Annotated in this window: 183 protein-coding genes and 4 pseudogenes (2 of these 187 only partly in view); 83 read left to right on the forward strand and 104 right to left on the reverse strand. The window is 72.1% G+C overall.

What is annotated here, in order from left to right; translation table 11 throughout:
• Together ACYQ77_RS14555 and ACYQ77_RS14560 are read left to right on the forward strand one after the other, a co-directional pair.
• Positions 1–19 carry the 3' end of a GAF and ANTAR domain-containing protein gene (locus tag ACYQ77_RS14555; RefSeq protein WP_459711335.1) on the forward strand. Its footprint begins 704 nt before the window's first position, so only the last 19 of its 723 coding nucleotides appear in the window; its start codon lies off the left edge, out of view; its stop codon occupies positions 17–19.
• Between the two features lie 5 nt (positions 20–24).
• Positions 25–1,467 carry a PP2C family protein-serine/threonine phosphatase gene (locus ACYQ77_RS14560; protein WP_459711337.1) on the forward strand — a complete coding sequence of 481 codons (1,443 nt, stop codon included), beginning with the start codon at positions 25–27 and terminating at the stop codon, positions 1,465–1,467.
• Positions 1,468–1,480: 13 nt separating this feature from the next.
• On the opposite strand, the gene ACYQ77_RS14565 is transcribed toward ACYQ77_RS14560, so the two are convergent.
• Entirely contained in the window at positions 1,481–2,188 is a 708-nt protein-coding gene (locus tag ACYQ77_RS14565) for an ANTAR domain-containing protein (protein ID WP_459711339.1), read from the reverse strand.
• Between the two features lie 71 nt (positions 2,189–2,259).
• On the reverse strand, positions 2,260–3,366 hold the full coding sequence (locus tag ACYQ77_RS14570; protein ID WP_459711341.1) for an ROK family transcriptional regulator: 1,107 nt from the start codon (positions 3,364–3,366) through the stop codon (positions 2,260–2,262).
• Between the two features lie 89 nt (positions 3,367–3,455).
• On the opposite strand from ACYQ77_RS14570, the gene ACYQ77_RS14575 reads away from it, so the two are divergent.
• Positions 3,456–4,724, forward strand: a complete 1,269-nt coding sequence (locus ACYQ77_RS14575; RefSeq protein ID WP_459711344.1) for a DUF1479 domain-containing protein — start codon at positions 3,456–3,458, stop codon at positions 4,722–4,724.
• A gap of 84 nt (positions 4,725–4,808) precedes the next feature.
• On the opposite strand, the gene ACYQ77_RS14580 is transcribed toward ACYQ77_RS14575, so the two are convergent.
• Entirely contained in the window at positions 4,809–5,990 is a 1,182-nt protein-coding gene (locus ACYQ77_RS14580; RefSeq protein ID WP_459711347.1) for a serine hydrolase domain-containing protein, read from the reverse strand.
• 112 nt (positions 5,991–6,102) lie between these two features.
• Between ACYQ77_RS14580 and ACYQ77_RS14585 the strand changes: the two genes are divergently transcribed.
• Together ACYQ77_RS14585 and ACYQ77_RS14590 are read left to right on the forward strand one after the other, a co-directional pair.
• A complete protein-coding gene (locus ACYQ77_RS14585; protein ID WP_459711349.1) occupies positions 6,103–6,759 on the forward strand; it encodes a response regulator transcription factor in 657 nt (218 codons plus the stop codon).
• Between the two features lie 4 nt (positions 6,760–6,763).
• Positions 6,764–7,921: a sensor histidine kinase gene (locus ACYQ77_RS14590; RefSeq protein ID WP_459711352.1), complete on the forward strand. Its 1,158-nt coding sequence runs from the start codon at positions 6,764–6,766 to the stop codon at positions 7,919–7,921.
• On the opposite strand, the gene cutA is transcribed toward ACYQ77_RS14590, so the two are convergent.
• Positions 7,918–8,223: a divalent cation tolerance protein CutA gene (gene cutA / locus ACYQ77_RS14595; RefSeq protein WP_459711354.1), complete on the reverse strand. Its 306-nt coding sequence runs from the start codon at positions 8,221–8,223 to the stop codon at positions 7,918–7,920. The genes ACYQ77_RS14590 and cutA overlap by 4 nt on opposite strands.
• 52 nt (positions 8,224–8,275) lie before the next feature.
• Here cutA and ACYQ77_RS14600 point away from each other — a divergent pair, with 52 nt between their 5' ends.
• Positions 8,276–9,289: an NAD-dependent epimerase/dehydratase family protein gene (locus ACYQ77_RS14600; protein WP_459711356.1), complete on the forward strand. Its 1,014-nt coding sequence runs from the start codon at positions 8,276–8,278 to the stop codon at positions 9,287–9,289.
• A gap of 107 nt (positions 9,290–9,396) precedes the next feature.
• Positions 9,397–11,523, forward strand: a complete 2,127-nt coding sequence (locus ACYQ77_RS14605) for a zinc-dependent metalloprotease (protein WP_459711357.1) — start codon at positions 9,397–9,399, stop codon at positions 11,521–11,523.
• Between the two features lie 40 nt (positions 11,524–11,563).
• Here the strand turns inward: ACYQ77_RS14605 and ACYQ77_RS14610 are convergent, their stop codons facing one another.
• Genes ACYQ77_RS14610 through ACYQ77_RS14620 form a run of 3 tightly spaced genes read right to left on the reverse strand, consistent with a single transcriptional unit; the run spans position 11,564 to position 13,491 of the window.
• On the reverse strand, positions 11,564–12,025 hold the full coding sequence (locus ACYQ77_RS14610) for a hypothetical protein (RefSeq protein WP_459711359.1): 462 nt from the start codon (positions 12,023–12,025) through the stop codon (positions 11,564–11,566).
• A 48-nt stretch (positions 12,026–12,073) separates the two neighbouring features.
• Positions 12,074–12,904, reverse strand: a complete 831-nt coding sequence (locus ACYQ77_RS14615; RefSeq protein ID WP_459711360.1) for a MerR family transcriptional regulator — start codon at positions 12,902–12,904, stop codon at positions 12,074–12,076.
• A 23-nt stretch (positions 12,905–12,927) separates the two neighbouring features.
• Positions 12,928–13,491 carry a CGNR zinc finger domain-containing protein gene (locus ACYQ77_RS14620; RefSeq protein WP_459711362.1) on the reverse strand — a complete coding sequence of 188 codons (564 nt, stop codon included), beginning with the start codon at positions 13,489–13,491 and terminating at the stop codon, positions 12,928–12,930.
• 32 nt (positions 13,492–13,523) lie between these two features.
• Here ACYQ77_RS14620 and ACYQ77_RS14625 point away from each other — a divergent pair, with 32 nt between their 5' ends.
• Entirely contained in the window at positions 13,524–14,861 is a 1,338-nt protein-coding gene (locus ACYQ77_RS14625) for an MFS transporter (protein ID WP_459711364.1), read from the forward strand.
• Positions 14,862–14,982: 121 nt separating this feature from the next.
• Positions 14,983–15,639 carry an HNH endonuclease family protein gene (locus ACYQ77_RS14630; RefSeq protein ID WP_459711366.1) on the forward strand — a complete coding sequence of 219 codons (657 nt, stop codon included), beginning with the start codon at positions 14,983–14,985 and terminating at the stop codon, positions 15,637–15,639.
• Between the two features lie 8 nt (positions 15,640–15,647).
• On the opposite strand, the gene ACYQ77_RS14635 is transcribed toward ACYQ77_RS14630, so the two are convergent.
• The 3 genes from ACYQ77_RS14635 to ACYQ77_RS14645 all read right to left on the reverse strand — a co-directional run bounded on the left by ACYQ77_RS14635 (position 15,648) and on the right by ACYQ77_RS14645 (position 18,579).
• Positions 15,648–16,283 (reverse strand): TetR family transcriptional regulator, encoded by a 636-nt coding sequence (locus tag ACYQ77_RS14635; RefSeq protein ID WP_459711368.1) that lies wholly within the window; start codon positions 16,281–16,283, stop codon positions 15,648–15,650.
• Position 16,284: 1 nt separating this feature from the next.
• Positions 16,285–17,688 carry a fatty acid desaturase gene (locus ACYQ77_RS14640; RefSeq protein ID WP_459711370.1) on the reverse strand — a complete coding sequence of 468 codons (1,404 nt, stop codon included), beginning with the start codon at positions 17,686–17,688 and terminating at the stop codon, positions 16,285–16,287.
• 81 nt (positions 17,689–17,769) lie between these two features.
• Positions 17,770–18,579, reverse strand: a complete 810-nt coding sequence (locus tag ACYQ77_RS14645) for a DUF1206 domain-containing protein (protein ID WP_459711371.1) — start codon at positions 18,577–18,579, stop codon at positions 17,770–17,772.
• A 182-nt stretch (positions 18,580–18,761) separates the two neighbouring features.
• On the opposite strand from ACYQ77_RS14645, the gene ACYQ77_RS14650 reads away from it, so the two are divergent.
• Positions 18,762–20,354, forward strand: coding sequence for a glycosyl hydrolase family 18 protein (locus ACYQ77_RS14650; protein WP_459711373.1), 1,593 nt, complete (start codon positions 18,762–18,764; stop codon positions 20,352–20,354).
• Between the two features lie 95 nt (positions 20,355–20,449).
• Here the strand turns inward: ACYQ77_RS14650 and ACYQ77_RS14655 are convergent, their stop codons facing one another.
• Positions 20,450–21,070: a dihydrofolate reductase family protein gene (locus ACYQ77_RS14655; protein WP_459711375.1), complete on the reverse strand. Its 621-nt coding sequence runs from the start codon at positions 21,068–21,070 to the stop codon at positions 20,450–20,452.
• Positions 21,071–21,145: 75 nt separating this feature from the next.
• Here ACYQ77_RS14655 and ACYQ77_RS14660 point away from each other — a divergent pair, with 75 nt between their 5' ends.
• Together ACYQ77_RS14660 and ACYQ77_RS14665 are read left to right on the forward strand one after the other, a co-directional pair.
• Positions 21,146–22,033: a LysR family transcriptional regulator gene (locus ACYQ77_RS14660; protein ID WP_459711377.1), complete on the forward strand. Its 888-nt coding sequence runs from the start codon at positions 21,146–21,148 to the stop codon at positions 22,031–22,033.
• Between the two features lie 85 nt (positions 22,034–22,118).
• The gene (locus ACYQ77_RS14665) at positions 22,119–23,393 is read left to right on the forward strand and encodes an NAD(P)/FAD-dependent oxidoreductase (protein ID WP_459711379.1); all 1,275 of its coding nucleotides are present in this window, start codon (positions 22,119–22,121) and stop codon (positions 23,391–23,393) included.
• Between the two features lie 9 nt (positions 23,394–23,402).
• On the opposite strand, the gene ACYQ77_RS14670 is transcribed toward ACYQ77_RS14665, so the two are convergent.
• The 4 genes from ACYQ77_RS14670 to ACYQ77_RS14685 are packed head-to-tail and all read right to left on the reverse strand — an operon-like array spanning position 23,403 to position 26,692.
• Positions 23,403–24,473 (reverse strand): ABC transporter substrate-binding protein, encoded by a 1,071-nt coding sequence (locus ACYQ77_RS14670; RefSeq protein WP_459711382.1) that lies wholly within the window; start codon positions 24,471–24,473, stop codon positions 23,403–23,405.
• Positions 24,473–25,216, reverse strand: coding sequence for an SDR family NAD(P)-dependent oxidoreductase (locus tag ACYQ77_RS14675; protein WP_459711384.1), 744 nt, complete (start codon positions 25,214–25,216; stop codon positions 24,473–24,475). Before ACYQ77_RS14675 ends, ACYQ77_RS14670 begins: the two co-directional genes overlap by 1 nt.
• Positions 25,209–26,411, reverse strand: coding sequence for an AMP-binding protein (locus ACYQ77_RS14680; RefSeq protein WP_459711386.1), 1,203 nt, complete (start codon positions 26,409–26,411; stop codon positions 25,209–25,211). Before ACYQ77_RS14680 ends, ACYQ77_RS14675 begins: the two co-directional genes overlap by 8 nt.
• Positions 26,408–26,692 (reverse strand): phosphopantetheine-binding protein, encoded by a 285-nt coding sequence (locus tag ACYQ77_RS14685; RefSeq protein ID WP_459711388.1) that lies wholly within the window; start codon positions 26,690–26,692, stop codon positions 26,408–26,410. The genes ACYQ77_RS14680 and ACYQ77_RS14685 overlap by 4 nt, the downstream gene beginning before the upstream one ends.
• Positions 26,693–26,824: 132 nt before the next feature.
• On the opposite strand from ACYQ77_RS14685, the gene ACYQ77_RS14690 reads away from it, so the two are divergent.
• The 4 genes from ACYQ77_RS14690 (at position 26,825) to ACYQ77_RS14705 (ending at position 30,234) form a co-directional block, all read left to right on the forward strand.
• Positions 26,825–27,337 (forward strand): GNAT family N-acetyltransferase, encoded by a 513-nt coding sequence (locus tag ACYQ77_RS14690; protein ID WP_459711390.1) that lies wholly within the window; start codon positions 26,825–26,827, stop codon positions 27,335–27,337.
• 504 nt (positions 27,338–27,841) lie between these two features.
• A complete protein-coding gene (locus ACYQ77_RS14695; RefSeq protein WP_459711393.1) occupies positions 27,842–28,474 on the forward strand; it encodes a hypothetical protein in 633 nt (210 codons plus the stop codon).
• Positions 28,475–28,525: 51 nt separating this feature from the next.
• Positions 28,526–29,221, forward strand: coding sequence for a HEAT repeat domain-containing protein (locus tag ACYQ77_RS14700; protein ID WP_459711921.1), 696 nt, complete (start codon positions 28,526–28,528; stop codon positions 29,219–29,221).
• Positions 29,215–30,234 carry a MerR family transcriptional regulator gene (locus tag ACYQ77_RS14705; protein WP_459711394.1) on the forward strand — a complete coding sequence of 340 codons (1,020 nt, stop codon included), beginning with the start codon at positions 29,215–29,217 and terminating at the stop codon, positions 30,232–30,234. Before ACYQ77_RS14700 ends, ACYQ77_RS14705 begins: the two co-directional genes overlap by 7 nt.
• 38 nt (positions 30,235–30,272) lie before the next feature.
• Here ACYQ77_RS14705 and ACYQ77_RS14710 read toward each other — a convergent pair whose 3' ends face one another.
• The 4 genes from ACYQ77_RS14710 to ACYQ77_RS14725 form a co-directional block, all read right to left on the reverse strand.
• Entirely contained in the window at positions 30,273–31,454 is a 1,182-nt protein-coding gene (locus tag ACYQ77_RS14710) for an FG-GAP-like repeat-containing protein (protein WP_459711396.1), read from the reverse strand.
• Positions 31,455–31,465: 11 nt separating this feature from the next.
• Positions 31,466–32,776, reverse strand: a complete 1,311-nt coding sequence (locus ACYQ77_RS14715; RefSeq protein WP_459711398.1) for a peptidoglycan DD-metalloendopeptidase family protein — start codon at positions 32,774–32,776, stop codon at positions 31,466–31,468.
• A gap of 176 nt (positions 32,777–32,952) precedes the next feature.
• Positions 32,953–35,175: a PLL family lectin gene (locus ACYQ77_RS14720; RefSeq protein ID WP_459711400.1), complete on the reverse strand. Its 2,223-nt coding sequence runs from the start codon at positions 35,173–35,175 to the stop codon at positions 32,953–32,955.
• A 67-nt stretch (positions 35,176–35,242) separates the two neighbouring features.
• Positions 35,243–44,857, reverse strand: a complete 9,615-nt coding sequence (locus ACYQ77_RS14725; protein ID WP_459711402.1) for an RHS repeat-associated core domain-containing protein — start codon at positions 44,855–44,857, stop codon at positions 35,243–35,245.
• A 122-nt stretch (positions 44,858–44,979) separates the two neighbouring features.
• On the opposite strand from ACYQ77_RS14725, the gene ACYQ77_RS14730 reads away from it, so the two are divergent.
• The 3 genes from ACYQ77_RS14730 to ACYQ77_RS14740 all read left to right on the forward strand — a co-directional run bounded on the left by ACYQ77_RS14730 (position 44,980) and on the right by ACYQ77_RS14740 (position 47,230).
• Complete coding sequence (locus ACYQ77_RS14730) at positions 44,980–46,002, forward strand: putative sugar O-methyltransferase (protein WP_459711405.1); 1,023 nt, start codon at positions 44,980–44,982, stop codon at positions 46,000–46,002.
• 120 nt (positions 46,003–46,122) lie between these two features.
• On the forward strand, positions 46,123–46,344 hold the full coding sequence (locus ACYQ77_RS14735; protein WP_459711408.1) for a hypothetical protein: 222 nt from the start codon (positions 46,123–46,125) through the stop codon (positions 46,342–46,344).
• A 73-nt stretch (positions 46,345–46,417) separates the two neighbouring features.
• Positions 46,418–47,230 carry a M15 family metallopeptidase gene (locus ACYQ77_RS14740; protein ID WP_459711923.1) on the forward strand — a complete coding sequence of 271 codons (813 nt, stop codon included), beginning with the start codon at positions 46,418–46,420 and terminating at the stop codon, positions 47,228–47,230.
• Between the two features lie 4 nt (positions 47,231–47,234).
• Here ACYQ77_RS14740 and ACYQ77_RS14745 read toward each other — a convergent pair whose 3' ends face one another.
• Complete coding sequence (locus ACYQ77_RS14745; RefSeq protein WP_459711410.1) at positions 47,235–48,161, reverse strand: MBL fold metallo-hydrolase; 927 nt, start codon at positions 48,159–48,161, stop codon at positions 47,235–47,237.
• Positions 48,162–48,504: 343 nt separating this feature from the next.
• Positions 48,505–49,704 (reverse strand): DUF418 domain-containing protein, encoded by a 1,200-nt coding sequence (locus ACYQ77_RS14750; protein WP_459711412.1) that lies wholly within the window; start codon positions 49,702–49,704, stop codon positions 48,505–48,507.
• A gap of 103 nt (positions 49,705–49,807) precedes the next feature.
• On the opposite strand from ACYQ77_RS14750, the gene ACYQ77_RS14755 reads away from it, so the two are divergent.
• Positions 49,808–50,542, forward strand: coding sequence for a TetR/AcrR family transcriptional regulator (locus ACYQ77_RS14755; protein ID WP_459711414.1), 735 nt, complete (start codon positions 49,808–49,810; stop codon positions 50,540–50,542).
• A gap of 6 nt (positions 50,543–50,548) precedes the next feature.
• On the opposite strand, the gene ACYQ77_RS14760 is transcribed toward ACYQ77_RS14755, so the two are convergent.
• The 3 genes from ACYQ77_RS14760 to ACYQ77_RS14770 form a co-directional block, all read right to left on the reverse strand.
• Entirely contained in the window at positions 50,549–51,886 is a 1,338-nt protein-coding gene (locus ACYQ77_RS14760; RefSeq protein WP_459711416.1) for a vWA domain-containing protein, read from the reverse strand.
• Entirely contained in the window at positions 51,883–52,758 is an 876-nt protein-coding gene (locus tag ACYQ77_RS14765; RefSeq protein ID WP_459711418.1) for an AAA family ATPase, read from the reverse strand. The genes ACYQ77_RS14760 and ACYQ77_RS14765 overlap by 4 nt, the downstream gene beginning before the upstream one ends.
• Positions 52,759–53,260: 502 nt before the next feature.
• Entirely contained in the window at positions 53,261–53,644 is a 384-nt protein-coding gene (locus ACYQ77_RS14770) for a VOC family protein (protein ID WP_459711420.1), read from the reverse strand.
• A 226-nt stretch (positions 53,645–53,870) separates the two neighbouring features.
• Between ACYQ77_RS14770 and ACYQ77_RS14775 the strand changes: the two genes are divergently transcribed.
• The 5 genes from ACYQ77_RS14775 to ACYQ77_RS14795 all read left to right on the forward strand — a co-directional run bounded on the left by ACYQ77_RS14775 (position 53,871) and on the right by ACYQ77_RS14795 (position 57,947).
• Positions 53,871–55,481: a glycoside hydrolase family 15 protein gene (locus ACYQ77_RS14775; protein ID WP_459711422.1), complete on the forward strand. Its 1,611-nt coding sequence runs from the start codon at positions 53,871–53,873 to the stop codon at positions 55,479–55,481.
• Between the two features lie 115 nt (positions 55,482–55,596).
• Positions 55,597–56,061 (forward strand): hypothetical protein, encoded by a 465-nt coding sequence (locus ACYQ77_RS14780; RefSeq protein WP_459711425.1) that lies wholly within the window; start codon positions 55,597–55,599, stop codon positions 56,059–56,061.
• Complete coding sequence (locus ACYQ77_RS14785) at positions 56,058–57,284, forward strand: NRAMP family divalent metal transporter (protein ID WP_459711427.1); 1,227 nt, start codon at positions 56,058–56,060, stop codon at positions 57,282–57,284. The genes ACYQ77_RS14780 and ACYQ77_RS14785 overlap by 4 nt, the downstream gene beginning before the upstream one ends.
• Entirely contained in the window at positions 57,281–57,691 is a 411-nt protein-coding gene (locus ACYQ77_RS14790; protein WP_459711429.1) for a hypothetical protein, read from the forward strand. Before ACYQ77_RS14785 ends, ACYQ77_RS14790 begins: the two co-directional genes overlap by 4 nt.
• Positions 57,678–57,947 (forward strand): PRC-barrel domain-containing protein, encoded by a 270-nt coding sequence (locus tag ACYQ77_RS14795; RefSeq protein WP_459711430.1) that lies wholly within the window; start codon positions 57,678–57,680, stop codon positions 57,945–57,947. The genes ACYQ77_RS14790 and ACYQ77_RS14795 overlap by 14 nt, the downstream gene beginning before the upstream one ends.
• 114 nt (positions 57,948–58,061) lie before the next feature.
• Here the strand turns inward: ACYQ77_RS14795 and ACYQ77_RS14800 are convergent, their stop codons facing one another.
• The 11 genes and pseudogenes from ACYQ77_RS14800 to ACYQ77_RS14850 all read right to left on the reverse strand — a co-directional run bounded on the left by ACYQ77_RS14800 (position 58,062) and on the right by ACYQ77_RS14850 (position 76,924).
• Positions 58,062–59,237 carry a nucleotide disphospho-sugar-binding domain-containing protein gene (locus ACYQ77_RS14800; protein WP_459711433.1) on the reverse strand — a complete coding sequence of 392 codons (1,176 nt, stop codon included), beginning with the start codon at positions 59,235–59,237 and terminating at the stop codon, positions 58,062–58,064.
• Complete coding sequence (locus tag ACYQ77_RS14805; protein ID WP_459711436.1) at positions 59,234–60,484, reverse strand: MFS transporter; 1,251 nt, start codon at positions 60,482–60,484, stop codon at positions 59,234–59,236. Before ACYQ77_RS14805 ends, ACYQ77_RS14800 begins: the two co-directional genes overlap by 4 nt.
• Positions 60,485–60,489: 5 nt before the next feature.
• The gene (gene dpgD / locus ACYQ77_RS14810) at positions 60,490–61,284 is read right to left on the reverse strand and encodes an enoyl-CoA-hydratase DpgD (RefSeq protein ID WP_459711438.1); all 795 of its coding nucleotides are present in this window, start codon (positions 61,282–61,284) and stop codon (positions 60,490–60,492) included.
• Positions 61,281–62,582, reverse strand: a complete 1,302-nt coding sequence (gene dpgC, locus ACYQ77_RS14815) for a (3,5-dihydroxyphenyl)acetyl-CoA 1,2-dioxygenase DpgC (protein ID WP_459711440.1) — start codon at positions 62,580–62,582, stop codon at positions 61,281–61,283. The genes dpgD and dpgC overlap by 4 nt, the downstream gene beginning before the upstream one ends.
• Entirely contained in the window at positions 62,569–63,231 is a 663-nt protein-coding gene (dpgB, locus tag ACYQ77_RS14820) for an enoyl-CoA-hydratase DpgB (protein ID WP_459711442.1), read from the reverse strand. The genes dpgC and dpgB overlap by 14 nt, the downstream gene beginning before the upstream one ends.
• A gap of 21 nt (positions 63,232–63,252) precedes the next feature.
• Positions 63,253–64,383, reverse strand: a complete 1,131-nt coding sequence (dpgA, locus tag ACYQ77_RS14825) for a 3,5-dihydroxyphenylacetyl-CoA synthase DpgA (RefSeq protein WP_459711444.1) — start codon at positions 64,381–64,383, stop codon at positions 63,253–63,255.
• Positions 64,384–64,428: 45 nt separating this feature from the next.
• The gene (locus ACYQ77_RS14830) at positions 64,429–68,310 is read right to left on the reverse strand and encodes a non-ribosomal peptide synthetase (protein ID WP_459711447.1); all 3,882 of its coding nucleotides are present in this window, start codon (positions 68,308–68,310) and stop codon (positions 64,429–64,431) included.
• Positions 68,307–69,128, reverse strand: a complete 822-nt coding sequence (locus ACYQ77_RS14835) for a class I SAM-dependent methyltransferase (protein WP_459711449.1) — start codon at positions 69,126–69,128, stop codon at positions 68,307–68,309. Before ACYQ77_RS14835 ends, ACYQ77_RS14830 begins: the two co-directional genes overlap by 4 nt.
• A gap of 1 nt (position 69,129) precedes the next feature.
• Positions 69,130–75,405, reverse strand: a pseudogene (locus tag ACYQ77_RS14840) (amino acid adenylation domain-containing protein); the annotation flags it as partial.
• Positions 75,402–76,706 carry an aminotransferase-like domain-containing protein gene (locus ACYQ77_RS14845; RefSeq protein WP_459711451.1) on the reverse strand — a complete coding sequence of 435 codons (1,305 nt, stop codon included), beginning with the start codon at positions 76,704–76,706 and terminating at the stop codon, positions 75,402–75,404. The gene ACYQ77_RS14845 and the pseudogene ACYQ77_RS14840, both read right to left, overlap by 4 nt.
• A gap of 8 nt (positions 76,707–76,714) precedes the next feature.
• On the reverse strand, positions 76,715–76,924 hold the full coding sequence (locus ACYQ77_RS14850) for an MbtH family protein (protein ID WP_459711453.1): 210 nt from the start codon (positions 76,922–76,924) through the stop codon (positions 76,715–76,717).
• Positions 76,925–77,202: 278 nt separating this feature from the next.
• On the opposite strand from ACYQ77_RS14850, the gene ACYQ77_RS14855 reads away from it, so the two are divergent.
• From ACYQ77_RS14855 to ACYQ77_RS14865, 3 genes are all read left to right on the forward strand, one after another.
• Positions 77,203–77,898, forward strand: coding sequence for a helix-turn-helix transcriptional regulator (locus ACYQ77_RS14855; RefSeq protein WP_459711455.1), 696 nt, complete (start codon positions 77,203–77,205; stop codon positions 77,896–77,898).
• Between the two features lie 136 nt (positions 77,899–78,034).
• Positions 78,035–79,039 (forward strand): pyridoxal phosphate-dependent aminotransferase, encoded by a 1,005-nt coding sequence (locus ACYQ77_RS14860; protein ID WP_459711458.1) that lies wholly within the window; start codon positions 78,035–78,037, stop codon positions 79,037–79,039.
• 11 nt (positions 79,040–79,050) lie between these two features.
• On the forward strand, positions 79,051–80,046 hold the full coding sequence (locus ACYQ77_RS14865) for a class I SAM-dependent methyltransferase (protein WP_459711459.1): 996 nt from the start codon (positions 79,051–79,053) through the stop codon (positions 80,044–80,046).
• Between the two features lie 97 nt (positions 80,047–80,143).
• Here the strand turns inward: ACYQ77_RS14865 and ACYQ77_RS14870 are convergent.
• Positions 80,144–80,335: pseudogene (locus ACYQ77_RS14870) on the reverse strand (sigma factor-like helix-turn-helix DNA-binding protein); the annotation flags it as partial.
• Positions 80,336–80,512: 177 nt separating this feature from the next.
• Between ACYQ77_RS14870 and ACYQ77_RS14875 the strand changes: the two are divergent.
• Together ACYQ77_RS14875 and ACYQ77_RS14880 are read left to right on the forward strand one after the other, a co-directional pair.
• Positions 80,513–80,779, forward strand: a complete 267-nt coding sequence (locus ACYQ77_RS14875; RefSeq protein ID WP_459711461.1) for a hypothetical protein — start codon at positions 80,513–80,515, stop codon at positions 80,777–80,779.
• Between the two features lie 222 nt (positions 80,780–81,001).
• The gene (locus ACYQ77_RS14880; RefSeq protein ID WP_459711463.1) at positions 81,002–81,523 is read left to right on the forward strand and encodes a carboxymuconolactone decarboxylase family protein; all 522 of its coding nucleotides are present in this window, start codon (positions 81,002–81,004) and stop codon (positions 81,521–81,523) included.
• On the opposite strand, the gene ACYQ77_RS14885 is transcribed toward ACYQ77_RS14880, so the two are convergent.
• Both ACYQ77_RS14885 and ACYQ77_RS14890 read right to left on the reverse strand, forming a co-directional pair.
• Positions 81,485–83,476, reverse strand: a complete 1,992-nt coding sequence (locus ACYQ77_RS14885) for a sigma-70 family RNA polymerase sigma factor (RefSeq protein WP_459711465.1) — start codon at positions 83,474–83,476, stop codon at positions 81,485–81,487. The two genes, ACYQ77_RS14880 and ACYQ77_RS14885, sit on opposite strands and share 39 nt — an antisense overlap.
• Positions 83,477–83,478: 2 nt before the next feature.
• Positions 83,479–83,799, reverse strand: coding sequence for a YciI family protein (locus tag ACYQ77_RS14890; protein WP_459711468.1), 321 nt, complete (start codon positions 83,797–83,799; stop codon positions 83,479–83,481).
• Positions 83,800–84,362: 563 nt separating this feature from the next.
• Between ACYQ77_RS14890 and ACYQ77_RS14895 the strand changes: the two genes are divergently transcribed.
• The 8 genes from ACYQ77_RS14895 to ACYQ77_RS14930 all read left to right on the forward strand — a co-directional run bounded on the left by ACYQ77_RS14895 (position 84,363) and on the right by ACYQ77_RS14930 (position 91,354).
• A complete protein-coding gene (locus ACYQ77_RS14895) occupies positions 84,363–85,544 on the forward strand; it encodes a hypothetical protein (RefSeq protein WP_459711469.1) in 1,182 nt (393 codons plus the stop codon).
• A gap of 14 nt (positions 85,545–85,558) precedes the next feature.
• A complete protein-coding gene (locus tag ACYQ77_RS14900; RefSeq protein WP_459711471.1) occupies positions 85,559–87,667 on the forward strand; it encodes a tetratricopeptide repeat protein in 2,109 nt (702 codons plus the stop codon).
• Positions 87,664–88,161 (forward strand): flavin reductase family protein, encoded by a 498-nt coding sequence (locus tag ACYQ77_RS14905; RefSeq protein WP_459711473.1) that lies wholly within the window; start codon positions 87,664–87,666, stop codon positions 88,159–88,161. Before ACYQ77_RS14900 ends, ACYQ77_RS14905 begins: the two co-directional genes overlap by 4 nt.
• 66 nt (positions 88,162–88,227) lie before the next feature.
• Complete coding sequence (locus ACYQ77_RS14910) at positions 88,228–89,148, forward strand: LysR family transcriptional regulator (RefSeq protein WP_459711476.1); 921 nt, start codon at positions 88,228–88,230, stop codon at positions 89,146–89,148.
• 102 nt (positions 89,149–89,250) lie between these two features.
• Positions 89,251–89,847, forward strand: a complete 597-nt coding sequence (locus ACYQ77_RS14915) for a dihydrofolate reductase family protein (protein WP_459711478.1) — start codon at positions 89,251–89,253, stop codon at positions 89,845–89,847.
• Positions 89,848–89,958: 111 nt separating this feature from the next.
• Positions 89,959–90,816, forward strand: a complete 858-nt coding sequence (locus ACYQ77_RS14920) for an NmrA family NAD(P)-binding protein (RefSeq protein WP_459711480.1) — start codon at positions 89,959–89,961, stop codon at positions 90,814–90,816.
• A 111-nt stretch (positions 90,817–90,927) separates the two neighbouring features.
• On the forward strand, positions 90,928–91,233 hold the full coding sequence (locus tag ACYQ77_RS14925; RefSeq protein ID WP_459711482.1) for a tetratricopeptide repeat protein: 306 nt from the start codon (positions 90,928–90,930) through the stop codon (positions 91,231–91,233).
• Complete coding sequence (locus ACYQ77_RS14930; RefSeq protein ID WP_459711484.1) at positions 91,208–91,354, forward strand: tetratricopeptide repeat protein; 147 nt, start codon at positions 91,208–91,210, stop codon at positions 91,352–91,354. The genes ACYQ77_RS14925 and ACYQ77_RS14930 overlap by 26 nt, the downstream gene beginning before the upstream one ends.
• 16 nt (positions 91,355–91,370) lie before the next feature.
• On the opposite strand, the gene ACYQ77_RS14935 is transcribed toward ACYQ77_RS14930, so the two are convergent.
• Positions 91,371–94,397, reverse strand: a complete 3,027-nt coding sequence (locus tag ACYQ77_RS14935) for a VWD domain-containing protein (protein ID WP_459711486.1) — start codon at positions 94,395–94,397, stop codon at positions 91,371–91,373.
• A gap of 139 nt (positions 94,398–94,536) precedes the next feature.
• Here ACYQ77_RS14935 and ACYQ77_RS14940 point away from each other — a divergent pair, with 139 nt between their 5' ends.
• The 7 genes from ACYQ77_RS14940 to ACYQ77_RS14970 all read left to right on the forward strand — a co-directional run bounded on the left by ACYQ77_RS14940 (position 94,537) and on the right by ACYQ77_RS14970 (position 114,531).
• Entirely contained in the window at positions 94,537–95,148 is a 612-nt protein-coding gene (locus tag ACYQ77_RS14940; RefSeq protein ID WP_459711488.1) for a transglycosylase SLT domain-containing protein, read from the forward strand.
• A gap of 90 nt (positions 95,149–95,238) precedes the next feature.
• The gene (locus tag ACYQ77_RS14945; protein WP_459711490.1) at positions 95,239–95,475 is read left to right on the forward strand and encodes a hypothetical protein; all 237 of its coding nucleotides are present in this window, start codon (positions 95,239–95,241) and stop codon (positions 95,473–95,475) included.
• An 800-nt stretch (positions 95,476–96,275) separates the two neighbouring features.
• Positions 96,276–101,126: an amino acid adenylation domain-containing protein gene (locus ACYQ77_RS14950; protein ID WP_459711492.1), complete on the forward strand. Its 4,851-nt coding sequence runs from the start codon at positions 96,276–96,278 to the stop codon at positions 101,124–101,126.
• 73 nt (positions 101,127–101,199) lie between these two features.
• Positions 101,200–112,641, forward strand: a complete 11,442-nt coding sequence (locus ACYQ77_RS14955; RefSeq protein ID WP_459711493.1) for an amino acid adenylation domain-containing protein — start codon at positions 101,200–101,202, stop codon at positions 112,639–112,641.
• Positions 112,638–112,832, forward strand: a complete 195-nt coding sequence (locus ACYQ77_RS14960; protein WP_459711494.1) for an MbtH family protein — start codon at positions 112,638–112,640, stop codon at positions 112,830–112,832. Before ACYQ77_RS14955 ends, ACYQ77_RS14960 begins: the two co-directional genes overlap by 4 nt.
• The gene (locus ACYQ77_RS14965) at positions 112,829–113,758 is read left to right on the forward strand and encodes a TauD/TfdA family dioxygenase (RefSeq protein ID WP_459711495.1); all 930 of its coding nucleotides are present in this window, start codon (positions 112,829–112,831) and stop codon (positions 113,756–113,758) included. The genes ACYQ77_RS14960 and ACYQ77_RS14965 overlap by 4 nt, the downstream gene beginning before the upstream one ends.
• The gene (locus ACYQ77_RS14970) at positions 113,755–114,531 is read left to right on the forward strand and encodes an FkbM family methyltransferase (RefSeq protein WP_459711496.1); all 777 of its coding nucleotides are present in this window, start codon (positions 113,755–113,757) and stop codon (positions 114,529–114,531) included. Before ACYQ77_RS14965 ends, ACYQ77_RS14970 begins: the two co-directional genes overlap by 4 nt.
• A 433-nt stretch (positions 114,532–114,964) precedes the next feature.
• Here ACYQ77_RS14970 and ACYQ77_RS14975 read toward each other — a convergent pair whose 3' ends face one another.
• From ACYQ77_RS14975 to ACYQ77_RS15065, 19 genes are all read right to left on the reverse strand, one after another.
• Positions 114,965–115,717: an ankyrin repeat domain-containing protein gene (locus tag ACYQ77_RS14975; RefSeq protein WP_459711497.1), complete on the reverse strand. Its 753-nt coding sequence runs from the start codon at positions 115,715–115,717 to the stop codon at positions 114,965–114,967.
• 125 nt (positions 115,718–115,842) lie between these two features.
• Positions 115,843–116,109 carry a WXG100 family type VII secretion target gene (locus tag ACYQ77_RS14980; RefSeq protein WP_459711498.1) on the reverse strand — a complete coding sequence of 89 codons (267 nt, stop codon included), beginning with the start codon at positions 116,107–116,109 and terminating at the stop codon, positions 115,843–115,845.
• A gap of 21 nt (positions 116,110–116,130) precedes the next feature.
• Positions 116,131–120,564 carry an FtsK/SpoIIIE domain-containing protein gene (locus ACYQ77_RS14985; protein WP_459711499.1) on the reverse strand — a complete coding sequence of 1,478 codons (4,434 nt, stop codon included), beginning with the start codon at positions 120,562–120,564 and terminating at the stop codon, positions 116,131–116,133.
• Positions 120,561–122,873: a transglutaminase-like domain-containing protein gene (locus ACYQ77_RS14990; RefSeq protein ID WP_459711501.1), complete on the reverse strand. Its 2,313-nt coding sequence runs from the start codon at positions 122,871–122,873 to the stop codon at positions 120,561–120,563. Before ACYQ77_RS14990 ends, ACYQ77_RS14985 begins: the two co-directional genes overlap by 4 nt.
• Positions 122,870–124,168, reverse strand: a complete 1,299-nt coding sequence (locus ACYQ77_RS14995) for a DUF58 domain-containing protein (RefSeq protein ID WP_459711502.1) — start codon at positions 124,166–124,168, stop codon at positions 122,870–122,872. The genes ACYQ77_RS14990 and ACYQ77_RS14995 overlap by 4 nt, the downstream gene beginning before the upstream one ends.
• Complete coding sequence (locus ACYQ77_RS15000) at positions 124,168–125,142, reverse strand: AAA family ATPase (protein ID WP_459711504.1); 975 nt, start codon at positions 125,140–125,142, stop codon at positions 124,168–124,170. Before ACYQ77_RS15000 ends, ACYQ77_RS14995 begins: the two co-directional genes overlap by 1 nt.
• 26 nt (positions 125,143–125,168) lie before the next feature.
• Entirely contained in the window at positions 125,169–131,354 is a 6,186-nt protein-coding gene (locus ACYQ77_RS15005; protein WP_459711505.1) for an Ig-like domain-containing protein, read from the reverse strand.
• A gap of 215 nt (positions 131,355–131,569) precedes the next feature.
• Positions 131,570–133,066, reverse strand: coding sequence for a serine/threonine-protein kinase (locus ACYQ77_RS15010; protein ID WP_459711507.1), 1,497 nt, complete (start codon positions 133,064–133,066; stop codon positions 131,570–131,572).
• A complete protein-coding gene (locus ACYQ77_RS15015) occupies positions 133,063–134,334 on the reverse strand; it encodes an FHA domain-containing protein (RefSeq protein ID WP_459711508.1) in 1,272 nt (423 codons plus the stop codon). The genes ACYQ77_RS15010 and ACYQ77_RS15015 overlap by 4 nt, the downstream gene beginning before the upstream one ends.
• A 9-nt stretch (positions 134,335–134,343) precedes the next feature.
• The gene (locus ACYQ77_RS15020) at positions 134,344–135,120 is read right to left on the reverse strand and encodes a PP2C family protein-serine/threonine phosphatase (RefSeq protein WP_459711510.1); all 777 of its coding nucleotides are present in this window, start codon (positions 135,118–135,120) and stop codon (positions 134,344–134,346) included.
• On the reverse strand, positions 135,117–135,701 hold the full coding sequence (locus ACYQ77_RS15025; protein ID WP_459711512.1) for a hypothetical protein: 585 nt from the start codon (positions 135,699–135,701) through the stop codon (positions 135,117–135,119). The genes ACYQ77_RS15020 and ACYQ77_RS15025 overlap by 4 nt, the downstream gene beginning before the upstream one ends.
• A gap of 10 nt (positions 135,702–135,711) precedes the next feature.
• Positions 135,712–136,695, reverse strand: coding sequence for a hypothetical protein (locus ACYQ77_RS15030; RefSeq protein WP_459711514.1), 984 nt, complete (start codon positions 136,693–136,695; stop codon positions 135,712–135,714).
• Between the two features lie 392 nt (positions 136,696–137,087).
• Complete coding sequence (locus ACYQ77_RS15035) at positions 137,088–137,522, reverse strand: hypothetical protein (RefSeq protein ID WP_459711517.1); 435 nt, start codon at positions 137,520–137,522, stop codon at positions 137,088–137,090.
• 263 nt (positions 137,523–137,785) lie between these two features.
• Complete coding sequence (locus ACYQ77_RS15040; protein ID WP_459711519.1) at positions 137,786–139,054, reverse strand: DUF3293 domain-containing protein; 1,269 nt, start codon at positions 139,052–139,054, stop codon at positions 137,786–137,788.
• Entirely contained in the window at positions 139,051–140,172 is a 1,122-nt protein-coding gene (locus ACYQ77_RS15045) for an NAD-binding protein (RefSeq protein ID WP_459711521.1), read from the reverse strand. Before ACYQ77_RS15045 ends, ACYQ77_RS15040 begins: the two co-directional genes overlap by 4 nt.
• Before the next feature lie 85 nt (positions 140,173–140,257).
• Complete coding sequence (locus tag ACYQ77_RS15050) at positions 140,258–141,106, reverse strand: sugar phosphate isomerase/epimerase family protein (protein WP_459711523.1); 849 nt, start codon at positions 141,104–141,106, stop codon at positions 140,258–140,260.
• Positions 141,107–142,156, reverse strand: coding sequence for a zinc-dependent alcohol dehydrogenase (locus tag ACYQ77_RS15055; protein WP_459711926.1), 1,050 nt, complete (start codon positions 142,154–142,156; stop codon positions 141,107–141,109).
• Positions 142,157–142,336: 180 nt separating this feature from the next.
• On the reverse strand, positions 142,337–142,915 hold the full coding sequence (locus tag ACYQ77_RS15060) for a DUF6624 domain-containing protein (RefSeq protein ID WP_459711525.1): 579 nt from the start codon (positions 142,913–142,915) through the stop codon (positions 142,337–142,339).
• A gap of 180 nt (positions 142,916–143,095) precedes the next feature.
• Positions 143,096–145,051 (reverse strand): S8 family peptidase, encoded by a 1,956-nt coding sequence (locus ACYQ77_RS15065; RefSeq protein WP_459711526.1) that lies wholly within the window; start codon positions 145,049–145,051, stop codon positions 143,096–143,098.
• A 450-nt stretch (positions 145,052–145,501) separates the two neighbouring features.
• On the opposite strand from ACYQ77_RS15065, the gene ACYQ77_RS15070 reads away from it, so the two are divergent.
• From ACYQ77_RS15070 to ACYQ77_RS15095, 6 genes are read left to right on the forward strand one after another with little or no spacing between them, the layout of a single operon-like run.
• Entirely contained in the window at positions 145,502–146,845 is a 1,344-nt protein-coding gene (locus ACYQ77_RS15070) for a preATP grasp domain-containing protein (protein ID WP_459711528.1), read from the forward strand.
• 4 nt (positions 146,846–146,849) lie between these two features.
• Positions 146,850–147,818: a quinone oxidoreductase family protein gene (locus ACYQ77_RS15075; protein ID WP_459711530.1), complete on the forward strand. Its 969-nt coding sequence runs from the start codon at positions 146,850–146,852 to the stop codon at positions 147,816–147,818.
• Complete coding sequence (locus ACYQ77_RS15080) at positions 147,818–148,666, forward strand: HpcH/HpaI aldolase/citrate lyase family protein (RefSeq protein WP_459711532.1); 849 nt, start codon at positions 147,818–147,820, stop codon at positions 148,664–148,666. The genes ACYQ77_RS15075 and ACYQ77_RS15080 overlap by 1 nt, the downstream gene beginning before the upstream one ends.
• A gap of 20 nt (positions 148,667–148,686) precedes the next feature.
• Positions 148,687–149,916, forward strand: coding sequence for an aminotransferase class I/II-fold pyridoxal phosphate-dependent enzyme (locus ACYQ77_RS15085; protein WP_459711534.1), 1,230 nt, complete (start codon positions 148,687–148,689; stop codon positions 149,914–149,916).
• Between the two features lie 9 nt (positions 149,917–149,925).
• Positions 149,926–150,465: a MaoC family dehydratase gene (locus tag ACYQ77_RS15090; protein WP_459711536.1), complete on the forward strand. Its 540-nt coding sequence runs from the start codon at positions 149,926–149,928 to the stop codon at positions 150,463–150,465.
• Positions 150,466–150,499: 34 nt separating this feature from the next.
• Entirely contained in the window at positions 150,500–151,645 is a 1,146-nt protein-coding gene (locus tag ACYQ77_RS15095) for a glycine amidinotransferase (RefSeq protein ID WP_459711539.1), read from the forward strand.
• A 230-nt stretch (positions 151,646–151,875) separates the two neighbouring features.
• On the opposite strand, the gene ACYQ77_RS15100 is transcribed toward ACYQ77_RS15095, so the two are convergent.
• The 16 genes from ACYQ77_RS15100 to ACYQ77_RS15175 form a co-directional block, all read right to left on the reverse strand.
• Positions 151,876–152,757 (reverse strand): hypothetical protein, encoded by an 882-nt coding sequence (locus ACYQ77_RS15100; protein ID WP_459711541.1) that lies wholly within the window; start codon positions 152,755–152,757, stop codon positions 151,876–151,878.
• Positions 152,754–153,104, reverse strand: a complete 351-nt coding sequence (locus ACYQ77_RS15105) for a hypothetical protein (protein WP_459711543.1) — start codon at positions 153,102–153,104, stop codon at positions 152,754–152,756. The genes ACYQ77_RS15100 and ACYQ77_RS15105 overlap by 4 nt, the downstream gene beginning before the upstream one ends.
• Positions 153,105–153,759: 655 nt before the next feature.
• Positions 153,760–154,230, reverse strand: coding sequence for an ion channel (locus ACYQ77_RS15110; RefSeq protein ID WP_459711546.1), 471 nt, complete (start codon positions 154,228–154,230; stop codon positions 153,760–153,762).
• Between the two features lie 182 nt (positions 154,231–154,412).
• The gene (locus ACYQ77_RS15115) at positions 154,413–154,853 is read right to left on the reverse strand and encodes an ATP-binding protein (RefSeq protein ID WP_459711548.1); all 441 of its coding nucleotides are present in this window, start codon (positions 154,851–154,853) and stop codon (positions 154,413–154,415) included.
• A 102-nt stretch (positions 154,854–154,955) separates the two neighbouring features.
• Positions 154,956–155,666 carry a response regulator transcription factor gene (locus tag ACYQ77_RS15120; protein WP_459711550.1) on the reverse strand — a complete coding sequence of 237 codons (711 nt, stop codon included), beginning with the start codon at positions 155,664–155,666 and terminating at the stop codon, positions 154,956–154,958.
• Entirely contained in the window at positions 155,663–156,100 is a 438-nt protein-coding gene (locus ACYQ77_RS15125) for an ATP-binding protein (protein ID WP_459711552.1), read from the reverse strand. Before ACYQ77_RS15125 ends, ACYQ77_RS15120 begins: the two co-directional genes overlap by 4 nt.
• Positions 156,097–156,312 (reverse strand): hypothetical protein, encoded by a 216-nt coding sequence (locus ACYQ77_RS15130; protein WP_459711554.1) that lies wholly within the window; start codon positions 156,310–156,312, stop codon positions 156,097–156,099. Before ACYQ77_RS15130 ends, ACYQ77_RS15125 begins: the two co-directional genes overlap by 4 nt.
• Positions 156,313–156,511: 199 nt before the next feature.
• Positions 156,512–156,916: a PRC-barrel domain-containing protein gene (locus ACYQ77_RS15135; protein ID WP_459711556.1), complete on the reverse strand. Its 405-nt coding sequence runs from the start codon at positions 156,914–156,916 to the stop codon at positions 156,512–156,514.
• 57 nt (positions 156,917–156,973) lie between these two features.
• On the reverse strand, positions 156,974–157,585 hold the full coding sequence (locus ACYQ77_RS15140) for a LysE family translocator (RefSeq protein ID WP_459711558.1): 612 nt from the start codon (positions 157,583–157,585) through the stop codon (positions 156,974–156,976).
• Between the two features lie 46 nt (positions 157,586–157,631).
• A complete protein-coding gene (locus tag ACYQ77_RS15145; RefSeq protein ID WP_459711560.1) occupies positions 157,632–158,540 on the reverse strand; it encodes a diiron oxygenase in 909 nt (302 codons plus the stop codon).
• A gap of 52 nt (positions 158,541–158,592) precedes the next feature.
• Positions 158,593–159,795, reverse strand: coding sequence for an aminotransferase class V-fold PLP-dependent enzyme (locus ACYQ77_RS15150; RefSeq protein WP_459711562.1), 1,203 nt, complete (start codon positions 159,793–159,795; stop codon positions 158,593–158,595).
• A gap of 122 nt (positions 159,796–159,917) precedes the next feature.
• Entirely contained in the window at positions 159,918–161,573 is a 1,656-nt protein-coding gene (locus ACYQ77_RS15155; RefSeq protein ID WP_459711564.1) for an amino acid adenylation domain-containing protein, read from the reverse strand.
• Between the two features lie 227 nt (positions 161,574–161,800).
• Positions 161,801–162,766: an anti-sigma factor RsbA family regulatory protein gene (locus ACYQ77_RS15160; protein WP_459711566.1), complete on the reverse strand. Its 966-nt coding sequence runs from the start codon at positions 162,764–162,766 to the stop codon at positions 161,801–161,803.
• Positions 162,767–162,777: 11 nt separating this feature from the next.
• Positions 162,778–163,620 carry an MEDS domain-containing protein gene (locus tag ACYQ77_RS15165; protein WP_459711567.1) on the reverse strand — a complete coding sequence of 281 codons (843 nt, stop codon included), beginning with the start codon at positions 163,618–163,620 and terminating at the stop codon, positions 162,778–162,780.
• 138 nt (positions 163,621–163,758) lie between these two features.
• Complete coding sequence (locus ACYQ77_RS15170) at positions 163,759–163,962, reverse strand: acyl carrier protein (protein ID WP_459711569.1); 204 nt, start codon at positions 163,960–163,962, stop codon at positions 163,759–163,761.
• Positions 163,963–164,256: 294 nt separating this feature from the next.
• Positions 164,257–165,456 carry a S1 family peptidase gene (locus tag ACYQ77_RS15175; protein WP_459711571.1) on the reverse strand — a complete coding sequence of 400 codons (1,200 nt, stop codon included), beginning with the start codon at positions 165,454–165,456 and terminating at the stop codon, positions 164,257–164,259.
• Positions 165,457–165,940: 484 nt separating this feature from the next.
• On the opposite strand from ACYQ77_RS15175, the gene ACYQ77_RS15180 reads away from it, so the two are divergent.
• The 3 genes from ACYQ77_RS15180 (at position 165,941) to ACYQ77_RS15190 (ending at position 171,729) form a co-directional block, all read left to right on the forward strand.
• Positions 165,941–168,826 (forward strand): glycoside hydrolase family 9 protein, encoded by a 2,886-nt coding sequence (locus ACYQ77_RS15180; protein WP_459711573.1) that lies wholly within the window; start codon positions 165,941–165,943, stop codon positions 168,824–168,826.
• Positions 168,827–168,864: 38 nt separating this feature from the next.
• Complete coding sequence (locus ACYQ77_RS15185) at positions 168,865–170,160, forward strand: ricin-type beta-trefoil lectin domain protein (RefSeq protein WP_459711576.1); 1,296 nt, start codon at positions 168,865–168,867, stop codon at positions 170,158–170,160.
• 99 nt (positions 170,161–170,259) lie between these two features.
• The gene (locus ACYQ77_RS15190) at positions 170,260–171,729 is read left to right on the forward strand and encodes an RICIN domain-containing protein (RefSeq protein ID WP_459711577.1); all 1,470 of its coding nucleotides are present in this window, start codon (positions 170,260–170,262) and stop codon (positions 171,727–171,729) included.
• 95 nt (positions 171,730–171,824) lie between these two features.
• Here ACYQ77_RS15190 and ACYQ77_RS15195 read toward each other — a convergent pair whose 3' ends face one another.
• Entirely contained in the window at positions 171,825–172,574 is a 750-nt protein-coding gene (locus ACYQ77_RS15195) for a FadR/GntR family transcriptional regulator (RefSeq protein ID WP_459711579.1), read from the reverse strand.
• Between the two features lie 11 nt (positions 172,575–172,585).
• Positions 172,586–172,804, reverse strand: a complete 219-nt coding sequence (locus tag ACYQ77_RS15200) for a hypothetical protein (RefSeq protein ID WP_459711580.1) — start codon at positions 172,802–172,804, stop codon at positions 172,586–172,588.
• A 352-nt stretch (positions 172,805–173,156) separates the two neighbouring features.
• Here ACYQ77_RS15200 and ACYQ77_RS15205 point away from each other — a divergent pair, with 352 nt between their 5' ends.
• From ACYQ77_RS15205 to ACYQ77_RS15225, 5 genes are read left to right on the forward strand one after another with little or no spacing between them, the layout of a single operon-like run.
• Positions 173,157–175,532 (forward strand): RICIN domain-containing protein, encoded by a 2,376-nt coding sequence (locus ACYQ77_RS15205; RefSeq protein ID WP_459711582.1) that lies wholly within the window; start codon positions 173,157–173,159, stop codon positions 175,530–175,532.
• Positions 175,529–176,794, forward strand: a complete 1,266-nt coding sequence (locus tag ACYQ77_RS15210; protein ID WP_459711584.1) for an ABC transporter substrate-binding protein — start codon at positions 175,529–175,531, stop codon at positions 176,792–176,794. The genes ACYQ77_RS15205 and ACYQ77_RS15210 overlap by 4 nt, the downstream gene beginning before the upstream one ends.
• A gap of 4 nt (positions 176,795–176,798) precedes the next feature.
• Positions 176,799–177,749: a carbohydrate ABC transporter permease gene (locus ACYQ77_RS15215; RefSeq protein WP_459711587.1), complete on the forward strand. Its 951-nt coding sequence runs from the start codon at positions 176,799–176,801 to the stop codon at positions 177,747–177,749.
• Positions 177,749–178,570: a carbohydrate ABC transporter permease gene (locus ACYQ77_RS15220; RefSeq protein ID WP_459711589.1), complete on the forward strand. Its 822-nt coding sequence runs from the start codon at positions 177,749–177,751 to the stop codon at positions 178,568–178,570. The genes ACYQ77_RS15215 and ACYQ77_RS15220 overlap by 1 nt, the downstream gene beginning before the upstream one ends.
• 2 nt (positions 178,571–178,572) lie before the next feature.
• On the forward strand, positions 178,573–179,772 hold the full coding sequence (locus ACYQ77_RS15225) for a mandelate racemase/muconate lactonizing enzyme family protein (RefSeq protein WP_459711592.1): 1,200 nt from the start codon (positions 178,573–178,575) through the stop codon (positions 179,770–179,772).
• Positions 179,773–179,801: 29 nt separating this feature from the next.
• Here the strand turns inward: ACYQ77_RS15225 and ACYQ77_RS15230 are convergent, their stop codons facing one another.
• The 5 genes from ACYQ77_RS15230 to ACYQ77_RS15250 form a co-directional block, all read right to left on the reverse strand.
• Positions 179,802–179,975, reverse strand: coding sequence for a hypothetical protein (locus ACYQ77_RS15230; protein ID WP_459711594.1), 174 nt, complete (start codon positions 179,973–179,975; stop codon positions 179,802–179,804).
• Positions 179,976–180,178: 203 nt separating this feature from the next.
• The gene (gene dmpG, locus ACYQ77_RS15235) at positions 180,179–181,195 is read right to left on the reverse strand and encodes a 4-hydroxy-2-oxovalerate aldolase (RefSeq protein ID WP_459711596.1); all 1,017 of its coding nucleotides are present in this window, start codon (positions 181,193–181,195) and stop codon (positions 180,179–180,181) included.
• Entirely contained in the window at positions 181,192–182,076 is an 885-nt protein-coding gene (locus ACYQ77_RS15240) for an acetaldehyde dehydrogenase (acetylating) (protein WP_459711598.1), read from the reverse strand. Before ACYQ77_RS15240 ends, dmpG begins: the two co-directional genes overlap by 4 nt.
• Positions 182,073–182,858: a 2-keto-4-pentenoate hydratase gene (locus ACYQ77_RS15245; RefSeq protein ID WP_459711600.1), complete on the reverse strand. Its 786-nt coding sequence runs from the start codon at positions 182,856–182,858 to the stop codon at positions 182,073–182,075. The genes ACYQ77_RS15240 and ACYQ77_RS15245 overlap by 4 nt, the downstream gene beginning before the upstream one ends.
• Before the next feature lie 65 nt (positions 182,859–182,923).
• Positions 182,924–183,583: a helix-turn-helix domain-containing protein gene (locus ACYQ77_RS15250; protein WP_459711602.1), complete on the reverse strand. Its 660-nt coding sequence runs from the start codon at positions 183,581–183,583 to the stop codon at positions 182,924–182,926.
• A gap of 138 nt (positions 183,584–183,721) precedes the next feature.
• On the opposite strand from ACYQ77_RS15250, the gene ACYQ77_RS15255 reads away from it, so the two are divergent.
• From ACYQ77_RS15255 to ACYQ77_RS15275, 5 genes are read left to right on the forward strand one after another with little or no spacing between them, the layout of a single operon-like run.
• Positions 183,722–185,275: an ABC transporter substrate-binding protein gene (locus ACYQ77_RS15255; protein WP_459711604.1), complete on the forward strand. Its 1,554-nt coding sequence runs from the start codon at positions 183,722–183,724 to the stop codon at positions 185,273–185,275.
• On the forward strand, positions 185,272–186,447 hold the full coding sequence (locus tag ACYQ77_RS15260) for a hypothetical protein (protein WP_459711606.1): 1,176 nt from the start codon (positions 185,272–185,274) through the stop codon (positions 186,445–186,447). Before ACYQ77_RS15255 ends, ACYQ77_RS15260 begins: the two co-directional genes overlap by 4 nt.
• Positions 186,448–186,449: 2 nt before the next feature.
• Positions 186,450–187,370 carry an ABC transporter permease gene (locus ACYQ77_RS15265; protein WP_459711607.1) on the forward strand — a complete coding sequence of 307 codons (921 nt, stop codon included), beginning with the start codon at positions 186,450–186,452 and terminating at the stop codon, positions 187,368–187,370.
• Positions 187,367–188,164 (forward strand): ABC transporter permease, encoded by a 798-nt coding sequence (locus ACYQ77_RS15270; RefSeq protein WP_459711609.1) that lies wholly within the window; start codon positions 187,367–187,369, stop codon positions 188,162–188,164. The genes ACYQ77_RS15265 and ACYQ77_RS15270 overlap by 4 nt, the downstream gene beginning before the upstream one ends.
• Positions 188,161–189,633, forward strand: coding sequence for an ATP-binding cassette domain-containing protein (locus ACYQ77_RS15275; RefSeq protein WP_459711611.1), 1,473 nt, complete (start codon positions 188,161–188,163; stop codon positions 189,631–189,633). The genes ACYQ77_RS15270 and ACYQ77_RS15275 overlap by 4 nt, the downstream gene beginning before the upstream one ends.
• On the opposite strand, the gene ACYQ77_RS15280 is transcribed toward ACYQ77_RS15275, so the two are convergent.
• The gene (locus ACYQ77_RS15280; RefSeq protein WP_459711613.1) at positions 189,622–190,422 is read right to left on the reverse strand and encodes an alpha/beta fold hydrolase; all 801 of its coding nucleotides are present in this window, start codon (positions 190,420–190,422) and stop codon (positions 189,622–189,624) included. The genes ACYQ77_RS15275 and ACYQ77_RS15280 overlap by 12 nt on opposite strands.
• Complete coding sequence (locus tag ACYQ77_RS15285) at positions 190,419–191,261, reverse strand: alpha/beta fold hydrolase (RefSeq protein ID WP_459711614.1); 843 nt, start codon at positions 191,259–191,261, stop codon at positions 190,419–190,421. Before ACYQ77_RS15285 ends, ACYQ77_RS15280 begins: the two co-directional genes overlap by 4 nt.
• 126 nt (positions 191,262–191,387) lie before the next feature.
• Here ACYQ77_RS15285 and ACYQ77_RS15290 point away from each other — a divergent pair, with 126 nt between their 5' ends.
• Genes ACYQ77_RS15290 through ACYQ77_RS15305 form a run of 4 tightly spaced genes read left to right on the forward strand, consistent with a single transcriptional unit; the run spans position 191,388 to position 195,689 of the window.
• Positions 191,388–192,557, forward strand: coding sequence for a CaiB/BaiF CoA transferase family protein (locus ACYQ77_RS15290; protein WP_459711616.1), 1,170 nt, complete (start codon positions 191,388–191,390; stop codon positions 192,555–192,557).
• Positions 192,557–193,525 carry an NADPH:quinone oxidoreductase family protein gene (locus tag ACYQ77_RS15295; protein ID WP_459711618.1) on the forward strand — a complete coding sequence of 323 codons (969 nt, stop codon included), beginning with the start codon at positions 192,557–192,559 and terminating at the stop codon, positions 193,523–193,525. The genes ACYQ77_RS15290 and ACYQ77_RS15295 overlap by 1 nt, the downstream gene beginning before the upstream one ends.
• Positions 193,522–194,853: an MFS transporter gene (locus ACYQ77_RS15300; RefSeq protein ID WP_459711620.1), complete on the forward strand. Its 1,332-nt coding sequence runs from the start codon at positions 193,522–193,524 to the stop codon at positions 194,851–194,853. The genes ACYQ77_RS15295 and ACYQ77_RS15300 overlap by 4 nt, the downstream gene beginning before the upstream one ends.
• On the forward strand, positions 194,850–195,689 hold the full coding sequence (locus tag ACYQ77_RS15305; RefSeq protein WP_459711621.1) for an IclR family transcriptional regulator: 840 nt from the start codon (positions 194,850–194,852) through the stop codon (positions 195,687–195,689). Before ACYQ77_RS15300 ends, ACYQ77_RS15305 begins: the two co-directional genes overlap by 4 nt.
• On the opposite strand, the gene ACYQ77_RS15310 is transcribed toward ACYQ77_RS15305, so the two are convergent.
• From ACYQ77_RS15310 to ACYQ77_RS15340, 7 genes are all read right to left on the reverse strand, one after another.
• Positions 195,661–196,647 carry an amidohydrolase family protein gene (locus tag ACYQ77_RS15310; RefSeq protein ID WP_459711623.1) on the reverse strand — a complete coding sequence of 329 codons (987 nt, stop codon included), beginning with the start codon at positions 196,645–196,647 and terminating at the stop codon, positions 195,661–195,663. The two genes, ACYQ77_RS15305 and ACYQ77_RS15310, sit on opposite strands and share 29 nt — an antisense overlap.
• Positions 196,644–197,687, reverse strand: a complete 1,044-nt coding sequence (locus ACYQ77_RS15315; protein ID WP_459711625.1) for a class I adenylate-forming enzyme family protein — start codon at positions 197,685–197,687, stop codon at positions 196,644–196,646. Before ACYQ77_RS15315 ends, ACYQ77_RS15310 begins: the two co-directional genes overlap by 4 nt.
• On the reverse strand, positions 197,684–198,211 hold the full coding sequence (locus tag ACYQ77_RS15320) for a 3-hydroxyanthranilate 3,4-dioxygenase (protein ID WP_459711627.1): 528 nt from the start codon (positions 198,209–198,211) through the stop codon (positions 197,684–197,686). The genes ACYQ77_RS15315 and ACYQ77_RS15320 overlap by 4 nt, the downstream gene beginning before the upstream one ends.
• The gene (locus ACYQ77_RS15325; protein ID WP_459711629.1) at positions 198,208–199,749 is read right to left on the reverse strand and encodes an amidohydrolase; all 1,542 of its coding nucleotides are present in this window, start codon (positions 199,747–199,749) and stop codon (positions 198,208–198,210) included. The genes ACYQ77_RS15320 and ACYQ77_RS15325 overlap by 4 nt, the downstream gene beginning before the upstream one ends.
• Positions 199,722–200,132, reverse strand: a complete 411-nt coding sequence (locus ACYQ77_RS15330) for a RidA family protein (RefSeq protein WP_459711631.1) — start codon at positions 200,130–200,132, stop codon at positions 199,722–199,724. Before ACYQ77_RS15330 ends, ACYQ77_RS15325 begins: the two co-directional genes overlap by 28 nt.
• A gap of 17 nt (positions 200,133–200,149) precedes the next feature.
• On the reverse strand, positions 200,150–201,586 hold the full coding sequence (locus ACYQ77_RS15335; protein WP_459711633.1) for an aldehyde dehydrogenase: 1,437 nt from the start codon (positions 201,584–201,586) through the stop codon (positions 200,150–200,152).
• 75 nt (positions 201,587–201,661) lie between these two features.
• Positions 201,662–202,429: an enoyl-CoA hydratase/isomerase family protein gene (locus ACYQ77_RS15340; RefSeq protein ID WP_459711635.1), complete on the reverse strand. Its 768-nt coding sequence runs from the start codon at positions 202,427–202,429 to the stop codon at positions 201,662–201,664.
• Between the two features lie 128 nt (positions 202,430–202,557).
• On the opposite strand from ACYQ77_RS15340, the gene ACYQ77_RS15345 reads away from it, so the two are divergent.
• A complete protein-coding gene (locus ACYQ77_RS15345; protein WP_459711638.1) occupies positions 202,558–203,292 on the forward strand; it encodes an SDR family NAD(P)-dependent oxidoreductase in 735 nt (244 codons plus the stop codon).
• Between the two features lie 46 nt (positions 203,293–203,338).
• Here the strand turns inward: ACYQ77_RS15345 and ACYQ77_RS15350 are convergent, their stop codons facing one another.
• The 3 genes and pseudogenes from ACYQ77_RS15350 to ACYQ77_RS15360 all read right to left on the reverse strand — a co-directional run.
• Positions 203,339–203,533, reverse strand: coding sequence for a tautomerase family protein (locus ACYQ77_RS15350; protein WP_459711641.1), 195 nt, complete (start codon positions 203,531–203,533; stop codon positions 203,339–203,341).
• A gap of 5 nt (positions 203,534–203,538) precedes the next feature.
• The gene (locus tag ACYQ77_RS15355) at positions 203,539–204,030 is read right to left on the reverse strand and encodes an MFS transporter (protein WP_459711928.1); all 492 of its coding nucleotides are present in this window, start codon (positions 204,028–204,030) and stop codon (positions 203,539–203,541) included.
• Between the two features lie 189 nt (positions 204,031–204,219).
• Positions 204,220–205,350 (reverse strand): annotated as a pseudogene (locus ACYQ77_RS15360) (MFS transporter); the annotation flags it as partial.
• Between ACYQ77_RS15360 and ACYQ77_RS15365 the strand changes: the two are divergent.
• The 8 genes from ACYQ77_RS15365 to ACYQ77_RS15400 all read left to right on the forward strand — a co-directional run bounded on the left by ACYQ77_RS15365 (position 205,349) and on the right by ACYQ77_RS15400 (position 212,663).
• Positions 205,349–206,143, forward strand: coding sequence for a 2-keto-4-pentenoate hydratase (locus ACYQ77_RS15365; protein ID WP_459711643.1), 795 nt, complete (start codon positions 205,349–205,351; stop codon positions 206,141–206,143). The pseudogene ACYQ77_RS15360 and the gene ACYQ77_RS15365 sit on opposite strands and share 2 nt — an antisense overlap.
• 458 nt (positions 206,144–206,601) lie before the next feature.
• On the forward strand, positions 206,602–206,790 hold the full coding sequence (locus tag ACYQ77_RS15370) for a hypothetical protein (RefSeq protein WP_459711646.1): 189 nt from the start codon (positions 206,602–206,604) through the stop codon (positions 206,788–206,790).
• Positions 206,787–208,655, forward strand: a complete 1,869-nt coding sequence (locus ACYQ77_RS15375; protein WP_459711649.1) for an FAD/NAD(P)-binding protein — start codon at positions 206,787–206,789, stop codon at positions 208,653–208,655. The genes ACYQ77_RS15370 and ACYQ77_RS15375 overlap by 4 nt, the downstream gene beginning before the upstream one ends.
• Positions 208,656–208,675: 20 nt before the next feature.
• Positions 208,676–209,809 (forward strand): LLM class flavin-dependent oxidoreductase, encoded by a 1,134-nt coding sequence (locus tag ACYQ77_RS15380; RefSeq protein WP_459711651.1) that lies wholly within the window; start codon positions 208,676–208,678, stop codon positions 209,807–209,809.
• Positions 209,806–211,140 (forward strand): NtaA/DmoA family FMN-dependent monooxygenase, encoded by a 1,335-nt coding sequence (locus ACYQ77_RS15385; RefSeq protein ID WP_459711654.1) that lies wholly within the window; start codon positions 209,806–209,808, stop codon positions 211,138–211,140. Before ACYQ77_RS15380 ends, ACYQ77_RS15385 begins: the two co-directional genes overlap by 4 nt.
• Positions 211,141–211,166: 26 nt before the next feature.
• Positions 211,167–211,655 (forward strand): beta-class carbonic anhydrase, encoded by a 489-nt coding sequence (locus tag ACYQ77_RS15390; RefSeq protein ID WP_459711657.1) that lies wholly within the window; start codon positions 211,167–211,169, stop codon positions 211,653–211,655.
• Between the two features lie 112 nt (positions 211,656–211,767).
• Positions 211,768–212,121: a transposase gene (locus ACYQ77_RS15395; protein WP_459711659.1), complete on the forward strand. Its 354-nt coding sequence runs from the start codon at positions 211,768–211,770 to the stop codon at positions 212,119–212,121.
• 98 nt (positions 212,122–212,219) lie between these two features.
• Entirely contained in the window at positions 212,220–212,663 is a 444-nt protein-coding gene (locus ACYQ77_RS15400; RefSeq protein WP_459711660.1) for a hypothetical protein, read from the forward strand.
• Between the two features lies 1 nt (position 212,664).
• Here ACYQ77_RS15400 and ACYQ77_RS15405 read toward each other — a convergent pair whose 3' ends face one another.
• The 4 genes from ACYQ77_RS15405 to ACYQ77_RS15420 are packed head-to-tail and all read right to left on the reverse strand — an operon-like array spanning position 212,665 to position 217,716.
• The gene (locus ACYQ77_RS15405; RefSeq protein WP_459711662.1) at positions 212,665–214,275 is read right to left on the reverse strand and encodes a dipeptide ABC transporter ATP-binding protein; all 1,611 of its coding nucleotides are present in this window, start codon (positions 214,273–214,275) and stop codon (positions 212,665–212,667) included.
• Positions 214,272–215,135, reverse strand: coding sequence for an ABC transporter permease (locus ACYQ77_RS15410; protein ID WP_459711664.1), 864 nt, complete (start codon positions 215,133–215,135; stop codon positions 214,272–214,274). The genes ACYQ77_RS15405 and ACYQ77_RS15410 overlap by 4 nt, the downstream gene beginning before the upstream one ends.
• A complete protein-coding gene (locus ACYQ77_RS15415; RefSeq protein ID WP_459711666.1) occupies positions 215,132–216,103 on the reverse strand; it encodes an ABC transporter permease in 972 nt (323 codons plus the stop codon). Before ACYQ77_RS15415 ends, ACYQ77_RS15410 begins: the two co-directional genes overlap by 4 nt.
• Complete coding sequence (locus tag ACYQ77_RS15420; RefSeq protein ID WP_459711669.1) at positions 216,100–217,716, reverse strand: ABC transporter substrate-binding protein; 1,617 nt, start codon at positions 217,714–217,716, stop codon at positions 216,100–216,102. The genes ACYQ77_RS15415 and ACYQ77_RS15420 overlap by 4 nt, the downstream gene beginning before the upstream one ends.
• A 160-nt stretch (positions 217,717–217,876) precedes the next feature.
• Here ACYQ77_RS15420 and ACYQ77_RS15425 point away from each other — a divergent pair, with 160 nt between their 5' ends.
• Positions 217,877–218,773 carry an ABC transporter substrate-binding protein gene (locus tag ACYQ77_RS15425; RefSeq protein WP_459711672.1) on the forward strand — a complete coding sequence of 299 codons (897 nt, stop codon included), beginning with the start codon at positions 217,877–217,879 and terminating at the stop codon, positions 218,771–218,773.
• A gap of 56 nt (positions 218,774–218,829) precedes the next feature.
• Positions 218,830–220,296 (forward strand): MFS transporter, encoded by a 1,467-nt coding sequence (locus ACYQ77_RS15430; protein ID WP_459711674.1) that lies wholly within the window; start codon positions 218,830–218,832, stop codon positions 220,294–220,296.
• Between the two features lie 296 nt (positions 220,297–220,592).
• Here ACYQ77_RS15430 and ACYQ77_RS15435 read toward each other — a convergent pair whose 3' ends face one another.
• The 3 genes from ACYQ77_RS15435 to ACYQ77_RS15445 form a co-directional block, all read right to left on the reverse strand.
• The gene (locus ACYQ77_RS15435; RefSeq protein ID WP_459711676.1) at positions 220,593–221,060 is read right to left on the reverse strand and encodes a hypothetical protein; all 468 of its coding nucleotides are present in this window, start codon (positions 221,058–221,060) and stop codon (positions 220,593–220,595) included.
• Between the two features lie 372 nt (positions 221,061–221,432).
• Positions 221,433–221,915 (reverse strand): hypothetical protein, encoded by a 483-nt coding sequence (locus ACYQ77_RS15440; protein ID WP_459711677.1) that lies wholly within the window; start codon positions 221,913–221,915, stop codon positions 221,433–221,435.
• Positions 221,916–221,929: 14 nt separating this feature from the next.
• Complete coding sequence (locus ACYQ77_RS15445) at positions 221,930–222,145, reverse strand: hypothetical protein (RefSeq protein WP_459711679.1); 216 nt, start codon at positions 222,143–222,145, stop codon at positions 221,930–221,932.
• 128 nt (positions 222,146–222,273) lie between these two features.
• Between ACYQ77_RS15445 and ACYQ77_RS15450 the strand changes: the two genes are divergently transcribed.
• Entirely contained in the window at positions 222,274–222,714 is a 441-nt protein-coding gene (locus ACYQ77_RS15450; RefSeq protein WP_459711681.1) for an STAS domain-containing protein, read from the forward strand.
• A gap of 992 nt (positions 222,715–223,706) precedes the next feature.
• On the opposite strand, the gene ACYQ77_RS15455 is transcribed toward ACYQ77_RS15450, so the two are convergent.
• Positions 223,707–224,258: an LLM class oxidoreductase gene (locus ACYQ77_RS15455; RefSeq protein ID WP_459711683.1), complete on the reverse strand. Its 552-nt coding sequence runs from the start codon at positions 224,256–224,258 to the stop codon at positions 223,707–223,709.
• 26 nt (positions 224,259–224,284) lie between these two features.
• Here ACYQ77_RS15455 and ACYQ77_RS15460 point away from each other — a divergent pair.
• A pseudogene (locus ACYQ77_RS15460) lies at positions 224,285–224,444 on the forward strand (2-oxoglutarate dehydrogenase E1 subunit family protein); the annotation flags it as partial.
• A gap of 173 nt (positions 224,445–224,617) precedes the next feature.
• Positions 224,618–226,333, forward strand: a complete 1,716-nt coding sequence (locus ACYQ77_RS15465; protein ID WP_459711931.1) for a P-loop NTPase fold protein — start codon at positions 224,618–224,620, stop codon at positions 226,331–226,333.
• Between the two features lie 24 nt (positions 226,334–226,357).
• Here ACYQ77_RS15465 and ACYQ77_RS15470 read toward each other — a convergent pair whose 3' ends face one another.
• Entirely contained in the window at positions 226,358–227,500 is a 1,143-nt protein-coding gene (locus ACYQ77_RS15470; protein WP_459711686.1) for a sensor histidine kinase, read from the reverse strand.
• A 529-nt stretch (positions 227,501–228,029) separates the two neighbouring features.
• Between ACYQ77_RS15470 and ACYQ77_RS15475 the strand changes: the two genes are divergently transcribed.
• Positions 228,030–228,761 carry a B3/B4 domain-containing protein gene (locus ACYQ77_RS15475; protein ID WP_459711688.1) on the forward strand — a complete coding sequence of 244 codons (732 nt, stop codon included), beginning with the start codon at positions 228,030–228,032 and terminating at the stop codon, positions 228,759–228,761.
• 5 nt (positions 228,762–228,766) lie between these two features.
• On the opposite strand, the gene ACYQ77_RS15480 is transcribed toward ACYQ77_RS15475, so the two are convergent.
• Together ACYQ77_RS15480 and ACYQ77_RS15485 are read right to left on the reverse strand one after the other, a co-directional pair.
• Positions 228,767–229,669 carry a LysR family transcriptional regulator ArgP gene (locus ACYQ77_RS15480; RefSeq protein WP_459711690.1) on the reverse strand — a complete coding sequence of 301 codons (903 nt, stop codon included), beginning with the start codon at positions 229,667–229,669 and terminating at the stop codon, positions 228,767–228,769.
• Between the two features lie 110 nt (positions 229,670–229,779).
• Positions 229,780–230,686, reverse strand: partial view of an FAD-binding oxidoreductase gene (locus ACYQ77_RS15485; protein ID WP_459711691.1) — the 3' portion only. Its footprint extends 713 nt past the window's final position; only the last 907 of its 1,620 coding nucleotides appear in the window; its start codon lies beyond the right edge, outside the window; it ends in the stop codon at positions 229,780–229,782.

Consider the following 230,686-nt stretch of genomic DNA (forward strand, 5'->3'; position numbering starts at 1 on the left):
CTCGCGGCGCAGGCGGTGACGGCCATGCCGCCGGACAGCGCGGCGGCGCAGCAGCGCTCGTTCGCCGACGCGGTGCGGTACGCGCGGCTGCCCATCGACAAGCTGTGGCTGGACTACTTCGCCCTCGGCGGCGAGGCGGGCCCGCTGGAAGTCGAGGCGTACGTCCACGGCCTCACCGAACTGCCCGCCGCGCAGCGGGACATGCTCGCCCACACCGTGAACGAGTGGCTCGACGAGCGTTCCGGCAACCACCGCGCCACCTACAGCCGCACCGTCCGCGCGACCAGGCCCCGCACCCCGGCCCTCACCGCGCTCGTCGACCTGCTCGAGGGCAGCGAGCTGGCGCCGCCCGACCGGCTGGCCGCGGCCGCCGAGAAGGCAGGCGCCGCGCTCGGTGTCCGCCTGACCGTCTACCTCGCCGACTACGAACAACGCGCTCTGCACCCGCTCGGGCAGGCGGACAGCGTCGGCATCGACACCACGCTCCCCGGCCGCGCCTTCCAGCAGGTGCGGATGCTGCCCACGGAAGGGCCCCCGCCCCGGTTGTGGGTGCCGCTGCTCGACGGCGCGGAACGGCTCGGGGTGTTCGCGGTCGACGTCGACGACGTCCACGACCTCTACGACCCGGGCCTGCGGGCCCAGTGCCGGTGGTTGTCGATGCTCCTCGGCCACCTCGTCACCCTGACCGGCCAGTACGGCGACGGGTTCGACCGGATCCGGCTGCGGCGACCGCGCTCGACGGCGGGCGAGCTGATCTGGTCGCTGCTGCCGCCGCTGACCGCGGGCGTGGACTCGTTCGTGATCAGCGCCGTGCTCGAACCGCGCTACGACGTCGGCGGCGACGTGTTCGACTACTCCCTGTCGGAGACCGCCGCGTCCCTGCTGATCCTCGACGCGATGGGCCACGACCTGCGCAGCGGGCTCATCGCGGCGACCGCGCTCTCCGCCTACCGCGCGGCACGGCACGCGGGCGCGGGCCTGTTCGAGCAGGCCCGCACCATGGACCACGCCGTGGCCGAGCAGTTCGGTGAGCACCGCGCGTTCGCCACCGCCGTGCTCGCCGAGCTCGACCTGCGCACCGGGCACCTGCGCTACGTCAACGCGGGCCACCCGGCGCCGCTGCTGATGCGCGGCGGCAAGGTGGGCAAACCCCTGACCGGCGGCAGGCGCATCCCGCTGGGGCTGGGCGCCACCGAGCTGACCGTCGGCGAGGAGACCCTGCAGACCGAGGACTGGCTGGTGCTGCAGACCGACGGCATCAGCGAGGCACGCGACCACGCGGGCCGCTTCTTCGGGGAGGACCGCCTCGTCGACTTCCTGCAGCGCGAGGCCGCCGCGGGCCACCCGCCCCCGGAGACGGCGCGCAGGCTGATCAAGGCCGTGCTCACCCACCAGGACGGCGAGCTCCAGGACGACGCGACGGTGCTGCTCGCACGCTGGACCAGCCCGGGCGCGGTGCTCCCGTGACCCGGTGACCGGGTCACTCGGCCAGGTCGTCGAGCGGGACGCGGCGCGCCAGCACCTCGTCGGCCACCTCCTTGACGGACCGGTCCCGGCTGAACGCGTACGCGCGCAGCCGCGCGAACGCGTCCTCGAGGCGGATCCGCAGGTGCGCGGCCACCACGCCGATCGCCACGTTCACGTCCTGGTAGGAGTCCACGGCACGCGGCCACTCCCGGCCGGTCCGCTCCGCCTCCGCCGCGTCGTCGAGCACCGCGCCGGTGGCCAGCGACGCCAGCAGCGCGGCGTCCGCGACCGCCGCGGGCGGCAGCCCACCCGGCGCGCGCCGGAACAACTCCAGCAGGCCGAACCGCATGCCACCGAGCTGGAGCGGGAACGCGAACATCGCGCCCGCGCCCGCGCGGGCCGCCTCCTCGACGAACCCGGGCCACCGCACCCGCGCCCCGTCGAGGTCGGGGACCAGCACCGGTCCCCCGTCGAGGAAGGCCGCCACCCCCGGCCCCTCCCCCACCGTGTACTGCCGTTCGACGAGCTCTCCGGCCCAGGGGCCGGTCGTCGCCAGCACCTCCTGGGTGGTGACCGAGCCCCGCAGCGTCAACGCGGCGGCGTCCACCCCCAGCGCGGCGACGCAGACCTGGCACACGGCGTGCGATCTGCCGTTCACAGCCGTGCCGTCGACGTGGTCCGCGACCATGCGCGACAGGCGCTGGCGCCGTTCGGCGTCCACCCGGTGCCCCTTACGTCCGTTCCCGTGATCAACCCGGGAGTTACCCGGTGGGGCCACCTGTCAACCGTGGTTCACCGGGTTCGTGCGACGATCGCCGACCGCAGCCGTTCGACGGCGTCCGCGCGGGCGCCGGCCAGTTGCGGCTCGGCGACGCGCGCTGCGGTCACCGGCACGTGGCGCGCCGCCGCGGCGAGCCGCTCGGCGACGTCGGGCACCAGGTCAGCGCCCCACTCGCCGCCGAGCACGGCGAGCTGGGGGTCCACAAGGGACACCGCGGCCAGCAGCGCGCCGCACACCGCCGTGGCGAGCACCGCGCGCCGCGCCGGGTCGTCGGCGGCGGCACGCAGCGCGCCGACGTCGACGGCGGTCGACGACGGGCGGCGCAGGCCGAGCGCGGCGAACACCTCCGTGAACGGCATGGCGAGCCCGCCGGGGCCGGGCGTGTACAGGTGCGCGATCTCGCCCGCCAGCCCGCCGTGGCCGCGCCGGACCTCGCCGTCGCTGACCACCGCGCAGCCGAGGCCCTCGCCGAGGTGGAGGTAGACGAAGTCGCGGACGCCGGCCGCGCAGCCGTCGGCCATCTCCGCGCGGGCCGCCCAGTTCACGTCGTTGTCCACCAGGACCGGGCCGTCGACCAGCGGCGCCAGGAGCGGCACCGGCGCGAGCGCGCCGACCAGGAACGGCGCGTCCGGCAGGTGCACGAGCGCGCCGGTGCGGCGGTCCACCGGGTCGGCGGCGCTGACGACCGCGACCCGCAGACCGCCCGTGACCTCGCCGGCGAGCGTGCCGGCGACCTCGGTGAGCGCCCGCGCGGTCCTGGCCTCGCCCGCCGAGCGGTGCAGCGGCGCGGACGCCCGCGCGAGCACCGCGCCGAACGCGTCCACCGCCTCGCCGGTGACCCCGCGCGGGGCGATCTCGACGACGAGCGCGGCGCCGACGTCGGCGGCCAGCGAGAAGTACGAGCCCGCGCGCCCGCGCCCGGTCGTGCGCTCGCCGGTGTCCGCCAGCAGCCCGGCCGCGGTGAGCCTGCGGACGCTGTCGGAGATGGTGGGCTTGGAGATGCCGGTGGTCGCCGCGATCTCGGCACGCGTCGCGCGCCCGCCGCGCATGAGCGTGCGGAGCACGTGCTCGTCGGTCATCGACCGCAGCAGGTCGAGGCGCGGCTTCGCGGTGTCCACCACGCCACTCTAGTAAGGAGTCTTGCCCAAACCACGCGGCACGGGTTACCGTCCCTTCTAGTTAGGAGTCCTCACCAAAGGTGGCAGGCATGACCGCGACGTTGCCGCACTGGCAGACCACACCCACCGACCTCGCCGCCGCGATCCGCGAGGTGAAGACCGCGCTGCGGGCCGGCATCGAGGCGTCCGGCCGCGGTGTCGACGAGGTCTTCGGCGTGGTCGAGCGCCGCGTCGCGGCTCGGATCGCCGAGATCGACGCCGACCTCGCCGCGGGCGAGAGCGTGTGGCCGGTGATCGACTACGCCGACATCGAGCAGGGCACCGTCACCGCGGCCCAGCTCGACAAGCTGCGGCGGCGGGGCTGCCTGGTGGTGCGCGGCCACTTCCCCCGCGAGCAGGCGCTGGCGTGGGACGAGAGCGTCCTCGGCTACGTCGAGCGCAACCACTTCTTCGAGAACTACCGCGGCCCCGGCGACGACTTCTTCGGCAGCGTCGACTCGAAACCCGAGATCTACCCGATCTACTGGTCGCACGCGCAGATGCAGGCCCGCCAGAGCGAGCGGATGGCCCGCGTCCAGACCTTCCTCAACTCGTTGTGGCGCCACGAGTCCGACGGCGTCCAGTGGTTCGACCCCGCCCGCGACGCGCTCTACCCCGACCGCATCCGCCGCCGCCCGCCCGGCACCGACTCGGGCGGCCTCGGCACGCACCTGGACCCCGGCACGCTCGACCTGTGGATGACCCGCGAGTACCAGACGGCGTTCCGCCACCTGTTCGACGGCGACGTCGAGGCGTACGACCCGTGGGACGCCGCGCACCGCACGACCGGCCCGCAGTACCCGGGATCGACCATGTGCTCGGCGTTCCGCACCTTCCAGGGCTGGACCGCACTGTCCGACATGGACCACGACCAGGGCGTGCTGCACACCGTGCCCGTCCCGGAAGCCATGGCGTACCTGCTGTTGCGCCCCCTGCTGCGCGACGTCCCGGACGACGACATGTGCGGCGTGACCGTCAACCAGGTCTTCCCGGCGAGCGAGAAGTGGCACCCGGAACTGGTCGCGGCCCAGGCAGGCATCCCGGACGTGCGCGCGGGCGACTCCGTGTGGTGGCACTGCGACATGATCCACAGCGTCGCGCCGGTCACCGGCCAGCGCGGCTGGGGCAACGTCATGTACATCCCGGCGGCGCCGTGGTGCCCGCGCAACGAGCGGTACGCCGCACACGTCCGGGACGCCTTCCTGACCGGCTCCAGCCCGGCCGACTTCCCCGCGGAACACTACGAACGGGACTGGGACGGCCGCTTCACCGTCGACGACCTCAACGACATCGGCCGCCGCGGCATGGGCTTCGCCTGACCCGTCGCGGTCAGCACGCGTGTGCGGTCGCGGACCAGCCCGCCAGCGCGAACGAGCAGCAGGGCCACCCCGACGCCGAGCGCGCTACCCGCGGGCGATCAGGTCGCGGGCCATGGCGACGATCGGCAGCACCGCGGCGTCCGCGTGGTTGCCGAGCACCACCACGACCCAGTCGGTGGCCGGGAAGAAGTCGACCGACGTCGCGATCCCGGCCGGGTTCCCGCCGCCGTGGCCGAAGATCCACCGGCCGTCGTCGTTCGTGCCGACCGGGCCGTAGCACTGGTAGTTGGCCCGCGGGCGCGCTCCCGGGGGCGGCGTGCCCTGCGGCTGTGGCATGGGCACCTTCCCGCTCAGCACCAGCTGGGTCTGCGCGGCCCCGAGGAACCGGGACCCGTAGAGGTGGCGCGCGAAGCGGGCGAGGTCGGCGCACGTGGCGAACGCCTCCCCCGCCGGGGTGCCGATGTACTCGAACTCCTCCAGGGCGTCGACCCACCGGCCCTGCGCGTCGCGGTGGTAGGGGTGCGCGTACCGCCTCCCCGTCCGCCACTCGGGTTTGGTGACGAAGTCCGCGCCCGTCATGCCCGCCGCGGCGAACACGTGCTCGCGCACGTAGTCGTGGTAGGACACTCCGCTGACCTTCGCCACGATCTCGCCGAGCAGGTGGTAGGCCGAGTTGCTGTAGGAGAAGCCCGCGCCCGGCGCGAACATCGGCGCGGAGCGCCGGATGAAGCCGGTGATGCCGGCCATCACCTGTGCCGGGCTGGTCCACGTCGCCGCCTCCTCCTGGTAACCCGGCATGCCGTGGTAGTCGCCGAGCCCGGAGGTGTGGGTGAGCAGGTGGTGCACGGTGATCCCGGCGAACGCGTCCGGGAACCCGTCCAGGTAGGCGCCGAGCCGCGCGCCGTGGGACACCTTCCCCTCCCGCACCAGCAGCGCGATGGCGACGGCGGTGGTCAGCTTGGTCACCGAGGCCAGCGCGAACGCGGTGTCCGGGCCGTTCGGGACGCCACGTGCCTTGTCGGCCATGCCGTGCGAGCGGGCCAGCACGGTCCGGCCGCGGTGGGTCAGCAGGAGCGAGCCGGAGAACTCGTCCCTGGCCGCCTTGTCCGCGACGAACCGGTCCAGCTCGCCGCCGGGACGCAGCCCTTCCGGTGTCCTGGCGCCGACGGCGGTGGCCGATGGCCCGGCGGCGAACGCGGTGCCCGCGGCCACGGGCACCGCGCCGAGCAGGCCGAGCACCGAACGCCGGGAGGGGTGAGCCGTCATGGGGAGCTCCTTTCGTTGTGCGAACGGCGGAAGGTCTACCGGCGCGGGGGTATGGGCGGCCGCTCGCGCGGCCATACGTGGTCCATAGGTGTCTGCGGCGACACTCGTGCCCATGCGGGTGTTGCTGGTGGAGGACGAGCAGCCGCTGGCCGGGTACATCGCGGCCGGGCTGCGCAAGCACGGGTTCGCCGTGGACCTCGCCCACGACGGCGGGACCGCGCTGGAGAAGTGCGGCCACACCCCGTACGACGTGGTGGTGCTGGACCGGGACCTGCCGGTGGTGCACGGCGACACGGTGTGCAGGCAGCTGGCGGAACGCGGCGGCTCGCGGGTGCTGATGCTGACCGCGTCCGGCACGGTCGAGGACCGGGTGGACGGGCTCAGCATCGGCGCGGACGACTACCTCGGCAAGCCGTTCGCGTTCTCCGAACTGGTCGCCAGGGTGCACGCGCTCGCCCGGCGCAGCGCACCCGCCCGGCCGCCGGTGCTGCGCGCCGCGGACGTGACCCTCGACCCCGCGCGCCGCACGGCGGAACGCGCGGGCCGGCTGCTCGCGCTGGCCCCCAAGGAGTTCGGCGTCCTCGCTCAGCTGCTGGCCGCCGCGGGCGCCGTGGTCAGCGCGGAAACCCTGCTGGACAAGGTGTGGGACGAGCACGCCGACCCGTTCACCAACGCGGTCCGGATCACCGTCGGCACGTTGCGCCGCAAGCTCGGCGACCCGCCGCTGATCGAGACCGTGACCGGCGCGGGCTACCGGATCCGGGCGTGACGCCGTGCGACTGACCGCCCGCAACCGGCTCACGTTGCTCTACACCGGACTCGTGCTGGCGGCGGGGGTCGTGCTGACCGCGCTCACCTACGTGCTCATGCGGCAGAACCTGGCCCACCGCGAGATCCGCCTGCGGTTCACCGGACCGGACGGCGGACCGGCCGAACCGCCGCCGCTGCCCGGCGACCCCGCTGCGCTGTCCGAGCAGGTGCGCGCGGACACCCTCGCCGCGCTGCTGGCGCAGGCGGGGATCGCGCTGGCGGTGGTCACCGTGCTGGCCGCGCTGCTCGGGTGGCTGGTGGCGGGCCGGGTGCTGCGGCCGATCCGCGCGATCTCCGCCACCGCGCGGCGCCTGTCCGCCGAGCACCTGTCCGACCGCGTGCCGGTGCACCCGCCCCGCGACGAGCTGGCCGCGCTGGCCACGACGATCAACGGCATGCTGGACCGGATCGAACGCGGCATCGCGGAACGCGACCAGGCACTGGACAGCCAGCGCCTGTTCACCGCTAACGCGGCGCACGAGCTGCGCACCCCGCTGACCACGATCCGCACCGCGGTGGACGTGACGCTCGACGGCGAGCCCACCCGGGCCGAGCTGCTGACGATGGCCGAGGACGTCCGCTCGGCGGCCGACGACAGCAGGCGCACGCTGGACGGTCTGCTGGCGCTGGCCCGCAGCCACGCGGGCGTCACCAGCCCGCGCGCGGTCGACCTGGCCGCGGTGACCGCGTCCGTGCTGGCCGACGTGGCGGAGCAGGTGCGTGCCGGGGACATCGAGGTCCGCCATGACCTGCGCGCGGCGCCGGTCTCCGGCGAACCGGTGCTGCTGGAACGGATGACGGCCAACCTGGTCGCGAACGCGATCCGCCACAACCACCGTGGCGGCCACGTCGTCGTGTCCACCGGCGGGACGGCCGACGGGGCGTTCCTGCGGGTGACGAACTCGGGCCGGCCCGTGCCCGAGGCACAGGTCGGCAGGCTCCTGGACCCGTTCGTGCGCGGCGAAGGCGCCCGCACGACCGCCGACGGCGGCGCGGGGCTCGGGTTGTCGATCGTCCGTGCCGTGGCGCTGGCCCACCACGGCGAGATCGTCGCGGCGGCCAACCCCGGCGGCGGCCTGGCCGTCACCGTCCGGCTGCGCGCCGCGGGCGCTCGCCGCTAGTTCACCGCGGGGCCGGCGGCGAGGTGGTGCACGGTGTCGCTCACCCGCAGGTCGTGCACCTCGTCCCCGTGGTGGCTGTTGATCTGCTCGACGAGGGCGTCGACGCCGTCGGCGGTCGCCTCGATCTCGACGCGCCACTGCTCGGTCGCGTGCTTGTGCCCGTGCCAGCGGTGCACCCGCTTGATCGGGCCTTCGATGTGCGCGCAGCAGGTGCACTCGGTGTTCGCGACCTCGGCGGCCATGGCGTCGGCGAGCTGCTTGCTGTCCGTCGTGAACGACACGACGACGTGTTCGTGGTCCATGTCTGTGATGGTAGTCACAAAATGCCGTGGCGGGTCGCGCTAAGGTCGGGCAATGTCGCACGCCGTGATCCTGGGTGGCACCGGCACGATCGGGCGGGCCGCCGCGCGGCGGTTGCTGGCGGCGGGCTGGGACGTGACCGCCGTCGGGCGCGACCCGTCCCGCATGCCCGACGACGTCGCGGCCGCCGGTGCGCGGTTCGCCGCCGCCGACCGGTTCGAACCGGGTGAGCTCGCGGCGGCCGTGGGCGCGGGCGCCGACCTGCTGGTCGACTGCCTGTGCTTCACCGCCGCGCACGCGCGGGACCTGGTGCCGCTGCTGGCCGACGTGGGGTCCACCGTGATGATCTCCACCAAGGCCGTGTACGTCGACGACGCGGGCAACCACGTGAACTCCGACGACACCCCGGACTTCGGCGGCCCGGTCGACGAGTCGCGGCCGACCATGGCGCCGCGGGAGGACGTCGACCACCTCAGCCGGGACGGCTACGGCGCGAACAAGGTCGCGGCCGAGCGGGTGCTGCTCGACAGCGGCCACCCGGTCACGGTGCTGCGGCCGTCCCGCGTGCACGGCGACGGCACGGCCAAGCCCGACGAGTGGGTGTTCGTCAAACGGATCCTCGACCGGCGGGCGGTCGTGTTCCTGGCGCACGGCGGGCGCGGTGTCGACCAGACGAGCGCCGCGGCCAACATCGCGTCCCTGATCGAGACCGTCGCGCGCAGGCCCGGTTCGCGGATCCTCAACAGCGCGGACCCCGACGCGCCGAGCGCGCTGGAGATCTCGCGGACCGTCGCCGCGCACCTCGGCCACGAGTGGCGGGAGGTGCTCCTCGACCCGCACGCACCCGCGTGGCTCGGCCTGCACCCGTGGCACCGGATCCCGCCGATCCGGCTGGACACGGGCGCGGCCATGCGCCTGGGCTACCGGCCTGCGGGCGACTACGCCACCACGGTCGCCACCGAGCTGGACTGGCTGACCACCGCCCCGCTCCCGCCCGGGTTCGACCACGAGTACTTCGCCCCGATGCTCGACTACGACGCCGAGGACGCCTACCTCGCGACGCGGTAGCCGTCGACGGGTGGCCCTCCGGGTCGCGGGCCCGCTGCGGTGGCCGTGCGAACCTTGCCCGCCGCGGGCTCTGGCGGTGCCCGTGTCACGGCAGGCACGATCACCCGGTGACCCAGTGGACCACCGATTCCGACTTCCTCCTGCACGCGACGATCACCGGCGGCTTCGGGCTCTCCGCGACCGGACTGGACCGGGGTGAGGTGGGGCCGTCGTTCGTGTGCCGTGCCGACCGGGACGGTGCCGACGTGGTCGTGACCGCGCGCAACACCGTCTACGGCCACTCCGGCGCCACGCGGGCCGAGCAGGCGGCGGCCGCCGCGTCGTTCGCCGAATCGGTGCTCGCGCGCTGCCCGGCGGACGGCACGGCGTTCGACCCGGCGCCGCTCGGGCTGGTCGACCTGATCGGCGCGGTGCAGCGGCTGACCGACGCCGCCGAGCGGCCGTACGTGCTCGACGCCGCGCTCAGCCGCGTCGACCGGGTCGCCTGGTACGGGGACGTGCTCGCGATCGAGTCGGTGCTGACGTTCCGCGCGCGCGAGCCGAAGGCACGCCCCAACCCCGGGCTGATGCTGCGGGCGGGCCCGCCCAAGGCGCCGCTGCGGCCCGCGCCAGGGGAGACGGTGAGCGTGCGCCAGCAGATCGCGCTGCGCCCGCTGCCGCCGCCCGGGTACACACCGGTGCCGCTCGACCCGGCGAGCGGCGCGACCGCCGACCACACGGTGCACCGCTTCGACGCGATCGCCGAGCGGGACGCCGAGACCGCGCTCGCCACCCGGTTCCGCGCCGACGAGCCGATCGTGTTCCACCTCGACCCCGCGATGCCCGCCGCCGTGCGGGACGCCGTCGTCGAGGGCGGCAACTGGTGGCAGGAGGCGTTCGCGGCGGCCGGGCTGCCCGGCCGGTACCGGGTCGAGCCGCTGCCCGACGGCGCCGACCTGCACGACCCGCGCCGCAACGTCGTGCTGTGGGTGCACCGCGCGGACCGCGGCTGGTCCATGGGTTTCCCGCAGGTCGATCCGCGCACCGGCGAGATCCTGCGTGCCGTGGTGCGGCTGGGGTCGCAGCGGGTCGAGCAGCTGCGCGCGATCACCGAGAGCGTGCTCGCGCCGTACGGGTCCCCCGGCGGCGCCGACGTGGTGCGGTCGGTGGTCGCCGCCCGGCTGCGGCAGCTCGCCGCGCACGAGATCGGGCACGGGCTCGGGTTCGCCCACAACTTCGCGTCGCACCGGCACACCCGGCCGTCCGTGATGGACTACCCGGGCCCGCTGTTCACTGTGGACGGTGACCGGCCTGCCGCGCCCGCGCCGTACGCGACGGGCACCGGGCCGTGGGACACCTACCAGGTGGCCGCGCTGTACGGCGCGGGCACCGCACCCGCCGACCTGGACTACGTCACCGACAACGACGCCCGCGGCGACGACGCGGCGGACGCCTGCGGCGCCACGTGGATCGCCCCCGTGGAACCGACGCGGGCGCTGCGCGACCTCCTCGCCGTGCGGGCGGCCGCACTGGCCCGCTTCGGCCCCGGCGTGGTGCCGCCCGGCAGCGACCCGAACGAGATCGAACGCCGGTTCCTGCTGCTGTACCTGCTGCACCGGCACCAGGCGATCGCCGTGGCGAAGCTCGTCGGCGGCATCCGGCGCCGCTACGCGGTGACCGACGGCGCGTCGTTCGCGGGTGCCGCCGCCCCGGTGCCGGTCGCCGAGCAGCGGGCCGCGCTCGCGCAGCTGGCGGAGTTGCTGACCCCGTCCTTCCTCGCCGTCCCCGGCCACGTCCGGCCGCTGCTCGTCGCGCCGGCGGGCGGCCGGGACCGCCGCGAGGGCCAGTTCGACCACCGCACGGCGGGCGCGTTCGACGCCGCCGCCGCGATCGCGGCGGGCACGGACGTCGTGGCGGGCGCGTTGTTCGCCCCGGCACGCGTGAACCGCCTCGCCGACGGCACCGGGCTGCCGCTGTCCGAACTGGTCGCCGCGGTCGCGGGCCGCGCGGTCGAGCTGCTCACCGCCGCCGGCCGCGACCCGGTCACCGAGACGATCGGCTGGACGCTGCTGCGCCGGTTCGAGCACACCGTCACCTCGCCCGAGCTGCACCACCACGCACGGGTGGCGGCGGTGGAAGCCGTCGCCGGCGAGTGGGACCGCCCCGCGCTCCGGGCCCGCTGGGAGGCGATCGAGAAGGCCGCGTACACGCACACCGCGGCGCTGCCGGAACTCCCCGCGGGCACACCGATCTAGGAGGTGCCCGACGCTCCCGGCGTCGTTCACCCCGCGGTGCTCACGCCTGTCCGGCCCGTTCGTCCGGCGTGGCCTCGTGGCCGGGTTCACCGTTCGTGCGGCGCTGCCGTTTCAGGTCGGCCTCGTGGACGTGCGGGAGGCCGCCGGTCAGGCCGCGCACCTCGTGCTCCATCGCGCGGAAGGGCGTGTAGTAGGTCTCCTCGTAGTCCTCGACGACCTGGAACGTCCAGCGTCCCGGCAGTACGTTGCGGCCGAGCAGCTCCCGTTTCAGCCGGTCGGCGAGCGCGTGGTGCCCGGCTTCGGCGAGCAGCGTGACGGCGCGCTCCAGTTTGACGTCCGCCGAGCCCGTCAGCTGGTGGAACGCGAACAGGTGTCCCCGGGCCACCTCGACGGTCTCGAGCGCCTCGGTCATGGCGCCCACCGCCTCGACGGTCGTGTCGTCCAGTCCGCGGCGCCATGCGCCCCCGTCGAGCCGGGGGTCCGGCCGGGATGTGTGCGTCATGGCGCCCGGGTACCCCCGCGGGGCGAAACGATGCGGAACCGACGCGGGTCACCCGGTCAGCGTCGCCAGCGCACCGGTGAGGCTGCCGAGGTGCTCGGCGCCGCGCCGGGACGGCCAGCCGGGACCCGCCGTCATCACGCGCACCGGGAAGCGGCGCAACCGCCGCAGCACGGCGGGATCGGCGGTCTCGGGCCGGTGCGCCCACAGGACGACCACGTCGGGGCACGCCGTCCGCACGGCCTCGAGCAGGCTGCCGGCGGGCACGGCGGCACCCAGCACGCGCGCAGGCACCCGCCGTTCCGCCAGCGCCGCCGCCAGCGCCTCGAGCGGCAGGGAGTGCAGTTCGCCGTCGGTGCACGCGAGCATGACCGCGGGCGTGCCCGCGCAGTGCGGCGTGCCGCGGTGCAGCGCGGACGCGATCCCCCACGACAGCACGTGCTCGTGCGGGATGCACGACTCGCCCCCGGCCAGCTGGCGCTCCTCGACGTCGGCGAGCGCGGGCCTGCAGACCTCGTCCCACGCCGTGACCACCCCGAACGCCTGGACCGTCTCGGCGACGATGGCGCGGCAGGCCTCGTTGTCCAGGCGGCGCGCGGCGTCGACCAGCCGCGCCAGTGCGCGCGGCGGCCCGGCAGGCGACCCGCTGACGGCCTTGGCCGCGTCCGAGGCGAGCATCCCGGACTCGATCAGCTCCCGCATGTGCTGGAGCCGCACGATGTCGTCGGCGGTGTACCGGCGGTAAGCGCCCGCCCTGGCCGCGTGCGGCCCGACCCCGTACCGACGGTGCCAGGAACGCAGGGTCGTCTCGGCGACGCCCAGGACCCGCGCCACCTGGCCTGCCGTGTACACACGGGTCGCGTCGTCACCTGCCCCGAGCACACGCACATCATCCCATCGCACCGTCACCGGCGGCGGGCGGCGCGGCGGGCCACGTACTTGCGGATCTTCTCGTGGGTGCCGCAGTCGTTCATCGCGCACCAGCGGCGGCTGCCGTTGCGCGAGCGGTCCAGGAAGAGCCACGGGCAGCCGGCGCACTGCTTCACGCGGTGAACGTCCTGGCTGGTGAGCAGGCGTTCCGCCGCGTTGGCGACCGGCCACAGCATCGCGTGCGGCGCTGTCGTGTGCGCCCACGACAGCGCGTGCGCGTCGTCGAGGGCCGAGTGCGCGACCGCGTCGGCGGCGTACGGGCGCAGCGCCTCCCACCCGGGCCGCTCCCCGGCGGCGACCGCGCAGAAGACCTCGTTCAGGACGTCGCGCAGCGCGTGCGCCTTGCGCACCGCGGCGGCGGACCGCTGCACGACGGCGGCCTGCTCGGCCGTCAGCGCCCCGGTGCGCAGTGACCACCGCACCAGGTCGTCGTGGGTCGCGATGTGGTCGTGGCGTGCCGGGCCGAGCGGGTCGTCCACCGTGTTCGCGAAGTCCAGCGCGAGGTGGCCCGCGACGATCGGCAGCTCCCTTGTTTCCATCGTAACGCAGTTTACCAGTTACAGTTACCACCATGACGCGTTTGACTGGAAACCAAGGCGTCGTCTGCGTGGCGCAGTTCGTCGTGGTCCTGGACGTCACGATCGTGACCACCGCGCTGCCGTCCGTCGGCGCGTCGCTCGGCTTCACCCAGGGCGGCCTGTCGTGGGTGATCACGGCCTACACGGTGGCGTTCGGCGCGCTGCTCGTCCCGTGCGGCCGGGTCGCCGACCTGGTCGGCGCACGGCGTGCTTTCCGTTGGGGGGTCACGGTTTTCGTCGCCGCGTCGGCCGCGTGCGCGCTCGCGTGGTCGCCGGGGGTGCTGATCGCGGCACGGGCCGTCCAGGGCGTGGGCTCGGCCCTGTTGTCGCCCGCCGCGCTGGCGTTGCTCACCGCGATGACGGAACCGGGCGCGGCCCGCCGCCGAGCCGTCGGCTGGTGGACGGCCGCGGCGGCCTGCGGCGGCGCGAGCGGGTGGGTGCTCGGCGGGCTGCTCACCGACCTGCTCGGCTGGCGCGCGGTGTTCTGGGTGAACGTGCCGATCGGCCTGGTCCTGTTGCTCGCCAGGGGGTTGCCCGCCGGCCACCGCACGCCGGGCGTGCGCCTGGACGTGCCGGGCGCGGTGGCGGTCACCGCGGCGACCGGGCTGCTGGTGCAGGGCCTCACCAGCACGGGTGAGCACGGCATCGGCGCGCTCCTGAGCTGGCTGCCGCTGGTGCTGTCCGCCGGGACGGCGGTGTTCCTGGTGTGGTGGCTGCGGCGCACCGGTGACCCGTTGCTGCCGGTGACGCGCACGGCGGCGGGGCCCGCGCTCGTCGCGCTCGCGCTGACCGCGACCACCACGCCCGTCATGTACCTGGCCACCCTGTACGTCCAGGAGGTCGCGCACCTCCCGCCCGCCCGGGCGGCGCTGCTGTTCCCGGTGTTCAACGTCGCGGTGGTCGCGGGCTCGCTGGCCGGTCCCGCCGTGCTGCGCGCCGCGGGCGCCCGGCGCACCGTCCTCAGCGGATTCGTCCTGGTCGCCGCGGGTGCCGCACTGTTCACCGCGCTGCCTGGCGACGGCCTGCCGACCGCGTTGCTGCTGACCGGGTTCGCGTCGATGGGCGCCGGGCTGGGCGCCGCGTCCGTCGCCGCCACCCACACGGGCACCGAGGCGGTCGAACCGCGGCGGCAGGGCGTGGTCTCCGGGGTGCTGAACTCCTCCGCCCAGCTGGGCACCGCGCTCGGGCTGGCGGTGCTCACCCCGGTCGCGACCACCCCGGACCGCTTCCCGCTGGGGTTCGCGGGCGCCGCCGTGCTCGCCGTGGCCGCGATGTGCGTGGCCCCGCTGCTGCCTGCGCGCACGCGTGACCGGGTCACGGCAGGCGGGTGAGCAAGACCCCGTCGGACGAGACGACCAACGCGCTCGTCCGGTCGGCGCAGCGGCCGCCCGCTCGTCACCACGGCACGCGATCCATGCGGCAGGCTCGAAGCGTGGAACCCTTGGAGGCGACATGAAAACCCGCCCCACCGTGCTCCTCATCGCTGCCGCGGCGATGGTGCTCAGCGGGTGCGAACAGCTCCAGCAGGCACTGCCGCGGCCGAGCGCGTCCGCACCGCCCGCGGGGCCCGCGAACACGCTGCTGGCACAGCTGCAGGTGCTGCCGGAGGACACCGGTGCGCACTACGACCGCGACGCCTGGCTCACCGACTGGGCCAGGACCGGCGAGTGCAGCACCCGGGAAACCGTGCTGCGGCAACAAGGTCAGGGCGTCCGGGTGGACGCGCGGTGCGCACCGACCGCGGGCACGTGGCGCAGCCCGTACGACGGCGTCACGACCTCCGATCCCGGCGAGCTCGAGATCGACCACGTCGTGCCGCTCGCCGAGGTGGCGCGGTCCGGCCCGGCCGTGGACGGGCGGCGCCAGCGCCCCGGCGACTGGCCGGTCGCGCAACGGACGGCGTACGCGAACGACGTGTACGGCCTCGTCGCGGTGACGTCGTCGAGCAACCAGAGCAAGTCCGACGACGACCCGGCCAGGTGGCTGCCCACGGCGGACCGGTGCGGCTACGTGGACAAGTGGGTGCGGGTCAAGAAGAAGTACAACCTGTCCGTCGACCAGGCGGAGCACGACGCGATCGCGACCGTGCTCGCAGGCTGCCCGGCCTGACCGCCGGATCAGCGCCCCGCGTAACGCAACGGCTTGGCCGCCTCGGCGTCGAGCAGCCGGGCGGCCAGCCAGGCGATGGCGTCCGCGGTGCCTGCCGGGGTGTCCGACGGCTGCATCACGTGGCTGAGCACGGTGCGCACGACGATGTCGATCAGCGCGGCGACCTGTTCCCTGGGCAGCGGCGGCCGGTAGGGCTCGACGCGGTGGGCCAGCATCGTCTTCGCCTCGGCGAGGAGGCTGCCGGCCCGCGTGGTCAGCAGCGGCAGCAGCTCGGTGTCGGCGCCGTGCGTCGCGGACACGATGGCACGCAACAGGATGTTGCCTTCCGCCAGCTCGAGGACGCCGCGGACACCGTCGTGGATCGCCTCGACGAGGTCGCCGGGGTGGCGGTCGAACGCGTCGCGCACGACGGCGAGGAACCGGCCGAGCTCGTGGGCGATCATGGCCTCCGCGAGCGCCGTCTTCGTGCCGAGTTCGTTGTAGACGGTGCGGCGGCTGACCCCGACGATCTCGGCGAGCCGGTTCATGGTGACCGCCGCCCAGCCCTCCGCGGCCGTCAGGTCGATCGCGGCGGCGATGATCGGCCCGCGGTGGTGGCCGCCTGCCGACGGCGCCGAGGAGAGGGCTGGGCTCACGACGGCCATCCTAGGCCGCCCTCCCCCGGCCGGGCGCGACGAAGTCGACCTTCTCCCGCACCCCGCAGTCGGGGCAGCACCACGAGTCGGGGATCGCCGACCACAGCGTCCCGGCGGGGAAGCCCTCGCGCGGGTCGCCGACCGCCTCGTCGTACACGTACCCGCAGCCGGGGCACATGCCACCGTCGGTCGCGTCGCCGCGGGTGTCGGCGGCGGTGGGTTCCGCCGCGTGGTCGGCGACCCCGTACCTGGCAAGGACTTTCGCGCGTTTCGCCGGCTGGATGTTCGCGCGGCTGATGTCGCCGGCGAAGTGGGCGAGCACGCGCGGGTCCATCACGCGCCGCCACAGCGGCGGGACGAGCGCGAGCACGATCATCCCCGCGTACCCCGTCGGCAGCACGGGTGACTCGGGGAAGTCGCGCAGCGTCTGGTACCTGCGCGTCGGGTTCGCGTGGTGGTCGCTGTGCCGCTGCAGGTGGTACAGCAGGACGTTCGTGGCGATGTTGTTGGAGTTCCAGCTGTGGCTGGGGTTCACCCGCTCGTAGCGGCGCCGGTCGGGCGGGCCCACCTTCTGCCGCAGCATCCCGTAGTGCTCCATGTAGTTGACGATCTCGAGCAGCGAGAACCCGACCACCGCCTGGATCAGCAGGTACGGCAGGAGCCCGGCGCCGAGCCACGCGATCAGCGCGCCCCACAGCACCGCGGACATCAGCCACGCGTTGACCACGTCGTTGCCCAGCCGGTACGGGTGCCTGCCGCGGCGGGCGTAGCGCTTGCGCTCCAGCCGCCACGCGGACGTGAGCGACCCGGCGACCGTGCGCGGCCAGAACCGGTAGAAGCTCTCGCCGACGCGGCTGCTGGCCGGGTCCTCCGGCGTGGCCACCCGCACGTGGTGGCCGCGGTTGTGCTCGATGTAGAAGTGGCCGTAGAAGCTCTGGGCCAGCGCGATCTTCGACAACCAGCGCTCGTGGCTCTCCTTCTTGTGCCCCAGCTCGTGCGCGGTGTTGATGCCGATCCCGCCGATGCAGCCGATCGACACGGCGAGGCCGACCTTGTCCACGACGGACAGCCCGCTGCGGGCGAGCAGCCAGCACGCGGCGCCGAACCCGAGGTACTGGATGGGCAGGAACGCGTAGGTGATCCAGCGGTAGTACCTGTCGTTCTCGAGCCGCTCGAGCACGTCGTCCGGCGGGTTGCCGCGGTCGAGCCCGGCGACGAGGTCGATCACCGGCACGACCACGAGGATCACGATGGGGCCGAGCCAGAACCACACGCCCCAGCCGGTCACGGCGTGCATCCCCATCGCGAGGAACGCGAGCGACGGCACGACCAGGCCGATCACCCACAGGTAGCGCTTGCGGTCGGTCCACGTCCCGGACGAGCCGGGTGGCACCGTCCCCGTCGTCGCGGTCATCGGAACCTCCTCGTTGAGATTCACAAAAGAGTACGACTTGTGCAGAGCGATGCACAAGAGCGCGACTTTTGTGAAGCGAGGTCAGCCCACCCGCCGGTACCGCGCGTCGAAGAACGTGAACACGCCGAACGCGGCCAGGCCCGCGGCGATCACCACGAGGAGCACCGTGCCGTACGACTGGGCGGCGAGCGTCTTCAGCGCGACGTCCAGCCCGGTCGCCTTCGCCGGCGCGGTCCGGACCGCCGCGACCACCACCAGCGCGCCCGCGATCCCGTACACGCCGCCGAGCGCCGCGTAGCCGACCTGGCCGAGCCGGAGGACGGCCGTCCGGACCGGGCGGCCCGCCTGCCCGAGGTGGTGCTCCTCGGCGAACCGCTTGGTCACCCCGTGGCGGACCACGAACAACCCGGCGACGACGATCAGCACCCCGATCGCGACGACCACCGGCTTGCCCCACGACTGGGCGAGCAGGTGCCCGACGAGACCGAGCTGCGCCTCGTCGGTCGACGACGCGGGCGAGCCCGCCGCGAGCTTGCCCGCGCTGAACGCCAGGTACCCGAACAGGACCGCCTCGCCGAGGTTCATGAGCCGCAGGCTGGTCCGGTGCCCGGTGACCGCCTCGAACAGCTGCCACAGCGCGCTCACCCCGAGCCCGGCGGCGATCAACCACAGGACCACGTCCCCGCCCGCGTTCGCCGACAGCGACTGGAGCGCCCCGGTCTTGTCCGCCTTGCCGACCCCGTCGCCGTCCAGGTCGCCGAACGCGACCTGGAGCGCCAGCCAGGCGACCAGCAGGTGGACGACCCCGTAGGCCACCAGCCCGAGGCGCACCACCGCCTGGACGGGTGCGGTTCCGGCAACGTCCTGGTGCACCGCGCGCGCTCCGCTCATGGACGAACCGTACGTCCCGCGCATTCACCGCGCTCGCCACCAAAAGGAGTAGACGGGACGTTTGCGACCCGCTTCGCGCTACTCCATTCGAGTGAAGCCATGGTCTAGACCTTGTGTTGTATTTGGTCTAGACCACACATTTTGAGGCAATGCTTCCCTGCCATCGCTCAACGAGGAGACCGATGAGAAGACCGTTATGGCCCCATGTCCTGGGGATCTGCACCGCGACCGTCGCGCTCGTCCTGGGGGTCACCGTGGCGCCCGCGAGCGGTGCGGGCGGTGTGTCGGCGACCTTCACGAAGGGGTCCGACTGGGGCACCGGGTACGAGGGCAAGTACACGATCACCAACGGCACGACGACCGCGCGGTCGTCGTGGCAGGTCGAGTTCGACCTGCCGTCCGGCCACCGGATGTCGAGCCTGTGGGACGGCAGCTACACCGCGAGCGGCCAGCACGTGACCGTCAAGGGCACGTGGAACGGCACCATCGCACCGGGTGCCTCCGTCAGCTTCGGCTTCAACGTGGCCTACACCGGCGCGTACGCCCCGCCGCTCAACTGCAAGCTGGACGGCGGTTCGTGCAGTGCGGGCGACACCCCGCCGCCCACCGACCCGCCGCCGACGGACCCGCCGCCGACCGACCCGCCGCCGAACCCCGGTGGCGCCAAGAAGCTCGGCTACTTCACGCAGTGGGGCGTCTACGGCCGCCAGTACTTCGTGAAGAACATCAAGACGAGCGGTTCCGCGTCGAAGCTGACGCACATCAACTACGCGTTCGGCAACGTGACCAACGGCCAGTGCGTGCTCGGCGACACCTACGCCGACTACGACATGGCCTACACCGCGGCCAACAGCGTCGACGGCGTCGCCGACACGTGGGACACCGGTGCGCTGCGCGGCAACTTCAACCAGCTGCGCAAGCTCAAGCGCGAGTTCCCGCACATCAAGGTGCTGTTCTCGTTCGGCGGCTGGACCTGGTCCGGCGGCTTCGGCCAGGCCGCGCAGAACCCGGCGGCGTTCGCCGACTCCTGCTACCGGCTGGTGGAGGACCCGCGCTGGGCCGACGTGTTCGACGGCATCGACATCGACTGGGAGTACCCGAACGCCTGTGGTCTGACCTGTGACAGCAGCGGGCCTGCCGCGTTCAAGAACCTGATGCAGGCACTGCGTGCCCGCTTCGGCACGGGCAACCTGGTCACCGCCGCCATCACGGCCGACGGCTCGAACGGCGGCAAGATCGACGCGGCCGACTACGGCGGCGCCGCGCAGTACGTCAACTGGTACAACGTGATGACCTACGACTACTTCGGCGCGTTCAACCCGCAGGGCCCGACCGCCCCGCACTCGCCGCTGACGTCGTACACCGGCATCCCGCAGGCCGGCTTCAACTCCGACGCGGCGATCCAGAAGCTCAAGAGCAAGGGTGTCCCGGCGAGCAAGCTGTTGCTGGGCATCGGGTTCTACGGGCGCGGCTGGACCGGCGTCACGCAGGAAGCGCCGGGTGGCACCGCGACGGGCGCCGCACCGGGCACGTACGAGGCGGGGATCGAGGACTACAAGGTCCTCAAGAACCGTTGCCCCGCGACGAAGACCATCGCGGGCACGGCCTACGCCAAGTGCGGCAGCGAGTGGTGGAGCTACGACACCCCCGCGACGATCCGCGGCAAGATGTCCTGGTCCAAGACCCAGGGCCTCGGCGGCGCGTTCTTCTGGGAGCTGTCCGGCGACACCACCAACGGTGAGCTGATCACCGCGCTCAGCGGCGGCCTCGGCTGACCGACCCCCTGTGACCGCAGCCCTTGTGAGCGGGTTCCGGACCGCTCACAAGGGCTGTTCCACGTCATCGGGTGCGGTGGCGGTCCTCAGGCGGGTCAGCGCACCACGCGGTAGACGAGGTGGGTGACCGAGCGCGCGGCCCGGGACGACACCTGCTCGAGGTTCAGCGGCGGCACGCCGTCGAACAGCCGGGTGCCCGCGCCGAGCGTGAACGGCGCGATGTGCAGCCGCAGCTCGTCGATGTGGCCCGCGGCGAGGTACTGGTTGACGGTCGTCGCGCCGCCGTGGATGGAGATGTCGCCGTCCCCGGCCGCCTCCCGCGCCCGCTTGAACGCGGCCTCGATCCCGTCGGTGACGAAGTGGAACGTGGTGCCGCCGTCCATCGGCCGCGGGTCGCGCGGGTGGTGGGTGAGCACGAAGACCGGGCCGTGGTACGGCGGGTTGTCGCCCCACCAGCCCGTCCAGTCCCGGTCCCACTCGCCGCGCACCGGGCCGAACATGTTGCGGCCCATGATGAACGCCTTGGCCGTCATCATCCGCTCGAACTCGGCCGGGTGCTCCTCGGGCCCTTCGGCGAACCAGGCGTGGAGCTTGTCGCCCCAGCCGTCGCCCCCGTCGTCGCCGAACGGCCGCTGCTCCGACTGGTTGTGACCCGCCGCGTACCCGTCGAGGGTGATCGTGAGATCGCAGGTCACCTTGCCCGTCCGTGTGCTCATGGCACCAGCATGGTGCCGCCCGGGGTATGACGTCCAATGCCAGATCCGATGTCATCCCATTGATACCGTCGATGAATGCTCAGCCTGGTGCACCTCAGGGTCCTGTCCGCGGTGGCCCGGCACGGCTCGGTCACCGAAGCGGCGAAGCAGCTGCACTACTCCCAGCCGTCGGTGAGCCACCACCTGTCCCGCCTGGAGGCGGCCACCGGCGTCAAGCTCGTCCAGCGGATCGGCCGCGGGATCCGGCTCACGCCGGAGGGGCGGCTGCTGGCCGACCGGGCCGCCGAGATCATGGGCCGCGTGGACGCGGCGGCCAACGAGCTGGCCGCCCAGGCCGGCCTGCGGGCGGGGCAGGTGCGGCTGGCCGCCAACGCCTCCGCGCTGAGCACGATCGTGCCGAGGGCGGCCGCCGCGCTGGGGCGGGTGCACCCGGGGCTCCGGCTGAGCCTGCACGAGCAGCACCCGGTGGAGGCGCTGCGGATGCTGCGGCACGGCGAGATCGACGTCGCGGTCGTCTTCCGCCACGCGCACGCCCCGGTCGACGAGGACGGCGTCCGCCTGCGCCACCTCGGCGACGACGCGCTCTTCCTCCTCAGCACCCGGGAGGACGACAGCCTCGCGGACCACCGCGACTCCACCTGGATCGGCGGGTGCGCGCGGTGCCGGGACGAGCTGACCGCCGTGTGCCGGGAGGCGGGCTTCACCCCGCGCATCGCCGCGCACAGCGACGACATCGTGGTCGTGCAGGCCCTCGTCGCCGCGGGCATGGGCGTCGCCACCCAGCCCGGCCTGGCACTCCAGGCCCACCGCAGGCCGGACGTCCACGCCACGGAACTCGCCGGCTCCCGGCGCACGATCCACGCCGCCACCTACGGCGACCCGCCGGACCCGCCCGCCGTCGCCGCGGTCGTCGCCGCGCTGGCGGAAGCGGCGCACCCACCACCGGTCGCGCCGCGCCCCTGACCAGCGCCACCCCCGGTGCGCTCGTCGTGCCGGACCGTCCGGCCTGCTGTTCACTGGGGCGCAGGGCACGGGACGAGGTGAGGGCATGGAACCGGACGTCGACGTCGTCGTCGTGGGGGCCGGGCTGGCCGGGCTCGCGGCCGCCGTGCGGCTGCACGACCACGGCGTGGCGGTGGCGGTGTGCGAGGCGGGCGACGACGTCGGCGGCCGGGTGCGCACCGACCGGGTCGACGGGTTCCTGCTCGACCGGGGCTTCCAGGTGCTCCTGCCCGCCTACCCGGAGGTCCGCCGCGTCGTGGACGTCGACGCGCTCGACCTGCGGCCCTTCGCGCGGGGCGCGGTCGCCGTCACCGCCGGGGGCCGCTACCACCTGCTGCCGCCGTGGCAGGCGGACTCCGCGACGGCCGCGGTCAGGGCGGCCGCGCGGTACGCGCTGGGCAGGCCCAAGGACGTCGCGGGGCTCGGCGCGCTGTCGCTCCGGGACCTCGCCGCCCCCGAGTCGCTGCTGCGCGGCCAGTCCCCCGACCGGTCCATCCGCGACGAGCTGGCGCGCTGGGGCGTCTCGCCGCGCACCGTGCGCGAGGTTCTCCGCCCGTTCCTCGCCGGTGTGTTCCTCGACCCGGAGCTGAGCGGCTCCGCCCGCGTGTTCCACCTGATCTGGCGGTGCTTCCTGCGCGGCGGCGGCGCCGTCCCGAACGGGGGCATGCACGAACTGCCGCGGCAGCTGGCGGCCGCGCTGCCCGCCGGGACGGTGCGGACGAACCACGTGGTCGAGCAGCTCAAGGGCACCGCCGTCCACCTCGCGGACGGGGGCGTGCGCCACGCGCGGGCGGTGGTCGTCGCCACCGACGGCGCGACCGCGCACCGGCTGGTCCCCGCCGTGCCCGCCCCGGCCTGGCACGGCGTCACCACCTGGTACTTCGCCGCGCCGCCGGGCGGCGAGGCGACCTCGGCCCTGCTGCTGGACGGCGCGTCCGGCCTGCTCGTCAACACGGCAGTCGTCAGCGCGGTCGCCGACGGCTACGCGCCGCCCGGCACCGCCCTGATCACCGCGTCCGTGCCCGGCCGGGCGGACGAGGACCCGGACCTCGAGAAGCGGGTCCGCGCGCGGCTGGGCGCCATGTACGACCGCGACACCCGGGACTGGGAGCTGGTGGGGCGGTACGCGATCCCGCACGCGCTGCCCGTCACCCCGCCGGGGCAGCCGCTGCGCAGGCGGACCCGGTTCGGCCCGGCCGTCTACGTGTGCGGCGACCACCGCGACTCGGCGTCCATCCAGGGCGCGCTGGTGTCCGGCCGGCGCGTCGCGGACCGCGTGCGCCAGGACCTGTTCAGCGGGGTCCGCTCCGCGGGGCACTAGCCAGGACCGTCAGCCGGAGTGGCGCACCCGGAAGCGATCGGGTGCCGCCGGGTCGCGGTCCACGACCTGGATCGGCGGCCACGCCCACTGCCACACGCTGATGCCCGGCGTGCGGGTGAACCGGATCCGTCCCCGGGTGCCCTCGACGTCCACGCCCGGCCACGCCGCGGCGACGCGTGCCCGGTCCACGCCGTGCGCACGCAGCACCTCGGCGAGGACGGTGACCGTGTCGTAGCCCTCGAGGGCGACGAACGAGGGCGCGCGGGCCAGCCGCGCGCGGAGCGCGGTCGCGACGCGGGTGCCGAGCGGGGTCAGGTGCTCGGGGAGGTAACGCAGGAACGGGATCCCGGCGCCGTCCTCGCCCAGCGCCGCCGCCCATTCGGCGAACTCCGGCTGCCCGGCGGGCGCACCGATCAGAACCCCGGCCAGGCGCCGGTCGCGGCGGACCGCACGGACGATCGGCACCGCCGGGTCCGGGTGGCCGGCGAGCAGCAGCAGCGCGGTCGCGCCGCTGTCGGCGAGCGCGTCGCACACGGCCTCCGGCGTGGTCACGTCGAAGGCGGTGACCGTGCCGCCGCGGGGCGCGAGGTGCTCCCGCAGCACGCGCGTCCCGGCCGCCCAGTAGACGCTCGGCTGCGCGGCCACGGCGATCCGGCTGTGCCCGGCGCCGAGGAGGAAGTCCGCGTAGCACCGCCACCCGCGGGACTGCGGCGGGGCGAGGCGCGCGACCCGGTCCGTCGGCTCGTCGGTGAGCGCGTCGAGCACCGCGGACGAGCACAGGAACGGCACGTCGAGTGCGTCGGCCCGCGCGGCGGCGGTGCGCGCGACGACGCTGTGGTACTCCCCTGCCAGCGCGGTCACGCCGGCGGCGGCCAGCTCGTCGACGGCCGCGGCGGTCCGCTCCGGGTCGGCCGCGGTGTCCCGGACCAGCAGCTCCAGCGGCCGCCCCGCGACGCCGCCCGCCGCGTTGACGTCGTGCACGGCCAGCTCGAGGCCCGCGCGCAGGTGCGTGCCCGCCTCGACCCAGCCGGGCCTGCTCAGCGGAACGAGGGCACCGATCCGCACCGGTGGCACGCCCATCAGACGGTCGAACCGCCGTCGATCGTGATGACCTGCCCGTTGACGTTGGTGTGCTCCAGCAGCAGCATCCGGACCACCGGGAGGATCTCCTCCGGCTCGGTGAGGTGCCCGCTCGGCGTGCGCGCCACCATGCTGCCGAGTTGCTCCTCGCTCAGCATGGACGACAGCTCGGAGCGGAAGAACCCGGGCGCCACCGAGTTCACCAGCACCCGCCCCCGCAGCTCCCGCGCGAGCGCACGGGTCGCCGCGTCCATGCCGCCCTTCGTCGCCGAGTAGGTGACCAGGCCGGGGAACCCGCGCTGGGCGCAGATGGAGGTGATGTTGACGACGCGGCCGCTGCCGCCCCGGCCGAGGATCCGGCGCACCACGAACCGGGTGAGGACCAGCGGCGCCGTCAGGTTGGTCTCGACGATGCGCGCGATCCGGTCGGGCGCCGTGTGGGCGTGCAGCGCGTCCTGGCCGATCGCGGCGTTGTTGACCATGCCGTCGACGGGCCCCAGGCGGGACTCGGCCGCCTGCACGAACTCCCGGCCCGCGGCGGTGTCGGTGACGTCCACCGCACCCGCGAACACGTGCTCGGGGTGCTGCTCGGCGAGTTCCGCGAGCTCCGGCGAGACCGTGCGGGCGAAGGTCGCGACCCGTACGTCCCTGGCCAGGAGGTCACGCACGATCGCCAGCCCCAGGCCGCGCGACCCGCCGCTCAGCAGGACGGTCCGTGCCGGGGGCACCACGTTCTCAGGCATCGCTCTTCAACGTCTCCTTCACGGGGACTCGGTCGAGGAACCGGATCAGGCGCGGCACCGCGGGCTCCTCGAGCCGCGCCGCGCACCACGCGACCAGCTCGGCCTCGCCGGGCCCGTCCGGGCCGGGCACCACCTCGGCGACCACGACCTGCCCGACGAGCGGCGCCCTGCGTGCCCGCACACCCGCCCACACGACACCGGGGTGGCTGTTGAGGACGTCGCGCACGGCCGAGGCGGACACCTTGGCGCCGCCCACGTTGATCTCGTCGGCGCCGAGCCTGCCGACGATGTGCACGCGACCGTCGGCGATCCGCACCCGGTCGCCGGTCCGGACCAGCGCGTCCATGCCCTCGGCCCGGTGCGGTGAGCCGACGAGGAGCTCGTCGCCTGCCACCGACAGCGTCACGCCGTCCGCGCGGTCGAGCCACTCGACGGGGAACCCGGCGCGGCCGTCGTGCACCACGATCGAGGCGCCGACCTCCGAGGACGCGTAGATCCAGGAGACGCGGGCGTGCGGGAACAGCTCGGTGAGCTGGTCGAGGATGGCCTGGTCGACCGGCTCACCGCCGAGCGTGATCTGCTCGAGCGGCACCCGGGACAGCGCGCCGGCGTCCTGGTGGAGCGTCCGCCGCCAGAAGGTCGGCGTGCCGGAGGCGGCGGTCACGCGGTGCCGGGCGGCGAGCTCCGGCCACGTGTCCAGGTCGGCCGGGTCGACCGCGACCAGGTGCTGGTCCGGGTGCGCCATGGCGAGCGTCACCATCTGCCACCAGGCGTAGGTGCCCGGCGAGTACGCGCACAGCCACACGCGGGGCGTCTGCGCGCCGCGGACGGTGGTCAGCGAGGCCACCGTGTGCGCGACCCGCTTCGGTCGTCCCGTGGAACCGGACGTCAGCAGCCACAGACGGCCCGGTGCCGGCGACCGGGCGGGCCGGTTCTCGACGACGGGCTCACCGCCGGTCCAGCGGACGATCGCGAACCCGTCGGCACGCAGCTCCGCCGCCATGTCGTCGTCGACCCTGGCCGCCGCGGCGAGCAGCATCTCCGACGTGGCCCGCGCGTGCCAGCGGGCGGCCGCGAAGGCCTGGTCCGCCGAGTCGACGAGCACCGCCGCGGGCGACGGCAGGTCCAGCGCGGGGAGCGTGGCCCAGGTCAGTTCGCCGTGTTCGCCGGCGATCCGGTTGTCGTCGACGGTCATCCTTCGCGGCCGGACGACTGCGCCTCCAGGGGCGCGGACTGCAGCTCGTCCATGAAGTCGAGCACGTCGCCGACGGTCGCGATGCGGCGGAGCCCGACCGCGTCGAAGTTCAGCTCGACGCCGATCTCGTCCTCGACGCGCAACGCGAGCTCGGAGAAGTTCAGCGACCGGAACCCGACCTGGCGCAGCTCGGCCGCGTCGTCGTCGAGGGACACCGCACCGGACGGTTCGACCACCCGCGCCATGAGCGCGCGGACCTCATCACGACTGAGCCGCTTCATGCCCCGTGCGGACCCACGACACGCGCCACGCCCGCCCTCCCCTCAATCCCGTTCGAGTCGGCGCCCGTGAGGATGCCACATGGCCCGGCACTAGTGTGGGCCCGCCAGCCGCACCAGCAGATGGAGAGGCCGATGCTGCGCCCCGCGACCGAAGCCGACCTGGACGTGATGCGGGAGTGGCGCAACCAGGAACCCAACCGGCTCGCGAGCATCAACAGCCACGAGATCAGCGCCGCCGAGCACCGCGCGTGGTGGACGAGGACCAGCGCCGACCCCACGCGCCGGGTCCTGGTCTTCGAGCGCGAGGACGGGCCCGCGGGCGTCGTCTCGTTCTTCGACCTGGACCTGGACGCGCCGCGGCGGTCCGGTGCGTGGGGCTTCTACCTGGACGCCGAGCGGCTCGAGGCGCGGGAGGAACTCGTGCCCGCCTGGATGTCGGTGATGCGCGAGGCCACCCGGTACGCCTTCGACGAGCTGCGCCTCGACGACCTGCACGGCGAGGTGCTGGCGGACAACGTCGCCGTGCGGAACATGAACCGCCTGTTCCGCTTCGTCGAGGGCGCCGGCCAACCGCGCGAGGTCGACGGCAGGCGGATCGTCGTGATCCCGATCCTCCTGCGCCGCGAGTCCCGCCGCCGCTCGTGACCGACGTCTCCTGGTGGGCCCTGTTGCCTGACCCGGCCATCGAGGAGGCGCCAACCCGCGGCTCGCGAACGTCCCGGAGTGTGCCGCTCCTTCGGGCAGACTGAAGGGGCCGCCGCGGTTGAACAGACAGGCCTCGCCTGGACGAGTCCCACCTCCGGGCGATCCCTGCCCGGACCAGCCATCGAAGAGGCGCCAACCCACGCTCGCGAACACCCCGGACTGCGCCACTCCCTCGGGCGGGCCGAGAAGGGCGGGGCCAGACCGCGAAGGCAAACCCCGACATGGCACCACGGTCGAACAGACAGACCTCGCGCCTGAACGAGTCCCACCTCCGGGCGATCCCTGCCCGGACCAGCCACCGAAGTGGCGCGCCACCGACCCTGCCGAGCCCACTCCCTCGAACCACCCCACCGCGAAACCAACCATCCAAGCGCCACCGACCCCGCCGAGCTCGAACGGAGCGGAAACGCGGCGGGCGGTCGCCGGGGCCCGTAGGGTCGGGCCGTGCAGCCTGCCGTTCCCGCGTCCGACGCCGTGTGGTCCCGCTACGGTGACCGGCGCCATCTGGTGTTCCTCCTCACCGGGGTGCTGGTGTTCGCCGGGCTGACAGCGCTCGGGGTCAGTGCGATCAGCGGCTTCGCGGGCGGTGTCGAGCGGGTGATCGGCGGGACCATCACCGGCTTCTTCGCGGTCTGCCTCCTCTTCTGCGGCTACGCCGCCGCGGTGTTCCCCTCCCGGCGCCACCGGCTGCCCGCCGTGGCCGTCGATGCCGCCGGGATCTGGTGGTGCCGCGACCGGCACGCGACCCTCGTCCCGTGGCCCGGGATCGCGGGTGTCGGGATCGGCTACCTCACGGCACCCGCCGCCGCGGTCGCCGCCGGGTCTTCCTCCGGGCGGCGCAGGAACCTCGCGCTGGACGTGTTCCTCCCGCACGTACCGGACCTGCCCGCGCTGCGCACCTGGTCGGTGACCGAACCCCCGCCGCGGCCCGGGCTGCCCGCCGCGCGGTTGCGCTTCGTGCTGCCCGCCGGGCGGGACGGGCACGACCTGCGCGCCGCCGTCGCCCGCCACGCCCCCGGGTTGTGGGTGGGCGAGTACGAGCGGGCGTGGACGCGGCTCGGCGCGCTCGAGACGTGACGCCGGGCTTGACCTTGACACGGTGACAACGTGTCCACTGGAGCGCGGGAGGTGGTCCCGATCAACACGACACACGGAACCCCGCAGATCACGAACGCCCTGACCGCGACGGACCCGTCGATCCGGCTCAAGGCGGCACTGGCGGCCGGCTCGCACCCCGACCCCGGCCTGCTGGAGACGCTCGTCGAGCGGTGCGCCGTCGAGCCGGACTTCTTCGTGCGGGACATGCTGTCCTGGGCGCTGACCCGGCTCCCCCCGGAGCTCACCCTGCCGCGGGTCCGCCGCGAGCTCACCGCCGAGCGGCCGCAGGCCCGCAGCCAGGCGTTGCACACGCTGTCCAAGATCGGCGACCGGCGCGCCTGGTCCTGGCTCACGCGCGACATGCTCCGCGACGCCGACGACGGGGTCGCGCGGACCGCGTGGCGCGTCGCCGTCGCGTTCGTGCCCGACGACCGGAAGGAGGCGCTGGTGGCCGAGCTGGTCACCCAGCTCGGCCGGGGCGGCCGGGACGTGCGGCTGAGCCTGAGCCGGGCCCTCGTCGACCTCGGCGCGGTGATCGAGCCCGCGCTGGAGAAGGCCGCGGCGCACCCCGACCCGGCCGTGGCCGCGCACGCCCGTGCCACCGCGCTGCTCCTGGCGGACCCGGAGGCCGGGTTCGACGCGGCCGTCGAGGAGGCGAACCGCGTCGTCACGCTCGGCCCGGAGCGGGCCGCGGCGGCCGCGGCCGCCGAGGCGGCGGCGTGCTGATCGGCGACGTGGCCCGCCAGTCGGGGGTCAGCACCCGGATGCTGCGGCACTACGACGCCCTCGGTCTGGTGCGGCCCACCGGCCGCACCGCCGGGGGCTACCGCGAGTACTCTCCCGACGACATCCGCCGGATCTTCCACGTGGAGAGCCTGCGGTCGCTCGGGCTGTCGCTCAAACAGATCGGCCGCGCGCTCGACGACCCGTCGTTCACGCCGGACGCCCTGGTCAGCGACCTCATCCGGTGGGCGGAGGACCGCCTGGCGCGCGAACAGGAGCTGCTCGAGCGGCTCCGCGCGATCGACGCGTCGGCGCCGTCGGGCTGGCAGGGCGTCCTGCGCATCGTCGAACTCATGCAGGGCCTCAACTCGGCCAGCGCGGCACGCAGGCAGCAGGCCGTGCTGACCCGGCAGGAGGGTGCGCCGGTGCCCGCCGAGGTGCTGGCCGGGGCGGTCCTCGCCGAGGCCGACCCCAACGTCGCTGGCGCGCTGCGCTGGGCGCTCGCCAGGGCGGGCGGCGACGGTGTCGCGGCGCTGGCCGCGGGCGCGGGCTCGGCGGACGTCGAGGTCCGGCGGCGCGCGGTGGTGGCGATCGCCGAGATGGCCGACGCGCCCGGCGCCACCGAGGTGCTCGCGGACGTGCTCGGCGACGAGGACGCGACCGTGCGCGGGCGCGCCGCGCTGGCGCTGGGCAGGCGGGGTGTGACCGCGGCCGTGCCGGTGCTCGTCGGCATGGTGGTCGCGGGCACCGGCGACGTCGACGCGGCGGAGGTCCTCGGCACGCTGGCCGCGGACCCGGGCCACGCGGAGCGGATCGTGACCGCGCTGGCCGCCGAACTCGCCGCGCACCCCGGCGACGCCGCGGTGCGGATCCGCCTGACGCAGGCGCTGGTCGAGCTGCCGGGGACCACCGCGGCGGCGGTCCTGCGCGGCCTGACCGACGACGAGGACCGCGCCGTCGCCCTCATCGCCTCGGCCTTCGTCGGCGTGCTCGACCAACGGTCCACCGAGGGCTGACGGCGCTCCCGGCCGAGCCGGGAGCGCCGTCGGTCCGGTCAGTTCGCCGCGAGGGTCCAGCCGCTCCAGCCGACCCCGATCTCCGTGCCGGCACCGAGGGTGCCCGTGCCGGTGCCGAGCCACTGCAGCAGCTTGTCGTCCGACGCGCGGATCGCCAGCAGGTCTGCCCTGCCGTCACCGTTGACGTCCATCGCGGTCATCTGCCGGAAGGCGTTCCACCCCGTGCCGACCTGTCTCGCGGTGGCGTACGAACCGGTGCCACGGGCCCAGTAGTACAGCTGACCGAGGCCGTTGGTGGCCCAGATGTCGCCGTCACCGTCCCCGTCGGCGTCCGCGGCGACGTGCCTGCCGAGGCCCGCCCAGCCGCTGCTGACGTGGTAGCGGACCGCGAACCGGCCGCCGCCCTTGCCGATGTAGAGGTACATCTGGCCGCCGTCACGGCCGAGGATGTCGGTCTTGTCGTCGCCGTTGACGTCCGCGAACGCGGCCCACTCCATCGCCGACCAGCCGCCGCCGACCCGCAGCACACCGTTGAACGTGCCGTCACCCCGGTTGTTCCAGTAGTACAGCGCGTCCCCGCCCACGGCCCACAGGTCGGCGTGGCCGTCGGCGTTGGAGTCGTTGACACCCATCCACCGGTAGCCGTCCCAGCCGGGGCCGAGCCGCGTCGGCGTGGTCAGGTCGCCGCCGGGCTGTCCACGGTAGACGAACGCGACACCGGACGGGTCGACGCCGACCGCGTCGTCGTAGAGGTCGCCGTTGACGCTCTTCGCCGCGCGCCTCGGCGGCGCGGAGATCCCGGTCGCCGCCCGCGCCTGCGACATGTACCGCAGGTAGGTGTCGTTGTTGTAGGTGGCCCACGGTGTCCAGTCGTCACCGCCGTCGGAGATGCGGTAGGCGGCACGGGCGTTGCACGCCGCGTCGTACGCGCAGGCGTCGGTGACCTCGTCGTGCCAGTAGTCGTTGATCTGCCACAGGCCCCGGTCGACGGACGCGGGCGGACCGTCGTTGTAGCCCGTGGCCTTCGGGTCGCACCCCGACTCGGCCATCGCGACCGCGACCGCCGTCACCAGGTTCTCCCCGGCGAACCCGGCCGCGCGACCGACCGAGACGCACAGGTCGATGTCGCCCGCCGCCTGTGCGGGCGCGGCGAACGTGACGCACGCGGCGGCCAGCGCGGCCGCGGTCACGGCGGGCACCAGCCCGCGCCTTGTCCACATCGGACGCCTCATCAGTTCGCCGCCAGCGTCCAGCCGGTCCAGCCGAAGCCGATCTCCACGCCGGCACCGAACGTGCCCGCGCCGGTCCCGAGCCACCGCAACAGCTTGTTGTCCGACGTGCGGATGGCGAGCAGGTCGGCCTTGGCGTCGCCGTTGATGTCCATCGACGTCACCTGGCGGAAGCCGTTCCAGCCGGAGCCGACCTGTTTCGCGGTGGCGTAGCCGGAGGTCGTGCGCTGCCAGTAGAACAGCTCGCCGAGGCTGTTGGTGGCCCAGATGTCGCCGTCGCCGTCCGCGTCCGCGTCGGCCGCCGTGTGCCGGGCGAGACCGGACCAGCCGCCGCTGACCGTGACCCGCGTGGTGAACGCCCCGTTGCCCTTGCCGACGTAGAGGTACATGTAGCCGCCGTCGCGGGCGAGGATGTCGGTCTTGTTGTCCCCGTTGACATCGGCGAACGCGATGTACTCGAACGCCGACCAGCCCGCGCCGACGTCGACGCCGGAGGTGAACGTGCCGTCGCCGTGGTTGCCCCAGTACTTCAGCGTGCCGCCCGCGACCGCCCACAGGTCGGCCCAGCCATCGCCGTTGGAGTCGTTGACCCCCATCCACGTCATGGCGCCCCAGCCGGGACCGAGGCGCAGGCTGGTGGTGAAGTCGCCGTCCGCGGTGCCGCGGTAGAGGTAGGCGACGCCGTCGGGGTTGACGCCGACCGCGTCGTCGAAGCGGTCGCCGTTGACGCTCTTGGCCGGTTTCGCCGGGGTGCCGCCGCCCCCGCAGTTCTTGGAGGTGACGTAGCCCTCCGGGTACGGGAAGCGGACGCCGTCGAAGTTCGCGGGCCGGATGCCGTCCGGCCACGACGAGCCGAGGCGCACCTCGTAGTGCAGGTGCGGGCCGATGTTGTTGCCGGGCTTCGAGGTGTTGCCGACCCACCCGATCAGCTGGCCCTGCGCGACCGTCTGGCCCGCGCTGACGGCCATGTCCTTGAGGTGGGCGTAGTAGGTGTTGTAGCCGGTGCTGCCGTGGCTGATCTTGACGAGGTTGCCGTACCCGTTGGCGTCGCCCTGGTCCGCGGCGGTCACCACGGTGCCCGCGGCGGCCGCGAGTACCGGCATGCCCTCGTCGTCACCGCGGTTGAAGTCGATCTCCCACGGGGTTTCGTGCGCGCTGCTGTCCGGGTTGTTGCCGAGCCAGGTCTGCCCGCACGGGAACGGCAACTGGAACAGCGGTTCCGCCGCCTGCGCCGGGACGGCGAACCCGACCGACGCCGTGGTGATCACGACCACGGTCGTCGCGAGTCTCGCCCAGAACGGTCGTTGCCTCATCCTGTACCTCCTCAGTGGATGAACCGGGTCGATCCAGGACGCTAGCCACGTGCCGCACATTTCCCGTCCGTCCGGCGCACATCAGGAAACCCTTGCGCCACAACGAGATCATGGGCCGCACGCACGCGCGGGCACCGGGCGCGGCGGTGCTCGCCGAACCCGGTGCCCGCGCGGGATCAGCGCTGCGGCAGGGACTGCTCCGCCATGGCGAACCCCTCGTACTTGCGCACGATGCGGGGCGTGCCGTTGACGCCGCGGTACACGAGGATCCAGAACTGGCCGCCTGCCGAGGTGATCAGCCCGAAGGCCGGGTCGACGACGGTGGGCACGTCCGTCCCGGTCCAGCCCTCGTACGGCGCGAAGGTCTCGCTGCCGGCCGCGTTCTCACCCCACATGGCCACCTGGCCCGCGTCGTCGCGGGTGGCGATGAGGGTGCGGCCGTCGACCGGGTCGATGACGGCCGCCGGGGCGCCGGTCACGCCGGTCTGACCGGTGGGCGTCCACGCGGCGGGGAACACGCCCGCGGCGTCCTGCTTCTTCATCACCACGGAACCGTCCTGCGCCCGCGCGAACAGGCCGACGCGGTAGCCCGGGTAGGTCACGGCCGCCGGGGTGTCGGCGAGCGCGCCGCCGAGGTCGGTCCACGGGCCGACGCTGCGGTCCTCGCGGAACACCAGCGACTTCACGGTGCCTGCCGCGGTCCGCGCGAACACCTGCACGCCGTCGCGGACCACGGCGGTGGCCGGGGTGCCGACGAGGTCCTGGTCGCCGAGGTCGCGCCAGTACGGCGTGGTGCCCTCGCGGAGGAACGCCCACAGCTTGCCGTCGGCGTCGACCGCGAACAGCACGGTGGTGCCGTCGGCGAGGTCCGCCCCGGCGGGCGCGAACGCCATCGACCCGCCGAGGTCGGTGAACGCGGTCCACGTCGGCGCCGCCGATTTCGTCTGCGTGCTGGCCCAGACGTCGCCGCCGTCGCCGTACTGCGCCGACACCTCCACGGTGCCCGCGGTGCCGTGGGTCAGTGCGGGCGGCCCGGAGAACGCCTCGTTGCCGGAGATCGTCTGGTACTGCACGTCGAACAGGTTGCCGGGCAGGGCCTGGTGCGCGACGACGACCTTGCCGAGGTTGTCGACGAACGCGTACTCGACGGACGCCTCGCTCTGGCCGGGCTGCACCTTCGCCTGCAGCACCCGGATCGGCGTGTTCTGCACGGTCGGGATCACGGTCTGCGGCTCGGAGAACCAGCCCTCCAGGTCGATGTAGACGTAGGCGGACGCGGTGCCGTAGTTCTTGATCCGCACCTTGCCGCCGGTGCCCGGCTTGACGATCACCGAGGCGCGGTGGTGGGTGCCCGGGGCGTACTCGGTGTGCGCGACCCCCGGTTCGACGCCGCCCGTCGACCACGCCCGCAGCGCGCCGCGTGCGGTGCCGCCGCCGGCCTGCATGCTGAGCGCGGCGCCCGCGATCCCCCGCGTCGGCAACCCGTTCGCGCCGCCGACCTGGACGTCGATCACCCCGTTCGCGGCGACGGTGCCGCCGAAGAGGCGCGCGGTGACCGGCCGCAACCCGGCGCCGGCGGTGGCGGTCTTCGCGAAGTACCCCATGATGTCGACCAGCAGGTGCGCGGCCGCCGGGCCCTTGTTGGTGAACGTGACGCGCGTGTCGGTGGTCAGCGGGACGGCCGCGCCGCTGGCCGCGTAGATCCCGTCCTCGAAGTGGACGACCGCCGCGGCCCCCGCCGCCACCCCGGTCGGCGCCGCGGTGAACGACCCGCTCGCGGTGCCGGGCGGGACCGTCAGCTCGACGAACGCCGCCGACGCCCCGGCGGGCACCCCGCCCGCCGCGAGGTCCACCGTGCGGGAGCCACCCGCCGGGATGATCGTCGTGGCCGTGGTGTCCAGCACGCGCCGCTGCGTCACGGGCACGAACCCGCCGTAGGAGCCGCCGGTGGAGGTGGTGAAGTACCCCTGCACGTCGACGACCACGTGCAGTTCGCCGTAGCGGTTGTACAGGGAGATCTGCCCGTTCGTCCCCGGTCGCACGACCGCCGTGTTGGACAGCGACTCCCCCGTCCCGACGTTGACCATCGACACGTCGGGCCGCGTCGTCCCCGCCGGGTAGGCGGTGAGCCACGTGCCGAGCGAGGGCTGCACCGCGAGGATGCGGATCAGCACCGCGCTCACCCCGGTGGCCGGGACACCGCCCACCCCGACGGCGGTGAAGGACGTCGTCGACGCGGCCTTGAGCTTGGCGCCGCTGCGCGTGTCCCAGATGGTGCGCGCCGTGCTGAACGGCACGAAGTCCCCTCCGCGCGACGCGGCGTCCGCGTGCGCGACCGGCTTGCCGACGGGCGCCACCACCACCGCGAGCGCCGCCGCGAGCGCGGCCAGCGCGGCCATCAGGCGTGAACGTCTCCACCGTGTCTCGGTTTCCACCATCGGTGTCCCTTCTCCAACGTGGGTTCGATCAGTCGTCGAAGCGGTTGATGACACGCTTCACGGCCTTGCGGATGGGTTTCATCGCTGCCTTCACGCCCACCTTCGCCGCCACGCCCAGGCCGACGCCCAACATCATCAGTTCCGCGCCGGGCGCGCCGTCGTGGAGGCTTTCCAGCGCCTCGTCGGAGTTGTCGGCGATCTCGACGTACTTCTCGCCCCGCTCGGCCATGTCGTCCACCAGCTCCGACAACTTCACGTGGTAGTTCGGGCAGCGGGGACCCCCGGTGCACTGGGTGATGTCCTTCGTGCTCCGGATCTGGTGCACCGGGCACCGGGCGAGCGGGTCGTCGTTGTGGGTGAGCAGATCGCTGCCGCCGACGACGACGTAGTAGGTGTGGAGGCGGTCGACCGTCAGGTTGTAGACCTGCCGGTGCTCGCTCCACTCCCGCGTGCGCACCACGGTCGCGGAGCGGTGGTCCGCCGTCTCGAAGCGGTAGCCCGGTGCCAGGTCTCCCGCCTCGACCCAGCGGCCCAGGTTCGCCACCCACATCGGGTGCCCCTGCGTCGCGGTGAGCTTGCCCGTCCCGGTCGTGATCTCGACCAGGTCCTTGGGCCCGTTCCCGACGATCACGCCGGTCACCCGCTGGGCCTCCGTGCGCCCGGTCGTCGGATCCGTGGCGAGCACGCGTTCGCCCGGCCGCACCTCGTCGATGCGTTTGGTGCTGCCGTCGGCCATCCGCACCCGCGTACCGCCGGTGAAGCTGTTCGACTTCACGCAGCTCGCGACCTTGTCGGTCAGCCTGCGGCCGGTGCGGACGACGTCCGCCGCGTCGTCGGCGTGGCGGGCGGCGAGGGAAGCGGCCCTGGCGGCACGTACGGCGCCGCCGCCCGCGCCGCCGAGGAGGTAGCCGCCGACGGTGGCCGCCGTCCACGCGCACGCCTCGAGGTCGCCCTTGGTGACGCACGCGACCAGGTCCGTCACGCCGGACATGTCCGCCGCGACCTTCAGCGCCGCCTTGACGTACGGGGCCGCGGCCTGCGCGAGGTCGGCCACCGTGTCCACGGCCTTGGAGACGTTCTCCACCACGGCGCCCGCCGTGTCGACCGCCTTCTGGTACACCGCCGTGGCGCTCTTGACCGTGTCGGCCACGACGTCCCGCGTCGCGGTGACGACCTTGGCCGGCAGGTGGGCGGCCGAGGACACCAGCTTCTTCGACGCGGACAGCACGGGTTTCGCCGCGGCGAGCACGGCCTTGACGGGACTGTGCCGGGCGGCGAACGCGGCCGCTTTCTGCGCGGCGCGCGTCACCTGTTTCGCCTTGGCGATGGCGGCCTTGCGGGCCTGTTCCGCCTTGCGGGCGGTCCAGTTCACCGTCTGCCTGACCTTCTTCTTGGTGTACGAGTACGCCTTCTTGCCGCCCTTCGCGAGCCACTTGGCGCCCTTGCTGACGTGGCGGCCGATCGACTTCAGGCCCTTCGACACGTGCTTGCCGACCCACTTCACGGCCGACTTCGCCTTCTTCGCGACCCACTTGGCGCCACTGGCGACCTTGCTCGCCGTCCACGTCACGGCGCTCCACGCGGTGTGCGCGAACCACGAGATGCCGCTCGACACGTACGACGACACCGTGGACACCGCCGACGACACGGTCGACACCACGCTGGAGACCGCGTTCGACACCGCGTTCTTGATCTTGTTGAAGACACCCCAGTTGCCGGTCGGGTCCGTGACGTTCAGGGGGTCGGCGTTGCCGTAGGTGTAGCGGTTGGCGAGCACCGCGTCGCCGCCCGGGTGGTCGACCGTGTCGCGGGCGGTGAACGACCCGGTCCTCGGGTCGTACCAGCGGGCGCCCATGTTGACCTGGCCGGTGCCCTCGTCGGTCCAGTCGCCCTGGAAGCCGACGTTCCCGGTGTCCCCCGCCCGGTCGGTGACCTGGCCGAACGGGTCGTACGCGGTGGAGTCGGACAACCCGCTGAGCGCGGTGTCGCCGGGGGCGAACGCGCCGACGACGTCACCGTGCTCGTCGCCCAGCGCCAGCGCGGGACCGCCCGCGTCGGCGACCGCGAGCAGGTCGTCCTCGGGGCCGCGGGCGAACTTCTCGGTGCCGTCGGCGACCACCTCGCCGGACAGCCCGGCGTAGGTGAACAGGCTGCCGCCCGTGGACATCAGCCGGTTCAGGCCGTCGTAGACGTAGGTCTGGCCGAGCGCGCCGACCATCCGGTCGAACGCGTCGAACGTGAACCGTTCGGTCAACCCCGAGCTGGTCCGGGACGCCCGCGTGCCGCGCGCGGTGTGGGTGTAGGTGTAGTCGCCGTCCGACAGCAGGCGGTTCCGCTCGTCGTAGGTGGCGGTCTTGTCGCCGGTGCGGGTGCGGTTGCCCGCCGCGTCCCACGCGTACTCGACCGTCCCCTTCGGACCGGTCCACGACGTGAGCCTGCCCGCGAGGTCGTAGCCGTAGGTGTGCTCGCCCGCGCCGGCCGTGCCGGTGGTGGTCTTGCCGGTGATCTGGTTGTTGGCGTTGTACCGGTACGCCACCGACATCACGGTGCCGCCCGCGGCGTTGCGCAGCACGTCGGAGGTGGTGCGGCCCAGCTCGTCGTGGCCGAACGCGCGTACCCTGCCCGCCCCGTAGTCCACAGTGGACAACAGGCCCGCGGTGTCGTAGCCGTACCGCTGCACCGTGCCGGTCAGCCCGTCGGCCACCGTCGCGAGCCGCCCGTTCGTGTAGCTGAACGTGGCGGTGCCCGCGGCGTCCTTGCGGGACAGCACGTTCCCGTCGGCGTCGTAGGCGTAGTCGGCGGCGCCACCGGGGCCGCGCGCGGTGAGCAGGTTGCCCCGGTCGTCGTAGGTGTAGGTGTTCGCGCCGCCCGGCGCGTTCACCGACACGATCCGGTCGGCGAGGTCGTAGGCGAGCGTGCGGGTGCCGGTGGCGGCCTCCGCGCCCGCGCCGGTCTCCGTGGTGAGCCGCCCGGCCGCGTCGAACGTGGCGGCGCGGGTCACGCCGCCCGGCGCGCGGTAGGACACCGGGTTGCCGCCGGTGTCGTACGCCACCGTCCAGGTCCGGTCGGCGAGGTCCGGGTGCGCCGCGGTGGCCGGCTCGGTCATCGTCTCGGGCAGGCCGAGGGAGTTGTACGAGTAGAGGAAGCTGTTGCCGCGGCCGTTGGTGAGCCGCGTGCGCCTGCCTGCCGCGTCGTAGCCGAACGACGTGGTGATGGCCGAGGTGGCGGTGACCGGTTCGGTCTGGCTGACGAGCTGGTCGCCCGCGTCGTAGGTGTAGGTGGTGGTGACGCCGAGCCCGTCCGTCGCCGCCACCAGGTTGCCGTCCGGGTCGTAGGCGCCGCGGCGGGTCTGCTTCACCGAGCCGTCGGGCGCCAGCTCGTTGGTGGTGACGGGCCGCCCGGCGCCGTCGTACACGGTCTGCGTGGTGCGGCCGACGTGGTCGGCCCGCCGCACCACGCGGCCCGCCGGGTCGTACCCGTACTGCGTGGCCACGCCGTTCGGGTCGGTGACGCGGGTGACCTGGCCGAGCGTGTCGTAGGTGACGCGGGTGACCGCGCCGGACGGGGTGTCGGTGCGCACCGCGTTGCCCGCGTCGTCGTACACGACGGTCGTGGTGTGGTTGTTGGGCACCGGCCACCGCTCGACCTGGGTGGCGGTGACCGCGCGGTCGAGGTCGTCGTAGGTGGTCTCGGTGCGGGCGCCCGTCGGGTCCGTCGTGGACAGCGGGAGCCCGGTGCGGGTGTAGGTGTAGCGGGTGACGGCCCTGGTGTCGTTGGTGGTCGCGGGTTCGTCGAGGGTGACGAGCCTGCCGAGCTGGTCGTAGCCGTAGCGGGTGGCGTTGCCGCGCGGGTCGGTGACCTCGACGACGTTGCCGAGGCCGTCGTAGCGGGTGCGGGTGGTGGGCGTGACGGAGCCGCTCGCGCCGGGTGCGCGGTAGGCGGGCTCGACCTCGGTCACGGGCCTGCCGAGCCGGTCGTAGGTCCAGCTCCGGACGTTGCCCACCTCGTCGCGCACGGACGTCTGCTCGCCGAACGCGTTGTAGCCGTAGGTGGCGGTCGGCCGCACGGTCTGCGCCGTCCCGCCCGCCTCGGCCGCGACCGGGGCGCCCACGTCCCGGATCAGCTGCCCGGTCTCGTCGTAGGCGAACGTCGTGGTGTACGCGGCCGGGTCCGCGCCAGCCACGTTCCCGCGCGGGTCCGTCGTGGACAGTTGAAGGCCGCGCTGGTCGTAGGTGGAGGTGGTGACGAGCGACTCGGTGCCCGTGGACACCGTCTCGCGGACGGCGTTGCCCGCGTCGTCGTAGACGTAGCTGACCACCTCGGGGGTGGTGGGCAGCGGCCACGGCACGTTCGACGGCTTGCCGGACCGGCTCACCCGCAGGACGTTGCCGCCCTGGTCGTAGGTGTAGTTCGTGGTGCGGGCGAGACCCGCCGGGTCCTCGACGGTGGTGACGAGGTCGCCGCCGCGGTCGAAGGTCTGGGTGAGGGTCTTGGTGCCGTTGCCGGTGACCTTCTTCACCGGGTTGCCCGCGGCGTCGTAGGTGTTCTCCTCCAGCACGAAGTCGCGCCTGGTGCCGTCGGCGTCGCGGAAGCCCTTCAGCACCACCTTCCACACGCGGTCGTCGCCGTAGTACCGGTACTCGATCCGGCGGCCCATGGCGTCGGTCGTGCTCGCGCGGCGGCCCGCCCAGTCGTAGGAGTGGGACTCCACCACCAGGTAGTCCTCGACGAGGCCGCCCTGGTCGTCGCCGCGGTAGGCGCGCAGGCGCACCTCGGCGAGCGCCTGCCGCGCGGTGTAGGCGTAGTCGTACCTGGTGCCCGCCGCGTCCACGGTGGACACGACGTTGCCGAACCGGTCGTAGGTGGCGGTGGTCTCGTTCCCCTCGGCGTCGACCACCCGGACCGGGCGGCCTGCCGCGTCGTACTCGGTGGTCGTGGTGCGGGTGGCGGCGCCGCCGAGCCTGTCGCGTTCCTCGACCTTCACCGGGTTGCCGTCGACGTCGTAGGTGGTGACCGTCTCCTGCTGGTGGCGCACCCCGGTCACCGCGTCGGTCGTCGCCGGCTCGGTGACCACGGTCGGCCGCGACAGCGCGTCGTAGGCGGTGGTCGTGGTGACGCCACCGGGGAAGCTGTCGGAGATCTCGGTCTCCGACACCTCCCTGCCGAGCGCGTCGTAGGTGAACGTGGTGACGAGCCCGCCCGGTTCGGTGGTCTGCGCGAGGTCGCCGTTCGGGTAGTACTGCCTGCGGGTCACCTTGCCGCGCGCGTCGGTGGTGGTGAGCAGCAGGCCCGGCGGGATCACCCCGCCGCCGACCGCGGGTTCGCCGCCCGTGCTGTAGGTGTGCCGCACGACCGCGCCGTCCGGCTCGGTCTGCGTCGCGAGGTCTCCGGTGGCGGTGTAGGTGTAGCTCGTGCGGTAGGTGGTGTCGCCGGCGCTCGCCGACCGCGCGTCCCTGGTCTCGACCGGCAGCTCGTTGCGCGGGTCGAACGGGTTCGTGACCGTCGCCGGGTAGGTGGTGTAGCTGGTCTGGCACGACCCGGCGGTGCGGCACGTGGTGCGGCTGGTGATGTTGCCGCGCGCGTCGTAGGTCATCCGCACGGCGTCGCCGTTCTCGTTGGTGACCGTGGCGAGCATGCCCGCGTCGTCGTACTCGTAGGTGCGGATGGCCATGCCGTCGAGCGGGTGCTCCACGAACACCGGCCCGCCGGAGCCGCCGGGGATGATCGTGCAGAACTTCGGGTCGCCGGGGTCGGGCGCCGTGCACTCCTCGACCTCCTCCGGCGGCGTGGGCGCCGGGTAGCCCGGCTGGTCCTCCTCCCGCAGCTCGAGCCCGAGCGGCAGACCGGACCGCAGCAACTGACCGGTGATCGCGTCGTACTCGTAGAGGTTGGGCCGGTTCGACGGGTCGTTGACCTGGACCGTGCGCAGCAGCTCGTCCGCGCCGCCGGACACGACCGGGGCGCCGATCTTCCAGGTGCCGCCGTCGCGGTCGGTGTAGGACGCGACGCGGTCCTGGCCCACGTCGTAGCTCGCCCGCAGGGCCACCGCGCCGCTGGGCAGCGCCACCTCCGCGAGCTGGTCGGCCGCCGTCGCGCCGTAGCTGTGGTGGGCGGCGACGGCGGCGGCGCCGAGCGGCCGCGAGTAGACGGCGACCTCGTCGATGGCGCCCGCGAAGTACCGGGTGGCCGCGCTCCCCCACTGCGGCCACGCCGTGGGGTTCGTGGCGGTGGCCGCGCCGAGCTGGTTGAACGTCAGCAGCGCGTGGTCGAGCGTGGCCGTCGTCTGTCCGATGCGGACACCGTCGAGGTACAGGGTCTGGGTGGTGCCCAGCGACGACAGCACGACGTGGTGCCACGCCCCGTCGTTGACGGCGAGCGGCGAGGTCATCGGCGCGACGGCCGCGGCGCCGAACTGGCCGCGCAGCTTGCCGTCCATGCCGACGTACAGCACCGGCACGCCACGGGTGGGCGCGGTGCCGAACGCCTTGTCCTGGTAGCCGAGCAGCGGTCCGCCGGTGCCGGTGGTGGTGGCCTTGAACCACAGTTCGACCGCGCCGTCCCGGGTCTTCTTCACCACGCCCTTCGGCAGGTCGACCCGCGAGGACGTGCCGTTGAAGGCCGCCGCCGTGCCGCCACCGCCCGCGAGCGCGCCCGCGGCGCCGAGCGTGACCGACGAGTAGGTGGCCGCGTCCGCGCCGAGGTTCACGGCGATCTCGCTGCCCGCGCCGGTGCCCTCGGCCTCGCCGAGCCGCCAGTACGACTCGGGTTTCGCGTCCAGCACGGCGCTGCGGTAGTGCGACCCGTCGGCGTAGGCGTACGTGGTGCAGGTGGCGTCCGGCGCGCACACCTTCGTCAGCACGTCGCCGTCGTAGGTGTAGTCCCACGCGGTGCCGAGATCGGTGGTCACCTTCGTGACGTGGTTGCCCGTCCACGTGAACCGCAGCGCGCGGCCCGCGGTGTTGGACTGCCCGTTGGACACCTGCGCCTTGGCGAGCTTGGCGCCGGTGCCGTAGGTGAGGAGGACCGAGCGCTTGGCGGCGTCGGTGATCTTCGTGAGGCGGCCGCCCGAGTCGAACGTGTAGACCACGCCGGCGCGGTCGGCGAGCGTCCACAGCCCGTTGGCCAGGGTGAGCGCGGCGGTGCGGGTCGACGGGGTGGCGAAGGTGCCGTCGGCGTTGCGGCCGAAGCGCACCGCCTGACCGTCCGGGTAGGACACCACGACGTTGCCGGAGCCGTCGTCGTCCTGCGTGAGGCGCATGTCGTAACGCGTGGTCCAGCCCGCGCCGAACGCGCCGTCGCGGCGCGGGTCGAGGCTGTTGTAGGTGCGCAGCAGGTTCAGCTCCGGGCCCACCGTGGTGACGGTGGCGTCGACGGCGACCGTGGACAGGTTGCCGGTCTGCGGGTCGTACTCGCGTTCCTGCGCGGCCTGTGCGGCGCCCGCGATCCGCGCGGTGATCTCCGGTTGCGGCACCTCGGCGAACACCGTCGAGTACGGCGACGCCACCTCGGTCGTGGCGTCCTTGACGAACACGCGCCAGAGGTATCCCTTGCCCCACACCATTCTCCCGTTCGGCGGCGCCCACGACTGGCCCGCCAGGTAGCCGGAGTTGGTGCAGCTCACCGGGTTCCCGCTCGCGTCGCGGTCGCAGACCTCGAACTTGTAGGTCAGCGCCGTGCCGGGGGGCGCGTCGACGTCGATGCCGCGGCCCCACAGCAGCGGGTTGAGCGTCGGCGCCTGGTAGCCGTTGGGCGGGTACAGCTCCTGCACGACCGGCGGCAGGTCGGTGATCTCCAGGACGATCCGCGCAGGCGCGACCTGGTGGTCGGTGAACACGATCCCGCCGGTGCGGACCATGGTGAAGTCGAGGAAGTACCGGCCGGGCGGCAGCGCCTTGATCGTGGCGGTCAGGGTGACGCGGGCGCCGCGGGCCACGGTCGTGGTCAGGTCGGCGGCGCGGAACTGCCCGACCGCCGCCCCGGTCGTGCGGTTGTAGGCGCGGTAGGCCAGGTAGTAGCCGCCGGGCGCCCACGCCTCGGCGCTCCGGTTGGTGACGGTGACCTTGACCTTGCCGTCCTGGTTCTGCAGCACGGGCGGGTCCGGCACCGGGTCCGGGATCGCGTACCCGGCGTTGTACGGGCTGTGGGTGACCCACAGCGTCGGCCGGTTGGCGCCCGCCGCGGTGCCCACGAACCGCTTGCCGCTCGTGGTGTCGGCGACGTTCCCGCGCAGCGACAGGCCGTTGTTCGCGGTGGTGCCGTCGACCCAGCCCTGCACGAGCCGGGTGCCGGCGTCGCCGAGGTCGAACAGCTCGGCGGCGGTGGGGCAGGCCGACTGCGACTGGCCCTGCGCGAAGTAGCCGTGCGAGAACGAGCGGGACGCGAGCGCGGGCCCGACGGCGGGGCCAGGGTAGGCGTAGCTGCCGGTCGGCGTCCACGCCCCGGTGACGGGGTGCACGGTGACCGGGCGGGCGGCGCAGGTCTGCGCGTGGAAGTTGACGAGCTGCAGCTGGGCGCCGTAGATGGTGTGGAACCGCAGGGTGTCGGTGAGCCCGGCGAACTTCAGGTAGGACGCGGTCGGCGCGCCGTCGACGTTGCCGACCTGCAGTTCGGAGCCGCCGCTCGTGGCGGTGCCGCCCCGGACGTACATGCCCGCGTCGGCGGCGCCGTCGGCCACCGGCAGCGACACGGTGGGGTCGACGCGGACGGGGTACCGGCGGGCGGGGTCGGTGAGCCAGGCGTCGTCGAGGGTGACGACGAGGGTGGTGCCGTCGAGGCGGTAGGTGACGGCGGTGGAGAGCGCGGCGGCCGCGTCGACCATGTCGCCGGGCGGGATCACGGCGCGGGTGGCGCCGTCGTTGCCGGTGAGGACCAGCTGTCCGGCGCGGAGCGCGGGTCGCAGGTCGGTGCGCAGGGGGAAGCGGAACTCGCGTGGTGCCGAGGAGTCGCGCAGGACGACGGTCTCCTTGACGCCGCCGGGTCTGGCCGTCAGCTCCAGGTCCACCCCCGGTCTGATGCCCGGGTAGGTGACGGTGGCGCCCGCGGCGGTGCCCGGCACGGGTCTCGCCCCGGCCAGCCCGTAGGCGACGCGGTGGTCGCCGAAGCGCATGGCGGCCAGTTCGGCGTCGTCGCCGCGGGCGGCGAACGCGAGGGACGCGGCGTTGGTGTGGTTGACCCAGCCGTCCGCTCCGGTCGTGAGCGTGGTGTCGATCGGCTGCCAGTCCCCGCGCGTGTCGCGGTAGTTGATGGGCGTGGCCGAGAACTCGGTGGTCTCGGTGCCGTCGGTGTTGGCGTAGGTCCGCCGGTGCGCGTCGCGGCGCTCGTGCCGCTCCCGGCTGGTCCGCCGGTCGAACCCGGTCCGGTGCACGGGTCCCGCCTCGACGGACGCCCGGTTCCCCGGCTCGGCGGCGACCGTGTTCGCCGGGAAGCGCGACCGGTAGGACCGCGGCAGGATCCGGTTGACCCGCCCGCGTTCGAGGTGCGGCTGCCCGGCGGCGGACCCCCACCGCTGGCCGGGCGCGTCCCGGTAGGGCACACCGGCGGCGCCCGCCGGGACGGGACCGGGGGCGACGTCGCCGACGAGCCCGGCGATGAGCGCGACCACCGCGGCGACGGCCAGGACGCGGGTGCGGGGGGATGACGACATGGTCCACCTCGAGCAGGGAGAGCCAGCACACGTCGAGCCAGCCGAGCGTCCCCGCCGCCTCTAACAACTCGCTAACACGACCGGCTACCCAAACCGGGCGCGACCCGGCACGATGTCGTGTCGTGACCGACTGGACCGGCATGACGAAGCGGCTGCTCGAGGGTGTGCGCGAGTGCGACCCGATCTACCGCCCGACGAACTTCTGGACGCCCGGACTGCGGGAGATCCTCGCCGACCTCGAACAACGCGGCCTGGAGAACTTCAAGTCCTGGCCGACGGCCGGCTGGTGGTTCTACCCGACCTACCACACGCCGCTGCCACCCAAGACGTTCGAGAAGACCTACAAGCTGGTGCTGAAGGAGAACCCGGCGCTGGACAAGGTCACGTGGATCCGCACGACGAACGGCTTCCACGAGGCGCGGCGCGACTTCGACGCCGCCCGCCTGACGTGGGACCAGTCGCGCTGGCCGTTCGACCTGGACGGCTTCGGCGAGAGCGCGGTCGGCCAGCCACCGCGGCACTACGCGCTGACGGACGAGGACTCCGTCCGGTGGGGCAAGCCGTACGTGAACTACCTGCTGTGCCTGGCCGCGCTGTCCCGCCACGTCGACCAGCCACCCAGCCGTTTCCTCGAGATCGGCGGCGGCTTCGGCGTACTCGGCGAGATCCTGCTCCGCCGCGACGACCAGGCCCGCTACGTCAACCTGGACATCCCGCCGCTGCTCACCGTGTCGTCGTACTACCTGACCACACTGTTCGGCGACCGCGTGCGCATCCCGGACGCCCTGGACGACGGCCCGGTCGAGCCGCCCACGTCCGCGTGCCTGCCCAACTGGCGGCTGCCGGACGTGCGCGGCCCGTTCGACGTGTTCGTCAACTCCTTCTCCTTCCAGGAGATGGAGCCGCACGTGGTCGACCACTACATCGGCATGGTGGCCGACCTCGGTGTCACGTATGTGGTGTCGCTGAACTCGCGCGAGGGCAAGCGCCGCGCCACCGAAGGCGCGGAGGGCGGCGTGCTGGACCCGGTCACGTCGGCCCGCATCACCGAGATGTTCAGCGAGCGCGGCTACACGGTGTGCGGCCGCTACGGCAGGCCCCTCATCTACAGCGCGGGCGAACTGGTGGTCCTCAAACGCACCTGACCTCCGACCGGCGTCGTGGCGCTCGGGGGTGGAGCTGTCCGTTCCGGCGTCGACTTCTGGCGCAGATTTGTCATGCCGCGGACCGCGATACGCGGCGGTCGACGGCCGCATACTTCGGACATGACGGCATGGGTGGTGGTGGCGGTCGTCGCGGCCGCGGTGGTGGTCGTGGCCGGGTTGCGGGTGCTCCTGCGGGACAAGTCGGACCGGCTCGCGCGGCGGGAGTTGCGGCGCCTGCGCTGGCGGGAGCGCAGCCCGAACCTGCGCGCCGCGCGTGAACACCGGTACGACATGATGATGGATCCGATGCCGGGCAAGCACCACCATCCGCACGGCCCGTGAATTCGCGGCCGCACTGGTGATCGGGGTGCCGCACGCAGCGGCGGCGGTTCCCGAGGCGGGTGGGGTGCGCGGCCTGCCCGTGTATAACAGTTCCGTGACCCGAACCTCCCGCCTCGGCGCCGCTGTCCTGGCCCTGCTCTCCTGCGTGGCGTTCGCCTCGCCCGCGTCCGCGCGTGGTGGCGAGCCCGACGCGCCACCCGGGTTCGTCGCGCTGAACGACGTCGATCCGACGATCCGGTACGACATCCGCTACTTCGGGCGGCACAACTTCGTCGGTGAGCGCATCGACGGGTACCGGCAGCCGCAGTGCATCCTCACGCGCCAGGCCGCGACCGCGCTGCGTGCCGCGCAACGCGTGCTGCTGCGGCAGGGTTACACGCTGAAGGTCTACGACTGCTACCGCCCGCAGCGTGCGGTCGACCACTTCGTCCGCTGGGCCAAGGACCTCGCCGACGAGCGGATGAAGGCCGAGTTCTACCCCAACGTCGACAAGTCGCGGTTGTTCGCCGACGGCTACATCGCGGAGAAGTCCGGGCACAGCCGCGGCAGCACCGTCGACCTCACGCTCGTCGCGCTGCCCGCCCGCCACCAGCGGCCCTACCACCCGGGCGAACCGCTGGTCGCCTGCTTCGCGCCGGTCGGCCAGCGGTTCCCCGACAACACCGTCGACATGGGCACGGGCTACGACTGCTTCGACCCGTTGTCCCACACCGACAACCCCGCCATCACCGGTGCCGCGCGCCACCACCGCGACCTGCTCCGCGCCACCATGGCGGACGCCGGGTTCCGCAACCTGCCCGAGGAGTGGTGGCACTTCACCCTGAACGACGAGCCCTTCCCCGGCACCTACTTCGACTTCCCCGTCAGCCGCGGCTCGCTGCACTGACGGCTCACCGGCAGGGCTCCTCGGACAGTTCCCGTGCCACGGCCTTGACGTTCTCCGCTGCCAGGCCCGGCAGGTCCGCGACCGGTGGGTAGCCGGGGTGAGCACGTTCCAGTTCGGCGACGATCGACGCCTCCTCGTCGGGGGTGACGGTCGTGCCGTGCGGTGATGCCGCGGTGGTGGCCGGGCGGACGAGCTCGCGGAACTCCTGGAGGTAGGCGCGTTGTTCGTCGATCAGGGCTCGGGCGGGGCCGGGCGTGCCGTGTCCGGGGTGGATGGTGCCGGCGTCGGGGAAGCGGGCGGCGAGCTGGTCGAGGATGTGCAGCCAGCCGCAGCTGTTGCCCTCGATGAGTGCGGGGGTGACTTCGCTGGTGGCGAGGTCTCCGGCGTACAGGTCGCCGGTGTCGGCGCGGTAGTAGACGGTGGCGGTGTCGGACTCGCCGTCGGTGAACGTGGCGGTGTCGAACCGCAGACCGCCGGCTTGTACGGGTGTGCCGTCGGGGAAGGTCCGGTCGGGGTAGGTCAGTTCGGTGGGGAAGCCGGGGTTCGCCGTGTGGGCCAGGGGGTAGAAGCCGCGTGGGTCCTCGCGCATGGCTGTGTCGGTGGAGCGGGAGGCGATGATCGGGGCGTGCGGGAACGCGTCGTGGAAGGCGCCCGCGCCGCCGACGTGGTCGGGGTGGGCGTGGGTGAGCAGGATCGCGGCGACGGGCCCGCCGGTCTTCCTGATCTCCGCGATCGCCCGCTGCGCGTCGGCCGGGGTGCGCAAGGTGTCGACGAGAACGAGACCGTCGGGCCCTGGGATCCAGTAGGTGTTGACCGAGCCCGGGTTCGGGGAGGCGAAGCGTCCCGGCTTCGCGGGTTCGGTGTCGTTCGCACAGCCCGCCACGGTCGCGGTCAGGCAGACAGCGGCGAGGAAACGTTGCAGTCGGTACATGTGCTGCTTTCGTCGTGGGCTCAACGGAAATCGCCGACGTGGGAATGTGCCCACCGCGGGAACGTGCAGGGCAGGCGCCCGGTCACCTTTCTGCACCGCGGCGTGGATCCGGGACTCGTCCCGCGTCCCGTCGCTGTCGAAGCTCAAGAACTCGTCGATGTACCCCTCGGGCACGCGCCCCGGCCATGTCGGCCCGGGCGTCCTCGGCGAAGGCGAACGCGGCGGCCACCGCGTCGACGACGGCAACGCCTCCACGGCGTCGGTGACCACGGCACGCAAGCAGTCACTGCTCACCACCCCACCGACGAGCACCGCCCCGGCCACCAGCCCGGCGACGACGGCCTCACCGTCGCGGGCCGTAGGTCAGGCGGCGCAGGACGGTCTCGGCGGGACCGGGGCGCTTGCGGTGGTCGAGCCGGCGGGCGGCGAGGACGCTCACCAACCACACGGCGACGGCGATGACGACGCCGGCCACGGTGGGGCTGCCGGACCGGTGGGCGAGGTCGAGCGTGAAGGGCAGCAGGAGGACCACCCAGGCGACGGACTGGAACAGGTACCCGGACAGCGACCGCTGGCCGAGCGCCGCGAGCGCGCCGACGACCGGTCCCGAACGGCTGGCGCGCATGGCGACCAGGCCGATGAGGGCCGCGTAGCCCGGGCCCGCGAACATCCCGCTGCCGCCGTGGAGGAGCAGCACCAGCTCGCCGGTCGGCTGGTCGACGTGCAGCCACCCGGCGGCGACGAGCGCAGCGGGCAGACCACCCGCGACGGCGACGCCGAGGCCGGTGCACGCGGTCCACTTCAGCAGGGTCCGGTGCCGCGCGGGCTCTTCGAGGACGCGGCGGCGCGCGGCCCACATGCCCAGCCACGCGACGATGACGAACGGCAGCACGGTCAGCGTGTGCACCGGCCATTCACCGAGACGGTCCACCATGGACTCGAGGTAGGTCGGCGCGTCGAGGGAGTCGACGTGGCCGACCGGCAACGGGGCCGGCGCGGCGGGCGTGCCGGTGAGGTCGCCGACCACGATCGCGGCCAGGACGACGATCTCGACCGTGGCCAGCGCCCACACGACCAGCACGATCCGGTGGAACTTGTCGCTCCTGCGGAGCAGCAGGAGGGTCATGGCGAGCCCGACGATCCCGTAGGCGCCGAGGAAGTCGCCGTAGTACAGCAGCGCGGCGTGGGCGAGGCCGAAGACCACGAGCCACAGGTTCCGGCGCACGAGCACCGACCGCACCTGGCCGGGTGTCGCGCCCGCGGCGTGCTGGCGGGTGGCGAGCTGGACGAGGCCGTAGCCGAACATCACCGCGAAGACCGGGTAGCCGCGGGCGTGGGCGAGTTCGTACAGCAGGAACGTGATGCCCCGGTCCACGCCCTCCGGCGCGGGGTCGAGGCCGGGCTCGCCCGCGAAGATCACGCCCGCGATGTTGGCGAGGGCGATGATCAGCAGCATCACGCCCCTGGCGAGGTCGGGCGCGAGTGCGCGCTCGGCTGGGCGGACGGGCCCGCGCCAGGTGCGCGGTGCGACGTCGAAGCTCATGCGGGTTCCCCTGTTTCGGACGGCAGACTTAGTTTCAGGGACAAAGTATCATAGATAAATTAATGCATGTGGCATGATGTCGGCGGAGGTGCGCGACAGGGGTATGACCAGCGAGGACTTCGTTCCCGACACGCTGCGCCGACTGTGGCGGATGGCCGAGCCCGCACGTCTGGGCCGGCCCGCGACGCTCGACATCGACCGGGTCGTCGCCGCCGCGGTGGACCTCGCCGACCGCGACGGGCTCGGCGGCGTGACCCTCCCGAAGGTGGCCGCCTCCCTGGGTGTCACCGGGATGTCGCTGTACCGGCACGTCGGCTCGAAGGACGAACTGCTCGTGCTGATGGCCGACCACGCCCTCGGCCCGCCCCCCGAACCCGAGACCGGTGACTGGCGTGCCGGGCTGCGCGCGTGGGCGCTGGCGCAGCGCGCGGTGTTCCGGCGGCGGCCGTGGCTCACGCGCCTGCCCGCGTCCGGGCCGCCCTCGGGCCCGCACCAGATCGCGTGGATGGACGCCGGGCTCGCGGCCCTCGCGGGCACCCGCCTCGACTGGGCGCACAAGGTCGGCGTCCTGTCCCTGGTCAGCGGGTACGTGATGCAGTCAGCGCGGCTGGAGAGCGACTTCGCCGACGCCAGGAGCGAGGCCACGGCCCAGGCCGACGTGGAACGCGACTACGGCCGCGCGCTGGCCGCACTCGTCACCCCGGACCGCTTCCCGCAGGCCGCGCGGCTGTTCTCGTCGACGCTGTTCGAGGCGCCGCCGGACGACGCGTCCCCGGACGCCGACTTCATGTTCGGCCTCGACCTCATCCTCGACGGCGTCACCGCCCGGAACGGCTGAGGTCGGTCAGAGCGCGACGTCGTGGACGAACGCGCCGAGCTGGGTGAGGTTGCGGCACTCCACCATGTCGACGATCTCGGCGTACGCCGGTGCGACGGAGTCGCCCGTGCCCCAGTCGCCGCGGCGTTCGGGGTTGAGCCACCACGCCTTGCGCGTCATGCCCGCGAGGTCGGCCAGGCGGTGTTCGTTGCGGTTGAGGTTGTTGGAGCGGGCGTCGCCGAGGATCAGCAGCACGGTTTTCGGTCCGAGCGCGTCGGCGTGGCGTTCGTGGAACTTGTCGAACACGCGGCCGTAGTCGGTGCCGCCCCAGAGCGCGGCGTGCCGGGCCCGCGCGGCGAGCTCGGCGAGCACCTCGCCTTCGTCGCGGCCGGGCCGCAGCGCGTCGGTGACCTCGTGGACGTCGTCGATGAACGTGAACGCGCGGACCTTCGTGAACTGCTCCCGCAGCGCGTGGACCAGCAGCAAGGTGAACCCGGCGAAGTTGGCGACGCTGCCGCTGACGTCGCACAGCACGACGAGCTCGCTGCGGTTCGCGCGCTTGGGCCGGTGCCGGGTGGCGAGCGGGACACCGCCGGTCGACATCGAGGCGCGGATCGTGCGGCGGAAGTCCAGCGGTCCCCGCCGGTTCGCGTGGTGCTCCTTCGTCAGCCGCGTGGCGAGGCGGCGCGCGAGCAGCTGGACCTGGCGCCGCATCTCCACGAGGTCCGCGCTGCGCGCCGCGAGGAACGACAGCTGGTCCACGCTCGGGCGCACGGCCGTGTCCGCGAGGCGTGCCGGGCCCTTGTCCTCCGCGACCCGCCGCAGCGCGTCGTCCTCGACCAGCCTGGTGAACCGCCCGATGCGGCGCGCGGCCGCGCGCCGCGCCTCCGGCTCGGTGCGGTCCTCCCGCAGCGCGGCCACGATCCGCGCGGTGAGCGCGTCCGGGTTCACCGCCCGCACGGCGGTGTAGGCCGACCACGTGTTCTGCCCCTGCTCACGGCCTTCCAGCCGGCCGAACCGGCCGACCATCTCGGCCGCGAGCCGGGCGAGCCGCGGTTCGTCCCCCGCCGCCAGCGCGTCGGCCAGCACGTCCCGGAACTCGTCCGCCGAGGTCTCCCCGTCCGGCGCGACGGCGCCGTCCCCCACGAGGCGGGGGAAGTACAGGTCGAACAGGGCGTCGAACACCGGGCGCTGGACCTGCCGTTTGACCAGCGTCGCCGCGTACGCCGCGCGGACGGTCTCCCGGTCGTGCCAGCCGAGCGCCGACATCGCCGACACCGCGTCCAGCCCCTCGGCGAGCGAGACGGCGAGCCCGGCCCCGCGCAACGCCTCGAGGAACGCGATGTGCCGGTCGACGAGGCTCATGCCAGCCCGAGCTCCTTGACGGCGCGCTCGTGGTCGGACGCGTGCTTCAGCACCGCGCCGAGCGTGGCGGCGATCGCGGCGGCGTCCAGCTCCCCGATCTGCAGCGCCAGCAACGTGCGCGCCCAGTCGATCGACTCGGCGACCGACGGCGCCTTCTTCAGGTCGAGGTCACGCAGCCGCCCGATCACCGCGACCAGCTGCGCCGCCACGCGCTCGTCCAGGTCGGGCACCTGCGCGGTGAGGATGTCCCGCTCGCGGTCGGCGTCCGGGTAGCCCACGTGCAGGTACAGGCAGCGGCGCTTGAGCGCCTCGGACAGCTCGCGGCTCGCGTTGGACGTGAGCACCACGAACGGCCTGCGCACCGCGGTGATCGTGCCGAGCTCGGGGATCGTCACCTGGAAGTCCGACAGCACCTCGAGCAGCAGGCCCTCGACCTCGACGTCGGTCTTGTCGACCTCGTCGACGAGCAGCACCGTCGGCCGCTCGGCACGGATCGCCGTCAGCAGCGGCCGGGTCAGCAGGAACTCCTCGGTGAAGATGTCGTCGTGGGTCCGCGACCACGTCTCACCCTGGCCCGCCTGGATGCGCAGCAGCTGCTTCGAGTAGTTCCACTCGTACAGCGCCCGCGCCTCGTCCAGGCCCTCGTAGCACTGCAGCCGCACCAGATCGGCCCCGGTCGCCCGGGCGACCGCCTTCGCCAGCTCGGTCTTCCCGACCCCGGCGGGACCTTCCACGAGCAGCGGCTTGCCCAGCGCCCCGGCGAGGTACGCCGTCGTGGCGACGGCCGGGTCGGCGAGGTACCGGGCACCGGCCAGCCGGGTGGCCGTGTCGCCCGGGGACGCGAACCACACCGTCGATGCGTCGGGCGGCATGCGTCTCTCCTCGCTGCTGGCGTCAGCACCGACACTAGCGCGCTCGGTGGCGCCGTCCGCCCCCACTACGGCCACCCCCCTCCGCCGGGCGCGCAGCGCCCGCTCCGCGAAGCGGGCCCACCCAAGCCGAGCGGCAGCTCACCACACCACAAGCGGACTGCCTGCCATCCCGTCGACCTGGCGAAGCCCGATCACGCCGTGTCAAGGGGGCCCGAAGCACGACGCAACCCCGTGCCCAAATCCCCGGGCCCCCTTGACGCGGTGTGATAGCCCGGCGGGAGGTCGACGGGATGGCAGGCAGACAACGGACACCAGTCCTTGCCAAACCAGCCCCGTGCAAGACCCCCGCCATCCCGGAGACCAGCCCGTCCGGCGAGGACCCCCCGGAGGGAAAACCCACAACAAGGCCAACCCACAAGCCCAGAAAAGACCCAGGTGAGCCCGCCCGACGCCGACACCCCGAAATAATCGGACATCAATATAGCCAGTAGAAGTTAGTGAACTATGCGAACGTGGCCAGCTCCCAGTGGTGGCCGTCGAGGTCGGTGAAGCTGCGCACGTACATGAACCCGTGGTCCTGCGGCGGCTTGGGCTCCGCGCCGCCGAGTGCCAGCGCCCGGTCGGCCACCTCGTCCACCTCGGCCCGGCTCGCCACGTTGACCGCGAAGATCGCGGCGTTGACCGTGCGGGTGTCGGCGATCTCCTTGTCGGTGAACTCGCCGTAGTGGGACCGCGACATCAGCATCGCGTTGATCGCGTCGTTGACCACGATGCACGCGGACCGCTCTCCCGAGTACTGCTCGTTCACGCCGTACCCCAGCCCGGTGTAGAACTCCCGCGCCGCGGCGACGTCGGCGACCGGCAGGTTCACGAAGATGCTCGTCATGGCGTACTCCTTGTGTCCGGCGCGGGGCTCCGCACCCCGGCTCCGAGCACAGGTCGAACGAGCGGGCCCGCCGATCGACACCGCGACGAACTTTCCTCGAAGAAATTCGCGAAGGGCGCGCCGCGCAACCTTGCGATTGCCTTACCAACCGCGTGTCCGGGGCCGGCAGGCCGCTCCGGTGCGCCAGCATTCCTCTCGTCACGAGGACGGGCACGGGAAGTCGGGGATGACGGAACCACTCGGGAACCACGCCGTGCTCGGTGACCTCCACACGATCGCGCTGGTCGGCGACGACGGTGCCCTCGACTGGCTCTGCCTCCCCCGGTTCGACTCCCCCGCCTGCTTCGCGGCACTGACCGGCGACGCGGGCGCGGGCACGTGGCTGGCCGGTCCCGCGGCGGGCGGGCGCGCGACGCGCAGGCGCTACCGGCCGGGCACGCTGGTCCTCGAGTCCGAATGGGACACCCCGGACGGCACCGTCCGGCTGGTCGACTGCATGCCGCCGCGCGACGGCGCCGCGCGGGTGGTGCGGGTGCTCGAAGGGGTCCGCGGCCGGACCCCGGTGCGCGTGCTGTTCGAGCCGCGGTTCGACCACGGGCAGCGCGGTCCGTGGACGCGCTGCACGGGCCGCACGGTCACGGCCGTCGCGGGGGCCGACGCGCTCCGGCTCGACGCCGACGTCCCGTTCGAACCCGTCGGCACGGACGGTGCGGTCGAGGCCCGGTTCAGCCTCGCCGAGGGGCAGCGGGCCCGGTTCGTCCTCACGCACACCCCGTCGCACCTGACGACACCGGCCGCGTTCGACGCCGACGCCGCGATCGTCGCGGCGGAACGGTTCTGGGGTGACTGGTCGGCGCGGACGGGAACGGCGCACGACGACGTGGTGCGCCGCGCGCTCATCACCCTCAAGGCACTGACGTACGCGCCGACGGGCGCGGTCGTCACGACGCCCGTGTTCACCCGCGGCGCGGAACGCCACCTCTGCGATCCGCTCGAGGCGCCCGCGATCCTGACCGCCCTGCTCGGCGCCGGGCTCGTCGACGAGGCACGCGCCTGGCGCGGGTGGTTGCTGCGTGCCGCCGCGGGCGACCCCGGCGACGTCGCGGCCCGCTACTCCGTCGACGGCCAGGCCGACCGGTCCGCCGCGGACGGGCGGGCCGGGCTGGCTTCCGTGCTGTACTGCCTGAACGCGACGGACGCGCTGTGGGCAGCGCCCCGCGACCCGGCCTGGGACCTGCAACTGGGCCTGCTCGACCACCTCGCGGCCACGTGGGACCGGCCGGGCGACGACAACGTCCACGCGAAGGTCATGGCCTGGGCCGCGTTCGACCGCGCGGTGCGGACCGCCGAGCGGCACGACCTGCCCGGCCCTGCCGACCACTGGCGGACACTGCGCTCACGCATCCGCGCCGACGTGTGCGCCAAGGGCTTCGCGCCGGAGCGCAACACCTTCGTCCGCGACTACGGCTCGGACGCGGTGGACCCCGCGCTGCTGGTGCTGCCGGCGATCGGTTTCCTGCCGTGGCGCGACGTCCGCGTCCGGGGCACGGTGGCGGCGATCGCCGCGACGTTGTCCGACGACACGGGCCTGGTGCCCGGCACACCGCTGTCCGACGGGTTCCGGCTGGTGTCCGCCCTGCACGGCACCGGGTACCCGGTCGCGGCGACAGCGCTGTTCGACGAGTTGCTGGCGGTCCGCAACGACGTCGGGTTGTTCGGCGCGCGCTACGACCCCGGAAGCACGCACGCCGGCCCGGTCCCGGACACGGCGGCCACGACCGGCGTGCTCACCGCCCGGCCACCGTCCACTTCAGACCACTCGCGGCACGGCCCGTAGATATTCCGGACTTTTCCACCGAAAGCGCGAGGAACGGGGTCAAATCCGGCTCGGTGCCGGACAATTGCGCGATCACCGAGGTTTAGGCCGATCATCCGGTGCGCACTCTACGGGAGTGCCGAAGGTGAAGGCGTGGTCTGCCGGGCGGTGGGTGATCGCGGGCGTCGTGGCCGCGTACGCCGCGGTGGCGGTGCTCGCGTCGTGGCCCGCGGACGCCGACGACTACCGCGGGGTGGCGGTGCGGTCGGCGAACGACGCGCTCAGCCAGGTGCGGACCGTCCGGCTCGTCCTCCAGTCCGAGGTGGACGGTGCGGTCCTGAGCCCCTACGCGTCCACTGTGGTGGGACAGGCGCGGGAGGACCTCGCCACCGCCGTGACGGACTTCGCGGGCGAGGAGGTGCCCGACCGGACGGTGGCCGACGTGGCGGCACGGCTCGGCGGCCTGCTCGACGAGGCGCTGCGGGCGGTGGGCGCCGCCGAAGCCGCGCTGGACGCCGACGGCGACGGCGCCGCCGGGGCCGTGCGCGCACTGTCCGACGTCGGCGACCGGCTCGCGGCGTTCAGCGAGGAGAACCGGTGAAGCGCGCGCTGAACGTCACCCTCGGCATCCTCACCGCGATCGGTGGGTTCGTCGACATCGGTGACCTCGTCGCCAACTCGCAGGCGGGTGCCCGGTTCGGCACGCGGCTCGCGTGGGTGGTCGTGGTGGGGGTCGTCGGGATCTGCGTGTTCGCCGAGATGGCGGGCCGGGTCACCGCGGTCAGCAGGCGCGCGGTCTTCGACCTCATCCGCGAACGGCTCGGCCCGCGCGCCGGCCTGGTGACGCTGACGGGCTCCTACCTGATCACGTTGCTGACGCTGGGCGCGGAGATCGGCGGTGTCGCGCTCGCGATCCACCTCGCGACCAGCGTGCACTACCTGCTGTGGGTGCCGATCACGGCGTTCGTGCTCTGGGTCGTGCTGTGGCGGGTGAAGTTCGAGACGCTCGAACGCGTCTTCGGGCTGCTGGGGCTCACGCTCGTCGTGTTCGTCGTCGCGATCTTCAGCCTGGACGCGGACTGGGGCACGCTGGGGCGGGAGCTGACGTCGGGGCCGGCCGAGTCGGAGAGCTGGACGACCTACGCGTACTTCGCGGTGGCGCTGTTCGCGTCGGCGCTCACCCCGTACGAGGTGTTCTTCCTGTCCTCCGGCGGGGTCGAGGAACGGTGGACGCGCGCGGACCTGATCACGGCCAGGGCCAACGTCTTCGTCGGCTTCCCGCTGGGCGGTGTCCTCGCGCTCGGGGTGATGGTGTCCTCGGCGATCGTGTTCGAGCCCGCGCAGATCGGCGTCGACACGCTCGGCCAGACGGTGCTGCCCGCCGCGCTGGCGCTCGGCAAGATCGGGCTGGCGGTGGTGCTCATCGGCGTCTTCGCGGCCACGTTCGGCGCGGCGATGGAGACGGGGCTCTCCGCCGGGTACACGGTGGCACAGTACTTCGGCTGGGAATGGGGGAAACGGGTCGCGCCGAGGCAGGCGGCGCGGTTCCACACCGTGGTGCTGGTGAGCGTGGTGCTCGGCGCGGCCATGCTGCTCACCACGGTCGACCCGATCCAGCTCACCGAGTACTCGCTGATCTTCTCCGCGGTCGTGCTCCCCCTGACCTACCTGCCGATCCTGGTCGTGGCCAACGACCGCGACTACCTCGGCGACCAGGTCAACGGTCCCGTGCGCAACGCGCTCGGAATCGCGTTCCTGGTGCTCATCCTCGTCGCCGCCGTGGCGGCGGTCCCGTTGCTCATCGCCACCGGAGCAGGCCAATGACCCACCACCGTGACCGCGCGCACCCGGACCCGCTGCGGATCGACTTCCACCTCCTCGACCGGCAGATCGTCGACCCGAAGGGCGCGCAGGTCGGCAAGGTCGACGACGTCGAACTCGGTGTCGACGAGGAGGGCAGGCTCGTCGTCACCGCGCTGCTCGTCGGGCAGCTCGCACTGGGCAGGCGGATCGGCGGCGTGTTCGGCCGCTGGCTGGCCGGCGTGGCGACGCGGCTGCGCCCGGAGAGCGAGCCGCCCCCGCTGCGCATCGCGTACGACCACGTCGTCGAGGTCGACAGCGCCATCACGATCGACGTGCACCGCGAGCTGCTCGCCACCCCGCCGCTGGAGGACTGGTTGCGGGACAACCTGATCGGCCGCATCCCGGGAGCCCGCGATGCTGGCGAGTGACCTGATCGGGCGCACCGCCCACGACGCCGACGGCCGGGTCCTCGGGCGGATCGCGGACCTCCTCACCCGGACCGCCCCGGACGGCACCCAGTACGTCCACGCGGCCCTCGTCGCCCCCCGCCACCGCGGCCGCCTCTTCGGCTACGAACGGGACGGCTTCCAGGGACCGTGGCTCATCGAACGCCTCACCGCCGTCCTGCACGCGGGCACCCGCGAGATCCCGTGGCCCGACATCCACCTCCACGACGACGACTGACGTCCGTACCGCTCACGTGCTCGCGGCGCATCGGGATCGAAGTGGATGTACGCCGCGTTCGCGGTCTCGTCACAGGTGATCCGCACGACCGCCATCCCAGATCACCGCTGCCGGTCAGCGGGAGCCGGCCAGCTCGGCGAGCCGGGGCACGAGGTCGGCCGGGGACGGCATCGCGGCCACCTCCGCGCGCACCTCGGCCGCGGCGCGCCGCAGCGGCTCGTCGTCGAGGAGGCGGCGCACCACGTCCGGGGTCACGCGCTCGCGGTCGACGTCGACGTCGATGCCCACGCCGCGCTCGACCACCGCGCGCGCGTTGCCGAACTCGTCGCCCACGAACGGGAGCACCAGCTGCGGCACCCCGGCGGCGAGCGCGGCCATCATGCTGCCCGAGCCGCCGTGGTGGATCATCGCGTGCGTGGTGGCGGCCAGCGCGTCGACCGGGAGCCACTCGGTGACCGTGCGGACGTTGGCGGGCAACGGACCGAGCACCGACGTGTCCACGCCCGCGAGGGCCAGCACGAACTCGGCGTCCACACCGGCGGCCACGTCGGGGATCCACCGCAGCGGGCGCAGGCGCGGCCACAGCATCGGCAGGATGCTGCCCATGGTGATCACGATCCGCGGGCGGTCCGGGGTGCGGCGCAACCACTCCGGCAGCACGATGCCGCCGTGGTACGGCACGTGCCGCATGGCCCAGCCGCGGTCGCTGACCACCATGCTCGGCGGGGCGATGTCGACCAGCTCGTGGCGGTCCGGGAAGCCGGCGACGCCGTGCCTGCGGTACGCGTCGTCGATCTCGGCGGCCAGCTTCAGCGTGATCTCGCGGCTGCTCGTCAGCCCGTCCGCGTGTTCGACGGCGGGCACCCCGAGCTTGGCCGCGACGAGCGGGCCCGCGCCCTGCAGGCGGCTGTGCACCACGAGGTCCGGCCGCCACCACCGCGCGAACTCGACGGCGCCGTCGGCCATCACGTCGGACAGCGCGCCGAACGGCCGGTCCACCTCGTGGTTCGGGGTGCCCGCCGCGCGCCGCGCCATGGCCCGGAGTTCCTTGTCGGACAAGCCACCGAGACCGACGTCCGCGGTCCCGTTCCGGTACACGTCGGTGACCTGGGCGACGGTGGCGACCTCCACGACCGGCAGACCGGACCTGGCGAGCGCGGGCAGGTGCGCCGGGGTGGCGCCCGCGGTGCCGAGCACGACGTCGTGACCCGCGGCGCGCAGCGCCCACGCCAGCGACACGACCGGCAGGTTGTGCCCGAACCCGGGCGAGGTGAGGAACAGGACCTTCATGAGCGGCTCTCCGTTTCCGCCGGCCACTGGACCGACCGGATGCGGCGGTCGCTGATGCTGACGCCGAGCGCGATCGCGAGCACGGCGGCGAGGGTGAGGATGGCGGCCTGCGCGGACAGGTGCTCCACCAGCAGGCCGGAGACGAGCATGCCGAGGGACGACCCGGCGCCGAGCACGGTCATGAACGCGGTGACGGTCCTGCCGCGTTGTTCGTCGGGGACCTGCCGGAAGATGAGGATGTCCATGAGCACCCGCATGGACGGGCCGCCGAGGCCCAGCAGGAACAGCGCGATCGCGAGCCACCACGCGCCGAACGGCAGGGACAGCGCCGCGATCAGCACGACGGCGGTGCCGCCGAGCCACAGCATGAGCGCGCCCGGAGTCAGCCGGTCGTGCAGCGGGCGGACCAGCACGGTGCCCGCGAGACCGCCGACCGCCAGCCCCGCCATGGTCAGCCCGACCGTGCCCGGCGACGCGCCGTCCCGGGTGAGCACCACGATGACGACGAGGACGAGCGGCGCGGAGACCGCGTTGAGCACCGCGGCGAACATGGTGCTGTGCCGCAGGATCGGCACCTTCCAGAGCTGCACGAGACCGGCGAGCATCCGCCGGTCACCCGCCTCAGTGGACTTCCGCTCGCGGACCGGGGGCCGCACGAACAGCGCGCAGACGAGCGAGACCACGAAGGACACCGCGGTCGCGAGGAAGGGCAGGACGGCGGCGGTCGCGTAGAGCAGGCCGCCGAGCGACGGCCCGCCGAGCGCCGCGGCGTGGCTGCGCACCTCCTCCTGGGTCAGTGCCGCCGTGAGCTGCCTGGGTGGCACGACCGCGCGGACCAGCAGCATGCGCGCGGAGCCGCCGAGCGGCTGCACCGCGCCGACGATGGCGGCGACGGCGAGCAGGTGGGGCAACGTGATCGCGTCGAGCAGCACCGCCACCAGCACGCTCGTGGTCGCGACGGCACGGACGGTCTCCATGATGACCAGCAGGAGCCGCTGGTCGTAGGTGTCGGCGAGCTTGCCCGCGGGCAACCCCGCCAGCAGCGACACCGCCATCTGGGTCGCGCCGAACGCGCCGGCCCACGCCGGTGACCCGGTGACGGCGAGCACCACGAGCGGGTAGACGAGGTCCGTGATCTCCCTGCCCAGCAGGGCGAGTCCCGAACCGCTCCACAGCAGCTGGAAGTTGCGGTTGCGCCGCAGCGGGACCTCCGCCGGGGCGGAGTCGAGTGTTTCCGGAGTGGCCATGACCATCACCTTCCTTGCCACACGGGTTCGCGGCCCTCGACGAACGCCATCGGGCCCTCCACGGCGTCCTGGCTCACCGACCGGCGCTCCTCCCACTCGTACCGCGCGCTGAACGCCTCGGCGAGCGGCATGTCGAGGGACCGCATGGCGGCCTGCTTGATGGCGCGGGTGGCGAGCGGGCCGCAGCGGAGCAGGTCGTCGACCCACCTGGCCACGCAGCCGTCCAGTTCCTCCTCCGGCACCACCTCGTTGACCAGCCCGAGCCGCAGCGCCTCGGCGGCCGGGATGCGGCGGCCGGTGAGCAGGTGGCCCATCGCGGTCTTCAGCGGCAGCTGCCGCACCAGGCGGAACACGCCGCCCGCACCGGGGACCAGGCCCAGCCTGGCTTCCGGCAACGCGAAGACGGCGCTCTCCGCGGCGATGATGAGGTCGCAGGCGAGCGCGAGCTCGAACCCGCCGCCCAGCGCGTACCCCTGCACGCAGGCGATCACGGGCTTGACGAGGTCGAACCGCTCGGTGAGCCGCGGCCACCCCGGTTGTCCCCTGCTGCCGAACGTCGTGGGGCGCCCGCCGTCGCGCACCCGTTCCTTGAGGTCCTGCCCGGCGGAGAACGCCCGCGAACCGGCGCCGGACAGGACGGCGACCCACAGCGAGTCGTCGGCGCCGAAGTCGTCCCACACGTCGGCGAGTTCCTCGTGCATGCGCAGGTCCATGGCGTTGAGGACGTCCGGCCGGTTGAGGGTGACGTAGGCGACCCGGCCCCGTTTCTCGTACCGCACCCGCGGACCGGCCGCCGTCATGACGCGCTCGTGGCGAAGCGGGAGACCTTGGTCAGCACGTCCTCGGCGTAGAGCCGGCCGGCCTGCTGGACGGTGAACTCGGCCAGGAACTCCCGGAACGACTCCTGGGACTCGTCGGCGAGGTTGAGCATGCGGCGGTTCGCGACCACCGCGGGCGCGGCGAGGCGCGATGCCTCGGCCGCGATCGCGCCCGCCATGTCCTCGGGCGCGCAGACCTCGTCGAACAGCAGCCGGGCCGCCGGGTCCCCGGCCGCCACGCGCCCGTCGGCGAGGATGATCTGCCGGGCCTGCCTGGCGCCGACGAGCCTGCCGAGGCGCAGGGCCGCGACGCCGGGGATGATCCCTTCGCGCGCGGCCGGGATGGTGAAGTAGGCGTCCCGTTCGACGATGACCCGGTCGCAGGCCAGCATCAGCTGCGCGCCACCGCCGATCGCGAACGAGTCCACGGCGGCGAGCCACGGCTTCTGCACGGGACCGCGGTCCCAGTGGTCGTCCCGGACCCCGGTCATGCCGTGGATGATCTTCGCGAGGTAACCCATCTCCCGGCCCAGCAGGAAGCCGGTGAACGAGATCCTCCCCGCGTGCAGGCTCTTGAGGTTGATGCCGGAGCTGAACACCCGCCTGCCCGCGTAACGCGGGTGGCTCATCACGCCGCCGCGGATCACCCCGACCTTGACCGCCTGCGCGAGCAGGACGAGGTCGACGGCCGTCTCCATGTCCTCGACCTGCTGGTTGTCCTCGGCGTTGAGGCAGTCGTCGCGCTGCATGGTGAGGTGGGCGACGCCGTCCGCGCACCGCACGTGGACCGAGGCCAGGGTCAGGACGCCGGTCCGTTCGAACTCCGGCAGCAGGCGCAGCGCCTTCGGCGTCGGCCGCCGCATGGCGTCGAGCAGGTGCGGGCCCGCGGTGCGAGACCGGAGCAGGTGGCTGATCAGGATGCTCTGGTCGACGTCGAGGCCTTCCTTGTCCGCCGGCGGCCGGTCCTGCTCCGCGTCGGACTCCTCCTTCGCCGGCACGAGGCCGGGCACCGCGGCCGCGGCGGCGTCGCACACCTCCGCGAGCCGCAGGAAGCGGGTGCCGCCCGCGGTGATCTCGTCGTGGAGCCGGTCCACGTGCGCGCGGAGGAACCCGGCGGCGCACACCCTGGCCTCGTGCCGCGCCGCGGCGACGGCCGCGCGTTGCCACGGCGCGCGCAGGCTGGGCGGTGGGCTGCCGGCGAGCACCTCCCGCAGCGCCGCGTGCGCCGCGGCGACCGCGCGGGCCGCGGGCAGCGCCGCGAGTGCGTCATCCCGCGGCATTGGCCACCTCCCTGGTCCGGCGCAGCAGGCGGTCGCACGCGGCGAGGTGCCTGCCGAGCGCCTCCTCGAACGGCGTGGTGGTCGCGTCGAGCATCAGCTGGCGGCGCACGGCGACGTCCGTGCCGTCCTCGGTCTCCAGCCGGGCGACCGCATTGGCGATGGCGGCCGCGGTGTCCTCGGCGACCTCGTCGACGAGCTGGGCGCCGACCGCCTCGGCCGCCGACAGCGGGTTGCCGAACAGGATCCAGCGGCGCACCCGCGCGAACCCGACCTGGTTCGCCAGCCGGTACAGGCCCATGCCGGGCCACACCCCGCCCGGCCCGGCCGGCAGGTACAGGCGGGTGCCCGCCGCCGCCACGCGCAGGTCGGTGGCCAGCAGCGCCTCGACCGCGATGCCGCCGCAGTCGCCGTGCACGACCGCGACGGTCGGCCGGTTCAGCCGCTCCAACCTGCGCAGCACGCGTTCCCACTTGTTGACCAGCGCGACGTCCGGCGGTTCGGTGTGGTCCGTGCCGGGCGCGCCGGTGCCGGCGATGACGGGCACGACACCGGACGGCGCGTCCTCGACCTGGTCGATGAACACGTCCAGCGCCGCGATGACACCCGCCGAGACCGGCCTGCTGCCGTCGATGTGGTGGTGGGCCTGCATATCTCGCTCCTCATGTTCAGGTCACCAGCGGACCAGTGCGGTCTCGATGGTGGAGCCGGGTCCCATGGTCATGAACACGCCGTACTCGCCGGGCCGGATGGCGCCCTCGGCCAGCAACCGCTCGTAGGAGAACAGGAACGAACCACTGGAGAGGTTCCCGTAGTCCCGCAGCACCCCGTGGGTGTGCCGGAGGTCGTACCGGGTCAGCCCGAGGTTCACGCCGACCGCGTCGACGACCTTCTTGCCGCCCGAATGGACCAGCCAGTGCGCGATGTCACCCTGCCGCAACCCGGCCCTGCCCAACAGCCGGTCCACAGTGGACCGTGCGTGCCGCCCGACCACGTAGGGGATGTCGGGGTCCAGGTAGAAGCTGAACGCGTTCTTCGCCGTGTCCCACTCGTAGCGCATCGCCTGCATCGCCTCGGTGATGACACAGCTCGTGAAGTCCACGATCCTGGGCGTCGGCCGCTGGTCGGTGTGCGTGTCCGGCGTCGTCCCGGCCACCAGCGCGACGGCCGCGGAGCCGTCCCCGAACAGGCTGTTCACCACCGAGGTCCGCATGGTCCCGTCGAACACGTACGCGGCGGAGCACGCCTCGATGCACACCATCACCGCCAGCTCACCGGGATGGCTGCGCGCCCACCCGGACACCACGTTGAGGCTGTTCAGGCCCGCGTTGCAGCCCATGCCGACCACGTCGACCCGGCTGGTGTTCCTGCTCATCTCCAGCTGCGGCATCAGCAGCGCGCTGAAGCCGGGGGTGAGGAACCCGGTCGAGGTGACACAGCACAGGTAGCCGATGTCGGACGGTTCGGCGCCGATGTGCTTGAGGCACTCCTGCACCGCCCTGGTCCCCATGCTGACGCCCTGCGCCTTGTGCTTGGCGAGCAGCTCGCCGGTCGTCTCCGCCCGGATCCCGTCGGGACCGGGTTCGGGCAGCGTGAGGAACCGGCGTTCGATGGCGCTGTTGAGGTAGACCGAGCGGACGCGGGGGTCGGTGATGCCGAGCAGGTCGACGAGCTCCCGTTGCGAGTACGCCGTTTCCGGCACCGCGGTGCCCACCGCGAGGATCCGGGCCAGCTCGGTCGAACCGAGTTCGGGCGGGTCCAGGGTCCGGACCAGGCCGGGGTGCGACATCATCGGAACGTCCACCCCCACATCCGGGTCTTGCTCCGGATGAGCTTCTTGATCTGGCGGTCAGTCAAGGTCCCCTATCCTTTCGCCGATGATCGGCCCGATCGTGGCCATCACGTCCGGCTTGACGATGTCGAAGTGGCCGCAGTCGAGCCGGTGGAACGTCGTGGCGCCGGTCAGGTGCGGCCGCCACTGCTCCGGTTCGTCGTGGGCCGCGGTGAAGGCGAGCACCGGGCCGTCGAACGTGCCGGGGGTGTGCCCGGTCATGGCGCGCAGGTTGGCCATCGTGACGGCGACGAGCCGGTCGAGGGTGTCGTCGTCGAGCGAGTTCAGCGGGCTCGCGGCCGCGGTGAGCCGTTCCCTGCGGTCGGCGCCGTCGCCGTCGACGAGCCCGTCCAGCCCGACGTGGTTCGCCTCCTCGACGGTGATCTCCGCCGGCCCGTCCCCGCCGGGCAGCGCGTCCAGCAGGACGAGCAGCGCCACGTCCTCGCCCCGGTCCCGCAGCTCCGCGGCCACCTGGTGCGCGAGGGTGCCGCCGAACGACCAGCCGACGAGGATGTACGGCCCCCGGCCGGACAGCGCCATGATCCGGTTCCGGTACTCGGCGGCCAGCCGGGTCGCCGACCGGTCGTCGACGGGCCCGGACCGCAGCCGCATGTCCTGCAACGCGTACACCGGGTGGCCCGCGGGGATGTGCCGGGACAGCGACGAGTAGCCCCAGCCGAGGCCGTTCGCGGGCGGCAGCAGGAACACCGGCGCCCGCTCCCCCGTGCCGCGGTAGGTGAGCACGGTGTCGAGCTGCGCCGAACCGCCGTCGGCCATGAGCCGGTCCAGCTTCTCGACGGTCGGCGCCGCGAACACGTCGCCCACCTCGAGGTCGCCGCCGAGCACCGCGTTGATCCGGCTGACCAGCCGGATCACCAGCATGGAGTGGCCGCCCAGCTCGAAGAAGCTGTCGTCGACGCCCAGCTCGTCCTCGTCGAGGTCGAGCACCTCGGCGAACAGGTCGCGGAGGATCCGCTGGCGCGGCGTGACCGGTTGCCGCCCGCCGGGCAGCGCGGCGGGCGCGGGCAACGCCGCCCGGTCGACCTTGCCGTTGGCGGTCAACGGCAACGCGTCCAGCACCACCAGCACCGGCGGGACCATGTAGTCCGGCAGCGTGCCTGCGAGGTGCGCCCGCACGTCGTCGAGGTCGGGCTCGTCCGCACCGCGCACGAGGTAGCCGACGAGGGACAGCTCGCCGAGCCGGGTCTCGCGGGCGACGACCACCGACCCGTGCACGTCCGGGTGCCGGTCGAGCGCGGCCTCGATCTCGCCGAGCTCGATCCGGAAGCCGCGGACCTTCACCTGGTGATCGGTGCGGCCGAGGTACTCGAGCCTGCCGTCGCGGGCCCACCGGCCCAGGTCGCCCGTGCGGTACATGCGGGCGCCGGGCGGGCCGTACGGGTCGGCGACGAACCTGCCCGCGGTGAGGCCCGGCCGCCCGAGGTAGCCGCGGGCCACGCCGGCGCCCGCGATGTACAGCTCCCCGATCGTCGCGTCCGGCACCGGCCGCAGCCGGTCGTCGAGCACGTACACGCGGGTGTTGGCGACCGGTGCGCCGATGGCGGGCGCGCCGGGGCGGCCGTCGAGCCGGGTGCAGGTCGAGTAGACCGTGGTCTCCGTGGGGCCGTACAGGTTGACGACCTCGCCGCCGAGCTTGCGCAGCTCGTCGGCGACGTGCCGGGGCAGCGCCTCGCCGCCGGTGAGCACGCGCAGCGACCGCAACGACTCCGGCACGACCGTCAGCAACAGCTGCCACAGGCTGGGCGTGGCCTGCATGATCGTGACGTGCTCGCGCTCGATCAGCTCCGCGAGCCGGGCGGGCTCCCGCACCGCGTCGCGGGGCACGAGCACGAGCGTGCCGCCGCTGATCAGGGGCGGGTACAGCTCCAGCACCGACGCGTCGAACGCCGCGGTCGACACGGCGGCCAGCCGGTCCTGTTCGCCGAGGCGCAGCAGGTCGCGCATGGCGAGCTGGAAGTTCACCAGGTTGCGGTGCGACACGACCACGCCCTTGGGCCGTCCCGTCGACCCGGACGTGTAGATCACGTACGCGGCGCCGTCGGCGGGGAGCGGCCCGGCACCGGGTCCGACGTCCGCGGGTTCGTCCCCGAGGTCGTCGAGCACGATCCGGTCGCAGTCCGCGGGGAGCCGCTCGGCGGAGGCCCGGTCGGTCAGCACGACGACGGGCCGGGCGTCGTCGAGCATGAACGCGATGCGTTCCACCGGGTACCCGGGGTCGACCGGCAGGTAGGCGCCGCCCGCCTGCCACACCGCCAGGATCGCGACCGGCAGCCAGTCCGATCTGGACAGTGCGAGCGCGACCAGGCGTTCCGCGCGCACGCCCCGCGCGCGGAGCACCCCGGCCAGGCGGGCCGCCCGGTCGAGCAGTTCGCGGTAGGTGACGCGGCGGTCGCCCGCCACCACCGCGACGTTGTCCGGTGTCCTGGCCGCCTGCGCCGCGATCAGGTCGGCCAGCCGGACGTCGGGGAGCAGGCGCGCGGTGTCGTTCCGCGTGGTGAGCAGCAGCCTCCTGTCCTCGTCGTCGAGCAGGTCGACCTGGCTCAGCCGCACGTCCGGGTGCTCGGCCACCGTCGCCAGCACCCGCACCAGCTGCCGGGCGATGGTCGCGGCGGACTCGGGCCGGAACAGGTCGGCCGCGTACTCCACGACACCCTTGAGCCCGGCCGGTTCCCCCGCCGCGTCGCGTTCCTCGCCCAGGTAGAAGGAGAGGTCGAACTTCGCGACGTCGCTCGCCGACCGCACCACCGTGCTCGGCAGGCCGAGCAGGTTCACGTGCCCGGTGCCGCCGCTCGCGAGGGTGAAGAACACCTGGAACAGCGGGTGCCTGGCAGGCGAGCGGGCCGGTTGCAGCGCCTCGACGAGCCGGTCGAACGGCATGTCCTGGTGCTCGAACGCGGCGAGGTCGGCATCGCGGACCCGGTGCAGCAGCTCGGTGAACGTCGGGTCGCCGCCGGTGCCGGTGCGCAGCACCAGCGAGTTCACGAACAACCCGACCAGCTCGTCGAGCGCCTCGTCGGTCCGGCCGGCCACCGCGGTGCCGAGCGGGAGGTCGGTGCCGCAGCCCAGCCGGGTGAGCAGGGTCGCGATGGCCGCCTGCACGACCATGAACACGCTCGTCTGCTCCCGGTGCGCCAGGTCGCACAGTCGCCTGTGGACGGCCGGGCTCGCCGCGAAGTCGACCGTGCCGCCGCGGAACGAGGACTGGGCCGGGCGGGGGAAGTCCGCGGGCAGCGCCAGTTCCTCCGGCAGGCCGGCCAGCGCGCCGCGCCAGAACTCGAGCTGACGACGGTACTCGTCCGTCGGCTCGTCGTCGGTGCCCATGAGTTCCCGTTGCCAGTACACGTAGTCGCGGTACTGCACGGGCAGCGGCGACCACCGCGGGGCGGCGCCCGCGAGCCGGGCCTGGTACGCGGTGGTCAGGTCACGGCTCAGCGGGCCCATCGACACGCCGTCGGCGGCGATGTGGTGCAGCAGCAGGACCAGCACGTGGTCCCGGGGGCCGACGGTGAGCAGCCGCACGGACAGCGGGAGGTCGCACGAGAGGTCGAACGCGCGCGTGGTGGCCGCCGCCAGCCGGTCGTCCAGCTCCGCCGCGTCGACCACCTCGTGCACGAGGTCGATCCGCACGTCGTGTTCCGGCAGGACCCGCTGGGCGGGTTCGCCGTCCCGGTCGACGTAGACCGTGCGCAGGACCTCGTGCCTGCCGACCACGTCGGTGACCGCGGCGCGCAGCGCGTCGGTGTCGACCTCCGCGTGCACCCGGCTGACCAACGGGATGTTGTAGGTCGGCGACGGCCCTTCCAACCGGTGCAGGAACCAGAACCGCCGCTGGGCGTAGGACAGCGGCAGCTCGTCCGTCGTGACCGGGATCGTCGTCACCGCTTCCGCCAGACGGTCACGTGGGACTCGAAGTAGTTGTACTCGCGCGGGTTCTCGCGCAGCACGCCCGGCTCGTCGGACTCCGTGATCAGGTCGAAGTCCTTGTGCAGCAGGGTCTTGAGCGCTTCCGCGCTCGGCGTGCGGTGCGCGGAGGAGCCGAGCCACTCGCTGGGCGGGGTGTACTCCGCGAGCCACGCCCACGGGCACGCGACCATCATCAGCCCGCCCGTGCGCAGGAAGTCCACCGACGCCGACAGCTGCGCCAGGCACGCCTCCGGCCGCCACACCCGGTCGAGCACGTTGGACAGCACGACCGCGTCGAACGCGTGCTCCTGCGCCTGCAACGTGTTCGCGTCGCCGACCGCGAACCGCAGCCGGGCACGCTCACCGGGATCGGGGACCTGGATGCGCACCTCGCGGTAGAACGGGCCCTCCTCGATCACCGAGAACGTCCCGCCGCCGTTGGCGGTCAGCTCCGTCGCGATGCCGACGGACCGGGGGCTCGCGTCGATGCCGACGACCTCCTCCCGCACCCACGTGGCGAGCGCGTGGCTGAGGCCGCCGACGTTGCAGCCGACGTCGAGTGCCCGGTCCACCACGGTGCCGGTGCGGTCCGCGCACGACCGGAGCAGGCCGGACAGCCGCAGGCAGTAGCCGTGCGCGTAGGCGAGCGGGTGCGTGGTCCGGTCGAAGTTCTCCTCGAGGCTGCCGTAGTGCATGAGCAGGTACTTCGACAGGTCGCGGGACGTGTCGTACTGGGCGCCGGGGTCGTGTTCGAGCAGTTCGTCGCCTTTGAGCAGCACCGGGGGGACCGTCATCTCATTTCCCTTTCGAGGTTGTGTCCGTCGACCGGCGCCGCAGGGCGGGCCGCGCCGACCGCACGGTCAGCAGGTTGGGTTCGAGCGTGGCGACCGTCGGGTTCTCGAAGAGGAGCCGGACGCTCATCTCCACGCCCAACGTCGACCGGATCCGGTTCACCAGGCGGGTCGCCAGGAGGGAATGGCCACCGGCGTCGAAGAAGTTGTCGGTCACCCCGAACTCCGGCAGCCCCAGCACGTCGGCGAACAGGCCGCACAGCGCCTCCTGGCGCGGGTTCTCCGGCTTGGCGCCGCCGCCCGTGCGGTACACCGGCGCGGGCAGCGCGGCGCGGTCGAGCTTTCCGTTGGCGGTCAACGGCAACGCTTCCAGCGGCACGATCGCGGCGGGCACCATGTAGTCCGGCAGCCTGGCCGCCAGCGCACCGCGCAGCCGGACCGCGTCCACGCTCGCCGGCACGACGTAGGCCACCAGCTGCTTCTCCCCCGACTGGTCGGCGTGCGCGAGCACCGCGGCCTGCCGCACCCCGTCGCTCGCGGTCAGCGCGCTCTCGATCTCGCCGAGCTCGACGCGGAAGCCCCGCACCTTCACCTGGTCGTCGGAGCGGCCGAGGAACAGCAGGCGCCCCGCGGAGTCGTACCGCACCACGTCACCGGTGCGGTACATCAGCTCACCCGGCCGCCCGAACGGGCAGGCCACGAACCGCTCCGCGGTCAGGCCCGGCCGGCCCGCGTAGCCGCGCGCCATGCCGGCGCCCGCGAGGTACAGCTCCCCAGCGACCCCCGGCGGCACCGGCTGCAGGTACTCGTCGAGCACGTAGCGGCGGACGCCGCGCATCGGGTGTCCCAACGGGACGGTCGGCCCGACCTCCTCGCCCGCCCGCCACGGGTACTGCGTCACGCACAGGGTCATCTCCGTCGGCCCGTACGTGGTGCGGACGATCGTGCCGGGGCAGTTCCGCAGGGTGTGCTCGACTGCGCTCGCCGAGATCACGTCCCCGCCGGTGGTCACCTCGGTCAGGTCGCGGAAGACGTCGACCAGGTCGTCGGCGATCACCCGGAAGAGCCCGGCCGTCAGGCTCAGCTTCGTGACCCCGTGCGTGCGGACCAGCGACCGCAACGTCACCGCGTCGAGGTCACCGGGTGGGGCGACCACGACCGTGCCGCCCGCGAACAGCGGCCCCCAGATCTCCCACGTGGTCGCGTCGAACGCGTGCGGCGAGTGCAGCAGCACCCGGTCGCCGGGGCCCATGGTCCACGACGGGTCGCGGATCAGGTCGACGACACCCTGGTGGGTGATCTGGATGCCCTTCGGTTCGCCGGTGGAGCCGGAGGTGTACATGACGTAGCACAGCTGGCCGGGCCGCACGACCGGCAACGGGCCGGCCGGGTCGTCGTGCGTGTGCTCGCAGGTGATCACGTGCCTGCCCGCCTTGGAGGCGGCGATCGCGAGGTCGTGGTCGCCGAACGCCTTGTCCACGATGAGGACCGGCGAGCCGCTGGCGGCGTCGACCGACCGCATCCGCGCGAGCGGGTACGCGGCGGAGATCGGCAGGTAGGCGCCGCCCGCCTTGAGCGTGGCCAGGAACGCGACGATGAGGTCGACCGACCGTTCCATGAGGACCGGCACCGTGGTCTCCGCACCGACGCCCGCCGCGCGCAGCACGCGGGCCAGCCGTTCGGCCCGCTCCCGCAGTTCCGCGTAGGACAGTTCCGTCGTGCCGTCGGTGACCGCGACGGCGTGCGGGAACCGCGCCGCCGCCGCGTCGAACGCCGCGACGACCGTGCCGGGCTCGGCGGCCGGGGTGTCCTCCGGTTCGGTGAGCAGGCGCCGTTCGGCGTCGGTCAGGATGTCGAACTCGCCGAGCCTGGTCGCCGGGTCCGCCGCGGCCCGGTGCAGGATCGCGGCCAGCCGCCTGCCGAGCAGCTCGGCGGTCTCGTGCGTGAACAGGTCGGTGGCGTACCCGATGCTGATGGCGAGGTCGGCGTCCCCCGGCTCGTCGGAGACCGTGATGTCCAGGTCGAACTTGACGATGCTGAGCCTCGTCGGTTCCGCCTCCGCGTCGAGGCCCGCGAGCGGGAACGAGCTGGGCGCCCGGTCCGCGCGGGACAGCGCGACCTGGAACAGCGGGTGCCTGGCGAGCGAGCGGGCCGGGCGCAGGTGCTCGACGAGGCGCTCGAACGGGAGGTCCTGGTGGTCGAGCGCGGTGAGGTCGGTGTCGCGGACCCGGCACAGCAGCTCGGTGAAGGTCGGGTTGCCCGCGGTGTCGTTGCGCAACACCAGCGAGTTGACGAAGAACCCGACCAGCTCGTCCAGCACGTCGTCGGCGCGGCCGGCGACCACGGTGCCGAGCGGGATGTCGGTGCCGCACCCCATCCTGGTCAGCAGCGCCGCGATGGCGGCCTGCACCACCATGAACGACGTCGCGTCGTTGGCGCGTGCCAGCGCCCGCAGCCGCGCGTGCGTCGCGGCGTCGACCGACACGTCCACCCGGCCCGCCCGGTAGGACGCCTGGGCGGGGCGCGGGAAGTCCGTCGGCAGCGGGAGTTCCTCCGGCAGCCCGGCCAGCGCCGTGCTCCAGTACCGGAGTTGCCTGCTGATCTCGCTGTCCGGGTCGTCCGCACCGCCGAGCAGTTCCCGTTGCCAGAGCGTGTAGTCCCGGTACTGCACCGGCAGCGCCTCCCACACCGGTGCCGTGCCCGCGCAGCGGGCGGCGTACGCGGTGGACAGGTCCCGGCTCAGCGGGCCCATCGACACCCCGTCGCCCGCGATGTGGTGCAGCGTCAGCACCAGCAGGTGCTCCTCGTCGCTGACGCTGAACAACCGGACCGCCAGCGGGAGGTCGGCGGACAGGTCGAACGCGCGCGCCGAGGCCGCGGTCACCGCGGGTTCCAGCGCGCCGGGCGCCACCGTCTCGTGGGCGAAGTCGACGCGTGCCGCACCGGCCGGGACGATCCGCTGCGCGGGCTCGCCGTCGACCTCGACGTAGACGGTGCGCAGCACCTCGTGCCGGGTGACCACGTCGCCGATGGCGGCCCGCAGCGCCGCGACGTCGACGCGCCCGCGCAGCCGGGTCGTCACCGGCACGTTGTAGGTGGCGGACGCGCCCTCGAGGCGGTGCAGGAACCACAGCCTGCGCTGCGCGAACGACAGCGGCAGCGGCTCCGGCGGGTTCGCGACCGCGCGCAGCGGCGGGCGGACGGCGCCCGACACCAGGTGCGGCTCCAGGCCGGCGACGGTGGGGTTCTCGAACAGCAGCCGGACGCCCATCTCCACGTTCAGCGTCGACCGGATCCGGTTCGCCAGCCGCGTCGCGAGCAGGGAGTGCCCGCCCAGGAGGAAGAAGTTGTCGTCCACACCGACCTCGGGCAGCCCGAGCACGGCGGCGAACAGCTGGCACAGCACCTCCTGCCGGGCCGTGCGGGGTTTGCCGCTGCCGGCCCCCGTGCCGTACGTCGGCGCGGGCAGCGCCCGCCAGTCCAGCTTCCCGTTCGAGGTCAGCGGCAGCTCGTCCACCTGCACGAACGCCGAGGGCACCATGTAGTCGGGCAACCGGACGCCCAGTTCCCTGCGCAGCAGCGGCACGTCGACCGTCCCGCCGTCGGGCACCACGTACGCCACCAGCCGCTTGTCGCCGGGCTGGTCCGTCCGCACGATCACCGCGGCCTGCCGCACGCCGTCGAGCGCCGCCAGCGCGGTCTCGATCTCGCCGAGCTCGATGCGGAAACCCCGCACCTTCACCTGGTTGTCGGAGCGCCCGACGAACACGAGCCTGCCGTCGGGCAGCCAGCGCACGACGTCCCCGGAGCGGTACATCACCTCCCCGGGCGCCCCGAACGGGCACGCGACCCAGCGCGCCGCGGTCAGGTCCGGCCTGCCGACGTAACCCCGGCCCAGACCGGGGCCCGCCACGTACAGCTCGCCGGCGACACCGACCGGGACCGGCTGCAGGAACTGGTCCAGCACGTAGAGGTCGGTGTTGGCGACCGGCACGCCGAGCGTGACCGGCTCACCCGCGCACAGCCAGGCACCGGTGCTGATGACCGTCGCCTCGCTGGGCCCGTAGGAGTTCACCAGCCGGTGGGTGGTCCCCCAGTTGTCGACCAGCCACTGCGGCACCTCCTCGCCCGCGACGATGAGCATCGCGCCCGGCGGGAACGTGCCCGGCCGCAACGAGGCGAGCAGCGACGGCGTGACCGTGACGTGGGTGGTCCGGCGGACCAGTGCGGCGTCGGCGGGGTCGGCGGACGTGAGCCGGTCCGGGTCGAAGGGGATCACCGCGCCACCGGCCAGCAGCGCCATGAGGATCTCCCACGGCGACCCGTCGAAGCCGATCGAGCAGATCTGCAGGACGCGGCTGCCCGGCCGGACCTCGAAGTCCGCGCTGAACCGGTGCCGCAGCCGGGTGATGCCGCGGTGCGTGAGCACGGCGCCCTTCGGGGTGCCGGTCGAGCCGGACGTGTAGATCACGTAGGCGCCGTTGTCCAGGGACAGCCGCGGCCGGGGGTCGTCCGACGGCAGGTCCGCGATCTCCTGCCACAGACCGGCGCCCGCGACGAGCCGGGGCGCGGCGGTGACGGGCAGGTGGTCCGGGTCGTCGACGATGACCACGGCGGGCGCGGTCTCGTCGAGGATCCGCTGCTTGCGCGCGGCCGGGTAGGCGGGCTCGACCGGGACGTAACACCCGCCTGCCTTGGCGACCGCGAGCATGACCGTGACGAGGTCCGGTGTGCGGCGCATCGACACCGCCACGTGCACGTCCGGGCCGACGCCGTGGCCTGCGAGGTGGTGCGCCAGCCGGTTCGCCATGGCGTTCAGCTCGCGGTAGGTGACCTCCCGCTCGCCGACGACCGCGACCTCGTCCGGGTGCTCGCGCACCTGCTGTTCGAACAGGGCGGGCAGCGTCTCCTGCGGCACGCGTGGCGTCGCGGCGTTGAACTCGCCGAGCAGGCGGGTGCGCTCGGCCGTGCCGAGGATGTCCACTGAGGACAGCGGCAGGTCCGGTGCGGCGGCGACCTGGGTCAGCAGCCGCACCAGGCGCTGTCCCACGGTCTCCGCACTGGCCCTGGTGAACAGGTCCTCCGCGTAGGTGAGCTTCACCTGCAGGTCGCCGTCGTCGCGGACGACGAACCCGAAGAACAGGTCGAACTTCGCGGTGTCGAACGGCGGTTGCTCGGCGACGCCGTTGAGGCCGGTCAACGCCAGCACGTCGCCGCGGTCGACGGTCATGGCGACCTGGAACAGCGGGTGCCTGGCGAGCGACCGGGCGGGCTGGAGGTGTTCGACGAGGCGCTCGAACGGCAGGTCCTGGTGGTCGAACGCGGCCAGGTCGGCACGCCTGGTCCGGTCCACCAGCTCGGCGAACGTGGGGTTGCCGCCGGTGTCGTTCCGCAGCACCAACGAGTTCACGAAGAACCCGACCATGTCGTCGAGCGCCTCGTCGGTGCGGCCGGAGACCACCGTCCCCAGCGGGATGTCGTCGCCGCAGCCGAGCCGGGTCAGCAACGCCGCGGTCGCCGCCTGCACCACCATGAACAGCGTCGCGTCGTGCGTGCGGGCGATGTCGACGAGCCCGGCGTGGGTCGCGGCGGCGATGGTCAGGTCCACCCGGCCCGCGCGGTACGACGCGCGCGCCGGGCGCGGGAAGTCCGTCGGCAGCGGCAGTTCCTCCGGCAGCCCGTCCAGCGCCGTCCGCCAGTAGTCGAGCTGCCTGCTGATCTCGCTGTCCGGGTCGTCCTCCGCGCCCAGCAGTTCCCGCTGCCACAACGTGTAGTCCTGGTACTGCACCGGGAGCGGCTCCCAGTCGGGAGCGCCGCCGGCACAGCGGGCCACGTACGCCTGCGAGAGGTCGCGGCTCAGCGGCACCATCGACGCGCCGTCGCCCGCGATGTGGTGCAGCGTCAGCACCAGCACGTGCTCGCGCTCCCCCACGCTGAACAACCGCGCCGACAGCGGCGGCTCGGCCGCCAGGTCGAAGACCCGGCTGGACGCGGCGAGCACCGCGGCGTCCAGTTCCTCGTGGGTCACCACCTGGTGCGCGAAGTCGATCCGCACCTCGCCGGCCGGGATCACCCGCTGCACCGGCTCGCCGTCGACCTCGACGTACACGGTGCGCAGCACCTCGTGCCGGGCCACCACGTCCGCGATGGCCGCGGACAGCGCGGTGACGTCCATCGCGTCGTGGATGCGCGTGATCACCGGGATGTTGTAGGTGGCCGACGGTCCGTCCAGCCGGTGCAGGAACCACAGGCGGCGCTGCGAAAACGACAACGGGATCATGCTTGGCTACTCTCTTTCACGAAGCCGGTCAGCCGTTTCATTCCTTCGGTGATCTCCGCGGGGCTGAGGTGGCTGAACGACAGCCGGATCCTCGGCCGCGGACGGCCGTCGCCGTGGAAGTGGTGGATGGGTGTCCAGAGCACGCCGTGTTCGCGCGCGGACCGTTCCAGTTCCTCGTCCCCGGCCGGGAAGGGCACGTCCAGCACGATGAAGAACCCGCCGGCGGGGTCGTTCCAGGTGACCGCCGGGGTCGTCCCGGCGGGGAACGCCTCGGCCAGCCCGGCACGCACCATGCGCAGGTTGCGCAGGCAGGCGTCGACCTCGCGTTTGTTGGCGGCCCGGAGGCTGTACCCGTGGTCCAGCAGCTTCCCGGCGATCACCGCCTGCCCGATGGGCGCGGTGTTGACCGTCAGGACGCTCTTCAGCTTGGCCAGCTGGTCGGCGAACAACTCGGTGCCCGTGCCGGTGGCCACCGGCTGGTCCGCGACCGCGAACCCGACCCGCGCGCCGGGGAACACCGTCTTCGCGAAGGAGCAGACGTACACGACCCGGTGTGCGGTGTCGAGCGCCTTGAGCGTCGGCACCCGTTCCTGGTCGCCGGTGAACAGGCTGTACGGGTTGTCCTCGATCAGCAGGATCCGCTCGTCCTCGGCGATCCGCAGCACCTCGCGCCGGGTGGCGAGCGACATGGTCAGGCCGGTCGGGTTGGCGAAGTCGGTGTTGAGGTACAGCACGCGCGGGCGTGCCCCCGAGGCACGCGCGGTGTGGATCGCGGTGCGCAGCTCGGCCAGGTCGATGCCGTCGGCGGTGCTCGGCACCGGGATGGCCCGCATGTCCGCGAGTTGCGCGGCGCCGGTGAAACCGACGTACGCGGGCCGCACGTAGAACGCGACGTCGTCGGCCGTGCGGCGCAGCGCCCGCAGCACGAGGTAGATCGCCTCCTGCGCGCCGACGGTCACCACGATCGACTCCGGGTCGACGTCGATGCCCTCGTCGACGAGCAGCATCCTGGCGATGACGTCGTGGACGATGCCCTTGGTGCGGCCGTACTGGAGCAGCGTGCGGCGCACGTGCACCTCGTCGCCGCCGCACTGCCGCATCAGGTGCGCGACGTAGGTGTCCACGTAGTGGTGGACCAGCTCGGTGGAGTAGAACTCGTCGTACGGCCTGCCCGCCGCGAACGAGATGGCGCCGGGAAAACGCAGTGCGATCTCGTTGAGGAAATTCATCACGCCGGCGTCGGCCGATCCGACGAACGAGCACAGGTCGTCCACGGCCAGCGGGGGCGCGATTCCGGTCACCGCGGCCATCAACCCGCCCGCATCGCGGCGATCAGGCTGTTCGGCCGCATGTCCACCCAGTTCTTTTCGACGTATTCGACGCAGACCGCACGCGGCGCGTCGGCCAGCCGCACCGTCCACCCGGCGGGCACCTCGGCGAACGACGGCCAGACGCAGTGCTGCCCCTCGTCGTTGACCAGGACCTTGAAACTGGCGTTCTCGTCGTCGAACGGATTCATCACAAATCCTCCCCAACAGTGGGATTTCTGGGGCTGATCGCCACATTGGCCGCGCCGCCGGGAAATTGATCTTCCGGCATTCGTCCGGCGTTTGTCCGGCCCTTGCCATGTGTACCGGAAGGGTCATGCAGGAATCCAGCGTTCTGTCACGAACTGGACAGCGATCAACTTGCCGCGACCCCGGTCCGGGCGAGACAACCTCAATGAAAAAGTGAGCGCGCGACCGCATGCTGACCAAGGCTCCGCAACCGGCGACCGTGTAACGGGGGAGAGGGAATATGCCCGCATCGGGGAACGACGCGCCGCCTCGTGGCGATAGTCGGCTGGTCCAGAAGGCGTATCCGGTCGCCGACATTCGCGCGATCGAATTGATCGAAAGGATTACTTCCGATCAGGCGCCGGGCACCGCGATCGCGAGGGCGTCCTGCGCGTCGTGGGCGGACTGCGAAGCGCTCGGCATCGTCGACGCGCTGCACCGCGACATCCTGCGCATCGGGCACCGGCTGCAGTTGTTGCTGCACCGCTCGGTCTTCGCCACCCCGAACGACCCCCGGCTCATCCGGCTCGGCGCGCTGGGCGCGGAGGTCCGCGTCACCCACCGGAGCCTGCCCGACATGCTCGTCTTCGGCGCCGAGGTGTTCACCGTCGCGCACCGGGACCGCGGCGAGGAGCAGCGCCAGGTCGTCCACGTCCGCAGCAGGGAGCTCAGCACGAGCCTTCTTCACCTGTTCGGCGGATTGTGGGAGCACGCGGAGGACATCGCGTCCGCCCGGCGGGCCGAGGACACCATCCAGGCGACCGTGCTCTCCTATCTCTACGCGGGCACGCTCGACGACGCGGCGGCCCGCGAAATGGGCATCTCGGTGCGCACCTATCGCCGCTACGTGGCCAAGGTCCTGCGCGACCTCAACGTCACTTCCCGGTTCCAGGCCGGGGTCAAAGCCGCCAACCTCAAACTGCTGTCCGGTTTATGACAAGCCGGGTCCCCTGATTTATCTTGCCGACCGATCCGGGCCACACCTACCATGGTGAACCATCGGCCGAGATCCCAGGCAATTCTCCATCGGGGGTTTGATGACGGCGATCCAAGGTCTGGACAAATTCACTGATGTGTTACGGCTGCACGCCAGCGAGAATGTTTACGGCGCGAGTCCCGTCGTGCTCGGCGCGGTTGCCGAAGAACTGTCCCGAATACATCGTTATCCCGACAGCGCAGGCACCGAACTCGTCGGTGCGATCGCCGGTTTCCACGGTGTCGGCCCGGAACGGGTCAGCATCGGCAACGGCGTGGACGAGGTCATCCTGCTGCTGGTACTCGCCCTCGCCGACGGCACTCGGCCCGCCCTGACCACGGACGCGACGTTCACGAGCTACCGGGAGAGCATGCGTGCCGCCGGGCAGCCGTACACGACCTGCGCACTGCGGGACTACCGGATCCCGGTCGACGACCTCGCGGCGCGGCTGCGGGCCGGCGCGCCGTTCGCCTTCGTGTGCACGCCGCACAACCCGACCGGCGGCGTCCTCGACGAGGCGGCGCTCACGACGCTGCACCAGGCCGCGATCGCGGGCGGCGGCGTGCTGATCGTCGACGAGGCGTACGGCGAGTTCGCGGGCGCGGACTTCGCGTCGGCCCTGCCCGCCGCCGCCACCGGCAGGAACATCTGCGTCATGAAGACGTTCTCCAAGGCGTACGGCCTCGCGGGCCTGCGCGTCGGGTACGTGGTGGGCGACCCCGCCGTCATCGCCAAGGTCAACCGGCTCCACCCCGCGGTGCCCTACCACGTCAACCGGCTGGCGCAACGCGCCGCCGTGGCGGCGCTGGCGGACCAGGAGTTCATGCGGGAGTGCGTGGCCAGGACGGTGGAAACGCGGGAACACTTCCGCGACCGCCTGCGGGCGCTCGGCCTGCGCTGCCCGCCATCGCGGGGGAACTTCGTGCTCGTGCACCTCGGCCCGGACCACGAGAGCCTCGTCATGTTGTTGCGGGCCAACGGTTTCGCGGTGCGGGACACCGCCGACATGGGTCTGCCGCACCACATCAGGGTGTCCATCGGCACCCCCGGCCAGATGCAGGCGTTCCTCGACGGACTGGCCGACCTGCTAACCCTACGATGAAGAAGGTCAGGATGCCGACCAACTCCCTTTTCAACTCCGCCCTGGCCACCTTCGCGATCAGCGCGACCGACGAGCTCGGCTTCCTGGACGAACTCCACGACGCCGCGAAGGTGGACGTGCAGGCGTTCCAGGAGCAGCGGAACCTGCACGGCCCGTCCCTGCTGGCACTGCTGGAGGTGCTGGCGCAGGCGGGGGTCGTGGAGCCGGTGGGCACGAACCCGGTCATCCTGACCGCGGGCCCGGAGTTCGAGGAGGTGTGGCTGAACAAGGGCTACTTCCGCTGGCTCATCCGCGGCTACGGCCGGATGCTCAGCCAGGCGGCGGACTTCTGCGACCCGGCCTTCCGCGCGTCGACGAACCCCATGGCCCACCGCGACGGCGGCCACATCGCGATCGCAGGCAAGGACTACGGCGGCCACTTCGTCGACCCGGTGGTGGAACGGCTCGTCGACGACCTGCGCTTCGACGTCGCCATCGACCTCGGCTGCGGCAGCGCCAACCGGGTGATCCGCCTCGCCAAGCGGTTGCCGGACAAGCACTTCATCGGCGTCGACATGGACGCGGGCGCGGTGCGCGTCGCCCGCGCCGCGGTCGAGGCAGCCGGCCTGACCGACCGCGTCACGGTCATCCACGACGACGTCCGCGACCCGTCCGACCACCCCGAGTACGCCACGGCCGAGGTCGCGTTCTCCTTCTTCCTCGGCCACGACTTCTGGCCACGCGAGAACTGCCTGCACACGCTGGCCCGCCTGCGCCACCGCCTGCCGAAGGTGACCGACTTCCTGTTCAGCGACACCCACCGCTCCCCCGGCCTCGACGGCGGCCAGCCCCCGGTCTTCACGCTCGGCTTCGAGCTGACGCACGCGTTGATGGGCCAGCACGTGCCGACCGCCGCGGAGTGGCTCGACCTGTTCGAGGACTCGGCGTGGCGACTCCGCGACCGCCACCCGCTCGGCATCGCCTACAGCGACATCTTCCACCTGGTCCCCCGCGATAAGGCGGAATGAAAGCGGGCCCGGCATCCTCGATCGCGGTCCCCGGGCCGAGCCTCCTCCCGAACTCACGGGGGGAGGCCGGCCGACACCCCTTCAATTCGCTTGCTCATCAGCACACTTCCTCGACCGACGGGGTCGTCCGGAGCTTGGCGAGTGCCCGGTGTTGCGCGACGCGGACGGCGCCCGGGGTGGACCCGAGTGGTTCCACCGTCTCTTCTGCCGACAACCCGACGAGGGCTCTGAGCAGAACGATGTCCCATTGCTTGTCCGGGAGCACGGAGAGCAGTTCGGCCAGCCGTTCAACCACATCACCCGAACGGGTACGGAGGTAGGAACACAGAGCCGCATCCGCGTCCAGACGTGCACCGCGGTCTTCGGCACGCCGCGTCGAGCTGATCCAGTGCGACGACGTCCGGCCGGATCGATCCTCGCCGCGGGATCTGGCCGGACTCGATCACGGTGATCTAGACTCCGGGACATGGCTTGGCTGGGGACCATCTCCCGTACCGACGCGGACGGTGCGCTCGCGGAGACGTACGCGATGATGGCCGCCCGGCCGATCCCGGACGTGTACGTGCCACCGCACGGCGACGCGCCCGGGATCATCCGCGCGCACAGCCTCGACGCGGAGCTGATGCGGCGCACGTTCGCGATTTCCGGTTCCCTGCACGGCACCGCGCTCGGGTGGGCGGATCGGGAGCTGGTCAGCAGCGTCACCTCCCGCACCAACGAGTGCTTCTATTGAACGTCGGCTCACGCAGAGTTTCTGCGTGTCGCCAGCGGTGATGCCGCACTGCCCGAGAGCGTTCTCAAGGGCGACAACCATCTGCTGCCCGCGCGCGGCGCCGCGCTGGCGCGGTTCGCGCAGGACCTGACCGCGCGGCCGTGGTCGATCACCCGCGACCACACCGCATCCCTTGCGGCACACGGCATCGAGGGCGCCGGGCTGGAGTCCGCGGTCGCCGTCGTGGCGATGTTCAACTACCTGACCCGGGTCGCCGACGCGTCCGGCATCGAGTTCGACTACGCCTCCCCGCTGCCCGTCTTCGAACCGGAACGCGACCGCGACCCCGCGCCACGACCGGACCGCGCGTCGTGGCCGGTGATCGCAGCCGAGTACCGCACGCTCCCCGCCTACCCGGCGACGAGCGAGGCCTGGCGGCGGTGGCACGAGTACGTCTTCGACTCCGGCGAACCGCTGAACCGGCGTGATCGGCGGGTGCTGGCGCGCGCCGCCGCGGAGGAGACCTGCGACCTGGCTCGCGCCGACGAGCTCGCCGGGTACGCACCGCGCGACGACCGCGAGGAGCTGTTGACCGCGTTCGCCAGCAAACTCAGCCGAAGCCCGTGGCGGATGCGCCCCGCCGACCTCCAGGGGCTGCGTGACCTCGGCTACCCGGAACCCGCGCTGCTCCACGCGATCTCGGTGGTGGCGCTGCAGAACGCCGAGTCACGTCTGGCGATGGGACGCGCCCTGACCGCCCGGTGACCCGCCCTGGTCGCGGAGCTGCCGGAGCGTGAAGCCGGCGCCGGACGGGTCGAGCGTTCGCGTGTGCCGCTTGAACAGGTACTCGGCGCGCTCGTAGGAGAGCCGGCCGCGGCCGGTGTGCGGGCAGCGGTCGCCGGGCGCCACGACCCGGGACGGTCCGGGACGCCGGTCCGCGAGGAAGAGCGGCCCGCGGTCGCGGCCCGCGACGAGCTCCGGCAGCAGCCGGGCGGTGCGGGCGCGCCAGCTCACCCACGCGCCGCGCCCGCGCGCTCGCCGGTCGTCCAGGTCGAGGTGCTCGACGTCGAGCGCGAGCACGGCGCTGACCGCGGCCCCCGACTCGTGCAGCAGCGACCACAGCACGCGTTCCCGCAGCGGGACCTGCTGCGCACCCCAGAGCCGGTCGAGGAGCGCGGGCGGGATCGCCGGGATGGGCGCGGTGACCTCGTCGCGCCGGGCGAGGCCCGCGTCCAGGCCGGGCAGCGCGGCCCAGGCGCCGAACGACCGGATCGCCGCCCGGTGCCGGTTCCAGGTCCGCGCCGCGGCGTCCGACCACGCGGTGGTGAACACCCGCGCGACCTCGTCGGCGGTCAGCGCGGACAGCGGCAGCTCGTCACCGAGGGAACGGCGCAACCGCCGCATCGTCTGCCCGTACGAGCGGACCGTGGCCGGGCCGAGGTCGGCGCGCCCCAGGAACTCCCGCACCGCCCCCGCCAGGGTGGGCACGTCCGGTGCCGCACCGGCGGCGGCCCTGCCGAGCAGGTAGTCGCGCTCGGCGTGGTTGCGGGTCAGCGTCGCCGCCCGCCGGAACTCGCGCCGGGCCTCGTCCACGCGTCCCGCCCTGGCCAGCAGGTCGCCGCGGACACCGGGCAGCAGGTGGTAGTCGCGCAGGGCGGGGTCGTCGGCGAGCGCGTCGAGTGCGGCGAGCCCGGCGTCCGGCCCGTCCGCGCGGCCGGTCGCGACCGCCCGGTTGAGCCGGACGACCGGCGTCGGCAGCACGCCCTCCAGCGCGCCGTACAGCGCGGCGATCCGCGCCCAGTCGGTGTCCCGCGCGGTGCGGGCCTGGGCGTGGCAGGCGGCGATCGCGGCCTGCAGCACGTACGGTCCCGGCGGCCCGCCGAGGTCGCGGGCGCGCAGCAGCGCGGCGAACCCGCGCTGGATGAGCAGGTGGTCCCAGCGGCCGCGGTCCTGCTCGTCGAGCGGGACCGGCACGCCGGACGGCCCGGTCCGCGCGGCGGCGCGGGAGGCCTGGATCTCCATCAGCGCCACCAGGCCGTGGACCTCGCCCTCCCCCGGCGCCAGCTCGGCCAGCAGCCGCCCGAGCCGCAGCGCCTGGGCGCTGAGCTCGGGCCGGAGCAGGCCATCGCCCTCGGTCGCCGTGTAGCCCTCGTTGAAGATCAGGTACACGACCTCGAGCACCGACGACAGCCGCTCGGCCAGCTCGGCGCCCGCAGGCAGGTCGAACGCGACCTGCTGCTCGGCGAGGGTGCGCTTGGCCGCCGCGACCCGCTGCCGGACGGCCTGCTCGGTGGTCAGGAACGCCCTGGCGATCTCCGCCGCGGTCAGCCCGCCGAGCAGGCGCAGGGTGAGGGCGACCCGGGCGGGCGTGGGCAGCACCGGGTGGCAGGACAGGAACATCAGCCGCAGGACGTCGTCCCGTTCGCCGGCCGGCTCGTCGGCGGCCGATTCGCCGAGGTCCTCCTCGACGTCGACGCGCCGCGCCCGCCGCAGGTGGTCGATCGCGCGGCGCTTCGCCACGGCGGTCAGCCAGGCGCCGGGGTTGCCGGGCACCCCCTCGGCCGGCCACTGGGACAGGGCCGCGACCAGGGCGTCCTGGGCCAGTTCCTCGGCGAGCCCGACGTCGTGGACGAGCCGGGTCAGCCCGGCGACGATCCGGGCCGACTCGAGCTTCCAGACCGCCTCGACGGTCCGGGTGACGTCCACGGGTCCGGCCACGATCAGCCGAACACCTGCTGGATGACGGTCGTGCCGTCCCCGCCGATCGCGGCGGCCCGCCGGGCCAGCTCGACCGCCTCCTCGCGGGAGTTCACCTCGACGAGCGCGAACCCGCCCGCGGCCTCCTTGGCCTCGGCGAACGGCCCGTCGGTGACCGTGCACTCGCCGCGCAGGCTGGTGACGTGGACACCGCCGGTCTCCAGTCCCCCGGCGGCCAGCAGGACGCCCGAGGCGGACAACTCCGCGATGAACTCGTCCATCTCCTCGTACTGCCGCTCGGTGGGGGTGCTGCCGTCGCCGAACGTCGTCATCAGGTAGCGCACGGGGTTCTCCTTCGCTCGAACTTCGCGGCGGGTGCCGTGCCCTGTCGTCGACTGACCCCAGCGGCAGGGAACCGTAGCATTCCCTGTCACATCGCCGCTCCGATTCCGGTGCGACGATGCACGGGCGCCGGCGCGCCCAGCGCCGAATATTTCGTCCGGATTCGGCGGGTTCGGTCCGACCGAATGGCGCTGCGCGCCATGACTGGACGGGTCAACATTCTGCCCCGCTCGGGCGATCATCAACTTTTACAAAGTATTTTCGCGTCACTCTTTCGGACGCTTGCAGCATTCTCGGGCAGGTGTGAGAGTTGTCCACCGGTGCGAGGTTCCGCGAAACGGCATCCGGAGGTCGGCGGGCTCTCTACCGTCCATTTCTCATCTATCTGGGAGGAATTTCCATGAAGAAGAAGATCAAGGTGCGCAAGGCCGGCACGGTCCGCCTGACCTCCGCCGCGACGCTGTACGACTGCGGCTGCGCGGTCAGCTGAAAAATGCCGGTCCGGCCCGCCGTCGCGGGCCGGACCGGCGTTTCGGACCCCTTTTCCGGAATTCCGAGGTGCCGCATGACCACCGCCGCGCGTGATCTGACCAGGCCGTTGCCGTTCCACTACCTGACCTTCCTCGACGACGGCGACGAGGTCACCGTCGGGCGGCCCGACATCGAGTCCTACTGCGTGCTGCCGACCGATGGCGCAGCGCTGTTGCGCAAACTCGTCGATGGCGTTCCGCCGGACGCCGCAGCGGCGTGGTACGCGCGGGAATACGGCGAACCAGTCGACCTGGACGAATTCCTCGAAATTCTCGACGAGTTCGATTTCCTCGCCACTTCCGAATCGGCGCGGACGTCGGCGCCCCGAATACGGTGGCGACGGCTCGGCATTGCCCTGTTCTCCCCAGCCGCGTGGGTGGTGTACGGCGCCGTGGCGGCAATCGCGGTGTTCGTGGTGGTGCGCGACCCGAATCTCGCGCCGCACTACCGGAACCTCTTTTTCACCGATTCGCTCGTGGTGCTGCAACTCGGCGTCTTCTTCGGGCAGATACCGCTCATCCTGGTGCACGAGGCGGCGCACGCGCTCGCGGGCAGGCGGCTCGGGCTCAACTCCAGCCTGCGCATCGGCCGCCGGTTCTACTTCCTCGTTTTCGAAACCTCGCTGGACGGTCTGGTCACGGTGCCGCGCCGCCGCAGGTACCTGCCGATCCTCGCGGGCGTGCTCGCCGACGGCCTGGTCATCGCCCTGCTCACCACCACGGCCGCGCTCACCGGCGCCGGGTCCGGGGTCGGACGGGTGTGCCTCGCCTTCGCGTTCGTCACCGTCCTGCGCGTGGTGTGGCAGTCGTACCTGTTCCTGCGCACCGACCTCTACTACCTCACGACGACGGTGCTCGGCTGCGACGACCTGCAGGCCGCCGCGGGCGGGATGCTCCGCAACCGGGTCAACCGCCTGCTCGGCCGCCGGTCGCGGCTGGTCGACGAGACCGTGTGGCCCGCCAGGGACCGGGCCGTCGCCCGGTGGTACTCGTGGCTGCTCGTCGCGGGCTACGGGTTCCTCGTCGGCACGCTCGTGCTCGCCGTGCTCCCCGCCATGCTGACGATGCTCGGCATCGTCATCGACCGCGCACAGGGCGACCCGACCGCGCTCGGTCTCCTCGACGCCGTCGTGTTCCTCGTCCTCAGCGTCGGCCAGTTCGTCTTCGCCGGCGTCCTCGCCCACCGCAACCGGCGCCGTCGCGGTCTCGCCGCCTGACTCCTGGAGGAGACATGTCCCCCGCTCGCCACCACTGGATCCGCCTCCCGGAGCCGGTCGCGCCGGAGCTGCTCGACGACGTCGTCGCCGGGTTCGCGCCCGAGGACACCCGGCTGGTCGCGCCGGTCAGCGCGCACCGCGGGCTGCGCGGGCCCTACACCGCCGCCGGCACCGTCATGCGGGCGGTCGTGCCGAGGGCGTGGCAGGCGCGGCCCGAGGTGGTGGACCGCCACCAGATCGAACTGCTGTCGGTGGCGCCGGAACTCGGCACCCTCGTCGCGGCCACCCGGCAGACGCTCACGTCGCTTGCGGTGCCGAAGGAACGCACGCGGTTCTACTCGCGCATGCGCACGCAACGCCTCAGCCACGGGCTCACCGAGTTCCTCGAGCGCGACCTGCGCGCGGCGGGCACGCGGGGCGCGACGCTGGTCGTCCACGCCGCGCAGGCCGCGGACACCACCGACGCCGAGTTCCTGGCGATCGCGTTGCGGCGCCTCGACCCCGGCCTGCTGTCGCTGGTGGTCGTGAGCGTCGGCGACGACGTGCCGGACCCGCTCGGCCCGGCGCTGCGCGCGTACGCGAGCCGCGCCGACGTCGCGTCCCCGGCCGAGGAACCCGGCAGCGGGCAGGACGACCTCGCCCTCGCCACCCGGTACGTCGAGTCGGACGGCACGCTGGACCTGCCGCATGTCGTCGCCGCGTACCACCGGCTGCCCGACGACGTGCGCGCCGGGCTGCACGACCGGCGGGCCGCCGAGCTCGAGGCACGCGCCGAGGCGACCCTGGCGCTCGGCGCCATCCCGTACCACCGCGAGCACGGCTCCGATCCCGCCGGCGCGGGCGGCGACGCGCTCCTCCACGCGGTCGACCACTGCGTGGACATGGGGTACTACCACGCCACGATCGAGCTCGCGGCGCGCGGACGCGCGGTCGTCGACTGGCACGCGCGGGTCGACCACTGGTGGGCGTACACCACGAAGACCACGGTGTCGCTCGCCGCGCTCGGCCGCGCCGAGGAGGCGGCGGCGCTCTACGCCGAGACCATCGCGTTCACCGACAACCCCAAGGTGCACATGCAGGCCGCCTACGCGACCGGCATGATCTACACCCGCCACCACGAACCGGCCAAGCGCGACCACCTGCGCGCCAAGGGCCTGCTCAACCAGGCGATCGCGCTCGCGAAGCTGTTGTTCGACGGCGGCGAGCGCGCGTTCCGGGTGGTGTTCAACCGCAACGGGCTCGCGCTGGTCGAGGCGCACCTCGGCAACCTGCCGGAGGCGCTGCGGCTGGTGTCCGAAGGCCTCGAGCTGCTCGACGCCGAGCTGGAACTGCACGAGCACCGGCTGCACCGGTCGGTGCTGGTGCACAACAAGGCGTCCGTCCTCGTCGGCCTCGGCAGGCTCGACGAGGCGGTCGCGGCCTACGACGCGGTCATCGCCGTCGACCCGAACTACCCCGACTACTACCTCGACCGCGGCAACGCGCTGCACCGCCTCGGCCGCGACGACGAGGCGCTCGCCGACTACGAGACGGCGATCCGGCTGGGCCCGCCGTTCCCGGAGGCGGAGTACAACCGGGCGGAGATCCTGCAGGAGCGCGGCGAGGTGGACGAGGCGCTCGCCGCCCTGGACTACGTGCTCGTGCTCGAACCGGACATGGTGGACGCACACGTCAACAAGGCCGGGCTGCTGCTGGACGAAGGCAGGCTGGCCGAGGCGGAGGCGGCAGCGCTGGCCGGGCTCGCGCTCGACGCCGAGAACGCGTACCTGCGCACGGTGCTCGGCCAGGTGCACGCCGAACACGACCGCCACGACGAGGCCCGCGCCGAGCTCGACCGCGCGCTCGCGGCGGCGCCGGACCTGGTGAGCGCGCTCGTGGCGCGGGCGTCGGTGGCCTACGAGGTGGGCGACACGGCAGCGGCGCTCGCCGACCTCGACCGTGCCGTCGACCTCTCCCCCGAGGATCCCGCGATCCGCTACAACCGCGCGCACGCCCTGCGGAGCGTCGACCGCGACGCCGACGCGCTCACCGACCTCACCGCCGCCGCGGACCTGGCCCCGGACGACGAGGACATCGCCGAGGCGCTGCGCGACCTGCGCCCGGCCGGGGCCCCGGTGGGATGACGAGCACCGTGCCGCGGCGGGCCGCGGCCGAGTTCCGTTCGGTGCTCGGCCGCGTCCCGACCGGTGTCCTGGTGGTCACCACCGTGACGCCCGCCGGCCAGCTCGCGAGGACGGCGAACAGCTTCACCTCGGTGTCGCTCGACCCGCCGCTGGTGTCGGTGTGCTTCGGCGTGCGGTCCCCGTTCACCGCGCGGTTGCGCGCCGCGGGCGAGTGGGCGGTGTCGGTGCTCGCCGCCGACCAGCAGCACCTCTCCCGCCGCTTCGCCGACCCGGCGACGGCAGGCGACCTGACCGGCGTCCCGCACGAGCCGGGGCCGCACACGGGCGCGGCGCTGCTCACCACGTCCCTGGCGGGGCTGGAGTGCCGGACCGTCGCCGCCCACCCCGCCGGTGACCACGTCCTGTTCATCGGCGAGGTGCTCGGCATGCACGTCCACCGCGACGCCCGTCCCCTGCTGTTCCACCGCGGCGGCTACCACCAAGGGCCGCCGTGAGCACGCCGGATCGATAACCTGGCTGTTATCGTGACGCCAGGGGCGGGTCGCGTCGGAGGGTTGTCGGTGGAGCTGCGGGACATCGAGATCTTCCTGACGCTCGCGGAGGAACTGCACTTCGGGCGCACGGCGGAACGCCTGCACGTGTCCCAGGCCCGGGTGAGTCAGGCGATCAAGGCGCAGGAGCGCCGGATCGGTGCGGCGTTGTTCGACCGCAGCAGCCGCGCGGTGGCGCTGACGCCGCTCGGTGCGCAGCTGCGGGACGACCTGCGGTCCGGTTACGACGCGATCCGCGCGGGCGTCGCGAAGGCCACCGAGGCGGCGCGCGGGATGACGGGCACCGTGCGGGTGGGTGTCATGGGCGCGGTGGGGCACGAGATCCGCGACGTCGTCGACGCGTTCCGCGGCCGGTACCCGGGCTGCGAGAGCGTGTTCCGGGAGATCCACTTCAGCGATCCGTTCACCGCGGTGCGCGGCGGGGAGATCGACCTGGCGCTGCTGTGGCGGCCGGTGCGGGAACCGGACCTGGTCGAGGGCCCGGTGCTGCTGACCGAGGGCCGCGTGCTCGCGGTGCCGACCGGACACGAGCTCGCCGGCCGGTCGTCGGTGTCCATCGAGGACTTCGCGGACCGGGTCTTCGTCGACGCCGGCCCACGGCTGCCCGGCTACTGGTACGAGGCCATGGCGCCGACGCACACACCCAGTGGCAGGCCCATCCGCCGCGGTCCACAGGCCACCACCTTCCACGAGTTGCTCACGATGGTCGCCGCCGGCGAGTGCCTCACGCCGCTGAACGAGCACGTGCTGCGGTACTACTCGCACCCGGGGGTGGTCTTCCTGCCGGTCCACGACGCGCAGGCCACCGAGTGGGCCCTGGTGTGGCGCGACGACGCGCTGCCGCCCAGGGTCCGCGGCTTCGTCGACGTCGCGACCGAGCTGGGCCCCCGGCGGTTCGGCCGGACCAGGCCGCACCGCCCCGCCCGATAACGCCGCTGTTATCGCTCGTGCGGGAAATCGCGGTTGATCCGCCCGATTCCTCAGTGGAGGGTGGGGTGCCACCACCGGACGGTGGCAGACCACGGAGGACGCATGCGCACGCTGACCTACTACATCGCCACCAGCATCGACGGGTACATCGCAGAACCCGACGGCGCCGACCCCTCCGCGAGCCTGTTCACCGTCGGCGAGGACTACCTGGCCCACGTCGTCGCGCACTACCCGGAGACCCTGCCGACACCCGCCCGCCACGCGCTCGGCGTCACCGACCCGGGCACGCGCTTCGACACCGTGCTGGAAGGCAGGCGCTCCTACCAGGTCGGCCTGGCCGCGGGCGTCACCAACGCGTACGCGCACCTGCGGCACCTGGTCTTCTCCCGCACCCTCGGCAAGAGCCCCGACCCCGGCGTGGACGTCGTGGCGGCGGACCCGGTGGACACGGTCCGGCGGCTCAAGAACGAGGACGGCCGCGGCATCTGGCTCGTCGGCGGCGCCGAACTGGCCGGCGCGCTCTACCACGAGATCGACGAACTCGTCCTCAAGGTCAACCCGGTCACCGCGGGCACCGGCATCCCGCTGTTCGCGGGGAAGAACGAGCCGGGCCGCCGCCGGTTCACCCGGTCGGACCACGTGACCCTCGACAGCGGCGTCACCTTCCTCACCTACACCGCCGCCGAGGGCCCGGCCTGACCCGGGTCACGTCCGGTTCGCCGGGGGCCGCCCCTGCGTGACGAGTGTGGCGACCGGACCTCCCCGAGGCGCATAGTCCGGTGATCCGGACATCCACGCGGGAGGGTCGTGATGGACGATCGGCTGGTCGTCGTCCTCGGCGCGACGGGACGGCAGGGCGGCGCGGTCGCACGGCACCTGCTCGCCGGAGACTGGCGCGTGCGCGCGGTGACCAGGACGCCCGGGTCCGCGGCCGCGCGGGCCCTCGCCGCGGCCGGCGCCGAGGTGGTGCGCGCGGACATGGCCGACCCGGCGGGTCTCCGGCGCGCGCTCGCCGGCGCCCACGGCGTGTTCAGCGTGCAGAACCCGGTGATCAGCGGGCTCACCGGCGAGGTCACCCAGGGCAGGAACGTGGGCACCGCCGCCGCGGCGGCCGGGGCGCGGCACGTCGTGTACGGCTCGGCGGGCGTCGGCGCGCCGGGCACGGGCGTCGGCTCGTGGGACTCGAAGCTGGCCGTGCAGGCGCACCTCGAGTCCCTCGGGCTGCCGTTGACCGTCCTGCGGCCCATGGCCTACATGGAGCTGATGAGCGACAAGGCGTTCCACCCCGCGGTGGCCGTGTGGCACGTGATGCCGAAGCTGATGGTCGGCGACCGGCCCGTGCAGTGGCTGTGCCTCGACGACTTCGGCGCGGTCGTGGCACGCGTGCTGGCCGACCCCGGCCGTTACGTCGGCGCGGACCTGGCCCTGGCGTCCGACGTGCGGTCGATCGACGAGTGCCGGGCGCTGTGGCGCGAGGTCCACGGCCGCGCCCCGCGCCGCTTCCCCATGCCGGTGCGGCTGTTCGAGAAGTTCGCGGGCACGGACCTCACGACCATGTGGCGCTGGCTGCGCACCCACCCGACCGACGTGGACACCACCGTGACGACGGCGCTCGCACCCGGTGCGCGAACCGTGCGCCAGTGGCTGCTTGCCCGACGACGGGGATGAGTCCGCACAGTACGATCCCGGCGTCGTGGCTCTGACTGACGACACCGCACGGCAGGGCGTGCACAGCGTCGCGCGGCTGGGTGTCCCGGCAGCACGTCACCCCCGGACACCGTGGACCTCTCCGGCACCGGCTTCCGGATGACCGTCCCCGCGGCACACCCGGCTGGACGGGACGGCGGCGGCGCGACTGCGCGCGATCTCGACGCGGTGCGCGAGCGGCTCGGCATCGACCACACGCACACCCTGGTGCTGGCGCACAACATGGTGCTCACGCTCAACGAACACGGCCACACCGAGGCCGCGCGCGACCTGGCACGGGACACGCTCGCCCGCAGGCGCCGGGTGCTCGGCGAGGACGACTTCCGGACGCTGCGCACGGCCCGGGTTCCTGGTGAGCGTCCTGTACCAGCTCGGTGACCACGACGGCGCGCGGGCACTCGGCGCGGACACCCTCGCCCGACGGCGCCGGTCGCTGGGGCCCGCTCACCCGGAAACCACCTTCCTCGCCGACTTCCTGGCCGCGCTGCCGGACCGGTGACCCGGGCCGCCGCCGGTCAGCGGACGGTGAAGCCGTACCGGTGCGGTCGCTGGTCGCCGGTGTGGTTGAACACGACCACCGACCAGGTGCCGTCCGCGGTCAGGGTCTGCTCGCCGAGGTTCTCGCAGGCCCGGGTGCGGAGGGTGACCACGAACCCGTCCGGGCTCTCGAGACCCCAGTACAGGGGGTCGTCGTCGGTGCAGGGCACCGTCGACGTCATGGTCACCGTGTCCCCGGCGAGCCCGGCGAACCGGAACCGGTCCTCCGCGCCCGCGCCGGCCAGCGTGCCCGCGCCGCGGGGCCGCCCGTCGGCGACCGTGGCGGGGAGGGTCACGTCGAAGCGGCGGGAGCCGCCCGCCTCGAGCACGCGGAACGCGAACGGGCCGCCCTGCCCGGCGTCCGCGGCCACCGTCACCACGATCCGCCAGGTGCCTGCCGTCGCCGAGTGCCACCTGCCGACGTCCGCGCACATGCCGACCGACAGCGACTCCGTGCCATCCGGTCCGGTGACGCGCCAGTACACGGCCGCGTCCGCGGCGCACTCGGTCTCCGACGCGAAGTACAGGTCGGCCGGCCCCGCGACCGTGAACGTCTTCTCCTGCCCCGGCTCCAGCCGGTCCGGGCCGACCTTCTCCCCGACCGCGACCGTGCCCCCGCCGACCGACACGACCTCGTGCACCGCGCGGTAGCCCGCGGCGAAGGCGTCGTCGGACGTCACCGCGATGTCGTAGGCGCACTGCTGCCGCAGCACCTCGTCCGGCACACCGGCACACGCCTGCTCCGCGGCCGCTCGCTGCTCGTCGGTCGGCTCCGGCGCGGGACCGGGCATGTCGTCGCGGGTGAACGTCGCGGTCGACTGCCCGGGCCCGTAGTCGAACAGCGACCCGTCGGCCGGCACCCGCCAGCTCTTCCCGACCACGTCGTACAGCTCGCGCGTGGTGACCGACGGGTAGCGGCGGCCGGACCGGTCGGTCATCGCGGGGTTGCCGGGCACGCCCTCGAACGGGCCGAGCATCCCCCGCAGCGCGCCCTTCCGCTCCGGCGCCGGCCGGACCACCAGGTTCATGCCGTACCCGCCGATCGGCACCACCCACAACGTGGTCCCGTCCGGCCAGCGCACCGTGTAGCCACCGCCCGCCGGGGCCACGGCACCGCCCGCGGGCAGCGCCTGCTCGGCCCGGGGTGCGGCGGCGGTGCCGTCGATCCGCAGCAGCGGCCTGCCGGGCGCGGCCGTGATCGTCACCCGGTCACCAGCGACGTTCGCGGCCACCGCGGTGTTCACCGAGACGCTCAGGTTCGCCGCGCCGTCCGGGCCGCGGAACGGTTCCTGCCGCGCCTGGATCTCCAGGTCCCCGGCCGTCGAGGTGGCCAGCGTGAACTCGCCGCCCGCCTGGAAGTCGAACGTGCGCCCGTCGAAGCTCGTCAGGTGCGGATCGCCGTTGCTGCCCGCGTCGGCGGGTCCGGGGTCCCGCGGGCCGCGGCTGTGCGGATTGGCTGGCGGCGCGTGCGGGTGGGTGCCTGCCGGGGCGGCGGGCGGGGCGGGTGGCCGCCTGCGCTCGGGTGGCTTCTTGCGGCAATACTCCTCGATGGTCATCGTGTCGGTGGTGACGGCCGTGCCGGTCTCCCCGCCGGGCACGGCGAGCCACAGCGGCGCCGCCGCGCGCTGGATCTCCTCGCCCGCCCGTTCGGTGTCCCGCGGGCACACGCACTCGCCGCCGAGGCAGTAGTCGCCCTCGGTGATGTGCACGTCCTCGAAGCCGCCGCTGTCGTGCACCCGGACCGGCTGGTTGGCGGTGACGAGCACGACCGTCTCCGCGCCACCGGCCGGTGCGCCGGCGTCGACCTCGGCCACCCGCGCGTCGAACGCCGCGACCGACAGGGACCCGCCCTCCGCGGACATCCGCTCCCTCGGCGGGGTCTCACCGGACACGTCGACGCCGTGCACCTCCCACGCGTCGCCGTAGCCGGGGTTGCGCAGGAAGCTCGACGCCCACGTGTCGTAGACGTCGTCGCGGTCGCCGCCCGCGGTGACGTACGCGGGGACGTCACCGTCGGCCTGCGTCCAGATCGTGCGGAACACCGCCCACGGGTCGTGCCCGGTGTGCTGGAGGTGGAACCACCAGCCCATCGCGGTGTAGGTCCTGGTGAACAGCGGCACCGGGGTGGTGAGGTACAGCGCCCAGTTGCCCGCCGCCGACTTCTTCGCGTAGTCGATGCCGCCGAACTCCGCGCCACCCTCGATGATCCACCGCGGCGCGGCCCGCGCCGCGGCGAGGTTCGGGTACGCGAAGCCCTGGTAGCAGTGCATCAGCTCGTGCGCGATCGTCGTCGTCGCCGCGGCGGGCACACCACCGCCGACCCCGCGCCACAGCGACGGCGGCAGGTACATCAGGCACCGGCCGGCCTTGCCGCCGTTCTCGGCGATGACGGCCCCCTCGCCGTTCTCGCCCACCGACTCGCCCTCGGCGAGCACGACCGTCCACGCGTACACCGGCGACCCGTCGTCGAAGGTGTGCTCGACGTCCACGAGGTACAGATCCGGTTTCGGGATCGTCATCCCGAGCTTCGCCCCGAGGTCGGCGACCACCTGGTCGATCCGCGGCCGCAGCACGTCCGCCGCGCGGTCCTTGTCGGACTGCCGCAACCGGGGCGGCTCACCGGGCGGCGGCGTGAGCACCGCGCCGACGGCACGCCGCTGTTCCGGTGTCAGCCGCCCCCAGCGGTTGAGCACCCACCTGATCGCGCCGCTGCCGGAGAGCCCCAGCCCGTCGGGTTCCCGCGTCCCGGCGGGCACCCGCACCCCGGGCACGTCCCCGAACAGGTACGCGAAGGCCTGCAGCGCGGGCTCGACGCCCATGGCGCCGTCGGCGTCGTTCGCCGTGGCCTCGATCCGCTGCCACACCGACTGCGCCCGCACCGCGCCCGGCTCGCCGGCCACCGTCCGGTCCCCGCCCACGACCACGACGACCGCAGCGGCCGCCACCACGCCGACCACGACCAGCGCGGCGATCCACCACCGCGTCCTCGACCCGACCCGTGCCACGGAGGGACCCTACGGGCGGCGCGGTCGCCCGGGCCCGCTCGTCCGGGACGCCCAAAAGGACGTCCGAACCGCCCGAACGTCCCCTGCCGACGGGTCCTCTGGGAGAATCCCCCGCGGGCACGCACGACGAGGAGCGGACATGAGACGGCGACACGTGGGCTTGCTGCTGGGCACGGTGTCCGCGGTGACACTCGGTGGCTGGCTGGTGCGCACGGCGGCGGCACGAGCGCACACCTCGGGCATGGCAGGCGTGGCCCCGCAAACGCCGAGCCGCGACCCCGAACAACTGGCACCGGCGGTCCACACCCACGCCGCCGCGGCCGAGGTGAACCCGGTGCTGCTGATGGCGATCCTGCTGGCGGAGGCGTACAAGCCGCACCACCCGCTGCTGGAAAGGGCGTGGCAGGCACTGCACCGCGACGCGGCACTGGGGGTGGCGAACATGCACCGGCGGACCTACGAACGCACGCGCCCCGGCCGCCCGTTCGCGGACCGGCCGTGGAAGGACCTGCCCGGCGACCCGGAACTGGCGATCCAGGCAGCGGCGTGGCACCTGCACGACCTGCGGGCACAGCTCCCGGCCGGCCCGGCCCGGTTCCCCTCCGACGAACTGCTGGCCATGGGTTACAACGCGGGAGCACGCAACATGACCCGCTTCGCACACGGCAGGCGTCCGGGACCGCAGTCCCGCGCGTACCTGGACCGGATCCGCGAATACTGGGACCGGGCGGAGAAGGCCGTGACGGCCTGACTCCCCTGCCACCACAGGCGTTCAGGTTTGCGCGCGGCCGTACGAGGTACTCGCCGACCAGTCATTCCCGTCCCCTGACAGGAGCCTGTGATGAGCGTTTCCACCGCGCCTGCCAAAACCGGTGCACGCGTCTGTTCCATCCTCGCCATCGTGTTCGGTGTCGTCGCCATCCTCTTCTTCCCCATCGTCTTCGGCCTGGCAGGCATCGTCCTGTCGATCGTCGGCTACGCGATGGGCGACAAGGCTCTGGGCAAATGGGCGATCGTGGTCTCGGTACTCGGCACGGTGCTCGGCTTCGTGCTCGGGTACATGGTCATGACAAGCTGACCCCGTCCCACTCCGGAGCCGGCGCGGCGACACCTCGTCGCCGCGCCGGCTCCGTGCTGTATCCGTCGGCGATCGCTACGCGGTGGCGGATGGCCGCTCCCTCACCACGCGGGCATGGAAGCGACGATCGTCAAGGGTCCTGGTGAAGACCTGACCGACAGTGAGGCCCCGGCGTCGACGCCGGAATGACGGGAGCGACGGGCCTCTACTACACCGAACCGCTCGGTTGCGTCTGGCGGCCGTGAGCACAGCGGGGACCGCGACATCGCGTGTTCCCACACCGCCCCGTTTCTCGTGTGGACGATCACTGCCCCGCCGGCGCACAGGCCGCGCACATTCACGCCACCGCGCGCGTGCCGCGCCCGGCGCGGACCAGTCCGCAATGGACCGTACGGCTCGTGGCGGTGGGACCAACGAGTGGAACGCCGGATGTCCGGACGGTCTAACGACCGCCTGGACACGGAACGATGTGCGCGTTCGTGCACGCACGACCGCTGTTGACAGTCGCGTTCGCGGTCGTTCATGCTGCACGACGCCCACCAGTACCGATGGGTCCATGACCAGGACGAAGGCCCCCGTCACCGAATGCGAAGACCACCGACATCGTTCGTGCTGTCCTGGCGACGGCCGTCCGCGCACCGATCACCGCCGCGTAGGCCGACCGCATCTCCCGCGTCATCGGTGACGACCAACCGGGGTATCCGTTTCACCGGCTCGGCCTATCGCGTCGAGCGGCAGAACCTCACGGTGCTGGGCAATTCCCACTCGGACCGCAAGCACATCAAGAGCGAGGTTCCACCGTGGTCGCACCGACTGACGTAACGGACGGTCTGCTGGCCGGGCAGCCGTCGGTGCTGCGTGAGTTCGACGACCGGGTGCGGGAAAACCCGGACGCACCCGCCGTTCTCACCGCCACCGGCTCGTTCGGCTACGCGCAGCTCGACGCCGCCGCGAACGCGCTCGCCGGGCGGCTGGCCGCGATGGGCGCCGTGCCGGGCCGGATCGTCGCCGTGGTCGCCGACCTCTCCCCCACGCTCGTCGCCGGGGAGCTGGCGGCGCTGAAGCTGGGGTGTCCGTTCCTGCCGCTCCTGCCGGCCGACCCGATTCCCCGCACCAGGGCGACACTGGCCGAGGCGGACGTCGTCGCGGTGGTCGCCGACCGGCACCTCGACCTGCCCGGCGTGATCGTGCCGGACCTCGCCGAGCGCTCGGCGATCGGCTTCACCCACTACGCCCATCCGGAGCAGATCGCCTACGTCATCTACACCTCGGGGTCGTCCGGACGGCCGAAGGGTGTGCAGGTTCCGCACCGCGGGCTGAGCAACACGACGACGTGGTCCGCACGCGAGTGGCAGCACGGACCGGGCGACCGGGTGGCGTTGTTCGCGAGCCCCGCGTTCGACTACAGCGTGCTGGAGATCTGGCGGACCTTGACCACCGGCGGTGCGCTGCTCGTCCCCGGCCCGGACGACCGCGGTTCCATGACCGCCTTGCGGGACTGGCTGATCCGCCGGGGCGTCACCCACTGCGCCGTGCCCACCGCCGTCGGCGAGGCTCTGGTCACACTGGACTGGCCCGCAGGCACCCCGGTTCGCGTGCTGCGCACCGGCGGGGACCGGCTCACCACGTTCACGCCGCCCGGGCTGCCGTTCCGGTTCGTCAACGAGTACGGGCCGGCCGAGTGCAGCATCGTCGCCACCTTCGGCGAGGTGCCCGCCGCGGACGCCGGTGACCGGCTGCCGTCCATCGGGTCCGCTGTGGACGGTACCGAGGTGCTCGTGCTCGACGAGCACCTCGAACCGGCGCGGGAAGGCGAGATCTACCTCGGCGGTCCCGGGCTCGCCCGCGGGTACCTCGGCAGGCCGGGCCTGACCGCGCAACGGTTCGTGCCGGATCCGCGTGGCGGCGGCGCCCGGCTCTACCGGACCGGCGACCGGGTCGAGGTGCGCGCGGACGGGCAGCTCGGCTTCCTCGGCCGCGTCGACAACCAGGTGAAGATCCGCGGGTTCCGCATCGAGCTGGGCGAGATCGAGACCGTCCTCAACGGCCACCCCCAGGTGCGCAAGGCGGCTGTGCTGGTCCGCGACGACCAGCCCGGCGACAAGGAGCTCGTCGGCTACGTCGCGCTCGAGCCGGGCGCCGAGCCGGACCTCGCCGCCTACCTGCACGCCGCGCTGCCCGAGTACATGGTGCCTGCCCGCTACGTGGTGCTGGACGAGCTGCCGGTGACCGTGAACGGCAAGGTGGACCGCAAGGCACTGCCCGCGCCGCCGAGAACCGGCCGGGACGTGACCGCGGCGGGCACCCCCACCGAGCACGCGCTGGTCCGGTCGTGGTGCGCGGAGCTGGGGGCGGACACCCTCGGCGTGCACGACGACTTCGTCGCGCTCGGCGGCCAGTCGCTGGTGGCGATGCGCATCGCCACCCGGATCGAGCAGGAGCTGGGCAAGCCCGTCCGCGCGCACCACATCCTGAGCAGCCGGACCATCGCCGCATTGGCCGAGGTCGTCGACGGTCTGCCCCGGACTACCGCCACCGCCGGGCCATTCGCCGACGAGCACGTCGTGTCCTCCGCGCAGCTCCGGCTCTGGTTCACCGAGCAACTGCAACCGGGCACGGCACGCAACACTGAGACGATGGTCTTCGGGCTCGCCGGGCCACTGGACCGGGCCACGCTGGCGGCGGTGCTGCGCGAGATCGTGCGCCGCCACGTCCCGTTGCGCACCGGTTTCACCACCCGCGCTGGGCATCCGGTGCCGTTCGTCGTCGACGACGTGCACCTCGACCTCGCCTACGTCGACGCGCCCGCCGCGCGGGACGAGACGATCGCGTCGTTCGCCGGCACCACGTTCGACCTCGAGCGCCCGCCGTTGGTCAGGTTCGGCCTGCTGCGGTCGGCGGAGGACAGGCACGAGTTGCTGTGCGCCGTGCACCACATCGCCTTCGACGGGTGGTCCGCGCGGGTGATGGTGCACGAGCTCGCCGAGCTGTACCACGCGTTCGCGGCCGGGCGCCCGTCGCCGCTGCCGCCGGTCGAGGTGTCCTACCAGGACATCGCACGCCGCCGCGCGGAGACAGCGCTGGACGAAGGGCTCGCCTACTGGCAGCGGCTTCTCGAGCCACCACCGGCACCGCAGGCGTTGCCGGTGGACCGGCCGCGACCGTCCGAACGCGGCAACGCGGGTGCCCGCATGAACCGCGTGGTGCCCGCTGACCTGTGGGACGCCGTCGAACGGCTCAGCCGCGCACGCGGCGCGACGAACTTCATGGTGCTGTTCACCGTGTTCCAGGCGGTCCTGCGGCGCTACACCGGCCAGGACGACCTGGTGACGGCGATCGCCGCGGCAGGCCGGGAGGACCCGGACTCCGCTCCGCTGGTGGGTTTCTTCGTGAACACCCTGCCGATTCGCACCGACCTGTCCGGCGATCCGACGTTCGACGAGCTGCTCGGCCGGGTGCGGGACGTGCTGCTCGCGGCGACCCGGCACAGCGAGGTGCCGTTGGAGCGCATCGTCGAACGTGTCGGCGCCGACCGCGACCTGAGCACGCACCCGTTGTTCCAGACCATGTTCGTCGTGCAGGACACGATCGCGCCGGTGACGGCGGGCGACATGACGGTCAGCCTCGGCCCCTCGTTCGACAACGGCATGGCGAAGCTCGACCTGCTGATGAACGTCAACTTCCCGTACGGCACGCCGACGTTGACCGCCGAGTACGCCACGGAGTTGTTCGACCCGGCCACGGCGGAACGGATCCTCGCGCACTACGAGGCCGCGTTGCGCGTGGTGACCGGCAACCCCGGTGTGCGGCTGTCGGAGCTCCCGCTCGGTCACGACGAGCTCGGTTCCCTCGCGCCGCGCCCGGTCGAGTGCCTGCACACGCTCGTGGCGCGGCAGGTGGCGGCCACACCGGACGCCGTCGCGGTGGAGTGCGACGGGGTCCGGCTCACCTACGCCGAGCTGGACCGGCGGGCGAACGCGGTCGCGCACCGGCTGGCCGGCCTCGGCGTCGGCCCCGACGTGCCGGTCGCCATCCACCTCCCGCGCACCCTCGACCTGGTCGCCGGCATCCTCGGCGTGCTCAAGGCGGGCGGCGCCTACCTGCCGTTGAGCCTCACGGACCCGCACGCGCGCCAGTCGACGATCCTGGCCGACGCCGGGGCATCCGTGCTGCTGACCGACGGCTCGCACCACGAAGGGATCACGCAGGCACTGTCCCATGTGGTGCACGTGGACCATGTGCCCCAGAGCGCGGACCGGCCGCCGTCGGTCGCGGTGGACGCCGAGAATCTGGCCTGCCTGCTGTACACGTCGGGCTCCACCGGCACGCCCAAGGGCTGCGCGATGCCGCACCGGGCGCTGGTGAACCTGCTGAACTGGCAGGCCACCGACGGCGGACTCGGCGAACCCGCGCGGGTTCTGCAGTTCACCGCCCTGACGTTCGACGTGTCCATCCAGGAGATCTTCGGCACCCTCGCCGTCGGTGGCACGGTGGTGATGGTCGACGACCAGGTGCGCCGGGATCCGGTGGCGTTGCTGGACTTCCTGTGCTCCGCCCGGGTCGAGCGGCTGTTCCAGCCGTTCGTGGCGCTCAACGAACTCGCCGTGACCAGCACACGCACCGCGAAGGTGCCGACTGATCTGCGGGACGTGATCACCGCGGGCGAGCAGCTGCAGGTCACCGACCACCTCGTCACGCTGTTCCGCGCCATGCCGGAGGCCAGGCTGCACAACCACTACGGGCCCACCGAGACGCATGTCGTGGTCGCGCACACCCTGCCGGAGGACCCGGCCTCCTGGCCGCCACTGCCACCGATCGGCACCCCCGTGACCGGCGTGCGCGTGCGGGTTCTCGACGCCCACGGCGCGCCCGTGCCGACCGGCGTCGTCGGCGAGCTCTGTGTCGGCGGGCACGCGGTCTGCCGCGGGTATCTGGGCAGGCCGGGCCAGACAGCGCAGCGGTTCGTGCCTGATACGGACGGCGGGCGGCTGTACCGCACCGGCGATCTCGCGCGCTGCGACGCCGACGGTGTGCTCTGGTTCGCGGGCCGCGCCGACGACCAGGTCAAGATCCGCGGCCACCGCGTCGAACTCGGTGAGATCGAGGTCGCGCTGACCGAACACCCGGCCGTCGAGGCGGCGGCCGCGGTGTACGACCGGGACACGGGCAGGCTGACCGGCTACGTGCTCGCCGAGGAGTCGGACGGGCTGGTCGCGTCGGTGCGGGAGCTGCTGACCGAGCGGCTGCCCGCGTACATGGTGCCGACGGTGATCGTGCCGGTGACCGCGCTTCCGCGTGGTGCCACGGGAAAGCTCGACCGAGCGAGCCTTCCCAAGCCCGTCGTGGCGACCACGGCGACCCCGCCGAGGACCGCACTGGAGGCGGTCGCGGTCGTCGTGTTCGCCGAGGCGCTCGACCTCGACTCGGTCGGCGTCGACGACGACTTCTTCGACCTCGGCGGGCATTCCCTGGTCGCCACCCGGCTCGTGGCGATGCTCGGGGAGGCGCTCGGCGTCACGGTGCCGGTGCGGGCACTGTTCACCCACCACACCCCGGCTGCGCTGGCGGCGTGGTTGCGCGGCGAACACGGGACGGCGGTGGACGCCGCGGCGGCGGCACTGGTCGGCGAGAGCATGGAGGACGCTCAGTGAGCGGAGCTTGCGGGGCGAACCAGAGAACACAGGGCGACCGTGAACGGCGCCCCGGAGCCTGCGAGGGGGCGTCGTGAGCGTTGAGGATGGCGTTACCCCGATCAACCTGTCCGCGTTACGCAAGAAGCTGGTGTCGAAAGCTCCTGCGGCCGACCGGATCCCGCGGCGTGCAGGGACCGGCCCGGCGCCGATGTCGTTCGCGCAGCAGCGGATGTGGTACCTGGACCAGCAGGCGCCCGGGTCGACGCGGTACCTGCTGCCGCTGGTGTACCGGCTCCGCGGGCCGCTCGACGTCGACGCGTTGCGGCGTGCGCTGACCACGCTCGCCGCCCGGCACGACAGCCTGCGCACCACCTACACCGGCGACGACGGTGGTGACGACGTGGGCAGGCAGATCGTCGCCGAACCGGGTGACGTGCCGTTGCCGGTCGAGCAGGTGCGTGCGGACGAGCTGTCCGCGCGGCTCGCCGCGGAACGGGCCCGTCCGGTGGACCTGACCACCGAACCGCCGATGCGGGCGCGGTTGTTCCGGATCGACCCGATGGACCACGTCCTCGCGGTCACCGTGCACCACATCGCCACGGACGCGCGGTCGATGGACATCCTGATCACCGAGCTGGGCGACCTCTACCGCGGCGACCGGGTGCTCGCGCAGCCGACGCTGCAGTACGCGGACTTCGCGGTGTGGCAACGGGAACGGTTCGCGGGCCCCGAGCGGGACCGGCAGCTGGCGTACTGGCGCGCGACCCTCGACGGCGTGCCGACGGTGCTCGACCTGCCGACCAGCAGGGTGCGCCCGGCGACCCAGTCCGACGCGGGCGCCATCCTGTCGGTCGACCTGCCCGTCCCCGACGGGCTCGCCGACCTGTGCAAGCGGCACCGGGCGAGCAAGGCGATGGTGTTGTTCGCCGCGTTCCAGGTGCTGCTCGGCCGCTACACCGGCCGGACCGACCTGCTCACCGGCATCCCCATCGCCAACCGGCAACGGCCGGAGACCGCGGGACTGGTCGGGCTCTTCCTGAACACGCTGGCCATCCGGACGTCGCTGGCAGGCGAGCCGGACTTCGGCACCGTCGTCGACCGGGTGCGCGAGGCCATGCTGGGTGCCTTCGAGCACCAGGACCTGCCGTTCGAGCACGTCGTCGAGGCGGTCCGGCCGGAGCGCCAGCCGGGCCGGAGCCCGTTGGTCCAGGTGCGTTTCGCCTATGAGGAAGGCGAGGTGCTGCTGCCCGACTTCGGCGACGTCGCGGCCGAGGCGGTGGTGCTCGACGACCACACCACGAAGGCCGACCTCACCCTGATCGTCCGGGGTGGACAGACGTGGTTGCAGTACAGCACCGACCTGTTCGACGAGGCCACGATCCGCGGGCTGGCCGGGCACTTCAGCACGCTCCTGCACGCCGCGGTAGCGGCGCCGGACCGGCCGGTGCACACGCTCCCGATGGTCGCCGACGACGAGGTGGCGTCCGGCATCGGCGCGCCGGAGCCGCCGGACTCGCCGTCGCTGACCGCGTTGTTCGCGGCCGCGGTGGCCCGGGTGCCGGACGCGGTCGCGGTGACCGCGGGCGACCGCGCGCTGACCTACGCGGAGCTGGCCGCCGAAACCGACAGGTGGGCGCGGGCGATCCACGCCAGGGGCGTCGGCCGCGGCGACGTGGTCGCCCTGTGCCTCGACCGCGGGATCGACCAGGTGGTCGCGATGCTCGCGGTGGCCCGCACCGGCGCGGCGTACCTGCCGCTGGACCCGGCCCATCCCGCCGACCGGCTGCGCTGGGTCGAGCAGGACAGCGCGCCGGCGCTGATCCTGGCCGGGCACAGCGCCGCGTCGATCTTCGCGGGCCCGGTCGTCGACGTCGACGAGCAGGCCTGGCCCGGTACCGCGGAACCGTTCGAGCCGCCCGCCACCGGACCGGACGACCTGGTGTACGTGATCTACACGTCCGGGTCGACCGGCACGCCGAAGGGCGTGCTGGTCACCCAGCGCGGCGTCGCCACCTACATCGGCTGGGCGCGGGGCAACTACCCGCTCGACGGCGGCTCGCCCGTGCACTCGTCGGCGGCGTTCGACATCACGGTGACGAGCCTGCTGGTGCCGTTGCTCGCCGGGCACGGGGTGCACCTGCTGCCCGAGGGTGCCGAGGCACTCGGCGAGCTGCTGCGGCAGCGCCGGGAACCGTACGGGTTGGTGAAGATCACGCCCGCGCACCTGGACCTGCTCGCCGGACAGCTGGACCCGGCGGAGGCGGCCGGCCGGGTGCGGGCGATCGTGTCCGGCGGCGAACAGCTGACCGCCGAACGGCTGCGGTTCTGGCGGGAACACGCACCGGAAACCAAGCTGTACAACCACTACGGACCCACGGAGACCACCGTCGGCTGTGCCGGGTACACGGTGCCCGCCGACTTCCCCGACGCCGGGCCGGTGCCGATCGGCAGGCCGATCACCGGTGCGCGGCTGTACGTGCTGGACGGCGCGTTGCAGCCGTTGCCCGCCGGGGTGCCGGGCGAGTTGTACGTCGGTGGCGCCGGCGTGGCCCGGGGTTACCTGAACCGGCCGGGCCTGACCGCGCAGCGGTTCGTGCCCGACCCGTTCGCCGGTGACGGGCGGCGCATGTACGCGACCGGGGACCTGGTGCGCAGGCGGCCGGACGGGACGATCGAGTACCTGGGCCGCATCGACCGCCAGGTCAAGCTGAACGGGTACCGGATCGAACTCGGCGAGATCGAGCACGCGCTGACCGCGCAGCCGTCGGTGAGTGCCTGTGTGGTGCGCGTCCGGGAGGACGAACCCGGCGACCGCCGTCTGGTCGCGTACGTGGTGTCGTCCGGCTCGGAAACCGTGCTGCGGCAGGCACTCGCTTCGACGTTGCCCGCGTACATGGTGCCCGCGAACTTCGTGTTCCTCGACGCGCTGCCGCTGACCGCGAACGGCAAGGTCGACTACCACGGCCTGCCGTCGCCGGAGGAGCGGGTGGCCGCGACTCCCCCGGCAGGCGGGGTCGCGGCGGTGATCACCCGGATCTGGCGCGACCTGCTCGGGCACGACAACTTCGGTCCGCACGACAACTTCTTCGACGTCGGCGGGCATTCACTGCTGCTGCTGAAGATGCACCGGTTGCTGAAGGCGGAGTTCGGTGACCGGCTCAGCGTGACGGACCTGTTCCAGTACACGACGATCAGCGCGCTGGCCGGATACCTGGAGCCCGCGCCGGAGCCGGTGCCGGAACCCGCGCCCGCCCAGGTGGCCGGTGGTCTCACCGAGGTGATCTCGCGGATCTGGTGCCGGCTGCTCGGCCGGGACGAGGTCGGCCTGCACGACAACTTCTTCGACATCGGCGGGCACTCGTTGCTGCTGTTGAAGATGCACCGGCTCCTCAAGGACGAGGTCGGCGACCGGTTCACCGTCACCGACCTGTTCCAGTACACGACGGTCAGCGCGCTGGCCGCCTTCCTCGGCGAACCCCCAGCGGCCCCGAAACCGGCGCCGAAACCCGCGCAGAAGGCCACGGTCAGCACCGGGGACATCGCCATCATCGGCATGGCGTGCCGCTACCCCGGCGCCACCAACCCGGACGAGTTCTGGGCCAACATCGCCGGTGGCGCCGACCTGGTCCGCGAGTTCAGCGTCGAGGAGATGGTCGCCGACGGCGCCGACCCGGCCGTGGTCACCGACCCGGACTACGTCCGCGCGGGCACCGTGCTCGACGGGATCGACCAGTTCGACGCCGCGTTCTTCGGGATCAGCCCGCGCGAGGCCGAGATCCTCGACCCGCAGCACCGGATCTTCCTCGAATGCTGTTGGGAGGCACTGGAGAACGCCGCCTACGCGCCGGAGCAGAGCGGCCGCAAGGTCGGGGTGTTCGCGGGCGCGAGCCGCAGCGTCTACCTGACCGAGAACATCGCCTCCGCGCCGGAGATCGTCCGCGCGGTCGGCGACTACCAGCTGCAACTGGCCACCGACAAGGACTTCCTGCCGATCCGGGTGTCCTACAAGCTCAACCTGCGCGGCCCGAGCATCAACGTCAACACCGCGTGCTCCACCGGTCTGGTCGCGGTGCACATGGCCCGCCGCGCCCTGATCGCGGGCGAGTGCGAGGTCGCCATCGCGGGCGGGGCCAGCATCGACCCGCAACAGCGCCGCGGCTACCGGTACGACCCGGGTGGTGTCGTGTCGCCGGACGGGCACTGCAGGCCGTTCGACGCCGACGCGCGCGGCACCATCGGCTCCAGCGGTGTCGGCGCGGTCGTGCTGAAGCGGCTGGCCGACGCCATCCGTGACGGTGATCCCATCCGCGCGGTCATCCGCGGCTCCGCGGTGAACAACGACGGCGCCGCCCGTGCCGGGTTCAGCGCACCCGGCGTCGACGGCCAGGTCGAGGTGATCAGCGACGCGCTCGCCGACGCCGGCGTGCCCGCCCGCTCGATCGGGTACGTCGAGGCCCACGGCACCGGCACCGTGCTCGGCGACCCCATCGAGGTCAGCGCACTGACCCAGGCCTACCGGGCGAGCACCGCGGACACGGAGTTCTGCGTGCTCGGCTCGGTCAAGGGCAGCATCGGGCACACCAACGCCGCCGCGGGCATCGCCGGGCTGATCAAGACCGTGCTCGCCCTGGAGCACCGGGTGCTCCCGCCCAGCGTCAACCTGGTGACACCCAACCCGGTCGCCGACTTCCCGGCGAGCCCGTTCCGGTTCACCACGACGCCTGTGCCGTGGGAAGCGGACGGGCCGCTGCGTGCCGGGGTCAGTGCCTTCGGCATGGGTGGCACCAACGCGCACGTGATCGTCGAGCAAGCGCCTCAGGTCGAGGAGCCGCAGCGGTCCGAAGGGCCGCAGCTGCTCGTGTTGTCCGCCAAGACGACCAGCGCGCTGGACGCGATGTCGACCGCGCTGGCCGACCACATCGCGACGATGTCGACCGACCTCGCGGACGTCGCCGCGACGCTGCGGCAGGGCCGGACCCGCCTGCCGTGGCGCCGGTTCGTCACCGGCGACCGCCAGTCCGTGGTGGACGCGCTGCGCAGGCTCGACGAGGCCCGCACCGGCGCCGAACGCGACGTCGCGTTCGTGTTCCCCGGTCAGGGCGCGCAGTACCGCGGCATGGGCACCGGGCTGTACGCCGAGGCAGGCGAGTTCCGCGAGGTCGTGGACACCTGCGCCACGATCCTGCTTCCGCTGCTCCGGGTCGACCTGCGCGACGCCATCGCCGACGGGCACGACCTCGAGGAGACCTGGCTGACCCAGCCCGCGTTGTTCGTCACCGAGTACGCGCTGGCCCGCGAGCTGATGGCGCGCGGCGTGACCCCGGCTGCGTACGCCGGGCACAGCATCGGCGAGTACGTCGCGGCGTGCCTGGCCGGGGTGTTCTCCCTGGAGGACGGCCTGCGCCTGGTCGCGGCCCGCGGCAGGCTGATGCAGGACCTGCCCGCCGGGGCGATGCTCGCGGTCGCGCTCCCCGAGCGCGACGTGGCCGGCCTGCTCGGGCCGGACGTGTCGCTGGCCGCGGTGAACGGTCCGTCGGCGTGCGTGCTCGCCGGCCCGCGCGCCGCGCTGGAGACCGTCGAAGCGCGGCTCAAGGACCGCGACACCGCCTGCCGGTGGCTGCGCACCTCGCACGCCTTCCACTCGGCGATGGTCGAGCCGGCGGTGGCCGGCCTGCTGGCCGAGGCACGCAAGGTCACCTGGCACGCGCCGCAGCGGCCGTACCTGTCCAACACCACCGGCACGTGGATCAACGAGGCGCAGGCCACCGACCCGCACTACTGGGCGGCGCACCTGCGTGAGCCGGTCCGCTTCGCCGACTGCGCGACGGAACTGGTGCGGGCCGGGCTGATCGCGGCCGAGGTCGGCCCCGGCACCACGCTGAGCAAGCTGATCCAGCGCGCCGGCGGCGACGCGGTGCCGACGATGCGCGCGGACGCCGATGACACCACCACGTTGCTGTCGGGCATCGGCGGGCTCTGGGCGGCGGGTGCGACGATCGACTGGGCCGCGTTCGGCGCCACGGCACCGGGGCGGCGCGTGCCGCTGCCGACCTACCCCTTCGAACGCACGCGGTACTGGATCGCGGCGGGCAGGTCCCGTTCGGCCACCTTGGATGCCGCGGTGCCGGTCGTGACCGGATCCGGGCTCACCGACGACGAGGCACGCATCGCGGCCGTCTGGACCGAACTGCTCGGCGTCCAGGACGTCACGCCGACGGCCAACTTCTTCGAGCTGGGCGGCGACTCGCTGCTCGCCACACAGCTGGTGGCCAGGCTGCGGGCCCGGTTCGGCATGACCGTGCCGATCCCGGCGGTGTTCGAGCACCCGACCCTGCGCGGCATGACCGAGGCCGCCACCTCGGACCGCCCGGTCGACGTCCCGGCACCGGTGCGTCGTACGGGCCCGCTGCCCGCGACGCCGGTGCAGCGGCGGATGTGGTTCCTCGACCAGGCACACGGACAACCCGCCGCCTACACCGTGCTGAACGCCATGGACGTGCGCGGCGACCTCGACGTGACCGCACTGCACGACGCGCTGCGTGCGGTCGTGCACCGGCACGAGTCGCTGCGCACGGTGTTCCACGCGCCCGACGGCGAACCACTGCAGGTGATCCGCGACGAGGTGCCGGTCGAACTGACCGTCGTCGACGTGCCGGAGACCGAGGTCGACGACGTGCTGCGGGCGAGCGCGCGCGAGCCGTTCGACCTCGCCGAGGGGCCGCTGTTCCGGTTCAGCCTGCTGCGGGTGGCCGACGGGCACCACGTGCTCGCGCTGTGCCTGCACCACATCGTGTGCGACAGCTGGTCGTTCTCGGTGCTGCACAAGGACATCAGCCAGCTGTACGACGCGTACCGCACCGGTGGGGAGCCCGTGCTGGCGCCGCCGGTGCAGTACGCCGACTGCGCCGAGGCCGACTACCTGGTGTCCGAACTGGACTACTGGCGCACGCAGCTGGCGGGTGCGCCGTCGGGTCTCGACCTGCCGACGACCGGCGCCCGGCCGCCGGTGCAGACCTTCGACGGCGCCATCGTCACCCGCACGCTGGCCCCGGAACTGACGCGCAGGCTCCGCACGCTCGCGAGCGGCAGCGGCGCCACCATGTACATGACCGTGCTCGCCGCGCTCCAGACGCTGCTCTACCGGTACACCGGTGAGACCGACATCTGCGTCGGCTCGCCCGTGGCCGGGCGCACCCGCGACGACCAGGCACGCGCGATCGGCTGCTTCCTGAACACGCTCGTGCTGCGCAACCAGGTCGACGGCGCCACGACGTTCGCCGACCACCTGGCCGCGGTGCGGGCCACCGCGCTCGGCGCGTTCGCCCACCAGGCGGCGCCGTTCCAGCGGATCGTCGAGGAACTCGACCCGCGCAAGGACCCCAGCCGCAACCCGCTGTTCCAGGTGCTGTTCAACCTGCTCAACACCCCGGGCGAGGGGCTGGCGCTCACCGGGGCGACGACCACCCACCGGACCGTGCACCTCGGGGTGTCGCAGCTCGACCTGAGCCTCATCGTGGTCGACGCCGGGGGCGACCTGGAATGCCGTCTCGAGTACAACACCGACCTGTTCGCCAGACCGGCCGCGGCCCGGATGCTCGGCCACCTGGAGCGGGTGCTGATCGCCGTCACCGACGACCCGTCGGTCACGCTCGACGACATCGACCTGCTCACCGAGGCCGAGTCGCGGCCGGTGTCGAGCGCCGGGAAGCACGCGCCGCCGGACCTCCCGATCCACGAACTGGTGCGGCGCCAGGTGCTCGCCACCCCGGACCAGGTCGCGGTGACGTGCGGCTCGACGTCGTTGACCTACCGCGAGCTCGACGACCGCGCCGAACGCGTCGCCGCGTCGCTGCGTGCCGTGGGCGTCGGGCCGGAGTCGCTGGTCGCGGTCGCGTTGGAGCGGTCGGTGGCGTTGCCGGTCGCGTTGCTCGCCGTGCTCAAGGCCGGTGCCGCGTACGTGCCGCTGGACGTGGACTACCCGGCCGAGCGGCAGCGGCACGTCCTGGCCGACTCCGGCACCGCCGTGCTGCTGACCGAGCGAGCGGTGGCCGAGCGGTACCGCGAGTTCGACGTGCGGGTCCTGCTCGTCGACGACGAGCACACCGCACCGACGGCCGCGCCGCCTGCTGTGGGCGGGGACAACCTCGCGTACGTGATCTACACGTCCGGCTCGACCGGCAAGCCGAAGGGCGTGCGCGTCCAGCACGGGTCGGTCGTCAACTTCCTGCACGGCATGCGCGAGCGGCTGGGCATCGGCCCGTCCGACTCGCTCGTCGCGGTGACCACGGTCGCGTTCGACATCTCCGTGCTGGAACTGTTCCTGCCGTTGATCTGCGGCGCGCGGGTCGTGCTCGCCACCCGCGAGGTCGCGCACGACCCGGCGGACCTGGCGGCGTTGCTGGTCCGCGAGCGGGCGACCGTGTTGCAGGCGACCCCGGCGACCTGGCAGCTGCTGGTGTCCGACGGCTGGCCGGGTCTCGCCGGTCTCACCGCCGTGTGCGGTGGCGAGGCGCTGCCCGCCGCGCTCGCCCGGCAGGTCGTGCCGCTGGTGGACAAGCTGTACAACCTCTACGGCCCGACCGAGGCGACGATCTGGGCGACCATGGCCGAGATCGGCCCGGGCACGGACCCGATCACCATCGGCGGGCCCCTGGCGGGGGTGACCGCGGCGGTGCTCGACAACCGGCTGCGTCCGGTCCCCGTCGGCGTGCCGGGCGAGCTGTACCTCGGTGGTGCCTGCCTCGCGCGGGACTACCTCGGCCGGCCCGCCGAGACGGCCAAGAAGTTCGTGCCCGACCCGTCCGGTCCCCCGGGCAGCCGCCGGTACCGCACCGGTGACCTCGTCCGGTTCCGCGACGACGGCAGCCTCGAGTTCCTGGGCCGCAACGACAACCAGGTGAAGGTGCGTGGCCACCGGATCGAGCTGGGCGAGATCGAGTCCCGGCTCGCCGAGCACGCGGCGGTGGACCAGGCGGTCGTGGTGGTGCGTGGCGACGGCGCGGAGAAGGCGATCGTCGCGTACGTGACACTGGCGCCCGGCGGTGACATCGACGCCGCGGAACCGGAGACCGGGCAGTGGCGTGCGCACCTGCGCGCCAGCCTGCCCGACTACATGCTGCCGTCGGCGTTCGTCACGCTGCCGTCCTTCCCGTTGACCCCCAACGGGAAGGTGGACCGCAAGGCACTGCCCGCGCCACCGAAGCCCACGGCGGAACCGTCCGGCGCCGGGCCGAGGGACGCCTTCGAGGCGATGCTCGTGCAACGCTGGTCGGAGCTGCTCGAGGTGCCGTCGATCGGCATCGACGACGACTTCTTCGCACTCGGCGGCGACTCCTTCAAGGCGCTGCGCGCGGTGCGTGACCTCGGCGTGCCCGCGACGGTGATGGACCTGTTCGCCAACCCCACGATCCGCGCGTTCAGCGCGCACGTCGGCGGCGCCAGGACGCGGGTTCGCGGCGTGCTGCACGAGCTGACCAGCCCGCGGCAGGCCGAGTTGTCGATCGTCGCGGTGCCGCTGGCGGCGGGCGGCGCGCTGAACTACAAGGAACTCGCGACGGCGCTGCCGAAGCACCTGTCGCTGTTCGCGATCGAACCACCCGGCCACGACCTCGCCAACCAGACCGAGGCGACCATTCCGTTCGACGACCTGGTCGAGCGGGTGGTCGAGGAGGTGAAGACCAAGGTCACCGGGCCCATGGCGCTGTACGGCCACTGCATGGGCGGTGCGCTGACCATGGCGATCGCCCGGCGGCTCGAGGACGAGGGCGTCGACCTGCAGCGCGTGTTCATCGGCGGGCACTTCCCGGCGCCGCGGATGCCGGGCAAGGTCCACCAGCTCCTGCGCAAGCTCATGCCGATGCAGAAGTTCATGTCCAAGCGGCGGGCGATGGAGTTCCTGCGGGCCACCGGGTTGTTCACCGAGGTGCTCGACGAACGGGACCAGGACTTCCTGATGCGGGTGTTCGCCGAGGACACCCAGGCGGGCGAGGACTTCTACACCGACGCGTTCCACGGTGGCGGCTTCCGCAAGCTGAACGCGCCGATCGTGGTCGTGGTCGGCGACGGCGACCGGGCCACCGAGCTGTACCAGGAACGCACGTCGGAGTGGACGCACTTCTCGGATCAGGTGTCGCTGCACGTGATCCCGAACGCCGGGCACTACTTCCACCAGCACCAGGCCGACGAGCTGGCAGCGCTGATCGACGAAGGTCCGGGCGCTCCGGTCGGGCCACCGCCACCGGCGGACATGCGGGCGTTCCTGCTCGTGGCGCTCGGCCAGTTCGTGTCGCTCATCGGGTCCGGGCTGACCACGTTCGCGCTCGGCGTGTGGGTGTACCAGCAGACCGGATCGGTGTCGCTGTTCGCGCTGGTGAGCGTGATGGCGTTGCTGCCGGCGGTCGCACTGGCCCCGATCACCGGGGCACTGGCCGACCGGTGGGACCGGCGCAAGATCATGATCGCGGCCGACAGCCTGTCCGCGGTGACCGCGGTGACGCTCGCCGGTCTGTTGTGGACGGACTCGTTGCAGGGCTGGCAGATCTATCCGCTGGTCGCGCTCGGCGCGGTGGCCACGGCGTTCCAGCAACCGGCGTACCGCGCGGCGGTCGCGCAGCTCGTGCCGAAGCGGTACTACGGCAAGGCGAACGGCCTCGCCCAGCTCGGCGGCGCGACCGGGAACGTGCTCGCGCCGATGCTCGGTGGCGCGCTCGTGGTCGCCATCGGGCTGACCGGGATCGTCGTCGTCGACCTGGTGAGCTTCGGCTTCGCACTGGTCACGCTGCTGTTGGTGCGGTTCCCGAACCGGATGTTCGTCAAGCGGGACGAGTCGTTCGGCAAGGAGGTCACCGGCGGCTGGCGGTACCTGCTGCGCAGGCCGGGCCTGCTCGGCATCATCGTGTTCACCTCGGTCCTGAACTTCATGTTCGCCATCGTCAACGTGGTGGCCACGCCGCTGGTGCTGGAACTCGGCTCGGTGCCGATGCTCGGCCTGGTCATGTCGGCGGGCGGTGTCGGCCTGGTGGTCGGCAGCGTGCTGATGAGCGTGTGGGGCGGCTTCCGGCGGCGCACCACCGGCATCCTCGGCTGCTTCGGCCTGATCGGCGGGTCGATGGTCGTGCTCGGGCTCGCCCCGCACCCGCTGTTCCCCGCGCTCGGCCTGTTCGGCATGGGCTTCGGCACCGCGGTGCTCAACGTGCACTGGGCCGCCATCGTGCAGACGAAGGTCGGCATCGACCTGCAGGGCCGGGTGTTCGCGGCGAACATGATGATCAGCTGGCTGATGGTGCCGGTCGGCTTCGTGCTCGCCGGGCCGTTGATCTCCGGCGTGTTCGAGCCCCTCGCGCAGGCCGCGGGGCTGCCGGGCCGGGGCATGGCGTGGCTCGTGATGACCGCGGGCGTGCTCGCCGCGCTGACCGGTCTCGTCGCGTGGCGCTATCGCCGGGTGCGGTTGCTGGAGGACGAACTGCCGGACGCGATCCCCGATCCGGTGGTCATCAAGGACAAGGACCTGATCCAACAGAGGGTGACAGCATGAATTCCGATCGGTTCACCGTGGTGGTCAACCACGAGGAGCAGTACTCGATCTGGCCGGAGGGCCGGGAACTGCCGGGCGGCTGGCGGGCGGCGGGCAAGACCGGCACCGAGCAGGAGTGCCTGGCCCACATCGACGAGGTGTGGACGGACATGCGGCCGCTGAGCCTGCGCGAGCACCAGGACGCGTCATGAGCTGGGCTCCGTTGGTGATCACCCCGGCCGCGGCGGAACAGGAGGCGACCGCGGCGGGCCTGCTGGCGGTGCTGGCCGAGACGGACGTGATCGACAAGCTGCTCCTCGAGCACAAGGCGCTGGTGTTCCGCGGGTTCGGGCTGGGCGCGGACCGGCTGGACGAGGCGATCGACCGGCTGCTGTCCACGCGGCTGGCGTACGTGCACGGCAACTCGCCGCGGACGAAGGTCGGGAGCAACCTCTACACGTCGACCGAGTACCCGCCCGAGTTCACCATCTCGATGCACAACGAGCTGTCCTACTCGCACTCCTGGCCTGCACGGCTGCTGTTCTACTGCCAGCAGGCGGCGCAGACCGGCGGGGCGACCCCCGTGGTGGACGCGGCGGCGTGGCTGGCGTCGCTGGACCCGGAGGTGCGCGACGCGTACCGGGGCGGCGTGCGGTACATGCAGAACATGCACGGCGGGCGCGGGTTCGGCAAGAGCTGGCAGGACACCTTCGAGACCGACGACCGGGCCGCGGTCGAGGCGTTCCTGGCCGACGCGGGCGCGTCGTGGGAGTGGAAGGCCGACGGCGGGTTGCGCGTGACCCAGGTCCGGCCGTCGACCACCAGGCACCCGGTGACCGGCGACGAGGTCTGGTTCAACCAGTCCGACCAGTGGCACCCGGCCGCGCTCGACGACGAGGTGGGCATCGCCCTGCGCGACGCGCTGCCGGAGGACGAGCTCCCGCAGTCGGTGACGTTCGCCGACGGCAGCCCGATCCCGGCCGAGTACGTGACGCAGGTCCGCGACCGCGGCCTCGCACTCGCGGTGGACGTCGACTGGCAGGAGGGCGACCTGCTGGTCATCGACAACGTGCTGGTCGCACACGGCCGCCGCCCGTTCACCGGTCCCCGGCGAGTGCTGGTCGCGATGTCGGCATGACGGCGGCCGCGTTCGACCTCAGCCGCGTGCACGGCGTGAACCCGCACGAGACGAAGTTCCTGCACGAGGAGATCTTCGGTGCACGGGCGTACCTGCGCGGTGGCCTGTCGATCCCGCCGGGCGCGGTGGTGGTGGACGTCGGCGCGAACATCGGCATGTTCACCCTGTTCGCGCACACGGAAGCACCGGACGCGACCGTGCTGGCGTTCGAGCCGGTGCTCCCGCTGGCCGAGAAGCTGCGGCAGAACGTCGCCGAGTTCGGCGTGCCCGCCGAGGTCTTCCCGTGTGGACTGTCCGATGTCGAGCGTGACGTCCAGTTCACGTACTACCCGGGCTACACCACCATGTCGACACTGAGCGCCTACGCCGATCCGGAGGGGGACAAGGAGGCCGTCCGCCGCCAGGTCGAGTCGGAGCCGGGGCTCGACCCGGACATGGCGGAACACCTGGACGAGATCCTGGCCTTCCGGCTCCGGCCGGTGACCCAGCCCGGCCGGCTGCGCAGGCTGTCGTCCGTCATCGACGAGCGCGGGCTCGACCGGGTTGACCTGCTCAAGATCGACGTACAACGCGCGGAACTGGACGTGCTGCACGGCATCGACGACCGGCACTGGGGCCTGGTGCACCAGGTTGCCATGGAGGTGCACGACGAACCGGGCACGGACACCGCCGGCCACCTGGACACAGCACTGGAAATCCTGACCAGTCAGGGTTTCCGGGTCACCACGCACGACGCCCTCTCCGACCGGTACACCGTGTCCGCCCACCGATGAGGACACTCCGCACGCGCCCGATGTTCCGTGGTCGCGTGGTTCCACCGCCGCAGCTGCCCGGGGCTGAGGAACGGCGCCGGGAGCTGTCCGCTGATCGCGCCGTCGAACAGGACGCCGGCCAGGTTGAACACGACCGCGTGGATGGCGGCCCACTCGCGGTCCGCCTCCGGCCGGTGGTGCTGCACCAAGCCGGGCGAGCCCCCCCGCCGTCGTCGGCGACGCACGCGACCGCTGTGCCAGGGCTGACCAGGCACGCCTGGCCACGCTCGGCACGACACCGGCGGCCCCCATCTGGCGCTCGTCCCGGACGAACTCCTCACACCCGCCCGGTATCGCTGCTCACCAAGGCCGACGGGACCGGTACCTCCCGGAGCTCGCGGAACCACCTCGGCCTGGGCCGGGTCGTGACCGTGGTGTGGCCACTCCCCTGCCGTCAGGAGACCAGGTCGCGGGCCGGTTTCCCTCCTCGGGCGCGAAGCCAGCGGATGAGGGTGTCGGCGCCGGGGCTGGTGCGCTGGGCGGCGTCGAGCGGTGTCGCACGCTCCCAGGTCGCGATCCAGTTGACGTCGGCGCCCCGGTCCGCCAGGTACTGGGCGGTGGGCAGGCGCCCGCCGTGGCAGGCGCCCCAGAACGCGGCGTTGATCTCGTCGCGCGTGGGCGGGCTCGCCGAGCGGCAGCAGGCGGCGACACGGTCCCGCAGCCCGAGCGTGGCCGCGGTGAACAGGGTGGTCGTGGCGCCTCGTTCGACCAGCCGGAACGCCGCGTTCCACTGCGCGAACGCGGTGGCGTCGGACAGCGGTGTGCCGCCGCCGATCACCGCGCCGGTGGCGTCGATGTCCGCGCCCGCGTCGAGCAGCGCGTCGAGCACGGCGACGTCGTCGCAGCTCGCTGCCCAGTGCAGCGGTGTCTCCCGATGGGCGCCGTCGAACCGGGCGTTCACGTCCGCGCCGGCCTCGACCAGCGCGGCGACCGTGGCGGGGCCGTGGGGGAAGTGCCCTGGCCAGTCGGTGACCACGTGCAGGAGCGTCCGCGCGCACTCGGCGCCGTCCTCGGTGCGGTTGCGCAGTTTCGCGGTGGCGAGTTCGGCGTGCTCCGCGAGCAGTCCGCGGAGCGCGTCCACGTCACCGGCCCGGACAGCGGCGACCGCTGCGCGCGCCACGGGATCGTCCTTGCTGATCGTCACCATCGGTTTCGCCCCTTCCACTGGCCCACGGGCATCTTGGCGCGACGACCGCGTCTCGGCCAGCGGCTCTCTCCCGGACCGTGGTGACGTTGCCCCGGAAACGCCGTCCCAGGGCAACGTCACGGGGGCTACGCGGACGACGCGGTCGCCTGCTCGTCGGCGTTGCGGATGGCGTTGCTCGCGGCGTCACGGAGGGCGTTCGCGACCGTCATGAGCTGGCTGACGTGGGTGCTGCTCCAGTTGGACCGGAAGGTGGCGGCGTCGCTGCCCTCCCACTGGGTGGTGCTGAGCTGGCTGGTGAGCGTCGACGTGATGCTGTCGATCTCGTCCGCTTTCGTGTTCAGCTGTCCCGCCAGGGTGCGGACCGCCTCCACGTCCATTCCGACGAACGTCATCGTGGTTCCTTTCTCTCCTCACTACGGGGTGAGCGGGCTCCCGGCCCGCTCCAGCCGGTCCGGGACGGGAACGGTTCCCCAGCCGGCCGGTTGCTCTTCGGGCAGCGCCACCTGCACGACCGCGGTGCGGCCGCCGGCCACGTACAGTCCGCGGCCGGGCGGGAAGTCCGCGCGGCTCAGGCGCGGCGGGAACGCGGTGCGCATGACGCTGAGGCCGTCCTCCGTGGCGGGCGCGAGCGCGATGCCCTGCCTGCCGGAGCGGATCGTGCCGATCAGGCCGGGGCCGCCCGCGCCGAGCGTGCTGGTCTCGCCTTCGCCGACGACGAACAGGTCCTGTTCGAGGCACTGGCGCAGCAACGCCGCGAGCGGCACGTCCGCCACGGAGTTGTGCAGGCCGCCGAGGTTCTCCACGAAGACGGCCGCCGGACCGGCCGCACCCGCCAGCGTGTCCGTGAGTGTCCTCGCCCGCTCCGCGATCTCCTCGGCGCCCGTCGCGGTGTCGGTCCACAGCGGCAGCGCCGCCAGCCGTGAACGCCTGCTCCCGAAGTAGTACAGCGGGATGCCAGGCCGCCAGCGGCGCAACGCGACCGCCAGCGCGTGCAGTGCCGTGGTGCGCCCGGAGCCGGGCGGGCCCATGACGAGGAAGGCGCCGCGCGGGTCGAACGGGAACGGTTCGAGATCGTCCGAGCCCCGGCCGAGCACCGGCAGGCCGTCGCGTTCGCCGGCCAGGGAGTCCTGCGGGACGCGGTCCTCCAGCTTGCGCACCGGGGGCGCGGGCACGACACCCGCTCGCCGCATCGCGGCGGCGAACCGGCGGATGGCGGCGGCCTGCGACCCCACGTCCGGTTCGGTGCCGAGCATCGCGACCTGGATCTCCGCACCCCTGAGCAGGCCACGGCCGGGTGGGGACGACGCGCGCAGGACGTCGGTCGGCACCCCCAGGATCGCGTAGTCGTTGGGGTCGGCCATGCGCAGCGTCACCCTGGTCTGGATCGCCGACCCGAGCGCGGAGGGCACGGCGGACGGCCGGTCCGCGGACAGGAGCAGGTGGACGCCGACCGGCCTGCCGTCGTTGGCGATGCCGACGAGCATGTCGAACCAGCGGCTCTTGTCGTTCGCCTCGTACGCCTGGCGGAACGCGCCGACCCCGTCGAGGAGCACGAGGATGCGCGGTTCGTCCGGCGCGCCCGCCTTCGCCCGGTACTCCCCGATGGTGCCCGCGTCGGCCGACGAGTAACGCAGCGCCCGGTCCTCGACCAGCGCGCGCAGCCACCTGATCAGCCGGACGATCCGTTCGTGGTCGGCACCCGCCACGATGCTGCCGACGTGCGGCAAGCCGGCGTCGGCGAGCATGGCGAGGCCGCGCGCGCCGAAGTCCATGCCGTACACGTGGCACGGTCCGCCGTGGATGGTGAAGCCCGCGGTGATCGCGAGGGTGCGCAGCAGCGTGCTCTTGCCCGACCCGCCGGTGCCGTACACCGCGAGGTTGCCGTCGGTGTCCGGGTGGAACTCGACCTGCGGCTGCGCCTGGGACTTCGGGTCGTCACGGATGCCGAACACCAGGGCGTCGTCACGGCGGCCCGACCGCACGAGTGCGCGGTCCGACAGGTCGTAGCGGTCGGCGAGACCAGGCAGCCACGGCCTGCGCGGCAGGGGGAGCCGCGCCTGGCGGGCCGCGTGCGCGATGGCGGAGACGAGCCGGGTGATGTCCGCCGGGCCGGGGTCGGTCCCGAGTTCGTCGGCGGCCGCGACCTCCCACAGGCGGCCCGCGCCGAAGCGCAGCTCCTCGATGAGGATCTCCGGCGGGGGCGCCTCGTCGCTGGTCCACCCGCCCGCGTAACCGGCCTGGAACGGCACCAGCCGTCCCGGGCCGGTCTTCACGACCGCCCTGCCCGGCGTCCCCGGGTCGATGAACGCCGCCTGTGCGGTGCCGAGCACGTCGACGCTGTCGGACTCGTCCGCCGTGCGCAGCGCGATCCGCAGGTTCGTGTTGGCGCGCAGGTTCTCCTTGATCACGCCTGCCGGCCGCTGGGTGGCGAGGATCAGGTGCACGCCGAGCGACCGGCCGCGCTGGGCGACGTTGACGACGCCGTCGACGAACTCCGGCAGCTCCCCGACGAGCGCGGCGAACTCGTCGACCACGATCACGAGGCTGGGCGGCGCCTCCGCGGGCGCCTTGCGCTCCATCTCGGCGAGGTCCTTGACGTTGTGCTGGTGGAACAGGTGTTCCCGGCGGGTCAGCTCGGAGTGCAGCGACACCAGGACGCGGCGCACCAGGTGCGGGTCGAGGTCGGTGACCATGCCGACGTTGTGCGGCAGGTCCTTGAACTCCTTGAACGCCGCCCCGCCCTTGTAGTCCACCAGCAGGAACGTGAGCCGTTGCGGGCTGTGCGCGAGCGCCATCGCGAGGATCCAGGCCTGGAGGAGCTCGCTCTTGCCGGACCCCGTGGTGCCGCCGACCAGCGCGTGCGGGCCGTCGGTCCGCAGGTCGAGTGCGAGCACGCCCGCGGCGGAGGCGCCGATGACGGCCCGGAGCGTGCCGGGGCGCCGGCCGGGACGGTCCGGGGCGTGCGGGCCGCTGACGATGGACCTGTTCGCCGCCCACTGCTCGATGACCGCGTCCGGCGCCGCGACCAGCGGCTGTTCCGGCACGGTCAGCAGGGACACCGCGCGGGGCAGGTCGCTGTCGTCGTCGACCCGGGCACCGGTGTCGACCAGCGGCGCGAGACCGCGGGCCAGCTCCAGCGCGCCCGCGGCGTCGAGCTGTTCCAGGCGCACCGGGCTGACCCGCTCACCGGTGTGCACGAGCCCGACCGCACCGACCGGTCCGTGTTCCACCACGACGAAGTGCCTGCACGCGGCGGGCAGCCTGGCCGGTTCGGCGGCGAGCCACAGCACGTGCAGCCCGTGCGCGGTGCCGCGCTCGGCCAGTTCGACGAGCCTGCTGCGTTCGACCGGCGCGTCGTCCTCGACGAGCACGAACACCGCGGGCAGCGGTCCGGCGTCGCCATCGGCGCGGGCGGCGAGGAGCGCCTCGAGCTCGGAGACCAGCGCGGCGGCGCTCGTCCCGTTGTCGGCGAGGTGCCGCACCGGCAGCGGGCTGTGCGGGGAGGTGGTGTGCGGCAGCCACTTGAGCCAGTCCCACGCGGCCGCGCTCTGCACCGACGCGACCCCGGCGAGCACCACCTCGGCCGGCGAGTGCAGCGCGGCGAGCTGGAGGACCAGCGCGCGGGCCGTGTCGAGGAGTGCGACGCGCGGACCCGCCACCCCGACCGCGCCGTGCTCGGCCTGCGCGACGACCGGCACGTCGTCGACGGTCGCGTACTCCTCGGCGACGGCACGCAGCTCGGCCATGAGGTCGCGCGGCAGCCGCCGCCCGTCGGGCAGCTCGATCGTGGTGCGTGACGGACGCCGGCCCAGGCCGAGGCGCAGTTCGGTGAACCCGTGCTCACCCGGCCTGCGGGTCCACAGCAGCGGTCCGCGGCCGCGCACGGCGTCCGCGCAGTCGGCCAGCGACGGGTGTTCCCTGCCGCGTGCGGCGACCTCGTCAGCCGCCGCGGCCCGTGCCTGGACGCCGAGGTCGTCGAGATCGGCGCGGAACTGGCGCACCGCCTTGCGGAACGACGAGCGCCCCGAGAGCTTGGCCTCCAGCGTGTTGCCCACCAGCATCAGCGGTGTCAGCCCGACGAACACCAGCGACACCAGCGACCGCGTCATCAGGTAGAGCACGCCGCCCATCAGCAGCGGCGCGAGCAGCGACACGACCGGGAAGCGCACGTGCTGCCCGCGCTGTGGCGGTTCCGGCGCGGTCAGCTCGGCCCCCGCGTACCTCGGGTCGAGGCGCGGCGAGCGCACGAACGCACCGGGGTTGCCGGCACCCGGGTGCGCGCGGGCCACGTGCACGGTCAGTTCGGTGTCGCCGACCCGGAGCACGTCGCCCGCGCGCACCGCGGTCCGCGCGACCACCGCACCGCCGAGCTGGGTGCCGTTCGCCGAGCCCAGGTCGACGACCTCCGCGACGTCGGTGATGTTCAGGCGGGCGTGCCGCCGCGACACGAGCGGGTCGGAGAGGCGCACCTCGCAGCCGTGGTCGCGCCCGATCACCGCGGTCCCCCACGGCAGCGCGAACTCGCTGCCGCGGTCGGGGCCCGCGGTGACGCGGACCGTGGCGGCGGGCGGTGCCTGCGGGTCGGCGAACGTGCGGCCGGCGCGGGCGAGTGCGACGGTGGCGCCGGAGTGCAGGCCGCTGTCGGCGACCTTCGACGCCGGGTCCAGCGCGCGCCGGTCGGTGCTGACGACGCTGAGCGTCGCGCCGTCGGGGTGCCCGCCCCCGCCGTGGGGGTCGGCGTGCACCAGCTGCGCGGCCAGGTCGCCGACGGTGGTGGCGGCGTCGACCGTGGCCTGCAGGTCCACGACCGCCCCACCGGGCCGCTGGAAGGTGAACTTGATCTTCATGTCGTCCTCACCCGGATCGAGCGGAGGCTGACGGCCGCACGGAAGCGGCGCCAGCGGCCGGCCTCCTCGCCGAGCTGTGCGCGCAGGCGGGCCACGGCCTGCCAGAACTCCTCCGCCTCCGCGGTCCCGGGTTCGGCCGCCCCGAACACGACCTGGTCCGCGGCGGCCGCGAGTCCGGCGACGCGCTGGTCGGGCACCGACCGCGCCTGCTCCCGGCGCGTGCCGGCGCGCGGCACGGTGGCGCCGAGGTCGCACACGTTGTCGACGAGCTCCCGCCACCCGGCCGCGATCCGTGCGGCGGGATGGCCGCGGGTGCGTCTCCTGGTGCGCCGCAACGACTTCGTGCCGACGATGGCCCCGCAGATCACGCCGAGCGTGAGGAGCGGCAGTCCGGCCCAGCGCAGCAGCACACCGACGAACGCAGGCAGCCCGGAGCCGCCGGGCTCCGGCGTGGTCGCGACGCGGTTGGTGCTCGGGTCGGACTGGGCGAGGTCGTCGAGGGTGCTCGGCGGGTGGGAGGTGTTGGGCGGCGGCACGATCGACGCGTCGGTGTTCTCGATCTCCTGCGGTGGCCGCTTGTCCGGCTTCTTCGACGTGTCCGGCATGAACTCGGTGTGCGGCACCGGCACCCAGCGGCCGTCCGCGATGTGCAGCTCCACCCACGCGTGCACGTCACGGCCCCGCACCACGCCGTCCGCCTTCGGGGTCGCCCCGAGCACGACCCGCGCCGGCATGCCGAGGTCGTTCGCCACGAGCGCGAAGGCGGCCGCGTACTGCTCGTCGTCGCCGACCGGGCGTGGCGCGTTGAAGAACGTCGTCAGCCTGCCGAGGCTGTGCCCGGGGAGGTACTCGGTCTCGCCGGGACCGCCGTCGCTGTAGGCGCCGTGCTCGCGCAGGTACCCGGCGGCCGCCCGCAGGCGTTCGGCGAGCGTCGTCGCCTCGCCCGCCCACTTCTGCGCACGGGAGCTCACGAACGCCCGTGCCGCCGGGTCCACTGTGGGCGGTCCGAACGGTTGCGCGTCCGCCGGGATCGCCGTCGGCTCGAGGATCGTCTCGACGGTGTAGGAGTCCCCGGCCCGGAGCCGGTCCGCGACGATGCCCGACGAGGTGGCGAGGTTGTAGCGCAGGTTCTCGGTGTGCCCGGCCGCCGCCGGGCCCGTGAACGTGACGGCGGTCGCGGTGCCCGAGGTCGGCAGCCAGGCACTGACATCGGTGGCGGAGGCGTAGGCGGCCGCGACGGTGAACGTCACGGTCGCGGTCCTGCCGTGCGCCCGAGCGGGGATGCGCGCCCCGACGCGCTGGTAGCTGTTGCGCTCACCGCCTGCGACGCCCGCGGGCTCGTCCACCGCACCCCAGACCGAGCCGTTGTAGTCGTCGAGCGTCGCGATGCGGACGGGTGCGCCCGCCGGCAGGCCGGCGACGGTGAACAACGTCTGGTCCCACAGCTGGTTGGCGTCCTTGGTGTACTTGCGGTACCCCACGAGCGGGCTCGGATAGGCGCCGATCTCGAACGGCGGGGTCACCAGGTCCCGGAGCACGACCCGGTCCCCGCCCGTCCCCGGCAGCACCGGCCCGGCGAGGGTCGCGGCCCCGCCCGCGACGGCGAGGAGCGCCACGCCGGTACCCAGCCGCACCAGCTGCCGCGAGCCGTCCCTGGCGGGTGGGCGCAACCTCCTGGCACGCGTCGCCGCCCAGCCGAGCGCCGGCACGGCGAACACGGTGCCCTGCACCACGGGCGCGACCGGTTCCCCGGTGCCCAGCAGGATGGTCGCGACGAGCAGCAGCACGGGAGCCGCGAGCGGCGCGGCGACCACCCGCGACCTGGTGGCGACGGCGAACCCGGCCGCGCCGCACAGGAGCCCCAGCAGGTACGGCAGCACGAGCAGCGGGCCGCGGCCGTCGACCGGCGGGAGCGTGGTGAGCAGCTGCTTCCAGCCGCTCACGCTGCCCTCGGCCAGCCCCTGGACGGTGCCCGCGCTCGGCAGGACACCGCCGATGGCCTGTGCGCGCAGCACGACGGCGCCGCCCGCCAGGAAGAAGGTCGCGACGGTCAGCGCGGCGAGCGTGATCACCGGCTGGTCGAGCACGTTGGCGACGTGACCGGCGAGCACGCCGAGCACCACCCCGCACAGGCCGACGGCGAGGTAACCCCAGCCGCTGTAGGTCGTGGCGAACCCGGACAGCGCGACCCCGCACAGCACCAGCAGGAAGCCGGCGTCCAGCAGGTCCGGTCGCCGGGGCACGAGCCTGCCGCGCGGCCCGCGGCCGGGGGCGCTCGAGACGGCGGTGTGGTTGTCGGGCACCGTCACCGCAGGGTTCCTCCGCTGAGCAGGGCGGGCAGGTCGTTCAGGGAGCGCAGCGTCAGCACCGTCATGGCGGCACTGCCCGCGACCGACGCGACGGCTGCGGCCGGGTCGACCCGGACGGCGACCTTGCGCACCTCGGGCTGGAACTGCGCCGCGACCCGCGCGAGCGCGGCGAACGACGGCGCGGCGCCGGTGACGAACAACGCGATCGTCGCGTCGGGTGCCACCCGCACCCCGCGGTGCGCGAGGTCGGCCAGCGCCGCGGCCGGTTCCGCGCGGGCGCACGCGTCGAGCGACTGCCGCGCCCCGCCCTTGTGCACCAGCTGGTCCGCGACGAGCAGGGTGGTGTCGATCTCGTCGGCCACGGCCCGCAGCACCACCGAAGCCCCGGCGGACACGGCCGTCTCGAAGTCGGCAGGGTCGCCGTACACGGCCAGGTCGCCGTCGACGAGCACGGTCAGGTGGGCCCGCCGGGTGTCGAGGAACTGGCGGACGAGGAACGTGCCGGACGGCCGTGCCGACCCGAGCTTCGCGGACGACCGCCAGTGGATGTGCCTGCGGTCGTCGCCGGGCGTGTAATCGCGCAGGGTGTGGAAGGCGAGATCGCTCATCGACATGTCGTTGGTCGTGTAGCCCTCGAGGTCGCGCAGCAGGCCGGCGCCGAGCGGCTCCAGCGGCGTCGTGACCGGGTGCACGAACAGCTCGCGGACCTCGCTCCACGACACCGACCGGCGCAGCAGGCCCAGCGGGTCGCCGCGGACCGTGGTCGCCGGGCCGACGGGGATGACCCCGCGCCGGTCGGTGCGCAGCTCGACCTCGGCGGTGAAGCCGCGGCCCGCCGCGAGCGCGGGCACGTCGAACGTGACCGGGTCGCGCCCGCCGATCGGCAGCTCCACCTCCAGCGGGAGCATCCTGCGCCGCGCCGTGTTGGTCACGGCCACGCGGCAGGTGGTGGACCGGCCCGCGACGAGCCGGTCGCGGTCCGGGCCTGCCGTCACCGACAGCGCCATCCGGCCGGCCACGAACGCGACGCACAGCAGCAGCGTCGCCAGCCCGGTCGCCGCGAGCAGCACGAGCTCCACCCAGCCGAGGCGTGCGCCCGCGTACCACGCCACGAGGCTGCCCGCGAGCACGAGCCAGCCGAGCGGGCTCACCACGTCGAGCACCGGGACCCGCCGCAACGCCGGCGACGCCGTGCGCCACGCCGCCCTGCCCCTGGTCACGAACACCGCCACGGCCGCACGCCCGGCGGCGACGGCGGGTGTGACCCGGTCGCGCACGGCGGCGAGCGGCGCCATCAGAACTGTCCCCGCTGCTGCGGCGGCGGCACGTCGACGAGGATCTTCTCCACGACGTCCTCGACGCGGGTGCCGTCGAACTGCGCCTCGGGGCGCAGCACGAGGCGGTGGGCGAGCACCGGCTGCGCCAGTTCCTTGACGTCGTCCGGCAGCACCATCGGCCTGCCCTTGGCGACCGCCCACGCCTTCGCGCAGCGCACGTAGGCGAGACAGCCCCGGACCGACAGCCCGAGCCGCACGTCCGGGTGCTCGCGGGTGGCGTCGGCGATCCGGCTGACGTACCCGAGGATCGCGTGGTCGGTGTAGACCTGGTCGGCGGCCGCGGACAGCTGCGTCACCGCGTTCGCCCCGATCGCCGCGGACACCCCGGCGCTGCGGTCCCGGTTCGCGGCGTCCGCCAGCAGCGCGACCGTGGCGTTGTGGTCGGGGTAGCCGACGCTGGTCTTCATCAGGAAGCGGTCGAGCTGCGCCTCCGGCAACCGGTAGGTGCCCGCCTGCTCCACCGGGTTCTGGGTCGCGATCACCATGAACGGGCTGCCGAGCTTGCGGGTGACCCCGTCGATCGTGACCTGCCGCTCCTCCATCGCCTCCAGCAGCGCGGACTGCGTCTTCGGCGACGCGCGGTTGATCTCGTCGGCCAGCACGATCGACCGGAACACCGGGCCCTCGTGGAACTCGAACTCCTGGCGCTTCTGGTCGTAGATGTTGACGCCGGTGACGTCCGAGGGCAGCAGGTCCGGGGTGAACTGGATGCGGGAGTGGCTGCCCTGCACGGTGTTCGCGATCGCCTTGGCCAGCACGGTCTTGCCGGTGCCGGGGTAGTCCTCGAGCAGCAGGTGGCCCTCGGCGACGAGGCACGTCAGCGCGAGGCGCACGACGCGCTCCTTGCCCATGATCGCACCGGAGACGTTGACCACCATCCGGTCGAAGGTCTGCGCGAAGTAGGCCGCCTGCTGCTGGGTGAGCGCGGTCATGGATGTCCTTTCCTCACGGCTTTCGCCTAGTACCAGGTCATCTGGCCGGAGACGCCGCCACACGTCACCCGGACCCATTCGCCTGGGTAGCCGTAGTAGTTCCTGGAGTCGCGGGACTGGTTGGGGCCGTAGGTGTCGGTCACGAATCCCGCGGGCCCGTGCTGGCTGGTGAAGGTGCAGGTGACGTTCCCGCCGAAGTTCGCGGTCTGCACGTGGATGAACGCGCACGAGGGGTGCGTGCAGATGCCCGCGCACGACGCGCCGCAGGGATTGCCCTTGGTCACCGTGACCGTGGCCGGTGGCGGCAGTGTGTTCTGGGTGCGGGACCCGCTCACCGAGGCACGTCCGGCGTCGCTGACGGTCACGTTGATGGTGTCGCTGCTGCTGTAGCCGACGTCGTCGGCGCCGCTCCAGCTCCACGCGCCGGCACCGGTCGTGAACGTCCGGCTCTGCCTGCTGGTCTGGATCTGCACGGTCGCGGGCTTGCCGTTCGGGTTGACCGAGACGGTGAAGTTCACGACCGTGCCGTTCGCCGAGGTGTTGATGGCGAGGTCCCGGATCGGACCGTAGGTGGTGACCGCGGCGGTGGCGGGGGTGTTGCACGGGTCGCCCGCGTAGGCGCCGCCCGCGCTGCCGTTGCACGCCTGCAACGAGAGCTGCACGTTCTGCCCGTTCGGCAGCCCGGTCACCGTCTCCTGCACCCCGGACTGGCCGTCCGGGCTGTAGTTCCACGTGCCGCAGCTGCCGCCGCTCCACGTGCACGACACCGTCGACGTCCGCCCGTGGGTGGCCGGCGCGTCGAACCGGATCGTGGCCTGCCCGTCGTTGCCGGTGGGCGCCGCGGAGAACCCGGTGATCGGGTCCGGTGTCGCGGTCGCCTCCATCTCCGCGCCGGGGCTGGGCGGGGACGTGTGCGGGCCCGGGTCCGCGGCGGCCGCGGCGTTCGCCGCGGTGACCGAGTAGGTGTAGATGGTGCCGTCGTTGGGCAGGCCGTCGTCGGTGCAGCCGGTCGCGGTCACGCCGGAGCACACCGTCTTCGTGCCGCCGCCCGTGCGGGTCAGCGTGTACGTGGTCGGTGCGGGTCCGTTGGCGCCCACCGGCGACCACGTGACGTTGACCGACCGGGACGACGCGTTCGCCGAGTTGCCCGCGGTGAACGTGGGCGCCGCGGGCGCCTGCGGAGCACCCGCCGACTGACCCGCCACGGTCGCGGCCGGGCCGGGTCCCTGCTCGTTGACCGCGACGACGGTGAAGGTGTAGCGCACGTCGTTGTCGAGCCCGGACGCGGTCGCCCGGGTCGCGCCGCCGCCGACCGACATCCGGCCGCCGCCGGTCCAGCTGATCTCGTAGCGCTGCACCGCGGTGCCCTTGTTGGGCGCCGCGCCCCACGTGAGCGTCAGCCGGTGGTCCTGTGGGTCCGATGTGGACAGACCGGTGACGGCGCCGGGCACCGTGTTCGGCTTCGCGGGCGCCGAGCGGCCGCTCGGCTTGCTCCAGCCGACGAGGTTGCGGGCACGGACCGTGAACGAGTACGTGGTGCCGTTCGCGAGCCCCGTGATGGTGCACGGCGACGCCGGGCAGGTCTTCTTGCCGCCGCCGTAGTCGACCTCGTACGAGTCCACCGGAGCGCCGTTGTTCTGCGGGGCGGCCCACGACAGCTGCACGGACTCGCTCAGCACGGTCCGGCCGGGGACCGGCGTGCCCGGCGCGTCGGGCACCCCGAGCACGTTCAGCGTGATGCGCCCGGTGGCGTGCCGGTCCGCGCGGTTCCGGTCCGACACGTCGGTCGCCACCACGTCGAAGGTGATCGCACCGTGCGAGTCCGCGCCCGGGGTCAGCCGCACCCGCGCGCCGTCCGAGGTGGCCGACGCGTTCATCCCGCCGGATTTGCGGACGCTGACCACCGACACCTTCGGGTCCCGCAGCTGGGATCGGAAGTACGGGGTGAGGTCCACGGTCGCGGTGTCGCCCGCCTTGACGCCGTCGATCCTCGCGGGCGACAGCGACGGCGGCGCGGGCGCGACCACGCGCATCCCGAGCGTGGCGGGCGTCGCCTCGGTGCCCGCCACCCCGATCTCGATGGTACCGGCCGCGCCGGGCCGCGCGTCGGTGTCCGCGGTCAGCCGCAGCCGGTGCTCACCGTCGCCTTCCAGGTCGACGGCGGCGGGTTGCTGCCGCCAGGACGCGGTGTAGCGCAGACCGTCGAGGTCGTCCCGGTCCGCGACCCAGACGTGGCAGATCGCGGTGACGTTGACCGTGACGACGGGCCCGCCCTCGACCACCGGCAGCGGGGTGTCCGGGCAGCGCAGCACCGGGGTGTCGGGGCCGACCTGCACGGGCACCGTGATGATCGCCGTCGGGGCGCCCGCGTCGAGCCGCTTGTCGGTCACGACCTCGAAGGTGACCGCGGCCGGGCCCCGGTAGCCCGCGCCGGCCGTGAGGACGATCCGCCGTTCACCGTCGACCTTCGCGGCGAGTCCGTCCGACGGCGACGCCCAGACCCGGTCGGTCTGCGTCAGCCGGAGGTACTTCCCGCCGGGGCTGACCACGTAGTCCGCGATGTCGACGGTCTTCGTGCCGTCCTGCGGCACCTCGATCGTCTTGTCCGGCTTCGCGTACGGGACGCCGTTGCCCGGCCCCGGCACGTGGATCAGGCCGACGGCGGTCGCGCCGCCGCCGTCGCGCACCTCGTAGGCGACGGTCCTCGGCTGCCTGCCGACCGGCAGTGTCACCGCACCGCCGTCGACCGCCGCCTTCTCGTCGTGGACGGACACGACCTCGAGGTCACCCGCCGGACCGTCGAGGTCACCGACCTCGGCGAGCACGTCCACCTCGACCACGCGGTCGCCGGGCTCCGGCTTCGCGAAGACGTCACCCGCGGTGGGCGGCGAGTTCCAGCCGTCCTGGCCGCGGACGGTGAGCGTGCCCGCGGACGGGTCCCCGATGCCGTTGGTCAGCGCGTAGGACACCACGAGCGGCTTGCCGGTCAGCTCCGGCGCGACGAGGTCCACCACGCCGTCGCCGTCCGCCATGGACACCCCGTCCGGCAGGTCCGGGTTCAGCTCGTCGAGATCCGCCACCGTGACGGTGTCGTCGGGAGCGACGAGGTCGTTGGCGGTGACGTCGATCGTCAGGTGCGCCCCTGGCGCGGCGGTGACCACGTCGTCCACCGCGACCGGTGGCTGTGGCTGCCCCGGCGGGACCACCGCGACCCGGACGGCGGCGGTGCCGGTGCCGCCGAAGGGGTCGGTGACGAGGTAGGAGAACGTGTCCGTGCCCGCGCTCGTCGGGTAGGCCTGGTAGGTGATCGACGTGGCACCGATCGAGAGCACCCGGCCCCTGGCCGGCGCGGAGCCGATGGACGTGACCGTGACCGTGTCCCCGTCGGGATCGACCCCGCTCGTCGGCGCGGTGATCGTGACCGTGTCGCCCGCCACGACGCGTGCCTCCACCTGCTGCGGGATCGGCGGCACGTTGGGCGTCTCGTCGGTGGGCAACGGGTTGACCGTGACGTGCACGCGCCCGACCGCCGACTCGCCGGCCGGGTTCTGCGCGACGTAGGCGATCTCGACCGTCCTCGGCGACCGCACCCCGCGGGGCGCGACGAACCGCACCGCGTTGCCGTGCACGTGGGCCGCACCCGGGTCGGTGCCCTCCTGGAGCGCGGACACGGTGAGCCTGCCGCGTTCGGGGGCGCCGGGCACGTTCGCGAGCAGGCTGATCGGCGAGCCGCCGGGTGTGGTGTCGTTGTCCAGCACGGGAACCGTCACCGAGTCACCCGCGCGGACCACGGCGTAGTCGTCCTCGGGCACCGGCACGTCGTGCGCGGCGGCGGGCAGCTGGGTGACGGTGACCTCGCCCGTCACGGGCGCCGTCACCCCGTCGGTCACCGTGTACCGCACGAGCTGCGGGTTCGGCGTGATCGACGGGGCGAGCGCGTCGACCCGCAGCCAGCGGCCGCGCACGATCGCGACCTGCACGGCCGGGGGTTCCGACACGACCTCGGCCTGCTGCAGCACGAGCATCCCGCCGGACGGGGCGAAGTCGTTGACCAGCACGTCGACGGTGGCGGGCTGCTGGCCGCGGACCACCGCGACGTCCGGCATCGCGACGGGTGGTTGTGGCGCGGCGGGCGCCGCGGTCACGTCGACCCGGATGCCGCCCTTCGCGAACGGCGCGTTGCCGAACGCGACGGTGTAGTCGAGCAGGAACGTGCCCGGGCGGGACGCCGTCACCGTGACCTGGCCGGACCGCGCGTCGGTGACCACCACCGCGCCTGCCGGGCTGGGGACGTCCGCGGCGAGCTGCGTCCGCGCCGCGGGGTCCGTCGGGTCGGCGCCGGGGAGGTCGTTGTCGAGCGGCCGGATCACGACCGGCTGCCCCACCTGTCCCCTGGCGACGTCCGGTTCCGCGACGGCCGGGCTGCCTGCGGTCGCGTCGGCGGGCTGGACCCGCACGGTTTCGCTGCCCGGCACGGGATCCGCGATGTTGTCGGTCACCCGGTACTCGAGTGGCTGCGGTCCCGGCTCGACCGGCGCGACGTACTCGAGGAACCCGTCGGGCGTGGTGCTGACCGAGCCCGCCTTCGCCTCGGCGTCGACGAGCAGGACCGGGTCGCCGTCGAAGTCGCGCCAGTCGGCGAGCGCGGGCACGGACACCCGTCCGCCGGACGACGCGTTCCAGGTGCGGGCGGTGCGGCCGGGACGCTGCTCGGGCGGTTCGTTGTCCTGCGTGCCGCGGATCCGGACGGTGACGGCGGCGGTCGCGTTGAGGCCCCTGCCGTCGTCCACTGTGTACTTGAAGTGGATGTCCGGGCTCTCGGCGGGCACCGTGACCCGCACGGTCTGCCCGTTGGGTGCGACCGCGACGGTGGCGTCCGGGTGGTCGGGCGTGGTGACGCCGGTGACGGACAGGATGTTGCCCGCCGGGTCGGAGTCGTTGTCCAGCACGTGCAACACGGTGGTGCGGCCGGGGCGGGCGCCGAGCGTGTCGTCCATCGCCTTCGGCGGTTTGTTCCGCGCCTGGTCGGTGACGTCGTCGTGCTTGCTCTTGTCGCTCTGCTTCTGGACCGGCGGCGGCTTCACCGCGGACCAGTCGTCCACCTTGCGCTGGTTGGTCAGGTCCCACACCGCGCCGGTCGCGAGGTCGTTCAGCACGATCGCGGACCGGTTCACCCGGAACACCGGGTCGGTCAGCACACGCAGGTCCTTCAGGTTGCCCGCCACCGCTGGTCCGCCGTCGCAGGAACGGACGTACCCGTGCGGTGTTCCGGCCCACGCCGCGTGCACGCACGTCGCGAGCCGCACCGGCGCGGTCGGTTTTCCCTTCCCCGCCTGGGACATCGTGGTGACGGGGCCACCGTCGAGCGGGACGGAGTACAGGCTCGTGGCGGTGGCGACGAGCACGGCGCCCGAGTCCGGGCCGGACTGCTGCGGCACCGCGGTGTCGTCGCGTTCGGCGAGGCGTGTGGTCGCGCCGCCGGGCACCACGACGACCCCGTCGCCGGGCGCCAGCACGACCGGCCTGCCGCCGACCATGGTGGCGCGGACGGATCGGAAACGGGTGCCGAGGGAGTCGTACGCGGGTTCGGTGAAGGCGCCGCCGTCGACGCGCACCACGGCGGTCTTGCCGGTGGCGGACACCGCGAACACGGTGCCGTCCGTCCCGACGGCGAGCGAGACGCCGGCGTCCTCCTTGCTGCCGTCCACCGTGGCCAGTGGGGCGCCGGTGGTGTCCAGCGCGGTCAGCCCGGTGACGCCGGTGGCGGTGTCCACCCGGGACGCCCACACCGCCCCCTTCGCGGGGTCGAGCACCGCGACGGTGCCGCCCGCCATCCGCACCTGCGCGCCGGCAGGCACGGGAACCGCTTGCTCCGCCAGGGAAACGCCACGGGTGACGTCCACCGGGAGCAACGTCCCGGCCGCGCGGTCGCGTGCCACGACCGCCGCGCCGTCCTGCGCCACGTCGAGCTGGTAGCTCTGCTGTGCGCCCCCGGGCGGGTAGAAGGCCGCGTCGAGCGAGCCCGCGGGTTTGTTGAGCCTGCCGAACAGCCCGTCGCGGTCGCTGGTCACCCAGATCCCGCCGTCGTTGAGGTCGACCTGCCGCACCGGATATCCCTCGCTGGACAGGGCGTACGTCACGAGTACCCCCGCGGCGACCACCAACACCGCCGCGGATGCCAGCGCAGTGCGGTGCCGTCGCAGAAATGTCATGTGTTCCCGTCCGTGGTTCCCGAGTGCGGGTCAAGAATCACCGCGCGAATTGATCGCGGCACACGACGGGTATCGCCGGGACGGTTCACTGTGTTGCAACTGAACGAGATCCGTTGCGAAGAAATATCCGGCCGGGCGCGCGTCACCTGCCGTGACCTGATCGCGTTCGGAATTCACCCGGGGAGCCTGGCCACTTTTTGTCCCGAAATCCGGGGTCAGCCGCCGCACCCGGGTTCTGACCAGTCGGCCGTGGCGTGACTTCCGTCGGCACGCACGACCTTCACCTGCACGCACAACGGACCGGTCCCCTTGTGCGGCAGCACCAGTTCCGGCGCGTCCACGACGCCGCTCTCCCGGCCGTCCGGGGTCTGCCACGCGAACGTGTCGGTGGCGAGTTGTGCGGAGTACGTCCACGCGAAGCGGACGGCGCCGTCGCCGTTCGGTGCCGCGGTGACGGTCGGTCGGCCCGGTGGGGCGTCGTCACCGGGGAGGCCCGCGTCCTGCATGGCGTCGCCGGGATCGGTGACGTGCGTGCCCGTGGTGCCGGACGTGCCGGGTGGCGAGTCACCGTCGAACAAGAGGAAACCAGTGCCCAGCACCGCCGCGAGCACGCCACCGGCGAGCACCAGCGCAGGCCATCGCCGTCCCGGTGCCCGCGGTTCCGGCGCCGGGGCGGCCGGGCGGTGCTGGGTGCGTGCGGCGGGCGTTTCCCCGTCCGGCCTCGGCACGACCGGTCCGGGCAGGACGGTGTGCTCGACCGGTGATGGCTGCGGGGGGACGGGACGCCGGACCGCGGTGCGTGGCCGGAGCTGGGTGGCGCCACGTTCCGGTGCGGGAGGCGGTGCGGTAGGCAGGCTGGTGCGGAACTCGGCGTCGAGTTCGGCCATGCCGCGGGTCCGCTTCAACTCCTGCAGCTGCGCGCCGAGGATGCTCGCGGACCGTTGCCGGTCCCGTGGCGACGGCGCCATCGACTGCCGCAGCACCGCCTCGAACTCGGGTGGGACGTCGGGCCTGCCGAGCGGTGGCAGCGGCGTGTTCACGATCCGGGCCATCATGGCCTCGACGGTGTCGCCCGGCGTCGGCACCCAGAACGGCGAGTGCCCGACGAGCAGGTGCCACAGGGTCGCGCCGAGGGAGTACACGTCGGACGGCACACCGGCGGTCCCGCCGCGCACGACCTCCGGCGGCGCCCACGGCACCGACATCGCGACCTCGTCGGTGGACACCGCGTTCGCCATGCGCCCCGCGATGCCGAAGTCGGCGAGCCGCGGCTGTCCCCACTGGTCGGTGAGGATGTTGGCCGGCTTGATGTCCCGGTGGAGGATCGCGGCCTGGTGCGCGGCGGCCACCGCGCTCGCCACCTTGATGCCGGCGGTCAGCACCTCGTTCACGGTGAACCGCCCGCGGCTCGCGCGCACCGCGTAGTTCTCGCCCGAGCAGTAGGACATCACCAGGTACGGCCGGTCGTCCGGGGTCACGGCGGCGGAGAACACCGTCACGATGTGCGGGTGGTCCCCCAGCTCCGCGATCGCGTTGGCCTCGTCGGTGAACTGGCTGCGCACCTGCTCGCCCAGCCCGTCCCGCAACACCTTCACCGCGACGTCCCGCGCCGGGTTCTGCTGCCGGTACCGGTACACGTCGGCGTACCCGCCGGAGCCGATGACCTCGACGAACCGGTAGCCGGGGATCTCCGGTGGCGGAGCGGTGGTCACGACGTCACCTCGAAACGAAAGCTGATCTCGTCGGACAGGACGACCTCGGTGCCGTGGCGCAGTTCCACCGGCACGTGCGGGGTCAGCTCGGCCGTGCCGCCGTCCGGTCCGATCACGACGGTCCCGTTCCTGGACCCCAGGTCCACCACCAGCACCTGCCAGCCCGCGAGCCGCACCTCGACGTGGTTGGCGGAGATGTCCGGACGGCGCAACGCGATCCGGTCCACGTCCGCCTGCCCGGCGGGCTCCCGCCCGAACACCACGCCGCGCTCCAGCACGATGGGCTCGGGATCGGTCGACAGCCGCAACACCCCCAGCCGGGGCCTGGTGACCTCGGCCGCCTCCCGGTCCGTGACCGGGGCACGGCACACCCGGCAGCGCTCCGCGGTCAGCGGGTTCGGGTGTCCAGCCGGGCACCGCACGGCCTGGACCCGCACTCCCCGTCCCGTCGCGCGCGGTGGGCGCTGGAGCGTGGCACCCGGCTCGGTCTGCGTGACCGGCGGTGGCGGCGCGTCACCGGCGCGGCCGACGGGCGCCCAGGGCAGGTGGTCGATGAAGCCGGCCGGAGTCGGTGCCGGCGGCGGAACCCGTGGCGGTGGCTGCTCAGGTGGTGGCGCCAGGCGCGGTCCCGGGGTCAGCCGGGCCGTGGCCTCGACACCCGCGGGCACCGCGGCGGGCGCAACGCTGGGGGTGAAGAGTTCGTCGTACTGGCGGCTCTCACCGTTCCCCTCACCGGCCGGCGCCACCGCGATCACCGGCCGCGGCGCGACGCGCGGCGGCACGACCGGGTCCGGGGTACTGGCGGGCGCCTCGGCGGCCGCCGCGTCCTTCTGGGCCGCGCCCGCCACGACCTCGTCCCGGCCGACGACGACCGTCGACGCCAGCGCGATGCCGTGCGACAACGGCAGGACCGGCGCGTCGTCGTCCGCGCCCGGCGTGGCCATCCGCATCGCCGGCGCGTCGAACGCGGTCTCGTGCCAGGTCGGCGTCGGCACCCGTTCGGTCGCCTGCCACTCCCCCGCCCCGTCGCGCCTGGCCAGGGCGACGTCGCCGCGCACGAGCGCGCGGTCCCCCGAGGCGAGCACGAACGCACCGATCGCACGCAGTCCTTCGTGGACGATCGCGCCCAGCACGTCGTCCACGGTCGCGCCGCCGGCGACCAGCCGCCAGCACTCCCGCACCACGGCGGTGTCCGGGGCCGCGTCGGTGAACAGCGTCAGTTCCCGGCCCGCGAGGAGCGTCCAGCGCCCGGGGACGTAGGTCCGCATCACGGCCGGCTACCTCCCACCACGAGGCGCGGTCGTGCTCACCGGCTCACCGGTGACAGCGAGGTGGTCGACCACGACGACCGTCACGTTGTCCCGCCCACCGGCGGCGAGCGCCATCGCGATGAGCCGGTCCGCCGCGGCCTGCGGTGCGGTCTCCTCGCCGAGGACCCGCGCGACCAGGTCGTCGGTGACCTCGCCGGTGAGCCCGTCCGAGCAGATCAGGAACCGCTCCCCCGGGACGGGCGGGAACAACTGGAGGTCCGGTTCGGACGCCTCCGGCGACCCGAGCGAGCGCGTGACGATGTTGCCGAGCGGGTGCTCACGGGCCGCCTCCGCGGTGATCTCCCCCGCGGCCACCAGCTCGGCGACATGGGAGTGGTCCTCGGTGAGCTGGGTGAGCACACCGTCGGCGAAGCGGTACACACGCGAGTCCCCCACGTTGAACACGAGCCAGTGCGCGGAACCCGCGACCTGGACCTGGCACAACCCGGTGACGGTCGTGCCCATCCCCGCCTCGTCCGGATGCTCCGCCGCACTCGCGACGATGGCGTCGTGGGCACCGGCCAACGCCGAACGCACGTCGTCGGGCCGCAGCGGCGACCGGCCGGCCAACCCGGCGAGCCGCGCGGTCGCGATCGCGCTGGCGACCTCACCCGCCGCGTGCCCACCCATCCCGTCCGCGACCACGTACACGCGCTCGGTCGCGAACCAGCTGTCCTGGTTCACCGCCCGCGCGCGCCCGGTGTCCGTACCCCCGCCGATCGCGACGACCGGGCCGTCGGTCATGCCGGTACCGCCATCAGTTCCCGCACGCGCGCCACCGCCCCGTCCCGCGTGGACTTGCGGCTGGTTCCGGGGTCGGCGAGGGAGTCGGAGACGTACCACTCACCGGCGGCGGTGGTGACGACCGCGATGCGCGTGTCCCCGGAACGCACGAGCACGGCCGACTCGTTCCCGCCTGCGAGGCAGGAGTCGATGAACCCGGCGAGCTGGTCGCCGAGCCCACGTCCCGGGTCCAGCGCCGCCACCGCGTACCGCCCGAGCCCGATCGGCTGCAGAACGAGCCCCACCACGGGCCCGGTGAACAGGCTGAGCAGCACGGGTTGGCCATCACGCCAGCCAAGCGCCTTGGTCGCGGTGGTCGCGGTGCTGAGCGCCCCGATCACGCCGACCAGGTCGTCGGCAGGCACCACCCGCTCACCGTCGTGCGAGCACAGCCCACGCGCGAGCAACGACGCCAGCCCGGCCGCGGCGTTTCGCCCGTCACCGGCGAGCCGGAGCTCGGCCCGCACGTCGACGTCCTGCGGCTCCCGTACCCGCAGGAGAAACTCGATCTCGGCGAACGTCAGCACGAGGTGGTCGGACATCAAGAACCTCCTAGAAAGCAAAGAACTCGCCGACAGCGTCGAGCCCACCGGACAACACGCCCCCCACCGCACCGGCGACGTCGCCGACCGCGTCGGCTGTGCCGGCGATCGCGCCACCAACCGCGGCGGCCGTGTCACTGATGGCGTGCGCGGTCTGGTCGACAGCGTGCGCAACGTCGGCGATGCGGTCCTGCGTCCAGTTCAACGCACCCTCGGCGTCGAACGTCGTGTAGATGTTGAAGGCGAGCTGAGCCCCGCCGACGGCGAGCGCGGCGATGCCGATCGCGGGACCGCCCACCGTCACCGCCCCGACGGCCAAACCGATGAGCGCCGCGTCGAACGCGACGTTCACCGCGCTGTTGAACACCTCGTGCTCCGGGTCACCGTTCCTGACATGGTCGACAAGGGCGTACACGTCGACTCCTGTCGAGAGGATCTGCAGCGGTCCGAGCTTCCCGGCAAAACCGGCGAACCCCTTCGTGAAGCCCGGGACGTCATCGACCGACCACTTCTTGAAGGTGTCCGGTAACTGCTTGACCAACTTCTTCAGATCGGCCCCGAAGAGGCCGCCGTCAGCCGCGTTGAGGAGGCCCGGTGGAAGCGCCGCGAGCCCGCCCCCCAACATGACCCCCTCGATCCACTCCCACGGCATCGCGAATCCGGGCTGTCCGTCTGTACCCGTCGTGCCCCGGCCCAAACTCCAGTGCCCCCCGCCCAAGTCGCCGTGGTCACCGCTCGCGACGCGTTGTTCCTGCGCGTTGCGGTGAAGAAGCCGGGCGGCCTCGTGGCTCTCGGTCGCGGTGGCGCGCAGGATCCCGGTCAGCTGGTGATGCCACTGCCAGCGGAAGTCGTCCGCGTCGCCGCCCTCCCAACCCGCATACGCGAGCAGCGACGAGACCTCACCGCCGATGGCGTTGAGCCGGTCACCCGCCCGGGTGAGCGTGTCCCCCAGTCCATCGAGCTGGTCAGGGTCGCTCCCCAGCATCCGCCCCATGCGCAGCTCCTCCAGACGACGGTGACCACGGTTCACGCGCGGCCGTGCCGCGTCCGCCCTTCCATCGTTCGATCCCCCCAGGACGTTGCACGTCCACTGAGAACCGTTGTGTCGAGGGTCGCCCGGGGCCGGGCCTCAGGTCGGTGATCAACGCGGCGACCGGCATCTCCGTACCCGGGTGCGTCTCACACGTCGCGCTCAGCCGACGCGGTTCCGAAACCACGTGGAGCGCCGGCACTCTGATTTCTGGCGTACGACCGCGACTCCCGACCGCACTGGCCGACGCCGACGGTAAATGATCGGCGTCCGGAAGGCACACTGCCAGATGCCGATCATTTCCCGGTGGCGATTCAAGAAATCTTTTCACCGTTGCGGAGCGAGCGAGAACCGCGTCACGTCTCGACGCTGCAATTGTTCTCCGGGCGGATCTTGATGCCCGTGACGTAGTGGGGCGAGGTCTGCAGGAAGTACCAGCCGTGCGGTTCGACGCAGGTGTGCACGCCGTCCTCCCAGCGCAGCCAGGCCACGTCGTCGTTCCTGGTGTTGTACACCTCGTCCGCCGCGCGGCTCGCGGTCAGGTTCTGGTAGTAGGTGGTGACGTCCTTGAACGAACCCGTTCTCGTGCCGTTCTTGTAGAAGCACACGTACGGGTACGGACAGCTCGGCGCGGCGGCCGACACGCCGCTCACCGGCGTCATGCGGCCCGCGAGCGCCCCGTCATGGCTCGCCGCGGCGCGCCCATCAGTGCTCGCCGCGGCGGTGCCCGCCACCCCGAGCGTCGCGACGAGAAACGACAGCAGGCCGACAACGATCAATTTGAGTCGCATGAATTTCTTCCTCCCTCGAGTGACATTCCGGAAGAAAGAACGTGAGACGTCGCCGAACACGCGTTTCGGCTGAGCGTGATCGCCCATGGCTCGACATTGAGGCGAGCGGTGAACCCCCCAGTTCCTCCCCCGAGAATTGCGTCGAGACTATCCCCGCCTCAAGAACGTGTCAAGCCGCCCGGAACATCGACATTGATTGCGATCAATACGCATGATCCGATTTTGGTCGGTAAACAAATATAAAGCCCGAACCGGCCGCGGGCTCATGTCGTGCGGCACCACAGCAGCTCCGGGGCCGCGCCGCGATCGCCGACCACGATGGCGTCCTGGCCGAACTCCGCGCCGATGGCCGACGCGGTGTACCGGTCCAGTCCCACGGCCAGCACGCTGTCCTCGGGCGGCCAGTCCGGGTCGGTGCCGATGCCGATGCCGGGCAGCACCGGCACCCCGGTGGCGCGGAGCCGCTGCCGGAGCGCGTGGTCGCGCCGCTGGTTCTCCGCCACGGGAAGCACGCGTCCGCCGGGGCTCCACGCGGTGAGGAATGCCCAGCAGTGGGCGTTTTCGCTGTGCAGCAACGCGTCCAGGTCCGGGCTGGGCCGCCCGATCCGGGCGTCGACCGGTCCTCGTGGGGTGACCGTGCGGAAGGTGGTGGTCCGGTACGCCTCGGCGAGGTCGTCGGGAACGCCGGCCGGCCGGCGCCCGGTGCGCAGGGTGAGGCAGGTGTCCGGCCGCCAGTCGGGCAGCGGCTGCGCGTGCACGCGCCCGGTCCCGCTGTCGTACACCAGGCGCACGCCGCTGACCTCGGCGGGCAGCAGACCTGCCTTCTGCTCGGCGAACGGGCGCTGTGGCACCGGCACCCATCCCGGTTCGTCCCGGCCGATGAGCGCTCCGGCCGGATCGCGCAGGTGCGGGCCGAAGTACATCCAGCAGGTCTGGCCGCGGGTCTCCGCGGTGAGTGCGGGCCGGGCGAGTGCCGAGAACATGCCGTAGTGCGCGAGCCAGGCCTTCTCCTCGCCGACCGGGCCGAACTGGTGTCCGTCGACGGCGTGGCCGAACACGTCGTGCACCACGCGGAACAGGTCGTTCGCGAGCAGTTCGACACCGTCGACCACGATGCCGGTCGGTGCGAGCACCGGGTGGTCGGTGTGCTCGGCACCCACTTCGCCCCACCTCGCGTGCGTGGCGAGGACGTACAGGTGCCTGTGCCGCCGCACGTCCTCGATCATGTGGCGGCTGTCGCGGTAGGGCTCGTCCCGGTGCGGCCACAACTCGATGCGCAACCCCAGGGCCGCGACGGCGAACTCGTACTGCTGGGTGATCTCCTCGATGTACTGCCGGTAGGACGCCGCGACCAGGGGGTGGTCCGGTTCGTGCCGCATGGCCGTGAACTGGTCGGCGACGAGCATGCCCAGCTCGCCGGTCACCGGCGCGTACCGCGGGCTGTCACACCCGGCGAGGCCGGACGCGACGACGTACTGGGCGGCGCAGCGGCGGAGTTCGTCGTCCACTCGGCTTCGGCCAGTCGTCGTCATGCCCGCCTCCCCGCGTCACACCGCAGATCCGGCTCCACATCGAGGGGTTCACCGAAGACGCGCTGCCAGCTGTCGACGATCTCGTCGGCGAGGAAGTCCGGGAACGGGTGGACGCCGGGCCGCGGCCGTGCGTACGACAGCAGGTCGATCCCCAGGTTGTGGGCGTGGAAGACGGGGTCCAGGTACCGCACCAGTCCCGGATCGCTCGCCGCGAAGTTGACCGGCCGTTTGCCGCACAGGACGTCGTCCGCCGCGAACGCCGCGCCGAACTCGTCCTCCCCGCCCATGTTCGCGAGGTGGGCGCCGCGGAAGGCGCCGGGGTCGTAGCACGTGGTCACCACGCCGGGCACCCCCGTCGCGGTGACCACCGCGAAGGCCTGCCGCGCCCAGTCGGACACCACGTCACGCTCCCCGGCGTGCACCGCCGCGCACCCGATCGCCTTCGCGGCCGCCACCGCACCCGCGTCGACGTCCACGACGGCGATCCGGTTGGTGTACGGAGCGAGCGCGCGCACGATCCCCCTGCCGACCTTGCCGTACCCGAGGACGAGGAACGGCTGTCCGTTGATCGGCTCCGGCACCAGCCGCCGGAACGCGTGCACGAAACCGCGTCCTGTGCCGAGCAACGCCTCGAGGTCCTTCACCCGGCTCTCGTCGACAGCGATGACCGGACAACCGGGTTCGGCTGCGCGGTAACGGCGGGTGCCGGTGCCGGTCAGCTCACAGACGCCCAGCCGCGGCGTCACCAGTGGCTGCAACTCGCCGCCGCAGTCCAGCACCACGTCGAACTCCTCGCGAAACCGGTACTCCGCGCGGAACTCGATACCAGCGGTGCGCAGCGCTTCGACGCAGCGCCGGTCGGGGCTCATGAAACCCGGGCTGCTGACCACGAGATCGGCGCCACCCACCGCGAGCACTTCGATCTTGCACATCGTCTCGGCGGTGAGCGGCACGTTGTGCAACACCTTCAGGCCGGCGTACGGCCGCACGCGTTCCGCACGACGTCGTGCCCGGCGCAGGAACAGCAGTTCTTCGGGTGGGAATCGCGCCGTGATCTCCGCGAAGAGGTCAGGCTCGGTCACAACGGGACCGATCTCGCGCCAGCGTAACGTGGTCACGGGCGGAAGTTGCCATCCGACAACACTAAGCGGGGCCGGTCACCGCAGGGCCAGGCCGGGGTAACGCACCGTTGGTGCCCGCCCATCAGCCGGCGGCCACGGGGCCGGCGCACGGAGAGGTCTCCGGCGACACCGCGCGCGCGGCCCGGTGGAGGAACGCGGGAACGGACGCGACGGCCTCGGTTGGGTCGCCGCGCAAGCGGCTCTCCAGGGCCAGGTCGCCGGTGTAGCCGATGGTGGTCAGGGCGGCGATGATGGCGGCCCAGTCCACGTGGCCTGCGCCGGGCTGGAGGCGGTTCGAGTCGCTGACCTGTACGTGCCCGAGGTGAGAACTCCAGCGCAGCAGGGCTTCCGCGGGGGCGTCTTCCTCGATGTTCATGTGGTAGGTGTCCGCGCCGATGCGTATCGACGGCAGGCCGATCTCGTCGATGAGGCTCGCCGCCTGTTCCAGGCGGTTCACCATGTGGTCCTCGTAGCGGTTGAGGGGTTCCAGGAACAGGGTCACGCCTTCGCTTGCCGCGTGTTCGCCCAGTTCGGCCAGTCCGGTGAGGAGCACCTCGCGGTCCTCGGCCTCGGTGCGCGGCGGTTCGAACGGCGGGAGCCTGCGGGAGAACATGCCGTAGGAGGCGGGGGTCATCGCGCCGACGCCGCCGAGTTCGGCGATCACCGAGAGCTGGGACCGCATCTGCTTGATCGCGTCGGCGCGCAGGGCCGGGTCGAAGGCGCCGAAGAAGTGCAGCATGTCCACGCACACCGTGCGCATGACGACGCCGTCCGCAGCGGCCTCGCGGAGTTCCGGCAGCCGCTTCTCGAGCGCGAGGTCGCCTTTGCCGCGCAACTCGATCGCGTCGTAACCGGCTTTCGTGGCGAAGTCCCACTTCTCCAGCAGGGTCGCGCCCGGCAGCAGCTGCTCCTGGCAGGACACACTGATCATTCAGCTCTCCGTGTAGTCGAGGACGACCTGGAGCGCGTCGCCCGGGCGCTCGTCCAGCAGCTGGTACGCCGCGGCGACGCCGTCGGGCACCCGGACCCGGTGGCTCACCAACGCCACGGGGTCGATCGCGCCGTTCGCGGCCAGATCGAGGAACGTGCGGTTCATGCGGTCCTGGTCCCAGCGGCCCGCGAGGCGTGGCGGTGGGCCGCCGATCTGTGAGCACACCAGCTCCACGCGGTTGTGGTGGAACTCCTCGCCCAGGCGCAGCCCTGCCGCGTCGCCCTGGTAGAACCCGGCGGCGACGACCCTGCCGCCCACCGTGACCGAACGGATGGCCTCGTGCAGTGCGGCGTGGGTGCCGGACAGCTCCACCGCGACGTCGGCGCCGCGACCGCCGGTGAGCGACCGCGCCAGTTCCGCGGCACTCGTCTCCCGCACGTCCACCGCCGCGACCGCGCCGAACGCGGACGCCGTCGCCAGCCTGGACGGGATCGTGTCGCACGCGACCACCCGCGCCCCCGACAGGGTCGCCAACCGGGTCGCGAGCAGGCCGATCACCCCCTGCCCGAACACCGTCACCAGCTCACCCAGGTGAGGTTCGGCGGCCAGGACGGCGTTGAACGCGACCGCGCCGACCCGCGCGAACGTGGCGGCGAGCGGGTCGAGGCCGGGCGGGACCACGTGACCGTCCAGTTTGGATGCGGGAACGACGGCCTCGCTGCGGTGGCCCCAGATGCCCCACACCACGTCGTCGACCGCGGGCAGCCCGGGCTTGCCGACGACGTCCGCTGACACCTCGGTCACCACACCGACCTCCGAGTACCCCCAGCCCACCACCGGGTAGGGAGCGGTGGCGTCGCCCGGCACGAACAGCCGCCGCTCCTCGTCCCACGTGCGGTTGAGGTACGGGTTGGTGCCGCGGTAGGCGGTCAGCTCGGTGCCCGCCGAGATCCCGGAGTACATCGTGCGCACGCGCAGGGAGCCGGGCGGGAGCGGATCCTCGCCGGTCTCCACCACCTCCACGCGGCGCTCGCCGACGAACTGGACCACTGTGCCCAACGCATCTCCCTCGCGTCGTCCCCTCGTGGAGCGGCAACCTACCGCACGATCGATCACTCGTGCGCCGAAGAGTCGCGAATGCCGGGAACGGCGGTGGTGGCAGCGGACTGCCGGGGTGAAGCCGCGAACGGGGCCGTCCTGTCGCCGGAGCTCGACGGCCCGCTGCCGGGTCTACGCGGCGGCTTCCGCGCACATGTCGTCCGGGAAGCTGTCCAGGTACTCCTGGAGCGGGCCCAGCCCCACCGACGCACGTCGCTCGTCCACCCGCTCGGGATCGATGAGCGGACGCAGCGCCACCGCACCGTCGACGCAGGTGACCTGTGTGCCGTAGATCTGGAGCCGTCCGTGGTTGACCGCCGTCCGGTCTTCCAGGTAGGCCAGCTCGACCGGGTCGGCCTGCCCGGCGGCGGCCGCCGCCCGCATCAGCTCCAGGGCCTGCTGCTGGAACGCGGGGTCGTGGTCGGAGTGCTGCGCGATCACCCAGGCCGCGGTGGCACCGTCGACGCCGACCATGCGGAACGTGGGCCACCCGTACCGCGCGATGATCCTGCGCAGCCGCTCGGTGCGCTGCGGACCGTGCCACGGGCCGGTGTAGTCCGGGGACTGCTCGTACTGGTCCTGCGCCATCATCGCCACCAGCTCCGCACGCAACCCCGGGCGGCACACCGGATCCGCCGCCGCCGCGCCGGCCGAAACCCCGGCACCGATCAGGAGTACGGACAACACCAGGGCGATCGCCGTGCGAGCCATCTCCACAGTATCGCCGCGAAGCGCACCACCGGGAAGGGCCTGGGCCCGCGAAAGTGCCCACTCCCACAGCCCGGGTGCGGTGAGGTGTCCGTGCGGGGACGAGAACACGGTCCGACGGGCACACGCCCGCCGGACCGTGTGAATCGCGTGGGGTCAGCCCATCTCAGCCCGCCACCCGGGTCAGCCCGCGACCAGTGCCACGTCGTCCAGCACGAACGACGTCTGCAGCGACCAGTCCTCGTTGCCGGTGAACCTGATCGTCACGGTCTGGCCCGCGAACGCGCCGACGTTGAACTGCCGCAGGACGTAGCCCGAGGACGCGTCCAGGTTCGAGTACGTCGCCAGGGTCGTGCTGCCCGCGGCGACGGTGAAGAAGTCGAACGCCGGACCCTCGTACTCGTCGGTGTCGATCTTCAGGTACAGCGACAGCACCGAGTTGGTGCAGCCCGCCGGGATGGCCACCGCCTGCGTCAGCGTCTCGGTGCCGGTGGCGCCGTAGCCGCTGATCCACGACGAGTACGAGCCGGTGCGCGGCGCACCGGTCCCGGCCCACCGGTTGATCGTCCACGTCGCGTTCGACCAGCCCGTGGTGCCGCTCTCGAACCCGCCGTTGGTCAGTTTCTGGCCGGGACTCGAGCACGAGCCACCCGCCGGGCTGATCGTCCACGTGAACGTCGCGCTACCCGTGCGGTTCGCGCTGTCGGTCACGGTCACCGTCACGGAGTACGTGCCCGCGGTCGTCGGTGTGCCGGACAGCCGGCCGGTGCCCGGGTCGACGCTGATGCCCGGCGGCAGTCCGGTCGCCGACCACGTGTACGGCGGCGTGCCGCCGGTGGCGGACATCGCCACGCCGACCGGGGAGCCGACGGTGCCCGTCTGGCTGCCCGGGTTGGTGACCACCGGGGATCCTGGCGTGCCGCCCCCGGTGTTCACGAACAGCAGCCGGTTCGGTGAGCCGGTACCAGGGCTGGTGATCTTGCCGGTGGTGGCGTTGTTGATCATCGTGGTGGCGACCTGCGCGGGGGTCGCGGCCGGGGTCGCGCCGAGGATCAGCGCCGCGCCGCCCACGACGTGCGGGGTGGCCATCGACGTGCCGCTGATGGTGTTGGTCGCGGAGTCGCTGGTGTGCCACGCGGAGGTGATGTCCTGGCCGGGCGCGAAGATGTCGGTGCAGGTGCCGTAGTTCGAGAACGAGGCACGGGCGTCGGTGTTGGTCGACGCGTTGACCGTGATCGCCTCGGCGACGCGGGCCGGGGTGAAGTTGCAGGCGTCGGCGTTGGAGTTGCCGGACGCGATGCCGTAGGTGACACCGTCCGCGATGGAGTTGCGGACCGCGTTCTCCGTGGCGGCGTCGGAGCCCTGCGCGCCGAGGCTCATGTTCGCCACGGCCGGGCCGGAGGTGTGGTTCGAGGTCACCCAGTCGATGCCCGCGGCGACACCGGCGAACGAGCCGGAACCGGTGCAGCCGAGGACTTTGACCGCGACGAGCGTGACGCCTTTGGCGACGCCGTACTGGCTGCCGCCGATCGTGCCGGCGACGTGCGTGCCGTGCCCGTTGCAGTCGGTGTTGTTGCCGTCCCCGGTGGTGTTGGTGCCCCACACGGCACGGCCACCGAAGTCGCTGTGGGTGGTGCGGATACCGGTGTCGATCACGTACGCGGTGACGCCGGACCCGGAGTTGGGGTAGGTGTAGCTGGAGTCCAGCTGCGGGTCCCGCTGGTCGATGCGGTCCAGGCCCCAGCTCGGCGGGTTCGGCTGCGTGTCCGCCACCGACACCCTGGCGTTCTGCTCCACGTACGCGACACCTGGCTCGGCGGCCAGCCGCTTGGCTGCCCGCTCGCTGAGCTTGCCCGCGAAGCCGCGCAGCGCGTGCTGGTAGGTGTACTCGATCGAGGCGCCGTGTTTGCCCGCGAGATCGGTGGCCATCGCCCGCACGCCACCGCGTGTCGCCGCGGCCTCGTCGTCGAACACGACGATGTAACTGTCCTTGATGGCCGCCGGGTTCCCGGCGCCGAGAACGATGCCCTCGTCCGCTGCCGCACCGCTGTTCGCGGTCAGCACCAGCGCGCTCGCCGTCGCGACCACTGTGCCGAACCCGGCGATCCGCCGGGACCGTGGTCTGCGGAGTATTCCCATGACAGGTTCTCCCTCGAACAAAAGGGTTCACCGGCCGACGGGACACACCGCGCCGGCCGGACTGCAGGGTTTGGCACGTTCGCGCGAACGTGCACAGAATCCTAAGGGAAGCGCGCCGGAAAAGTACAATGTTAGCCGATTCGGCGTCACGGCCGCTGGACCGAAAGGCGTACATTATCGTGGAAGAATCCCCCGAATCCACGATGGATTTACCAACATCAACTTTCCCGCGCAGAAACCCCTTCGTGGTACGCGAAGATCGAATACCGCGGCCGCCGGACTCATCCGGCCCACTGTGGACGTGCGGCCATTGAGACTGGGATATGACGGCCATTCGGCGTCTGGAGCCCCCTGCACCGGTGCGTTAGCATCGATTTGCAATGGGAGGCGCTAATCGCCCCATATCGCGATCGTTCGCAACATTCCGGCGTAGGTGAGTTTTGAGGTGTAATGGCGACATTGATCGTCGGCAACAGTCGTACCGTGGAAATGGTGGGCGAACTGGCCGGACTCACCCCGGACGAGCGCGCGGCGGGCGGCTGTGTCGCCCAGCGGATGTTGTGGTTCGCGCGGGACGGTGACGTGCTGGTCCTGCCACGGCTGCCGCGGCCGGAATACCTCCGCTACGTCACCGGGTTGACCGGCGTCGACCCGGCGTCACTCGCGTTGCTCGCGCCGCCGGACGGTGTTCTCGGCGCCGATCTGCTGACTCCGGACCGGTTGGCCGCCACGCGATTCCGCCACCAGGTACGCGAGGCCCTCCGCGGCCGGGCGGTCGACCGGGTGCTGGCCGTGTTCCACGACGTGCCGACCGTCGAGTTCGTGGACGCGGTCGGGTTGCGGTCCGCGTTGCCCGGCTGGGCGTTCAGCGCGCAGGACGGGAACGCGTTGGTGAACAGCAAGGCGGTGTTCCGCGCGGTCGCCGCGGGTGCGGGTGTGCCGATCGCGCCGGGGTGGGTCGTGTCGCGGCCGGGCGAGATGGCGACCGCGCTGGCCGGGATGCTGGCGTCCGGCGAGAGCGTGATCGTGAAGCAGGAGTTCCAGAGCGGCGGTATGGGCAACGAGGTCCTGAGTGTGGGTGACGGCGTGCGCCTTGCGGGCGCGCCCCGGCTCGTGGTGCTGCCCGAGGTGGCGGCGGTCACCGGGTACGTGGCGCGCCGCTTCGACGAGTTGACGCTGGGCGGCCGACACCGCCTGGTGGTCGAGCGTTACCTGGCGGACTGCGCCACGGTGTACGCCGAGTACCTGGTCGGCGCGGACGGCGAGGAGTTGCGGGGAACCGGGGAACTGCTGATGGAGCCCGTCGTGGTGGGCGAGGTGGTGCCGGCGCAAGCGCTCACCGGCGCGGCCGCGGACACGCTCGTGGCCGAGGGGCGCAAGCTGTGCCGCGCGTTCCAGGCGATGGGCTATCGCGGATACCTGAGCACCGACGCGGTGCTGACCCCGGCCGGGGACGTCGTGTTCACCGAGACCAACGGCCGGTTGAGCGGATCGACGCACCTGCACGCCGTGGTCCGCTCCCGGCTCGTCCCGGAGCCGTACCGGGAACGGCGCGTGCTGCTGGAGCGGGGCGGCTGGCCGGTGCCGTCGTTCGCGCGTGCGGTCGAGCGGCTCGACGAGACCGGTCTGGCGTTCGACCCGCGGACCGGCACCGGGGTCGTGCTCACCGGTGACCTGATGCCCGACAGCACCGTGACGCCCTGTGTGGTGGCCGAGGACGCCGACGCCGCCCGGGCGGTCGAGCGGCGCGTGACCGCGCTGTTCGCCGGCTCTCCCGCGCTGACCGATCGGTAGGCGGATGGACGCTGTGGTGATGCGCCGGTTCGGCGGTCCCGAGGTGCTGCGCGTGGAGCAGGTGCCCGAGCCCGTGCCCGGTGCGGGACAGAGCCTGGTGGACGTGGCGCTGGCCGGGGTCAACTTCGACGATCTCGAACGCCGCGCAGGCGACACCCTGCCGCAACCGCTGCCCGCCGTACTGGGTGTGGACGTGGTGGGCCGCCGCCGTCGCGATGGGCGGCGGGTGGCTGCCCTGCTGCGCCGGGGCGGGGGCTACGCGCAGGTCGCGGCGGCCGACGACGCCCACACCATCGAACTCCCCGAGCACATCGACGACGCACAGGCCGTCGGGTTGCTCGAACAGGGCGCCACCGCGTACGGGGCGCTGGTCCTGGCGGGCCGGTTGCGCGCAGGCGAGACGGTCGTGGTCTCGGCCGCCGCGGGTGGGGTGGGCCACCTCGCGGTCCAGCTCGCGGTGGCGCTCGGCGCGGGTCGCGTCATCGGGATGGCGTCCACACCGGACAAGCGCGCGCTGGTCACCTCGCTGGGTGCCGGCATCGCGCTGGACCCGGCCGACGGCGACATCGGCGCACGGCTGCGGGAGTCGACCGGCGGGGCGGGCGCGGACCTCGTCGTGGATTCCGTCGGCGGCGCCCTGGCCCGGTCGGCTCTGGGTGGTCTTGCGCCGTTCGGACGGCTGGTCACCATCGGCTGGCGCGGCGGTGCCGAGCACGGCCCGATCCGGGTGTCCACTGAGGAACTGACCGATCGGTCGATCGGCTGCGCGGGGTTCTGGATGCGGCACGTGGTGGACGACCGGCCGTTGCTGTGCGGCATCGCCGACGAGCTGTTCACGCTGGCCGCCGAGGGAAAACTGGCCGCGCACATCGACCGGGTCGTTGGCCTGGCCGGCACCGGTGACGCGCACGCCGCGATGACCGCTCGGGCCACCGCGGGCAAGGTCCTGATCGATGTGAACCGGGAGCTCTGATGTACACCCGCTACTGCCGGTCGATGCTCTGCACACCTGCCATCGCCGACGACCGGTACACCAGCTGCCACCGGTCCGGCGCGGACGTCTGCCTGGTCGACCTGGAGGACTCCGTTCCCGAGCCGCGCAAGGAGGAGGCCCGGCGCAAGGCGCAGGCGTTCTTCACCGGTGCCCCCGTGCGTTGCGCGATCCGGATCAACGCCCTCACGGAGGCGGACGGGATGCGCGACCTGCTGGCGGTGCGCCGGTACGCGGTCAAGCCGGCGATCGTGCTGATCCCCAAGGTGGAGTCCCAGCGGGACGTGGAGATCGTCGAGCACGTGCTCAGCCCCGAGTGCCCGCGGGTGGAACTGCTGGCGGTGATCGAGACGCCCCGAGGGCTGGACCGTCTCGACGAGATCGTCGCGGCGTCGCCGCGGCTGCGTGCGGTGATCTTCGGTGCTGCGGACTACGCGACCGCGCTGGGGACCGGGCTGGCGTGGGAGCCGCTCAGCTACGCGCGGGCGAAGCTGGTCAACGCCGCCCGCGCCGCGGACATCTACGCGATCGACGCACCCACCTTCGATCTCGCCGACCTGGCGCTGCTCCGCGACGAGGCGATTCGCGCGCAGGTCCTGGGGTTCAGCGGGAAGGTCGCGCTGCACCCGGCGCACGTGCCGGTGCTCAACGACATCTTCTCGCCGGACGCCGCGCAGTTGGAGCAGGCCAGGCGGATCGTCGTCGCGGGCCAGCGCAGCGGGCAGGGCATCACCACGGTGGACGGGTCGATGATCGGCCGTCCGTTCTTCGAGGCGTCCCGTCGCCTGCTCGAGGAGTTCCGGCCGGACACGCACAAAACCGAAGCCTGACAGGGGAACAGGAGACGTCGATGACCGACACCGAGGCCACCCGGGTGGTGGGTGCCCACCGGCACCGCAACAGCGAGAAGCTGGTCGAGATGTCCGATCCGGTGTGGCAGGCAGCCGCGGATCACGGGCTCATCGGCATCCGTGTCGGCGGTGACTCCAACAACCGCCTGGTGGTGACCGAGACCGGGCACGAGTTCGTCAACCTGTGCTCCTGCTCCTATCTCGGCCTCAACTACCACCCCGCGGTCATCGAGGGTGCGATCGACGCGCTGCGGGTCTCCGGCACGACCGACCTGGGGTCGTCCCCCACCCGCATCCGGCACGAGCTGCAGGCCCGGCTCGAGGAGGAGCTGACCGACCTCTTCGGCGCCACCGTGCTGCTCGGCAGCTCGTGCAGCATGCTCACGGCGGGCATCCTCCCGCTGCTGGCGTCCGGGCACCTCGCCCCCGGCGGTCCGCGGGTGATGGTGTTCGACCGTTTCTGCCACTTCTCCATGGCGTACGTGAAGGCGATCTGCGCGGACGAGAGCCTGGTCCTCACCTGCGGGCACAACGACCTCGACTTCCTGGCGGACGTGTGCCGCCGCTACCCGAGCGTGGCCTATGTCAGCGACGGCGCTTACTCGATGGGTGGCGCCGCGGCGCTGGACGGGATGCTCGAACTGCAGGACCGGTACGGGTTGTACCTGTTCGTCGACGATTCGCACTCGCTGTCCCTCATGGGTGAGCACGGCGAGGGTTTCGTCCGGTCCCGGCTGACGATGAGCCCGCTGACGACCATCGTCTCCAGTCTGGGCAAGGGTTTCGGCAGTGACGGCGGCATTGCCATGCTCGGGGACCCGGCCATGGCGCCGTTCCTGGCCCGCCACGCCGGACCGGTGGGCTGGTCGCAGAACATGGCGCTGCCCGTGATCGGCGCCGCGCTCGCGAGCGCCGCCATCCACCGGTCACCCGAGCTCGGCGAGCTGCAGAGCACGCTCCGAGCGAACCTGGACCACCTCGACGAGCTGCTGCCCAGCCCGTTGGCGGGCAACGGTCTTCCGGTGCGCCGGATCAACGTCGGCGACGCCGACCGGGCCGTGCGCCTGTCGGCCGAGCTGTACCGCCGTGGCTACTACTGCTCCGCGGTGTTCTTCCCGATCGTCCCCCGCGGCGAGGCGGGCATCCGGATCATGGTCCGCGCCGACCTCGACCGCGAGCTGCTGACCACCTTCGCCGGCCACGTCCGTGACGTCACCGCGGAACTGTGAGGACCGACCATGACGAGTGCGGAAGAGACCCCCGCGGGATACCGGAAGGTCGGCGAGAACCGCTATCGGGAGATGGTCGGTTTCTGCTACGAGGACCTGGTCGTCGGCGTCACCATCGAGCACCGGCCCGGCCGCACGGTGACCGAGATGGACAACGTGCTCATGAGCATGCTCAGCATGAACGCGTCGCCGTTGCACATCGACGCGGCCTTCGGCGAGAAGGGCCCGTGGGGCAAGCCGATCGTGTCCAGCCTGGTGACGTTGAGCATCGTGGGCGGGATGACCGCGCGGAGCACGAGCGGGCGGGCGGTGGCCAACCTCGGCTGGGACCGCATCCGCCTGCCCAACCCGGTGTTCGTCGGCGACACGCTCTACGCCGAGAGCGAGATCACCGCCAAGCGCCTGTCCGGCAGCCGGCCCGGTGACGGCATCGTGAGCTGCCGGACCACGGGACTCAAGGCCACCGGGGAGGTCGTGCTCACCTTCGACCGGAGCTTCCTGGTGCCCACCCGCGCGCACGACCACCACCACGACGACGCCGGCTACTGAAACCCGTTGTTCGCCTATCGAAGGGACGGATCATATGAAGCTGAACAGCTTCGACGACTGGTCACCGCTGCGGGAAGTGATTCTCGGGTCCGCCACGAATTACACGCTGCACGAGCGGGAGTTGTCGTTCGACCTGTTCTTCTATGATCAGATGTCCGACAAGTCGTTCTACGACGAGATGTACTACCCGCACATCGGTCCGCCGTCCGGCGCCACCACCCGGCGCTCCCCCATCAAGCAGCGTTACCTCGAGGAACTGATCGAGGACGTCGAGGGCATGGCGGAGGTCCTCGAATCGCTGTCCATCACCGTGCACCGGCCGATGCCACTGGCCGACGCCACGGACGTGGCGACACTGGCCTGGCGAGCGGCAGTGACACCCCCGCTGAACGTCCGGGACAACACCCTCATCCTCGGCGACGAGGTGATCGAGACCCCGCCCCAGGTGCGCGCCCGGTATTTCGAGAACCAGTTCCTGAACCCGGTCTTCGCGAACTACTTCCGGCAGGGCGCCCGCTGGACCGTGATGCCCCGCCCGCTGATGACCGACGCGTCGTTCGACCCGTCCTACGCGAAAGGATCGCCCGGCGGCCCCGCCGAGCACATCACCGACCCGGCGCCGTCGCCCTACGACGTCGGCTACGAGATGATGTTCGACGGAGCCCAGGTCCTGCGCCTGGGCAGGGACCTGCTCGCGAACGTCGCCACCGAGAACCACGCACTGGCCGTCGACTGGCTCGAACGCCACCTCGAAGGCAGGTTCCGCATCCACCGGGTCCACCGCCTGGCCGACAACCACATCGACAGCCTCGTCCTGGCACTCCGCCCCGGGCTGCTGCTGGTGCGCACGCCCAACGTGGCCAAGGCGCTGCCCGCGCCCCTGCAGAAGTGGGACATGATCTTCCCGCCGGAACCCCAGGCCAACAACTTCCCCGAGTACGACTCCGACGACCTCATCCTCACCAGCCGCTACATCGACCTCAACGTCCTGTCGGTCAGCCCGGACACCGTGCTGGTCAACGACGCCTGCCCGGAACTGATCCGCTGCCTCGAACAGCACCGCTTCACGGTCGTCCCCGTCCGCCACCGCCACCGCAGACTCTTCGGCGGCGGCCTGCACTGCTTCACCCTCGACACCGTCCGCGAAGGATCCACCCCGGAGGACTACCTCACCAGCTGACCCCCGAGGTTCACCGGTCGCCGAACCGCAGTGTCGATCACAGTCGACACCCACCCTCGGCGACCACCACCCGTAGGAAACACCCTTGGGCGGCGTCGCATGTCGCACGGCTTCTTGCTCGTCTCAACAGGTCCACCGGCTGATCTTGGTGGTCGCGGATCGGACTGTCTCCTGTGGATCGAGTGCGGGAGGTGGTTGTGGCACGTCACGCCGGGGTGTTCGGCTTCTGATCAGCGGTCGTCACGCTGGGCGCGGAGTTCGTCGACGTCGCCGTGCCAGCGCGGCTTCTTCCTGCGCCGCACCAGTTTCGGCTTCGGCGGGCGCGGGGGCATGACCTTCTCCGGCAGCACGCCCACCGCGCGCTCCAGCTCGGTCAACGTCCCGTCGACCGCGACCCGGTCCCGTTCGGTGGTGGCTGCCTCGAACGCGCGCAGCGCGAGCACGTACCGCTTCGCGGTCTCGCCCCCGACTGTCCCGTCGAACCGGAGGACCCGGTCGGCCAGCCGGTTGAGACGGGCGTCCCCACGGGCACGCCAGTTGCGGAGCCGGTCCTCGTGCTCCTGCTGGTCCCGCAGGCCGAACCGGATCACGAACACCATGGTCAGCACGAACATCGCGGCGAACAGGGCGGCGGCGGCAAGGGTCACGACCTGCCTGGCGTTCGGCCCGGTGGCCTCGGTGGCGGGCGGGTCCCGCCGGGGCGGTTCGCCGGCGAACCGGGCGTCATAGGCCCGCACGTAGGCGGCGACGACATCGGGCGCTCCCCTGACCTTGGCGGCCAGGGTCGCGTCGTGGCCACGGACGTCGGCGCCACCGCAGATGTCCGGGCCGGGCAGCACGATCGCGATCACGTCGGGCAGTGCGGCGACGATGTCCGCGCACCGGACGTCGTCGCCTACGGCCACGACGATCGGCCGGAGTCCGATGACCTCCCGCGTGCGGCTGGCGGACAACTCGCCGTCGGCGCCAGGCGCGACGTGGACCGACGTGTAGCGGAGGTGCTCGGCCACCGTCGGCTCCCGCGCGGGCGCGGTCGCCACCGAGAAGTACAGCAGCAACCCGGAGGCCAGCAGCCCGGCCACCCACCACACACCGCGCATCAGCCCGGTCACGACGTTTCCCCGGCACTGGCCAGCGCGATGCCCTCCTCGGCGATGGCACGGACCTCAGCCATCGCCGCCGCGGTCGTGGCTTGGTCGAACAGGGTCCGTGCGGTGGCGTGCCGCTCCGCAACCCGGGTATCGCCGGCCACCATGGCGCCGAGTTCCTCGATGCGCAGGTAGGTTTCCGCTCGCGACCGGCGCAGGTCGGCACGGGCGGCCGCCTGTCGCGCCGGGTCGCGCAGGTGGTGGACGAGCAGCCACGCCACGAGGGTCACGGCCGCCGCAACGACCGCGGTGAGCCAGCCCGCGGCCACAAGGTCGAACGGCTCCGGCGGCGGGTATGAGTACACGGGCATGGGTGACAGCTTTCCAGCCGGCACCGTGCGAGCAGTCCGCGACGCGCGCGTCCTTGGCCGGGATGACTCAGCTCCGAACGTCACCAAGCCACGTGCCCAGGAAGCCGGAACCCCTACCGAACTGGGAGAACGACGAGTGACGACATTCGGCGCGGTTCCATTGTCAGGGAGTCGTCAGGTTCCCCGCGCGCCCGCGCGGCCAGGATGTCGTGGTGACCATCCACCACGACGGCATGAGGCCGGGCCCGCGCTCGTTCGGACGTGTGCTGGACGAGGTCGTCCTCACTGCCGCGGCACCACATCCCGGCGGGCTGCGACAGTGGTTGCGATACGCGCTGAACCGCTGCACACCCGGCGCGATCCGCGAGGTGGGGACGGTGCTCGAGGAACTGGTGGCCAACGCGTTCCGCCACGCCACCCGCCGTACCGGGTGCGGCTGGCACCTCGGGTGGCGGACACCTCGTTCGGCTCACGGTCACCGACGGCACGGCCGACGAATCGGACGGGTGGCGGCTCGGTCGCGGTCTGCTCATCGTGGGCGGACTGTGCTCGCGGTGGGGCGTCACGGCCGATGGCGTGCCGGGCACCGGCAAGACCGTCCGGGCCAAACTGCCGGTGCTGGTGCCTCCGTCCGCGGCCGCGGCCGCGGTGAGGATCACCCACGTCGAGCATTACGCGCCGCCGCCGCTCCCGCGGTCCGGCCCGCTGCCGCGGTTCCGGGCAGTCCGGTGACCACACCGAGCAAAGCGATCCCACCCAGCATGAGGGTCGCCGCGACGAGCCTGCCCTCACCCGTCACCGGGTACCGGTCGCCGTAGCCGACGGTCGTGATGGTCGTCAGCGTCCACCACAGCGCACCGGGGAAGTCCGTGATCGTCGCGTCCGGCGCGTCCAGCACGGCGAGCGACGCGCACAGCCCCACCACCAACGTCGCACCACTCGCGTACAACGCGACCCGCTGTTGCAGGCTGTGAACGAGCCGCCGGTTCAGCAGTGTCACCACGGTCACCAACGCCCTCGACTGCCGCACTACCGGCAACAACACCACCGCGAGGTCGAACGGGTTGCGCAGCACGAACCGCAGCCTGCGCCGCGCGAGGCAGAACCGCACCACGTAGTCGATCACGTCACCCAGATCAGGGCGTCGACGACCACCGTGACCCGGGATGGCGCGCTGACGTAGAGCACCTGCACGGCGTAGCAGGCCAGGAACAGCGCGGCCATCCCGGTCAGCGGCCAGTCGGTCCACCTGCGCCAGCGGTGAGTTCGTCGACGAACTCGGCCAGTTCGGGCACCTTCCTGGCCGGGTCACGACTCACCCAGGTCTCCCTCGTCGCCCGCCGCGTCCACGGCGGACTCGAGCGGCCCGGGTTCGGTGAGGCGAAGCTCGGCCCAGACGGTCTTGCCCTCCGCCGCGTACTCCACGCCCCAGCGCTCGGACATCCCGGCGAGGAGGAGCACACCGGGACGGTCCGGCCAGCCGACGCCCAACGTGGGGAGGTCGTCCTCCACCGCGATCATCAGGACGCGCCGCGCCTGGTGCAGCGAGATGTGCAGCACGTAGGGGCTGAGGCCGTACGTGCGGGCGTGGTCCACCAGCTCGGCGGTGAGGAGCGCCGCGCGCAGCCGGACCAGCTCCGGCACCGCGGTCAGCGCCGAGCCGATCCAGTCCCGGACCAGCCCCGTCGGGGGGTCGGTGTCCGTGGGCATGATCAGCATCGCCTGCTTGTCACCCCACGACATCGACATCGTCCCGCTGCCTCCCTCGGTTCTGATCATCTTGGCCCTGGCCGGCGGGGGTTCAACCTGACGACTGCGTGACGATCCCCCGACCGGACCGTGGCGTCGACCTCACCGGGGCCGCGCGGCGACCGGCGTCCCGACCCGGTAACCGACGCCCCGGACCGTGAGCACGAGGGTCGGCCGGCCGGGGTCCGGCTCGATCTTGCGGCGCAACCGCAGCACGTGCACGTCCAGGAGCCGGGTGTCGCCGAAGTAGCCGTACTCCCACACCCGCTCCAGCAGCTGCTCCCGCGTCACGACCGCACCACGCGCCATGGCCAGCGTGCACAGCAACCGGAACTCGGTCTTCGTCAGCGGCACCTCCTCGCCGCCACGCACCACCCGCCCCTCAGCGATGCGCAGCGACAGGTCCCCCACCTCGAGCACCGACGGACCGTCCGCACCGGACCTGACCCGGCGCAGCAACGCCCGGATGCGCGCGCTCAACTCGCCCGCGTCGACGGGCTTGGTGACGTAGTCGTCCGCGCCCGCCTCGAGCCCGGCGATGACCTCGTGCGCGCCGGTCCGCGCCGTCACCATGATGACCGGCAGGTCGCCGTGCTCGCGGATCCGCGCGCACGCGACGAGACCGTCCATGCCCGGCAACATCAGGTCGAGCAGCACCACGTCCGGCTCGGCCCCGCCCGCGGCCAACAGGGCCAGCGCCTGCTCACCGGTGCCCGCCTCGATCACGCGGTACCCCTCGTCAGCGAGCGCGAGCCGGAGTGCTTCGCGGATCCGTGCGTCGTCCTCGACGAGCAACAACGTCGCGGGTGTCATGCCGCGGTCCACGCGCCGGGCGGGGGTTGCGGTGGGTTCGCGAGACCGTCCAGCCGCACCCCGAGCGGCAGCGCCGCCCAGACGGTCTTCCCGCCGGCACGCCGCAGCACACCCCATGCCGTGACCAGCCCGTCGACCAACGCCAGCCCGGCGCCGGCGGGCCAGGACGAGGTGTCCCGAGCCGCGGAGTCCTCGACGTACACGAACAGGCTCCGGCCCGTGTCGTCGAGGGACATCCGCAGCACGCACGGCGAGCGGCCGTGCCTGCGCGCGTTCGACACGAGTTCGTCGACGACGAGCATCACCCTCAGGCGCGACACCACGGGCGCGCGCTCGACGGCGGCCGCCACCCACAGGCGTACCAGGGGCGCCGACTGCTCGACGCGGGCGGGGATGATCAGCACTGCCTGGTCGTCGGCCACGGGCGGGGTCACTCGGTCTCCTGGATCGGTGCGGACGTGCTCCCATAGTGGCCGCTGACGGGCTCGACGAACCTGACGAACACCTGACGCTTCACCGCGCTCGGCTCCACAATGGACCGGTCGCGCCATTCGTTGACGACGCCCGCCACCACGAGATGGGCGCACCTGACGACTCCATGACAATCGGTCACGACGCACCGGATCCATGGCATCATCTCGAACACGGCGGACCCTCAGACACCCGCCGAGGCGCTTGAGCCCCGGTTCGGACCCCTTTCGGGGCTCAGCAAAGGGGGCTCGGCCGGAGCTGTCCGTTCGTCCTGCGGCCGAGCCCCCGCCCACAACCCGGTCTCCCGTCCCGGTTCCGGCCCGACCAGCAGGGGGTCGATCGTGGACCGTCCGGCAACTGCGCAGCCGACGCGGTCACCGACGAGCAAGACGACGTTCTGCGCCGGTCCCGTATTCCAGGTCGTAGTGGGCGAACACCGCGGGCTCGTCGGTAGCCAGGAGTTCCCCGTCGGTCGCGATCGACGGAGCGTCCTGAACCAGCGCCTTGGGGTACTGGACCCGCAGGTTCTTGGGTGACACCGTCGCTCCGTACGCCGGGACGAACGCAAGCCGGTGGCGGCCGATCATGCCGACCTTGACCGTCAGGAAACTCGGCTCGTCGGTGACGGTGTCGACGTAGATCGCCTCAAGGTCGCCGATGGACTTGCCGACCGGGTCGATGACCTTCAGGCCGACCCAGTCGCGAAGGTTCTCAGCTGGGAACATCCCGCTGGCATTCCCCGCCCGCACACGTCCAAACCGCGCCTGCGACGGCCCCACAGCGCCGGCGCACCGTCCTCGACCTGCTGAAGCTGCCCGGGCCCCGCTTCGGCGGAGTCACAGGCCGAGGAGCAGGCGGACGGCGAACGCGCCGAGTACCACTGCCATCAGCCGTTGCAGCAGCAAGCTGGTACGCCCGGTCAGGACCCGTTCACGCATTCGGTAGACCAGCTCGACGAAAATGACCAGCCAGGCAGTGCTGATACTGAGGTAGACGGCGGCGAGCACCACCATCGTGGAGGTGGGCGGGAATCCCGCCGGCACGAACTGGGGAAAGAAGACGAGCAGGAAAATCACCACCTTCGCGTTGGTGGCGGCGGAGAGGAACCCGATCGCGAATGATCTACCACTGGCCGGACCGGCATCCGGGCCGCGGGCCGTGGCCGGGCGGAAGGACTCCCACATCGTCCACGCGCCCCAGCACAGCAGTACCGCCGCCCCCGTGACCTGCACGGCGATGAACAGGCCTGAGTTGGCTCGCAGCAGCAGCGACACGCCGGTTATCGCAAGGCACATGTGCCCCACACCGCCGGTGATCATGCCCGCGACGGCGGCGAGTGCCGGCGCGCGGCGGGCGGAGCGCAGCACCATCTGGGTGATGATCGCCGCGTCCTGTCCCGGGGTGACGATCACGATGAGGGAACTCGCGAGGAAGAACATGCTGATCATGAGGTGAGCTGCGTCCAGGAGTTCGCGGTGTCCGAAGTGGTGGCCCTCAGAGAAGCTGGTGGGCGGCAAAGGCTTCCTCGGCACCGGGTACGTCGAAGACGCCCGCGGACCGGAACGTTCGCACGGTGGCCCGGCAGACGTCCGCTTTGCTGCCCGTGTCGGCGTAGACGTCGGCGAGGACCGTCGCCGCTGTCGCGGCGTCCACACCGGACATGAGCAGCGAAGCGCGGACCGGTTCGACATCCCACGTCAGGCACGCCTTGACCAGCGCGGGCAAGGCGTGCGCGACCGGCTCGCGGAGACGGCGGTCCAGATTGGCCCACAGGTCGTGGAAGAACTGGGCGAAGAACCGGTGGTGGTGGCCCTCGTCCTTGGCGTGGTCCCGGGTGAGGTCCCGTACCGCGGTGACCACCGAAGGATCGTTCGGGATCTCGACCAGCACGGCGGTGATGAGGGTCTCGAACACCACGGTCTGCAGCAGTGGCACCAGGGCGGGTTCATCGGGCAGCAGGCGCCGCCCGGTCTCCTGGAGCCAGCCGACGATGCCGCCGTAGTTCCACGGTGGGATCGCCACACCGGTCGTGGATGCGATCTGGTCGGCCAGGTCCAGACTGTACAGCGCGTGATAACCCTCGTCGCAGTAGACCTTGAACGCGTCCAGGCGCACGGTGTTCGGCAGGTCCAGTCCCGCGCGGTTGTTGGCGATGAGCTCCGCGGTCGTGTTGACGACCCTGGTCTCCAGGTGCGTCGTCGACAGCAGGAACTGGTACAGGTGCCGGATCGTGAGTGCGCGCCGCTGTGACTCCGGCAGGTCGGCGAGCGATTCGTGCGCGAGGTAGGGCACGAGGCGCTGGGGGTAGAACACCTTGCCCGCGTCGGTCTCGTCGACGAACATCCGGCGGATCCCGCTCCGTACGCCCGCGATGTCGTACCACTGGTCGAAGGGGCTGTTCATGACATCTCCACCACGTCGACGAGCCGGTTGACGCCGGTCGAGCTGATCCCGTTCATGAGGCCGCCACTCGCACGGGTCGACCGGAGGTCAGCGACTCGAGCACCGAGCACAGCCGGGCCAGCTCCTCCGGCGAGTTGTAGTAGTGCACCGACACCCGCAGCAGACTGTCGAGGCCCCGCCTCCGCATGTCGACGCATGCCGCGTTCTCCAGGCACACCCACGTGTTGACACCAGCTCGCTGCAGTTCCGCCCGCACGGAAGCGGGGTGCCAGCCCCGCACGGTGATGGCGACGGTGCCGCATCGTTCCCGGCCGCGGTCCAGCACCGTCACCCCTGGGATGCGGGTGATCTCCGCACGCAGGTCCGCGGCCAGTTGCCGGATGCGCGGCCAGGTGTGCTGCACTCCCCAGCCCAGCGCGTAGTCGATGGCGACACCGAGTCCGATCCGGGCCGCGTAGTTCGTTTCCCAGGTGTCGAAGCGCCGGGCGGCGGGAGCGAACCGGTAGCTCCCGGCGAACGACTCGACGCCGTCCAGGCCGAACACGGCAGGCGTGAGCTGCTCGGCGAACTCCCTGCGGGCGAAGAGAAATCCGGTGCCACGCGGACCCCGCAGGTACTTGCGGCCGCAACCCACGAGCATGTCGCAACCGATCTCCTCGACGTCGACGGGCATCTGTCCCACCGACTGGCAGGCGTCGGCCAGGAACGGAATCCCGTTCTGCCGTGCGACCCGGCCGATCAGCGCCAACGGATAGACCAGACCGTCGTGCGTCGGCACGTGGGTCATCGCGATCAGCTTCACGCGTTCGTCCAGCCTGCTCCGCAGTTCCTCCACGTCCACCAGACCGTCGGCGTCCACGGGCAGCACCTCCAATCGCACCCCGTGGCGTTCGGCCAGGTGGAGCATGGACAGGTAACAACTGCCGTACTCCATCGGGGAAACGAGCACGCGATCGCCTGCCCGCAGTGGCACGCTGGCGAGCGCCGTCGACCAGGCCCGCGAAGCGCTGTCGAACAAGGCGACTTCCTGACTGTCGCAGTTGAGCAAGGCGCCGACAGCGGCATGGGCACGTTCGATCGCCTCGTGGGCGCGTTCAGCGGCCTCGTAAGGACCTATCACGCTCTCCAGCCGCAGATGGCCCACCACCGCGTCGGTGACGAGCTTCGGCGGAAGGCCGGCGCCGGCGTTGTTCAGGTGAGCGACGTGGTTCACGCCGGGCGTGTCGGCCCGCGCCTGTGCGAGATCGAAGTTCATTCAGTGAGCTCATCTCCGCCATTCGGGCATAGCTGAATCAATCCCGTCGCGGCTTTCGTGCGGGCTGCCGGTTCCCAGACCGCGCCACGCATGCCGAGTCCCGCTTCGGTGAGAGCGCTCGGTCACCGCGGCGACGGCAGCGCGTCGCGATCCAGCTTGCCGTTGGGCCTCAGTGGCAAGCGGTCGAGCACCGTCATGGTGGCCGGCACCAGGTACTCGGGCAGCCGCGCCCGCAGGAAGTCGAGCAGGTCCTGAGGGGTCGGCCGCCCGTCGGTCACCGCATACGCGGCCAGCACGCGCGCGTCGCCCTCCCCTCGGGGCACCACCGCGGCGTCGGCGACGCCGGGGTGGGTGGTCAGCACGCCGGTGATCTCACCGGGCTCGACCCGGAAACCGCCTATCTTGACCTGATCGTCGTTGCGGCCGAGGAACTCCAGCACACCGTCGGCACGCCGGCGGACGATGTCTCCGGTGCGGTAGACCGCGACGTGCTCGCCGCCGGGGCCGACCGGCAGACTGACGAAGCGCGCGGCACTCTCCTCCGGTTGGTTCACATAGCCGGTCGCGTTGCCACCACCGGCGAGGCACAACTCGCCCTCCTCGCCGTCGCCGGTGCGGCTGCCGTCAGAGCGCACGACGTAGCAGGTGGTGTCCGAGATGGGCACCCCGATCGGCACACTGACCGCGTCCGCCGGCAGGTCGTCGACCTCGTACGCGGTCGAGAAGCAGGCGATCTCGGTCAGGCCGTAGGCGTTGACGAGGTGTGCCGGGCGGCCGTGTTCGAGCACCCGGCGGGCCGCGTCGGCCCGCATCGCCTCACCGGCGACGATCACGTACCGCAGCCCGGCGAACACGTCGGGCCGCGCGGCGGCCAGGTTGTGGAAGAGACTCGTGGTCAGGAGCACGACGCTGATCCGCTCCCGTTCCACCACCGCGTGCAGTGCGGGCGCGGACAGCAGCACCTCTCGCTCGGCCGGTACGAGGCACGCTCCGTTCAACAGCGTCGCCCATATTTCGAAAACCGCGATGTCGAAGGACAGCCTCGCGGCGTGCAGCACCCGGTCCGTTGGCTCGACGTCGGCGAAGCCGTTGTCGACGCAGAGCCTTATCACGCCACGCTGCGGGATTGCCACACCCTTCGGGCGGCCGGTCGTGCCGGACGTGAACATCACGTAGGCGGGAATCGAGTTGTTCGGCGCCGGCATCCGCTCATCAGCGTCCGAACCACCGGCGTCGAGCACGTCGGCGAATTCCAGAACCTTTCCGTCGACGACTCTCGCACCGGACAATTGGACCACCACCACCGCACCGCTGTCGGCGAGCAGCCTGCGTTGCCGGTCGGCGGGCAGCGACGGATCCAGAGGCGCGTAGGTGAGCCCGGCGCACACCGCGCCCAGGACGGCGACGCAGTAGTCTTGGCCGCGCTCGCCCGCCACCGCGACGACCGCACCTTCGTTCAATCCGAGGTGCCGCAGTCCGCGAGCGAACCGCTCGGCGAGCGAGCCGAGTTCGGCGTAACTGAGGTGTCCGTCCACGCCGGCGATCGCGGGCCGGTCGGCGTGGCGGCGTACCTGGGCCAGGAACAACTCGGCGAGCGGCTGGTCGTATAAGTCGGAGATCGGTTCGACCGCTCCGTCACCATTCATGTGGACCTCCGGTCCGATTGGCGCTGCCCTCCCCGCCAGAGTAGATACCCAGAATCCACGATCAAAGCTCTTGAAACGCGAGCACGGACGGTGTAGAAAGCCGCCATCCACAGCTGGTGCCGGGATTCTCACCGTCAAATATTGACGCGGTGTCCCAAGATCTCAACCCGTCGGCTCGTTGCCGCTCACCCGGCCGCGCACACTGTTTCTGCTCGTCGCAGCAATCAATCTTAGTCAATTCGGATCAGCCGTGGACGCATCAAGCGGAACCGGTGCGGAGCGGCAGCCAAGGCATACCGAATCCGCGCGCGCTGTCTCGAGCGTCTCCCGATTGCCGGACGATGACCTCGTCAGCGTCGTCAGCAGCGGTTGTGGTGAGGGTTGCCCGCGGTGAGGCGCACCGTGAAGCCGTCCGCGTCGCGGTGGAGGGCGACGTGGCTGCACATCTGGTGGGCCAGCCACAGCCCGAAACCGGCGTGGTGGCGGCCGATGTCGGGGTTGGCGGCCGGGAGGAGGCCCGCGAACGGATCAGTGGGGCCTGACCCGGTGTCGTGCACGACGACGACCATGTGCTCGCTGTCGCCCCAGACCGTGACCGTCACCGGTGGTTTGCCATGGCATTGCGCGTTCGCGACGATCTCGGTGACCGAAAGCAGGAAGTCGTCGATCTCGCTACCGGGGAGAGTCGTCGGGTTCACGTCGCGGACCGCGCGGCGGACGGCCGATGGTGTGGGATCGGTGAGTTCCACGAGCGGCGCCGTGAGCTGGATCGGATGGGGAGCGATCGGCCGCGGGGTGGCGAGAAAGGCAGGCGGGTCGAGGTAGCGGCCACTGGCGTGGTGCCAGCCGTCGGGGGTGGCGACGAAGGGGTGGGTGCGAGCGACGTCGTCGAGGATGTGGCGTGGCGTGGTGCGGACGTCGTAGGCGCACATGCTGCGCAGGGGGAACTCGTCGTAGGCGTGGTTGACCGCCGCCTCGTAGCGCACCCACCAGTCCCATGCCGTCGCGATGGCCGCCTTCGGGACCTCGCCGAAGATGCGGATGTCCCGCGCGCCGGCGGCGACGAACCCCGCCATCATCGCCCGGTACTCCTTGATGGCGGCGGCCGGCCGGACATAGATGTCGTTGTTGACGAGAAACGTCACATCCGACGAGCGGGGAAGAGCCGTGCGGAGGAGTTCGGCTCGTTCCGGTTCGAGCGACACCAGGGCCGGCTCGCCGGCATCCGCCGCTTCCAGTAGAAAGGGCACCGCCACCGCCAGCCACTCCTCGTCGGAGGTGTAGTGGACGGCGGCGTGGTCGTAGCCTCTGGACCGGGCGTCCATGCTGGATTCCGTCACACCTGCTCCACGCTGACGCTCGTCACGTTCAACAATTCCAGGACACGAGCCGGCTGGGACAGCCGCGTCCGCAGTACCACGTTGGCGCCGAGCCGGTCGGCGGTGTCGGCGAGCGTCAGCAGGCCGCGGTGGTCGATGAAGTCGAGCCCGGTCGCGTCGATCACCACGGCACCGGCCACCGGCCGCAGGCCCGCGCGCTCGAGTGCCACCGGCCACAGTTCGTGGGAACCCGAGTCCAGCTCTCCGTCGAGCACCGCGGAGATCTCGCCGTCCGTCGTGGCGTGCAGGCGGAACGGGGTGGCACCCGCACTGGCCCACGGGTGCAGGCAGGCCAGCTGGGCGATCGCGTCGTCGCCGAGTTCGGCACGGCTGTAGGCACACATGGCCGACAACGGCCGCGTCGTCATGTAACGGTCCACCAGGTGCTCGTAGCGGGCGAAGGCATCCAACTGGACCGCGGTCCGCACCAGCGGGGTGGCGTCCGCGGCGACCCGCAGCCCGCTGAACCCCGCGGCCAGCGCTTCCTCGGTCGCGGCGGCGTAGTTGCGCACCTGCTCGTGCGGATCGACCACCGCCTCGAACGGGTAGGTGCTCGTCAGGGAGGCGGTCCGCACCGCCCCGCTCCGGACGCCGTCGTCGAACGCCCTGGTCGTGCACAGCTGACGAGCCAGGGCGCCGGGGGCGTCGCGGCCCACGTACAGCACACGCTCTCCGGCAGCCAGTCCTTCGGCGAGGAACTCCCGAGCCCGGTCGGTGAACTCCTCCGGTCGGCCGTAGGTCCAGCAAAGGTGCTCCCGCCGGTGTGAACCACCCCGGGACAGGACCGTGGACGACTGCATGCGGCAAGCGTACGCCGCGGTCCGGGGCACGCACGCCGACCGAGTCGTCTCCGTGGTCCTGTCGACGCGGCCGGTCGGGCAGGACCACGGAGCACCGCGTCAGGTCACCGAAGGGCCCGACGCGTCACTGCCGGACAACTACTTGAGGAACTCGTGGCACTGCTTCGCCCGCGCCGAATCCTCCGCCATGACTTTCCGGAAGAACTCGGCGATGTCGTCCCGGCCCGCGTTCTCCGCGTCCCGGACGTACTGGCCGTAGTCATGCCCAGCTTTCAGTGAGTGGTACTGCACCGATATGAGGTCGAACGTCACATCGTCGAACCCGGTCTCGCCCGTCGCCATGGATCTCCCTCCATCGTCGTCCCCGTCAGGTACCCAGCCGAAGGCAGAGCAATCCACATCCGGACAGCCCATCCGGCCACCCGGACCGTCAACACCAGCAGGAGGTGCTCGTCGGCCCGGTGACGAGCCGTGCACTGGCAAGAAGAACTCAGCCCAGAAGCCACCTTCGTCCTCGCGGAAAAGGGCGAACACTCGCCTTTGCCCTGCACGAAGATCAGCCTGTTGGTGCGCCTGAGCATGCCGATCACCCAGCGCACGATCGCCGCTTTCCGGACGGCCACCGCCCCGGCTTGTTCAGCCGCGGGTCTCGGAGCGCCTCGATTGTTCGTCGTAGTCCCGTTTGCGTTGCGGGTAGCCGGTCCGGAAGACCTCGTAGACGGGAATCCCGCGCTGGTTGCCGAACCGGATCGCGTCGTCGAGGCTGCCGATCTTGCGCCGGGTCCACTCCCCGTCGCCCGCGATGAGCATGACGGTGGCGACGATCGTCGCCGTCCCCGGTTCGTAGTAGGCCTCGACGCCGGTGCGCTCCAGCGCCCACTGTTCCATGTATTCGAGATCTTCATCACGGGCGCGCTGCACGGGTGCCGCCGGGCCCGTCCCCGGGCGTCCTCGTCGACGCAACCGGCGGTACGCCCGGAACACCACGATCACGACCACGGCACCGAGCACCAGGACGAGCACGAACTCCACGCTCCAGATGCCGGCTTCCGGTGTGGTGGTCGCGGCGGTGGCGTCGAGCCAGTCGTGCAACGTGGAGACGTTGGTGGCCAGGCCCTTCTGCGCGGCACTGTCGCCGGTGGTCCCCGAGCCGCTGAGAGTGCCGATCAACTCCCAGCGACCGTCCTTCTGGACGATGACCGGGCCACCGGAATCGCCCTTGGCCGAGCGCTGCCCCGGGTCGTCCTCCGGCCACGTCAGCAGTTCACTGCCGGAGGACGTGCTCGCGGGCGCGCCCAGGCGCAGGGGCAACTGCTTGAGCGTCGTGGCGACCGCGCAGTCCTTCGCCTCGCAGACCTTGCCCCAGCCGACCAGCATCGCCTCCTGCCCGCTGCGCGGCATCATCCGCGCCGCGACCTGGATGGGCGCCTTGTCCGACGCCTCGTCCAGCTCGATGAGGCCGACGTCGAGCCCCGCTGGCCCCTTGACCAGCCGGTTGGCCCGGCGGGATTCGCCCTCGTAGCGCACGGTCGAGCCGATGAACAGGCGGAAGTCGTCAGCCGGGCGCAGCGGGTTGTCCAGCCCCGGGTCGCTCTCGGCCTGGTCAGGCCGCTCGGTGACGATGCAGTGCCCGGCGGTCAGCACCCAGCGCGGCGAGATCAGGGCGCCGGTGCACGCCCCACGGGAGTGCTCGACCACCACTGCCCACGGGTACTCCTGGGCAACCTCCTGACCCCCGACGATCGCCGACGCCGTCGCGGGGAAGATCCCACTGACCGCGACCACCGAGACGAGAACCGCCAGCGCGCCCCTGCCGATCGAACCCCACACGCCCATCCCCCACTCCAACCACGACCTCCGCACGATGCCAGAGCAGGAAACCGCCGACAAGCACAGGGCCCGCGGAGCACCCAGCCGTCAGTCCGTCAGCCGGGCTCAACGGCAAGCAGTGGACACCCCGAGAGCTACGCCACAGCTTCGTCCCCCTTCTCTCCGACGCGAAGGTGTCCATCGAAGTCATCTCCCGCCTGGTCGGCCACAGCGGCACCACGGTCACCGAGACCGTCCACCGCCACCAGATCGTCCGACGTGATCCGCACCAACCCCGACCAGACCAAGACCAGCGACCCCCTGCAACCCGCGGTTCCGCCACCAGGACGTGACCTCTCACTGACACCGCTGACACGTGACAGCGGATGAGTACTACTCATCGAGACGATGACTCCGACTCTTGCAGATGAGGGAGGACCGCCCTACGCTCACTGGGAGCGCTCCCAGTGTTCTCACCAACCGTCAGAGCAGACGGAGGAGATCGAGTCCCATGAGGTCGCTTTTCCCTGCCCGTCGGCGCCTCCACGCGACCGCGGTCACCGTCATGGTCGCTGCCGCGGCCACGGTCGCCACCGGCCCCGCCCACGCCGCCGACTACGAACGAATCCTCAACGGCACCTTCAGCGCGGGCACCACCGACCCCTGGTGGGCGAGCGCCGGGGTGACCAACCGCGTCGCGGGCGGTGAGCTGTGCGCGTCGGTCACCGGCGGCACGACGAACCCGTGGGACGCCCTGATCGGCCAGAACGGCGTGCCGTTCGAGGCCGGGCAGCAGTACACGATGTCCTTCGACGCCTACGCCGCCGCGCCCCAGCGCATCGCGGCCAACGCCGGTGAAGGGGTCAGCCCGTACCGGACCATCGCCCGGCACGAGGTCCAGCTGGGCACGAGCAAGCAGAAGTACACCTTCACGTTCACCTCCCAGCTCGACTTCCCGGACTCGGGCAACGGCCAGATCACCTTCCAGCTCGGCGGCAACGCGGCGAACAACACCGTCTGCGTGGACAACGTCTCGCTGGTCGGCGGCGTGATCCCGCCCGGCGGTCCTGGCGCGCCGACGAAGAAGGTCCAGGTCGACCAGGTCGCGTACGTGCCGGGTCTGCCGAAGCACGCCACCCTCGTGTCCACCGCGACCACCGCGCAGACCTGGGTGCTCAAGAACTCCGCCGGCACGGTCGTGGCCACCGGCCAGACCACGCCGAAGGGCGTCGACGCGCTGTCCGGCGACCCGGTGCATCTGATCGACTTCTCGTCCTACGACACGGCGGGCACGGGCTACACGCTGGCCGTCGGCACGGAGACCAGCTTCCCGTTCGCCATCTCCGCCGACCCGATCAAGCGGCTGCGCTACGACTCGCTGGCGTTCTTCTACCACCAGCGCAGCGGCATCGCGATCGACGCGCAGTACGTCGGCGCCGCGTACGCGCGGCCCGCGGGCCACCTCAACGTCGCGCCCAACCAGGGTGACAACAACGTGGCCTGCCGGTCCGATCTGAACTGCGGCTACACGCTGGACGTGCGCGGCGGCTGGTACGACGCGGGCGACCACGGCAAGTACGTCGTCAACGGCGGCATCTCGGCGTGGCAGGTGCTCAACACCTACGAGCGCGCCAAGCTGATCGGCGACGCGGCCGCACTGGGTGACGGCAAGCTCGCCATCCCGGAGAAGGCCAACGGGGTGCCCGACATCCTCGACGAGGCCCGCTGGGAGGTCGAGTTCCTGCTGCGGATGCAGGCGCCGGACGGCATGGTGCACCACAAGGTCCACGACGCGAACTGGACCGCCCTGCCCACACTGCCGCACCAGGACAGCCAGCCCCGCAGGCTCTCGGCGACCAGCACCGCGGCGACGCTGAACATGGCGGCGGTGGCGGCGCAGGCGGCCCGCATCTGGCAGACCGTCGACCCGGCGTTCTCGACGAGGGCGCTGGCCGCGGCGAAGAAGGCCTACGCGGCGGCGAAGGCGAACCCGAACAAGATCGCGGACCCGAACGACAGCACCGGCGGCGGCGCGTACTCCGACACCACGCTGACCGACGAGTTCTACTGGGCCGCCGCGGAGCTGTACGCGACGACCGGCGAGGCAGGCTACCGCGCGGACGTGACCGGCTCGTCCCTCTACAAGGGACGGTCGATCAACGACCGCGGCTACGACTGGGGATACACCGGTCCGCTCGGTGACATCACGCTGGCGCTGGTGCCGAACGGTCTGCCTGCCACCGACGTCGCGGCGATCAAGGCGGCGTTCGTGGCAGGCGCCGACAAGCTCCTGAACCAGATGGCGTCGCAGGGCTACCCCGCCCCGTACCGGGAGCCCGACGGCACCTACGTGTGGGGCTCGAACGGCCTGGTCGCCAACAACGCGTCGGTGCTCGCGCTGGCGCACGACTTCACCGGCGCGGCCAAGTACCGCGAGGGCGTGTTCGAGGCGCTGCACTACCTGTTCGGCCGCAACCCGGTGAGCTACTCCTACGTCAGCGGGTACGGCGGGCAGCCGGTGCGCAACGTCCACCACCGGCACTGGGCGAACCAGCTCGACCCGAGCCTGCCCATCGCGCCACCCGGTGCGCTCTCCGGCGGCCCGAACAGCGGGTTGCAGGACCCGGTCGCGGAGCGCAGCCTCCAGGGCTGCAAGCCGCAGAAGTGCTTCGTGGACCACATCGAGGCGTACTCGCTCAACGAGGTCACGGTCAACTGGAACTCGGCGCTGGCGTGGATCGCCAACTGGGCGGCGGAGAAGTCGGGCGCACCGATCCCACCCGACACCACTCCCCCGGCCACGCCGGGCACCCCGGTGGCGTCCAACGTCACCGCGACGGGCGCGACGCTGACCTGGGCCGCGTCCAGCGATCCGGAGAGCGGTGTCAGGAACTACGACGTCATCTCGCTCGAAGGGGACACGTCCCGGGTGGTCACGACGGTCACCGGCACCTCCGCGACGTTGACCGGGCTGACGCCGAGCACCGCGTACCGGTTCGCCGTCAAGGCCCGCAACGGGGCGGGACTCACGTCCGCGCTCTCCGGCGCGGTCGACGTGACCACCAGTGCGAACGGCCCGACGTACTGCAGGATCGGCTACCAGGCGTCCGGGTGGAGCACGGGACTGTCCGCGAACGTCACCATCACCAACACCAGCGGCGCGGACTGGACGTCGTGGACCCTCCGGTTCACGTGGCCCGGCAACCAGCGGATCACCGAGGGCTGGTCGGCGACCTGGACGCAGTCCGGCGCCGCGGTGTCGGCGACGCCCGTGTCGTGGAACAGCCGCGTGCCGGCCGGTGGCTCGGTGCAGGTCGGGTTCAACGCCTCGTCGACACCGCCCCACCCGGAGCCGACCGACTTCTCGGTCAACGGACAGCCCTGTGCGAAGGGCTGACGTGCGGAGTCCGCTCATCAGCAGACAGGAGCACAGCCATGACAGAAAGACGTCACCTCCGCCGGTGGTGGACACCGATCGCCGCCGCCGCTCTCGTCCTCGCGAGCGTCGGGGTGGCCGATGCCCGGCCGGCACCCGCACTTGAGGACACCGGCACGCTCGCCGCGTCACCCGGCTGCGGCAAGGCCCCGACCCTGACCAGCGGCACCCACACGATCCAGAGCAGCGGCCAGAACCGATCCTTCATCCTGAGGTTGCCCGACAACTACAACAACAACACCCAGTACCGGCTGATCTTCGGTTACCACTGGCGGGGCGGCACCGCGAACGACGTCGACTCAGGCGGAACCGACGGCTACAACTGGTCCTACTACGGCCTGCGGAGGCTGGCGAACAACTCCGCGATCTTCGTCGCGCCCCAGGGCATCGGGAACGGCTGGGCCAACTCCGGCGGTCAGGACGTCACGTTCACCGACGACATGATGAGGCGGATCGAGAACGACCTGTGCGTCGACACGGCACAGCGCTTCGCACTGGGCTTCAGCTACGGCGGCGGCATGAGCTACGCGCTCGCCTGTGCCAGGGCCACGACCTTCCGCGCGGTCGCGGTCTACTCCGGCGCGCAGCTGAGCGGGTGCAGCGGCGGCACACAGCCCATCGCGTACATGGGGATTCACGGCATCAGCGACTCGGTGCTCAACATCTCGTCGGGACGTTCGTTGCGTGACACCTTCGTCAGGAACAACGGCTGCACCGCGCAGAACCCACCCGAGCCGTCGCCGGGCAGTCGCACGCACATCGTCACCGCGTACTCGGGTTGCCGTGCCGGGTACCCGGTCGTGTGGGCCGCGTTCGACGGCGGTCACACCCCCGGTCCCATCGACGGCGGCGGCGAGGGCTGGCGGACCTGGACCTCCGGCGAGGTGTGGAAGTTCTTCACCGGGGACACGCCGCCGACCCCGACCACGTTCCGGCTGCGCGGCGAGTCCTCCGGCCGGTGCCTCGACGTCACCGGCGCCAACTCGGCGAACGGCACCCAGCTGATCCTCTGGGACTGCCACGCAGGCGCCAACCAGCAGTTCACCCGCAACAACCAGGCCCTGCAGGTGCTGGGCAAGTGCCTGGACGCACCACCCAACGCCGCACCAGGCACCCGCGTACAGATCTGGGACTGCCACGGCGGCACCAACCAACAATGGAACGTCAACGACAACGGCACCATCACCAACGTCCAAACCGGACTCTGCCTCAACGCCACCGGCACCGCCAACAACGCGACCGTCACCGTGGCGACCTGCAACAACACCGCCGGCCAACGCTGGGCCAAGGCCTGACCGGCCGGGTGCGGACAGCCGCCGGCCGCCGTGCGGCTGTCCGCACCAGCAACGTCGTCAACGATCTTCTTCGCTGCTCCACGAGAACGGGTCGGTGTCATGGTGACCAACGGATACGAGTTCGCGCCGTCGCTGCGCCGCCTGCTGTGCGTGCTCACCGCGGTGGCCCTGATGTCGGTCGGGTTGTTCGTCAGCGCCCCGCGGGCCGGTGCTGACACCAGCCCGTTCCGGGGCGTGAACTGGGCGCGGAAAGGCGACAACTTCACGACCGGCACACTCGTTCTGGAGGGGCTGAGCGGATCCGACAGTTACGCGACCGTCCGGGCCAAGGCCGACGCCGTCTACGCCGACATGGCGAACCTGCTCGGCGCCAACACCGTCCGGCTGCCCGTCAACACCCACACCGTCGGCTCGTCGTGGTGGCACGCCTACCGCGGCACCATCGACGCCGCGACGGCCCGGGGGTTCACGGTGATCCTCGCCTACTGGGAGGACGGCGCCGCCTCCGGCGGGCGGATCACCGACATGGGCGCCTTCAACTCGATGTGGGACACCGTGGTCGCACAGTACGGCGGCAACGGCCTGGTCTACTTCGAGCCGATGAACGAACCGCACGGGTACAGCGCGAGCGAATGGATGAACGTCGCCGCCAACTGGATCAACGCCCGCCCGTCGGTGCCGAGGGGCCGGATTCTGGTCGGCGGTACGGGCTTCAGCCAGGACCTCAGGCCCGTGTGCAACGACAGCCGTTTCAACGGCACACTGCTGTCGTTCCATTTCTACGCGTTCTTCTACGGACAGCACGACTACGCCGGCTGGCGGGACATCGCGCGGACCCAGCTGGGCGACTGCGCGTCCCGCGCCGTCGTGACCGAGTTCGGTGCGCCGATGGACACCGGTCTCGACTACGGAAACCCGAACAGCACCGACAACTTCGTCCGGTACCTGCGCGCCATCACCGACACCATGCACGACAACGCCATGGGCGGGACGTACTGGCCGGCTCTCGGCGGCAAGGTCACCGCCGGGAAGACCTACGACTGGTACTCCATGTTCGCGCTCAACGGCAGCGGCACCGACCTTTCGCTGAGCATCCGCAACGCCGCCGGAGCCGACCGGCTCCGGTACGCCTGGGGTGACGACAGCCCCGGCGGGCAGGTCACCGCCATCGTCAACCGGAACTCCGGCAAGTGTGTGGACGTCGTGAGCGCCTCGAGCGCCGACGGCGCCGAGATCATCCAGTGGGACTGCCACGGCGGCACCAACCAGCAGTGGGAGGCAGTTTCCACCGGCGACGGCCACGTCCAGCTCGTCTCCCGGCATTCCGCCAAGTGCCTCGACGTCTCCGGCGCGTCGACCGCCAACGGCGCCAGGGTCATCCTCTGGTCGTGCAACGGCGGGACCAACCAGCAGTGGCAGCTGCGCGACAACGGCGGCGGCTACGTGCAGATCGTCGCCCGCCACTCCGGCAGGTGCCTGGACGTGATCGGCTCCTCGACCGCGAACGGCACCCGGCTCCAGCAGTACGACTGCCAGAGCACCGCCGCCCAGCAATGGAGCCGACGCTGACGACCCCGCGCAGGGGTCGTCAGCACGGCCGAGGAGACCTCGCACAACACCCCAACGCGCCGCCTCCACGGCACGGGCACGCCGGCACCCGGTGGTCACCCGAAGACGCGGCGCTGGATCTCCCGGCGGTAGTCCTCGAGGGTGTTGTCCAGGTGCGTGGCCGCGGCCTCGGCCGCTTCGTCGGGCTTGCCGTCGCGGATCGCGCGGTAGATGGCGGCGTGTTCCTCGACCGCCTCCGCCGCGTGGCCGCCGACCGTGCCGTGCAGGCCGATCGTGCTGGACTGCTGTTGCAGGCGACGGGCCTCGCGTACCGAGGCGACCAGAAACTGGTTGTGCGACGCGTCCGCGACGGCGAGGTGGAAGTCGTCGTCGCCGCGGTCGAACAACGCGGCCTGCCCGGTCTCGTGGCCGTGCCTGCAGGTGTCGACGGCGTCCTCGATCGCCCGCAGTTCGGCCGGTGTCGCGTGCACCGCGGCGAGCCGGCTCGCCGCGGTCTCCTGGATGCGCCGGAACTCGAACAGCATGTACACGTGGTCGAGGTCGGTGGGCAGGAAGAAACCACCCCAGCGCGACGAACCCAGCATCCCGACGTCGTCGGCCACGTACAGGCCCCTGCCCTTGTGCGCCCTGACTCGCCCGATCGCCGACAGGATCTTGACCGCCTCGCGCACCACACTGCGGCTGGCGTCGAGGCGCTCGGCCAGGTCCTTCTCGGTCGGCATCCGGTCACCGGGACGCAACCCCGACTCGGCGATGAGCTGGAGGATCCGCTCGGCCATGAGCTCGTATCCCGGTCGGTACGAGCCCGCCGACCGGGTGGCACCGTCGGCCGCGACCTCCGCCATACCGAGAGATCCTACATCAGCGGCGCCGCAGGTGAGTCGTACTCATCCGCGCCCGGCGCGGCGCGCGCTCGGGAATGGCGCGGCACCGACGAGAACAGCGCCAGTGCCGCCACCACTGCCCATGCGGCCGCGCGCAGGCCTCGTACCGGAATACGTCTGCGCTTCACCGCACATGAAGAAAACCCATCGTCTTTGACGGCAGGCACACCGTGCCCGAGCAGGTCCCGCAAAGCAGAAAGGCTCGATGTGAACGCTAACACAGATCGCGGAGCGGAACAATCGCACTACACACCTACGCAGAGCGACCGGTGTGCTGTTGCAGATCGTCGCGAAGCCGGGCCGCTGCGGCCGTGGCATTGGATGAGTCTGACTCATCGCTGGCAGCCGACCCGTCGCCGTTACTGGGGTCCAGTCCCGAACCCCGCCGTCAAGCTGCGATTACGCCAAGACCCGTGGTGGATGTCGCTCGCAGGTCCACGGATGAGTCGTATCCATGTCATTGCGGTCGCACGATTCCTGTGGTGGACTGATGGTTGCCTCGGCAGGGGCGTTCGCCGGATCCGTTCCACGTAAGGAGATCCCGTGTTCGCGTCCTCGTCCCCCGCTGTGCGGAGATCCGCGCTGACCGTCGTCGCCGTCGCCGTGACGGCCCTGCTCTCCCCCGCTCCTCCCGCTTCCGCGGCGCCCACCACGCTGTACGCCGCTCCGTCCGGTACCGGCACGAGCTGTACCGCCGCCGCACCGTGTTCGTTGTCCGCCGCGCAGGCGGCGGTGCGGTCGCTCAACGCGACGATGTCCGACGACGTCGTGGTGGAGCTGGCCGGTGGGGTGTACCGGCTTTCCGCGCCGCTGCGGCTGACCGAGGCCGACTCCGGCAACAACGGTCACCGCGTCGTGTGGCGGGCAGCGGCGTCGGCGAGTCCCGTGATCAGCGGCGCCCGGGCGGTCACCGGCTGGTCGGTCGCCGACGCCGGCAAGAACATCTGGCGCGCCAACGTGGGCACCGGGATCGACAGCAGGCAGCTGTACGTCGACGGCGCGATCGCCACCCGTGCGCGCTCCCAGGTGAACCGCGCCGACTTCACCTTCACCAGCACGGGCATGACCTTCTCCACTCCCGCGCTGAGCTACCTCAACAACCTCGCGAACCAGAACCGGGTCGAGGTCGAGAGCGTCAACTCGTTCACCGACCGGTACTCGCCGGTGCAGAGCATCAGCGGGAACGTCGTCACGATGAAGCAGCCCGCGTGGAACAACAACACCTTCGGCTACGACACGCTCACCGCCCCGCACCGGGCCGGTCCGTTCTACCTCGCCAACGCCTACGAGTTCCTCGACTCGCCGGGCGAGTGGTACCTCAACCCCGGCAGCGGCACGCTGTACTACATTCCGCTGTCCGGGCAGAACATGAGCACGGTCGGCGTCGAGCTGCCGGTCACGCAGTCGCTGGTGAACGTCGGCGGCACCTACGACGCGCCCGCGCACGACATCACGTTCAGCGGGATCACGTTCACCGGCACGACCTGGCTCGGCCCCAGCGGCAACGAGGGCTACGCGGACCAGCAGACCGGCGCCTACCTCGCGGGCAACTGGAGCTGGCCGGCCGACCGGCTGACGTCCTGTCAGAACGGCTGCCGGCAGTTCGAGGCGGCCCGGCCGCACTGGCACCAGATGCCCGCGGCCGTACAGGTCTCGGCGGCCCGCGGCATCACCTTCAGCGACTCGGCGTTCGTCAACCTGGGACAGACGGCCATCGGCATCGGCAACGACGCCAACGCGCACGCCAGCGGGGTCGGCCTCGGCGCGAGCGACATCACGATCACCGGCTCGGAGATCGCGAGGAGCTCCGCGGGCGGCATCATCGCGGGCGGGGTCCGCGCGGACGCGCACCACCCGAGCGACCAGCGGATGGTCAACCGGAACATCACCGTGACCGACAACCGCATCCACGACCTCGGCGTGGAGTACCGCGGCAACGTCTCCGTCCTGACCACCTACGTCACGACCACCGACGTGTCCCACAACGAGGTCTACAACATGCCGTACTCCGGCATGTCGATCGGTTATGGCTGGGGCAGCAACGACGCGGGCGGCAGCGACCACTACGCGGGCCGCGGACTGTACGACTACCAGCCGCGGTACACGACGCCGACCACGGCGTCCGGCAACCGGCTCGTCGGCAACCACATCCACGACGTGATGCGGCAGATGAACGACGGCGGCTGCATCTACACGCTCGGGTGGAACCCGAACGCGCAGATCCGGGAGAACCACTGCGTGCGGACTAACGGCTATTTCGGGATCTACTTCGACGAGGGCTCCAAGTACTACACCGCGACGAACAACGTCTTCTCCGCCACCGGGACGTGGGCCACCGCCAACTACTGGGGCGGCGAGAACATGGGCAACTGGACGGTCACGAACAACTGGTCGGCCAACGGCAGCACCAACATCACGAACGGCGACCGGGGCAACGTGGTGTCCGGCAACGTCACGGTCACCGGCGGGAACTGGCCGTCCGGCGCCCAGACCGTGATGGCGAACGCCGGGCCGCGGGACGGCGGCACCCCGCACACCACCGCGATCGTCGGCGGTCAGTCCGCCCGCTGCGTCGACGTCACCGGAGCGAGCACCGCCAACGGCACCCGGGTGCAGCTGTGGGACTGCCACGGCGGCACCAACCAGCAGTGGACCTACACCTCTGGCAAGCAGCTGGTGGTGTACGGCGGCAAGTGCCTCGACGCCTCCGGCGGCGGCACCGCGAACGGCACGGCGGCGATCATCTGGGACTGCCACGGCGGCACGAACCAGCAGTGGAACGTCAACGCGAACGGCACGATCACGGGCGTGCAGTCCGGGCTGTGCCTCGACGCGTCCGGCCACGGCACCGCGAACGGCACCCTGATCCACCTCTGGTCATGCACCGGCGGGACGAACCAGCAATGGAGCCTGCGATGAGAACCCGTGCACTGTGGTCGGTCGTTCTGGTCGCGGCGTGGGCGTTGACCGGTTGCGGCAGCGCCGCCGGACCGGGCTCGGGCGGCGGCAAGGCGGACACCCTCGTGGTCTGGGACTGGAAGTCGGGCGACGACGCCGCGGCCACCTACCTCGAGAAGGCCAAGGCCGACTTCGCGGAGAAGCACCCGGACGTCACCGTCGAGTTCGTCGCCCAGCCGTTCGACCAGTACTACACGCTGCTCGGCGCCGCCATCCAGGCGGGCAAGGGACCGGACGTCATGCTGTTCAACGGCGGCGGCCAGATCCGGGACCGGACCGACGCGCTCGTCCCGCTGGACCCCTACCTCGCCGACGACCGGGCCCGGCTGACCGGCTGGGAGGCGTTCGGCAAGGACGGGAAGACCTACGCCGCGCCGGTCACGTTGCAGGGCCACCCGATCTACTACAACAAGAAGCTGTACGAACAGGCCGGGCTGGACCCCGACACCCCGGCGGCGACCTGGCAGGACTTCGTACGCGACTGCGGCACGATCAAGGACGAGACCGGTGCCGGTTGCTTCGCGCTCGGCAACAAGGAAGGCATCGGCATCCAGTTCTTCCTGTCCGCCATGGGTTCCGGCGTGCTCACCGACGAGGAGTACGACGACTGGATCGCCGGGGACCGGGACTGGAGCTCGCCACACGTGAAGCGGATCTTCGAGTTGTGGCGGGAGACCGGCGACGCGGGCCTCAACAACGAGGGCGCCAACTCGACCGCCATGTTCAACGACGCGTTCGCGCTCTTCTCCGCCGGCAAGGCAGCGCACGTCATCGGGTTGATGTCCGATGTCGGGCACTGGAAGGACTTCGGCGAGTTCCTCGACGCCGACGACGTCGGCGTCATGCCGGCGCCGGTCGTCACCGACGGCACGACGCCGAGCCTTCCGTACGACGGCGGCATCGGGTACGCGGTCGCCGAGTGGACGGCCGACCCGGCGCTCGCCGCCGATCTCGTCCGCTCGCTGACGTCACGGGACGCGCTGGCCGCGTTCCACGCCGACGCGGGCGCGATCGCCGCCGACACCACCATCGACGTGTCGAAGGCGGGCCCGGCGGTCGCGCGGATCGTGTCGGAGATCGAGACCGGTGAGCCCGCCCTGCACGTGGCGCTGTCGTCGGGCACCCTCGACCTGATGGGGCGGCTGTCCCAGCAGCTGCTGAGCGGGTCGGTCACCGTCGACGAGGCGCTGCGCCGGCTGGCCGCGTCGGACCGGGAAGGCTGACCGGGTGGCGATCGGGAGCACGTCGCCGGTCCGCCCGGCGCCTGCCGCGCGTACCGGCGGGCCGGCGCCACGCCCGGCCGCGCGCCGCGTCTCCCGTCGCGTGGAGCGTCTCGCGCCGTACCTGCTCGTCGCTCCCGCTGTGCTGATCCTCGTCGTGTTGCGCCTGTACCCGCTTGTCCTCGGCGTCAACTTCTCCTTCACCGGGGACGGGGAACGTGACGGAACGGCAGTCGGATTCGACAACTACGCGACCCTCTTCGCCGACCCGCTCTTCCTCGGCGCGTTGCGGAACGTCGGACTGCTGGTGCTGTTGCTCCCCGTGGCCGTCGCGATTCCCGGGCTGCTCGCGACGTTCATCCACCTGCGGGTGCCGGGACACCGGGTCTACCGCGGCGTCTACTTCTTCCCCGCCGTGCTGTCGCCGGTGATCGTCGGTGCGATCTTCAACCTCCTGCTGGCCTTCGACGGCCCGGTGAACGCCCTGCTCGACGCCGTCGGGCTCGGCGCGGTCGACTGGCTCGGCGACCCGGACGTCGCGATCTTCGCGGTCGTCGGGGTGCACGTGTGGGCGACCTTCGGGATGGCGCTGGTGGTGTTCCTCGCCGGGTTCTCCACTCTGGACTCCGCGCTGCTCGACGCCGCGCGGATCGACGGCGCGTCGCTGCCGGGGATCATCCGGCACGTGATCGTTCCCGGCCTGTCCCGCACCATCCAGTTCGTGTTCGTGACCACGATGATCGGGATGCTGACGTCGATGTTCGGGCTGCTGTACGTGATGACCGGCGGTGGCCCGGGTGGCGCGACCTACCTGCCGGAGTACTACATCTGGATCCAGCAGGGCCGGATGAACCGCCCGGCGCTCGCCGCGGCCGCGTCCACTGTGCTTTTCGGCGTCATGGTGGTGGTGGGGCTGCTGCAGATCAGCGTGCTCCGCCGGTCGGGCAGGGTCGACTGATGCGGGCCGCGAGCAGGTGGCTGGCCGCCGTCCCGATGGCGGCGCTCGCACTGGCCACGATCTACCCGTTGGTGTTCACCACCAACGTGGCGCTGAAGACCAGGCACGAGTACGTCCTCGACCGCTTCTCCCCCACGGCCGCGCCGCGGCTGGACAACCTGGGCGCCGCGTGGAGCAGCGTCGGGATGGCACGTTACTTCGCCAACTCGGTCGTCGTCGTGACGTGCGCGGTCGTGCTGCTGCTGGTGGTCGGCTCGATGGCGGGCTTCGCGCTGGGCAGGCTGCGCTTCCGCGGGTCGCGGGTGCTCTTCCTCGGCTGTCTCGCCGCGCTGTTCGTCCCGTTCCAGGTCATCATGGTCCCGCTCGCGAGGACACTCGCCGACCTCGGCCTGATCGACACCTATCCCGGGCTGGTCCTCGCCTACGTCGCGCAGTTCCTCCCGTTCACGATCTTCCTGATGGCGAGCTACTACGCGCACGTCCCGGTCGAGATCGTCGACGCGGCCAAGATCGACGGCAACACCCTGTTCGGCGTGTACCGGCGGGTGATGCTGCCGCTCGGCACCCCCGCGCTGCTCTCCGTCGGCATCCTGAACACGTTGTTCTGCTGGAACGACGTGCTCATCGCGCTGCTGGTGATGCCGTCCGCCGAGCACCGGACCCTGATGGTGGGGGTCACGTCGCTGCGCGGCCAGTACTCGGACGACATCCCGACGTTCGCCGCAGGCGTCCTGATCGCCGCCGTGCCGATGCTGCTGATCTACCTCTTCTTCCAGCGCCGGATAGCCGAGGGCGTCACCGCCGGTTCCACGAAGGGCTGAACATGCGCATCACGGGGTTCCGAACCCTCGACACGGTCCAGGACTGGGGGCGCCCGGTCGGTGACGCCAACGGCGTCTTCGCCGACGGGGTCACCCCCGTGCCGATCGTCCTGGTGGACACCGACGAGGGGATCACGGGCGTCGGCATCGGACCGCACACCGGCGCCGAGGCCGTCTTCGCCGCCATCGACGGGGAGGACCCGCGCGGTGTCACCGCGTTGTACGACCGCATGCTGCGGCAGACGTTCAAGGCCGGGCACGCGGGCGCGGTGTTCGGCACCATCGGCGCGTTCGACACCGCGCTGTGGGACATCAAGGCCCAGGCCGCCGGGGAACCGCTGTGGCGTCTGCTCGGCGGCCGGGACCGCGTGGTGCCCGCGTACGCGTCCGGTCTGGACATCGGCCTGACCGACGACGAGCTCGTCGCCGTGTACCGCGGGTACGCCGAACACGGCCTGCGTGCCGCCAAGCTGAAGGGAGGTCTCGACGTCGAACGGGACCAGCACCGGCTGACCCTGGTCCGCGACGTGATGGCAGGCGCGGCACGTGGCGGCAGGCCGGCCCTGATGCTCGACGCGAACGAGTCGTGGTCCCGGAAGCAGGCCGTCCGCCACGTGTGTGAGCTGGAACGCACCCTCGACCTGACCTGGGTGGAGGAACCGGTCCGGCGCTGGGACGCGGACGGGCTGGCCGTCGTCGGCAGGGGCATCCGCGCCGCGGTCGCCACCGGGGAGAACCTCACCGGCCTCGAACAGTTCCGCCCGCTGCTCGCCGCGGGCGCGGTCGACGTCGTCCAGACCGGCGCGGGCTGGGGCATCACCCACTTCCTGCGCGTCGCCATCCTCGCCCACGCGTACGACCTGCCGGTCAGCCCGGTCGGGAACACCCCGGTAGGCCTGCTGCACGCCGCGACCGCGACACCGAACCACCTCGCGAGCGAGCTCCAGGACCTCGAACCACCACTCGGCATGCACGTCGACGTGCACGTCGAGAACGGCGAGTTCGTCCTCGGCGACACGCCGGGCCTCGGCATCCGCGTCGACGAGGACCTCATCCGGGCATCCGCCCGTCGCCCGGGCACCGCCGTCGGCGGCCCGAACGTCCGGCCGGAGTCAGCCGGACGACGACTGTTCGTCCCGACCGACGGCGTCCACTACCCGTTCGGCGAACGCGACGCCCTGCCCCGGCTGACCGGCATCTGACACGGTCATGGTGCCCCCCATCACCGGCGCTACCGGCCGATCCCGGACGAGGTGGCGACCAGCACCACCACACACCCCAGCAGCCACTGCTGAAGCGGAAGATTAGTCGCGGTTTGACGGACGGCAAGTGCGAGAAGCGCGGTGGCCGCTCCTTCGGCGACCTGTACGGGCATCGTGGTGAAGCTGCCGAAGGCCAGTGGCACTGACAGGACGGTCGAGCACGAGGCCGCCCTGGTGAGACGTTCATGCTCACCGGACCCGGTTCGCCCACCCACGCAGAGATCGCGGTGAGGCTCTTTGCCGTTGCCGGCCGGGGAGATGCGCTATGTCGACATGCCCGCGTGAGCCTTCGCGACCCGGCTCACCGAGTGTGGCCTGCCCGCCCCGTTCGCCGCGGTCGCCGACCTCACCCGCCGGTCGCCGTGACCATCCGCACCGCGATGTCGATGATCATGTCCTCCTGGCCGCCGACGTAGCCCGCCTCGCCGATGCGGCGGAGGATCTCGTGGGCCGGTACGCCGTAGCGTTCCTCGGCGCGTTCGGCGTGCCGGAGGAACGACGAGTAGACGCCGGCGTAGCCCTGCACGATCGCCGTGCGTTCCGCCCACGGGAGCCGGGGAATGAACGGGAGTGCCACCTCCGCGGCCGCGGTGAGGAGGGCCGGCAGGTCGAGCCCGGTGGGCACCCCCATTTTCGCGAAGGCGGCGGCCAGCACCTCGGTCGGCGAGTTGCCCGCGCCCGCCCCGAGTGCACACAGGGTGCCGTCGATCTGCCGGGCACCGGCCTGGTACGCGGCCAGCGAGTTCGCGACGCCGAGCGACAGGTTCTGGTGGCCGTGCAGCCCCACCTGTGCCTGGACACCGATCTCCGCGACGAGCGCCGCGACCCGTGCCGCCGCCTCGTCCGGCAGCAGCGCGCCCGCCGAGTCGACCACGTACACGCACTCGCACCCCGCGTCGACCATCACCCTGGCTTGGGCGGCGAGGGCGTCCGGGGTGATCATGTGCGACAGCATCAGGAACCCGACGGTCTCCATCCCGAGGTCGCGGGCGACACCGAAGTGCTGCACCGCGATGTCGGCCTCCGTGCAGTGGGTGGCGATGCGGGCCACCGTGGCACCGGCGTCGTGTGCACGACGCAGGTCCGCCGCCGTGCCCAGGCCCGGCAGGAGGAGCACCGCGATCCGTGCTCGCCGCGCCGTCCCGGCCGCGGCGGCGACCAGGTCCACGTCCGCTACGGCCGAGAACCCGTAGTTGAACGACGAGCCGCCGAGGCCGTCGCCGTGGGTCACCTCGATGACCTCGACCCCGGCGTCGTCGAGCGCGGTGACCACGGCGCGCACCTGGTCGACCGTGAACCGGTGCGCCATGGCGTGGCTGCCGTCGCGCAGTGTCGTGTCGGTGATGCGCACGGGCTCGGTCATCGGGTCACCGCCAGCAGCTCTCCGGCCCGCGCCGCGGCAGCCGTCATGATGTCCAGGTTCCCCGCCCACGGCGGCAGGTGGTCGCCGTTGCCGCGCACCTCGAGGAACACGGCGACCCGGGCGACACCGCTCCAGTCCGGGCGCGGTTCGTCGAACTGCGGGTCGGCGCGCAGCGCGTAGCCCGGCACGTACCGCCGCACTTCCTCGACCATCCGGTGTACCGACGCCGAGATTGCGTCGCGGTCGGCGTCCGGGTCGATGGCGCAGAAGACCGTGTCCCGCATGATCATCGGCGGGTCGGCCGGGTTCAGGATGATGATCGCCTTGCCCCGCCGCGCACCGCCCACCTCCTCGATGGCGCGTGCGGTGGTCTCGGTGAACTCGTCGATGTTCGCGCGGGTACCCGGTCCGGCCGAGCGCGACGCGATCGACGCGACGATCTCCGCGTACGGCACGGGGGTCACGTCCGCGACGGCACGCACGACCGGGATGGTCGCCTGTCCCCCGCACGTGATCATGTTGACGTTGGGGGTGTCGAGGTGCTCGGGCAGGTTGACCGGTGGGCACACGAACGGCCCGACCGCGGCCGGGGTCAGATCCACCGCGCGGATGCCCGCCTCGGCGTAGCGCGGCGCGTTCGCCAGGTGCGCACCCGCCGACGTCGCCTCGAACACGAGCTCCGGGAGCTCCGGGCGGGACAGCAGCCAGTCGACGCCGCCCGCGCTCGCCTCCACCCCCATGTCCCGTGCGCGTGCCAGCCCGGCGGAGTCCGGGTCGACGCCAACCATGTACCGCACGTCCACCACCGTGCTGCGCCGCAGCTTCACCAGCAGGTCGGTGCCGATGTTCCCCGGCCCGACGATCGCCGCCGTGACCGTCACCGGCCACCGCCGAACACCGCGGTCACCGAGCCGAGCCCGGCGAACGTCGCCCGCACCTCGTCCCCGGCGGCCACGGGCACCGCGGCGGTCACCGAGCCCGGCAGGACGACGTGCCCTGCCTTGAGCGCCACCCCGCGGTCCCCCAGCGTGTTCGCGAGCCACACCAGCGCGTTCAGCGGTGACCCGAGCACAGCCGCGCCCGCGCCGGTGTCCACCACCTCACCGCCGACGCGCAGCATGCAGCCGGTGAGTGGAAGGTCCACGTCGGACAGTCGCGCGGGAACGCTGCCCAGCACGACCCCGCCGGAGGACGCGTTGTCGGCGATCGTGTCGACCAGCCCGATCCGCCAGTCCCGGACACGGGAGTCGATGATCTCCAGCGCGGGCAGCACGAAGTCGATCGCGGCGACCGCGTCCGCCACCGTCACCCCGGGGCCGCGCAGCGGTGTCCCGAGCACGAACGCGACCTCCGGTTCGATCCTCGGCCGCAGGAACGAGGACACGTCGATCGGCGTGCTCTCCGGGTGGAACATCGTGTCGAGCAGGTGCCCGAAGTCCGGTTCACCGACCCCCAGCTGCCTGCGCATGGCAGCGGACGTGAGGCCGACCTTGTGACCCTTGACCACCGCGCCGTCCGCGACCCAGCGCTCGACCTGGCCGAGCTGGATCGAGTAGGCGTCGTCGACGGTCAGGTCCGGGAACCGTTCGGTCAGCGGGTCGACCGGGTGCCGGTACGCGGCCAGCATCTCGTCGACTAGCTTGTCCCGCTCGAGTGCGTCCATGGCGCAACGGTCCCGTTCGGACGGCCGGGGTTCAACGATCCGTTCCCGCTCAACGGGAACAGCGGCTATCCGAGCAGTTCGTCGCGGTAGATGCTGTACCGGACCGTGCAGGCCGCGTCGGCGAGCGCGGGCCGCAGCCGCTGCCACACCTCACCCCGGCCCCCGGCGAGGGTCAGCGCGGCGACCACGGCGCCTGCCTGGTTGGTGATCGCCGCGGACATCGACGAGCGGCCCGTGATGTCCCGGTGCACGGCGATCCGCGCGTCCCGCACCGGGCCGGCGTCCGGCCCGTCGAACGCGGTGAACAGCACGCCCGCCGACGAGTCTTCTGCACGAAGCCTGCTGCCCTCGTACACGTTGGCGGTGCCGCGGCCGGCGTGGGCGAGGCTGACGACCAGCGCTTCGTCCTGGTCGAGCACGCTCAGGTAGGCGGTCCGGCCGGTCACCGCGGCGAGTTCGTGGATGTGGCGGGACGTATCGCGCTGGATCCGGCGGACGCAGGGCGCGGAGCTGCCGATCGCCCACACCCGGGTGGCGAGCCGATAGCGGCCGTCGACCTGCTGTTCGAGACCGCCCCACTCGGTCAGTTCCCGCACCATCCGCCACGCCGTCGCGACCGGGAGGCCGGTGCGTTCGGCGATCTGGGTGACCTGCAACGGACCCGACGCCCGCTCGACCGCGTCCAGCACCGACAGCACGCGGGCCGCGACACTCCGAGGCGGCATCGCTCGCTCCTTCCCCTGCCCCGCGCGGAAGCTAACACGCGGCGCGGGCAGCAGGTCCGTCGTCCCACTCCGTGAGCGCATTCCGGAGAGTGAAAACGCGAGCGCTGGCGCGGTGGTTCCGGCACACAGACTCAGGCCGTGTCACGACGAATCCCCCTTCTCCTGTGCGGCGCCGCGGTGCTCACCGCGTGCGGCACCGGCAGTGCCGAGAACGGCCCGGCGGCCACCCTCACGGCAGGCCTCGCCGCGCCGATCGGCTGCCTCGATCCACATCAGACCCCACAGACTCCGAACCTCCAGGTGTCCCGGCAGTTCGTGGACTCGCTCACCGACCAGGACCCGGAGACCGGCGAGATCGTGCCGTGGCTCGCCGAGTCGTGGACGGTCGACGAGCGGGCCACCCGCTTCACGTTCACGTTGCGCGACGGCGTGACGTTCAGCGACGGCACGCCACTGGACGCCGCCGCGGTCGTGGCCAACCTCGACGACGTGGCCGCGCTCGGCGCCCGGTCCCCGCTCGGCGCCACCTACCTCGCCGGGTACGCGGGCGCCACCGCGTCCGGCCCGCGCACGGTCGAGGTGCGCTTCGACACCCCGAGCGCCCAGTTCCTGCAGGCCACGTCCATGGTGACGCTCGGCCTGCTCTCCCCGGACACCCTGGCGCGGCCCCCGGAGAAGCGCTGCGCGGGCACGCTCACCGGCTCCGGCCCGTTCGTGCTGGACGAGGTGGCGCTCAACGAGGAGGTGCGGCTGACCGCCCGCGACGGCTACGCGTGGGCGAGTGACCTCGCCACCCACCGGGGCACGCCGCGGGTGCGCACGCTGGTCTTCGCGATCGTCACCGACGCGAGCGCGCGGCATGGCAGCCTTGTGTCCGGTCAGCTCGACGCCGACCTGCAGGTGCTCCAGCAGGACGAGGCGTCGTTCGGCGGCGACGACGTCCAGGGCCCCCGGCTGTTGTCGGGCACCCGGCCCGGGGTGGTGTACACGTTGCTGCCCAACGAATCCCGGCCCGCGCTGCGGGATCCCGCGGTGCGCCGCGCGATCGGCCTCGCGCTGGACCGGGCCGAGTTCGCACCGCTGCTGTCGGCGGGTGAGCGGCCGGCGACCGACGTGCTCGCCACCACCACACCGGGCTACGCGGACCGGGGTCTGCGGTTCGACCGGCGCGAGGCGGTCCGGCTGCTCGACGCCGCGGGCCTGCGGCCGGGCCCGGACGGCGTGCGGCTGTCGTTCACGCTGGTGTACTCGGCGACCGAGCGGTACGGCGCGGTCTACCAGCTGATGGCGCAGCAACTGGCCGACGTCGGCATCGAGCTGCGGGTCACGCCGCTGGACGACGCCACCAACAGCGCGCGGCAGAGCGCGGGCGACTACGACTTCGTGTCGTGGGCGGTGACCCGCGGCGACCCGGCGGTGCTCGCGAGCCTGTACCCGGTGGCGAGCGCGAACCCGTTGCGCCGCACCGCACCCGACGAGGTGGACACCGCGATCGCGGCGATCGCCTCCGTCGTCGACCCCCGCGAGCGGGCCCGCGCCGTGGACACCGCGGCGAAGGCGATCCTCGCGGGCGGGCACGGCATCCCGCTGTTCGAGCAGGCGTCGTCGGTCGGGCTGGCCGCGCGGGTGTCCGGCGTGCGGCTGGACGGGTCGGGCCGCTCGATCTTCTCCGACGCGGAGGTGACGGCATGACGTGGCACGACTTCGGAGCCGGGCGGGCCGTGACCGCCGCCTCGTTCGTCGCGGCGGCGCGGTCGCTGCTGGACGCGGCGGTCGACGCGGCCGGCGGCGGGGAGCAGACCAGGGCGGACTTCGTCGCCGGGCTCGCCGCGTGCCTGTCCACCGCCGGTCCGTACGCGACGCTGCGCCTGGACGCCGGGCTGGTCGACCAGGACGTGCGTGACGAGCTGGCCGCGAACGTCGAGGCGGTCTCGGCTCTGGTGCTCGACCTGGTGGCCGCCGCGCCGCCCGGGCCGCGGGGGCCCGCGGACATCCACAGCAGTTGTGTCGGCTACTCGTGGATCCCGCCGGTGGTCAGCAGGCTGATCGGCGGGCCGGAGCCGCATCCGGCGCGCAACCTGTACAACGAGTGGCTCTGGCAGCTCGTGCTGTTGCGGGACGCGTTGATCCCGTTCACGAACGCGGCCGAGGTGCCGGTGCTCGCCGGGCCGGACGGGCTGACCCGGCTGCAGGACGCGCGTGACTGGTTCGCCGTGCAGGTCATGACGCGCCGGATCGCGCACGAGGCGATCGTGCGGTTCGCCGCCGAGGTCGTCGCCGGTGAGCGGGCCGACGGCGCGTACGGGTTCCAGCACGGCGGCGCGGTGGTGCTGCCGCCGGTCGCGCTGGACGGTCCGGTGCTCGGCCCCGCGTACCTCCTCGCCCACCGCACGGGCACGCTGGTGCCCGAGGACGTCGCGTTCTTCGTGCCCGGCGAGGACCTGGAGACCGCCACTCTGTCCGCCCCCGCCAAGACCGCCGGGGAGGTCGACGTGGTGCCCCTGTCCGACCGGCTCGTCCCCGGCCCGCCCGGCCCGGGCCGCACCCGCACGCTCACGCTCGTCGTGGGCTTCGACGGACGCGAGTGGTCAGCGGACCTCGGTCAGGCGCTGCGCGGGCACCGGTACGCCGACCGGCCGCGTGGTCCACAGGGGACGTCCACAGGGGATGGCCGGGCGTGGTCAGGATGCGCGGTGCTGCGGGAGGACGGCGCGGTCGCGGTGCCCGACGGCGGGATCATCCCGACCGGCGGGCAGCGGGCGCTGACCCTGGCCCTGCTCGGCAGGCTGCGGCCCGGGAACGTCGTGCTCTGGACCGGCCAGGCCGTGCCGCCGGCCGGCGTGCTCCTCGACGTCAGGGGCTGAGCGTGCGCCGGTTCGTCCTGCGGCGGGTGGGACAGGCCGTCGTCGTGGTGCTGGCGGCCTACACCCTGACGTTCGTCGCGTTCTCCCTGCTGCCCGCCGACCCAGTGCGGATCATGATCGGGCCGGAGAACGCGGTCGACGAGGCGCGGGTGGCCGAGCTGCGCGCCTCGTTGGGGCTGGACCGGCCCGCAGTGGTGCGGTACGTCGACGGGCTGCTGAGCGCGCTGCGCGGCGACTTCGGCACGTCGTTCCAAACCGGCCGCGGAGTCGGCGCGACCATCGCCGAGGCGGTGCCCCGCACGCTGGCGCTGGCCGGCGCGGCGCTGCTCGTGGCCGTGCCGCTGGGATTCGTGATCGCCTGGCTGGCGGCGCACACCGCCAGGCCGTGGCTGCGCCGCCTGCTCGGCGGCCTGCCGGGGCTGTCGCAGTCGATGCCGACGTTCTGGCTCGGGCTGGTGCTGCTCCAGGTGTTCTCGTTCGGGCTGCGGCTGTTCCCGGCCCGCGCCGACGGGCTCGACGGCCTGGTCCTGCCCGCCGTGACGCTCGCGGTGCCCGCGTCGGCGTTCGTGGCGCAGATGCTGTCCGTGCGGCTGCTGGCGGAGATGCGCAGGCCCTACGCGGACACCGCGCGAGCCAAGGGCGCGACGCGGGCGCGCGTGGTGACGGTGCACGCGCTGCGCAACGCGGCCATGCCCGCGCTGACGATGGTGGCGCTGCTGGTGGGCTGGCTGCTGTCCGGCTCGGTGCTGGTGGAGACGGTGTTCGCGCGCAACGGGCTCGGCAGGCTGGCCGAGTCCGCGGTGGCCACCCGGGACCTGCCGGTGCTGCAGGGACTGGTCGTGATCACCACCGCGCTCGTGACGCTGCTCGCGCTCGCCGTGGACCTGCTGCACCCGGTGGTCGACCCGAGGGAGCGCCGGTGAGGTGGCGCGGCCCCGGCGTGCCGGCCTCGATCGCCGTGCTGGTGGTGGTCGAGGCGGCCGCGCTGGCGCCCGGGTTGTTCACCGCCGCGGATCCGGTGCGGGGCGCGGTCACCGACCGGTTGCTGCCGCCCGGCGCCGGGCACCCGTTCGGCACCGACGAATTGGGGCGCGACCTGTTCGCGCGGGTGGTGCACGGGTCGGCGGCGTCGCTGTCGGCAGCCGTGCTGGCGGTGGGCATCGCGGTGCTCGCCGGTTCGTTGCTCGGTCTCGTGGCGGGGACCGCGCGGGGTCTCGTCGACGACCTGGTCATGCGGGCGGTGGAGGTGCTGCTCGCCGTGCCGTCGTTCCTGCTCGTGCTGGTGGTGGTCGCGGTGCTCGGCTCCGGCACGGGCAACGTGGCGATCGCTGTCGGGGTCTCCGCCGCCGCGGTGTTCGCCCGGATCATGCGGGCCGAGGTCATCCGGGTCCGCGGCGCGGGCTACGTCGAGGCGGCCGCGGTGTCCGGCGTCAGCAGACAGGCGATCCTGGTGACGCACGTGCTGCCCAACGCGGCTAGCCCGGTCGCCGCGCTGGCGGCGCTCGAGCTGGGCAACGCGATCCTCACCGTGGCCGCGGTCGGGTTCCTCGGCTTCGGCGCCTCGCCACCGGAACCGGAGTGGGGGTCGCTCATCGCCGCGGGCCGGTCGTTCCTCGCCTCCGCGTGGTGGCTCACCACGCTGCCCGGCCTCGTCATCGTGGCCGTGGTGCTCGCGGTCAATCACCTGGGCCACACGTTGCGATCGGAGAACCGATGACCCTCTTGACGGTGCGCGGCCTGACCGTCCACTACGGACGCGAACCCGCGCTGTCCGGCGCGGACCTCACCGTCGGCCGGGGCGAGGTGGTCGCTGTGGTCGGCGAGTCCGGGTCGGGCAAGTCGACGCTCGCACACGCCGCGGTGGGCCTGCTGCCGCCCACCGCACGGATCCACGGCGAGATCACCGTCGACGGGACACGCGTCGACCGGCTCCCGGACCGGCGGTGGCGGCGGCTGCGTGGACGGCGGATCGCGTTCGTGCCCCAGGACCCCGGGACCGCGCTCAACCCGCTGATGACCATCCGTGCGCAGGTCGAGGAGGCGTTGCGGCTGACGGGGAGTCCCGCCGACCCGGCCGCGTCGCTGGTTCGGGCGGGGATCCCCGATCCGGACCGCGTGCTCGCCGCGTACCCGCACCAGCTGTCGGGCGGCTACCGGCAGCGGGTGCTGATCGGGATGGCGCTCGCGGGCCGGCCTGCGCTGCTGATCGCCGACGAGCCGACGTCCGCCCTGGACACGACCGTGCAGAGGACCGTGCTGAACCTGCTCACCTCGGTGGTGGCGGACGGCACGAGCGTCCTGCTGATCACACACGACCTCGGCGTCGCCGCGGCCCGGGCCGACCGGGTGACCGTGATGTCCGGCGGCCGCGTGGTGGCGGAAGGCGCGACAGCGGCGGTGCTCGGCGACCCCCGTGACCCGTACACCCGGCTGCTGCTCGACTCGGTGCCCCGTCCCCGGACGGACCGGACCCCGGCGGGCGAACCGGTGCTGGCCGTCCAGGACCTGCGGAAGGTCTACGGTGCGACGGTCGCGGTCGACGGCGTGTCGTTCGCCATCGGCATGGCGAACACGCTGGGGCTCGTCGGCGCGTCCGGGTCCGGCAAGTCCACGATCGCCCGGATCGTCACCGGGCTCGTCGAGCCGACCGGCGGGCATGTGCTCACGGCAGGACGTGTGCAGTTCGTGGCGCAGAACCCGTTCGGCTCACTCGATCCGCTGTGGAGCGTCGGCCGGATCGTCGCGGAGCCGTTGCGCGGGCTCGGGCGCGCGGAACGCAGGCGGCGGGTGCTCGGGTTGCTGGCGGACGTCGGCCTGCCCGCGTCGTACGTGTCGCGCAGGCCGTCGGCGCTGTCGGGCGGGCAACGGCAGCGGGTGGCGATCGCTCGCGCGCTGGCGCCGAACCCGGCGCTGATCGTGCTCGACGAGCCGGTGTCCGCGTTGGACACCGTGACACAGGCGCAGGTCCTGGCCTTGCTGCGGCGACTGCAGGAACGGCACGGGGTGGCGTACCTGCTGATCTCGCACGACCTGGCGGTGGTCGCGTCGGCCGCCGATCACCTCGCGGTGCTGCGCGACGGCCGGATCGTCGAGTCGGGCCCGACCGCCGACGTGCTGGCCGCGCCCGAGGACCCGTTCACGCGCGAGTTGCTCGCCGCGGCACCGGGACGCCGGTCAGTGCACTAGCCGGGCCAGCCGGTCCGCGTGCGTCGCGAAGACCGCGTGCCCGGCGTCCAGGGTGACCAGCTGGAACGCCGAGGCGATGTCGTCGGCGTGGCGGATCATCACGTCCTGCAGCGCGACGGGCAGCGCCCGGTCCGCGGTGGTGCGGACGTAGGTCCTCGGGACCCGCCCCCACCTGGCCGCGGTCGCACCCGTCGGCGTGCTGAGGAACGACAGCGGCTGATCGGGGGTGAGCATCGCGGCCAGCGCACGGAAGTCCGCACTGTCCACATCGGAGAAGTACGCGGTGTGCAGTTCCTCCTGGTAGGCGGCGGCGGTGCTGCGCGGGTCGATGCGGACCGCCCCGATCGTCGCCGGGTCACCGAGGTACAGGCCGCCGCCGAGTGCGGTCTTCGCTTCCGGCAGCGCCAGGTAGGCGCCCGCCGAGCCGAGCCGGGTCGGCACGAACGCCGCCACGTACACCAGGCGGGAGACCCGTTCGGGCGCCAGTTCGGCCACGCGGGTGGCGACCGTGCCGCCCATGCTGTGTGCCACCAGCACCGACCGGCGGCGCAGGAGCGTGATCACGTCCGCCGCCACGTCGTCGAGGGTCAGGTCGGCGAGCGGGGACCGTTCGGTGCGCAACGCGTCGGTGTCCCTGGTCAGGTAGCTCGCCGGGAAGCGAGCCCGCGTGCCGTGGCCGGGCAGGTCCACGGCGAGCACGCGGTGCCCGCGGGCGGTCAGCGCGGCGGCGAGCGCCGTGAAGTGCCCGGCGCCGTGCCACGCCCCGTGGATGAGCACCACGTCGGTCACGATGTCCACCTCTCCACCAGGATGCGCACCAGTTCCGCGGGCCGCTCCTCCGGCACATAGTGCCCGCACTCCTCCACCCAGCACGACGACACGTCCGACGCCGCCGCCTCGACGGTGTCCAGCCAGCCGAGCCCGACGCCGTGCCGGGCACCCACGACCAGCGTGGGCGCCGTGACCGGCCCCGCTGCGCACAGCGCGCGGTTGTCCTCGATGTCCCGGAGCAGCGCCCGGTAGTGCCCCATGGTCGCGCGCACCGCGCCGGGCGCGGCGAGGGCGCGGGCATATACCTCCAGGTCGGCGTCGTCGATGGCGTCCGTGACGTACAGACCGATCGAGTCGCGGCGGAACATGAACTCGAGGTAGCCGCGTTCCCGTCCCGCGAGCAGGAACTCGGGCAGGTCGGGCACCATGTTGAACCCGAAGTGCCACGACCCGCCGGTCAGCGGGTTCGCCGCCGACAGACTGTCCCCCAGCCCGGGGATGCCGGCCTCGACGAACGTCAGGCTCGCGACGGATTCCCCGTGCAGCGCGGCAAGCGGGTACGCGACCTGGCCACCGACGTCGTGCCCGACGACGTGGTACCGCCCGAACCCCAGCGACGTCATGAGCCGGTGCAGCACCTCAGCCACCGAGCGCTTGTCGTACCCGGCCGTCATCCGCGAACTGGCGCCGAACCCCGGCAGATCCGGGACCACGACCGTGTACCGGTCCGCGAGGAGCGGGACCACGTGCCGCCACGCGTAGCCCGTCTGCGGCCACCCGTGCAGCAGCAGAACTGTCGGGCCGTCGCCCGCCACCGCGCACTCGACCACACATCCCGGAAGCCTGAGCCGTGCCATGTGGACAGCCTGCCGGATCACCGGCGGCGAACGCGGCGCCCGTTTCCGTTCACCGGAAACGTGTCGTAGGGGCCGAGCACCGGGCGTTCCTATGGTCGGGCCGGACCACTGCCGCAGGGAGGCCGCATGATCGACCAGATGACGGTGCTGAGCTTCGCGCACTTCGTCCAGGGACCCGCCGCCGCGCAGTACCTCGCCGATCTCGGGGCCGACGTGGTGACGGTCGAACCACCCGGCGGGTCGTGGGAACGCCGGGTCGGCAGTGGCGGCATCCGGCTGGCCGGGCGCAGTGTCACGTTCCTGTCGGTGAACCGCAACAAGCGGTCGATCGTGGTCGACCTCAAGCACCCGGACGCGCTGACCGTGCTCCGCCCGCTGATCGAGCGGGCGGACGTGCTGCTGGAGAACTACCGGGACGGCGCGCTGGACCGGCTCGGCCTCGGGTACGAGGCGGTCCGGGCGATCAAGCCGGACATCATCTACGCCTCCGCCAGCGGCTGGGGTTCACGCGGCCCGATGGCGGGCCGTCCCGGGGTGGATCTGCTCGTGCAGGCACGCACCGGGCTCGTCGAGGCGACCGGTGCGAGCCCGACCGCGGCGGGCACGCCGGTCGTGGACCACCACGGGGCCGCGCTGCTCGCGATGGGGGTGCTGGCCGCGTACACGCGCAAGCTCACCACCGGCGAGGGCACGCGGGTCGAGTCGAGCCTGCTCGGCGCGGGGCTGGACCTGCAGGCCGAGTCGCTCGCGCTGTACTTCTCCGGCAGGCGGACCGCCGCGGACCTGACGCGGCCCGCCGAGCTGGCGTGCTGGTCGATCGACGCGCCGTACGGCGTCTACCGGCTGCGGGACGCGTCGGTCGTGATCGCGGTGCACGGCGCGATGGACGACCTCGGCGACGTGCTCGGCTCCCCCGTGCTCGCGGGGTACGACCAGCAGGCCCGCCGCGCCGAGCGCGACGAGTACACGGCGGCGGTGGCCGAGGTGCTGGGCACCATGACCTACGCGGAGGTCGCGGAACGTCTGGGGCCACGGGGTTTCTGGTTCGAACGGGTCGCGGGCTACGACGATGTGCGCACCGACCCGCAGGTGGTCGCGGAGGGGCTGCTCGGCGAGTTCGACGTGGACGGTGAGCGGGCGACGGTCCTGCGGCACCCGGTCCGCTACGACGGTGAGCTGCCCGGCATCCGCACCGCACCGGCGGAACTCGGTGAGCACACGAGCGAGGTGCTGCTGGCGGCCGGGTTCTCGAACGCCGAGGTGGACGGGTTCCTGGCCGACGGCGTGGTGTCCTGATGCGTGCGCTCGTCTGCACGCGCTTCGGCGAACTCGAACTGCTCGACGTGCCCACACCGTCGCCGGGCCCGGGTGAGGTGCTGGTCGCGGTCAGCCACATCGGGCTGAACTTCCACGACACGCTCATCATCGCGGGCACGCACGTGGTCCGGCCCGAGCCGCCGTTCTCCCCCGGCAGCGAGTACGCGGGCACGGTCGTCGCGGTCGGCGCCGGGGTCACGTCGGTGCGGGTGGGTGCCCGGGTCGCCGGGAACGAGGAGTACGGGTGCGCGCGGGAGCTGGTGCTCGTGTGCGCGGACCGCGTCACCATCCTGCCCGCACACGTCACCGACCGGCAGGCGGCGGCGATCCTGGTGACGTACTCGACCGCGTACCACGCGCTGGTCCAGCGGGCGGGACTGCGACCCGGCGAGACGCTCGCCGTGCTGGGCGCGGCGGGCGGGGTCGGGTCCGCGGCCGTGGATGTGGGGAACCTGCTCGGTGCCAGGGTGATCGCCGGTGCGTCCACGGTGGACCGCGCGAAGGGCGCACTGCGGTACGGCGCGCACGAGACGTTCTCCTACGGCGACGCCGACGCCAAGGCGGCCATCAAGGAGCTGACCGGCGGCGGCGCGGACGTGGTGTTCGACCCGGTCGGCGGTGCGGTGGGCGAGGCCGCGGTCCGGGCCGTCGCGTGGGCGGGGCGGTATCTGGTGGTCGGGTTCGCGTCCGGCGGCATCCCTCGCGTCGGACTGAACATCCCGCTGGTGAAGGGCTCGTCGGTGGTCGGCGTGTTCTTCGGCGAGTTCGTCCGGCGAGCGCGAGCGGTGCACGAGGAGAACCTGCGGGTGATCTTCGACTGGGCCGGGGCCGGGCGGTTGCGCCACCGCGTGCACGACGTGCTGCCGCTCGCGGCCGGACCGCGGGCACTCCGCGACCTCGCCGCGGGCAGGGTCGAGGGCAAGCTCCTGCTCGACGTGACCGCATGACCCGCACCGGGGTCGCCGTCACGGCGCTGGTGGCCGGCACGCTGCTGGCGCCGCTGAACTCGTCGATGGTGGCGGTGGCGCTCGCGCCGATCGGGCACGACTTCGCGCTGCCGCTCGGCACGACGACCTGGGTCGTCACCGTGTTCTACCTGACGGCGTGCGTGTGCCAGCCGGTGCTGGGGCGGGTCGCGGACCGCATCGGCCCGCGCCGGCTGTTCGCCGCCGGGATGGTGGTGGCCGCGGTCGCCTCCGCCGCCGCCACGACGGTCTCGTCACTGCCCGTGCTGGTGCTGTGCCGGGGAGTCCAGGCGGCCGGGGTGTCCGCCGCGTTCCCGTGCGCGGTGCTCGTCATCCGGCGCAGCGGCGAGGTGCACCGGCTCGCGGCGGTCGCCACCGCCAACACGACCGCGGGCGCGGTCGGCCCGGTGCTCGGCGGGCTGCTCACCGCGTGGGCCGGGTGGCGGGCCGTGTTCTGGGTGAACCTGCCGATCATGCTGGTCGCGCTGGTGCTGGCATGGCGGGCCATCGGGCCGGACGAGAAGAGACCGGGGAACGGCCTGCGCCTCGACCCCCTCGGCGTGCTGCTGTTCGCCGCGGCCGTGGTCGCGTTGCTGGACCTGATGCTCGGCGGCTCGTGGCCCGCCGCCGCGGTGTTCGTCGTCGCGGCGACCGGGTTCTTCTGGTGGGAACGGCGGGCGGCCGCGCCGTTCGTGGACGTCCGCGCGCTCGCTGCGGCCCCCGGGCTGGTGGCGGTGCTCGGCACGTTCGTCCTGTTCAACCTCGCCTACTACGGCGCGTTCTACGGGCTGCCGCCGTGGCTGCAGAACACCGTCGGGTACGACGCGGCGGCCGCCGGGCTGCTGATCATGCCGATCGCGGCGACCAGCGTGGTGGCGACCGTCGTCGGCGGCCGGGTCATGGGCCGGTGGACCCTGCTGTGCGCGGGCGGGCTGCTGCTGGCCGGGGTGGCGGCGCTGGCGGCGTTCGGCCCGGGGGTCCCGGCGTGGCTGATCGTGCTCGACGGGGTTGTCCTCGGCATCCCGTACGGACTGTGCAACCTCGGCCTGCAGCGCCTCATGTACGACCGCGCGCCGGAACACATGTCCGGGGTGGTCGCCGGGCTGTTCCAGTCGGCGCGCTACGTCGGCGCGATCCTCGCAGTCGGCGTGGTCGGGGCGGCCGGGGACCTGCGGCCGCTCGCGCTCGCGATGACCGTCGTCGCGTCGTCGGTGATCGGACTGCTCGCGCGTGACCTGCGACGATCGAGGTCCGCCGGGGTAGCATCGGCCGGTCAGAACCCCGGCCGCCCGTCACGGGTGCGGCCATGACCGAACCGGTGCCGATCATGAGCGTTGCCCGCCCGGCGAGCACCGGCCGGACGGTGGCCGGCCGGGTGTTCGCGCTGCTCAACGCGTTCTCGCAGGAGCGGCCCGCGCTCCGGCTGATCGAGCTGGCCGCCGTGACCGGGATGCCGGTGTCGACCGTGCACCGGATCGCGACCGAGCTGGTCGAGCTGGGTGCGCTGAAGAAGGAGCGGGACGGCGTCTACCGGATCGGCCTGCGGCTGTGGGAGCTGGGTTCGCTCTGCCCGGCGCCTCGCACACTGCGGGACGTGTCGCTGCCGTTCATGCAGGACCTGTACGAGGCCACCGCGGAGAACGTGCACCTCGCGGTGCTCGACGGCGACGAGGTGCTGTACGTGGAGCGGGTGTGGGGCCGCCGCTCGGTCGACGTGGTCAGCCGGGTCGGCGGCCGGTCGCCGCTGCACGCGACCGGGGTGGGCAAGGTGCTGCTGGCGCACGGGTCGCGGGAGCTGCAGGAGTCCGTGCTGGCGGCGGGGTTGAAGCGGTACACCGCACACACGATCGTGATGCCGGGGATTCTCATGCGGTCGCTGCGTGAGGTCCGTGCGACCGGCATCGCCCGCTGCGCGGAAGAGCTGTCGCTGGGCACGGTGTCGGTGGCGGCGCCGATCTTCGGGCCCGACCGGCGGGTGGTGGCGGCGTTGTCGGTGGTGTCGCACACCGTCACGCACACGCGGGCACTGACCGCGGTCGAACCCGCGCTGCGGCTGGCGGCGCTGTCGATCTCGCGGGAGCTGGCGAAGGGCTACGAGGGCATCGGCACCGACGACGTCACGCCGATCCGCCCAGCAGCCCGGTGATCGTGCCGGACTCGATCAGCGCCGTGTCCGTGCGTGGCAACCCCAGCGCGGCGACCGTCCCTAGTGGATCGGTGTCGGCCAGCTCGAACGGGTAGTCGGTGCCGACGAGCACGTGGCCCGCACCGACGTCCTCGACCAGCCCGCGCAGCAGCGGGGTGGAGAAGGTGGCGGTGTCGTAGTAGAGGCGGCGCAGGTAGGTGCTCGGCGGGTGCGGGGTCGTGCGTGCGACGGCCTTGCGGGACCAGCCGAGGTCGAGCCTGCCGCGCAACGCGGGCAGGCAGCCGCCGCCGTGGGCGAGGCAGATCGACACGTCGTGCCGTTCGAGGACGCCGCCGAGGACCAGCCGTGACACCGCGAGCGCGGTCTCCATGGGGAACCCGGCGAGCTGCGGCAGCCAGTAGTCGGCGAGGCGGGCGCCACCGGGTGTGCTGTTGGGGTGGAGGAACACGAACGCTCTCGTGCCGGCCAGGTACTCCCAGAGCGGTTCGTGCGCGGGGTCGTCCAGCTCCGCGCCGAGCCCCCGGGTGCCGATCGCGATGCCCGCGCAGCCCAGCTCCTCCAGGCAGTACCGGGCTTCCTCGACCGCGTTCGCGGTGCCGAGCGGTACGTGGCCGAGTGGGTCGAGCACGCCGCGCTGCCCGCCGAGCAGGTCGGCGAGGGTGTCGTTGCCGCGGCGCACGATGTCGAGCACCGCGGCCTCGTCGGTCGCGTCGGCGCACGTGACGAACGGCGGCACCGACACCAGCTGCCGGGTGACACCCGTGCGTGCCATGTCGGCCAGCCGGGTGTCGAGGTCGTACTGCGCGGCGGGCAGCGGAATCGGCGCGCCCTTCGGCATGCCGGACACCACGGGGTCGATGCGGACCACGCCGTCGCCGCGTTCGGCGAGTCCCTGGTCCGCCAGCCAGTCCAGCAGTGGCAGGGGAAACGCGTGCGTGTGCACGTCCACCACGCTCATCGGAGCCGGCCCTCGTGGTAGAGGTAGCCGTTCTCGACGCGGCACAGGTCGCCGGTGCGCAGCCAGCCGTCGCGGACCGGCGAACCGGCGGGGAACGCGTAGGAGCGCGCGATGTTCGGCCCGCGCACGCACAGCTCCCCCGTCTCGTCGATGCGGATCTCGGTGCCGGGGAACGGTCGTCCCAGTGACGAGCGGTGCGGACCGAGGTGGTCGTCGGGGGTGCTGTAGGCGATCGTCTTGGGCACCTCGACCTGGCCGAACACCTGGCACAGCACCGGCCCGAACCGGGTGTGCGCGCGGTCGATCTCGTCAGCGGTGAGCGAGGTGCCGCTGTAGATCAGCAGTTCGAGACAGGACCAGTCGACGGCTCTCGGGTGGTCCAGCACCGCCCGGAACGTCGGCGGCATCAGCAGCAACACCGTCGGCCGGTGCGCTTCGACCGCGTCCAGTAGCGCGTCCACATCGGATTCATCCGGGATCACCAAGGTCCCGCCGAGCGACAACGTCGGCGCGACCAGGTTGCCGAATCCGCCGGCCACCGGCTCCGGGCACAGCACCCGGGGACGGTCCGGCCACGGCAGTGTGTCTCGCAGCATGGTCGCGACCGCGCCAAGCGCCCCGCTCGTCAGCTCCACTCCCTTGACCGGGCCCATGGTGCCGCGCGTGAAACCCAGGCGCACCACCGCTTCCGCAGGCGCGACCTCGACCGGACCACCCGGCGCGGGGACGTCCACGTCGGACAGCACGGTCGCGGGACCGATCCGGGCGAGCCGTTCCGCCAGGTCCGGTGTCCCGGGCGCGATCCCCGCCGACCGGCGGCCCGCGACGTAACAGGCGGCGTTCACGAGCCACTGCAGCGGATCGTTGGGGCGGACCTGCACCACGGTGTCCTCGGGTGGCAGCTTCGCCAGCAACGCCACCAGGCCGAGCACCGTGGTCTCGGCGTCACGGTAGGACAGTGCGGTCCCCGCGTGTTCGAACGCCACCCGGTCCGGGCGGGCCCGCAACGCGCCGAGGACCAGCTCACCGATGGGCGTCACAGGCGCTCGTCCGGCATGACCGTGCCGCACGCCTTGCAGGTCCTGGCGTCCACATCGCCGTAGAACCGCTGGTAGGCGCCGGCGACCGGGTCCGTGCGGTAGTCGGTGACGTGCACGGCCTCCTCGTGGAGGAACTCGTCACACTTGGGGCAGAACCAGCGGAACCGGTCCAGCTCCCCCGGCCTGCGCAGCCGCTCGATCACCAGCACGAACGCGTCCGGCGCGAAGCGTGGCGAGTGCGCGATGCCGGTCGGCGTGAAGATGGTGCCGCCCTCGGGGATCACCGCGATGTCCGAACCGCCCTCCGGCTTGCGGTAGTGCAGGTCCATCGAGCCGCGCACCATGAACATCACCTCGTCGCTCGGGTTGAGGTGGAACTCGCTGCGGTACTCGCGGCCGCGGGCGAGGAACGCGAGCGACTCGCTCTCCTGCCACAGCACCTTCACGCGCTTGCCCGCGGCCCGCAGCTCGTCGGCCGCCTTCCGCAGCTCCACGATGGGCATCTGGCTGGGGTGCATGGTCATCTCTCCTCGGGGTCGTGGACAACCCGTCCGTCCACAATGGTCATCACGGTCCGGTGGTCGTCGCGGACGGCGAGATCGGCCAGGTACCCCGGCGCGATCCGGCCCTTGATCGCCTGCTCACCGGTGTGCGCGGCCCCCGACGTGGTGTACAGGCGCAGCGCCTCGTCGCGGGAGACCGCCTGCGCGGCGCCGGCCACGCGGCCGTGCACATCCTGTCTGGTCGTCATGGCGTGGATGTTCTGCCACGGATCGAGGTCGTTCACCGGGTAGTCGGTGCCCGCCGCGACCCCGTCCAGGCCGAGGCCGTCGACCAGGTCGCGCAGCGGCACGGCGGCGTCGGCGCGGTCGTCACCGAGGTGACCGGCGATGGCGTCGCGGTTGCGCCACAGGAACGGGATCTGCGCGGCCACCCGCACGCCGAGCGCGCGGGCCCTGGCGATCTGGTCGGGCTGGACGAGGCTGGCGTGGATGAGCACGTCCGGCAGCGCGGTGCCGCCCCGCGTGGCCTCGTACACGTCGAGCGCGAGGTCGATCGCGGCGTCGCCGACGACGTGCGTGCCGACCGGCCAGCCCGCGTCGTGCGCGGCGCCGACCAGCTCGGTGAGCCGCTCTCGGTCGACGAACAACTCGCCGCGGTAGCCGGGCCGGTCGCGGTAGTCCGCGCGAGTGGCGGCGGTGCCGAGCGTCATGCCGCCGTCGACCTGGAGCTTGATGCCGCGGGTGAGGTACCGGTCCCCGACGGGTTTCGGCGGCCCGTCGGCGAGCAGTTCCCGCCACTCGGCCAGGGAGACCGACGGGTTCAGCTCCCCGGTCGGCGTGACCATCGCGGCCACCCGGACGGTCGAGGCACCCGACTCGGCCAGCTCCCGCAGCACCGCCACGTCGGACGGCGGCAGCGCACCGGCGACCACGGACGTGATCCCGTGCTCGTTCAGCACCCGCATCGCCGCCGTCAGCTGCGCGGCCCGCTCCTGCGAGGTCCATTCCGGCACGACGCGTGCCACGGCGTGCACGTCGCCCTCGACGAGACGGCCGTCGTGCCCGTCCGGATCGAGACCCGCGAGCCGCAGGGCCGCGGTGCTGACCGACGCGGCGTGTCCCTCCGGCAGGAACACCGGACGGCCACCGGCGGCACGGTCCAGTTCCTCGCGGGTCGGCGCCCGGCCCACCTGCAGCAGCGGGTTCCACATCCGCCCCTGCACCCACGCGTCCGGCGCCCGGGTGGCGGCCAGTTCGGCCACCCGGTCCAGGGCCTCGTCAACGGTGTGCACCCCGGCGAACGACACGATGTGCCCGTCCATGCCCGCCTGTTCGAAGTGGCAGTGCGAGTCGATCAGGCCGGGCAGCACGGTGCGCCCGGCCAGCTCGATCACCCGGGTGCCCGGTCCGGCGAGCGCCGCGATGTCGGCGGTGACGCCGACGGCCGAGATCCGGCCGCCGGTGATCGCGACCGCCTCGGCGGCCGGGGTGTCCGGTGTGTACACCCGGCCGCCGAGCAGCACGAGGTCCGTCATGGCCGGGTCACGGCCGCGATGCACTCGACCTCCACCTGCACACCGGTCCGGTGTGGCGTCGCGATCACGGTGGTCCTGGCCGGGAAGTGCGGTGCGCCCTCGAAGAACTCGCGGTACACCGCGTTGAACACCGGGAAGTTCTCGACGTCCCGCACGAAGCACGTGCACTTGAGGATGGTCTCCCGGCTGCCGCCGGCCGCCTCGACGACCGCGACCAGGTTGGTCAGCGTCTGCTTGGCCTGGGTCGCGAAGTCGTCGGAGACGATCGTGCGGGTCTCCGGGTCCAGCGGCCCGGTGCCCGAGCAGTAGATGGTGTCGCCGTGCACGATGGCCTGGGACAGCGGCGCGGCGGTGCCTGTGGAGAAGCCCACGGTCGGGGCGTTGCGGGTGCTGACAGCGCGGATCATCTTCGCTCCAGGGTGGTTCACGACGCGGCGATTTCCATGACGATGGCCTTCGGTTCGGTGAAGAACTCCCGGCTGTACGTGCCGCCCTCGCGGCCGACACCGGAGTCCTTCGCGCCGCCGAAGGGCGCGCGGAGGTCCCGCACGAAGAAGCAGTTCGCCCAGACGGTGCCGACCCGCAGCGCGCGGGCGACGCGGTGGGCACGGGACAGGTCCTGGGTGAACAGCATGGCGTTCAGACCGTATGGCGTGTCGTTGGCGGCTGCCACCGCGTCGGCCTCCGTGTCGAACGGCAGGACGACCACGACCGGGCCGAAGATCTCCTCCTGTGTGACGCGGTCCCGCTGGCCTGCCCCGACCACGACGGTCGGGCGCACCGACCAGCCGTCGCCCGTACCGCCTGTGTGCAGGCGGGCACCGGCCGCGGTCGCGATGTCCAGGTACCCGGCCACTTTCTCGAAGTGTTCCTGTGAGGAAAGGGGGCCGATCTCGGTGGCGGGGTCCTTCGGGTCGCCGAGCACCATCGCGTCGGCGGCGGCGGTGAACCGGGCCAGGAACTCGTCGTGGACCTCGCGCTGCACGTACAGCCTGCTGCCCGCGAGGCACACCTGACCCGAGTTGCTGAACACGGCCTGGATGGCCCAGCGGACCGCGTGGTCGAGGTCGGCGTCGGCGAACACGATGTTGGCACCCTTGCCGCCCAGCTCGAGGCTGACCGGTGTCAGGTTGGCGGCCGCCGCACGGGAGATCGCCCTGCCGGTGGTCGACTCACCGGTGAAGGTGATCCGGTCGACGTCCGGCGACTCGGTGAGCGCCTGGCCCACCGCGTTCGGCCCGTACCCGTGGACCACGTTCAGCACGCCGGGCGGCAGGCCCGCCTCGAGCGCGAGCCGCGCCAGCAAGGTCGCGGACGCCGGGGTCTGCTCGGCGGGCTTGAGCACCACCGTGTTGCCCCAGGCCAGCGCGGGCGCCACCTTCCAGCTCGCCATCATGAGCGGGAAGTTCCACGGCGCGATGGCCGCCACCACACCGGCGGGATCGTACTGGGTGTAAGCGTGGTGCCCGTCCGGCATCGGGAACGTCTCGGCTGGGGTAATCCGCGAGTGGTCGGCGAAGAACCGGAAGTTCCTGGCCGTGCGGGGCACGTCGTGGCCGGCGGTCTGGCTGATCGGCTTGCCCATGTCCGTGGTGTCGGCCAACGCCAGCTCGTCGGTGTGCGCGACGATCAGGTCGGCGAGCCGGTGCAGGATCTCCCCGCGCTCGACGAAGCTCATCCTCGGCCACGGTCCGTCGTCGAAGGCCTGCCGGGCGGCGCGGATCGCACGCCGCGCGTCCTCGGCAGAGCCGAGGGCGACCGTGGCCCAGGGCGCCCGCGTCCACGGGTCGACGGACTCGAACGTCGCCCCGTCCGCCGAGGCGACCTCCGCACCCGCGATGACGTGCCCGAAGGATTCCACCGCTCGTCCTCCCTTTCCTCGCTGTACGCACACCCTCCGCCGAGGACGGCGCTGTGCACAATGGACCGTTTCCACTCACCGGGAACGCCCGCGCACGGCGTCGGCCCACTCCCCAAGCCGCCGCGTGAACTCCGGCGACCGCACCGCGCGGAGCTGTGCGGCGATCTCGGCGTCGACCGCCTCCTGGAAGGTGCCCGTCGCGGCCGCGATCAGGCGTTTCGTGGCCGCTGCGGCCGCCGGATCCCCCGTGGCCAGGCGTTCGGCCCGTGCGAGGGCCTCGTCGAGCGGGGCGGGCACGACCGCGTCGAGCAACCCGATCCGCAGCGCCTCCTCGGCGCCGACCTTGCGCGCGGACAGCGCGATCTCGGTCGCCCGCGCCTGCCCGGCGGCCCGCGCGAGCAGCCAGGTGACGCCCCAGTCCGGCACCAGCGCCATCCGGATGAACGGGCTCGCGAACACCGCGTCCGGTGACCCGATCCGCAGGTCACAGGCCAGCGCGAGCGCCATTCCCGCCCCGACCGCGGCTCCGTCGACGGCCGCGACCGTCGGTGCGCGGAACTCCAGCAGCAGCCGGGCCGTGGTGAACTCGTGGGTCATGCGGTCCCGGGCCTCGTCGGGGGTCTCGGCGCCCAGCCCGGCGAGCACGTCCAGGTCGCCGCCCGCGCAGAACGCCCCGCCACGCCCGGTGACCACCAGGGCACGCACCCGGTCGTCGGCCTCCAGTTCGGACAACAGGCCCGGCAGCCCGTCGAGCAGTGCTCGGTCCAGGGCGTTGCGGCGGTGCGGCCGGTCCAGTGCCAGCACGGCGACCCCGGCCGCGGGGAATGTCACGGTTGCGTCCATGCCGCGAGCGCACCCCACCCGCGGTCCTGACCGCCAGCGCCGGTTCTCACCCACCGGAAACGCGCGGTGGTGACGTCGTGGCGCGCGGCGGATGATCGCGGGCGATACCGACCTTTGTGGAGGAACACGTGACCGGACAGCTCAGCGGCAAGACGGCGATCGTCACGGGGGCGGCGTCGGGCATCGGCCGGGCGACCGCCGAACTGTTCGCGGCGCGCGGCGCGGCCGTGCTCGCCGTCGACCGTGACGAAGAGGGTCTCGCGGAGCTGTCGTTGCCCGCCGTGGCCGTCGACCTCACCGAGCCCGGGGCCGCCGAGCGGGTGTTCGACCACTGCGCGGCGACCGTCGGCGCGCCAGACGTGCTCGCCAACATCGCGGGCAGGGCGGGTGACCGCGCCGCGGGCGACACCAGCGACGAGGACTTCGAGTTCTTCCTCCGCACCAACCTGACCACGACGTTCGCGCTGTCCCGGCGCGCGGTGCACGCGTTCGCGGGCGGCGGGGCGATCGTCAACACGGCGTCGGCGTTCGCGCTGACCGGGGTCGCCGGTTCGGCGCCGTACTCCGCGGCGAAGGGCGCGGTCGCGAGCCTGACCCGGCAGATGGCCGCCGACTACGGCCGGCGTGGCATCCGGGTGAACGCGGTCGCGCCCGGCCTGATCGAGACGCCCGCGACGCGCGCGAAGATCGCCTCGGGGGTATTCGACGACCTGGTGACCCGCGCGCGTCCGCTGCCGAGGGTCGGCACACCCGAGGACGTGGCGCGGGTCTTCGCGTTCCTCGCCTCCGACGACGCGGCGTTCGTCACGGGTGTGACGGTCCCGGTGGACGGCGGCTGGACCAGCACCCACTTCCGCGACTGAACAAGAAAGGGGGCCGCGATCCTCGCGGCCCCCTTTTCGGCGTGCGTCAGCGGGATCGGCGTTCGGCGATGGTCTCGTCGTTCGCCGCCCAGTGGGCCGGCGGCAGCTCCCGCACCAGGACCCGCACCGACTCGCCCGGCACGCCGAGGCTCGTCACCACCGCGTCGTGGACGGCGGTGATGAGCCCGCGCAGTTCGGCCTCGGTACGTCCGGCGACCAGTGACACGTCGACGATCGGCATCGCGGTCACCCGGCCTGGCGCACGGGTTCGTCGGCCGTGTCACCGTCGAGCCGGACCTCGGCGAGGTCGACGCCCTTGGTCTCCGGCAGCGTGAACAGCAGGATCACCAGCCCCAAGGCCATCGCGCCGACGGGGTACCACAGGGCGGTGGTGAAGCTGCCGACCTCAGCGCCGATCGCGACCATCGTCGCGGGCAGCAACCCGCCGAACACGCCGACACCGAGCTGGTACGGGATCGACAGCGCGGTCGCGCGGATCCTCGTCGGGAACACCTCGGCCATCGCGGTGGCGGCCGGGCCCTGCGCCATCTGCGCGAGAGCGACCAGCACCAGCAACAGCAGCGCGACGCCGAGCACCGGCCCGTCGAAGAAGTCGCCGACCCCCTCGACCTTGATCGTGGTCGCCGACCCGTCGACCGGGTAGCCCGCTGCCTCGATCGCCGCCACGAGGTCGGTCTCCAGCGACGCGCCACCCGTGATCTCGCGGCCGTCCACCATGACGGTCGTCGGCCCGGCGACGTCCTGCCGGTCGAAGACGACCGAGTTGGCCTGCAGCACGTTGCGCGCCCGGTCGCAGTCGGAGGTGAACTCAGCGGTGCCCGCCGGGTTGAACTGGAACGAACAGTCGGCCGGGTCGGCCTTGATGACGACCGGGACGCTCTCCTGCGCCGCCGCGAGGGCGGGGTTGGTGGTCGCCGTGATCCCGTTCGTGATGGGGAACGCGAGCAGGGCGGCGAGTCCGAGCCCCGCGAACAGGATGGGCCGCCTGCCGATCCGGTCGGAGAGCCAGCACACGAACACGCACAGGAAGAACCCGATCAACATGATCACCATGTAGATCGCGTTGACGGTGAACGAGTCGGCCTTCAGGTAGGTCTTCATCGTCGTGAGCATGTACACGGTGGACAGGTACCCGATGAACGACTGCGCGGACGCCATCACGAACACGATCGCGATCATGCGCACGCGTGCCCGCGACCCGAACGCCTCCCGCAGCGGCGCTTTCGCCTGCGTGCCCTCCTCCTTCATCTTGAGGAACAGCGGGCTCTCGTTGAGCTTGCCGCGGATCCACACCGACAGCGCGAGCGGCAGCACGGAGATGAGGAACGGCACGCGCCAGCCCCACTCGTCGTAGGCCGCGGTGCCCACAATGGACTCGACGACCAGCTGCACGCCCAGCGACAGGCTGAACGCGAGCGCGGTGGTGCCGGTCAGCCAGCCGACGAAGAAGGAGCGCTGCCGGGCAGGTGCGTACTCGGAGACGTAGGTGACGGCGGCGCCGAACTCGCCGCTGACCGCGAGACCCTGCAGGATGCGGCACGTCACCAGCAGGATCGGCGCCATGATCCCGATCTGGTCGGCCGTCGGCAGCACGCCGACCGCGACGGTCGACACTCCCATCAGGACCAGCGTCATCAGGAACACGATCTTGCGACCGACCAGGTCGGTGATCCGCGCGAACACCAGCGCCCCGATCGGCCGGACGATGAACCCTGCGGCGAACGTGAGCAACGCGAACACGGTCTGCGCCGCGGCCCCGTAGTCGCTGAAGAACTTGCTGCCGATCACCGGCACGAGCGCGCCGTAGAGGAAGAAGTCGTACCACTCGAACGCCGTGCCGACGGCCGACGCACCGACGACCTTGAGCTCCTGTTTGTTCATCGACGGTCTCCTCGAGCCAGCCGTGCCGCCCGCGACGTCGCGGGTGGCGGATTGGAGCGACCGTAGGTCCGGTTGTGGCGAGAACAACGCACCCGTTTCCGGTGGCCGGAAACGGGCCGTGGTGTCACCCGGCCAAAACGTCCACAGTGGCATCATGACCGTGACCACGTGGACAGTCGAGCGGGCCGTCGAGGAACTGCGCACGGCGGAAGTCACCCGCACCGCCCGCCACCCCGTCACCGACGACTGGCCGGAGCTGGACCTCGCCACCGCCTACCAGGTGCAGACCGAGCTCGTGGCCACCCGCGGCGAACGCGTGATCGGCGTCAAGCTGGGCCTCACATCCCGCGCCAAGCAGCAGCGGATGGGCATCGACGCACCCCTCACCGGATGGCTCACCGACGGCATGGTCCTCGCACCAGGCGCCCCGGTTCCCACCGGCGAGCTGATCCACCCCCGCGTGGAACCGGAGATCGTGTTCACCCTGGGTGCCCGCCTGGGAGGCCCCGGCATCACCCCGGCGACCGCGATGGCCGCGGTCAGCACCGTATCGGCGGGCCTCGAGGTGATCGACAGCCGCTACCGCGACTTCCGCTTCACCCTCCCCGACGTGGTGGCCGACAACGCGTCGTCGGCCCGTTTCGTCGTCGGCGAGGTGACCCGCGACCCCCGCACGCTGGACCTCGGCCTGGAAGCCTGCGTCCTGCGCGAAGCGGGCGAGGTCGTGGACACCGCCACCGGCGCGGCCGTCCAGGGCCATCCGGCCAACGCACTCGCGCTGGCCGCCAACGCCCTCGCCGAACGCGGCCTCGCCCTCGAAGAGGGCTGGCTCGTCCTCACCGGCGGCCTCACCGACGCGATCCCGCTCCGTCCCGATCACCCGATCACCGCCGAGTTCACCAACCTCGGCTCCGTCACGGTCCGAGCTCAGCCCTGGTCTCGATCGTGAGCAGCACCTGTACGCCCTCGCCGGGCACCGCCCGCCCGCGGGACGTATGGCGGACGGTCACGTCCGGCCCTCGGCCAGCGCCGGGTTCGACTGCGTGTAGTCCGTGAAGCCGACGATCTCGACCCTGATGCCCTCACCGGCGGCGGCCCGCTTGTAGGTCTGCCAGTAGGGTCGCTCGCCCCGACCATGCCGGTACGGACTGTCTTCTCGTCGTCCTCGCCGCGGTGCGCGGCGTACACGACACCACGTTCCCGGAGCTCGCGGGGGTACTACCACCCCGATGTTCATGCCGGACCGGAACACGGCCGCATCCCGGGCAATTCCGGGCGCCCGCCATCCGGAACGACGGTTCACAAGCACCCGCCATTGATTGGCGCATTCCACATTGCGGAATAGATTGCCGCACTACGGCAAACAGGGAGACGATCACAGGACGGAACGGAGCTGGAGGTGGGCCGATGCGGCAGCACGGGCTCGATTGGGCGCACATCCTCCGGCGGGCGTGGCAGCGGCACTGCGCGGCCCTTGCCGCCGTGCCGGACCCGCATGGCCAGTTCCCCGCCCTGCCGCTCGACTGGTACCTGAGCGACCTCGACGACGTGCACATCCCGCGGCAGCGGACGAACTCGCCGGGCCACGGTCGGTGAGCGCTGTCCGTGCGCTGGTCGTCGTCGGGGCGGGGCCGAAAGGCATCGGGCTGCTCGAACGCGTCGCCGCCAACGCACCCGAGTTGCTGCGCGGCCGGCTGGTCGTGCACCTCGTGGACCCGTTCCCGCGCGGGCCGGGGCGGATCTGGCGGTTCGCGCAGTCGCCGTTGCTGCGGATGAACTCGATGCCCGAGGACGTCACGGTGTTCACCGACGACACCGTGCGGTGCGCGGGGCCGATCCGGCCGGGCCCGACGCTCGCCGGGTGGGTGGCGGGGGTCCGCGACGGGACCATCGCTGTCGACGTCGACGCGTCGCTGTCCGACGAGCTGTGGTCGGTCACCGCGACCACGTTCCCCACCCGTCGCCTGCAGAGCGCCTACCTCACGTGGTTCTACGAGCAGGTGCTCGACGCGCTGCCGGACGCCGTCGAGGTGCGGGTGCACAACACGCGGGCCATCGATGTCACCGGCGCACCCGACGAGGTGCAGACCGTGCGGCTCGCCGATGGCACTGCCCTCCTCGCGGACGTGGTCGTCCTCGCGCTCGGCCACCTCGATGCCGCACCCGGTCCTGATGAGGCGCGCCTCGCCGAGGCGGCCCGTGAGCACGGCCTGCGGTACGTCCCGCCCGCCTACACCGCCGACCTGGACCTGTCGGACATCGCGCCGGGAGAACCCGTGTTGCTACGGGGTTTCGGGCTGGCGTTCGTGGACCTCGCCGTGCTGCTGACCGAGGGCAGGGGTGGCCGCTTCAGCACCGGAGCGGGCGAGGCGCTCGTCTACCACCCGTCCGGGGCGGAACCGGTGCTCTGGGTCGGGTCCCGCCGCGGTGTGCCGTACCACGCGAAACCCGGCTACCGACTGCAAGGCCCGCCGGCGCCGCTGCCCCGGTTCTTCCGGGTGGACGAGCTCGCAACACACCGGAGAAGGCTGGACTTCGACGTCGACGTCTGGCCGTCGATGGCGAAGGACATCGGCTGGGGCTACTACCACGAACTGTTCACCGGTCACCCGGACCGCGTGCGGATGGACCTCGACGAGTTCGCCACCCGCTACGCCGAACTCGACTGGGACAGTGCCGAGCTGCGTCGCCTCGTCGAGAAGGCCGTGCCGGACGAGGCGGACCGGCTCGACCTCGCGGCCATCGACCGGCCACTGCGCGGGCTGGCGTTCGCCGACCGGGCGGCGCTGACCGGCCACGTGTGCGCCCACGTCGAGGCCGATCTGGCACGCCGCGCCGACCCGTCCTTCAGCGCGGACCTGGGTGCGTTCCTGGCGCTGCTGTCGGTGTTCGGACAGCTGGCGCAACTCGTCGCCGCGGGGAAGCTGACCCCGGCGTCGCAAGTGGATGACGTGGACGGCTGGTGGTTCGGGTTCTTCAGTTTCTACACGAGCGGGCCGCCCGGTCACCGGCTGCGCGAGCTGCTGGCGCTCGTGCGGGCCGGGGTCGTGCGGTTCGTCGGCCCGGACATGCGGGTGCGGGTGACCGGCGGCAGGTTCGTGGCGGACAGTCCGGCTGTCCCCGGCTCCGTGGCGACCACCGCACTGGTCGACGCGCGGCTGCCGGCACCGAGCGTGCGGCGCGCGACCGACCCGTTGCTGCGCAACCTGTACCGCAGGGGTGAGCTGGCCGAGGAACTGCTCCTCGACACCGACGCGGAACGCGGCACCGGCCGGATCCACACGACCGCCGAGGGTCTGCTGGTCGACTCGACGGGGTGGCCGCACCCGCGCCGGTTCGCGCTCGGCCCGCACACCAGTGCCCGCTCCCCCGGCGCCTTCACCCGGCCACGCACGAACGCACCGAGCTTCCGCCAGAACGACGCGGTGGCGCGGCAGATCCTCGCCCGGTCCACCGGATGAGCCACACCCCTGGAGGTGTCATGGGACAGGGAGTGCCGCCGCACCTGGCCGTCGCGCTGGACGGCGCGGGCTGGCACCCAGCCGCGTGGCGGGAGCCCGGCGCCAGACCCGCCGAGCTGTTCACCGCCCGCTACTGGACCGACCTCGTCCGCGAGGCACAGCGCGGGCTGCTGGACCTCGTCACGTTCGAGGACTCGTTCAGTCTGCGCTCGGGACACGACCGCGCCGGGGACCGCACCGATCGCGTCCGCGGCCGTCTCGACGCCACCCTGATCGCCGCCGCCGTCGCGCCACGCACCAGCGGCATCGGGCTCGTGCCGACGGTCGTCGCCACGCACACCGAGCCGTTCCACGTCTCCAAGGCGATCGCGACCCTGGACTACGCGAGCACCGGCCGCGCCGGGATGCGCGTGCGGGTGTCAGCGAGCGGGAGCGAGGCCGCGCTCTTCGGCAGACGTCCCCAACTCGTCGGCGAACCGGATGAGGCGCGGGTGACCGACCTCCTCGCCGAGGCGGTCGACCACGTGGAGGTGGTGCGCAGGCTGTGGGACAGCTGGGAGGACGACGCGGAGATCCGCGACGCCGACACCGGCCGCTTCGTCGACCGGGACAAGCTGCACCACATCGATTTCGCGGGGCGCTGGTTCTCGGTGAAGGGCCCGTCGATCACGCCGCGGCCGCCGCAGGGCCTTCCGCCCGTGTTCACGTCGGCGCCCACCGATTCCGGGTTCGCGGACGTGGTGTTCGTGACGCCGAAGGACGTCGAGGCGGTCGCTCGCGCCGTCGAGCGCACCACGGCCCGGCACACGTTCGGTGACCTGGTCGTGTTCCTCGACGAGAGCCCGCGCGCCGCGGCGGACCGGCTCGCGCGGCTCGACGACGTCGCGGGCGAACCCATGACCTCCGACGCGGCCGTGTTCACCGGCACCCCGGCCGAGCTGGCCGACCAGCTCCTGGCGTGGCACAGCGCAGGACTGACGGGGTTCCGGCTGCGGCCCGGCACGCTGCCACACGACCTCGAGGCGGTCACGCGCGGGCTCGTCCCCGAGCTCCAGGCCCGCGGCAGATTCCGCCGCGACTACGACGAGGGCACACTGCGGGACCGTCTCGGTCTGCCGCGGCCCGCCAGCCGGTACGCGGAGGTGGAGGCATGACCAAGCAGGTGCACCTCGCGGCGCACTTCCCGGGCGTGAACAACACGACCGTGTGGAGCGACCCGGAGGCGGGCAGCCACATCGAATTCTCGTCCTTCGAGCACTTCGCCCGCACGGCAGAACGCGCGAAGTTCGACTTCCTGTTCCTCGCCGAGGGGCTGCGGCTGCGGGAGCAGGGCGGCGTGCTCTACGACCTCGACGTGGTCGGCAGACCCGACACGTTCACCGTGCTCGCGGCGCTGTCGGCGGTCACCACGCGGCTCGGGCTGGCGGGCACGATCAACTCCACATTCAACGAGCCGTTCGAGGTGGCCCGGCAATTCGCCTCCCTCGACCACCTGTCCGCCGGGCGCGCGGCGTGGAACGTCGTCACCTCGTGGGACGCGTTCACCGGCGAGAACTTCCGGCGCGGCGGCTTCCTCGCCGAGGCCGACCGCTACCGGCGCGCCGAGCAGTTCCTGCGCACCGCGTGGGAGCTGTTCGACTCGTGGCGCGGCGATGAGGTCCTGGCGGACAAGGAAACCGGCCGCTTCCTGGCGACATCGCGACCTGGCTTGTTCTCACACCGTGACGACCACTTCGACATCGCCGGCCAGTTCACCGTGCCGCGCAGCCCGCAGGGCCGGCCGGTGATCTTCCAGGCGGGCGACTCGGACGAGGGCCGCGAGTTCGCCGCCGCCACCGCGGACGCGATCTTCTCCCGGCACGGGACGCGCGAGGCGGGGCAGGCGTTCTACGCCGACGTGAAGGGCAGGCTCGCGAAGTACGGACGCGCTCGCGACTCGCTGAAGGTGCTGCCCGCGGCGACGTTCGTGCTCGGCGACACCGACGCGGACGCCCGCGAACGCGCCGCGGTCGTGCGGCAGCAGCAGGTGAGCGGGGCGACCGCGATCAAGCTGCTCGAACAGGTGTGGAACACCGACCTGTCGGCCCACGACCCGGACGGGCCGCTGCCCGCCCACGATCCGGTGCCCGGGGAGCACACGATCGCGAAGGGCCGCGCCAGCGTCCGGATGAACCGCGATCCCGTTGCCGTGGCGCGGGCGTGGCGAGCGCTCGCCGAGGAGAAGAACCTGTCGATCCGGGAGCTGGTGATCCACGTGAGCGCCCGGCAGACGTTCGTCGGGTCGCCCGACACGGTCGCGCGGGAGATCGACGACCTCGTGCAGCGGGACGCGAGCGACGGGTTCATCCTCGTCCCCCACATCACGCCGGGCGGGCTGGGCACGTTCGCCGACACGGTCGTCCCGCTCCTGCAGGAACGGGGTGTGTTCCGCACCGAGTACACGGGCACCACGCTGCGGGACCACCTCGGCCTCGCTCCGGCCTGAACGCCACCACCACGGAAGGGAACCCCATGACCGTCACTGACGAACTCCTCGCCAACAACGCCGCCTACGCGGCGGGCTTCTCCGGCCCGCTGCCGCTGCCGCCCGCCAAACATGTCGCCGTCCTCGCCTGCATGGACGCCCGGATCAACGTCTACGGCGTCCTCGGTCTGCATGAAGGCGAGGCCCACGTCATCCGCAACGCCGGCGGCGTCGTGACCGAGGACGAGATCCGGTCGCTCGCCATCAGCCAGCGGCTCCTCGGCACCGAGGAGATCATCCTCATCCACCACACCGACTGCGGCATGCTCACCTTCACCGACGACGACTTCAAGCGGTCCATCCAGGAGGACGTCGGTGTCAAGCCCGCCTGGGCGGCCGAGGCGTTCACCGACCTCGACGACGACGTGCGCCAGTCGATCGCCCGCATCCGCAACAGCCCGTTCATCCCGAAGAAGGACTCCGTCCGCGGCTTCGTGTTCGACGTCGCCACGGGCAGGCTGAACGAAGTCCTCTGACCGGGCGGACCGCCCTCCTCCACAGTGGAACGGTGCGCCACCGGACGACTCGCGGCGGCGGCTTCCCGGGATCGTTACGCTGTGTCGAGACCGTGGTGGCGGAGGGACTGACATGGCGTTCGAACGGAAGTACAGCGACGAGGTGCGTGACGCCGCTGTGCGCCGGGTGGTCGAGCGCCGTCAGGCCGAGCCCGGCAACCGGTCGATCCTGCGCGAGGTGGCCGAGGAGTTCGAGGTCGGCGAGCAGTCGCTGCGGATCTGGGTGAAGCGGCTGGACGACGGCATGTTCAGCGCGGGCACCGCCGCCAAGCTGCGGCAGGCGCCCAGGGAACGGCTGCTCATGCGCATCGCCGAGCTGGAGTCCGAGCTGGCGTCGGCGAACGAGCGGATCGCGACCATGGCCGAGGAGATCGAGGTGCTGAAGAAGGCGTCCGCGATCTTCGCCGCCGAACTGGCCAAGCGGTGATCCCGTCCACAGTGTCCAGATAGCGGTACGGCACCGTCGTGGGGGCCGGGACGCCGCACACTGTACGCGGCACCACCTCGACGCCTGCTGGAGCGCACATGACCGGATACGACTACATCAGTGCCATCACCGGCTGCACGACCGATGTCCGCGGACGGTTCGCCGTGCGGGGCCCCGCGTTCGAGATGCTCGCCGACGGGTCGGTCGCCACCGGTGGCCCGGGCACGGCGCCCGGGCCGCTGGACCTGCTGGTGTCCGCGCTCGTCGTCAACCTACTCAACGTGGTGCGCGCCGACGGCGACCCGGACGCGGACAACCCCGGCGCACGCACCGTGCAGGTGCGTGCGCGCACGACCCGGTACCCGCCGAACCGGCTCAAGGTCGGCCGCGTGCTCGTCGAGGTGCTGATCGACGGGATGGACGAGGCGGACGCCGAGCTGGTGCTGGAGGAGTACCGGGCGGGGTGCCGGGTGCTGCCCGCCGTGTCCACGGTGCTGGACGTGGAGATCCGCGCGGTCGTCACCGAGACCGCGGCCGCCTGAGTCAGACCGCCAGCAGGGCCTGCGTGTAGTCGTCCCTTGGGGTGAGCACCACCTGTTCGGTGCGGCCGTGCTCGACGATGCGGCCGGCCCGCATGACCGCGACGTGCTGCGCCACGTCCGCCACCACCGCCAGGTCGTGCGTGACGAGGAAGTACGTGAGGCCGAGGTCGCGCTGGATGTCGGTGAGCAGTTGCAGCACCTGGGCCTGGATGGTGGCGTCGAGCGCCGACACCGGCTCGTCCAGGACCAGCACCTGCGGTCGCAGTGCGAGCGCCCTTGCGATGGCCACGCGTTGCCGCTGGCCACCGGACAGCTCCCTCGGCCTGCGGTCGGCGTATGAGGTGGGCAGACCCACCAGGTCGAGGAGTTCGCGGACCCGGGCGTGCCGCGCGGCGCGGGTACCGATCCGGTAGGCGGCCAGCGGTTCGCTGACGATGCCGTGCAGGGAGAGCCGGGGGTTCAGCGACTCGAACGGGCTCTGGTACACGACCTGCATCTCCCGGCGCAGCGCACGCAACGCGGCCCGCTTGAGCGCCGGCACGTCCTCGCCGAGCACGCGGACCGTGCCGCGGTCGGGCCGGTCGAGGCCGAGGATCAGCCTGCTCGTGGTGGTCTTCCCGGAACCCGACTCCCCCACCAGCGCGAACGTCGTGCCCCGTGGCACGGTGAGGGACACGCCGTCGACGGCCTGCGTGCCGTTGCGGGTCGTGCCGAACCGCTTCGCGACGGAGTCCAGCTCGATCACCGGGTCGGCGTCCGCGGACGCCTCGACCCGCCTGGCGCGGCGCTCGTAGGCCTCCGCGATGCTCAGCACCCGCCCCTGGGCCACCCGCGCGGAGCTGGCCAGCAGTGCCCTGGTGTAGCCCTGGCGGGGGTTCGCGAAGACCTCGTCGACCGGGCCCGACTCGGCGACGTCCCCGCGTGCCAGCACCACCACGTGCTGGGCGTTACGACTGGCCAGGGCGAGGTCGTGGGTGATGAGCACGACGGTGGTGTCGTGCTTGGCCCGGGCGGTGTGGATGACCCGCAGCACCTCCTGGCCGACCAGCACGTCCAGTGCGCTGGTGGGTTCGTCGGCGATGACCAGCTCCGGGCGCTGCGAGAACGCGATGGTCACCAGCACCCGTTGCCGCATGCCGCCGGACAGCTCGTGCGGGTAGCGCGCCAGCACCCGGTCCGGGTCGGCGAACCCGACGTCACGCAGGTCCTGCCGGATCCGCTCGTCGACGTCGCGCGGCGACAGCGAGGAACGCGCGAGCGTGAACGCCTCCCGCAGCTGCGCGCCGATCGTCTTGGTCGGGTTGAGCGACGCGATCGGGTCCTGCGGCACGAACCCGATGTGCCTGCCCCGCAGGCCGCGGAAGTCCTTGTCCCCGCGCAGGAGCACGTCCTCGCCCGCGAACTCGACCGCCCCGGACACGATGCGCCCATTGGGTGGCAGCAGCCGCACGATGGCGTGCGCGAGGGTGCTCTTGCCGGAACCGGACTCGCCGATCACCGCGGTCACCTGGCCCCGTGGGACGTCCAGGGAGACCGACGCCAGCGCGGTGTCCTCGTGGTGGCCGCGCCGGTAGGCGACGGTGAGGTCGGTGACCCGCAACAGCGGTGTCATGAGCGGTCCTCCTGCAGCAGGTAGGCGATGCGGGACAGCAGCACGACCACGGCGGTCAGCGCCAAGCCGGGGATGATGGCGACCCACCAGGCGTGCGCCAGGTACTTCTGGCCGCCTGCGATCAGGACGCCCCACTCCGCGGACGGTGGCGCCTCGCCGAACCCGAGATAGGACAGCGACCCGATGGCGAGCATGGCCAGTCCGAAGTGGAGTGCCGTGTAGGACAGCACCGGGCTGTAGGTGCTCGGGACGATGTGCCGGGCGATCACCCGGAGCGGACCCGCGCCACAGGTTCTGGCGGCCTCGACGTAGGTGAGCGTGCCCGCCTGGATCACGCAGCCACGGATCAGCCGCGCGAACCCGGTCGCCTCGCCGATGCCGATGGCGATCGCCGCGACGAACGCCCCGCGCCCATAGGTGGTGATGACCGCGAGCGCGAGCAGCACGGCCGGGATGGCCATCACCGCTTCGGTGAGCACGCCGAGCACACGGTCGAGCAGGCCACCCGGCCGGAGCCCCGACAGCACGCCGATCACCGCGCCGCCTGCCAACGCGACGGCGACCGCCAGCAGCGAGGAGAACAGCGAGATCCGCAGCCCGTGCACCACGCGGGAGAACAGGTCGCGGCCGATCTCGTCGGTGCCGAACCAGAAGTCACCGTTGGGGGCGGCGAACGGCAGCCCGTCCAGCTCGTACGGGTCGTGCCACGTCACCAGGCCGGGGACGACCGCGACGAGCACCAGGAACGCCAGCAGCGCCAGGTGGACGTGCAGTTCGCGGACGCGCCGACGGCGCCGACGGGGTGGTGCCACTCCGACGGGAACGGGTTCGGTGACCGTCCTCGTGATGACGTCGGTCATGCCCCGGCCTCCTGGGTCGCGCGGCGGCGCAGCCGCGGGTCGAGCAGCACGTAGCCGATGTCGACCAGGGCGTTGATCACGACGTAGGCCACCGCGAGCACCACGACCAGGCCGAGCACGACGGTCAGGTCGACAGCCTTCACCGAGTCGACCATCAGCCGGCCGAGGCCGGCCCGGGAGAACACCATCTCCACCACGACGGTGCCGCCGAGCAGCTGCCCGACCCGCAGCCCGAACACCGCCAGGAACGGGAAGGAGGCGTTGCGCAGGCAGTGCCGCCACAGGGTGTGGAAGCGGCCGGCGCCCTTGGCGGGTGCCGTGACCGCCGCGTAGGTGGTGCCCAGTTCGGTGCGCAGACCGCTGATCAGCACCTGCGCGAACTGGGCCGCCCCGAGTAGCGCCAGCACCGCGGCGGGCAGCACCAGTGACGCGGCGCCCTGGCTGCCGTTGGAGGGGAACCAGCCCAGCGTGATGGCGAAGAAGTAGACGAACAGGATGCCGACCCAGAACACCGGGAGGCTCACGTACGCCGACGGCAGCAGCGACGCCAGCGATCGGATCGCCCGGAGCCGCGGGTTGACCGCGAGCACTGCGAGCAGGAAACCCAGCGGCACCGAGACGACCAGCGACACCCCGGCGAGCGTGAGCGTGTTCGGCAGCACCTCGCCCAGCAGCTGGGTGACCGGCTGCTCGGTGATCAGCGAGTGGCCGAGGTCTCCGTGCAGCAGGCCGGTCAGCCCGTCCGTGTACTGGGTCCACAGGCTGTCGGACAGACCGACCTCGTCGCGGAGCAGGTCGAGGTCGAGGTCGGCGACGTCCGCGGAACCGAGGGTGTCGGTGGTGCCGATGCGGGCCAGCACCGCGTCGCCGGGCAGTACGAACAACAGGAAGAACGACGCGGAGTACGCCGCGAAGATCACCAGAAAGGCCCGCGCGAGCTTGCCCGTGACGATTCGGGCGGTGTTCATCGCTGGTCGACCCACGCGTCGCCCAGCCACGGGATGTGCGTGGCCTCGAGCAGCGGGATGTGGGTGGTGTTGCGGTAGGCCAATGGCTGGATGAAGTCGTACAGCGGGATGTAGTACGCCTCGTCGAGGATGATCGCCGAGGCCTGTGCGGCGAGGGCCTTGCGCGCGGCGATGTCCGGCTCGGCGAGGATCTTGTCGAACACCGCGTCCAGTTCGGGGTCGAGGCCGCCGTACGTGGAGCGCAGCACGTCGGCGTCCGGGCGGGTGCCGGAACCCCACGAGAACGAGTAGTCGCCGGACTGGAGCTTCCGGTTCAGCTCGGCCTGGGTGAGACTGCCGAACGTCAACTCGACACCGATGTCCTTCCACTGCGACTGCACCACGGCGATGTTCGGCTCGTGCGAGACCGTCGACGGGCTGTAGACCAGTGAGAACGAGAGCCGGTCGCCGTTCTTCGTGCGCACGCCGTCCGCTCCGGGCTTCCACCCCGCCTCGTCCAGCAACCGCCTCGCCGCCTCGACATCGGTTCTGATCTTGTCGGACTGGTCGGTGAAGTACGGGTTGCTCGCTGTGTACGCGCCCTTCGGCGGGACGTCGATCGCGGAGGCGCGAGCAAGCACGGCCTCGCGGTCGATGGCCAGCGCCAGCGCGCGGCGGACGCGCACGTCGTCGAGGCCAGGCTTCTCGATGTTGGCGGCGAAGCCGAGTGCCGAACCGGGCAGCGGCTCGCGCCGGATGGTGATCTCGGAGCTGTGCGCGAACTCGGTCTTGTCGGCCGGTTCGGTGTTGTGCAACAGGTCCAGGCCGCCGGAGCGAAGTTCGGCCGCGGCGATGCTGTTGTCCTGGATGTTGTGCACCTCGATCGCCTCGAGGTACGCGGCACCCTTGTTCCGCGCGGGTGCCGGCGCCCACGCGTAGTCGTCGCGGCGGGTGAGCGTGTAGCCCTCCTCGCCGTGGCTCTCGGTGGCCACGAACGGGCCGGAGCCGATGATGCCCAGCCCCTCCTGCCGCTTCTCGAACGGCAGCTTCGACGTCGCGGGCGCCACGATCCCCAGCACCGTGCTGGACGCGGCCTGCAGGAACGACGAGTTCGGCTTGGCGAGATCGAACACCACGGTGTACGGGTCGGGCGTGCTGATCCGCTCCAGCGCGCCGATCCACTGGTTGGCGACGGCGTACTTGGCGCCGCCGTCCCGCAGTGCCTGGAAGCTCAGCGCGACCGCCGCGGCGTCGAGTTTCTCGCCGTTGGAGAACGTCACGTCCTGCCGCAGCGTGAAGGTGTACTCCGTGGCGTTGTCGTTGACCGTCCACTCGGTCGCGAGCCACGGCGCGAAGGTGCCGTCCTCGGAGTTGAACACCAGGGAGTCGACCAGGGCCCGCACCGGCACGGCCAGGCCGTAGCCCGTCGTCGTGGCCGGGTCGAACGACTTGCCGCCACCCGCGGCGCGGTACTTCAGCACACCGCCCGTGACCGGTGTGCTGCTCGTGTTCGCCGCGTCGCCGCCCGCGGCGGCGGCACAGCCGGACAACGCGAGACCGGCTGCGGTCAGCAGGGCCAGGAGCGCGCGGCCGGACGGCTTCCGGCCGGTCGCAAAGGGGGTGTGGCGCTTCATCGTAGGGACTCACTCTCGTCGGGGGCGCTAGCAACGTATGTCGTAGAGAGCCGTTATGGGACAGCGTCCCACTATGTGAATTTCTACGACAGCTCACTAGAAGATGCTTACAGTGAGCCTCGTCCTTCGTAGAACTTCTAACATGCCCACGAGGTAACGCATGCCCAAGATCAAGATCGAGGCGACGAGCGCCGTCTTCTACCTGCCCTACTTCGTGGCCGAGGAGGAGGGCTACTTCACCGACGAGGGCCTCGACGTCGAGCTGATCCGCCACCGGCCCAGCGACGAGACCGGTCTGCGGTTCATCGAGGACCCGCGCAAGGTGTCCTCGTTCTCGAGCTTCAAGCTGTTCGAGGCCGGCGCGTCGCAGCTGTACAACGCGTGCGAGTGGGGCCAGCTGCGCCGCTCGCAGGACAGCCAGGTCAACGGCAAGGTCGTGGCCCGCCGCGCGGCCGTCGCCAGCCAGGCGATCATCGTCCGGCCCGACTCGCCGTACCACGTCCCCGCCGACCTCGCGGGCGTGCGGGTGGGCGTCAACTTCCACCACGGCTCGCACTACCTCGTGCTGCAGACCCTCGAGGGCTTCCTGCCCCGCACCGACATCAACCTGATCGGGATCAAGGGCAAGGAGCGGTTCGAGGCCCTCCGCGACGGCGACATCGACGCCGTCGCCGTGATGGAACCGTGGATCACGGTGGCCGAGAAGCAGGGCTACAAGGTCCTCGCCGAGGCGCACTACTACGGCGCCGAGGTCGCCAACGACACGCTCGACCCCGAGACGTTCACGAAGATCAACCGAGCGGTCACCCGTGGCGTGGACAAGATCCACGAGGACATCCGCCCGTACCTGAAGTACTTCATCGCGCAGGCTGCGCCGATCGCCGATCTGGCGCCGGAGGACTTCAAGCTCGGGCGGCTGCGGTACATCCACCCCGGCCCGTACCCGGAGGACCAGTTCAACCGAACCTTGGACTGGGTGGCGAGCTGGGGCCTGATCGACGCGGGCAACGAGTTCGGCAACCTCGTCGACGCCACCAAGATCCTGCAGGAGGCCTGAGAACGCGGACCGGCGGCGCGGCTCCCCGGCCGCGCCGCCGTCGCACGTTCCCCGCCATGACCACCGTGAACCGCCGGGCCGTGCTCCTGTTGTGCGGCAGCACCGCCGGCTTCCTGTTGCTGGACATCCACAAGGTGTCCATCGCCGTCCCGTCCATCGAGCGCGCACTGCACCCCGGCCCGGCGGGCATCCAGCTGATCCAGGCCGCGTACGTGGTCTGCTTCGCCGTCACCCTCGTGCCCGCCGGGCGCGTCGGCGACGCGGGCAGGCGGCGCACGCTCGCGTACGCGGGCATGTACCTGTACCTGGCCGCGAGCGTCGTGTGCGCGGTCGCGCCCACCGCGGAGGTCGTCATCGCGGGCCGCGCGCTGCTCGGGGTGGCCGCCGGACTGCTCATGCCGCAGATGATGGGGATCGTCCAGCAGCTGTACGGGAGAGCCGAGCGCGGCAAGGCGTTCGGCGTCTACGGCATCTACGTCAGCCTGGCCACCGCGCTCGGCCCGAGCCTCGGCGGGCTGCTCGTCACCACCGCCCTCGGCTGGCGCGGCGTGTTCGTGATGAACGTGCCCGTCGGCGCCGCCATCCTCGTCGCGGCACACGTCCTGCTGCCCGCCGTCGGCAGGGACCAGGTTGGCAGGCAGCGGCCGGACATCGACGTGCTCGGGCTCGCGTACGGCAGTCTCGCCCTCGTCGCCCTGCTCACCCCGTTCATCTTCACCACCGGGCGCCCCGGCGACGTCGCCGCCCGGTGGCTCGCTCTGATCCCGGCCGCCGGGCTCGCGCTGCTGTTCGCCGCGCGCAGCCGAGGACGCGTCGCCGCGGGGCGGTCCAGCGTCATCGACCCGGGTTTGCTGCGTGTGCCGTCGTTCCGCAACGGCGTCCTCGTCTCGCTCACCTGGTTCGCCGCGGGGCCGGGGTTCGCGCTGGGGTTGACCGTCTACCTGCAGGAGGCCCGCGGCATCACCCCGTTCCTCGCCGGGCTGGTGATGCTGCCGTCGTCCGCGACGTCCGTGCTGGGGGCCTGGCTCGGCGGCCAGTACGTGCTCCGCCTCGGCCGCGTGCTGACCGGGACGGGGATGCTGCTGGTGCTGGTCAGCACGCTGAGCACGCTCGCGTTGCTGCACGCGGGTCTGCCGACCTCGGTGCTGCTGCTGGGAATCCCCGCGCTGCAACTGGTGCAGGGCCTCGGCGGCGGTCTCGTCGTCTCCCCCAACCACTCCATGATGCTCATGGACGTGCCGTCCACACAGGGCAGCGCGGCCGCCGCGATCGGCCAGCTCGGCCAGCGGATCAGCAACAGCACCGGCGTGGCGACCGCGTCGATGGCCTACTACGCCACGATCTACGGCACGGGCTTCACCCTTGCCGACGCCCCAGCCGGCCTGCACCGCGACGCACTCGACCGCGCCACCCTGGTGTCCTGCCTGTTCCTCTGCGCCGCGCTCGCCGCCGTCCTCGTGGACCTGCGCAGGCAGACCCGCGCCCGGCGACGACCGCTCGTGGCGGCGGCAGCCGCGGAATGACGTCCTGGGCATGCAGGGTTGTCACGCGCTGGGACGCTTGCTTGTCGCCATCGCGAGCAGCGGTGGCCTGGGGTTCCGGGGATGTCCGTGCAGCGCTGCTGGTCGGCAGCGTCCTGGCTTGGCGAGGGTGGCCCGCCCTGTTCACGGGCACCGCGCTCGGTTTCCTCGCCACAGGGGTAATCGCGCTCGCATGGACGGGTCGATGTCGGAGCCGAACGGCGGTTCCGGATGGACCTGGGATGCTATTAGGCGCCCTTCTCGCCCTGCTGTTGTGACGGCAGCCTCGAGCAGCCGGGTCAGAATCCTTGATTAACCACGATGTAGTTACTGGGCCAGCTGCCGTACGTACCGAAGGCGACGGCCGTTCCGTAACCGCAGCCCACGTTCATGCCATTGTCGGCGCAGAGCATGAAGTATGAATGGGAATTGTCGTCATGGTAGGAATACCAGGATGGGTTCGTAGTATATCCGGCGTCTCCATACCGCACCCAGTTCCCGTTGTTCTGAATCCAGACGGACGCCCTCCATCCCGACACCGTGCTCCTCACCGAGGCACTGTAAGTGTTGTTCCCGTTGCAGGTGTTGCTCTCCGGCACCTCCACGACCCGTACTACACCGCCCCACTCGAGGGTTGTGGTTTTGGGATCATTCCTGTTCGCGCAACGTGCCTCCGCACTGAATGGCGTCAGGACGGCAGTCACGGCAAACAGAAGCACCACTATGACACTGAGGATAAAGGCAGATTTCGTCGCCTTGGCGTTCATCACACTGTCTTCTCTCGACTACCTGGAGCAAATTTCAGCGACAACTCGCCACCGTAACGACGGCAGGCGCACGAGAACACCGCCAGACGGGTCGTTGTCACCCGATCACCGCCCGCAGACCCGCGACCTGTTTTGCTCGTCGACGAGGCTCACACCGTAGGGGTCACGAGCGCCGGTGACGCGTGCGGCAAGCGGGCAACCGGAGGGGCTTGAGCGCGCGACAGTGGTGAAGCACCGGCCCCGGGGGTAGAACCTGGAGGCTGCTCATCCGGCCTTTCACGATGTCCTCGGCTCAGCGTCTTCCGCCAACTCGACGCCGCATTCCCGTGAGCGAACGGTCTCTGGCCGAGGTGCCCGCGATCGACCCTTTGGTCAGCCGCGCGTCGCGCCTTCGGGCCAGACGACTGTCACGGGTGTTCCTTGCTCGCGGGCGGCGCGCACCACGTCGCCGGTGCCGCCTTTGCCGTCTGGTGGTGCGCCGTCCCAGACCGCGACGATCTCGTCGGCTTCCGCCAGGATGTGTTCGCTTGCTGCCAGGTAGGCCTCGCGGTTGGACTCGGGTAGCGGCATGGTGTGGACGGCGGTGGCCTGGGCGATCAGCGCGTCGAACTCGGCGGCGTTGTCTGGTTTCACCTTCCGCTCGCGGTAGTCGGCCGCGGGCAGCACCACCTCGAGCGAGCCGCCCAGCTCGACCACGACGCGGGCGAAGATCTGGTCGGCTCCCCGTGCGAGGCAGGTCAGGCCGATCAGTTCATCCGCAGCGTAGGTGGATAGGGCCGTGCGGAGTTCCTCCGCGACGCGCTGAGCGGTGGTCTCGGACAGCGAGGAATGCCCGGTGATGCCGATGCGGGGCAATGAAGATCCTCTCGTCAGGCTGCGAACAGGTCGGTGATCGCGGCACGAGCGTCTCGGACCTCCGGCACGGTGCTGAAGGTCGCGGCTTCGCGGTGGAAGTCGCGCAGACGCGCCCCTACTCTGCCCGACCACGTCGCGGCCTTCGGGAGTGCCTGCTGGATCAGTTCGGCGGCTCGTTCGGGCTCGCGGGTGATCAGTTGTGCTCTGGCGAGCCCCACCTGGTTAGGCATGTTCGCAAGTATTTGAATCACACCTTCCGCAATGCCGGACAGTGGTGGCCGCGACTATTGTCCAGCACTCTGAGCGACGGGATGATTACCTGCTGGCCCCGAAAGCTGCGCGCGTCCTTGGAGGAACTGTGGTCCTGTTCGCGCACCTGGAACGTCCATCCGCCAGCGTGACCAACGTTCAGTCAAGGGACCTCCCGTCGTCGGATGCCGAGTTGACATCTTCGTTGAGGACGATTCACCACGTCGCGAACCGGTGGTGGACGGCCGCGGTGATCAGTCTCGCCGGCGCACTGACCTGGCACACCGCGCCGCGGATCAACGAGATCGTTCGCGATGCACTGCGACGACGACCTCTGTATGTGCTGGTCGAACTGACCCACCTTGATGCCCTCGACTCGCCTGGCCTGGCCGCCCTGCTGACAGCGGCCCACACCGTGGCGCTGTCGGACGGGAGACTGCGCGTGATCGCCGCGCCCGACCACATTGGCTTCGACTCGATCGTCACCGCCGGCCTCACACGGCGCCTCGCCCTCCGGACCAAACTGTCCGACGCCCTCGCGGAGGAGTGATCAGCCGAAGCCCGGCCGGCGAGTGACAGGTCGACTCGTCGACGCATGGGAAGGCCGGTCATGGAGTCAACTCTCACAGGGCAGCCAGCATCCATGGGCCGCCGCCATCGCCATTCGGACGACCAGCGCAGCTCCAGGAAAGTGCGACGCCGATAGATCCGTACTTCTGAAAACCAGAATTTGCACATCGAAGAGAGGGGAAGAAGCCTCAATCTCCGATAGTTCGAGAGATATTCGGACCGTCCCCGCAACTTCATCGAACCGATTCGGCACACGGTGTACCTAGAAGTTGCCGTAGTTCTACATCAACTCGGGTTCGACAAGGCACTCCGTTGCGACAACACTGGTTCCGCTGCTGGCGCGGGTTCGACCCTGGCACGTGCGATCGCCTCTGCGACCGCTTTGCGTTGCGATGCACGTCGGAGTGTTTCATCGGATGTAAAACCATCACTACAGCCAGTGCGGCCAGGTAATCCATGCACCGGTGGAATCATGGTCCGCTGGCCGCATCGTCGCAATAGGCCCGGTCCCACAACCACGGGTTCGTTCCGGCTTCGAATCGATTCGACGGCGCAGTCCGCCTGGAGGCCGCGATCAAGCTGGGACGGTGGGAGCAGCCGGATGGAGGTCGCACCCCCGCGTCCTCCCATCACCTGACGGCACGCCACCGTGATCGGCTGCGATAGAGCCAGTCCCAGGAACGCTTCCCCTGGCGGGTGTGCCCTTCGTCCAGAGGGGTACCTCGGGCCGGGGAGCGGCCTCGAGGTGTTGATGACCGATCAGGCCCGCGTCTCCTGTCCCGGATCCGGTAGCCCCCAGTGACCAACACACTGGCCGACCTTCACGATCCATAGTCAGAGCGGGTAACCAGCCCAGCGCCCCGAGCGTGGGGTCGAGCGCGAACAGCTCGTCCGCGCCGACACCGTCGAGGGTCCCCGAGACCTCCACCACCGGCGCCATCACGCCACCTCGTAGCGAAGCGCTGTGACCGATCAGCTGAACCCGGCGCCGCTTGTGGCCAGCAGGCCGAAGTCGATGAGGCAGGCGAGTTCGTCGACTCCGATCGACCGGAACCGCTCGACGGCATCGGCGGCCTTGTCCACGGTGCCGGGCAGCCCGAAGTCGAAGTACCGGTCGAACGCGCGCGACACCATGAAGTCGACATCCTCCGCCGACAACTTGGACACGTCGACCTTGCGGCGCCCGTCCAGGCGGGCGTTCAGCAAGAGGTGCAGCGAACTGCGCATGTGGTCCGACAGCGGCTCGCGCACGATCTCCCGCGCGCGGTCCTCCTCGTCGTCGGGGTAGGTGTGGATCATCAGCGCGACGTGTCGGCCAGCCGTCGGCGTCGGGCGCTCGGCCAGCGCCTTGCGGTACTCGGTGAGCTTCTCCGCAAGGCCGTCGTCGTACCAGGACCGGTTGGCGGAACGCGCGTGACCTGGCGTGTTCCTCTCCTCGCGTGCTGACGACGCGTAGCCTCCGGTCGAGCCAGGAGGCAGCACAGCGCGCAGGTGCGGTGATCGAACCTTACGGTCCGGTCTCATCGGTGGCGATCTGTCCCGCTGTGGCGATGTACCTGCCGATACCCACGGATCTGCACCGAGGAGCACGGGTGAGCAGTGCGGCCCAGTTCGGCCCCAACGAGTGGCTCGTCGACGAGATATATGAGCAGTTCCTCGCCGATCCGTCGTCCGTGGACATCGCTTGGCACGAGTTCTTCTCCGACTACGCCCCCGGGCGGTCGTCGAACGGCGGAGGGTCGGTGCCGACCTCGGTGCCGATGTCGATGAGCCGTGTAGCCGGCACTCCTGCGCAACCATCGGGGCGGGCGCGGATCGTGGCCGGGTTCCACTCCGACACCGACGACGGGCCCGACCGGCTCGCCATCGGCCTGGACGTCGACATGTTCGCCAACCTCGTGACCTCTCGCACGCTCGTGCCGCCGGTGTCCATCGGGCTTTTCGGCAGCTGGGGCACCGGGAAGAGCTTCTTCATGCGGGAGCTGCGCTCACGGGTGTCCGCGCTGGCGTCGGCCGCCGCGGACGCGGAGCGCGCTGCCGGGCGGCGGGTGTCCCCCGACTGCGCGTCCGTCCGGCAGATCACGTTCAACGCCTGGCACTACCGGGAGGCGAACCTGTGGGCCAGTCTGGCCACGCACATCTTCGACAGCCTCGCCACCGGTGGCTCCGAGGACGACCTCCGCCGCCGCGCGGACGAACTCGCGGAGCTGCGCCGGACCGAGGACTCCTTGCTGACACAGCTCAGCGCGGTACGGCTGGAGCGGATGGTCGTGGCGGCCCGGCACGAACGGCGACCGGTCCGGCTCGGGCTCACCGCGGACGACCTGGCGTGGATCGCTGAGGAGACCGGCGTGGACAAGGCCACCTCGACCCACGTGCGCCAGTTCGTCAACGAGACCGCAGGGTTGCCCACCGAAGTACGCCGGACCTGGGAGCTGCTGCGGTACAACAGGTCCGCGTGGCTGACCCTCGCCGTCGGCGTGATCGTCACCGCGGCACTCGTCGTGCTGGTGGGCGGTCCGTTGTGGCCGGCGATAGCCGGAGCCGCGTCGTTGGTCGCCGCCGTCACGCCGGCCATTGGCCGGGTCCGGCGGGCGATGGACCGCATCCGCGACGCCGCGCAGCGGAGCGACGCGGCCACCGACCAGCGCCTCGCCGACCTGGACGCCGAGGCGGAACGCCTGGAGCGAACGGTCACCGAGCTGGCTTCGAGCCACGACGCGACAGCGTTCGCCCAGCGCGCGGGCGAGGACTACCGCGGTCACCTCGGCATGGTCTCCCTGCTGCGGCGCGATCTGGAGACCTTCGCCGCGATCCTCACCAAGGAAGACGGCGGGCTGGAACGGGTCGTGCTCTACATCGACGACCTCGACCGCTGCCCCGTCGACGTAGTGATCAAGGTCCTCGAAGCCATCCACCTGCTGGCGGCGCTCCCGGTGTTCGTCGTGGTGGTCGGTGTCGACGCGGGCTGGCTGCGGCGAGCGGTCACCGAGCACTACGCGACCGTGCTGGAGAACGGCTCCGCGACGCACTACCTCGAGAAGATCTTCCAGATCCCGTTCCAGATGGCGCCGATGAGCTCCGCCGGTTACCGCGCGCTGCTGGCCGGACTGGCCGGCCCTGCCCGCGCAGAACTGGTTGCGCCCGACCTGTCCGGACCCGCGCCTGCCGGCTCACCACCGGAACCGCGACCGGCCCAGATGGAGATCTCGACGGCTGAGCTCGCGTTCATGGCGCAACTGCGGGGCCTGGTGTCGTCGCCGCGGGCAGCGAAGCGACTCGTCAACCTGTACCGGCTGGTCCGTGCCCGAGTACCGGACACCGAACTCGACGCGTTCTGCGACGGCGAGGCCTCCCGTGCCGTGCAGATCCTCCTCGCGGTCAACGCCCACCCGGCCAGCGCCGCGCTGGCCACGATGATCGACGCCGCGCCAGACGACGTGGCCTGGCAACCCCTGCTGGCCGACGGCCACGACGACCCCGCCCTGTCACCTCTGTGCGCACTCCTCGACGAGATCCCCGACGCCCCGCAGAACCTCGCCATCTACCGGGAATGGCTACCGCTCGTCCGCAGATTCACCTTCGCGGACACGATCTAGAAGCAAGCGCCCGCGACCGTCCCCTCACCGCGACGAGGATGCCGAGCGCAGGGGAAGGTCAACCCGCAGCCGGAACGTCGTCAGCTCGTGCTCGACCGTCATCGCCCCGCCGATCTCCGCCACCCTCGCCGCGAGGTTGCGCAGTCCCCCGCTGCTTCCCGCCGGCACCGCCGCCGAACCCGGGGAAACGTCGTCGTTGACGAGTTCGAGCACGGCACGTTCGCGGGTCGCCGTGATCGTGATCGCGCACTGTCGCGCCTTGCTGTGGCGCAACAGGTTGGTCACCCCTTCACGCACGGCCGTGGCCAGCACCGTGCTCACCCGCGCCGGCACAACGACGTGCTCGACGTCCACACGAACCTCGACACCCGCCGCCTGCAGCAACGACACCGCGGACCGGCACTCGTCCTCCAGGGACAGCTCCCGGTAACCGGTCGCGACCGTACGGGCGTCCGACAACGCGGCGCGTGCTATCTCGAGCGTCTCCAGCAACTGCGCACCCGCCTCCCGCGGCGACCTCTCCACCAGCCGGTGCGCGAGCTCGACCTTCAACGTGATCGCCGACAGGCCGTAACCGAGCACGTCGTGCAGATCACGGGCGAAACGCAACCGCTCCCTCAGCACCGCGACGCGAGCCATCTCCGCACGAGCGGCCCGCACCGCCGCGACGAGGGCTGTCAGGCGGGACAAACCGTAGACCACCAAACCGGTGCTCACCGTCGAGATCGCCTTGTAGACCACGTCGATCATCGAACCCGTGAACAACCACTGCGCCATCCCCATGCTCGCCACGACCAGCCCGAACGACACCCAGCCCGTCACCGGGCGCAACACGAGCAACACGCTGCCCGCGAGAAAACCCGACATACCCACCCACGTCTGACCGAACACCAGTATCGGCAGGTACACCAACACCACCTGCACACCGAGGACCACGTGACCCCACGGCGACCGCCCGCGAGTGCCGGCCTGGCTGTACCAGAGCAGCTGCAGCGCGAGCAGCGCCACGATGCATCCACACGACAACACGGCCTCAGCGGCCCCCACGTCCAGGAACAACACGTGCACGAACCCGACCACGCTGAAACTCACGAACACAGCCGCCACCACACCGAACGCGGCACCCGGTGCGGGCAACACCGCCGAGATGTCAGGTCTACGAACCACCGGCGACTCCATTCACGAAGGACCGATCGGACGAGATCTCATTCACGGTCGCCGTGGCCGACCGCGGCACTGCCCTCTACCGCATGAGGCGTCGCAGTTCCGGGCCGCGGGAGAGCGCGACTGCTCACTGCCCGACCAAGAATCGTTCATCACGCGGTGCCATCCTCCGACAGCTCGTCGGCGCCGATCGCGCTACCACAGTGAGTATGCGAAGCTCACCGACAGTGTGTCGATGTTGCCGATCTCCACCCAGCATCCGAGCAAGGTATGGCCTCTCCATACTTCGGGGTCGCTGATCATGGTGGTTCCTTGCACGACGAAGACGCAGCGTCAGCGGGATCAACGACGAACGAGCCGCCAGCGAGCGGTGGCCTGAGGTGTCGCTGCCGCCGGGGGCGGACCGGACGTGACGTCTCCACCGTCCCCGCCGCATGAGATCACCCGGCACACCGCACTGCCCGACCGGTAGGGCATCCTGAAGTAACAGCCGGTACATACCGGGCAACCGCACCGTGAGGAGAAGCTGGGCATGACGGCCTCGGAGCCGCGCATGGGGTTCGAAGAGTTCTTGGCCAAGAGTCGGGTTGACGAGGCCGTTTTCGCGCTTCGTCCTGACTACCGCGTCATGTTGCTGGCCGTTGACGGGATTGTGCCCGCGCCGAGCGACGACGCGACCGAGTCCTTGCTTCGGGCCGCTGAAGCTGACGCTTGCCAGGTCCTCGACAAGCAGCCGGTCGAGGAGATCCCGCACGTGGCGGCGTGGCGGGAGGCATACCGGGCATTCGGCGCCAAGCCCCAACGCACGCGCAACAGCCTGGAAGCGCTCATGCGGCGGGCGAAGTCCGGGCTGCCTCGCGTGAACCGGCTCACCGACATCTACAACGCGGTGTCCGTACTGCACCGGATCCCGCTCGGCGGCGAGGACCTGACGGGTTACGAGGGGGCACCCCGGCTGATCCGCGCCATGGGCGACGAGCCGTTCGACACCGTGGCGAACGGCACCGACGTGATCGAGCACCCGGAACCAGGCGAGGTGGTGTGGTGCGACGACAAGGGGGTGACATGCCGACGCTGGAACTGGCGCCAGGGACGGCGCACGCAGCTCAACGACGACACCACCAGCGCGCTGTTCATCTTCGACGTGCTCGCCCCGCTCACCGATGCGGCGCTGCGCACCGCGGTCGAGGATCTGGTCACCCATCTGACCCGGTTGGGGCCCGACGTGCGGGCCGTGCACCGGCTGATCTCAGCGGACGCGTGAGCTGATCACCCTGCCGCTCGGCCGGCCTCGTGTGCCAGTGCTGCCGCGGCCGCGGTCACCGCGTCCGCGGCGGCGCTCAGCACCGGCGAGTCGACCTTCCACTGGTGCCAGAACAGCGGCACGTCCATGGGCGCGCCGGGCGTGAGGTCGATCAGCGTGCCGGCCGCGAGCCATCGCGTCGCCTGCATCGCGGGCACCATTCCCCAGCCCAAACCGGCTGCCGCTGCCGTGACCACGGACTCGGAGGTGGCCATGTGGTGGCGGTGTCCGCTCGCGGTGTGGCCCGGTGCGAGACGGTCGACGAAGCGGTCCTGCAGATCGTCACCGCGGTCGATGACCAGGACGGGAGCAGTCGGCAGCCGTTCCCGCAACGGACCGTCGAGCCATCGGGACACGAACTCGGGGCTCGCGACCGGCACGTAACGCAGGCAGCCGAGACGACGCACCACGCAGCCGGAGGACGGTGTCGACGACGAGGTGACGGCTGCCATGACCGCCCCCTCGCGGAGCAGGCTCGCAGCCCGTTCCGCGTCCTCGCGGTGCAGTTCGAAGGAGATCCGCAGGTCTTCCGGGATTCGCGTGAGTGCCGGCAGGAACCATGTGGCGAGGGAGTCCGCGTTGATCGCGATCGGCAGCCGGTTCGGTTCGTCGTCGTCGACCAGCCCCAACTCGGCACGCACGTCCCGTTCCAGCCGTGCCAGTTGTCGAGCGAGCCTGGCGACGACCTTGCCTGACTCGGTGAGCCGGACGGGTTTGGTGCGCAACAACAGCAATCGCCCAACGGTCTGTTCCAGCGCCTTCACCCGCTGGCTGACCGCTGACGCCGTCACCTGCAGCACCGCCGCCGCCGAATCGAACGTGCCCTCGTCGACGACCGCGAGCAGCGTCCGCAGCTGCTGGGCATCCATCACGGCACCGACCTTTACCGCAGAATCCCGTTCCGGTCCATCCGAAACGCTGGCGAGGTGCGGCGGCTCGCCGCGGCCGCCGCACCTCGCCAGCCGATCTGCTCCGTCAGCTAGCGGCGGTACGCCGGTTGGATGGAAAGGGCGTGCCGAAAGACGGAACGCGGGTCGTACCGCCTTTTGACCTGCTGCAGCCGGGCGTAGTTGTCACCGTAGTACATCGTGTGCCACGGCACCCCGGACCTGTTCCACTCCGGGTCGGCGAGATCCCGGTCCGGGTAATTGATGTAAGCACCGCCATTTATCTCGTTGGGCACCGGCACGCCGCCCGTGGTCGCGTAGACGTCCCGATAGATGTTGCGCACCCACGCGATGTACTTGTCGTCGTCCGCCGGATTGCGCCAGATGCCCGGGGTGAAATAGACCCGGAAAATCGAGTCCCGGTGTGGCGAAGCGGTCGCGTTCCTGTGCACCGCGTTGATCGTCCCGCCCAGCGCGGCGAGGTGCACCTGCGTGTCCGGGTACCCGAAGGAGTCGTCCGAGAGGTACCGGTAGATGGTGGCGAGTTGCTCGTCGGTGTAGCTCTTGCGCAGGTCGGCGGTCTTGTCCTTCTGACGGCCGGAGGGGCCCCAGTACCAGTTGTCGCGTGAGTACCACGGCACGTCGTCCACGGAGTCCGACGACGGCCGCACCCCCACCCCCGTGCCGATGGCGGCGACCACCTGGTCGAGCATGGCCTCGCCGCCCTCGACCGACTTGCCGACACCCAGCGTCAGGCTGATCACGCCCGCGGCCCGGTGCAACAGCGCGAAGGCCGCCCAGACCTGCACCTCCTTCGTCCCGGGTGCGCTGTGCTGCTCGAACCACCGGGAGTAGTTGCGCACGATGGTGACGAAGTCCTGCTGGGACAGGGATTCCCACGACCACATCACCGTCCGGACCCGCTGGTTGTCGGGACGGGGCAGGAGCCTGCTGGGGTCGGTCGACGCCACGCCCGGGCTGCGGAGCCAGTACTTGGTG

The sequence above is a fragment of the Actinophytocola sp. KF-1 genome (assembly GCF_054661535.1).

Coding starts and splice junctions, on each gene's coding strand:
- ACYQ77_RS15065 (WP_459711526.1), bottom strand. CDS start 145,051: ATGGGAATACTCCGCAGACCACGGTCCCGGCGGATCGCCGGGTTCGGC.
- ACYQ77_RS15480 (WP_459711690.1), bottom strand. CDS start 229,669: ATGGATGCCCAGCAGCTGCGGACGCTGCTCGCGGTCGTCGACGAGGGC.
- ACYQ77_RS14805 (WP_459711436.1), bottom strand. CDS start 60,484: ATGGCCACTCCGGAAACACTCGACTCCGCCCCGGCGGAGGTCCCGCTG.
- ACYQ77_RS14855 (WP_459711455.1), top strand. CDS start 77,203: ATGCCCGCATCGGGGAACGACGCGCCGCCTCGTGGCGATAGTCGGCTG.
- ACYQ77_RS15415 (WP_459711666.1), bottom strand. CDS start 216,103: ATGAACACCGCCCGAATCGTCACGGGCAAGCTCGCGCGGGCCTTTCTG.
- dpgC (WP_459711440.1), bottom strand. CDS start 62,582: ATGCCGCGGGATGACGCACTCGCGGCGCTGCCCGCGGCCCGCGCGGTC.
- ACYQ77_RS14895 (WP_459711469.1), top strand. CDS start 84,363: ATGACCACCGCCGCGCGTGATCTGACCAGGCCGTTGCCGTTCCACTAC.
- ACYQ77_RS15220 (WP_459711589.1), top strand. CDS start 177,749: ATGCGGGCCGCGAGCAGGTGGCTGGCCGCCGTCCCGATGGCGGCGCTC.
- ACYQ77_RS15140 (WP_459711558.1), bottom strand. CDS start 157,585: ATGATCAGCATGTTCTTCCTCGCGAGTTCCCTCATCGTGATCGTCACC.
- ACYQ77_RS14625 (WP_459711364.1), top strand. CDS start 13,524: ATGACGCGTTTGACTGGAAACCAAGGCGTCGTCTGCGTGGCGCAGTTC.
- ACYQ77_RS14725 (WP_459711402.1), bottom strand. CDS start 44,857: ATGTCGTCATCCCCCCGCACCCGCGTCCTGGCCGTCGCCGCGGTGGTC.
- ACYQ77_RS14850 (WP_459711453.1), bottom strand. CDS start 76,924: ATGAATCCGTTCGACGACGAGAACGCCAGTTTCAAGGTCCTGGTCAAC.
- ACYQ77_RS14920 (WP_459711480.1), top strand. CDS start 89,959: ATGGACGATCGGCTGGTCGTCGTCCTCGGCGCGACGGGACGGCAGGGC.
- ACYQ77_RS15060 (WP_459711525.1), bottom strand. CDS start 142,915: ATGGCTCGCACGGCGATCGCCCTGGTGTTGTCCGTACTCCTGATCGGT.
- ACYQ77_RS14750 (WP_459711412.1), bottom strand. CDS start 49,704: ATGAGCTTCGACGTCGCACCGCGCACCTGGCGCGGGCCCGTCCGCCCA.
- dpgD (WP_459711438.1), bottom strand. CDS start 61,284: ATGACGGCGGCCGGTCCGCGGGTGCGGTACGAGAAACGGGGCCGGGTC.
- ACYQ77_RS14795 (WP_459711430.1), top strand. CDS start 57,678: ATGCTGGCGAGTGACCTGATCGGGCGCACCGCCCACGACGCCGACGGC.
- ACYQ77_RS14945 (WP_459711490.1), top strand. CDS start 95,239: ATGAGCGTTTCCACCGCGCCTGCCAAAACCGGTGCACGCGTCTGTTCC.
- ACYQ77_RS14640 (WP_459711370.1), bottom strand. CDS start 17,688: ATGACCGCGACGACGGGGACGGTGCCACCCGGCTCGTCCGGGACGTGG.
- ACYQ77_RS14745 (WP_459711410.1), bottom strand. CDS start 48,161: ATGTACCGACTGCAACGTTTCCTCGCCGCTGTCTGCCTGACCGCGACC.
- ACYQ77_RS15380 (WP_459711651.1), top strand. CDS start 208,676: ATGGGACAGGGAGTGCCGCCGCACCTGGCCGTCGCGCTGGACGGCGCG.
- ACYQ77_RS15185 (WP_459711576.1), top strand. CDS start 168,865: ATGACAGAAAGACGTCACCTCCGCCGGTGGTGGACACCGATCGCCGCC.
- ACYQ77_RS14600 (WP_459711356.1), top strand. CDS start 8,276: ATGTCGCACGCCGTGATCCTGGGTGGCACCGGCACGATCGGGCGGGCC.
- ACYQ77_RS14675 (WP_459711384.1), bottom strand. CDS start 25,216: ATGCCTGAGAACGTGGTGCCCCCGGCACGGACCGTCCTGCTGAGCGGC.
- ACYQ77_RS14995 (WP_459711502.1), bottom strand. CDS start 124,168: ATGGCGCCGCTCGCCGCCGTGCGCGACCGGGTCACACCCGCCGTCGCC.
- ACYQ77_RS15115 (WP_459711548.1), bottom strand. CDS start 154,853: ATGTCGATGTCGTGGGGTGACAAGCAGGCGATGCTGATCATGCCCACG.
- cutA (WP_459711354.1), bottom strand. CDS start 8,223: ATGGACCACGAACACGTCGTCGTGTCGTTCACGACGGACAGCAAGCAG.
- ACYQ77_RS14735 (WP_459711408.1), top strand. CDS start 46,123: ATGACGGCATGGGTGGTGGTGGCGGTCGTCGCGGCCGCGGTGGTGGTC.
- ACYQ77_RS14630 (WP_459711366.1), top strand. CDS start 14,983: ATGAAAACCCGCCCCACCGTGCTCCTCATCGCTGCCGCGGCGATGGTG.
- ACYQ77_RS15070 (WP_459711528.1), top strand. CDS start 145,502: ATGGCGACATTGATCGTCGGCAACAGTCGTACCGTGGAAATGGTGGGC.
- ACYQ77_RS15275 (WP_459711611.1), top strand. CDS start 188,161: ATGACCCTCTTGACGGTGCGCGGCCTGACCGTCCACTACGGACGCGAA.
- ACYQ77_RS14580 (WP_459711347.1), bottom strand. CDS start 5,990: ATGACGGCTCACCCCTCCCGGCGTTCGGTGCTCGGCCTGCTCGGCGCG.
- ACYQ77_RS15475 (WP_459711688.1), top strand. CDS start 228,030: ATGACGGCCTCGGAGCCGCGCATGGGGTTCGAAGAGTTCTTGGCCAAG.
- ACYQ77_RS14865 (WP_459711459.1), top strand. CDS start 79,051: ATGCCGACCAACTCCCTTTTCAACTCCGCCCTGGCCACCTTCGCGATC.
- ACYQ77_RS15250 (WP_459711602.1), bottom strand. CDS start 183,583: ATGCCGCCTCGGAGTGTCGCGGCCCGCGTGCTGTCGGTGCTGGACGCG.
- ACYQ77_RS15025 (WP_459711512.1), bottom strand. CDS start 135,701: ATGTCCGACCACCTCGTGCTGACGTTCGCCGAGATCGAGTTTCTCCTG.
- ACYQ77_RS15420 (WP_459711669.1), bottom strand. CDS start 217,716: ATGAAGCGCCACACCCCCTTTGCGACCGGCCGGAAGCCGTCCGGCCGC.
- ACYQ77_RS14620 (WP_459711362.1), bottom strand. CDS start 13,491: ATGGAAACAAGGGAGCTGCCGATCGTCGCGGGCCACCTCGCGCTGGAC.
- ACYQ77_RS15405 (WP_459711662.1), bottom strand. CDS start 214,275: ATGACACCGCTGTTGCGGGTCACCGACCTCACCGTCGCCTACCGGCGC.
- ACYQ77_RS15210 (WP_459711584.1), top strand. CDS start 175,529: ATGAGAACCCGTGCACTGTGGTCGGTCGTTCTGGTCGCGGCGTGGGCG.
- ACYQ77_RS15030 (WP_459711514.1), bottom strand. CDS start 136,695: ATGGGGCGGATGCTGGGGAGCGACCCTGACCAGCTCGATGGACTGGGG.
- ACYQ77_RS14670 (WP_459711382.1), bottom strand. CDS start 24,473: ATGGGCGTGCCACCGGTGCGGATCGGTGCCCTCGTTCCGCTGAGCAGG.
- ACYQ77_RS14915 (WP_459711478.1), top strand. CDS start 89,251: ATGCGCACGCTGACCTACTACATCGCCACCAGCATCGACGGGTACATC.
- ACYQ77_RS15020 (WP_459711510.1), bottom strand. CDS start 135,120: ATGACCGACGGCCCGGTCGTCGCGATCGGCGGGGGTACGGACACCGGG.
- ACYQ77_RS15175 (WP_459711571.1), bottom strand. CDS start 165,456: ATGGGCGTGTGGGGTTCGATCGGCAGGGGCGCGCTGGCGGTTCTCGTC.
- ACYQ77_RS15015 (WP_459711508.1), bottom strand. CDS start 134,334: ATGCGGACCTACGTCCCCGGGCGCTGGACGCTCCTCGCGGGCCGGGAA.
- ACYQ77_RS14835 (WP_459711449.1), bottom strand. CDS start 69,128: ATGACGGTCCCCCCGGTGCTGCTCAAAGGCGACGAACTGCTCGAACAC.
- ACYQ77_RS15350 (WP_459711641.1), bottom strand. CDS start 203,533: ATGCCGATCGTCGACGTGTCACTGGTCGCCGGACGTACCGAGGCCGAA.
- ACYQ77_RS14585 (WP_459711349.1), top strand. CDS start 6,103: ATGCGGGTGTTGCTGGTGGAGGACGAGCAGCCGCTGGCCGGGTACATC.
- ACYQ77_RS15355 (WP_459711928.1), bottom strand. CDS start 204,030: ATGGTGGACGGCCGCGAGATCACGGGTGGCGCGTCGCTGGAGACCGAC.
- ACYQ77_RS14680 (WP_459711386.1), bottom strand. CDS start 26,411: ATGACCGTCGACGACAACCGGATCGCCGGCGAACACGGCGAACTGACC.
- ACYQ77_RS15385 (WP_459711654.1), top strand. CDS start 209,806: ATGACCAAGCAGGTGCACCTCGCGGCGCACTTCCCGGGCGTGAACAAC.
- ACYQ77_RS15320 (WP_459711627.1), bottom strand. CDS start 198,211: ATGACCATGCACCCCAGCCAGATGCCCATCGTGGAGCTGCGGAAGGCG.
- ACYQ77_RS15410 (WP_459711664.1), bottom strand. CDS start 215,135: ATGACCGACGTCATCACGAGGACGGTCACCGAACCCGTTCCCGTCGGA.
- ACYQ77_RS15105 (WP_459711543.1), bottom strand. CDS start 153,104: ATGCCCGTGTACTCATACCCGCCGCCGGAGCCGTTCGACCTTGTGGCC.
- ACYQ77_RS14575 (WP_459711344.1), top strand. CDS start 3,456: ATGACCGCGACGTTGCCGCACTGGCAGACCACACCCACCGACCTCGCC.
- ACYQ77_RS15160 (WP_459711566.1), bottom strand. CDS start 162,766: ATGGACGCCCGGTCCAGAGGCTACGACCACGCCGCCGTCCACTACACC.
- ACYQ77_RS15040 (WP_459711519.1), bottom strand. CDS start 139,054: ATGACGACGACTGGCCGAAGCCGAGTGGACGACGAACTCCGCCGCTGC.
- ACYQ77_RS15395 (WP_459711659.1), top strand. CDS start 211,768: ATGGCGTTCGAACGGAAGTACAGCGACGAGGTGCGTGACGCCGCTGTG.
- ACYQ77_RS15180 (WP_459711573.1), top strand. CDS start 165,941: ATGAGGTCGCTTTTCCCTGCCCGTCGGCGCCTCCACGCGACCGCGGTC.
- ACYQ77_RS15145 (WP_459711560.1), bottom strand. CDS start 158,540: ATGAACAGCCCCTTCGACCAGTGGTACGACATCGCGGGCGTACGGAGC.
- ACYQ77_RS14665 (WP_459711379.1), top strand. CDS start 22,119: ATGGAACCGGACGTCGACGTCGTCGTCGTGGGGGCCGGGCTGGCCGGG.
- ACYQ77_RS15245 (WP_459711600.1), bottom strand. CDS start 182,858: ATGGACGCACTCGAGCGGGACAAGCTAGTCGACGAGATGCTGGCCGCG.
- ACYQ77_RS15425 (WP_459711672.1), top strand. CDS start 217,877: ATGCCCAAGATCAAGATCGAGGCGACGAGCGCCGTCTTCTACCTGCCC.
- ACYQ77_RS14660 (WP_459711377.1), top strand. CDS start 21,146: ATGCTCAGCCTGGTGCACCTCAGGGTCCTGTCCGCGGTGGCCCGGCAC.
- ACYQ77_RS15435 (WP_459711676.1), bottom strand. CDS start 221,060: ATGAACGCCAAGGCGACGAAATCTGCCTTTATCCTCAGTGTCATAGTG.
- ACYQ77_RS15165 (WP_459711567.1), bottom strand. CDS start 163,620: ATGCAGTCGTCCACGGTCCTGTCCCGGGGTGGTTCACACCGGCGGGAG.
- ACYQ77_RS15330 (WP_459711631.1), bottom strand. CDS start 200,132: ATGATCCGCGCTGTCAGCACCCGCAACGCCCCGACCGTGGGCTTCTCC.
- ACYQ77_RS15370 (WP_459711646.1), top strand. CDS start 206,602: ATGCGGCAGCACGGGCTCGATTGGGCGCACATCCTCCGGCGGGCGTGG.
- ACYQ77_RS15290 (WP_459711616.1), top strand. CDS start 191,388: ATGATCGACCAGATGACGGTGCTGAGCTTCGCGCACTTCGTCCAGGGA.
- ACYQ77_RS14940 (WP_459711488.1), top strand. CDS start 94,537: ATGAGACGGCGACACGTGGGCTTGCTGCTGGGCACGGTGTCCGCGGTG.
- ACYQ77_RS14715 (WP_459711398.1), bottom strand. CDS start 32,776: ATGAGGCAACGACCGTTCTGGGCGAGACTCGCGACGACCGTGGTCGTG.
- ACYQ77_RS15365 (WP_459711643.1), top strand. CDS start 205,349: ATGACCGTGACCACGTGGACAGTCGAGCGGGCCGTCGAGGAACTGCGC.
- dpgB (WP_459711442.1), bottom strand. CDS start 63,231: ATGCAGGCCCACCACCACATCGACGGCAGCAGGCCGGTCTCGGCGGGT.
- ACYQ77_RS14765 (WP_459711418.1), bottom strand. CDS start 52,758: ATGCCGCCCGACGCATCGACGGTGTGGTTCGCGTCCCCGGGCGACACG.
- ACYQ77_RS14960 (WP_459711494.1), top strand. CDS start 112,638: ATGAATTCCGATCGGTTCACCGTGGTGGTCAACCACGAGGAGCAGTAC.
- ACYQ77_RS15150 (WP_459711562.1), bottom strand. CDS start 159,795: ATGAACTTCGATCTCGCACAGGCGCGGGCCGACACGCCCGGCGTGAAC.
- ACYQ77_RS15050 (WP_459711523.1), bottom strand. CDS start 141,106: ATGATCAGTGTGTCCTGCCAGGAGCAGCTGCTGCCGGGCGCGACCCTG.
- ACYQ77_RS14770 (WP_459711420.1), bottom strand. CDS start 53,644: ATGACGAGCATCTTCGTGAACCTGCCGGTCGCCGACGTCGCCGCGGCG.
- dmpG (WP_459711596.1), bottom strand. CDS start 181,195: ATGACCGAGCCCGTGCGCATCACCGACACGACACTGCGCGACGGCAGC.
- ACYQ77_RS14755 (WP_459711414.1), top strand. CDS start 49,808: ATGACCAGCGAGGACTTCGTTCCCGACACGCTGCGCCGACTGTGGCGG.
- ACYQ77_RS15430 (WP_459711674.1), top strand. CDS start 218,830: ATGACCACCGTGAACCGCCGGGCCGTGCTCCTGTTGTGCGGCAGCACC.
- ACYQ77_RS15085 (WP_459711534.1), top strand. CDS start 148,687: ATGACCGACACCGAGGCCACCCGGGTGGTGGGTGCCCACCGGCACCGC.
- ACYQ77_RS15195 (WP_459711579.1), bottom strand. CDS start 172,574: ATGGCGGAGGTCGCGGCCGACGGTGCCACCCGGTCGGCGGGCTCGTAC.
- ACYQ77_RS14875 (WP_459711461.1), top strand. CDS start 80,513: ATGGCTTGGCTGGGGACCATCTCCCGTACCGACGCGGACGGTGCGCTC.
- ACYQ77_RS15120 (WP_459711550.1), bottom strand. CDS start 155,666: ATGACACCCGCGACGTTGTTGCTCGTCGAGGACGACGCACGGATCCGC.
- ACYQ77_RS15310 (WP_459711623.1), bottom strand. CDS start 196,647: ATGAGCGTGGTGGACGTGCACACGCACGCGTTTCCCCTGCCACTGCTG.
- ACYQ77_RS15090 (WP_459711536.1), top strand. CDS start 149,926: ATGACGAGTGCGGAAGAGACCCCCGCGGGATACCGGAAGGTCGGCGAG.
- ACYQ77_RS15080 (WP_459711532.1), top strand. CDS start 147,818: ATGTACACCCGCTACTGCCGGTCGATGCTCTGCACACCTGCCATCGCC.
- ACYQ77_RS14775 (WP_459711422.1), top strand. CDS start 53,871: ATGACGGAACCACTCGGGAACCACGCCGTGCTCGGTGACCTCCACACG.
- ACYQ77_RS15095 (WP_459711539.1), top strand. CDS start 150,500: ATGAAGCTGAACAGCTTCGACGACTGGTCACCGCTGCGGGAAGTGATT.
- ACYQ77_RS15035 (WP_459711517.1), bottom strand. CDS start 137,522: ATGCGACTCAAATTGATCGTTGTCGGCCTGCTGTCGTTTCTCGTCGCG.
- ACYQ77_RS14645 (WP_459711371.1), bottom strand. CDS start 18,579: ATGAGCGGAGCGCGCGCGGTGCACCAGGACGTTGCCGGAACCGCACCC.
- ACYQ77_RS15295 (WP_459711618.1), top strand. CDS start 192,557: ATGCGTGCGCTCGTCTGCACGCGCTTCGGCGAACTCGAACTGCTCGAC.
- ACYQ77_RS14905 (WP_459711473.1), top strand. CDS start 87,664: ATGACGAGCACCGTGCCGCGGCGGGCCGCGGCCGAGTTCCGTTCGGTG.
- ACYQ77_RS14800 (WP_459711433.1), bottom strand. CDS start 59,237: ATGAAGGTCCTGTTCCTCACCTCGCCCGGGTTCGGGCACAACCTGCCG.
- ACYQ77_RS15190 (WP_459711577.1), top strand. CDS start 170,260: ATGGTGACCAACGGATACGAGTTCGCGCCGTCGCTGCGCCGCCTGCTG.
- ACYQ77_RS15075 (WP_459711530.1), top strand. CDS start 146,850: ATGGACGCTGTGGTGATGCGCCGGTTCGGCGGTCCCGAGGTGCTGCGC.
- ACYQ77_RS15340 (WP_459711635.1), bottom strand. CDS start 202,429: ATGGACGCAACCGTGACATTCCCCGCGGCCGGGGTCGCCGTGCTGGCA.
- ACYQ77_RS14980 (WP_459711498.1), bottom strand. CDS start 116,109: ATGACGTTCGTCGGAATGGACGTGGAGGCGGTCCGCACCCTGGCGGGA.
- ACYQ77_RS15225 (WP_459711592.1), top strand. CDS start 178,573: ATGCGCATCACGGGGTTCCGAACCCTCGACACGGTCCAGGACTGGGGG.
- ACYQ77_RS14685 (WP_459711388.1), bottom strand. CDS start 26,692: ATGAAGCGGCTCAGTCGTGATGAGGTCCGCGCGCTCATGGCGCGGGTG.
- ACYQ77_RS15455 (WP_459711683.1), bottom strand. CDS start 224,258: ATGAGACCGGACCGTAAGGTTCGATCACCGCACCTGCGCGCTGTGCTG.
- ACYQ77_RS14635 (WP_459711368.1), bottom strand. CDS start 16,283: ATGGCCGTCGTGAGCCCAGCCCTCTCCTCGGCGCCGTCGGCAGGCGGC.
- ACYQ77_RS14985 (WP_459711499.1), bottom strand. CDS start 120,564: ATGAAGATCAAGTTCACCTTCCAGCGGCCCGGTGGGGCGGTCGTGGAC.
- ACYQ77_RS15000 (WP_459711504.1), bottom strand. CDS start 125,142: ATGACCGCGCTCACCCAGCAGCAGGCGGCCTACTTCGCGCAGACCTTC.
- ACYQ77_RS14650 (WP_459711373.1), top strand. CDS start 18,762: ATGAGAAGACCGTTATGGCCCCATGTCCTGGGGATCTGCACCGCGACC.
- ACYQ77_RS15285 (WP_459711614.1), bottom strand. CDS start 191,261: ATGGCACGGCTCAGGCTTCCGGGATGTGTGGTCGAGTGCGCGGTGGCG.
- ACYQ77_RS14970 (WP_459711496.1), top strand. CDS start 113,755: ATGACGGCGGCCGCGTTCGACCTCAGCCGCGTGCACGGCGTGAACCCG.
- ACYQ77_RS15400 (WP_459711660.1), top strand. CDS start 212,220: ATGACCGGATACGACTACATCAGTGCCATCACCGGCTGCACGACCGAT.
- ACYQ77_RS14790 (WP_459711429.1), top strand. CDS start 57,281: ATGACCCACCACCGTGACCGCGCGCACCCGGACCCGCTGCGGATCGAC.
- ACYQ77_RS15305 (WP_459711621.1), top strand. CDS start 194,850: ATGACCGAACCGGTGCCGATCATGAGCGTTGCCCGCCCGGCGAGCACC.
- ACYQ77_RS15260 (WP_459711606.1), top strand. CDS start 185,272: ATGACGTGGCACGACTTCGGAGCCGGGCGGGCCGTGACCGCCGCCTCG.
- ACYQ77_RS14690 (WP_459711390.1), top strand. CDS start 26,825: ATGCTGCGCCCCGCGACCGAAGCCGACCTGGACGTGATGCGGGAGTGG.
- ACYQ77_RS14710 (WP_459711396.1), bottom strand. CDS start 31,454: ATGTGGACAAGGCGCGGGCTGGTGCCCGCCGTGACCGCGGCCGCGCTG.
- ACYQ77_RS14975 (WP_459711497.1), bottom strand. CDS start 115,717: ATGGTGACGATCAGCAAGGACGATCCCGTGGCGCGCGCAGCGGTCGCC.
- ACYQ77_RS14720 (WP_459711400.1), bottom strand. CDS start 35,175: ATGGCCGCGCTGGCCGCGCTCGCGGCGGCGCTCGCGGTGGTGGTGGCG.
- ACYQ77_RS14760 (WP_459711416.1), bottom strand. CDS start 51,886: ATGAGCCTCGTCGACCGGCACATCGCGTTCCTCGAGGCGTTGCGCGGG.
- ACYQ77_RS15005 (WP_459711505.1), bottom strand. CDS start 131,354: ATGACATTTCTGCGACGGCACCGCACTGCGCTGGCATCCGCGGCGGTG.
- ACYQ77_RS14610 (WP_459711359.1), bottom strand. CDS start 12,025: ATGACGCACACATCCCGGCCGGACCCCCGGCTCGACGGGGGCGCATGG.
- ACYQ77_RS15170 (WP_459711569.1), bottom strand. CDS start 163,962: ATGGCGACGGGCGAGACCGGGTTCGACGATGTGACGTTCGACCTCATA.
- ACYQ77_RS14560 (WP_459711337.1), top strand. CDS start 25: ATGCCGCCGGACAGCGCGGCGGCGCAGCAGCGCTCGTTCGCCGACGCG.
- ACYQ77_RS15390 (WP_459711657.1), top strand. CDS start 211,167: ATGACCGTCACTGACGAACTCCTCGCCAACAACGCCGCCTACGCGGCG.
- ACYQ77_RS15300 (WP_459711620.1), top strand. CDS start 193,522: ATGACCCGCACCGGGGTCGCCGTCACGGCGCTGGTGGCCGGCACGCTG.
- ACYQ77_RS15445 (WP_459711679.1), bottom strand. CDS start 222,145: ATGCCTAACCAGGTGGGGCTCGCCAGAGCACAACTGATCACCCGCGAG.
- ACYQ77_RS14900 (WP_459711471.1), top strand. CDS start 85,559: ATGTCCCCCGCTCGCCACCACTGGATCCGCCTCCCGGAGCCGGTCGCG.
- ACYQ77_RS15465 (WP_459711931.1), top strand. CDS start 224,618: ATGTTCGCCAACCTCGTGACCTCTCGCACGCTCGTGCCGCCGGTGTCC.
- ACYQ77_RS14655 (WP_459711375.1), bottom strand. CDS start 21,070: ATGAGCACACGGACGGGCAAGGTGACCTGCGATCTCACGATCACCCTC.
- ACYQ77_RS14965 (WP_459711495.1), top strand. CDS start 112,829: ATGAGCTGGGCTCCGTTGGTGATCACCCCGGCCGCGGCGGAACAGGAG.